Origin of the sequence: Novosphingobium mississippiense, from assembly GCF_044029535.1 — a bacterium.
GTDB lineage: Bacteria > Pseudomonadota > Alphaproteobacteria > Sphingomonadales > Sphingomonadaceae > Novosphingobium.
In genome coordinates, this window is the sequence record NZ_CP147001.1 from 855,544 (window position 1) to 1,083,620 (window position 228,077).

Annotated in this window: 208 protein-coding genes, 1 other RNA gene, 3 pseudogenes and 1 riboswitch (2 of these 213 only partly in view); of the genes and pseudogenes, 91 read left to right on the forward strand and 121 right to left on the reverse strand. The window is 64.2% G+C overall.

Annotated features, from left to right (window positions below):
• On the reverse strand, positions 1-430 hold the 5' portion of the coding sequence (locus WBP06_RS04040; RefSeq protein WP_395332091.1) for a DUF4126 domain-containing protein. The gene continues 47 nt to the left of window position 1, outside the view; the window shows 430 of its 477 coding nt (coding positions 1-430); the start codon lies at positions 428-430; the stop codon falls past the left edge of the window.
• 16 nt (positions 431-446) lie between these two features.
• On the opposite strand from WBP06_RS04040, the gene WBP06_RS04045 reads away from it, so the two are divergent.
• A complete protein-coding gene (locus WBP06_RS04045) occupies positions 447-632 on the forward strand; it encodes a hypothetical protein (RefSeq protein ID WP_395332093.1) in 186 nt (61 codons plus the stop codon).
• A gap of 102 nt (positions 633-734) precedes the next feature.
• Positions 735-1,295: an opacity protein gene (locus tag WBP06_RS04050; protein WP_395332095.1), complete on the forward strand. Its 561-nt coding sequence runs from the start codon at positions 735-737 to the stop codon at positions 1,293-1,295.
• A gap of 555 nt (positions 1,296-1,850) precedes the next feature.
• Here the strand turns inward: WBP06_RS04050 and WBP06_RS04055 are convergent.
• The 8 genes from WBP06_RS04055 to WBP06_RS04090 all read right to left on the reverse strand — a co-directional run bounded on the left by WBP06_RS04055 (position 1,851) and on the right by WBP06_RS04090 (position 9,569).
• Entirely contained in the window at positions 1,851-4,013 is a 2,163-nt protein-coding gene (locus WBP06_RS04055) for a catalase (RefSeq protein WP_395332097.1), read from the reverse strand.
• A gap of 298 nt (positions 4,014-4,311) precedes the next feature.
• Positions 4,312-4,548: a hypothetical protein gene (locus WBP06_RS04060; RefSeq protein ID WP_395332099.1), complete on the reverse strand. Its 237-nt coding sequence runs from the start codon at positions 4,546-4,548 to the stop codon at positions 4,312-4,314.
• A gap of 339 nt (positions 4,549-4,887) precedes the next feature.
• The gene (locus tag WBP06_RS04065) at positions 4,888-5,502 is read right to left on the reverse strand and encodes a hypothetical protein (RefSeq protein WP_395332101.1); all 615 of its coding nucleotides are present in this window, start codon (positions 5,500-5,502) and stop codon (positions 4,888-4,890) included.
• Positions 5,503-5,525: 23 nt separating this feature from the next.
• Entirely contained in the window at positions 5,526-5,819 is a 294-nt protein-coding gene (locus tag WBP06_RS04070) for a hypothetical protein (RefSeq protein WP_395332103.1), read from the reverse strand.
• 1,026 nt (positions 5,820-6,845) lie between these two features.
• Positions 6,846-7,139: a hypothetical protein gene (locus WBP06_RS04075; RefSeq protein WP_395332105.1), complete on the reverse strand. Its 294-nt coding sequence runs from the start codon at positions 7,137-7,139 to the stop codon at positions 6,846-6,848.
• Between the two features lie 326 nt (positions 7,140-7,465).
• A complete protein-coding gene (locus WBP06_RS04080) occupies positions 7,466-7,975 on the reverse strand; it encodes a hemerythrin domain-containing protein (RefSeq protein ID WP_395332107.1) in 510 nt (169 codons plus the stop codon).
• An 813-nt stretch (positions 7,976-8,788) separates the two neighbouring features.
• The gene (locus WBP06_RS04085; protein WP_395332109.1) at positions 8,789-9,019 is read right to left on the reverse strand and encodes a hypothetical protein; all 231 of its coding nucleotides are present in this window, start codon (positions 9,017-9,019) and stop codon (positions 8,789-8,791) included.
• A 205-nt stretch (positions 9,020-9,224) separates the two neighbouring features.
• Positions 9,225-9,569 (reverse strand): hypothetical protein, encoded by a 345-nt coding sequence (locus tag WBP06_RS04090; RefSeq protein WP_395332111.1) that lies wholly within the window; start codon positions 9,567-9,569, stop codon positions 9,225-9,227.
• A gap of 940 nt (positions 9,570-10,509) precedes the next feature.
• Between WBP06_RS04090 and WBP06_RS04095 the strand changes: the two genes are divergently transcribed.
• The 4 genes from WBP06_RS04095 (at position 10,510) to WBP06_RS04110 (ending at position 11,772) form a co-directional block, all read left to right on the forward strand.
• Positions 10,510-10,692, forward strand: a complete 183-nt coding sequence (locus tag WBP06_RS04095; protein ID WP_395332113.1) for a CsbD family protein — start codon at positions 10,510-10,512, stop codon at positions 10,690-10,692.
• A gap of 53 nt (positions 10,693-10,745) precedes the next feature.
• The gene (locus WBP06_RS04100) at positions 10,746-11,099 is read left to right on the forward strand and encodes a hypothetical protein (protein ID WP_395332115.1); all 354 of its coding nucleotides are present in this window, start codon (positions 10,746-10,748) and stop codon (positions 11,097-11,099) included.
• 208 nt (positions 11,100-11,307) lie between these two features.
• Positions 11,308-11,520: a hypothetical protein gene (locus WBP06_RS04105; protein WP_395332117.1), complete on the forward strand. Its 213-nt coding sequence runs from the start codon at positions 11,308-11,310 to the stop codon at positions 11,518-11,520.
• A gap of 42 nt (positions 11,521-11,562) precedes the next feature.
• The gene (locus WBP06_RS04110; protein ID WP_395332119.1) at positions 11,563-11,772 is read left to right on the forward strand and encodes a hypothetical protein; all 210 of its coding nucleotides are present in this window, start codon (positions 11,563-11,565) and stop codon (positions 11,770-11,772) included.
• A gap of 359 nt (positions 11,773-12,131) precedes the next feature.
• On the opposite strand, the gene tnpC is transcribed toward WBP06_RS04110, so the two are convergent.
• The 3 genes from tnpC to tnpA form a co-directional block, all read right to left on the reverse strand.
• Entirely contained in the window at positions 12,132-13,775 is a 1,644-nt protein-coding gene (tnpC, locus tag WBP06_RS04115) for an IS66 family transposase (RefSeq protein ID WP_395332121.1), read from the reverse strand.
• Between the two features lie 72 nt (positions 13,776-13,847).
• Positions 13,848-14,189, reverse strand: coding sequence for an IS66 family insertion sequence element accessory protein TnpB (gene tnpB / locus WBP06_RS04120; RefSeq protein WP_036524680.1), 342 nt, complete (start codon positions 14,187-14,189; stop codon positions 13,848-13,850).
• Positions 14,186-14,554 (reverse strand): IS66-like element accessory protein TnpA, encoded by a 369-nt coding sequence (tnpA, locus tag WBP06_RS04125; RefSeq protein WP_395332123.1) that lies wholly within the window; start codon positions 14,552-14,554, stop codon positions 14,186-14,188. Before tnpA ends, tnpB begins: the two co-directional genes overlap by 4 nt.
• Positions 14,555-15,089: 535 nt before the next feature.
• Here tnpA and WBP06_RS04130 point away from each other — a divergent pair.
• The gene (locus WBP06_RS04130) at positions 15,090-15,296 is read left to right on the forward strand and encodes a hypothetical protein (protein ID WP_395332125.1); all 207 of its coding nucleotides are present in this window, start codon (positions 15,090-15,092) and stop codon (positions 15,294-15,296) included.
• A 431-nt stretch (positions 15,297-15,727) separates the two neighbouring features.
• Here the strand turns inward: WBP06_RS04130 and WBP06_RS04135 are convergent, their stop codons facing one another.
• The 3 genes from WBP06_RS04135 to WBP06_RS04145 all read right to left on the reverse strand — a co-directional run bounded on the left by WBP06_RS04135 (position 15,728) and on the right by WBP06_RS04145 (position 17,595).
• Positions 15,728-16,315, reverse strand: coding sequence for a hypothetical protein (locus WBP06_RS04135; RefSeq protein WP_395332127.1), 588 nt, complete (start codon positions 16,313-16,315; stop codon positions 15,728-15,730).
• A 443-nt stretch (positions 16,316-16,758) separates the two neighbouring features.
• Positions 16,759-17,127 (reverse strand): DUF1488 family protein, encoded by a 369-nt coding sequence (locus WBP06_RS04140; RefSeq protein ID WP_395332129.1) that lies wholly within the window; start codon positions 17,125-17,127, stop codon positions 16,759-16,761.
• Positions 17,128-17,385: 258 nt separating this feature from the next.
• On the reverse strand, positions 17,386-17,595 hold the full coding sequence (locus tag WBP06_RS04145; protein WP_395332131.1) for a hypothetical protein: 210 nt from the start codon (positions 17,593-17,595) through the stop codon (positions 17,386-17,388).
• 207 nt (positions 17,596-17,802) lie between these two features.
• Between WBP06_RS04145 and WBP06_RS04150 the strand changes: the two genes are divergently transcribed.
• The 4 genes from WBP06_RS04150 to treY are packed head-to-tail and all read left to right on the forward strand — an operon-like array spanning position 17,803 to position 25,174.
• Positions 17,803-18,996 (forward strand): glucose-1-phosphate adenylyltransferase family protein, encoded by a 1,194-nt coding sequence (locus WBP06_RS04150; protein ID WP_395332133.1) that lies wholly within the window; start codon positions 17,803-17,805, stop codon positions 18,994-18,996.
• Between the two features lie 4 nt (positions 18,997-19,000).
• A complete protein-coding gene (gene glgX, locus WBP06_RS04155) occupies positions 19,001-21,112 on the forward strand; it encodes a glycogen debranching protein GlgX (protein ID WP_395332135.1) in 2,112 nt (703 codons plus the stop codon).
• 50 nt (positions 21,113-21,162) lie between these two features.
• Positions 21,163-22,917, forward strand: coding sequence for a malto-oligosyltrehalose trehalohydrolase (gene treZ / locus WBP06_RS04160; protein WP_395334029.1), 1,755 nt, complete (start codon positions 21,163-21,165; stop codon positions 22,915-22,917).
• 4 nt (positions 22,918-22,921) lie between these two features.
• Positions 22,922-25,174: a malto-oligosyltrehalose synthase gene (gene treY / locus WBP06_RS04165; RefSeq protein ID WP_395332137.1), complete on the forward strand. Its 2,253-nt coding sequence runs from the start codon at positions 22,922-22,924 to the stop codon at positions 25,172-25,174.
• A 647-nt stretch (positions 25,175-25,821) separates the two neighbouring features.
• On the opposite strand, the gene WBP06_RS04170 is transcribed toward treY, so the two are convergent.
• Entirely contained in the window at positions 25,822-28,419 is a 2,598-nt protein-coding gene (locus WBP06_RS04170; protein WP_395332139.1) for an HWE histidine kinase domain-containing protein, read from the reverse strand.
• Positions 28,420-28,711: 292 nt separating this feature from the next.
• Here WBP06_RS04170 and WBP06_RS04175 point away from each other — a divergent pair, with 292 nt between their 5' ends.
• Positions 28,712-29,443: a Crp/Fnr family transcriptional regulator gene (locus WBP06_RS04175; protein ID WP_395332141.1), complete on the forward strand. Its 732-nt coding sequence runs from the start codon at positions 28,712-28,714 to the stop codon at positions 29,441-29,443.
• 268 nt (positions 29,444-29,711) lie between these two features.
• Here WBP06_RS04175 and WBP06_RS04180 read toward each other — a convergent pair whose 3' ends face one another.
• From WBP06_RS04180 to WBP06_RS04190, 3 genes and pseudogenes are all read right to left on the reverse strand, one after another.
• A complete protein-coding gene (locus WBP06_RS04180; RefSeq protein ID WP_395332143.1) occupies positions 29,712-30,359 on the reverse strand; it encodes a glutathione S-transferase family protein in 648 nt (215 codons plus the stop codon).
• A gap of 877 nt (positions 30,360-31,236) precedes the next feature.
• Positions 31,237-32,076, reverse strand: a complete 840-nt coding sequence (locus tag WBP06_RS04185) for a formate/nitrite transporter family protein (protein WP_395332145.1) — start codon at positions 32,074-32,076, stop codon at positions 31,237-31,239.
• Positions 32,077-32,798: 722 nt separating this feature from the next.
• A pseudogene (locus tag WBP06_RS04190) lies at positions 32,799-33,560 on the reverse strand (IS5 family transposase).
• A 172-nt stretch (positions 33,561-33,732) separates the two neighbouring features.
• Between WBP06_RS04190 and WBP06_RS04195 the strand changes: the two are divergent.
• Positions 33,733-33,960, forward strand: a complete 228-nt coding sequence (locus WBP06_RS04195; RefSeq protein ID WP_395332147.1) for a hypothetical protein — start codon at positions 33,733-33,735, stop codon at positions 33,958-33,960.
• 10 nt (positions 33,961-33,970) lie between these two features.
• Here WBP06_RS04195 and WBP06_RS04200 read toward each other — a convergent pair whose 3' ends face one another.
• The 5 genes from WBP06_RS04200 to WBP06_RS04220 all read right to left on the reverse strand — a co-directional run bounded on the left by WBP06_RS04200 (position 33,971) and on the right by WBP06_RS04220 (position 39,986).
• The gene (locus WBP06_RS04200) at positions 33,971-34,714 is read right to left on the reverse strand and encodes a hypothetical protein (protein WP_395332149.1); all 744 of its coding nucleotides are present in this window, start codon (positions 34,712-34,714) and stop codon (positions 33,971-33,973) included.
• Between the two features lie 180 nt (positions 34,715-34,894).
• A complete protein-coding gene (locus WBP06_RS04205; protein WP_395332151.1) occupies positions 34,895-36,457 on the reverse strand; it encodes a hypothetical protein in 1,563 nt (520 codons plus the stop codon).
• Positions 36,458-36,503: 46 nt separating this feature from the next.
• Positions 36,504-36,941: a GtrA family protein gene (locus WBP06_RS04210; RefSeq protein ID WP_395332153.1), complete on the reverse strand. Its 438-nt coding sequence runs from the start codon at positions 36,939-36,941 to the stop codon at positions 36,504-36,506.
• Between the two features lies 1 nt (position 36,942).
• Positions 36,943-38,523 (reverse strand): NAD(P)/FAD-dependent oxidoreductase, encoded by a 1,581-nt coding sequence (locus tag WBP06_RS04215; RefSeq protein ID WP_395332155.1) that lies wholly within the window; start codon positions 38,521-38,523, stop codon positions 36,943-36,945.
• A gap of 569 nt (positions 38,524-39,092) precedes the next feature.
• Positions 39,093-39,986, reverse strand: a complete 894-nt coding sequence (locus tag WBP06_RS04220) for an AraC family transcriptional regulator N-terminal domain-containing protein (protein ID WP_395332157.1) — start codon at positions 39,984-39,986, stop codon at positions 39,093-39,095.
• A gap of 168 nt (positions 39,987-40,154) precedes the next feature.
• Between WBP06_RS04220 and WBP06_RS04225 the strand changes: the two genes are divergently transcribed.
• Positions 40,155-41,099 (forward strand): SDR family NAD(P)-dependent oxidoreductase, encoded by a 945-nt coding sequence (locus tag WBP06_RS04225; protein ID WP_395332159.1) that lies wholly within the window; start codon positions 40,155-40,157, stop codon positions 41,097-41,099.
• A gap of 77 nt (positions 41,100-41,176) precedes the next feature.
• Positions 41,177-42,163: an aldo/keto reductase gene (locus WBP06_RS04230; RefSeq protein ID WP_395332161.1), complete on the forward strand. Its 987-nt coding sequence runs from the start codon at positions 41,177-41,179 to the stop codon at positions 42,161-42,163.
• 177 nt (positions 42,164-42,340) lie between these two features.
• Here the strand turns inward: WBP06_RS04230 and WBP06_RS04235 are convergent, their stop codons facing one another.
• Positions 42,341-43,987, reverse strand: a complete 1,647-nt coding sequence (locus tag WBP06_RS04235; protein ID WP_395332163.1) for a hypothetical protein — start codon at positions 43,985-43,987, stop codon at positions 42,341-42,343.
• Positions 43,988-44,250: 263 nt separating this feature from the next.
• Between WBP06_RS04235 and WBP06_RS04240 the strand changes: the two genes are divergently transcribed.
• The 3 genes from WBP06_RS04240 to WBP06_RS04250 all read left to right on the forward strand — a co-directional run bounded on the left by WBP06_RS04240 (position 44,251) and on the right by WBP06_RS04250 (position 48,364).
• Positions 44,251-45,219 carry a Dyp-type peroxidase gene (locus WBP06_RS04240; protein WP_395332165.1) on the forward strand — a complete coding sequence of 323 codons (969 nt, stop codon included), beginning with the start codon at positions 44,251-44,253 and terminating at the stop codon, positions 45,217-45,219.
• Positions 45,220-45,480: 261 nt separating this feature from the next.
• The gene (locus WBP06_RS04245) at positions 45,481-46,785 is read left to right on the forward strand and encodes a cation:proton antiporter (RefSeq protein ID WP_395332167.1); all 1,305 of its coding nucleotides are present in this window, start codon (positions 45,481-45,483) and stop codon (positions 46,783-46,785) included.
• A gap of 70 nt (positions 46,786-46,855) precedes the next feature.
• The gene (locus WBP06_RS04250) at positions 46,856-48,364 is read left to right on the forward strand and encodes a tryptophan halogenase family protein (protein WP_395332169.1); all 1,509 of its coding nucleotides are present in this window, start codon (positions 46,856-46,858) and stop codon (positions 48,362-48,364) included.
• Positions 48,365-48,462: 98 nt separating this feature from the next.
• Here the strand turns inward: WBP06_RS04250 and WBP06_RS04255 are convergent, their stop codons facing one another.
• From WBP06_RS04255 to WBP06_RS04285, 7 genes are all read right to left on the reverse strand, one after another.
• Positions 48,463-49,413 carry a magnesium transporter CorA family protein gene (locus WBP06_RS04255; protein ID WP_395332171.1) on the reverse strand — a complete coding sequence of 317 codons (951 nt, stop codon included), beginning with the start codon at positions 49,411-49,413 and terminating at the stop codon, positions 48,463-48,465.
• 156 nt (positions 49,414-49,569) lie between these two features.
• On the reverse strand, positions 49,570-51,162 hold the full coding sequence (locus WBP06_RS04260) for a transporter substrate-binding domain-containing protein (RefSeq protein ID WP_395332173.1): 1,593 nt from the start codon (positions 51,160-51,162) through the stop codon (positions 49,570-49,572).
• Positions 51,163-51,413: 251 nt separating this feature from the next.
• Positions 51,414-51,863 carry a peptide-methionine (R)-S-oxide reductase MsrB gene (msrB, locus tag WBP06_RS04265; protein ID WP_395332175.1) on the reverse strand — a complete coding sequence of 150 codons (450 nt, stop codon included), beginning with the start codon at positions 51,861-51,863 and terminating at the stop codon, positions 51,414-51,416.
• A 98-nt stretch (positions 51,864-51,961) separates the two neighbouring features.
• Positions 51,962-52,264 carry a UBP-type zinc finger domain-containing protein gene (locus WBP06_RS04270; RefSeq protein ID WP_395332177.1) on the reverse strand — a complete coding sequence of 101 codons (303 nt, stop codon included), beginning with the start codon at positions 52,262-52,264 and terminating at the stop codon, positions 51,962-51,964.
• The gene (locus tag WBP06_RS04275) at positions 52,261-53,889 is read right to left on the reverse strand and encodes an FAD-dependent oxidoreductase (RefSeq protein ID WP_395332179.1); all 1,629 of its coding nucleotides are present in this window, start codon (positions 53,887-53,889) and stop codon (positions 52,261-52,263) included. Before WBP06_RS04275 ends, WBP06_RS04270 begins: the two co-directional genes overlap by 4 nt.
• Before the next feature lie 122 nt (positions 53,890-54,011).
• On the reverse strand, positions 54,012-55,616 hold the full coding sequence (locus WBP06_RS04280; protein WP_395332181.1) for a hypothetical protein: 1,605 nt from the start codon (positions 55,614-55,616) through the stop codon (positions 54,012-54,014).
• A gap of 109 nt (positions 55,617-55,725) precedes the next feature.
• Entirely contained in the window at positions 55,726-55,929 is a 204-nt protein-coding gene (locus WBP06_RS04285; protein ID WP_395332183.1) for a hypothetical protein, read from the reverse strand.
• Positions 55,930-56,072: 143 nt separating this feature from the next.
• Between WBP06_RS04285 and WBP06_RS04290 the strand changes: the two genes are divergently transcribed.
• Both WBP06_RS04290 and WBP06_RS04295 read left to right on the forward strand, forming a co-directional pair.
• The gene (locus WBP06_RS04290) at positions 56,073-56,612 is read left to right on the forward strand and encodes an AAA family ATPase (protein WP_395332185.1); all 540 of its coding nucleotides are present in this window, start codon (positions 56,073-56,075) and stop codon (positions 56,610-56,612) included.
• An 85-nt stretch (positions 56,613-56,697) separates the two neighbouring features.
• Complete coding sequence (locus WBP06_RS04295) at positions 56,698-57,042, forward strand: DUF2322 family protein (RefSeq protein WP_395332187.1); 345 nt, start codon at positions 56,698-56,700, stop codon at positions 57,040-57,042.
• Between the two features lie 5 nt (positions 57,043-57,047).
• Here the strand turns inward: WBP06_RS04295 and WBP06_RS04300 are convergent, their stop codons facing one another.
• The 3 genes from WBP06_RS04300 to WBP06_RS04310 form a co-directional block, all read right to left on the reverse strand.
• Entirely contained in the window at positions 57,048-57,701 is a 654-nt protein-coding gene (locus WBP06_RS04300) for a dihydrofolate reductase family protein (RefSeq protein ID WP_395332189.1), read from the reverse strand.
• Positions 57,702-57,801: 100 nt separating this feature from the next.
• Positions 57,802-58,968: an MFS transporter gene (locus tag WBP06_RS04305; protein WP_395332191.1), complete on the reverse strand. Its 1,167-nt coding sequence runs from the start codon at positions 58,966-58,968 to the stop codon at positions 57,802-57,804.
• Between the two features lie 14 nt (positions 58,969-58,982).
• Positions 58,983-60,017: an aldo/keto reductase gene (locus WBP06_RS04310; RefSeq protein ID WP_395332193.1), complete on the reverse strand. Its 1,035-nt coding sequence runs from the start codon at positions 60,015-60,017 to the stop codon at positions 58,983-58,985.
• Positions 60,018-60,134: 117 nt separating this feature from the next.
• Between WBP06_RS04310 and WBP06_RS04315 the strand changes: the two genes are divergently transcribed.
• Positions 60,135-61,040: a LysR substrate-binding domain-containing protein gene (locus WBP06_RS04315; protein WP_395332194.1), complete on the forward strand. Its 906-nt coding sequence runs from the start codon at positions 60,135-60,137 to the stop codon at positions 61,038-61,040.
• A 72-nt stretch (positions 61,041-61,112) separates the two neighbouring features.
• Here the strand turns inward: WBP06_RS04315 and WBP06_RS04320 are convergent, their stop codons facing one another.
• Entirely contained in the window at positions 61,113-62,165 is a 1,053-nt protein-coding gene (locus tag WBP06_RS04320) for a tyrosine-protein phosphatase (RefSeq protein WP_395332196.1), read from the reverse strand.
• A 271-nt stretch (positions 62,166-62,436) separates the two neighbouring features.
• On the opposite strand from WBP06_RS04320, the gene WBP06_RS04325 reads away from it, so the two are divergent.
• On the forward strand, positions 62,437-62,889 hold the full coding sequence (locus WBP06_RS04325) for a tRNA (cytidine(34)-2'-O)-methyltransferase (RefSeq protein WP_395332198.1): 453 nt from the start codon (positions 62,437-62,439) through the stop codon (positions 62,887-62,889).
• A gap of 25 nt (positions 62,890-62,914) precedes the next feature.
• On the opposite strand, the gene WBP06_RS04330 is transcribed toward WBP06_RS04325, so the two are convergent.
• The 5 genes from WBP06_RS04330 to WBP06_RS04350 all read right to left on the reverse strand — a co-directional run bounded on the left by WBP06_RS04330 (position 62,915) and on the right by WBP06_RS04350 (position 66,847).
• Entirely contained in the window at positions 62,915-63,769 is an 855-nt protein-coding gene (locus WBP06_RS04330; RefSeq protein ID WP_395332200.1) for an oxygenase MpaB family protein, read from the reverse strand.
• 92 nt (positions 63,770-63,861) lie between these two features.
• Positions 63,862-64,584 carry a GntR family transcriptional regulator gene (locus WBP06_RS04335; protein WP_395332202.1) on the reverse strand — a complete coding sequence of 241 codons (723 nt, stop codon included), beginning with the start codon at positions 64,582-64,584 and terminating at the stop codon, positions 63,862-63,864.
• Positions 64,585-64,614: 30 nt separating this feature from the next.
• Positions 64,615-65,715, reverse strand: a complete 1,101-nt coding sequence (locus WBP06_RS04340) for a Rieske 2Fe-2S domain-containing protein (protein WP_395332204.1) — start codon at positions 65,713-65,715, stop codon at positions 64,615-64,617.
• A gap of 176 nt (positions 65,716-65,891) precedes the next feature.
• Entirely contained in the window at positions 65,892-66,614 is a 723-nt protein-coding gene (locus tag WBP06_RS04345; protein ID WP_395332206.1) for a CbtA family protein, read from the reverse strand.
• Between the two features lie 8 nt (positions 66,615-66,622).
• The gene (locus WBP06_RS04350) at positions 66,623-66,847 is read right to left on the reverse strand and encodes a CbtB-domain containing protein (protein WP_395332208.1); all 225 of its coding nucleotides are present in this window, start codon (positions 66,845-66,847) and stop codon (positions 66,623-66,625) included.
• A gap of 35 nt (positions 66,848-66,882) precedes the next feature.
• A riboswitch (cobalamin riboswitch) is annotated at positions 66,883-67,028 on the reverse strand.
• 14 nt (positions 67,029-67,042) lie between these two features.
• On the opposite strand from WBP06_RS04350, the gene WBP06_RS04355 reads away from it, so the two are divergent.
• The gene (locus tag WBP06_RS04355; RefSeq protein ID WP_395332210.1) at positions 67,043-67,654 is read left to right on the forward strand and encodes a histidine phosphatase family protein; all 612 of its coding nucleotides are present in this window, start codon (positions 67,043-67,045) and stop codon (positions 67,652-67,654) included.
• Between the two features lie 34 nt (positions 67,655-67,688).
• Positions 67,689-67,961: a hypothetical protein gene (locus WBP06_RS04360; RefSeq protein WP_395332212.1), complete on the forward strand. Its 273-nt coding sequence runs from the start codon at positions 67,689-67,691 to the stop codon at positions 67,959-67,961.
• Positions 67,962-68,235: 274 nt separating this feature from the next.
• On the opposite strand, the gene WBP06_RS04365 is transcribed toward WBP06_RS04360, so the two are convergent.
• Together WBP06_RS04365 and yghU are read right to left on the reverse strand one after the other, a co-directional pair.
• Entirely contained in the window at positions 68,236-69,327 is a 1,092-nt protein-coding gene (locus WBP06_RS04365) for a BamA/TamA family outer membrane protein (RefSeq protein WP_395332214.1), read from the reverse strand.
• Positions 69,328-69,566: 239 nt separating this feature from the next.
• On the reverse strand, positions 69,567-70,415 hold the full coding sequence (gene yghU / locus WBP06_RS04370) for a glutathione-dependent disulfide-bond oxidoreductase (RefSeq protein ID WP_395332216.1): 849 nt from the start codon (positions 70,413-70,415) through the stop codon (positions 69,567-69,569).
• Between the two features lie 197 nt (positions 70,416-70,612).
• Here yghU and WBP06_RS04375 point away from each other — a divergent pair, with 197 nt between their 5' ends.
• A complete protein-coding gene (locus tag WBP06_RS04375; RefSeq protein WP_395332218.1) occupies positions 70,613-71,245 on the forward strand; it encodes a TetR/AcrR family transcriptional regulator in 633 nt (210 codons plus the stop codon).
• A gap of 39 nt (positions 71,246-71,284) precedes the next feature.
• On the opposite strand, the gene WBP06_RS04380 is transcribed toward WBP06_RS04375, so the two are convergent.
• A complete protein-coding gene (locus tag WBP06_RS04380; protein ID WP_395332220.1) occupies positions 71,285-72,385 on the reverse strand; it encodes a branched-chain amino acid aminotransferase in 1,101 nt (366 codons plus the stop codon).
• A gap of 747 nt (positions 72,386-73,132) precedes the next feature.
• Positions 73,133-73,669, reverse strand: a complete 537-nt coding sequence (locus tag WBP06_RS04385; protein WP_395332222.1) for a hypothetical protein — start codon at positions 73,667-73,669, stop codon at positions 73,133-73,135.
• Between the two features lie 47 nt (positions 73,670-73,716).
• Between WBP06_RS04385 and WBP06_RS04390 the strand changes: the two genes are divergently transcribed.
• The 7 genes from WBP06_RS04390 (at position 73,717) to WBP06_RS04420 (ending at position 79,173) form a co-directional block, all read left to right on the forward strand.
• Positions 73,717-74,493, forward strand: coding sequence for a TlyA family RNA methyltransferase (locus tag WBP06_RS04390; protein ID WP_395332224.1), 777 nt, complete (start codon positions 73,717-73,719; stop codon positions 74,491-74,493).
• Between the two features lie 115 nt (positions 74,494-74,608).
• The gene (locus WBP06_RS04395; protein ID WP_395332226.1) at positions 74,609-75,163 is read left to right on the forward strand and encodes a TspO/MBR family protein; all 555 of its coding nucleotides are present in this window, start codon (positions 74,609-74,611) and stop codon (positions 75,161-75,163) included.
• A 91-nt stretch (positions 75,164-75,254) separates the two neighbouring features.
• Positions 75,255-75,503 carry an accessory factor UbiK family protein gene (locus WBP06_RS04400; RefSeq protein ID WP_395332228.1) on the forward strand — a complete coding sequence of 83 codons (249 nt, stop codon included), beginning with the start codon at positions 75,255-75,257 and terminating at the stop codon, positions 75,501-75,503.
• An 80-nt stretch (positions 75,504-75,583) separates the two neighbouring features.
• Positions 75,584-76,189 carry a DNA repair protein RecO gene (locus WBP06_RS04405; protein WP_395332230.1) on the forward strand — a complete coding sequence of 202 codons (606 nt, stop codon included), beginning with the start codon at positions 75,584-75,586 and terminating at the stop codon, positions 76,187-76,189.
• 20 nt (positions 76,190-76,209) lie between these two features.
• On the forward strand, positions 76,210-77,253 hold the full coding sequence (gene leuB, locus WBP06_RS04410; RefSeq protein ID WP_395332232.1) for a 3-isopropylmalate dehydrogenase: 1,044 nt from the start codon (positions 76,210-76,212) through the stop codon (positions 77,251-77,253).
• Positions 77,254-77,297: 44 nt separating this feature from the next.
• The gene (locus WBP06_RS04415) at positions 77,298-78,482 is read left to right on the forward strand and encodes a glycosyltransferase (protein WP_395332234.1); all 1,185 of its coding nucleotides are present in this window, start codon (positions 77,298-77,300) and stop codon (positions 78,480-78,482) included.
• 196 nt (positions 78,483-78,678) lie between these two features.
• The gene (locus WBP06_RS04420) at positions 78,679-79,173 is read left to right on the forward strand and encodes a hypothetical protein (protein WP_395332236.1); all 495 of its coding nucleotides are present in this window, start codon (positions 78,679-78,681) and stop codon (positions 79,171-79,173) included.
• 162 nt (positions 79,174-79,335) lie between these two features.
• Here the strand turns inward: WBP06_RS04420 and WBP06_RS04425 are convergent, their stop codons facing one another.
• Positions 79,336-80,622 (reverse strand): phospholipid carrier-dependent glycosyltransferase, encoded by a 1,287-nt coding sequence (locus tag WBP06_RS04425; protein WP_395332238.1) that lies wholly within the window; start codon positions 80,620-80,622, stop codon positions 79,336-79,338.
• Between the two features lie 101 nt (positions 80,623-80,723).
• Between WBP06_RS04425 and WBP06_RS04430 the strand changes: the two genes are divergently transcribed.
• From WBP06_RS04430 to WBP06_RS04450, 5 genes are all read left to right on the forward strand, one after another.
• Complete coding sequence (locus tag WBP06_RS04430) at positions 80,724-81,932, forward strand: trans-sulfuration enzyme family protein (RefSeq protein ID WP_395332240.1); 1,209 nt, start codon at positions 80,724-80,726, stop codon at positions 81,930-81,932.
• Positions 81,929-83,308 (forward strand): PAS domain S-box protein, encoded by a 1,380-nt coding sequence (locus WBP06_RS04435; RefSeq protein WP_395334031.1) that lies wholly within the window; start codon positions 81,929-81,931, stop codon positions 83,306-83,308. The genes WBP06_RS04430 and WBP06_RS04435 overlap by 4 nt, the downstream gene beginning before the upstream one ends.
• Before the next feature lie 90 nt (positions 83,309-83,398).
• Positions 83,399-83,797 carry a Co2+/Mg2+ efflux protein ApaG gene (apaG, locus tag WBP06_RS04440; protein ID WP_395332243.1) on the forward strand — a complete coding sequence of 133 codons (399 nt, stop codon included), beginning with the start codon at positions 83,399-83,401 and terminating at the stop codon, positions 83,795-83,797.
• 61 nt (positions 83,798-83,858) lie between these two features.
• Complete coding sequence (locus WBP06_RS04445; protein ID WP_395332245.1) at positions 83,859-84,662, forward strand: LysR family transcriptional regulator; 804 nt, start codon at positions 83,859-83,861, stop codon at positions 84,660-84,662.
• 66 nt (positions 84,663-84,728) lie between these two features.
• On the forward strand, positions 84,729-85,478 hold the full coding sequence (locus WBP06_RS04450; RefSeq protein ID WP_395332247.1) for a carbonic anhydrase: 750 nt from the start codon (positions 84,729-84,731) through the stop codon (positions 85,476-85,478).
• A gap of 40 nt (positions 85,479-85,518) precedes the next feature.
• Here WBP06_RS04450 and WBP06_RS04455 read toward each other — a convergent pair whose 3' ends face one another.
• A complete protein-coding gene (locus WBP06_RS04455; protein ID WP_395332249.1) occupies positions 85,519-86,934 on the reverse strand; it encodes an SRPBCC family protein in 1,416 nt (471 codons plus the stop codon).
• Positions 86,935-87,070: 136 nt separating this feature from the next.
• Positions 87,071-87,952, reverse strand: a complete 882-nt coding sequence (htpX, locus tag WBP06_RS04460; RefSeq protein WP_395332251.1) for a zinc metalloprotease HtpX — start codon at positions 87,950-87,952, stop codon at positions 87,071-87,073.
• Between the two features lie 231 nt (positions 87,953-88,183).
• Between htpX and WBP06_RS04465 the strand changes: the two genes are divergently transcribed.
• The 3 genes from WBP06_RS04465 (at position 88,184) to WBP06_RS04475 (ending at position 91,533) form a co-directional block, all read left to right on the forward strand.
• Complete coding sequence (locus WBP06_RS04465) at positions 88,184-89,164, forward strand: NAD(P)H-dependent flavin oxidoreductase (RefSeq protein ID WP_395332253.1); 981 nt, start codon at positions 88,184-88,186, stop codon at positions 89,162-89,164.
• 24 nt (positions 89,165-89,188) lie between these two features.
• A complete protein-coding gene (locus WBP06_RS04470) occupies positions 89,189-89,980 on the forward strand; it encodes an enoyl-CoA hydratase-related protein (protein WP_395332255.1) in 792 nt (263 codons plus the stop codon).
• Between the two features lie 368 nt (positions 89,981-90,348).
• Entirely contained in the window at positions 90,349-91,533 is a 1,185-nt protein-coding gene (locus WBP06_RS04475; protein ID WP_395332258.1) for a hypothetical protein, read from the forward strand.
• 222 nt (positions 91,534-91,755) lie between these two features.
• Here WBP06_RS04475 and WBP06_RS04480 read toward each other — a convergent pair whose 3' ends face one another.
• Positions 91,756-93,006, reverse strand: coding sequence for a CaiB/BaiF CoA transferase family protein (locus WBP06_RS04480; RefSeq protein ID WP_395332260.1), 1,251 nt, complete (start codon positions 93,004-93,006; stop codon positions 91,756-91,758).
• 155 nt (positions 93,007-93,161) lie between these two features.
• Between WBP06_RS04480 and WBP06_RS04485 the strand changes: the two genes are divergently transcribed.
• Positions 93,162-93,944: an SDR family NAD(P)-dependent oxidoreductase gene (locus WBP06_RS04485; RefSeq protein WP_395332262.1), complete on the forward strand. Its 783-nt coding sequence runs from the start codon at positions 93,162-93,164 to the stop codon at positions 93,942-93,944.
• Between the two features lie 19 nt (positions 93,945-93,963).
• On the opposite strand, the gene WBP06_RS04490 is transcribed toward WBP06_RS04485, so the two are convergent.
• The gene (locus WBP06_RS04490; protein ID WP_395332264.1) at positions 93,964-94,905 is read right to left on the reverse strand and encodes a GGDEF domain-containing protein; all 942 of its coding nucleotides are present in this window, start codon (positions 94,903-94,905) and stop codon (positions 93,964-93,966) included.
• A gap of 189 nt (positions 94,906-95,094) precedes the next feature.
• Between WBP06_RS04490 and WBP06_RS04495 the strand changes: the two genes are divergently transcribed.
• Entirely contained in the window at positions 95,095-95,595 is a 501-nt protein-coding gene (locus WBP06_RS04495; RefSeq protein ID WP_395332266.1) for a VOC family protein, read from the forward strand.
• On the opposite strand, the gene WBP06_RS04500 is transcribed toward WBP06_RS04495, so the two are convergent.
• The gene (locus WBP06_RS04500; RefSeq protein ID WP_395332268.1) at positions 95,582-96,619 is read right to left on the reverse strand and encodes a LacI family DNA-binding transcriptional regulator; all 1,038 of its coding nucleotides are present in this window, start codon (positions 96,617-96,619) and stop codon (positions 95,582-95,584) included. The two genes, WBP06_RS04495 and WBP06_RS04500, sit on opposite strands and share 14 nt — an antisense overlap.
• Before the next feature lie 260 nt (positions 96,620-96,879).
• On the opposite strand from WBP06_RS04500, the gene WBP06_RS04505 reads away from it, so the two are divergent.
• Positions 96,880-98,067, forward strand: coding sequence for an acyltransferase family protein (locus WBP06_RS04505; protein WP_395332270.1), 1,188 nt, complete (start codon positions 96,880-96,882; stop codon positions 98,065-98,067).
• A 287-nt stretch (positions 98,068-98,354) separates the two neighbouring features.
• On the opposite strand, the gene WBP06_RS04510 is transcribed toward WBP06_RS04505, so the two are convergent.
• The 8 genes from WBP06_RS04510 to WBP06_RS04545 all read right to left on the reverse strand — a co-directional run bounded on the left by WBP06_RS04510 (position 98,355) and on the right by WBP06_RS04545 (position 107,097).
• Positions 98,355-99,524 (reverse strand): thiolase family protein, encoded by a 1,170-nt coding sequence (locus WBP06_RS04510; RefSeq protein ID WP_395332272.1) that lies wholly within the window; start codon positions 99,522-99,524, stop codon positions 98,355-98,357.
• A gap of 4 nt (positions 99,525-99,528) precedes the next feature.
• Positions 99,529-99,933: a Zn-ribbon domain-containing OB-fold protein gene (locus WBP06_RS04515; RefSeq protein WP_395332275.1), complete on the reverse strand. Its 405-nt coding sequence runs from the start codon at positions 99,931-99,933 to the stop codon at positions 99,529-99,531.
• A gap of 110 nt (positions 99,934-100,043) precedes the next feature.
• Positions 100,044-100,967 carry a TIGR03619 family F420-dependent LLM class oxidoreductase gene (locus tag WBP06_RS04520; RefSeq protein WP_395332277.1) on the reverse strand — a complete coding sequence of 308 codons (924 nt, stop codon included), beginning with the start codon at positions 100,965-100,967 and terminating at the stop codon, positions 100,044-100,046.
• A gap of 153 nt (positions 100,968-101,120) precedes the next feature.
• Positions 101,121-102,326, reverse strand: a complete 1,206-nt coding sequence (locus tag WBP06_RS04525) for a CaiB/BaiF CoA transferase family protein (RefSeq protein WP_395332279.1) — start codon at positions 102,324-102,326, stop codon at positions 101,121-101,123.
• A gap of 148 nt (positions 102,327-102,474) precedes the next feature.
• On the reverse strand, positions 102,475-103,623 hold the full coding sequence (locus tag WBP06_RS04530; RefSeq protein WP_395332281.1) for a CaiB/BaiF CoA transferase family protein: 1,149 nt from the start codon (positions 103,621-103,623) through the stop codon (positions 102,475-102,477).
• Entirely contained in the window at positions 103,620-104,372 is a 753-nt protein-coding gene (locus tag WBP06_RS04535) for an SDR family NAD(P)-dependent oxidoreductase (RefSeq protein WP_395332284.1), read from the reverse strand. Before WBP06_RS04535 ends, WBP06_RS04530 begins: the two co-directional genes overlap by 4 nt.
• The gene (locus WBP06_RS04540; protein WP_395332287.1) at positions 104,369-105,799 is read right to left on the reverse strand and encodes an SRPBCC family protein; all 1,431 of its coding nucleotides are present in this window, start codon (positions 105,797-105,799) and stop codon (positions 104,369-104,371) included. The genes WBP06_RS04535 and WBP06_RS04540 overlap by 4 nt, the downstream gene beginning before the upstream one ends.
• Positions 105,800-105,810: 11 nt before the next feature.
• The gene (locus tag WBP06_RS04545; protein ID WP_395332289.1) at positions 105,811-107,097 is read right to left on the reverse strand and encodes an amidohydrolase family protein; all 1,287 of its coding nucleotides are present in this window, start codon (positions 107,095-107,097) and stop codon (positions 105,811-105,813) included.
• A 239-nt stretch (positions 107,098-107,336) separates the two neighbouring features.
• Here WBP06_RS04545 and WBP06_RS04550 point away from each other — a divergent pair, with 239 nt between their 5' ends.
• From WBP06_RS04550 to WBP06_RS04570, 5 genes are all read left to right on the forward strand, one after another.
• Positions 107,337-107,669 carry a 2Fe-2S iron-sulfur cluster-binding protein gene (locus WBP06_RS04550; RefSeq protein WP_395332291.1) on the forward strand — a complete coding sequence of 111 codons (333 nt, stop codon included), beginning with the start codon at positions 107,337-107,339 and terminating at the stop codon, positions 107,667-107,669.
• Positions 107,670-107,775: 106 nt separating this feature from the next.
• Positions 107,776-109,113 (forward strand): cytochrome P450, encoded by a 1,338-nt coding sequence (locus WBP06_RS04555; protein WP_395332293.1) that lies wholly within the window; start codon positions 107,776-107,778, stop codon positions 109,111-109,113.
• Complete coding sequence (locus tag WBP06_RS04560) at positions 109,113-109,967, forward strand: SDR family NAD(P)-dependent oxidoreductase (RefSeq protein WP_395332295.1); 855 nt, start codon at positions 109,113-109,115, stop codon at positions 109,965-109,967. The genes WBP06_RS04555 and WBP06_RS04560 overlap by 1 nt, the downstream gene beginning before the upstream one ends.
• Positions 109,968-110,032: 65 nt before the next feature.
• Positions 110,033-112,390, forward strand: a complete 2,358-nt coding sequence (locus tag WBP06_RS04565) for a TonB-dependent receptor (protein WP_395332298.1) — start codon at positions 110,033-110,035, stop codon at positions 112,388-112,390.
• 211 nt (positions 112,391-112,601) lie between these two features.
• A complete protein-coding gene (locus tag WBP06_RS04570; RefSeq protein WP_395332300.1) occupies positions 112,602-114,914 on the forward strand; it encodes a TonB-dependent receptor in 2,313 nt (770 codons plus the stop codon).
• 120 nt (positions 114,915-115,034) lie between these two features.
• On the opposite strand, the gene WBP06_RS04575 is transcribed toward WBP06_RS04570, so the two are convergent.
• From WBP06_RS04575 to WBP06_RS04590, 4 genes are all read right to left on the reverse strand, one after another.
• Positions 115,035-115,343 (reverse strand): YdeI/OmpD-associated family protein, encoded by a 309-nt coding sequence (locus WBP06_RS04575; protein ID WP_395332302.1) that lies wholly within the window; start codon positions 115,341-115,343, stop codon positions 115,035-115,037.
• 253 nt (positions 115,344-115,596) lie between these two features.
• Entirely contained in the window at positions 115,597-116,397 is an 801-nt protein-coding gene (locus WBP06_RS04580) for an alpha/beta fold hydrolase (protein ID WP_395332305.1), read from the reverse strand.
• Positions 116,398-116,401: 4 nt separating this feature from the next.
• Positions 116,402-116,893 carry a flavin reductase family protein gene (locus WBP06_RS04585; RefSeq protein ID WP_395332307.1) on the reverse strand — a complete coding sequence of 164 codons (492 nt, stop codon included), beginning with the start codon at positions 116,891-116,893 and terminating at the stop codon, positions 116,402-116,404.
• A gap of 28 nt (positions 116,894-116,921) precedes the next feature.
• Positions 116,922-117,815: a LysR family transcriptional regulator gene (locus tag WBP06_RS04590; RefSeq protein WP_395332310.1), complete on the reverse strand. Its 894-nt coding sequence runs from the start codon at positions 117,813-117,815 to the stop codon at positions 116,922-116,924.
• Between the two features lie 156 nt (positions 117,816-117,971).
• On the opposite strand from WBP06_RS04590, the gene WBP06_RS04595 reads away from it, so the two are divergent.
• The 7 genes from WBP06_RS04595 (at position 117,972) to mmsB (ending at position 124,420) form a co-directional block, all read left to right on the forward strand.
• Positions 117,972-119,465: a CoA-acylating methylmalonate-semialdehyde dehydrogenase gene (locus WBP06_RS04595; RefSeq protein ID WP_395332313.1), complete on the forward strand. Its 1,494-nt coding sequence runs from the start codon at positions 117,972-117,974 to the stop codon at positions 119,463-119,465.
• Between the two features lie 76 nt (positions 119,466-119,541).
• Positions 119,542-120,012, forward strand: coding sequence for a hypothetical protein (locus tag WBP06_RS04600; RefSeq protein ID WP_395332315.1), 471 nt, complete (start codon positions 119,542-119,544; stop codon positions 120,010-120,012).
• A 28-nt stretch (positions 120,013-120,040) separates the two neighbouring features.
• On the forward strand, positions 120,041-121,183 hold the full coding sequence (locus tag WBP06_RS04605) for an acyl-CoA dehydrogenase family protein (RefSeq protein ID WP_395332317.1): 1,143 nt from the start codon (positions 120,041-120,043) through the stop codon (positions 121,181-121,183).
• A gap of 18 nt (positions 121,184-121,201) precedes the next feature.
• A complete protein-coding gene (locus tag WBP06_RS04610; RefSeq protein WP_395332319.1) occupies positions 121,202-122,260 on the forward strand; it encodes an enoyl-CoA hydratase/isomerase family protein in 1,059 nt (352 codons plus the stop codon).
• A complete protein-coding gene (locus tag WBP06_RS04615) occupies positions 122,257-122,601 on the forward strand; it encodes a hypothetical protein (RefSeq protein ID WP_395332321.1) in 345 nt (114 codons plus the stop codon). The genes WBP06_RS04610 and WBP06_RS04615 overlap by 4 nt, the downstream gene beginning before the upstream one ends.
• 10 nt (positions 122,602-122,611) lie before the next feature.
• The gene (locus WBP06_RS04620; RefSeq protein WP_395332323.1) at positions 122,612-123,394 is read left to right on the forward strand and encodes an enoyl-CoA hydratase-related protein; all 783 of its coding nucleotides are present in this window, start codon (positions 122,612-122,614) and stop codon (positions 123,392-123,394) included.
• Between the two features lie 156 nt (positions 123,395-123,550).
• Positions 123,551-124,420 (forward strand): 3-hydroxyisobutyrate dehydrogenase, encoded by an 870-nt coding sequence (mmsB, locus tag WBP06_RS04625; protein ID WP_395332325.1) that lies wholly within the window; start codon positions 123,551-123,553, stop codon positions 124,418-124,420.
• Positions 124,421-124,601: 181 nt separating this feature from the next.
• Here mmsB and WBP06_RS04630 read toward each other — a convergent pair whose 3' ends face one another.
• The 7 genes from WBP06_RS04630 to WBP06_RS04660 all read right to left on the reverse strand — a co-directional run bounded on the left by WBP06_RS04630 (position 124,602) and on the right by WBP06_RS04660 (position 129,748).
• Complete coding sequence (locus tag WBP06_RS04630) at positions 124,602-126,440, reverse strand: diguanylate cyclase (RefSeq protein ID WP_395332328.1); 1,839 nt, start codon at positions 126,438-126,440, stop codon at positions 124,602-124,604.
• Positions 126,441-126,571: 131 nt separating this feature from the next.
• A complete protein-coding gene (locus WBP06_RS04635; RefSeq protein WP_395332330.1) occupies positions 126,572-126,778 on the reverse strand; it encodes a hypothetical protein in 207 nt (68 codons plus the stop codon).
• A 5-nt stretch (positions 126,779-126,783) separates the two neighbouring features.
• Complete coding sequence (locus WBP06_RS04640; RefSeq protein ID WP_395332332.1) at positions 126,784-127,047, reverse strand: hypothetical protein; 264 nt, start codon at positions 127,045-127,047, stop codon at positions 126,784-126,786.
• 29 nt (positions 127,048-127,076) lie between these two features.
• Entirely contained in the window at positions 127,077-127,637 is a 561-nt protein-coding gene (locus tag WBP06_RS04645; RefSeq protein WP_395332334.1) for an NUDIX hydrolase, read from the reverse strand.
• Positions 127,634-128,317 (reverse strand): TPM domain-containing protein, encoded by a 684-nt coding sequence (locus WBP06_RS04650; RefSeq protein WP_395332336.1) that lies wholly within the window; start codon positions 128,315-128,317, stop codon positions 127,634-127,636. The genes WBP06_RS04645 and WBP06_RS04650 overlap by 4 nt, the downstream gene beginning before the upstream one ends.
• A gap of 17 nt (positions 128,318-128,334) precedes the next feature.
• Complete coding sequence (locus tag WBP06_RS04655; RefSeq protein WP_395332338.1) at positions 128,335-129,138, reverse strand: TPM domain-containing protein; 804 nt, start codon at positions 129,136-129,138, stop codon at positions 128,335-128,337.
• A gap of 4 nt (positions 129,139-129,142) precedes the next feature.
• Positions 129,143-129,748, reverse strand: coding sequence for a LemA family protein (locus WBP06_RS04660; RefSeq protein ID WP_395332340.1), 606 nt, complete (start codon positions 129,746-129,748; stop codon positions 129,143-129,145).
• 215 nt (positions 129,749-129,963) lie between these two features.
• Between WBP06_RS04660 and mscL the strand changes: the two genes are divergently transcribed.
• Together mscL and ssrA are read left to right on the forward strand one after the other, a co-directional pair.
• Positions 129,964-130,380 (forward strand): large conductance mechanosensitive channel protein MscL, encoded by a 417-nt coding sequence (gene mscL, locus WBP06_RS04665; protein ID WP_395332342.1) that lies wholly within the window; start codon positions 129,964-129,966, stop codon positions 130,378-130,380.
• Positions 130,381-130,452: 72 nt separating this feature from the next.
• Positions 130,453-130,854: a transfer-messenger RNA gene (gene ssrA, locus WBP06_RS04670) on the forward strand.
• Between the two features lie 16 nt (positions 130,855-130,870).
• Here the strand turns inward: ssrA and WBP06_RS04675 are convergent.
• Positions 130,871-131,950, reverse strand: a complete 1,080-nt coding sequence (locus WBP06_RS04675) for an acyltransferase family protein (RefSeq protein ID WP_395332344.1) — start codon at positions 131,948-131,950, stop codon at positions 130,871-130,873.
• Positions 131,951-132,052: 102 nt separating this feature from the next.
• Positions 132,053-132,331 (reverse strand): hypothetical protein, encoded by a 279-nt coding sequence (locus WBP06_RS04680; RefSeq protein ID WP_395332346.1) that lies wholly within the window; start codon positions 132,329-132,331, stop codon positions 132,053-132,055.
• Positions 132,332-132,637: 306 nt separating this feature from the next.
• On the opposite strand from WBP06_RS04680, the gene WBP06_RS04685 reads away from it, so the two are divergent.
• Both WBP06_RS04685 and WBP06_RS04690 read left to right on the forward strand, forming a co-directional pair.
• Positions 132,638-134,779 carry a malate synthase G gene (locus tag WBP06_RS04685; RefSeq protein WP_395332348.1) on the forward strand — a complete coding sequence of 714 codons (2,142 nt, stop codon included), beginning with the start codon at positions 132,638-132,640 and terminating at the stop codon, positions 134,777-134,779.
• Positions 134,780-134,862: 83 nt separating this feature from the next.
• Positions 134,863-135,315: a hypothetical protein gene (locus WBP06_RS04690; protein WP_395332350.1), complete on the forward strand. Its 453-nt coding sequence runs from the start codon at positions 134,863-134,865 to the stop codon at positions 135,313-135,315.
• 30 nt (positions 135,316-135,345) lie between these two features.
• Here WBP06_RS04690 and rsmA read toward each other — a convergent pair whose 3' ends face one another.
• The 4 genes from rsmA to WBP06_RS04710 form a co-directional block, all read right to left on the reverse strand.
• Positions 135,346-136,170: a 16S rRNA (adenine(1518)-N(6)/adenine(1519)-N(6))-dimethyltransferase RsmA gene (gene rsmA / locus WBP06_RS04695; protein WP_395332352.1), complete on the reverse strand. Its 825-nt coding sequence runs from the start codon at positions 136,168-136,170 to the stop codon at positions 135,346-135,348.
• Complete coding sequence (gene pdxA, locus WBP06_RS04700; protein ID WP_395332354.1) at positions 136,167-137,201, reverse strand: 4-hydroxythreonine-4-phosphate dehydrogenase PdxA; 1,035 nt, start codon at positions 137,199-137,201, stop codon at positions 136,167-136,169. The genes rsmA and pdxA overlap by 4 nt, the downstream gene beginning before the upstream one ends.
• Positions 137,202-137,208: 7 nt before the next feature.
• Entirely contained in the window at positions 137,209-138,594 is a 1,386-nt protein-coding gene (locus tag WBP06_RS04705; RefSeq protein ID WP_395334033.1) for a peptidylprolyl isomerase, read from the reverse strand.
• A gap of 237 nt (positions 138,595-138,831) precedes the next feature.
• On the reverse strand, positions 138,832-141,135 hold the full coding sequence (locus WBP06_RS04710) for an LPS-assembly protein LptD (RefSeq protein ID WP_395332356.1): 2,304 nt from the start codon (positions 141,133-141,135) through the stop codon (positions 138,832-138,834).
• Between the two features lie 95 nt (positions 141,136-141,230).
• Here WBP06_RS04710 and WBP06_RS04715 point away from each other — a divergent pair, with 95 nt between their 5' ends.
• The 6 genes from WBP06_RS04715 to WBP06_RS04740 all read left to right on the forward strand — a co-directional run bounded on the left by WBP06_RS04715 (position 141,231) and on the right by WBP06_RS04740 (position 145,345).
• Complete coding sequence (locus WBP06_RS04715) at positions 141,231-142,694, forward strand: leucyl aminopeptidase (protein ID WP_395332358.1); 1,464 nt, start codon at positions 141,231-141,233, stop codon at positions 142,692-142,694.
• A 22-nt stretch (positions 142,695-142,716) separates the two neighbouring features.
• On the forward strand, positions 142,717-143,154 hold the full coding sequence (locus WBP06_RS04720; protein WP_395332360.1) for a DNA polymerase III subunit chi: 438 nt from the start codon (positions 142,717-142,719) through the stop codon (positions 143,152-143,154).
• Positions 143,155-143,291: 137 nt separating this feature from the next.
• The gene (gene ndk / locus WBP06_RS04725; RefSeq protein WP_054440762.1) at positions 143,292-143,714 is read left to right on the forward strand and encodes a nucleoside-diphosphate kinase; all 423 of its coding nucleotides are present in this window, start codon (positions 143,292-143,294) and stop codon (positions 143,712-143,714) included.
• Positions 143,715-143,961: 247 nt separating this feature from the next.
• Entirely contained in the window at positions 143,962-144,690 is a 729-nt protein-coding gene (locus WBP06_RS04730) for an MliC family protein (protein WP_395332363.1), read from the forward strand.
• Positions 144,691-144,756: 66 nt separating this feature from the next.
• Positions 144,757-145,002 (forward strand): hypothetical protein, encoded by a 246-nt coding sequence (locus WBP06_RS04735; RefSeq protein ID WP_395332365.1) that lies wholly within the window; start codon positions 144,757-144,759, stop codon positions 145,000-145,002.
• A gap of 88 nt (positions 145,003-145,090) precedes the next feature.
• Positions 145,091-145,345: a YdcH family protein gene (locus WBP06_RS04740; RefSeq protein WP_395332367.1), complete on the forward strand. Its 255-nt coding sequence runs from the start codon at positions 145,091-145,093 to the stop codon at positions 145,343-145,345.
• A 198-nt stretch (positions 145,346-145,543) separates the two neighbouring features.
• Here WBP06_RS04740 and purN read toward each other — a convergent pair whose 3' ends face one another.
• Positions 145,544-146,497, reverse strand: coding sequence for a phosphoribosylglycinamide formyltransferase (gene purN / locus WBP06_RS04745; protein ID WP_395332369.1), 954 nt, complete (start codon positions 146,495-146,497; stop codon positions 145,544-145,546).
• Positions 146,490-147,593: a phosphoribosylformylglycinamidine cyclo-ligase gene (gene purM / locus WBP06_RS04750; protein ID WP_395332371.1), complete on the reverse strand. Its 1,104-nt coding sequence runs from the start codon at positions 147,591-147,593 to the stop codon at positions 146,490-146,492. Before purM ends, purN begins: the two co-directional genes overlap by 8 nt.
• Positions 147,594-147,663: 70 nt before the next feature.
• On the opposite strand from purM, the gene WBP06_RS04755 reads away from it, so the two are divergent.
• The 4 genes from WBP06_RS04755 to WBP06_RS04770 are packed head-to-tail and all read left to right on the forward strand — an operon-like array spanning position 147,664 to position 150,740.
• A complete protein-coding gene (locus WBP06_RS04755; protein ID WP_395332373.1) occupies positions 147,664-148,962 on the forward strand; it encodes a heavy-metal-associated domain-containing protein in 1,299 nt (432 codons plus the stop codon).
• A 13-nt stretch (positions 148,963-148,975) separates the two neighbouring features.
• Positions 148,976-149,599: an ATPase gene (locus WBP06_RS04760; protein ID WP_395332375.1), complete on the forward strand. Its 624-nt coding sequence runs from the start codon at positions 148,976-148,978 to the stop codon at positions 149,597-149,599.
• Positions 149,600-149,656: 57 nt separating this feature from the next.
• Positions 149,657-150,358 carry a serine O-acetyltransferase EpsC gene (gene epsC, locus WBP06_RS04765; protein WP_395332377.1) on the forward strand — a complete coding sequence of 234 codons (702 nt, stop codon included), beginning with the start codon at positions 149,657-149,659 and terminating at the stop codon, positions 150,356-150,358.
• Positions 150,359-150,365: 7 nt separating this feature from the next.
• Positions 150,366-150,740 carry a DUF2794 domain-containing protein gene (locus WBP06_RS04770; RefSeq protein WP_395332379.1) on the forward strand — a complete coding sequence of 125 codons (375 nt, stop codon included), beginning with the start codon at positions 150,366-150,368 and terminating at the stop codon, positions 150,738-150,740.
• A gap of 3 nt (positions 150,741-150,743) precedes the next feature.
• On the opposite strand, the gene WBP06_RS04775 is transcribed toward WBP06_RS04770, so the two are convergent.
• The 3 genes from WBP06_RS04775 to WBP06_RS04785 form a co-directional block, all read right to left on the reverse strand.
• Positions 150,744-151,349: a DUF4328 domain-containing protein gene (locus WBP06_RS04775; RefSeq protein ID WP_395332381.1), complete on the reverse strand. Its 606-nt coding sequence runs from the start codon at positions 151,347-151,349 to the stop codon at positions 150,744-150,746.
• A 47-nt stretch (positions 151,350-151,396) separates the two neighbouring features.
• Positions 151,397-152,071, reverse strand: a complete 675-nt coding sequence (locus WBP06_RS04780) for a DUF4328 domain-containing protein (RefSeq protein WP_395332383.1) — start codon at positions 152,069-152,071, stop codon at positions 151,397-151,399.
• A gap of 80 nt (positions 152,072-152,151) precedes the next feature.
• Positions 152,152-153,063 carry an SDR family NAD(P)-dependent oxidoreductase gene (locus tag WBP06_RS04785; protein WP_395332385.1) on the reverse strand — a complete coding sequence of 304 codons (912 nt, stop codon included), beginning with the start codon at positions 153,061-153,063 and terminating at the stop codon, positions 152,152-152,154.
• Positions 153,064-153,204: 141 nt separating this feature from the next.
• On the opposite strand from WBP06_RS04785, the gene purS reads away from it, so the two are divergent.
• Together purS and purQ are read left to right on the forward strand one after the other, a co-directional pair.
• Positions 153,205-153,438, forward strand: a complete 234-nt coding sequence (gene purS / locus WBP06_RS04790; RefSeq protein ID WP_142634639.1) for a phosphoribosylformylglycinamidine synthase subunit PurS — start codon at positions 153,205-153,207, stop codon at positions 153,436-153,438.
• The gene (gene purQ / locus WBP06_RS04795; protein WP_395332388.1) at positions 153,438-154,115 is read left to right on the forward strand and encodes a phosphoribosylformylglycinamidine synthase subunit PurQ; all 678 of its coding nucleotides are present in this window, start codon (positions 153,438-153,440) and stop codon (positions 154,113-154,115) included. The genes purS and purQ overlap by 1 nt, the downstream gene beginning before the upstream one ends.
• A 43-nt stretch (positions 154,116-154,158) precedes the next feature.
• Here the strand turns inward: purQ and WBP06_RS04800 are convergent, their stop codons facing one another.
• The 3 genes from WBP06_RS04800 to glmS form a co-directional block, all read right to left on the reverse strand.
• Positions 154,159-154,968, reverse strand: coding sequence for a helix-turn-helix transcriptional regulator (locus WBP06_RS04800; RefSeq protein WP_395332390.1), 810 nt, complete (start codon positions 154,966-154,968; stop codon positions 154,159-154,161).
• A gap of 94 nt (positions 154,969-155,062) precedes the next feature.
• Positions 155,063-157,438, reverse strand: coding sequence for a putative bifunctional diguanylate cyclase/phosphodiesterase (locus tag WBP06_RS04805; RefSeq protein WP_395332392.1), 2,376 nt, complete (start codon positions 157,436-157,438; stop codon positions 155,063-155,065).
• An 86-nt stretch (positions 157,439-157,524) separates the two neighbouring features.
• A complete protein-coding gene (gene glmS, locus WBP06_RS04810; protein ID WP_395332394.1) occupies positions 157,525-159,348 on the reverse strand; it encodes a glutamine--fructose-6-phosphate transaminase (isomerizing) in 1,824 nt (607 codons plus the stop codon).
• Positions 159,349-159,716: 368 nt separating this feature from the next.
• On the opposite strand from glmS, the gene WBP06_RS04815 reads away from it, so the two are divergent.
• Positions 159,717-160,424, forward strand: a complete 708-nt coding sequence (locus WBP06_RS04815; RefSeq protein WP_395332396.1) for a diguanylate cyclase — start codon at positions 159,717-159,719, stop codon at positions 160,422-160,424.
• Between the two features lie 51 nt (positions 160,425-160,475).
• Here the strand turns inward: WBP06_RS04815 and glmU are convergent, their stop codons facing one another.
• The gene (gene glmU / locus WBP06_RS04820; protein WP_395332398.1) at positions 160,476-161,852 is read right to left on the reverse strand and encodes a bifunctional UDP-N-acetylglucosamine diphosphorylase/glucosamine-1-phosphate N-acetyltransferase GlmU; all 1,377 of its coding nucleotides are present in this window, start codon (positions 161,850-161,852) and stop codon (positions 160,476-160,478) included.
• Between the two features lie 59 nt (positions 161,853-161,911).
• Between glmU and WBP06_RS04825 the strand changes: the two genes are divergently transcribed.
• Entirely contained in the window at positions 161,912-162,628 is a 717-nt protein-coding gene (locus WBP06_RS04825) for an HAD hydrolase-like protein (RefSeq protein WP_395332400.1), read from the forward strand.
• On the opposite strand, the gene WBP06_RS04830 is transcribed toward WBP06_RS04825, so the two are convergent.
• A complete protein-coding gene (locus WBP06_RS04830; RefSeq protein WP_395332402.1) occupies positions 162,601-163,287 on the reverse strand; it encodes a response regulator transcription factor in 687 nt (228 codons plus the stop codon). The genes WBP06_RS04825 and WBP06_RS04830 overlap by 28 nt on opposite strands.
• A gap of 228 nt (positions 163,288-163,515) precedes the next feature.
• On the opposite strand from WBP06_RS04830, the gene WBP06_RS04835 reads away from it, so the two are divergent.
• Together WBP06_RS04835 and WBP06_RS04840 are read left to right on the forward strand one after the other, a co-directional pair.
• Positions 163,516-165,909 (forward strand): TonB-dependent receptor, encoded by a 2,394-nt coding sequence (locus tag WBP06_RS04835; protein ID WP_395332404.1) that lies wholly within the window; start codon positions 163,516-163,518, stop codon positions 165,907-165,909.
• A gap of 214 nt (positions 165,910-166,123) precedes the next feature.
• Complete coding sequence (locus tag WBP06_RS04840; RefSeq protein WP_395332406.1) at positions 166,124-167,002, forward strand: oxaloacetate decarboxylase; 879 nt, start codon at positions 166,124-166,126, stop codon at positions 167,000-167,002.
• Between the two features lie 306 nt (positions 167,003-167,308).
• On the opposite strand, the gene WBP06_RS04845 is transcribed toward WBP06_RS04840, so the two are convergent.
• Complete coding sequence (locus tag WBP06_RS04845; RefSeq protein WP_395332408.1) at positions 167,309-170,152, reverse strand: M16 family metallopeptidase; 2,844 nt, start codon at positions 170,150-170,152, stop codon at positions 167,309-167,311.
• A gap of 139 nt (positions 170,153-170,291) precedes the next feature.
• Complete coding sequence (gene purC / locus WBP06_RS04850) at positions 170,292-171,074, reverse strand: phosphoribosylaminoimidazolesuccinocarboxamide synthase (protein WP_395332410.1); 783 nt, start codon at positions 171,072-171,074, stop codon at positions 170,292-170,294.
• A gap of 266 nt (positions 171,075-171,340) precedes the next feature.
• On the opposite strand from purC, the gene WBP06_RS04855 reads away from it, so the two are divergent.
• Entirely contained in the window at positions 171,341-171,928 is a 588-nt protein-coding gene (locus WBP06_RS04855) for a GNAT family N-acetyltransferase (protein ID WP_395332412.1), read from the forward strand.
• A gap of 16 nt (positions 171,929-171,944) precedes the next feature.
• Here WBP06_RS04855 and WBP06_RS04860 read toward each other — a convergent pair.
• The 4 genes and pseudogenes from WBP06_RS04860 to WBP06_RS04875 form a co-directional block, all read right to left on the reverse strand.
• Positions 171,945-172,413 (reverse strand): annotated as a pseudogene (locus WBP06_RS04860) (low molecular weight protein-tyrosine-phosphatase).
• 50 nt (positions 172,414-172,463) lie between these two features.
• On the reverse strand, positions 172,464-174,266 hold the full coding sequence (locus tag WBP06_RS04865; RefSeq protein WP_395332414.1) for a response regulator: 1,803 nt from the start codon (positions 174,264-174,266) through the stop codon (positions 172,464-172,466).
• On the reverse strand, positions 174,256-175,116 hold the full coding sequence (locus WBP06_RS04870) for a CheR family methyltransferase (protein WP_395332416.1): 861 nt from the start codon (positions 175,114-175,116) through the stop codon (positions 174,256-174,258). Before WBP06_RS04870 ends, WBP06_RS04865 begins: the two co-directional genes overlap by 11 nt.
• Positions 175,113-178,208, reverse strand: a complete 3,096-nt coding sequence (locus tag WBP06_RS04875) for a response regulator (RefSeq protein ID WP_395332418.1) — start codon at positions 178,206-178,208, stop codon at positions 175,113-175,115. Before WBP06_RS04875 ends, WBP06_RS04870 begins: the two co-directional genes overlap by 4 nt.
• Before the next feature lie 261 nt (positions 178,209-178,469).
• Here WBP06_RS04875 and WBP06_RS04880 point away from each other — a divergent pair, with 261 nt between their 5' ends.
• From WBP06_RS04880 to WBP06_RS04890, 3 genes are all read left to right on the forward strand, one after another.
• On the forward strand, positions 178,470-180,041 hold the full coding sequence (locus WBP06_RS04880) for a pilus assembly protein TadG-related protein (RefSeq protein ID WP_395332420.1): 1,572 nt from the start codon (positions 178,470-178,472) through the stop codon (positions 180,039-180,041).
• Positions 180,038-180,667 (forward strand): TadE/TadG family type IV pilus assembly protein, encoded by a 630-nt coding sequence (locus tag WBP06_RS04885; protein WP_395332422.1) that lies wholly within the window; start codon positions 180,038-180,040, stop codon positions 180,665-180,667. Before WBP06_RS04880 ends, WBP06_RS04885 begins: the two co-directional genes overlap by 4 nt.
• A gap of 89 nt (positions 180,668-180,756) precedes the next feature.
• Positions 180,757-181,326 (forward strand): TadE/TadG family type IV pilus assembly protein, encoded by a 570-nt coding sequence (locus tag WBP06_RS04890; RefSeq protein ID WP_395332424.1) that lies wholly within the window; start codon positions 180,757-180,759, stop codon positions 181,324-181,326.
• A gap of 7 nt (positions 181,327-181,333) precedes the next feature.
• Here the strand turns inward: WBP06_RS04890 and WBP06_RS04895 are convergent, their stop codons facing one another.
• Entirely contained in the window at positions 181,334-182,080 is a 747-nt protein-coding gene (locus WBP06_RS04895; protein ID WP_395332426.1) for a type IV toxin-antitoxin system AbiEi family antitoxin domain-containing protein, read from the reverse strand.
• 186 nt (positions 182,081-182,266) lie between these two features.
• On the opposite strand from WBP06_RS04895, the gene WBP06_RS04900 reads away from it, so the two are divergent.
• Entirely contained in the window at positions 182,267-183,640 is a 1,374-nt protein-coding gene (locus tag WBP06_RS04900) for a sensor histidine kinase (protein ID WP_395332428.1), read from the forward strand.
• Positions 183,641-183,655: 15 nt separating this feature from the next.
• Here the strand turns inward: WBP06_RS04900 and WBP06_RS04905 are convergent.
• From WBP06_RS04905 to WBP06_RS04915, 3 genes and pseudogenes are all read right to left on the reverse strand, one after another.
• Positions 183,656-184,322 (reverse strand): annotated as a pseudogene (locus WBP06_RS04905) (response regulator).
• A 96-nt stretch (positions 184,323-184,418) separates the two neighbouring features.
• A complete protein-coding gene (locus WBP06_RS04910; protein ID WP_395332430.1) occupies positions 184,419-185,153 on the reverse strand; it encodes a tetratricopeptide repeat protein in 735 nt (244 codons plus the stop codon).
• A 60-nt stretch (positions 185,154-185,213) separates the two neighbouring features.
• A complete protein-coding gene (locus WBP06_RS04915) occupies positions 185,214-187,622 on the reverse strand; it encodes a TonB-dependent receptor (protein ID WP_395332432.1) in 2,409 nt (802 codons plus the stop codon).
• Positions 187,623-188,226: 604 nt separating this feature from the next.
• Between WBP06_RS04915 and WBP06_RS04920 the strand changes: the two genes are divergently transcribed.
• The gene (locus tag WBP06_RS04920) at positions 188,227-189,858 is read left to right on the forward strand and encodes a Na+/H+ antiporter (RefSeq protein ID WP_395332434.1); all 1,632 of its coding nucleotides are present in this window, start codon (positions 188,227-188,229) and stop codon (positions 189,856-189,858) included.
• Positions 189,859-189,945: 87 nt separating this feature from the next.
• Here WBP06_RS04920 and WBP06_RS04925 read toward each other — a convergent pair whose 3' ends face one another.
• A complete protein-coding gene (locus tag WBP06_RS04925; RefSeq protein WP_395332436.1) occupies positions 189,946-190,419 on the reverse strand; it encodes a MucR family transcriptional regulator in 474 nt (157 codons plus the stop codon).
• A 655-nt stretch (positions 190,420-191,074) separates the two neighbouring features.
• On the opposite strand from WBP06_RS04925, the gene WBP06_RS04930 reads away from it, so the two are divergent.
• The 3 genes from WBP06_RS04930 to WBP06_RS04940 are packed head-to-tail and all read left to right on the forward strand — an operon-like array spanning position 191,075 to position 194,405.
• Positions 191,075-192,745: a sensor histidine kinase gene (locus WBP06_RS04930; protein WP_395332438.1), complete on the forward strand. Its 1,671-nt coding sequence runs from the start codon at positions 191,075-191,077 to the stop codon at positions 192,743-192,745.
• Positions 192,742-193,377, forward strand: a complete 636-nt coding sequence (locus tag WBP06_RS04935) for a response regulator (RefSeq protein WP_395332440.1) — start codon at positions 192,742-192,744, stop codon at positions 193,375-193,377. Before WBP06_RS04930 ends, WBP06_RS04935 begins: the two co-directional genes overlap by 4 nt.
• Positions 193,374-194,405 carry a lysylphosphatidylglycerol synthase transmembrane domain-containing protein gene (locus WBP06_RS04940; RefSeq protein WP_395332442.1) on the forward strand — a complete coding sequence of 344 codons (1,032 nt, stop codon included), beginning with the start codon at positions 193,374-193,376 and terminating at the stop codon, positions 194,403-194,405. The genes WBP06_RS04935 and WBP06_RS04940 overlap by 4 nt, the downstream gene beginning before the upstream one ends.
• On the opposite strand, the gene WBP06_RS04945 is transcribed toward WBP06_RS04940, so the two are convergent.
• From WBP06_RS04945 to WBP06_RS04970, 6 genes are all read right to left on the reverse strand, one after another.
• Entirely contained in the window at positions 194,388-195,098 is a 711-nt protein-coding gene (locus tag WBP06_RS04945; protein WP_395332444.1) for an HAD family hydrolase, read from the reverse strand. The two genes, WBP06_RS04940 and WBP06_RS04945, sit on opposite strands and share 18 nt — an antisense overlap.
• A complete protein-coding gene (locus tag WBP06_RS04950; protein ID WP_395332446.1) occupies positions 195,095-196,576 on the reverse strand; it encodes an aspartate aminotransferase family protein in 1,482 nt (493 codons plus the stop codon). Before WBP06_RS04950 ends, WBP06_RS04945 begins: the two co-directional genes overlap by 4 nt.
• Before the next feature lie 170 nt (positions 196,577-196,746).
• Entirely contained in the window at positions 196,747-197,727 is a 981-nt protein-coding gene (locus WBP06_RS04955; RefSeq protein WP_395332448.1) for an FAD:protein FMN transferase, read from the reverse strand.
• Between the two features lie 2 nt (positions 197,728-197,729).
• Positions 197,730-198,674, reverse strand: a complete 945-nt coding sequence (locus tag WBP06_RS04960) for a DUF4198 domain-containing protein (protein WP_395332450.1) — start codon at positions 198,672-198,674, stop codon at positions 197,730-197,732.
• Positions 198,675-198,691: 17 nt separating this feature from the next.
• Positions 198,692-199,168, reverse strand: a complete 477-nt coding sequence (locus WBP06_RS04965; RefSeq protein ID WP_395332452.1) for a DUF2271 domain-containing protein — start codon at positions 199,166-199,168, stop codon at positions 198,692-198,694.
• Between the two features lie 11 nt (positions 199,169-199,179).
• The gene (locus WBP06_RS04970) at positions 199,180-199,833 is read right to left on the reverse strand and encodes a PepSY-associated TM helix domain-containing protein (RefSeq protein ID WP_395332454.1); all 654 of its coding nucleotides are present in this window, start codon (positions 199,831-199,833) and stop codon (positions 199,180-199,182) included.
• Between the two features lie 350 nt (positions 199,834-200,183).
• On the opposite strand from WBP06_RS04970, the gene WBP06_RS04975 reads away from it, so the two are divergent.
• On the forward strand, positions 200,184-200,981 hold the full coding sequence (locus WBP06_RS04975; RefSeq protein WP_395332456.1) for an energy transducer TonB: 798 nt from the start codon (positions 200,184-200,186) through the stop codon (positions 200,979-200,981).
• Between the two features lie 77 nt (positions 200,982-201,058).
• Positions 201,059-202,135: an alpha-hydroxy acid oxidase gene (locus tag WBP06_RS04980; RefSeq protein ID WP_395332458.1), complete on the forward strand. Its 1,077-nt coding sequence runs from the start codon at positions 201,059-201,061 to the stop codon at positions 202,133-202,135.
• Positions 202,136-202,141: 6 nt separating this feature from the next.
• On the opposite strand, the gene WBP06_RS04985 is transcribed toward WBP06_RS04980, so the two are convergent.
• From WBP06_RS04985 to WBP06_RS05010, 6 genes are all read right to left on the reverse strand, one after another.
• Complete coding sequence (locus tag WBP06_RS04985) at positions 202,142-203,530, reverse strand: amino acid permease (RefSeq protein ID WP_395332460.1); 1,389 nt, start codon at positions 203,528-203,530, stop codon at positions 202,142-202,144.
• Between the two features lie 130 nt (positions 203,531-203,660).
• Entirely contained in the window at positions 203,661-204,446 is a 786-nt protein-coding gene (locus WBP06_RS04990; protein ID WP_395332461.1) for an SDR family oxidoreductase, read from the reverse strand.
• Positions 204,447-204,461: 15 nt separating this feature from the next.
• Positions 204,462-205,232: an SDR family NAD(P)-dependent oxidoreductase gene (locus tag WBP06_RS04995; RefSeq protein WP_395332463.1), complete on the reverse strand. Its 771-nt coding sequence runs from the start codon at positions 205,230-205,232 to the stop codon at positions 204,462-204,464.
• Positions 205,229-206,047, reverse strand: a complete 819-nt coding sequence (locus WBP06_RS05000; RefSeq protein ID WP_395332465.1) for an NAD(P)-dependent oxidoreductase — start codon at positions 206,045-206,047, stop codon at positions 205,229-205,231. Before WBP06_RS05000 ends, WBP06_RS04995 begins: the two co-directional genes overlap by 4 nt.
• Entirely contained in the window at positions 206,037-206,822 is a 786-nt protein-coding gene (locus WBP06_RS05005; RefSeq protein ID WP_395332467.1) for a carboxymuconolactone decarboxylase family protein, read from the reverse strand. The genes WBP06_RS05000 and WBP06_RS05005 overlap by 11 nt, the downstream gene beginning before the upstream one ends.
• Before the next feature lie 11 nt (positions 206,823-206,833).
• Positions 206,834-208,306, reverse strand: a complete 1,473-nt coding sequence (locus tag WBP06_RS05010) for an aldehyde dehydrogenase family protein (RefSeq protein WP_395332469.1) — start codon at positions 208,304-208,306, stop codon at positions 206,834-206,836.
• A gap of 156 nt (positions 208,307-208,462) precedes the next feature.
• On the opposite strand from WBP06_RS05010, the gene WBP06_RS05015 reads away from it, so the two are divergent.
• Both WBP06_RS05015 and WBP06_RS05020 read left to right on the forward strand, forming a co-directional pair.
• On the forward strand, positions 208,463-209,155 hold the full coding sequence (locus tag WBP06_RS05015) for a FadR/GntR family transcriptional regulator (protein WP_395332471.1): 693 nt from the start codon (positions 208,463-208,465) through the stop codon (positions 209,153-209,155).
• A gap of 190 nt (positions 209,156-209,345) precedes the next feature.
• The gene (locus WBP06_RS05020) at positions 209,346-209,657 is read left to right on the forward strand and encodes a hypothetical protein (protein WP_395332473.1); all 312 of its coding nucleotides are present in this window, start codon (positions 209,346-209,348) and stop codon (positions 209,655-209,657) included.
• A gap of 171 nt (positions 209,658-209,828) precedes the next feature.
• On the opposite strand, the gene ligD is transcribed toward WBP06_RS05020, so the two are convergent.
• Together ligD and WBP06_RS05030 are read right to left on the reverse strand one after the other, a co-directional pair.
• On the reverse strand, positions 209,829-212,357 hold the full coding sequence (ligD, locus tag WBP06_RS05025; RefSeq protein WP_395332475.1) for a DNA ligase D: 2,529 nt from the start codon (positions 212,355-212,357) through the stop codon (positions 209,829-209,831).
• Positions 212,358-212,360: 3 nt separating this feature from the next.
• Positions 212,361-213,269: a Ku protein gene (locus tag WBP06_RS05030; protein WP_395332477.1), complete on the reverse strand. Its 909-nt coding sequence runs from the start codon at positions 213,267-213,269 to the stop codon at positions 212,361-212,363.
• Positions 213,270-213,475: 206 nt separating this feature from the next.
• Between WBP06_RS05030 and WBP06_RS05035 the strand changes: the two genes are divergently transcribed.
• A complete protein-coding gene (locus WBP06_RS05035; RefSeq protein ID WP_395332479.1) occupies positions 213,476-214,285 on the forward strand; it encodes a hypothetical protein in 810 nt (269 codons plus the stop codon).
• A 165-nt stretch (positions 214,286-214,450) separates the two neighbouring features.
• Positions 214,451-215,563 (forward strand): endonuclease/exonuclease/phosphatase family protein, encoded by a 1,113-nt coding sequence (locus tag WBP06_RS05040; RefSeq protein ID WP_395332481.1) that lies wholly within the window; start codon positions 214,451-214,453, stop codon positions 215,561-215,563.
• 2 nt (positions 215,564-215,565) lie between these two features.
• Here the strand turns inward: WBP06_RS05040 and WBP06_RS05045 are convergent, their stop codons facing one another.
• Positions 215,566-216,690, reverse strand: a complete 1,125-nt coding sequence (locus WBP06_RS05045; RefSeq protein WP_395332483.1) for an aminotransferase class V-fold PLP-dependent enzyme — start codon at positions 216,688-216,690, stop codon at positions 215,566-215,568.
• Positions 216,687-217,451 carry a tryptophan 2,3-dioxygenase family protein gene (locus WBP06_RS05050; RefSeq protein ID WP_395332485.1) on the reverse strand — a complete coding sequence of 255 codons (765 nt, stop codon included), beginning with the start codon at positions 217,449-217,451 and terminating at the stop codon, positions 216,687-216,689. The genes WBP06_RS05045 and WBP06_RS05050 overlap by 4 nt, the downstream gene beginning before the upstream one ends.
• 138 nt (positions 217,452-217,589) lie before the next feature.
• Between WBP06_RS05050 and WBP06_RS05055 the strand changes: the two genes are divergently transcribed.
• The gene (locus tag WBP06_RS05055; protein WP_395332487.1) at positions 217,590-218,051 is read left to right on the forward strand and encodes an Lrp/AsnC family transcriptional regulator; all 462 of its coding nucleotides are present in this window, start codon (positions 217,590-217,592) and stop codon (positions 218,049-218,051) included.
• Here WBP06_RS05055 and WBP06_RS05060 read toward each other — a convergent pair.
• The 8 genes from WBP06_RS05060 to WBP06_RS05095 all read right to left on the reverse strand — a co-directional run.
• Positions 218,048-219,031 carry a glutathione S-transferase family protein gene (locus WBP06_RS05060; protein ID WP_395332489.1) on the reverse strand — a complete coding sequence of 328 codons (984 nt, stop codon included), beginning with the start codon at positions 219,029-219,031 and terminating at the stop codon, positions 218,048-218,050. The genes WBP06_RS05055 and WBP06_RS05060 overlap by 4 nt on opposite strands.
• 194 nt (positions 219,032-219,225) lie before the next feature.
• A complete protein-coding gene (locus WBP06_RS05065) occupies positions 219,226-222,435 on the reverse strand; it encodes an autotransporter domain-containing protein (protein ID WP_395332491.1) in 3,210 nt (1,069 codons plus the stop codon).
• A gap of 261 nt (positions 222,436-222,696) precedes the next feature.
• On the reverse strand, positions 222,697-225,105 hold the full coding sequence (locus tag WBP06_RS05070; RefSeq protein ID WP_395332493.1) for a TonB-dependent receptor: 2,409 nt from the start codon (positions 225,103-225,105) through the stop codon (positions 222,697-222,699).
• 4 nt (positions 225,106-225,109) lie between these two features.
• A complete protein-coding gene (locus WBP06_RS05075; RefSeq protein WP_395332495.1) occupies positions 225,110-226,027 on the reverse strand; it encodes a FecR family protein in 918 nt (305 codons plus the stop codon).
• A 45-nt stretch (positions 226,028-226,072) separates the two neighbouring features.
• Entirely contained in the window at positions 226,073-226,594 is a 522-nt protein-coding gene (locus tag WBP06_RS05080) for an RNA polymerase sigma factor (protein ID WP_395332497.1), read from the reverse strand.
• A gap of 146 nt (positions 226,595-226,740) precedes the next feature.
• On the reverse strand, positions 226,741-227,145 hold the full coding sequence (locus WBP06_RS05085; RefSeq protein WP_395332499.1) for a DoxX family protein: 405 nt from the start codon (positions 227,143-227,145) through the stop codon (positions 226,741-226,743).
• Between the two features lie 144 nt (positions 227,146-227,289).
• Positions 227,290-227,997 (reverse strand): YoaK family protein, encoded by a 708-nt coding sequence (locus WBP06_RS05090; protein WP_395332501.1) that lies wholly within the window; start codon positions 227,995-227,997, stop codon positions 227,290-227,292.
• A 10-nt stretch (positions 227,998-228,007) separates the two neighbouring features.
• Positions 228,008-228,077: the 3' portion of an alginate export family protein gene (locus WBP06_RS05095; protein WP_395332503.1), read on the reverse strand. It continues 1,466 nt past the right edge of the window; 70 of the gene's 1,536 nt are visible here — the last part of the coding sequence; its start codon lies beyond the right edge, outside the window — the gene reads right to left on this strand; its stop codon occupies positions 228,008-228,010.

The window sequence follows — 228,077 nt, forward strand, 5'->3', positions numbered from 1 at the left end:
TGACGATTCCGGTTCCTAAGACGATTGCGTCCTCGACAAGGCCGGTCTTCGTTTGTCCATAGCGTCGCATGGCGGCGCAGCGCAGGCGCCAGCCAATGTACGAAGAGATCAATGCCGTTCCTGCGGCGGCCATCGCGGCAGATACGCGCTCTCCGCGCGGGGCTAGGGCTGCGCCGGCATAGGCCGCAGTCACGGTGCGGACGGCGAGGCCTGCAGGTTCGATCCGATCCGGTGCCGATTTCATTTTGTCGCCAGCCATTTCGGCAGCGGTGAGCGCGGCTGCAGCGGAAGCGAAGAAAGGTCTTTTAAGCAGACCCTGGAGGGGGAGGACGGGGGGCACCGATCCACGCCTGGTAGCCACTGCAATCGCGGCGAGCGGAGCGATTCCGCGTTGTCCGGCAACGAGGCCGATGAGAAGGGAGCGGATCATAGGTGGCCGTCCTGTGGTGAGCGAGCATGATGAAATGCGCGAGGCGCCGAATCTGATCCCGCCGGTCGCCAATTATGCCTCTGAAAGTGCCGGCAGCAATGTCGGCAACTGTTCGGGAGCGGCACACGGGCGCACTTTATCCAGATGCTCGCTGTTGTTGTCTTTGCATGTGTGCTGCAACATCGTTGTGATGCAAAAATGACACTCATCTGACAAACTCGTTACCTATACTGAAACCTCGCCTTCGTTTTCAAGTTTAGAGGGATGAACACCGATAAAAAGGCTTCTTACTATGGCTCGCAAAATGAAGAACGGCTTCCTCGCTTTGGCGTTGATGGCATCTATCCCCACTGGTGCTTTCGCGCAGGAAGCGCAGGAAGCAACCGCGCCCGACGGAACCAAGGCTTTTGGCATCGAGCCCTACATCGGCGTCTTGGGCGGCTACCATGAATTTTCGCGAAACAGCGAGTTCGGTTCTCCGCGAGGCGGTCGAATGAATGGCGGCCTCGTCAGCGGCGTCGCTGGCGTCAATATTCCGCTCGGGCCCGCTTTCGTTGGTGTTGAAGGCAACGCCACCAAGGGTTTCGGAGATATCGACTGGGAATACGGGGTGAAGGGACGGGTCGGGGGACGGGCCGGTGAAAGCGGCCTCATTTATGCGTCGGCAGGTTACCAGTGGGTCAACGGCAGGCGCGCCTACGCAGACGAGAAGGACTGGATCTACGGTGTCGGCGTCGAGGTCGGACCGAAGGACATTGGTCTGGGGGGTGTGACTGGCAATAGCGGAATTCGCCTCCGCTTATCGGCGGAGACCTACGACTTCGACAGCATCCGTCCAATGGCAGGGATCATCGCTCACTTCTGATTTAGCGAAAGCGCGGCTGCTATGGCCCCGCCTTTGCTCTTCATGCCCGGCACGGCGTCGTATCCCACCGAGTGGACGACGTGCCGGGTTTGTCGTTTCATGTTTCACTAAGGCGCGACAACGGCCACTTGCCGAATGGAAATTTGTTGCCGCTGCCTTCATCTGTGGTCGTTTAGTAACGCTCAGCGCACGCCGTACCGCTTCCCTGAAGTCCGCTTTTGGGGCCACGCTGGTTTCGTATCGTGGGCTTTCGCCCGCCGTCCTGCCTGTTGCTTGGCGCCCCGGACAAAGTGGTTGGAGCATCGTCGCATGCGTGTCGCGCAAAATTGCAGGGGGCGGATCCGCACTAGGCCCAGCCTGTAATCACCGTGGAATGATCCGGTCGGCTTTGGTGTGAATAAGTTGGCGGCCGCGATGCTCTCGTTGCCAAGGATTGCAAGCGACGTTTGTGATCCGTGCTATTTGCTTCCTTGTGCCTCGGCCCGTGCTTTCGCCGCAACAGCCCGGCTCTGAAATCACGCGATTCCGTAAGCGGGATCGTCCACTCGGCTTCGCTCACGCCAGATCACGCACCTTGGGTTCGCGTGCCCAGTGCCGCTTCGTGCCGACCTTGGCGAAATCCTCCACGGGCACCACGCCTTCGTCCTTTTCCACCCCGGCCTTGTCCAGGATCACTTGCGTGCCGGGGCAGTGGGCGATGGTCTTGCAATGGCCGAATGCATCCATGAACCACTGGACCGCGGCACCTTGCGTCGCCAGCTTCTCCGCCGCTTCGGGCATCAGGATCGAAGCGACCGCGTCGAAAAGGATGGAGGGAGAGCCGGCAAGCTGACCGTCCGCCTCCAGCGTGCCGCCCTTCACGGCGATCCCGCCCACTTTCGGCGCGACCAGAAACGGCGTTCCGCCCGCGCCCTCGATCTCCTTGCGCAGCTTGTCGATCGCGGCCTTGTCCGACCCTTCGGCAAACAGGATGCCGATCTTTCGCCCGGTCAGCGTATCGACGGCCTTCTTCTGGATCGACAGGGCATCGGAAGGCGCCATCTTGACCGGCGCGCGGGCGGCCTTGGCCTTTTCGGGCATGTCGATCGCCAGCCCGGCGGCCACGCGCTTCGCCAATCCCTCATCGACATTCCGCAGGCGCGAGACGACCCGCTCGCGCACATGCTTCAGCGCCACTTTCGACAGTTCGAAGACGATGGCAGAGGCGATGTGCGCCTGTTCGCTGTCCGTCTGGGAGTGATAGAACAGCGCCGCCTGGCTGTAGTGATCAGCGAAAAGTTCCGCCCTGATCCGCAGCTTTTCCCCCGGATCGTTGCGTTCGGAATTTTCCGGGAAAGTGGTGAACCCCGTCTCCGGGCAGGCGCGCGGGCCGTTGCTCTCCCCGACTTCGGCAAGGCTGTTCGGCTCGTAGTTGGCGCGGCCGGTGGGCACCAGCGTCTGCATCAAGCCGTCGCGTTGGAAGTTGTGGAACGGACACTTGGGCGCATTGATCGGGATCTGGTGGAAGTTGGTGGTGCCAAGCCGAGACTTCTGCGTGTCCAGATAGGAGAACAGGCGGCCTTGCAGCAGCGGGTCGTTAGTGAAATCGATGCCGGGGATCACGTTGCTGGGCAGGAAGGCGACCTGCTCGGTTTCCGCGAAGAAATTGTCGACATTGCGATTGAGCGTCAGGCGGCCGACGATATCGAGCGGGATCTCTTCCTCCGGGATCAGCTTGGTTGCGTCCAGCACATCGTAGGGCTGCTTTGCCGCCCATGCCTCGTCGAAGACCTGCACGCCAAGATCCCAGGCAGGGAAGTCGCCGGCGGCAATCGCCTCGAACAGGTCGCGCCGGTGAAAGTCCGGATCCGCGCCGGCGATCTTCACCGCCTCGTCCCAGATCAGCGATTCCATGCCCAGCACCGGACGCCAGTGGAACTTGACGAACTTGCCCTCGCCCGCCTTGTTGACCAAGCGGAAGGTGTGGACGCCGAAGCCTTCCATCATCCGGAAGGAGCGCGGGATCGCCCGGTCGGACATGGCCCACATGATCATGTGCAGCGTTTCCGGCATCAGCGACACGAAATCCCAGAAGGTATCATGGGCAGAGGCCGCCTGCGGATAGCCGCGATCCGCCTCCATCTTCACGGAGTGAACCAGGTCCGGAAACTTCATCGCATCCTGGATGAAGAAGACCGGGATATTGTTGCCGACGAGATCCCAGTTGCCCGCCTCGGTATAGAACTTCACCGCAAAGCCCCGCACATCGCGCGGGGTATCCACCGATCCGGCGCCGCCCGCCACGGTGGAGAAACGGACGAAGGCGGGGCAGGTCTTGCCCGCTTCCTGGAAGATCGCCGCCTTCGTCAGTTCCGGTATCGCCTTCGTGCATTCGAACACGCCGTGCGCGCCCGAGCCCCGGGCATGGACGATGCGTTCGGGAATGCGTTCATGGTCGAAATGGAAGATCTTCTCGCGCAGAACGAAGTCTTCCAGCAGTGTTGGTCCGCGTTCACCCGCCTTCAAGCTGTTCTGATTATCGGCAATGCGATGGCCGAAATTGTCGGTCAGGAAAGCGTCCGGTGCGGCCGCGTTGCCCCCCACGTCCTGATGAAGTTCGCCACCGTTGCCGGGGTGGTCCTCGGCAACCGTCTTGCCGGCGCCGGGGCTGATTTCGCCCAGGGCGTTGTTGGTGGCCGGGCTGCGATCGTCTTGACGGGTTTCCTTGGGGGACGGCATCGGGAAGTCTCCTGGCAAGATAGCTAGCGCTTGCTGATCAAATTCGAATCGACGGGTGCTCGTTCCCGTCGAACCCTCGCTTTATCGCGCCATTGGTGGCTTTGGCCGCTGAAGATGAAGCCTGAATTTGTGCCGCGATTCGTGATGCGCGCACCGAGCGGGTTTGCGAACTCAGAGTTTTGCTCATCACGCTTGAGCGTTAAGACTGTCACCCGAACGCGGCCGTATTAGCATCAATCGGACAACATCTTTCCAGATATTGAACGAAGTTGCTGCATGGATGACGTATTAATTTGGTTTAGATTGGTCTAATTCCAAGTGCTTGTGCGACAATCACTATTTGATAGGCTGTGAGAATACTGCCGTCCCCAGCAACTATGCTGTATCGCCAAGTCTGACCGTCATCGCAGTTGATGGCTTGCTGTACAAGATCACCGACAGTCCCATGCATGAGCTGGTCCCCAATTGGGGCGGCAATCCCGGGCTCTAAATCTTCATCATTGACGCGATACAAGGTGCCGATCGAAACAATCATTTTTAACGCCTTGGGTCCTCAAGCTGAAGTCAGCTTGAAATCAAGAGATGAAATACGCAATCAGTATTTGCCTATTGATAACGATAAACTAAATTATAATCATGATGGCTTTTTAAACTCGCGTCGACGAATAAATAGCCCGTTTGTGAACTGAAATTCTATGCACGTTGATAACTCAATGTGGTCGGCGCACGCCGCGATTCAATCGCCGATCAAGCTTGGCAATGAGCCGGGGCGCTAATTAAATGCTAATTCCGAATACCACAAGCAGACGGCTCGGATTTGGTTATCCGAGCCGTCGTCACGGTGCTTCATTGCGTGGGTTTTAGGGCCTAGGCGTCAGCTACGCGGAACGCCATAGAGGGCCCGATCCCGATCGATTTCCTCCGCAGTGTAAGGCGCAGCGGCCTCATCGAATCGAGTCCACCCCTCTTGGCGATACCTCGTGCCGCGTTCGGCGATGTTAACCGCAGGTACGGTATCGACAGCCGCGTTGGCACGATCGATTTCGGCATCGTCAACCTTGGCACTGAGAAGCACGCCTCCACGCCGGACGCCCTCAGAATAGAGTTGTGCCTCTTCATCGGAATGACCTGCATGCTTCAAGGCGCCGACGATGCCCCCGGCGGCCGCGCCGCCGACCGCCCCTACACCTGCACCGACTGCCGTCGCGGCAAGCCAGCCAGCAGCAACAATGGGGCCAAGACCGGGAATGGCCAGCATTCCCAAGCCTGCCAGCAACCCACCGGCTCCCCCGATCACTGCACCGGCAGATGTTCCAGTGGTAACTTCTGATTCACTGTTCACGCCCTTCGGTCTGGTGTCGTACTCGCCACGCGTATTGTTCGCGATAACGCTGATGTCATCGCGCCGAACACCAATATTTTCGAGTTCGTGGATAGCTTGTGCTGCATCGGCATAGTTGTCGAAGAGACGGGTAATGGTTTTGGTCATCTTTTGGCTCCCGGTGCGATCGATTAGTGAACGGTAATGTTGCCCTTGTAGTCGAGCGCGACAGTCACCGTTTTGCCTCCCTTCGTGGCCTTACCTTGCCAGACGCCATTTTCGTTCTGGGCAAGAGGGCCGATGTTGGTATATCCGGCCTTGGCTAAACGCCCCCGAGCCTGGCTCTCGGTGAAGGAGTTGTGCCCTTTTGCAGTGGCGTTTGTCGTCGCTACGGACGGATCCTTTACGGCGGGATTGTGCGATTGAGCGGATGCGGAAAACGAGGCTAGGGCGACAAGCGCCGCGGCAGTAAGAGTATGCTTCATGTGTTTTCTCCTCTCTCTGCTGCCCTAACGTGGTCGTCGCTTTATAGTTGCCGGAATTGTTGCTTGCTGGGAGTAGTTGGCACTCGGGCGCCCTAAGCTATCGTACCGTAACAAGAAGTGATGTGATGGCGAGCCGGTTCTCAGGGGCGGGCCCTCGCGCGATCAAGAGGCTCGTTGGATCAAGCGCTGGCTGGGGCGTCGGTGCTTTATTGAGGCGAAAGTGGTGAAGTGCCGTAGGGAAAACCTCCGGCTCGCCTGGATAGCCGCGGTCCTCGGGTGTTGCGCGAGATGCCCCGATTGCCTCTGAAAGCAACGCTTGACCGAGTGATGAGCGAGGCGGTGTTGCTGTCAATCTCTTGCAACTTTTTTCGCCTGACAACCTCTCGGAAGTAGCAACTCCGGCAGAGGGTGGTCCTATCAACGGGCGAATGTTGAGCGCAACATTGTTTCGCGCTGAACTTGCCGACGCCTATATCTTAATCCCATCGCCGATAGGAGGGTGACACGTCATCCGCCCTGGAAGTGGGACCTGAAAACGGCATCAATTTGCAAAGAGCACTCCATGATTGGAGTTTTTTGGGATCGCTTGCGAGCCGTGAAACCGTTTGCCTGCAAGAGACGTTCCGTAACAATATCCAACGGAGAATTTAACGTGGCCAGTCAACCTTTTGAAAATCCTGGTAACGATAGCGCTGGAAATACTCCGCCTGAAGTTCCCGATCCTGGCAGTCCGGGGGCGCCAGATAATATGCCTCCTGCGGGCCCCAACATCGATCAGCCTGACACCGCGCCAACAGAACTTCCGCCACCAGACTGATCAATAGGCCGCAGCAGAACCTGAAAACGTTTTCAGGCCGCTCGGGGATCGAAAGCGTCTAGTGCATTGTTCAATGCAGCACCTGGCATTGACGGATTGCAATCAATTCTTGACCAGTACGTAAAGGATTGGGCGATCCTTGGCGCTGAGCTTCGAGAAGGCATGGCGTGGATGCGCTGTTTCGACGGGCATCAGGCTTATTTTTAGCCTCAATCTTGCCAGCTCGGATCGATGAACACTTGCCGTTTACCGCAGGTCAGAACAATTGCATTGAACCCTTTCCCAGATCTAAAAGCCCGGGCAATTCCTGCGGCTATACTTTCATCCCAAGGTCCAGGCAGAATGCTCACTGAATACATGGCTCCTGCCTTTGAGTCGCACCAGATGCTTTGCACTCGCTTAAGTACCATGGGAGTGAATGCGTCAATGACGCGCCTCATCTCTCCGATTTCGGATACCATGTCGTATCGACTGCTAATTTGTACGCCCTTGTAGTGGATCATAAGGGGCCTCCAGAACTGCGCTATCGCGCTATCCTAAAGTTGTGGGCATCATAAACTGCCTGTAATAGGCCTGTGCTTGGCAATATGCGGTTCGAATCAAAGCGACGTGCGATTTGAATGAAGGCGCAGTAGTTGCAATACGAAATGGTGTTAATGTTGAAAAAATTAGCAATGAAAAGAATTTATTTATAAAATGTTATTTGTATCGTTAAATGTAATAAGAGTTGCGTTTAGCTATCAAAGAGCGCGCCGACCAGGTGTCGGAATGTGTCGCCTGGTGGGCCGCGCTCGGTTTCACTGATCGTGCTTATTCTATTATGTTACCCTCACGCAGCAATCAGGTTGATTGCCTTGGGCTCCGCCGGGGGAAGCCCCGACGCCTTCGCCTTCGCGAGAAGTTCGGACTTGCGGGTGAGCATTCGATCACGCAGTTCGACGAGATCGACGCCGGCCTTGCGACACTGGGCAAACATCCCTTCTGAGGGCATTTCCTCCTCATGGACGTGGTGCTTGATTTCTTCGGATAGCACTTTCACCTTTGCATCGAAAAAATCATCGTCCGGTGATCCCGATGAGATGTCATTGAACAGCACTTTAGCGCCGTCATGCTCCACATAAGCCTCGTCGAGGGTATCGTCCTCGATCTTGCCTCGGAATGCAGGATAGAAGATTTCCTCTTCAAGCATCGTGTGGATCTTTAACTCTGTGCAGATTTCGTTGGCGAGCTTACGCTTTCGAGATGAAGAACTGGCGGCATCAAATTTCTTGAAAAGATCTTCGACCTTGCGATGGTCTGCTTTCAAGAGGGCAATTGCGTCGGTAAAGGATTCTGTCATGGGGTCCTCCTTATCGGTTCCTCCTTTGCTAAATCGCGCATCCGCTGCCGCGTTCCCGACTCTGCGTACTGATCGCGTGCGATATGATGAAAAGTGCAAACGAAAACGGGTAGCGCTCGAATCATAGTTCAGACCCATTCGAAAAAATTTTCCGGGGCATGCCTTCTTCAACAGAGGAGGAGAAAATCGCATGTCCAACCGGTGGGGACTTACTGGCGCCATTCAGTATCAGATTTAGGACGGTCTCAATGATGTGGTCGCCGCCGTTAGCGCTTCATTCCGAGCGGCGATGCCCTCCTTTGAATGAGGTAGCAGCAAAGCCATCCCTGAAGGTCGTAGGCGGGCGCTGCTCAGCGTGCCCACGGACGTGACTGCCGGTCCGGGCGCGAGCAATGGCCAGTCAATCGAGCATCAATCGGCGATGCATTGGATAGCTGGCGACGTTGAAGGGTTATCTCGCAGTTTGCGGCTAGGACCTGTAGGTTCGCTGCTCTCACTCTGGACGGTGGGCGTCACGGATTTGTCGTTTCGATTACGCCAGCCTGCGGCTTCCGTGCCGAACCTGCCGACCCTGCTGCGACCAGGGGCAAATCGATGCAGCGGGAAATTTCTTGGGAAGGAGCGGCCTTTGGTCGAATTTCCGCTGCCTCACCCTTGGGGGAAGGGTTCTGGAGGCTTTGCCTGTCTTGAAGGGTGAGGAGCGGGCGGAACGGGCGGCGGCGTGACCACCGCCGCAGGCTCCAGTCCGCTGGCTGAACAAGCTTGCCGCCTTCAAAGGCGGAAGTCTTATCGCACCGACACAATCAATTTTTGTTACTGCTTGGTGGCATCCTGCGCGGCATCGCCGGCCTTGTCTGCAGCTTTGCTAACGCTGTTCGCGGCATTCTCGACCGCGTTGTCTTTACGGGTCTCGCTGTTGCTGGCTTGGCTGTAGAAGTAGATTCCGGCAATCACGGCAATCAGGACCGCCAGCGCGATAATCAGCCCGGCGCCGGAGCTGCGGCGGCCTTCTACAACGGTTGTTGTACGAGTGGGTTCAACCATTCTCAAGTCCTCTTCTTGTGCTGTCTTCACCCGTGAACTCGGGAACATGCAAGAAGTTGCAGCGACTATCGCCTATTGCAATAACAAGCATAAGTCGGAATTTGTTCAGGAGGGGGGCGAGCGAAGACATTCGGCGTGGGTGGACTTAAAGTGAGCCGATTTGTCGCAGGCATGAAAGTCATGTCCCGGTTGCTTTTGAACCGGACTAGGCAGCTCGTTTCAGGAAAGGCGGCCGAAGTTCTTCAAAGTCTCGGGCCCAGAACTGGATCTGATCGTTAACCGCGCGGTGCAAAGCCTCAAGGCGTCGGATTTCGCTTCGAGCCTCTTTGCCAGCCCCTTCCACTGCCAAGATTGCTTGTTCCAGGCGCTCGCATTCCTTGCGGAACAGGCTGAACAGTTTTTCGGGCATGGTTGCATCGGAATTATCGAGTAAGGACATGACCGAAATAATGTTCGCGAGCCAATCCAGTTCCGAAACACTGTGCGGCCGTCTCAATTCGGCATCCGCGCTAAACTTGTCCTGCCGAAAAAAGAGCCCCGGCGGCCACATGGCAGGACCGCGCAGGGCTCCAGTCAGTCGCCTTGTCGCTCCTCATGAGGGATGAGGAGCCGCGATAGGGGAGGAACCGCGAAGCCAGCGTGTAAGTTCCCCCAAAGGCAACGTGGTTACCTGTGCTTGGAAGCGCGTCAATTGCAACGAAGCCCCGCAAAGTCAAACAATGCGGGGCTTATTGCGATTGATGTACCAGGGGATTGGCATCAGATCCATTGACCTATGGCGGGATCCAAGACGTCAACACCTGATAGATAATTGCACCGGGGCATGGCGTGCTCACCGACGGCTGCCAATCGGTGCGGGAAATGGGTTTTCTGGTACCTGCCGGGAACTGGGCGGCGAACCTTTTTGAGAAGTTCGCGCCATACAACCTGAAGACCCATCCAAGCGGGAATGTAATCGCGCTGCCAGGCTCAGTCTTCCAAAAACCTTCGCAAAGTAGACTGCCCAAAAAACGACTCTCGACGCCATCTCATCGAGTTACGCGATGAATTGTAATGGCGCGGGAAACCAAGCCTCAAAATGCCATCGCATTGTCGGAGTTACCGTCAGGCATCCCGCAAAACCGAAACCAGTGTCGTCAAACCGTCAATCGCCCGGAGCCGCTTCATTCTGACCGGGGGCAGACGGTTGAGATCATAATTCACAGAACAGATGGATCTCCCACCACGGATTCCGAAAAGCGCCCGACCTTCTCGTTTTGATTGTAAGGCCGTAACGCCCAGCCACACCGAGAAATTCGGTCAACGGGAAATGCGATCGTCATTGGCTTGGCTCTTTCGGGTCTTCGCATGAGCAGCATAACCTTCGCGGATAAGCAGATCTCATGAAGTAGTTCACCGCGCAAAGTTGGCGACAAATCCGCTGGAACGGGATGGCGGGCGGAGGGTTTATTCAAGAGCCACGAGAGGCAATCGAACTGCTGGAGAGTGACATGGGTGAATTGACCGACAAGGCAAAGGCCGCCGGTAACAAGATCGCTGGCAAGGCCAAGGAGGTTGCTGGGAAGGCAACCGGTGATACCGAACTCGAAGCCAAGGGTGATGCGCAGCAGCTCAAGGGAACGGGTCAGGACATCAAGGGCAGCGTCAAGGGAGCCCTTGGCGATAAGATCTGATGTTAAGGGGGAGCGTCGGAAAGACGTTCCCCCTTACGCGGAGTGTCGATGTCATGCGTATTATCTTCGTTGGCCTGATTGCAGCCTTTGCTCTGTCCTCTTGCAGTGGTCCCAAGCAACGAGCAGGTGAGAAGCAGGATAAGGCACAGGCTGCCGCTGCTGGCGTCCCCTACAGCGGTGAGGGCCCGAATGAGCGGGCAGGCAAGGCGCAGGACAAAATCGACGCGGCCCACTCGGATGCCGCCGACGCCCAGGCTGATGCGCTGATCGCACAAGGCAAGCAGGTTCGCGCAACGGCTGATGCGCAGGCGGAGCGGCTTGAGCAGCAGGCCAAGCAAATCCGAGCTGCTGCCCGCAATCAGGCGCAAGATTTGAACGACCAAGCCAAAGCGGCCAAAAGCCAATAATTCTGAACACAGTGGTTGTCTCGGGCAAGCATCCCGAAACTACTTGGATTCCGGGGTTCTCGCTCACCATCGCGGTGCGAAGACCCGCGACAGGTAGAACGTATGCCTTCCAACACATCGCAAGCTTTGGGCCGAGAGTTTAATCGATAGCTCTAGTGGCGATGCTTACAAACGCCTCGACAGACAATCGGGTGTTCGGCAGCCTCGCTTGCTCGATATCAACCTCGGTGACCAGATGAGCTTCCTCCCCATCAGGCTTTTTGTGCAGGCAGATACGGAAGACCCAGGCGACTTCGCGCAGAAGTGGGAGCAAGAGGACGAGTATCCCGAAAAAAATATGCGCCATCGCGAGGCGTTGTTTGAGAGATCGTTGCGGGCGTCAGCACACCTGCGCACTCCCCATAAATACGGAACAATTTAAGCGCCCAACCGCTAAAGATTGGTTCGACAGGGAGTTGGCCGCATGAACATTAAAGTTGCCGCAGTATTGTCCATGGCTGTTGTCTTTGCATCAGGCACATCTGCTTGCTCGCATGACGCCTCGGGGGACACTGCGATCAACGAGCGTGCCTCCGTCACCAGCGTCGACGCGCCAACGGCCAGTATGCAACGCTTTCACTTGGAAATTGGCAAGGGCCAATCCAAACGCATCCAGGCACTCGCGCTGCGTTGAGAGGTGTGCCTTTCTGGATTTGGTGACTTGTGTCCTTTCGGGGAATGCCGCAGGCCTCCGAAAATGATGCTCCGGCTTTCAGATTTTCTCTTGCGTTGACGGCATCCATACGTTGCCGCCAAGATTCAAAATATAGCTCGAGTACTGCCAACACGGCATCGGTTTGACCGCACCCTCCTGACCGAGCGAGGCGGAAGGCTCTGGCTCGCCCATTCTCTTCTCGATTGGAGGCTCGCGAAACGATGAGCCGAGGTAGCGCGTTACCCGGTCATTAATTGACCGGAGATGCCGAATGAGCGTTTTCATCTGGGCTGCGGTGGCCGCGTAGCCATCCGGTGAAAGCCGCGGCGCAGCTCTGATCAAGTTGTGATGGAGCGCCGTGCTGGCAGCCATTTCCAGGGCAGCAGTTCGTCGAGTTGGCGGGCCGGATGCTCGGCGATGCGAGTGAGCACATCCGCGAGCCAAGCCTGCGGATCAACGTTGTTGAGGCGAGCAGTCTGTATCAGGGTGTAGAGGACCGCCGCGCGCTGGCCGCCGCGATCGGATCCGCAGAACAGCCAGGCCTTGCGGCCTAGTGGCACGCAGCGCAGCGCACGTTCTGCCGCGTTGTTGGTCAGACAGACCCTCCCGTCGGTGAGGAAGTGGGCGAAGGCATCCCAGCGCCGCAGCATGTAATTGATGGCTTTGGCGAGATCGTGGTTGCGCGACAGCCTGGTGAGCTGGCTGGTCAGCCAAGCGTGGAGCTCAGCCATTAGGGGCCCGCTCAACTCGCGGCGTACGGCGAGGCGCTTGTCGGCGTCCTGGCCGTTGATGCCGCGCTCGACATCGAACAGCGCATCGATCCGCTGCACGGCTTCGAGCGCGATCGGGTAGATCATGCCGGCATGATCGCGACGGCTCTTTTTGCGCGCTGCGCTGGCGACGTCGGCCAGTTCGAAGAACTTGCGCCTCGCGTGAGCAAAGCAGCCGGCCTCATGCACAGGCGCAGGCAAACGACCGAGAGCATAAAGCTCGCCGTAACCGCCATGGGCATCGGCCTGTAGGATCCCTGACCAGGACGCGAGATGCGCCCTTGGATGTTCGCCGCGCCGATCGCGCGAGTAGTGGAACAGCGCCGCGGGCGGATCGGCGCCGGCGAATGGTCGATCATCCCGCACGTAAACCCATAGCCTGGCGGTATCGGTCTTCACCTTGGCCATGACCGGCACGGTCGTATCGTCGCCATGCAATCGCTCGGCGGCGAGGACGTGTGCCTCGATGAGGCGATAGAGCGGCATCAGCGCGAAGGCAGCGGCACCAACCTGGTCGGCGAGCGTCGAAGTGCTTAGCGGTACGCCCTCGCGGGCGAAGCGCTCCGCCTGGCGGTTGAGGGGTTGGTGCTGGCCGTACTTCTCGAACAGCAGCATGGCGAGGAAGCTGGGGCCAGCCCAGCCACGCGGCACGACGTGGAAGGGCGCGGGCGGCTGCGTGATCGTCTCGCAGTCCCGGCAGGAGAACTTCTCGCGCACGGTCTGGACGACCTTCCAGGCGCGCGGGATCACCTCGAGCGTCTCGGTGACGTCCTCGCCAAGCTTCGACAGCCGGATGCTGCCGCAGGTCGGACAGGAGCACGGCGCCGGCACCACAATCCTCTCGCGAGGCAGGTGTTCGGGAAACGGCTTCCTGGCCGGCCGCTTGCGTTCGAAGGCGGTGACGGTTGCAGTCTTCTCGGCCGCGGCTTCGGCAGCCAGATCATCCTCGGCGGCGTCGGCCTCGAGATCTTCGAGCTGCAGTTCCATCTGGTCGAGTAGGCGGCGGGTGCGCTCGGCGCTGGCGCCGTACTGCTCGCGCCTGAGTTTGGCGATCTGCAGCTTGAGGTGCGCGATCACCGCCTCGGTGGCGCTCTCGCGGGCATGGGCATTGGCGAGCTTGGCCTCGGCCTCATTGGCCCGCTGGGTCGCGCTCACCAGCAGCGCCTTGAGCGCTTCGATATCGTCAGGAAGGGGCGAAATGACGGCTTCCATGACCGCGATGGAATCACAGAAACCCGCCCGAATGAAGCCCAAAATGCGCCGGGCGAGAAGAAAACGACCGCCCTATCCGGCGCTCTGGGGACGCCAGGAATACTGCGGGTTGCGCCAGTCGATCCCGTCGAGCAGGCAGGCGAGTTGCGAGGCTGTCAGCGACACCATCCCGTCCTTGGCCGATGGCCAGACGAAGCGACCCTTCTCAAGCCGTTTGGCGTATAGCGACATGCCGATCCCATCGTGCCAGATGAGCTTCACCAGCGAGCCGGCCCGCCCGCGGAACACGAACAGGTCGCCGCCATGGGGATCGCGCTTGAGGCCCTGCTGGACCAACAAAGCCAGCCCCTGCATCCCCTTCCTCATGTCCGTGTGCCCCATCGCAATCCACACTCGCGCACCCGAAGGTATCATCGCAGTGCCTTCAACGCTGAGGCCACCAGAGCCGGCGATGCGGAGGCAAAGATGCTGATCCGCTTGCCGCGCGCGAGGTCGATGACGATCGCCGGTTGCCCACAAGCGTGCGCGCCCTCGGCATCCTCGATCATCACGGCCGCGGCGAAATCGGGAGCTGGCAAATCATCGGCCTGCGGCTCAGCCTGCATCTCGCGCAGCTTCCGCCGCCAAGTATAGATCAGCGCTGACGAGATATCGTACCGCCGGCAAACCTCGGCAACGCAAGCGCCGGGAGCGAACGCCTCGTTCAGGATCTCTAGCCGCTCCTCGTCGCTCCAACGGCGGCGCCGCTCCGGCCCGGAAAACACTGTGATCTGCCCCATCGACCGCTCCAAAGCGCACTCTTACGAGCGCACTTAAGACCCGTCCCTCAGCTCATCGACAAGGCGGGACCCGCCGGATGGGTACGTGGCCGCCGTCGGTTTCGGTTTTTATCTGACCTTCAAGATGTACCTTGTTCACAGAGCTTTTGTACAAAGGTGTCACCAAGAACCGCCGACTGAGCGATGGGACAAAAATCACACCGCCTCAAGGCAGGTTTGCATCGAAGATCAGGGGGATGAGATTCACCCCCTGGGGCGTCCTCCGCACACCGGTGATTAACTCGGCGCGCGAAGGCGGGAACCCGATTTAGGAAGGCTCTTCCTGCGGTTGCAAGCCAAATCTAGGCCCTTCATATTGGCCCTCCGGGTTACCTTTTCGGTGAACGATTGGGCCATCATTTTCTTTGGGGTGCATATCTCACCGTTCTTGTCTGGTGGAAAGGCGATGTGCGGCACGCTTGCAATGGTTTGATCGGCATTCAGTTTGTTCGGAACAAACGCGCTTCCGCGCCTTTGTGGGATTGAGGAGAATGATATGATCGGTAAAATCCTGGGCGCGATCGCTGGCCAGCGTATCTCGAAAGATTTCAGCGGAATTAGCGGAAGCGGCGGTGCTTTGATGGGTGTTGGCGCGGCAACGCTTTTGCGTCGGCTAAGTCCACTCACGATCGTCGCATTTGCTATCGGCGGATATGCAGCCAAGAAAAGCCGCGACAAGAAAAGCGATATTGCAAAGCGTTGATTCGCGGCACTCATCGCTGAGTTTTCGATATTTTTGAAGGTCGGCTCACCCACGATCTTGAAAGGGTTGTCGTTCACCCCGATGCAGCGCCCGGAATGTGAGAATCTGACAGGCGGATCGATGCTACTTCCTTCCGCGAAATGTCTGGGATTTTCAGTTCCGTCACTTGGGTATTCAAAGTGGCTGGAAGCAGGGTGGCAGAATCAGTCGAGAGTTCGTATTGGGAGGTCAAAAAAAGCCGGCCACGTGGGCCGGCTAGAAAATGTCGCATTTCGCGAAAGCGATAATGATTATCGCCTCGGCGGGCGCTCTATCATGCTACTGCATTTCATAGCGTCCGCAGTTCCGCAGATGATATCGATTTTCGCGGAGGCGACATCTATCCGAAGGCCTTGGCGTAATCTTTATCACCGCAAAACCTATTGACGTTTTTAGGGATGCATGTCGCGCAGCCGCCCTCCTACCGCACCGGCGGCGCTGGCGATGAAGGCACCCAGAATTAGCGACAGCGCCGTAAAGCCGGCAAATGCGGCCCCGACTTTGCGCGCCGCATCGGCTGCTTCTCGTGTGACAACGACCGTGGTGTCAGGTGCCGCTGAATCCATAAGCGCACCAGCCACAACTGCCACAATTGCGAGAATGAACGTTGCCGTCGCCCAGGTCAGAAAACCATGCGCGGTATCCCTGAAGAACACTTCGTCAGTGTGAAGTCCTGTCCATCGCGTGCGCAACCTCCCGGCAAGGTAGCCGCCTGTGAGGGCCGACACCCATTGCGTTACGATGAGCCATATTCCCGTACCGATGGCGAACGTCGAGGCTTTGGCGCCGAGGCCCGGCCATGGCGAGATCGATGCGAGACCGAACGCCGAGCCCAACGCGAGTAACGTGAGCGTAATCGCGATCGCGCCGACGGCGCCTGCCAGGATCGCCGACCATGACATCGCGGAAGTACCCGAACCTGCCGGGATACCATGCGGATAAAGCGCCGGGTCGACGCTGCTATAGGGAGCGACGCTCATGATCAATGCCACAGGAGCAAGAGGATCAGGATGATCGGCAGCGGAATTCCGAGTAACCAAAGAAGAATGCCTTTACCCATGTTGCTTCTCCCTTTTTCGACTTCATTGTCGATGTGGATGCGAAACGGATCGCATCGTTGGGAGTTCCCGCCCCTTCCGATCGGCTTGCCGCCTACTGTCCGATAGTTTTCCCCGCCTGCCGGCGGTCCAAGTCCGTTTCCGTCCCTTTTACGCGGCGGTTATGCTTCAATCGAGTGTAAGAGCGCGAAAATCAGAGCGAACGCGTGATGGAATCCTGCTGGAGAGGTCTCAGCGGCCGCTTTGGACGCGGGAAATATGGCGGTAGCCGGCAGGCGTTCATGGAACGAGGCAGAAGTAATCGAACATTTGGACGAACGGATTTGGAGAGTTCCATCTCGTGATAATGCCCGCGATGGCAGGCATCAGCTGGGTGCGATATCGTCATTATCAGCGGCACGGCCGCTCTTTGTGATCTTGGCATTCCCATGCCGCGGTGCGGTGCGCTCCTCGAAGTTCTCAAGAACTTCGGCCGTAATGACGTATTCGTCCTGCATCTTGTCGCTTTGTTCCCAAAGAAAATCCGCGGCTGCAAGCAAAATCCCCAAGTGATCATCGAAGACCCTTAGCGCGCTATTCGCGTCGAAAGCAGGGTCGAGATCGCCGATCTTCTCAAGGGCTTCGCCAGGGACGAAAAACAGATAACGCTTCGCTTCCCACTGACCCGGGAATTCGACAGCATAGCGCTCATGCGACCAATTCCGCACCGCTGTGGTAAAATTCAGATCTGGCATCGGACTGCATCCTTCGCACTTTCGGGAATTGAAATGATATAAAAGGGATTAAGAACGCACCGCTGTATTGCGATTTCGAAGCGGCGGCCCTGCAGGCAAGCGACCATATCCAGTTTCTCGGCAGATGCGCTGTTTACATCTATCAGAACGTCCCTTTTCATCATGGGCAGAACCTTTCAACTGGGATGGAAGGTCCACCATTCGGGCAGGTCGCTTCGGGATATTAGCTTGACTTCGGGCAGGCCGCGCGTCGGTCGATCAACCAACACCGCTGGTCGACCCAGTGTTCTGACCGGGATTAAGGCGTTCGTCCTCCTTGTCCGGATGAAGTTCGGCTTCCCGGGCCCGATCGGACTTATGATCAGGAGAGACCTTGGGCGGCTTTCTTTCACGAGTGTTCGATTGTCTGTTCGAAGTGGCAGCACTACCGGTGACATCGCGAGAGTCTTCGGGTGTGTATTCGGCCATCGGAATTCTCCTTCGCCGATATAAGCCCTAACCGGACGAACGCGTTCCCACGGCGCCCTTTCGCGCGCGAACAGGGACTGAGGTGAATGAGGTGGGGGGGCGGGGTTGTGGTAAGCGAAAATCGACATGGCCTGAGTTATACCTTCGGAACTAGGATGGCAGTTGGCGAATTGAGCCGCAGAACCCAAGATCCGACTGAGGGGATACATGGAATCTGCGAAAGTCGTTCCGTCGCCCGATGGAGTTCTTTCCATCATTCTGGCCGGCGGCAAAGGAAGCCGTCTTCATGATCTGACCGACTGCGAAGCAAAGCCCGCAATTCCGATCGGTCCCAATCTCAGGCTGATCGATTTTACGCTGGCAAATGTCATCAATTCCGGGCTGCAAAAGGCGATGGTGCTGACCCAGCATGCGCCTGCAACGCTGCACGCTCATCTGGAGCGCTCATGGCAGCCGGATCGGGCACGGTGCACGTTCACTGTCCTTGACGGGGCGGACCATGGTCCATTCGCCGGTACCGCGCATGCGGTGGCCTGTGTGATCGATCAGATCGACCGGGAGGCTCCCGAGCACGTTGTGGTCCTGGCCGGAGACCACCTCTACCAGATGGACTACCGCCCTCTGGTGCAGCGGCATATCGATCGCGCCGCTTCGGTCACGGTGGGTGTCGTTCATGTCCCGGTCTCACAGGCGAGCGAGTTCGGCATTCTGGCGGCCGACGCCTCCGATCGCATCACCGCTTTCGTTGAGAAGCCCCGGGTTGCGCCCGAAGCCAGGGAACGTTCGGGCCATGCGCTGGCATCGATGGGCATCTATGTGTTCGACTGGAAAGCGCTGCGCGCACTCCTGAACACGATGGGGGAGGTGGCCGATCTCGATTTCGGAAAGCATATCGTCCCCCACCTTGTCACCGCCGGAACCGCCTTTGCCTACGCCCTGCCGGGACGAGGCGACGAAGAGCCGCTATGGCAGGACCTGGGCACTCTCGATGCCTACCACGCGGTGCAGATGAAGCTGGCGTCAGGGGCTCTGGTTCTCGATCCGACCTGGCCGGTGGCAAGCCGGGCCGACGATCCTCGGAGCAATGCCGGGGGAGGTTCGATCCTTCGCAATGTCGCGGTTCTGCCGGGCGGGCGCATCGGGCGATGGGCTTCCATTTCCAATGCGATCGTGACTGGCGATGCGGTGGTTCCCGATGGCTTCGACCTTGACGAGACCATTGCTCACTTCGGAAACTGGTGCGTCGTTTCGCCGGGCGGCATTCGCCTGATCTCTGCGCGAGCACTCAGGCACCTTGCTCACTTGCGCCACCAGCACACCAGCATTCCGGCGAGACCATTGATCAGGAGTATCGCGGAGCTACCGGCTGCCGCGATGGCTCCCGTTGTTCCGGCGGCTTGACGCGATGACATTCGCTTTCGCCAAGCCGGACCGGCAATATCACGAACTGGGCGCGGAATTTACAGGGGAAGGTACCCACTTCGCGATCTTCTCGGAAAATGCTGAGGCCATGGAACTCTGTCTCTTCTCCGAGGACGGAGCGGAGGAACTCGCCCGGCTCGAAATGCCCAGCCGAGAAGGCTCGATTTTTTCCGGCTATGTGCCATCAGCGCGGCCTGGCCAACTTTACGGCTACCGCGCGCATGGCGCCTATGACCCGGAACGAGGCCATCGGTTCAATGCCCACAAGCTGCTGCTCGATCCCTACGCGCGTGAAGTCGCAGGCGCGCTGCAATGGGACGATGCGCTGTGGGGCTATGATCTTTCGACCGGCGACGATCTGACGTTTGACGATCGAGATTCGGCGCCGTTCATGATCAAGGGCGTTGTGCAGGACCCAGCCTTCGATTGGGAGGGGGACAACTCCCTCCGTCGGCCGTGGGGTGAAACCCTGGTCTACGAGGCGCACGTCCGCGGATTGACCATGCTCCACCCCGACGTGCCCGCAGAGCTGCGCGGCACTTATGCAGGCATGGTCAGCGAGCCCATCCTCGACCACCTTCAACAGCTGGGCGTCTCGGCGATCGAACTGCTGCCCTGCCAGTTCTTTCTCGACGACCGCATGCTGCTGGACAAGGGATTGTCGAACTACTGGGGTTACCAGACGCTGGGCTACTTCGCACCGGAACCGCGTTATCTGGCGCCGGATCGAGGACCGCGACGTGGTGGCTCGGGAGCGATTCGCCAGTTCAAGGACATGGTGAAGCGGTTCCACCAGGCCGGAATCGAAGTGATCATGGACGTTGTCTACAACCACACCGCCGAAGGATCCGAGCGTGGGCCGACGCTCAGCTTTCGGGGGCTCGACAATGCCAGCTATTACGTTCTCTCGCCGGATAACCCGCGCTACAGCTTCGACCAGACCGGCACCGGAAATACCTTGAGTGTCGCGCATCCCATGGTCATGCGCATGGTGCTCGATTCCCTGCGCTACTGGGTGCAGGTGATGCATGTGGACGGGTTTCGCTTCGACCTTGCCTCCACCCTGGGGCGCGAAGCGATGGGCTTCGATCGCGACGGCGGGTTCTTCGATGCAATCCGGCAGGACCCGATCCTATCGGGTATAAAGTTGATCGCCGAACCGTGGGACGTTGGCAGCGGCGGCTATCAGGTCGGCGGCTTTCCCTATCCCTTCCGCGAATGGAACGACAAGTTCCGCGACACCACGCGAGGCTTCTGGCGCGGCGATCCGGAGCACGTAGCCGGTCTTGCCAATCATCTGATTGGGTCGCCCGAGCAGTTCAACCACTCCGATCGCGGCGCAACCTCCTCGGTCAATTTCCTGGCCGCGCATGATGGCTTCACACTGCTCGATACCGTCTCCTACAACGAGCGCCGCAACGAGGCGAACGGTGAAGGCGGGGGCGACGGGCATGACAACAACCTCTCGCACGACATGGGCACGGAAGGGCCGACCGAAGACGTCGACATCAATGCGGCCCGGGCTCGCCGCCGCCGCGCCATGCTCGCGACGCTTCTGCTCAGCCAGGGCGTGCCGATGATCCTTGCCGGAGACGAATTCGGGAACAGTCAGGACGGCAACAACAATGTCTACTGTCAGGACAACGAGACCGCATGGGTGGACTGGGTGGGCAAGGATGACGCCTTGCTGTCTTTCTGCGCCAGGATGGTGGGCTTTCGGCGCGCGCACCCGGTCCTGTCTCAGGACAATTTCCTCAACGGCGAACCCACCGAGGACGGCCGCATCGAAATCGCCTGGCACCAGCCGGACGGACGCGAGATGGATGCCGAACTCTGGGGGCAGGCTGAACTGCGCGTGCTCGGCCTCTTCCTGACTTACTCAGCGCACGAGGCTTTCGTCGAGGGCGAGCGGCCGCTCTTTATCGTGCTGAACGCCGGCGACGAGGTGACCTTTACTCTGCCTGGTCACAACGGCATCGCGAAATGGCACCGGGTAGTGGATAGCTCGCGCGAGGAGGCGTTCGAGGCCGAGGCCGTGGAGAACGGCATGGCGATCGTCCCTGCCGCCAGCGTCAGCGTCTTCGCGCCGGAGTGAGGCGGATGACCGGCTCGACCTCGGCGCCCGCTCGACGTCCTCCGGTCACCATGTCCCGCTTTGCCAAATCGTGGGGTGCTGATCAGCTGGAAACAGGCCACTGGCGTTTCCGTCTTTGGGCCCCCGACGCAAAGGCGGTCTCGGTGGAGCTTCCGGAGGGTCGGATGGGCCTCGCTCGTGAGGCCGAGGGCTGGTGGAGCGGTGAGGCGGCAGCGGAGGCGGGGCAGGCGTACCGGTTCATCGTCGACGGCACTGGCTACCCCGATCCGGCCGCTCGAGCACAGGAGAGCGATGTCCACGGCGCGTCGCTGCTAGTCGATTCCGAAGCGTACGAATGGCACGGTGAATGGACAGGTCGCCCGTGGGACGAGGCGGTGGTCTACGAACTTCACATCGGCACGTTCACTGCAGAGGGTACGTTTAGCGCGGCAGCCGACGCGCTCTCGCGGCTGCGTGACCTGGGCGTGACCATGGTGGAACTGATGCCCGTCGCCCAGTTCAACGGGCAGCGGGGCTGGGGTTATGATGGCGTCCTGCCTTATGCGCCGCACAGCGCCTATGGAACGCCCGACGAATTCCGGCGCTTCGTGGATGCCGCGCACGCTCTGGAAATGGGCGTGCTCTTGGATGTGGTCTACAACCACCTTGGACCTTCCGGGAACTATCTCTCGGCGTGGTGCCCCTCGTTCTTCGATGCCGGTCGGCCGTCGCCATGGGGGCAGGGCATTGCCTATGAAACTACCGCAGTGCGCGACTATTTCCTCGAAAACGCGCTTTTCTGGCTAACCGAATACAGGCTCGACGGGCTGCGGCTCGATGCCGTCCATGCCATTAAGGACCGGTCTGCCGTCCATTTTCTCGACGAACTGGGCGAGCGGGTGCGGGCTATCGACTGGGGGCGCCCGATCCACCTCGTGACCGAGGACGAGCGCAACCTGACGCGCCATCTTGGACCGGAAGAGGCCTTCGACGCGACGTGGAACGACGATTGGCACCACGCCGTCCACTGCTTGCTGACCGGCGAGGACGAAGCCTATTACGCGTCCTTCGCGGTCGATCCACTTGGCGACATCGAGGTCGCCCTGCGCGACGGCTATGTGGAGCAGGGCCAGCCTCGGCGTGGGTTGGCGCCCTTGCGCGGGGAGTCCTCCGCCGGCTTGCCGCGCACGGCTTTCGTGAATTTCCTCGGCAATCATGACCAGGTCGGCAACCGCGCACGGGGAGAGCGGCTGCACCACCTGGTGGCAGATCGCACCGCTCTGCGCGTCGTGACCGCGTTGACGTTGCTGTCACCTTGCGTGCCGATGGTATTCATGGGCGATGAGTTCCTGACCGACGCCCCGTTCCTGTTCTTCGCGGATTTCGAGGGCGATCTCGCTGAAGCGGTGCGCAAGGGTCGCGCCGAGGAATTCGCGAAGTTCAAGGCATTCGGCAATCAAGTGCCGGATCCGATCGCGGCAGAGACTTTCGAGGCTTGCAAGATCGGGAGGGCGGAGCGTGCGGAACAGGGCGAACATGAGCGCTTCGTGCGCGAACTCTTGTCCGTGCGCCGGGCGCATCTTGTGGCCCTGTTCGAAACTACACGAAACCCGCAGGTTTCCGTCCGGAGGGATGGCTTCGGGATCGAAGCGAGCTGGGATTTCGGGAAGAGCCGCCTGTCGCTGCGCGCCAACTTGCCCTCGCCGACGGCGACCGCCAGCAGATCTGCAGGGGCGAGCCAGTTCACGCCGCACGACGATCCGCTCGTGGTCGTTACCAGTGAGGGCAGCGCCTTCGCCTTTTCCGCCGCCATCGATCGGGACTGATCATATGACAACTCCCTTCCACTCCCGTCCCGAACTGGTTGCCACCTATCGCCTGCAGCTCCGCAACGGAGTGGGACTTGCCGAGGCACAGGCGATGCTGCCGTGTCTGACAGACCTGGGCGTGAGCCATCTCTATTTGTCGCCACTGTTTCGCGCGGCGACGCGATCGACGCATGGCTACGACGTTCTTGATCCCAATGAAGTGGATCCGGTGCTGGGCGGGGAGGAGGGCTTCATTGCGTTATCCGATGCGGCGCTTGAGGCCGGGATAGGTCTAGTGCTCGACATCGTCCCCAACCACATGGCGTTCACTCCGGAAAATCCCTTCGTTGCCGATATCATGCGCCAAGGCCGCAGGAGCCGTTTTGCGCAGGTCTTCGACATTGATTGGGATCAAGGGCCGCTGCACTTTCCCTTCCTCGACCGAGATCCCCACGCCTTGCTTGCGGCCGGCGAGGTGATCTTGTCCGCTGACGGCGATGTACTGCGGGTTCAGGGTCTCGACTATCCGCTGCGCGATACGCCGCTCGCCCGCGAACTTGCCGCATGCAACCAGATTTTCGACGCAGCTGCGCTATCCGCGTTGCTCCAGGAGCAGGTCTGGACGATCGGCGATTGGCGCGCCACGGCAGGCGCGATCATCCATCGCCGCTTCTTCAACATTTCCGGGCTGATCGGCGTCCGGCAGGAGGAACCAGCGGTCTTCGCCCTCACGCATCGCTGGATCGTCGAAAAGGTGCGTGCTGGCCGCATCCAGGGCTTGAGGATCGATCACGTCGATGGGCTGGCCCGACCCACCGCCTACCTTCACCGCCTTCGCGCAGCGGTGGGCGACATTCCGCTCTGGGTAGAAAAGATCGTCAAGCACGCTGAGGAACTGCCCCACGGCTGGCCGGTCGAGGGAATGAGCGGTTATGAGTTCCTGGCTCCGCTGACGCGCTTGCTGACCAACGAGGAGGGGTGGACGTCCATTCGCGCTGCTTGCGCCGAAGCGACACCGTGCACCTCCGCCGGGGAGGTCGAAAGCGTTCGGCGGGAGCTGCTGGCAGAATCTCTCGGGCCCGAGCTACGCCGGGTGACGGCGACTGCCATTGCAGCGCTTGGCTGTGCCGCAGCGGAGGCACCAGACATTGCCCGAAGCGTCACTGAACTGGGCGCGCATTGGCCGGTTTATCGTTCCTACACGGCTGACGGTTATGTGCTGAACGCCGAATTCAACGCATTGCGGCGCGTCGAGGGGAGAGCGGGGTGTCTTATCGACTTGCTCCACGCTGCGGCCGACGAACCGGCTGCCAGCCGGTTTGCCGCGCGGTTCGAGCAACTTACCGGGGCATTGACCGCGAAGTCGGAAGAAGACACCGTCTTTTTTCGCGCGGTATCCTATCTGCCTTTCTGTGAGGTGGGCATCGGGCCCGATTGCTCGTCGATCGATGCAAGCGCGTTCGAACTGCGGATGCAGGACCGTGCTGCGCAGAGGCCATTGGCCCTTAATGCTCTTTCCACTCACGACACCAAGCGCTCCGCAGACGCCCGCGCGGCGATCATCGCGCTTAGTTATTTCCCCGACCTTGCCGACATCTTCATCCGCCGGGCCAAACGGAGCGCCGATGCTCTCGGCCTGCCGGAACGGTGGGGGATCTATGCTCTTCAGTCCGCCCTTGCCTTGCGTGGTGAGCCGCAGGCGAAGGAGCGGCTTGCCCAGCATATCGCCAAGGCGATGCGCGAGGCAAAGGACATTTCGTCTCATGAGGCGCCCAATCTGGATGCAGAAAGAGGCGGGTCCGAACTGATTGCCGATTTGCTGCGGCTGGTGGAAAGCGACAATGCGTGGCCTTCTGGTGTGCTGGACCGGTTTGAGGGGGCGTTCGAAAGCATCGTTCTCACCCAAGTAGCTTTCCAGATGACTTCGCCGGGCATACCGGACATTTACCAGGGCAACGAATGGGTCAGCTTGGGCCTCACTGATCCCGATAATCGTCGTCCGATCGATCCCGTGGCGCTCGGCGCCGTCGGCTTTCCCCCGGGCTCGCTGTCGGCTCGCAAATACGAACTTACCCGGGAGTTGTTATCGCTTCGGCGGCGCTACGGCGATCTGTTCACACGCGGCAAGTATTCCCTGGCGGAACACGACAATGGTTGGACCATCGCACGATCGGGGGACAGCGTGGTAGTAGAGGTAGGTTTGGCAAAGCCCGATCTCACCGGGGCAAAGGAATGGTCCGTTGTGGTCAGCGAACGAGATCTGGCCGGTTTTTAGGAGACACATCACGGCCGCAGAGTGGTGAACTGGCCGCGCGCATCTGACTTTTCCCCGTCCGGACCAGCACGCATTTCGAACTCGAGATAATGTGAAAGGGCTTGAGCCGAGTGGCGTTGCGCTCGAGGCAGAGGTTCACATCCGATTCACAGAATTGCGTAAGGTCGCCTCGAACGTTTGCCAACGATCAACGGGGCGCAATTATAACGCGGATCCGAGCCCATGCGGCCTTTGTATGTGCCACGATGGGCGTGGTGGGGCGACGGCTATCACATTCTCGAGACGGTCGAGCGCATCGGCCAGCCGCGACGGGCCGAGAACCGAGGAGATTTCGGGCAGCTCCTTGGCTGGGGCTTCCATGATCGTGAATGCCCCAGTTCACCGGACTCGAACGCGCCGACGAGACGCTCGAGGCCGGTAAAAGCCCACGCCCGCTTCGCCGCAATGGCCTTGGCGTACGGGAACTCATTTACAATTCTGGAATTGATGGAAAATGGACAAGATCAGCTACCATCGCGAACAGGCTGAGAAATGCCGCCGAATGGCTCGCATGATATGCGACAAGTCATCCAAGAATTGGCTTGTCGAAATGGCGGACAATCATACGAGGAAGATGGTCGTGCTGGAGAGACGTCGACGGCCCTGATCTAGTCGCTGAAAAGCATCCTCTGCGCTTCGGATAATTGTGATAGCACGCCTTTTGCGCTCGCGGGTTTTCGAACAATCGGAACATCACGAAGATGCTCCGGGATCATCACGCTATCGCCATATCCGGTGGCAAACACGAAGGGCACACCCATCGCGACAAGGTGGTCAGCGACTTCTTCGGACGTTGTTTCGCCAAGGTTGAAATCCAGCACCGCTACGTCCGGCTTGTAGGAGCTCAGGCTGCGCACGGCATGCACCGCGTCCGGGGAGAGGCGCACTTCCTTTGCTCCGAGGCGGCGAAGAAGATCCTCGGTATCAAGTGCGATCAGTGACTGATCCTCAACAAGGAGGACGGAAAGGCCCGCTAACGACGAGACGGTTTCATCATTCTCCTCCTGCACTGGGAATTCGTGTTCGTCTTCGTTTGCGATTGAGACGTGCTTGGCAGGGATAACCAGCCTCGCGGACAACCCAGTTGCCGGATAATTGATTTCGACTGTTCCTCCCAGATCGTAGACCATCGTCGTCTGAATAAGTTTCGATCCAAAGCCGTGGCGGGTTGGTGCTTCGGTTGCCGGGCCGCCCGTTTCTGTCCACTGGATCACACACCCTTCGTCGTGAGAGAATGTCCAATGTATATTCAACTTGCCCTCTTCCTCTGACAGTGCGCCGTATTTGACGGCGTTCGTCATCAATTCGTGGACGACCAATGCAAGAACGCCGAAAGCACGATCGTTCAGTCGAACTTTCTCGCCGCTGGTGACGACGCGATCGGGCCCCGACCCATAGCGGTGAAGCCCGGCCTCGGCTTCAATCAGCGTGCCAAGGTCGCCCCCCACGCTCGCACTGAGCGATTGATCGTGGGCGAACGCCAGGGCGCGCAAACGCCCTTCGAACGAAGCGGAGAAGTCCGCGACAGTCGCGGCATGTGCACCTGTCTGGACGGCAATCGACTTGATAAGCGTGATGATGTTCTTGACGCGGTGGTTGAGCTCGTCATTGAGCACACGCCGCCGATGTTCCAATCTATTGCGGGCATCCGCCGTGATTTCATTTTGCTTGAGGATGACATCGCGCAGATAGCTGCGCACCGCATCCGCCGCGGCAAGATCGGTCTCGATCCAGGGCCTGGATTTGCCACGGACCTCCTCGCGCCACGTCTCAAAACTACCTCGGGGAGTGAGGCGATCGCCATCAGGCGTGCTGATGACGGACTTTGTCGGCTCACCGGCCCACTCGATTTCATGAGCTTCTTCGCTCCGAAAAATAAGCAGGTAGTCGCGGGGCGTTGAGGTGAGCGGAATAGCTAGAACCCCAGCTACCGACTGGCCGAATTCCGGTGATCCTGTGTTTTCTCTGAGGTCCTGGGTATGCCACAGTCCCAGCTTGGATGATGCCGATCGCGGAAACGCCTGGCCTTCCCCTGCAAGATATTGGACGAGGTGCAGGGCTGCCTCTTCTGCGGGGGCGATACCACAGCACGCCCAGCGATTTTCCGCCCAAATCCCCACTCCATCGCAATCGAAGAGAGAATTGAACGCCGGGAGATTCTCCCTCAGCCCTTCCATCAACGTTTCATCGACGGCCAGGCCCGCAAGGATCTTGTCGAGCCGTTCCCGGGCAATACCCGATGCAATGATTTGCGCGCGCCGTTGCGCGACCGAAACCTGCAATGAAAAATAGTGGCCGAACAGCTCGGCGCCAATCCGCAGAGGAATGGGTACTGTGCGTGGGCTGTCGTGATGGCAGGAGATGAGGCCCCAGAGTTCTCCATCGACTATGATCGAGATCGACAGCGTCGCATGTACACCCATTTTGCGCAGATACTCGCAGTGGATGGGGGAAACTGACCGAAGCTGGGCAAATGACATGTCAACGGGCTGTTCGCCCGCTTTGATCGGGGGATGGAGCGGGACCGGAGCATAGCTGGCATCCGCAATCATGCGGATGGCGTTAAGCTCATAAAGTCGGCGCGCCTGGTAGGGAATGTCCGAAGCGGGAAAGTGCTGCCCCAGGAAGCTTTGCAAGTCGGCGCGCTTGGATTCCGCAATGACCCTGCCGGCGCCATTATGCAGAAATTGGTAGATCATGACACGATCGTAACCAAGCATCGCTCTTACGAGACGTGCACCGGATTTTGCCAGGGATTCGATTTCCGTTTCAGTTCCGATCTTGCGAACCAGTGCCTGGGTAAGGTCGAGTGCGTCCTTGGCGCTCTGTCCTTCGTCCGCGGCAGGTTCGAATTCAATGAGAACCCGATCCTTGTAACGGTGCACGATAATGTCGACCCGCGCCTTCACATGGGCCAGTTTCATCCCGAGTTCCACGCCGGCAATCTCGCCGCCGCCGGATTTGGCGCTTGCGTTCCGGATGGCGTGCGCAGCGTCCGCGCCAATCAATTCGACGAGGTCCATACCCGGCTCGATGGTGCCTTCAAGACCGAGAAAATCGCTCGCGTTGACGGAGGCGAAAAGTGTCCGATAATCGAGCGGTGATACGACCAGCATAGCACCGTGCGGCTGTATGCTGCCGGGAATCTGGATTGGTTCGCGATCGCAATTCGTCAGATCGACCTGAAATGTGCTGGGCAACGCCATGCCTTATTATCCTTGCGCCATGCCTGGTCGGCGGCTTGTTTCTGCTAGACGTCGCAACAAAAAACTGCGGCAGACGTTGCCTGATAAAGCGCGGCACCCCTAATTTTTTGTGGTGCAACAGGCGTTCAAGGCTCCGGTAAAACACGAAAATCGTCGTGCGGAAATCGAATTCGCCTCCGGGCGCCCCACCGTGGTCGGGTGAGTTATGCGTGCTGGTAACATTGGTCCGGTGAGGCGTCTGTCCACTAGTGCACCGACCGTTTGCGAATTGCAGACTTTGTGAGGAGAAGGCATGTCGACCCCCACACCGGACGATTTGGCTAACAACGCGCTGCTGGCGACTTTGAGCGATGCCGACCGCCTTCGCCTCACACCGCACATTCTTGTTTTCGATCTCGATGCCAATCATGTGCTGCAGCACGCGGGTGACGAAGTTACCGATACTTGGTTTCCCTGCGGTCCGGCCATGGCGGCTTTTTGCGTTGTTACTAAGGAAGCGACAGCCGTCGACGTGGCTCTCGTGGGACGGGAAGGCGCGGTCGGTGGAATAGTTTCCAACGGTCATGTGCCTGCGTTCGCCACCGCACAGGTCCGATATGGCGGGCGCTTTCTTCGCATCAAGACCGCCGCGTTGGAGCAAGCCAAGCTGGACTCACTGACCCTTCGCCATTGGTTTTCCCGGTACTCTGATTGCCTCCTTGCCCAGGTCTTCCAGACGGCGGCGTGCAATGCGACGCATACAATATCGCAACGGACCGCAAAGTGGCTGTTAGCGGCCGTCAGCCGAACGCATGGATATCGCTTTGAGATGACCCACGAGCAGCTTGCTGAAATGCTCGGGGTTGGGCGCTCCTTCGTCACTCGCGTCGTTACGCGTTTGCGCGATGCCGGAACTATCGAGACGAAGAGAGGGGTATTCATCATCAAAGACGAGCAACGCCTGCGACGGGCGGCGTGCGACTGCACGACGATGATCGAGGATCATTTCGACACGGTCATGCATGGAATTTATCCCACGGACTGATACGCATCAGGTGCGTGGGGAAGCCGTGTTTGACCCGGCCGATCGCCAAGTCTGGCCGTGAAGAGAGGGGCAGTTCGCCGGCAACGGACACAGGATGGTAGCCAGTTCTAGGTACAAAACGGTGGTGTCGCATGTCGACCCAGAACCGGTCTTCCGCTCGGTTAAAGTCTGGTTTTACGGAAGCTGCCTGCAGAAGCGGACGATCGGCGACACGCCGGTTGCGGTTAGTTTTCCTGACTCGAGTCCCAGATATTCGTTGACGAGGCCATCAAGCCGCATCTGCCGCAGCGAAGTGTGCGATCTGGTTGTCATATGCTTTCAGGAAGGCTGGTCGAGCCGTCGCCCGAACGACGTAGCCGAGGCAAGCGGGATACTCTTCGAGCCCATCGAACCTGTGCACCTGCCGCAGCACGTCCGCCATCAGCAGGTCGGCAACGGTGAAACGACCGGCGACCAGCCACTCGCGGCCGGCCAGCACCCCTTCCATGCGTTCGAGTCTGGCTTTCATGAAGTCATCGATGAATTTCGCCTCGGGCGATTGGCCCGGAAAGCCCATGAAGCGGAACAGCGCCCACGGCTGGCTCGGCAGGTCCACCGAATTGAGCGCGGCAATAACCCATTCCAGCACTTCGGTCCTCCCGCGTGAATCCGTGGGCATGAGCACGGGGCTCTTCTCACTGAGGTGCAACAGGATCGCGCCGCTCTCGAAGATTGTGAAGTCCCCGTCGGTCAGCCACGGAACCTGGCCGAAGGGCTGCGCCGCGAAATGGTCGGGGCCGCGATCTCGAAATGGAGTACTCTCCACCCGATAGGGCAGTCCGGCCTCTTCCAAGGCCCAGCGCACCCTCAGATCGCGCACCATGCCCCGCGGCATCTCGGGAACCCAATCGTAGGTCGTGAGGATCAACTCGCTCATTCGCTATCTCCAAGGAATACGGGAAGCTTCTGATAGCCCGAGAAGGACCGGCGGATCAGAAACCCGCATTTAAACTCCGTTTCGCCTATGGCGACTTTGTTACAAAAAAGCGCGGTCTTGCATCCTAACGACGCCGACCGTTCCACGCTGCCGGCAGAATCCGGCCTTGAATGTCCGCTTCCGCTTATTTCGGACGTCAGCTATTCGCTGGGCACTTGCGCGCTTAAAAAGAGCCCCGGTGGTCTCATGGCAGGGACCACGCGGGGCTCAAGTCAGTCGCAATGTGGTACCACATGAGGTAAGAGGTACCGCAATAGTATTGATTGTGCGGGTAAGTCGTGGCAGTTCCCTGCTGTGCAAATTACCGGTGCGATATCAGATGGCGTAAAAGCGAAATTAAGCCCCGCAATATGAAAAATTGCGGGGCTTATTGAGTTTGATGATCGGGGGATTCATCAATTATCATTGACATCCTGCGGGATCCAAGACGCCAACACCTGGTAGTTAATTACCCCAGCAGCGAAAAGGTTCCATCGCTCCGACGTCGGGGATTATGGGAGCGAATTGGCACCTCGGCAACGCCGCTTGTTGGTTGGCGAGCTACTGGAAAATGGAAGGCAAAGAGGCCGCCTTCATCGAGAAGACGGCCTCTAATTCGGTGCGGTCGGGGGTGGGATAGCCGACACCGGAACCTGTCTTGCGGACAGTATCCATTAATATCTCGTAAGGCCGAGTTGTTCCCCCACCCAGTAATGGTATCTTCCCCTCAGCTACGCCAGCACGTCAGGTCACCCCCGGGCCCAATTCCCGGCGTTGTTTGACAGGGAATGGCATCTGGCGGGCGGACCGACTTGGATTGGTGCGGGCTAGGCGTTGCTCAACGACCTAATTCCATCCGAACCTGTGCATGTGCCAACAGCGCAAACAGACCTGTTCCGCCTATTATATTGCCAAGCAGAGCGGGAAAGATAATGCCCAACAGGGCATGCTGGAACGAAATCTCGCCGGCGATAGCTAGAAGCCAGGCCTCACCGGATCCCGCGACCACATGGGCAAAGCCACCCAAAGATATGAAGTAGGTGAATATCACCACTATCCAGAGCTCTTGGCCACGCGCGGAGGGCAGAGCCCACGGCACCGCAGCGATCAGAAAGCCAGCTGGCACCCCTAGCTGAAGCGTTTTTAACCAACTGTGGCTAAGGAGTTTGCGTGATAATTCGAGCATGGCAGCGTGGTGTTCGGGAGTGGTGATCCACTGATGGCCATTAAGGATGGCAATAAATAAGGTGCCCGCCAGGTTCGCGATTAAAACGACGGCCCAGAAGCGTGCGAGCCGCCCCAGGTTCGAGAAACTGGGGTGTGTCGCAACTGGTATAACTGCCGACAACGTGCTTTCCGTAAAAAGTTGGAGACGCCCCAAAATGACAATAAGAAAACCGAGGGTATAGCCGAAGCTCGACACCAGAGGCGCCCAAGAAGTTCTGGGTAGCATTTCCTCGAACAGACTTTGTCCGATGATTGACGCGCTAATCGCCACTCCACCCGCCAAGCCCGACCAGACGAGTGACCACGTTGGCCTTTCCATTTCTTCGTCACCATGGCGCCGGATCACCTCGTGAATGATACGCGCATTGGTCGACGATCGCTCAGCGACCGCCTCGCGTTCCTCGTCGGTGAGGTCGATATCGCGCTCCCGGTCTTCCAGTTCATCTGTCACGAGCGTCCTCCCTTGCACGCTCAATACGTGAACCGGCCCATTCTTCCGCACAAGCGGGCCCAATCAAAATATGTTGTAGCACAAGGATCCGGGTAATTTATGCATGCCTGTTTTTAGGTTTAGTCCAAAAGGCGCAAGAGTGACCCCGACACACTCGGTTTCCATCGGCTCGCTCTAGTCGAGCGCGGTCGTTCAACGGCGGCTAATTGGAATGACTAGGTTTGGGTCGACATCTTCCTGGAAGCTGCCCTGATTGCGCCTTGGAGTCGAGAAATCGCCGAAAAACGACGGAAGCGCCATTATCGAATGGATGAAAAATCCGATCTCGTACTGATAGATGACTTGCCGCCTCCGGCTTGGAAAAGCGCCGTACCGGAAGGCAAATTGAAGCGCCCACCGTAGAGGGCGCGCCGCAATCCTCACCCGGCCTGTTATTCCGCCGATCTCTCGATCGCTGGATCATACGATCGCGTGTCCCATCTCGATCTCGGCCCGGTGAACGCTGAACCCGAGCCGCTCTTAGATCTGCGCGTCAGTAAGGCTCGAAGAGCGTGAGACGGAAGACGGCATTGGACAGATAAAGCGGCGACTGGAACGCTCAGGCGAATCGGCGCCGTTCCGGCTGCTCGTAGTCGGGCCGCGTTTGCGCAAGTACGCCTCGCGGATGCGCTGTTCCAGCCATCAGGCATGTCCGATCATGCTAGGCTGTAGTGACGATTTAACTATTTGAGCCAAAGCATGATGCTGGCGAGTTTGATGAAGCCGAGGAAGTTGGCGGCAAGTTTGTCGTAGCGAGTAGCGATGCGGCGCCATTGCTTGAGCTTGGCGAAGAAGCCTTCAATGCCCCAGCGCTGTTTGTAGGCGATGCGATCATATTCATGCTGATATTTGCGATGGCGGCGGGGCGGGATGACCGGCTCGCCGCCTTGCTCGTAGATGAGGTCATGCAAACGGTCGGCATCATAGGCGCGGTCAGCCAAGACTTTGCCGGCCGGGATGTCGCGGATCAGATCGCATGCGGGCGCCATATCATTCTGCTGGCCGGGGCCGAGTATGAAGCGGATCGGCAGGCCAAGCGCATCGACTACGGCGTGGATTTTGGTGCCGAAGCCTCCTCGAGAACGACCGAGAGCCTGGGCTTGAACGCCCCCCTTTTGACCCGCGCCCCGGCCGATTGGGCCTGAGCACGGATGACGGTAGCGTCGATCGCCAGCCACTCGATATCGGGATCATCGGACACAGCCTCGAAGATCCGGTCGATCACACCTTGTTCGATCCATCGATAGTAGCGACGCTTGGCCGTCTGATACGGCCCGAACCTCTCGGGCAGATCACGCCAGCGACCACCCGAGCGTGCCAACCACAACAAGGCATCCAGGAAGCGCCGGCCGTCGCTGCGCGGGCCACGCTTGCCCTTGCGCCCCCCCCGGCACAAACTCCCGCAGTCGCTCCCACTGATCGTCCCGAAGCACTTCGCCTTCCACACCGGCCTCCAAAACCCAGTGTTGAATCAGAAATACTTTCCGTCGTGAATCCCTGAAATGTCACTACGGCCTAGGCCCTTCCAGAATGTGAGGAGGAAATCGGCCACCATGCGCCTACACTGGCAGCCCGGAAGATTGATTCCTAGCGACGATCCAGGCGCGCAGACCGCTGATGGGCCGCGATGAGCGGGGCGCCCTGGGCAGCGATCGCTACGGCTACGTCGATAAGACACCTCGCGGCGGCTCATTGAGCGTCAGCGCAATGGAGCGCGGCCGTGCGCAGTATGGGCCGGCCGCCGATATGCAGGCATTAAAGGATTTCGGTTCCGGCAAGAGAGGCTCGTGCGGGATGCAGATAAACGCATCACTATCATTGACGAAGCATCATAGAAAAACTTGACGCAGTCGCCCTAGGAAACATCCGTTCTAAGCTGAAAAAGCGGATAATCTGCATCAAACAAATCTTGACGAAAGGCGGGGAAAGTCTCATACAAGCCCAGTGAATCCCATTTCTGATCACAAACATGAAGAATACATTGATGGTAATCAAAAATTAAATTTTCGTACATGATGATAATGTTCAAATAGTTGTATTGGATTTTCGAATCCTGCCGCCCCAGCCAGGATAGCCTAAGTCGCTGACATAGGAGTGCGGCAAAGCGCGGATTTCGGCCAGTAGCCACCGCGTGTAGCCATGAAAGGGGAAAGTCCCCGTGCACACCTGCTCCTAGTTGTTTCCCTGCGGCGCGGTCTTTTATCTCCGCTAAAAGGTCTGCTTTGCCAACGGTGCTCAGGGGTGTCTTCTGCCGCTGCGACCGGTTAGGTCGCGTTGAGCGCGCCAATACCGCGAATGACTGGCAACCGTCGCATACCGATCTTGCCCAGCGGACTCGTAGATGCGCTATTGGCCTTTCGCCTTCCTTCTGACGGGCGGCAAGGCTGCAGACTGCAAAGCTTATGACGCTCTGCTCGCAGGAAACGGCTACGATGCCGACGTCAACCGTGCCGACCTTGGCGAACGGAACATCGAAGCTGTCATCTCGCCCCGACCAGATACTGGCCCAAATTTGTCCAAGTCGCCTAGGTAACTCCGAGGCGGGTAGGACGCTTGGCTGGGCGCAGCCATCAAGTGCAAGAGGCTCCAGTTGTTGCAACGGAAGTTGCGAAAATCACCCATTTCCATGGGCGGGAGCGGCAACCCCACCCTTTTCGCCAAGAACTTTCTGCAAAGTGCAGGTTTCCCGGAATTCGTTCATTTCCGTTGGCGCCGATGCGGCTTCACGTAACGGCCGATTTCGGTATGCCTTTTTGATCCGGGCGCTCGACCCGCGCTGTTATGGCAGGCGGTAACCCCGGCAAGCGGAGGCAGAAGGCTTGGCTGTTTCCCTCAGTCGATAGGCGGCAAAGCTTTCATCGGTCACGGCGGAGGCGAACTGTTTGACCATTTCGGTCGCAGACAGGAATTCGGAAATGTCCGGCAGGGAATAGCGCGTCGTCCAGTTGTAGCCGCTTGCGAATTTGGCGGGTTGGCCCGGCACCGGCGGCCTTTGCAGCAGAATTGCTACCGGCCTTTCGTTGCAGGCACTGAGCAGGCGGGCTGTCTGCGTGATGTCGTGCAAGGAAAGGTCAAGCTTCGCGCCGTGGGAGGTGAAGTGGTTGATCGCGCTGAAGCCGCCCTGCCGAAGCCGCCAGATCGGCGTGTCGGGCGCGTAGTAGGGGAGGGCTTCCACCGCATAGTCGGGGTCGGAAATGGCGATGGCCCCGTGAAGATTCGGGGCGGTGATGAGAAGCTGTGCCAGGTCTTGGGAACGACTGTAGGGCGCCTGCCACTGCAAGGCCGCGGTCATGCCGAACTTGGCCACATGCACTGCCAATAGAACGGTAAATGCGGCGTGCCCGATCGCATTGGCGCGCCTTGCGCGTATTTGGTCGCCGTCCTCCCGATCCCGATCGAGGCGCATCCAGTAAAGCGCGATCAGGTATACGATCCATAGCTCGCGGTGACGATCGCCTGCACCATAAGTGAGCACAAAAAGCAGTGACATGGCGCTCAATGCGCCCAGTGCGGCCAGGATGTAGAACGGGCGCCCCAGCAAAACCAAGGTGGCGCCGACAAGAACCAGAGACACCGGGACAATCGCCAGGAATGGGAATTCCGGCGCAAATCCGACGGCCGGCAGAACTGCCGCGACGAGCAGGCGCGATGCGGTGATCGGCTCCTGGTTCATGGCCGCATCGTTGAATGTTGGCCAGACCGTCAGAATGCACATCATCACGGCGGCGGCCATGCACAGGCCTGCCGGCAATACGCGCCGCGCGAACCATTGCCCGATCCGCTCTTTACCTGGGAAAACGTCGGTCAGCCAGACGCCAAACAGTCCGCCCGCAAGGATCACCGAATGCACGTTCGTCTCGGCCAGCAGGGCCAGAGGAACGACCAGCCAGATACCCCGATCTCTCAGTCGGGGATACGCGGCGGCAAAGGCGAACATCAGCAGCATCGAAATGCCGTAGTTGCGCGCCATCACCACGTATTCCCAGGCGGCGAAGTGGCTGAACACGACCAGGACAAGCGTCAGCGGCCCGAACGGGCTTCGCCACAGCAGCAGGGCCATCGACGCCGACGCGATCGCGAAAGCCACCACCGGCAGCGCGACATTTCCCATGATCGCGTGCCCGCCGCGCAGCAGCAGATACCACAAGAGAGGGTGGCCATCGCCACGCACGCCCCTGAACATATCTATGACGGTGCTTCCCTGGACCGCAAAGCTCATCGCGCGAACTTCATCGCGCCAGAACACATGGGTCAGCACCAGCGGGATCGTAACTGCCAGCCACAGCGCAAACAGCACAAGGCGCGCGCGCGCACCGGCAGATTCCTGGGCCTGCATGGTCATGGCTGCTGCATCAGGGCAGCGACAATGAAACGGGACATGCGGGAGATCAGCCTTCCGCCGGAACTCTGAACACGATCCGCTTACGCAGCAACCAGTTGAGCGTGAAGCTGATCGTCACCGCCAGCACCTTGTTGGCAAGGACGCTGACGCCCAGCGCTGCCGCGGCCGAGACGATGCCGCTGGTAACGGCCAGCCCCAGCAATGCCGAGCTTACGAAAACGACCTTCTGCCGGGTGCGGCCGATCCCGCGTTGGGCGACGCCGCCGTCATTGAACACCGCTCTGCTCAGCAGCAGCCATTGCACGACGATGCCCAGCGAATAGGCCATGGCTGCGGCCAAGCCTGCCGGAACGTCCAGCCGGAGCAGGGCCAGCAATGACCCCATGTCCATTGCCAAGGCGCCGACGCTGGCGATCAGATAGCGCAGGAAGCGTTGATTCCTCAGGAGCGCGCACGCCTCCGCGATCCGCCCGGTGTCCGGCATTTCAGGCCGCCTCGCGCGCAGCCCGTGCGGGCACTTCGCGCAGCGATGCCAAAGCGGCGAGTTGGTCGGCGCTTGGCGCCTGCTTCGGCAGAGAGGTCTGGGCGCCCTCGTTGCCCGCCTCGTGATACTCGGCATCTTCGTTTACACACCAGGTGTCGTAGAGGCGCTGGCCAGCCAGGATGTTCTCCACGGTGAGCATCGCGGTCATCATGGCGTGATCCTGGTTGTTGTAGCGATGCATGCCGTTGCGGCCGACCAGATGCAGCGTGGGATGGCGATCTTCCAATTCTTCGCGCATGGCGGCGACATGGGCGGCGTAATCCTCGTCGTAGACCGGGTATGCCTTTTCCTGCCGCACGACCACGCCGCCGGTCACTTCCGCCGGCGTGCACAGGCCGAGAGTTTCCATTTCGCGGGTGGCGAGGGCAACAAGGTCATCGTCCGCCATGGACCAGAGACCGTCGCCTTCGAAACAGAAATACTCCAGGCCGACGCAGGCCATCTCGGAATCGGGCACCATTTCAGGCGACCAGCTGCGGAAGTTCTGGATGCGACCGACTTGCACCTTGCTGTCGTGGATGTAGATCCAGTTGTCGGGGAACAAGTCCTCCGACCGGATCATCAGCGCAACCGTAAGGAAATCCCGGTACTTCAGGTTGTTCGCGTCCGGTACCGATTGTGGTGCGGGGGCAAGGCAATGGGCCAGATCGCGCATCGGCGCCGAACTGATGACATGCTGGGCATTAATCGAAGTCATGCCAGCGGGCCCCGTCGATTCCATGCACCAGCCATCCTCGCCCAGGTCCACCAGGCGCGAGAGGTTTTGCCCCATCAACACCTGGCCCAACCCGGTTTCCTCGATCTTGCGCCGGGCCGCATCCCACATCATGCCGGGGCCGAAGCGTGGATAGCGGAAGGTTTCGAGCAGGGTCTTGACCGCCTGCCCGTCGTTCGGCTTGCGATTGAGGCCAAGACTGCGCTTGATCCCATCGCTGACGGCCCCCCACAGCGAAAGCCCCTTTATGCGCTGGGCCGCCCAGTCCGCGCTCATCTCGTCACAGGGCATGCCCCAAACCTTCTCGGTATAGGTCTTGAAGAAGATCGAATAGAGCTTGCGGCCGAACTGATTGACCGTCCAGTCTTCGAACGTCGCGACGTTGCGGACCGGAAAAAGCCTGGATTGCACGTAGCTGGCCATGCACAGGGTGGATCGCCACAAGCCGAGGTTGCGCAGCGCTTCGAAGGCGCGCAGCGGATAGCTGTAGAACTTGCCTTCGTAATAGATGCGGCTCATCCGTGGGCGCTGGATGAAATCGTCGGGCAGGATCTCGTTCCACAGATCGACGACCTGCTGGCTTTTGGAGAAGAAGCGATGGCCGCCGATATCGAAGCGGTATCCTTCATGCTCGACCGTGCGGCTGATCCCGCCGACATAGCGGTCATCCTTCTCGATCAAGGCCACGCTGCGACCTGCCTTGGTGAGCAGATAGGCAGCGGTCAATCCTGCCGGTCCGGCGCCGATGATGGCGACATCCACCGTAGCGCTGAAATCGGGTACATCACCGAATGAACGAATCTTCATGTCACCTCCGCAAGAGCGACAAGGTGACTGCTGGTGCCGGAGTGTTTAGACAGGGCTTTACACGCCGCTGTCATCACGCTCGTCTTCATCCCGGCCCCCGCGGCACAATTCGTCGCAAGGGGATATATCGGATAAGAGCGTTAATATTTAATAACTATACCCGAGTGCAGGTATTGAACATCGTCAGCGATCAGGACTTTCGCCAATTGCCGGGCTGAACGCGAAAGCCCACGCGTTCAGCGCCTCTTCCTGATCGTGAACATGAAGTCCGGCGACTTCACTGTGAGGCCGGGCTGCTGTGCTGCACGAACGAAACGATGCGGCACCCGATCCAGTTCTCCGGGGATCGTGCGAAATAGGCCCCTGACGTGCCGCTGATTTTCGCCAACTGGGATACCGAACACTCCCTATCGGGCGCCGCATCCATCTGATCCTTCGCGCGCAGGAGGCGGTGAAGCGGCTTCAGGTCTCGATCGGCTGCAGGCGTCACCGGAATGCCGTCGTCGGCTCCATGATACTCTGGCGGGGCGCCCGGGCCAGTCGCAAGCCCATCAATCGTCAGCGTCCCGCTAGGCGACTTCGTCCGCGAATATCTCGGCCTGACGCAGGCGAACCGCGTCGCGAGCCGGTGGCGCGCCGAACATGCGCGTGTACTCACGGCTGAATTGCGACGCGCTCTCATAGCCGACGGCAAAGCCGGCGCGCGCTGCGTCACTTTGCGCGATCAGCAGACGGCGCGCTTCCTGAAGTCGCAGCGCCTTCTGATACTGAAGGGGGCTCATGGCCGTGGCCTTGCGAAAGTGCCGGTGCAGGGAGGCAACGCTCATTCCGGCCACTTCTGCCAGAATCTCGGTGCGCAGGGGACGATCGAAATTGGTTCGGATCCATTCGATCGCCTGGCGAACCTGGGCGAGGCGCCCTTCGACCCGGGCGGCCTGGCGGATGAGATCGCCCTGCGGCCCCTGCAGCACCCGATAGAGAATCTCGCGTTCGGCCAGCGGCGCCAGAACCGGAATGTCGGCCGGCGTATCGAGCAGGCCGATCAGCCGTGACCAGGCGTCGAGCAGTTGCGGCGTCACCGGGCTTACGGCAAAGCCCATGGTTTCGCGCGATGCCGCGCCGGGATTGCCGGCCATCAGGTCGGCAAGGCACTGCTGGTCAAGCGCAAGGCTGACCGCGACATAGGGCGTGCCGGTCGAGGCTTCGATGATGCAACTCGATGCGGGCAGGTCCACCGAACCGACGAAGTAACTTGCCGTATCGTATCGCAGCTCCCGCTCGCCAATAAGGACGCGCTTCGCACCTTGAAGCACCATGACGACCATCGGGCGGTAGAGAACCGGGCTCGCGGTGGCGGCGGCCTCCTGCGCGACATGGAAACCGACCCGCGGGATCGATGCTGCGGCCGGCGCATCCGCATGGCGGATCGCCAGGTCGCATAGAGCTGTAAGTCGGTCCTGCATGGCTGCGATCTTGGCGTTCCAGGGGCAGGTTGCAAGACGCCTGCCGGGCAATTTGATCGGATCGGGCAAGAAACAGCGCGGAATGGGCGCGGCGCTTGGCATGTTCGTCCCCAGATGGCGCTCACGGCTTCCCGGTCATTCGGGGCAGCGGAGTTTCAGGAGATCAGCATGTCCAAGACATTCGGTGTGCAAACGACCACGGACGAGGTGCTGGAGGGCATCGACCTTTCCGGCCGCCGCATTCTGGTGACCGGCGTTTCGGCAGGGCTCGGGGTCGAGACGGCGCGCGCGCTTGTGGCGCATGGCGCCTCGGTCGTCGGTGCCGCGCGCGATCTCGACAAGGCCCGCGCCGCGACGCAGGCCATCGTCGGCGACTTCGAACTCACCGAACTGGATCTTGCATCGCTGGCAAGCGTGCGCGCCTGTGCCGACCGGTTGCTGGCGGATGGCCGGCCATTCGATATCATCATCGCCAATGCCGGCGTCATGGCACCGCCTTTCGGCCGCACCGCCGATGGCTTTGAAACCCAGTTCGGGGTCAATCACCTTGGTCACTTCGTGCTGATCAACCGTCTGGCGCCCTTGATCGCCGAAGGCGGCCGGGTGGTGAACCTTTCCTCCTCGGGGCACCGGTTGGCCGATGTGAACCTCGACGATCCGAACTTCGATGAAACGCCATACGATCCGTGGGTGGGTTATGGCCGCTCGAAGACGGCGAACATTCTCTTCGCGGTCGAGTTCGATCGCCGGCATCGGGATCGTGGTATCCGGGCGACGGCGGTCCATCCCGGCGGCATCGAGGAGACCGAACTGGGCCGGCACATGAGCCAGCAAGAAATGGACGCGTTGGTCGCCTCGATCAGGGATGCGCAGGAAGAAGGCGTGCCTGCGTTTGCCTGGAAGACGATCCCGCAAGGGTCGGCCACCTCCGTCTGGGCTGCCGTCGTGGCCGATGCCGATGCCATTGGCGGACGTTACGGCGAGGATTGCGGTGTTGCCGAAGTCGTCGAGGGTGAGGGCGTGCGCCCGGGTGTGCGCCCCTATGCGCTCGCTGCCGACCGTGCCGCCGCGCTCTGGGCAAAGAGCGAGGAACTGGTGGGTGAGCGTTTCTGACGACCGTTCCGTCACCCCGCGCGTGCCATCGGCAGGGCGGGGTGGCACATGTGTCATCGATCAAAGGGAGTTCTGGAATGGAAATGCGCAAGCTTGGCTCGCAAGGCCTCGAAGTCTCTGCCCTCGGCCTTGGCTGCATGGGCATGTCGGAATTCTATGCAGGCCGCGATGAGGCGGAATCGATCGCCACGATCAATCGCGCGCTCGATCTCGGCGTCAATTTCCTCGACACCGCCGACATGTACGGCGTCGGCGCGAACGAGGAACTCGTCGGCCGTGTCGTGCGCGAACGTCGCGAGTGGATCGTGGTCGCCACCAAGTTCGGCAACGTGCGGGGCGAGGATGGCAGTTTTCTGGGGGTGAGCGGTCGGCCCGACTACGTTCGCCAATGCTGCGATGCCAGCTTGAAGCGGCTGGGTATCGACGAGATCGACCTCTACTATCAGCACCGGGTCGATCCCGATGTGCCGATCGAGGAAACCGTGGGCGCCATGGCGGAACTGGTGACCGCAGGCAAGGTTCGCTACCTTGGCCTTTCCGAAGCGGCGCCGGCAACGATCCGCCGCGCACACGCGGTTCATCCGATTTCGGCGCTGCAGACCGAATACTCGCTGTTCAGCCGAGAGCCGGAGGCAGAAATCCTTCCGACCTTGCGGGAACTGGGCATCGGTTTCGTACCGTACAGTCCGCTGGGGCGCGGGTTCCTCACCGGCCAGTTCAAGTCGACGGCGGATCTTCCCGAGGATGACTATCGCCGCCATGCGCCGCGTTTCCAGGGCGAAGCGTTTGCCAGGAACCTTGAACTGGTGGCCGAGATCGAGCGGATGGCACGGGACAAGGCGTGTACGCCGGCACAACTCGCACTCGCCTGGGTCCTGGCTCGGGGCAACGATGTCGTGCCGATCCCCGGCACGAAGCGGCGGTCTTACCTTGAGGACAACCTTGGAGCGCTGACCGTCACGCTGGCCGATGCGGACCTGGCGCGGATCGATGAGGTGCTGCCGCCGGGGGCCGCGGAAGGTCTGCGATATGCGGCGCCGCAGATGACGGCGGTGAACCTGTAACCGGAAGCCCACCGCGCGGCGTTCAAATTATAGAGGGCTGGCAAATTGCAGAGGGCTGGCCATCGCAGCCTGCACGCACGAACGACATGTTTCGAGCCGTGTAGCAAGTCGCGATGGCCGACCCCGCGCAGCGGCTGATCGGGATATTTCCGGTCAAACCGGGAAAACAGCTTTGGATCAGGGGATCAGCGAACTCACGTCGAGGCGCTTGCCGGCATATTCGGCAAAGCCGTGCGAGAGGGGCACGCCGTTCTCGTCGGGGTCGAACAGCAAGCGGGCCGGCATGCGGCCGGATAGCGGGCCGAACATCATCGTCAGGTCCATCGTTGCCGGTCGCTCGCCGATTACCTGCAGCTTTGCAGTATAGGTGGAGCGGCCGCGCGGATTGGCCTTCATGGTCTCGGTTCCCGAGTAGACCTGCCGCGGATCGTCGGCGAAGTTGACGTAGGTTTTTCCGATTTCCCCCCCGGGCGTGCGGCGATAGACGATATAGCCCGAGGCCTTTCCGTAGACCTTGACGTCGATGTCCTGGCTCTTGCGCGCATATTGCGCGACCAAGCTCAGGTCGGTGCTGCCCGTGCGGTCCGCCGGAGTGGCCACCGTCGCGGGCGGCTTGCCCGGGCGATAGTCGGGCAATGTGACCATGCGGATGCGCACGGCACCGTCGGTGCGCCGTCCTTCCGGCCACATCGCCTTCCTGCCGCCGGGATGCCATGACATGGGCGAGCGGAACACCCAGTCATCGTTTGCGGCAAGGTCGGTACCCAGATAGCCACCGCCCTTCATGGAGGCCGCGATGTCGATCAGCGCGGGGCCGACATTGCCGAGCCGATCCTGACGAACGCCGGTTACGCTGTAGGTGTACGCCAACATGCTCAGGCCCATGTTGAGGCTGTCGGGATAGGGGCGAGGCACAAGTCCCAGAATGGCGAGGCCGGATTTCTCCGAAAATCGCGTGGTCATCGTCAGCCCCAATCGTTCGTCGGGCGAGAAGATCGTGGTTTCCGTATAGCCGGGGGTGGACGTGACGGCGACTTTGCGGCCGCTGGCAAGGTCCTGCGTTACCGAATCCGGCAGGTCGTGATCAGCCGCTCCCGCCAGCGAGAGCGCTTTGCCGCCGTGCACGAACTGCTTTACTTCGCCGCCGAGTACGGGCTGGGGCAGCACGCCGTCGGCGTGACGCGGATCGGGCACGAACGGGTCCAGCGTGCTGACGATCCTTGTGTCCGCAATCCGGTAACGATCACCGGAACGCTCAAGCCTTCCCGTGAAGACCATCGCCGAATAGTTCGCCAACAGGGTCGTCCAGGCGACATGTTCGTTATCCGGCGCAACGACGATTTCCGACCAGCGATGGGAAATGCTCGCGCCGCCGGCAACCTCGGTCGGATAGTCGACCGGAACCAGGGTCGCCTGCTTGCAATTTTCCAGCACGGTCGGGCATTCGGCCACGAAATCGCCCAGAAAGATGCGTTTGTTGTCGGGGAAGACCATGTAGCGCAGGCCGTTGTCGCCGGGGCGATCCGGAACCGTTCCGGAAAAGAACGGCCGCAGGTTCCGGCCGTCATCGTCCATCGTGGCCAGAGTGATCCGGCGCTCGTTCCGCTCATCGCTGGGGGCGTAGGAGACCAATACCTTTCCCGAGGGTGTGAAGGTCGCGCTCCTGACTTGCATCGCCGCGTCGAACGGGATGGTGGCAACGCTGTAGCGGCCAACTGCCGACTGTTCGGCCGCCGACTTTTCGATCGCCGCCGGTGCGCCATGGGCGGCGGAGGTCAGGCCTTCGATCAGCACAAGCAGAATGGCCCAGTTGCGTCCTTTCACGGTTTCTCCTCTCTCGATTGGCCCTGTTCGTCTCGATCTCCTGCCCGGCTCTGGCAACAGCGATTGCGTAACCGGGGAGGGAACCGGTTTGCGAAGGCGGAAATTCGGCGCCCAACCGCTTCACGCTTCGTGAAATGGCATTCATTCGGTGGCTCGATGGGCTAGTCGCTTGCGTGGAAATTGACGGGCCAAGCCCTGGAAGGTTACGCATTGTACGCTGGCGGGGGTGACCGTGACGGCGGCAGAATCGAAGGGAGTCAGGCATGGCGGGAAACAGTTGGGACAGGGTTCCGATCGATGCGCAGAGCATCAATGCCCCGCTGTCGTCGTCGGCGGTGTTTCTCGTTCTGAACGTCGCAAGCGGGCAGGCGGCCATTGCCAAGGTCGCATCCGTTCTCAGCGGACTGGATGACCTTGTCAAAACCGTGGGCTTTCGGGACCTGTCCGGCAGGCTTTCCTGCATCGTGGGGATCGGCAGCGATTTCTGGGACCGGCTCGCGCTGCCGAAGCGGCCCAGGGAACTCAGGCCGTTCGCGCCGATCAAGGGGCCGGTGCACTCGGCACCATCGACGCCGGGGGACGTCCTGTTCCATATCCGGGCGGAGCGCGCGGACATGTGCTTCGAATTCGAACGCATCCTGCTCGACAGCCTGGGCGATGCCGTGACGCTGGTGGATGAGGTTTCGGGATTTCGCTATTTCGACGCGCGCGATCTGCTGGGCTTCGTGGATGGCACGGCCAATCCAACAGGCGCGGACATTCCCGATGCGGCGATCGTCGGCGATGAAGATCCGGACTTTTCCTGCGGAAGTTACGTCGTCGTCCAGAAGTACCTGCATGACCTGAACGCATGGGCAAGGATTCCGAGCCAGCTTCAGGAGCAGATCATCGGTCGCACGAAAATCGACAATATCGAGATCGATGACGACGATGCCCCTCGCAAATCCCACAAGTCGCTTGCGACTATCGTCGACGAGAATGGCGATGAGCATGATATTCTGCGGGACAACATGCCGTTCGGCAGGCCGGGCCAGGGCGAGTTCGGAACCTATTTCATCGGGTATACCAGGCACCTTTGGGTGATCGAGAAGATGCTGCAACGCATGTTCGTCGGAGAGCCGGCGGGCGCATACGATCGCATTCTCGATTTCTCGACGGCGCATACCGGAACGACGTTCTTCGCGCCGGCCCGTACCGTTCTTGCGGCCCTGGTCGATGGCCATTCCGGCTGATGCTTGCGTTCGTTCCGGCCTTTCCCCCACCCAGCAGGCTTCACCGGTTTTCGGACGAGACATGACATCGTAGTCAACGACGGTTTTCCGCGCTTTGTGTCCCTTTGGCAACAAAGCCGGGCTTCCGTTTGAAAATCGTGCCGGAGCGGGGCGGCGGGCTGGAAATTTGCTTGCAGGAGCCTTCCGGTCCGTCTCTCTTCCGCCGTCCCGGATGGGGCCGCACGATCAAGATGCGGCGGCCGGTCGAACTGGAGAGGATGCATGAGTCCTGCGGAATTGAGCGTTACGTTCTTCTTGCAGATGTTCGTGATCGTTGCCGCATGTCGCGTGACCGGCTGGGCCATGAAGCGTTACTTCGATCAACCGCAGGTGATCGGTGAAATGATCGCCGGCATCCTGCTCGGCCCCTCGCTGCTTGGGCTGTTCGCACCGGATGTGCAGCATTTCCTGTTCCCCAAAGAGACGAAGTCCGTGCTCTTTGTCGGTGCTCAGCTTGGCGTGGGCCTGTACATGTTCCTGGTCGGGCTTGGGTTTCGGACGGACCACTTCCGTGTGAACGCAAGAAGCGCATTTGCGGTGTCGCTTTCCGGTATGACGGCGCCTTTCCTTGTGGCGGTGGTGATGACGCCATGGCTGTTCGGTTTCGGCCTGTTCGGCGCGGGCGTGAGCGGATTTCAGGCCACGCTTTTCATGGGCGCGGCGATTTCGATCACGGCCTTCCCGGTCCTGGCCCGCATCATCCAGGAACGGGGCCTCTCGCGTACTCCGCTTGGTTCGCTGTCCCTCTCGGCAGGGGCGATCGACGATGCCGGGGCGTGGACTGTACTGGCCATCGTTCTGGCCAGTTTCGGTGGCGGCCTTGCCGTTGCGGTGAAGGCCGTGTTGGGCGGCGGGCTGTTCGCCTTGTTCATGATTACCATTGGGCCGCGTCTGCTGGTGCCGCTCGCCCGCTGGGCCGAGCGCGAAGGCCGCATCGCGCCATCGCTGCTGGCAACCGTCATGGCACTGTTCCTGCTGTGTGCGTGGGTGACCGATGCAACGGGTCTTCATTCGGTTTTCGGTGGCTTCCTGCTGGGAATAGCCATGCCGCGCGGCCTGCTCAGCCGTGAACTGAAGGCCCAGCTGGAGCCGTTCACGCTGGCGCTGCTGGTGCCGATGTTCTTCACTTTTTCGGGGCTCAATACGCAACTGACGCTGGTGAACAGCGTCGGATTGGTCGCGATCGCGCTGGTAATCCTGGCCGGATCGATACTGGCCAAGGGCGGGGCCTGCTGGGCAGCGGCGCGGCTGACCGGGCAGGACAATCCCACTGCGCTTGCGGTGGGGGTGCTGATGAACGCGCGTGGACTGATGGAACTGATCATCATCAACATCGGGTTGCAGAAGGGCATTATCGGCCCGGCTCTGTTCTCGATGCTCGTGGTCATGGCGCTGGGGACGACGCTGATGACATCGCCGCTGTTCGAACGTGTCTATGGTCGCCGCGCCCGGGCCAGCGGCGAACTGGGTGCTTTGAGCGAGGATGTCGATGAAGCGGCCGATCGCGCCGCTCCTTCCGCCATCTGATCGGTCTGCAGGCCGAAGACCGAAATACGGATCAATGCGGCCGGTGTGCCGCCATCATGGAAAAATGGACATGCAGCAGAATCCTTCGTCGGATCGTGTGGTGAAACGCGTCGTGGTGGCAGGGGGCGGCACCGCCGGCTGGGTCACCGCCACGGCGCTGGTGCGCCATCTGGGGCCGCTGATCGATGTGACCCTGATCGAATCCGAAGAAATCTCGACCGTCGGCGTCGGCGAATCCACCGTGCCGACGTTCAAGACCTTCCATGACCTGATGGGGATCAAGGAAGACCAGTTCATGGCTGCCGCGCAGGCGACCTTCAAGCTGGGGATCGAGTTCAGGAACTGGGGCCGCGTCGGCGATCGCTACATCCACCCCTTCGGCACGATCGGCTCGCGGGTTTCCTGGATGGCGGAATTCCATCACTTCTGGCTGCACGCGCAATCGCGCGGGTTTGGCGGCGAACTGGGCGAATACTGTCTGGAATGGGTGGCGGGGGAGGCGAACCGCATGTCGGTGAATGCCGCACCGAACATGGGCTATGCCTATCACGTCGATGCCACCCGCTATGCTCGCTTCCTGCGCGCCATTGCGGAGCCGGCCGGTGTGAAGCGGATCGAAGGAAAGATCCGCACTGTCGATCTCCATCCCGAAAGCGGCTTCATCGATGCGTTGACGCTGGAATCGGGGGAGCGGATCGAAGGCGACCTCTTCATCGATTGCACCGGTTTCCGCTCGCTTCTGCTGGGCCAGGCCCTCGGCGTCGAGTTCGAGGATTGGGGGCGTTGGATCACCACCAACAGCGCCGTCGCCGTCCAGTCGCGATCGTCCAATCCACCCCAGCCCTACACCGGCGCCTATGCGCATGAGGCGGGCTGGCGCTGGAAGATCCCGCTGCAGCACCGCGAAGGCAATGGCATTGTCTTCTGCAGCGAGTTCATGTCGGATGACGAGGCGCAGGCAAAGCTGCTGGCGGAGATCGATGGCGAGCCGACGATCGATCCCTGGCTCCTGCGTTTCAAGACCGGGATGCGCAAGAAGAGCTGGTTCCGCAATTGCGTGGGCCTGGGCCTGGCCGGCGGCTTTATCGAGCCGCTGGAATCGACCAGCATCCACCTGATGATGGCGGCTGTCACCCGGCTGATCCAGGACTTCCCCTTCAACGGATGTAACGAAGCGCTGATCGGCCATTTCAACGAGAAATCGCGCCTGGAATTCGAATCGATCCGCGATTTCATCATCCTGCACTATCACGTCACCGAGCGGGACGATTCCGCCTTCTGGCGCCGCTGCCGGACGATGGACATTCCCGATTCGCTGAAGGAGCGGCTGGAAATCTGGCGTGAAGACGCGCGCGCCTTCAAGCTGGAGGACGAGTTGTTCCGCGTCGACAGCTGGACCTCGGTATTGCTGGGGCAGCGCCTCGATCCCCGTGGCTACCACCGTCTTGCCGAAATGATGCCGGACGCAGCACTGCGCGGTCATCTCGATCGGATGCGATCGGAAATTGCCGAAATCGCCGCGATCATGCCGACGCATCCGGATTTCCTGAAGTCCTACTGCCCGGCTGACGAGATCTGAAGCGGCAAGGTGGGTTCTGTTGAACTGCACCGTTCCATCGTGCCGCCATGCCTCGGCAAAGGCATGGCGGCTGAATTGCGGTCAAAGGTCCGGATCGTTCATATCCAGTCCCGCCACTTGAACCAGAGGTAGGGGACAAGGGCCGAGAGCAGACAGAGAATGAGCGCGAAGGGATAGCCGAGCGGCCAGCCCAGTTCGGGCATGACGTGAAAGTTCATGCCATAGACGCCCACCACCAGCACCGGCGGTATGCCCACCACCGAGGCGACCGTCAGCACTTTGACCACATCGTTCTGCTCGATGCTGATGAAGGCGGTCGCCGCGTCCTGCAGCAGCTGGATGCGGCCGCCGAGGCTGGTCTCGAACTCGTCGAGCGAGGCGATGTCGTGTTGCAAGGCCTCGAAACGGTCCTGTAGCGCCTGATCGAGTTCGGGGGTGCAGCGGTCCAGCACGAAGCTGACCATGCGGCCGATGCTCAGAAACGCGTACCGCACGCGGGACGCGCGATCGCTGGCCTGGCCCATGTTGCGCATGATCTCCCGGATCTTGCGCGTCTCCCTGCCGAGACCGGATCGGAAAGTGTCTTCGAAGAACAGCGACTGCGACGCTTGGGAGATCACTTCCGAAGCGTGTTCGAGATGATCCGCAGCGCGGTCGACGATGTCTTCCAGCAGCGTTGCAAGCGCGGAAGCGGGGGTGAGATCGGGCGTATCGCGCACCGCCTTCTCCACCGCGTCGAACTGCGCAAGCTCCGCATAGTGTACCGTCACCAGGGCATCGGGGGTCAGGATGAAGCCGGCGGGCGCCAGTTGCCAATGCCCGGTGTTGATCCCGGCGATCAGCGGCGCGCTCATGTAGAGGGTCTTGCCGTCGACACGAAGGCGGCTGGACGTTTCAATCTCGCGCAGCGCGGCCAGATCGGGAATGCGGATGCCGAAGCGCTGTTCGACGGCCCGTTTCTCGCCATCGTCGGGCGATGACAGGTCCAGCCAGACCGCCCGGCTTTCTGCCGATCCCGCCGCCGATCTTTCCGGGAATGATCGCAACATCCTGGTCAGCCCTGCAATTGCAATGACATGCGCGCCATCCACGATCGCGACATCGGGAAAACGCTGCGTGAAAGATGGGCGGGCGTCATGCCCCGGAACAACCATTCACCGCAGACAACGTTCCCTGCCGGCAGGGAACGTGCGGTGCGGCCAGAACTACGTTCCGGCGGCGTGACCCGTGATACTGGCCTTGGCCGCTGCCTTCTGTTCCCGCGCTTCCTGGATCAGGCTGTAGGCGACGTAATACTTGTAGATATTGCTGACGTAGGTGGTCGTTTCGGTTCCGATCTTTTCCATCGCGATACGTTCGACATTGCCGAACCAGATGTTCGGATTCAGGCCGCGTTCCTTGGCGATGGCGCGCAGCTGCGCGATCCGGCCGGCACCGGCGTTGTACGCCGCGAACGTGAACAGCGCCTTGTTCAGCGGGTCCATCGGTTCATTGTCGAAATAGCGGCTGCGCAGGAACCGCATGTATTTCACGCCCGCGTGGATGTTCGGTTCCAATTGGCGAATGTCGCCGACGTTCTGCGTCTCTCCCGTTTTCGGCATGAGCTGCATGATGCCGATCGCGCCGACCGGGCTGTGCGCGTCATTGTTCAGCCGGGATTCCTGATAGCCCTGCGCGGCCATCAGCAGGTAGTCGAAGTCGTATTCCCCGCCGTAGCGCCGGAACAGTCCCGCAAGGTTCAGGAATTTCTGGCGCTCTGCGGTCGATGCGGCATCCTTCACGAAATCCGTGTTCTGCAGGTATTTCTTCTGAAGCACGCGACCGATCGCGGAATTCAGCCCCTTGTCGCGGATGAACTGATTGAGGTTCGCCATCATCTGCGGGGAATCCTTGCGAATTCCAACCGCCAGCGATCCATCGCGGCGAACGGCAACGTCATCGTGGATCTGGATATTGGAGAAGACCGATTTCCAGAAGCGGGCGAGGTAATCGTCGACGATCGTTGCCGGGATCAGCCCGGCATTCACCATTTCCAGCAGGTCGTCATCCTCAAGCGATTCGGGCGCGGCGCGGATATCGACGGGCTTCTTGCTCGCCGCCTTCAGCGTGGCGTTGAGCTTCTGCAGGCTGGAATAATAGCTGGAACTCTTGCGCACGAAGATGGTCTTCCCGGCAAGGTCTTCGGTGGAATGAACGGCGGCGGCGCCCGGTCCGGTAACGAGGACTTCGGAAACGCCCGTGCGCGTGGGGTTGGTGAAGTCGATCAGGCTCTGGCGTTCGGGGGTGATCGTCAGCTGGGCGATCACCATGTCCACGCGGCCATCGCGCAGGGCGGGCAACAGCGCGTCCCGCGGCATCGGTATCGGCACGACATGGATTTTCAGCGAGCCCGGCGGTTGCCGTTTGTTGAGATCCTGCTCCAGCATGGTGAGATATTCGAAGGACAGCCCGCGCTGGACGCCCTTGTCGATGAAGTAGAATGTGCGGTTGAACGGCACGCCCACGCGAATGAGGCGCCGGGCGACCAGCGCGTCGAAGTCGCCTGTGAACTTGATGTCCATCAGTTTGCGCATGTCGGGCGGAAGGCCCTGTTCGTACGTGGGCGTTGCATCGACGGCCGCAGCCGTCGCGACTTCCTTGCGATCGGGCGTTTTCGACTGCTCTTTCGGCTGGGAGCATCCGCTGGCCAGCAGCCCTGTCAAGGAAGCGCAGGCTAGCGCCGTTGCGATCACCTGACGGCGGGTCTTACCATGCGCCCGATATTGGGCGCGGCGGTCTAGATAGGGCCGATCTGCCATCACCATGCATCCGAGCTTGTCGCATCGGCACGCTGTTCATGTCGCGGCGAGGGGAAATACCCGTCCGTTCGCCGATGCGATCATGCAGAAAAGGTTCTGCCCGGATCCCTTCCCAGAATTCTTCGCGTCACGGAATCGGGAAGAATCCCAAGGTCCGCACGGGATATCCATGACCCGTGCAAACATGCTGCGACCGCCGTGGTGAACGGCGGCCGCAGGCGAAGATGATCCGTCCGATCAACCCCGGCCGTTCAGCCGATATCTTCCACCTGATCGAGGTAGGCGGCGTAGCCCTGGTCTTCCATCTCCTCCCGCGGGATGAAGCGAAGCGAGGCGGAGTTGATGCAATAGCGCAGGCCGCCGCGATCGAGCGGGCCATCCTCGAACACGTGGCCAAGGTGGCTGTCGCCATGGGCAGAACGCACTTCGGTGCGCGTCATGCCATGGGTGTGGTCCACCAGGTTGTTCACGTTGGCCGGCTCGATCGGCCGGGTGAAGCTGGGCCAGCCGCAACCGGATTCGTACTTGTCGGAAGAGGCGAAAAGGGGTTCGCCCGAAACGATGTCGACGTAGATGCCCGGCTTCTTGTTGTAGAGATATTCCCCGCTGCCGGGCCGTTCGGTGCCGCTGTGCTGGGTGACGTGGAACTGTTCCGGCGTCAGGCGCGCGATCGCTTCGGCGGACTTCTGGTAGGTGGGCATGAACTGTTCTCCTTGGGCGCGAAGATGGTGATGAACCGGTGCGGAGGGAAGGGGGAAGGAACGGCCCCAGACGAACCGGGGAATCAAGAACCGGGGGATCAGAAGAACCGGGGAATGGGCCCAAGCTGCGGGGTCTGGTCGGGCAGGTCGACCTCCACCTGATCCACATAGCACCAGCCCCAGCCTTCGGGCGGGTCATAGCCTTCGATGATCGGGTGGTGCGTCGCCTGGAAATGCGCGCGGGCGTGGCGGTTGGGCGAATCGTCGCAACAGCCGACATGGCCGCAACTGCGGCACAGGCGCAGGTGGACCCAGAAGCTGCCCGTCTTCAGGCACTCCTCGCAGCCGCGCGCGCTGGGGGTGACCACGTTGATCGTCGAACTGTGCGGACAGGAACTCATGGCACGGCCTTTCGGGCAAGGAGGGCGTGGATTTGCGAGACGACGGCAGCGCCTTCGCCGACGGCGGCGGCAACGCGCTTGGTGGACCCGGCGCGCACGTCGCCGATGGCGAAGACGCCGGGCATGGCGGTTTCCAACTGCTGCGCGGCGCCGGTTACGACGAAGCCGTGGGCATCCTTTTCGACATCGACGGGAAGCCAGTCCGAATTGGGATCGGCGCCGATGAACAGGAACATGTGGCGCAAATCGCGCTGTCGGATCACGCCGTCACCGCAGCGAATGTCGATGGTCGCCAGCGTGCCGTCCTCCTGCCCGTCCACTGCGATGACTTCCGCGCCCACGTGGATTTCCACGTTCGGCAATTCGGCAATGCGCTCTATCAGATAGCGCGACATCGTCTCTTCCAGGCGGCGCCGCACGATCAGGTGCAGACGCTTCACTTGCGGCGCAAGGTAGACCACGGCCTGCCCGGCCGAATTGCCACCGCCGACCAGCGCCACTTCCTCACCCGCGCAGAGCCGGGCCTCTATGGGCGACACCCAGTAGGAAATGCCCGTGCCTTCGAAGTGTTCGAGGCCATCGATGGGAAGCCGGCGATAGCGCGCACCGGATGCCGCGACCACGGTTCGCGCCTTCACGCAGCGTCCCGCCGAAAGGGTGATGCGCAAGTTCTCCTCCTCCCGCATCAGCGCCTCGACGGAGACCGGGATGGCGATCCGGGCGCCGAACTTCAGTGCCTGGTTGAACGCACGGCCCGCCAGTGCGTGGCCGGAAATGCCGGTGGGAAACCCCAGGTAGTTCTCGATCCGCGCCGATGCGCCAGCCTGCCCGCCCATGCTGCGCGAATCGAGCACGACGACCGAAAGCCCTTCCGATGCGGCATAGACGGCGGCGGCCAGCCCCGCCGGCCCTGCGCCCACGATCGCAACGTTGTGCAGCACGTCGGAATCGATGTGCGAGGTCAGGCCAAGGCAGGCGGCCAGATCCTCCTCGTGCGGCGCGCGCAGGATCGATCCGCTGGGGCAGACGACCAGTGGATACTGCGCCGGTTCCACGCCAAGGCGTTCGACCATGGCCTTGCCTTCCTCGTCCCGCGTCGCGTCCAGGACGAGGGAGGGGTAGCCGCTGCGGCGGAGAAATTCCTGCAGGCGCAGCACTTCCGCGCTCTCGGGAATGCCGATGATGATCGGGCCAGCGCCGCCTTCCTCGATCAGGCCGACCCGGCGCAGGATCAGCGCGCGCATGACCTTTTCGCCAAGTTCGGCCGATCCGATCATTAGCGCGCGCAAGTGAACGTCGTCTATGGGAACGGCACTGCAGCCGTGCGGCCCGGCAGTTCCGCCGGCGATGGTGGGGCGGCCGGAGAGCTGGTTGATCTCGCCGCTGAACTGGCCGGGGCCGTGCGTGGTGATCCGGGCGGCCCGGTTCAGGCCATCGCGCCGCTGCACCTCGATCGCGCCTTCCAGCACCAGCCAGGTGGGCGCCTGCGTGTCTCCGATGGCATAGACCGTCTCGCCGGCGGCAAAGCGACGCTCCGGCCCGCTGGCGAAACGCCTGGCCAGAGACAGCTCGCTTGCCGACAGCACTGGAAACATCTGGTATTCGCGCGTCTCGATCGTGCTCATGGGGCCTCCGCGGCGCGGTGTGGAGGCTTGAGACTAACCCATGATGCAAAGGCGGGGAAAGCGGCAAGGCGGTGCGACCACCACCCCATCGGTTTCCGGCACCGTTCCGTCGAAACCGGCTCTTATCCGCCCGGCTGCGCCGGGATGTAGATGGCGGCAAGGTCCGTGTAGACCTTGTCGGCATCCAGAATCGACGATGGATTTCCGCCCGCCTGGCTCGGGTTCAGGTCGACGAACCGGATGTCCAGTTCGGTCTTGAAGCCGGCGGGAGACGAAGAGACGGGCACATGATCGAAACCGCGCGTCACATTCCAGGTGCGCGTGAAATCGCGACGCGCGGCGATGACGAAGCCGGTCTTCCCCTTTTGCCTGGCCAGATCGGCGGCATAGAGCAGCGTCATCTCGTCGACTGCGGATGCGGTGGCCTTGTTGCCCACGAACTCCACGGTCGTCAGCCCGGTCGCGGCATCGTCGCGCGATCGGAAGCCATCGCGCCGATAGCCGGCAGGCCCAAGCACGTCGATGACCGACTTGTTGGATTTCTTGTACGCGGCCTGATCCTGCGAAAATTCGATGTCCGGCAGGTCTCTGGCCAAGCTGGCGATATCGGCCGGCTTTCGCTGCGTTGCCAGCAGCTTCATCATGGCTTCCGGAGGCGGCACGTGGGCGCGTTCCGCCTCTGGCAGGTCCTTGCGAAGCGCGGTCAGGAATTCGACTCCGGCCGCGTTCGCGGGAAGGGACCGGTGAAGGACGGCTTTTTCGATTTCAATCGCGGTGCTGGGGGTGAGGCGAGCGCGCGCCTGCACCAGTTCGGCCCACATGTCGACGGCGCGCTTCAGAGTTTCCAGAGATTGGCCGAACAGTATTCCGCCGGCCGGTTGCGTCGTTGCATCCATCTGCTTTCGCACGTCGGCAACCAGCTTCTCGGCGCGATCTGGCCTGCCGCTGGCGGCAAAGGCGTATGCACCCTGCATGCTGGTCATCGTGCTGACCATGAAACGGTTCGACCGGCTGCCAAAGTCCTGCGGGGTCTTCAATTCTGCATGAGGATCCGGGAATTCGGTGTCGAGCTGGTCGAACAGCCGGATTGCCTCACCGAAGCGGCCCTGATCGAACAGCCATGAGAACTGCAGGTTGCGCGCCTGCGGTTGAAGCGGAAGCAGGCCCAGATAAGGCGAGGTTTGCGCCTCCGCCTCCGCTGTATTGCGCAGGATGGCGGAGGTGAGCTGCTGGATTTCCAGCGAATAGGGCCGTCTGGCCGCTGCGGAAAGCGCCAGCGCGCGTGCCGTGGTGCCCTGACCTTTCTGCTGAAACGCGAAGGCCTTCACCAGTTGCAGCGAAAGCCCCATGGTTCGCGCGAACATCGGATCGTTCAGATAGGGCTGCGACAGCGCCAGGGCGGCATCCACGTCGGCCAGCGCAAGATCGGGCGCGTTGGCGGCCAGATGCGCCACCGCGCGCGAACGCAGCAGGCTGGCGCGGCGCACGGGCTGGCTGGGCAGCAGTAGCGGATCGGCCAGCGCATCGGTGCAGGAACGGACTTTGGCGGCGGCATCCGGCCCGCTGAAGAACATGCTTGAAGCGGGCGGGCGCATGCCGTCGCCTTTGGCTTTCGGTGCCTCCAGCCCGTCGCAGATTGCGAAGTCCAGCTTCCTGGCAAAGGCCGGTGATGATGTGGCCGCCATGGCAACGGCCGAAAGACAGATTGCAGCAAGATATTTCGACATGTCGTCCCCCCGGGCAGGGACTTACGTCGAAATATCTTTCCGCTACAACTGCCAGAACCGGTTAATCGGAAGGAAAAATCCCGTGCGATCGCCGGCGGTGATATCGGGATCAGGCCAGCCCGGTGATTTCCAGGTTCTGGGCGACGCGCCGGATGGTGCAGAGCTTCCTGGCGCCTTCCCAAAGCTCCGCACTGCGGCGAGCGGCCTGCTGATGGGCGATGATCAGGGCGCCGGCAATGTCGGGAGCCGAAAACTCGAGGCGCTTGGCAAGGCCGATGCCGTCTTCCAGAAACTTGAGCGTGTAGACCTTCATGTCCATCCTCCATGGGCGGTTCGATCTCGCGTTTTCACCCCACGTCGTCAATTATCCGCTTGGGTAGGAAGCCGAACCGTTTTGCGTCGGGCTGAAGGGAAAATCCCGTTCGAGTGTCGCCAGACATGACCAAAAGGGTAAAAATGAACCGTTTCGTGGTGGTTTCCGGTTGCTCCGGCAGCGGCAAGTCGACCCTGCTGGCTGAGTTGGCGCGGCGCGGCTTCGCAGTGGTGGAGGAGCCTGGCCGCCGGATCGTCGCGCAGGAGCGGCTGAACGGTGGCGCGGCCTTGCCATGGATCGACCTTGCCGCCTTTGCCCGGCGCGCGGTCAAAATGGCGCTGGAGGATCGCCGCCAAGCGACGGTTCTGCCGGGCACGGTGTTCTTCGATCGGGGGCTGATCGATGCGGCGGTGGCGCTGGAACATGCTGCCGGAATCCCGGCCGCGCACACCTGCGGAGCCGAGCGCTATCACCGCCGCGTTTTCATGACGCCGCCCTGGCCGGAAATCTTCCGCAACGACGGCGACCGTCTCCACGGCTTCGATGAGGCGGTGGCCGAGTATGACAGGCTCGTTCGCGGCTATGGCCAACTGGGATATTGCGTGGAATCGGTGCCCCGCATGCCGGTGCCGGCCCGCGCCGACTGGGTGCTGGCGCGGCTTGATGTCGGGGATGCGTCCTAGCGTTTATTGTCGCCCCGCGCCGCATGGCGAACGGCGGCGGAAGATGTTAGGGGCGCCCGCGCAATTGACACGGGAATATTAGAAAATGCTGGCAACGATCCAACCGGGCGCGACCTTCAAGGACACCCTTCAGAAGCTGCCCTCGATCGACGGCGTGCAGCGCCTCGATCTTGTCGATGACGCCGGAACGGTGGTGGCCAGCATCGAAAACAAGCCGGGCAAGCAGGGATCGCTCGCGGTCTACCAGTACCTGAACCAGTGCTTCGGGGTGCTGGATGCCAAGGCGGCCGCTCACGGTCTGGAGATATTCGGCGAACACACCGAGGACGCGCGCAACCGGCCCGGCGCGCATCCGAATGTCGATCTGCTGTTGGCGACCGCTGCCGGCGGTGCGCCGCTGCGTATGGAAGTGGTCGCCGCAGAGGGCTGACGTCGTTACACGCCTGTCTCGCGGCCAAGCACGATGTGGGTCGCGAGGTCGGTGGCGGTGGATTCCGTCACGCGGTAGCCCAGCGCGGGAAGATCCAGTCCTTCGAACAGCGCTTCACCCTGTCCGAGCAGCACGGGCGAAACGGCAAGGTGCAAATCGTCGATCAGGCCGGCCTGCAGATACTGGCGAACGGTGGAGACACCACCGCCGATCTTCACGTCCAGTGGGCCGGCGGCTTCCCGTGCACGTTCCAGCGCGGCATGGATCCCTTCGGTCACGAAGTGGAATGTGGTGCCGCCGTCCATCACGATGGGTTCGCGGGGATGGTGGGTCAGGATGAAGGTTGGCGCGTGGTAGGGCGGATTGTCGCCCCACCAGCCTTTCCAGCCATCGTCGGACCATTCGCCGCGTGACGGGCCGAACATGTTGCGGCCCAGGATGAAGGCGCCGAACCCTTCCATCGATCGATGGGCAAAGCTTTCGTCCACGCCATCGGACCCGCCGCTTTCGCCGATCATGGTCTTGAAGGTTCTGGTTCCGTAGATCCACTGGTGAAGCTCGGTCCCGCGCTTGCCCAGCGGATCCTGCAGGCTTTGCTCCGACCCCGCGCCGAAGCCGTCCAGAGAAATGGAAAATCCCGCAACTTTTACTCGGCTCACGCCCGGTCTCCTCTGCTCCACCTGCCATCGTGCCTTGCCCCGCTGTCGGTTGCAAACCGAAAGCGGGGCAAGAAACCTATCGGGTTGAGGCGGATAGCGTTCAGGCCGGGGCGACGCGCGCGGTCATGCCGCCACGGGCGACGAGAAGGACGATGCCCAGCCCGATCGCGGACGTGGCCGCTCCGGCCAGCGCCACCACAGGATAGCCCAGGCCAGCCGCAATCACGCCGCCGCCCAGCGCCGCGCCGATCGCGTTGCCCAGGTTGAAGGCGCCGATGTTGACCGAGGATGCCAGATTGGGCGCATCGGCAGCCGCCGCCATCACCCGGACCTGCAGCGGCGGCACCAGCGCGAAACTCGCCACGCCCCACAGGAAGATCAGGATCGCGGCCGGTGCAGCCAGCGGCATCAGCAGCGCGAAGGCGACAAGGATGGCAGCCAGCGAACCCAGCGCGACGATCAGCGTGCGATCGACCGACCGGTCCGCAAAGCGCCCGCCCAGCCAGTTCCCCACGGTAAGCCCCAGGCCATACGTGACCAGCATCGCGGTAACGTATCCCAGCGAGGCATGGGTCACCTCGCGCAGGATCGGGGTGATATAGGTGAACACGGTGAACATCGCGCTCGATCCGATGACGGTCAGGCCCAGTGCGCCCAGCACGCGGCCACGCGTCAGCACGCGCAGTTCGGCAACCGCGTCGCCACCGGCCGGCGCGGGAAGCTTGGGAAGCGTCAGCCACAGTGCCGCCATGGTGACGACACCAAGCCCGGCGGTTCCCCAGAAGGCCGCGCGCCAGCCCATGTGCTCGCCCGCCCAGGTGGCCAGCGGCACGCCGACGACGTTGGCGATGGTGAGCCCCATGAACATCGCCGCGACGGCGCCCGCGCGCTTCTGCGGCGATACCAGGCTGGCAGCGACGACCGAGCCGACGCCGAAGAAGGCGCCGTGGTTGAGTGAGGTGACGATTCGCGCCACCAGCAGCATCGCATAGCTGGTGGAGATCGCCGCCAGCAGGTTGCCGAGGGTGAAGATGCCGGTCAGCGCCACCAGCAAGGTGCGGCGCGGCACGCGGCCGGTGGTCAGCGTCATCAGCGGGGCGCCGATCATCACGCCCAGTGCATAGGCGCTGATCAGCAGTCCGGCGACGGGGATGGAGACGCCGGTGCCTTCGGCGATGACGGGCAGCAGCCCCATCGGCGCGAATTCGGTCACGCCGATGCCGAAAGCGCCAAGTGCGAGGGCCAGCAGGCCGGGGTTGAGCTTCATGGCAGGAGGTCCGTTCAAACCAGCGGAGGATTCAGGCGGGCAAAACCCTCCTGCTGGCGGTAGGGGGTATGGGGGTAGGGCGGCAGTACATCGCTTGCGGCATCCAGCGCGGCGATCTGTTCGGTGGAGAGCGACCAGCCGACCGCGCCCAGATTCTGGCGCAGCTGCTCCTCATTGCGGGCACCGATGATGACCGAGGAGACGGTGGGGCGCTGCAACAGCCAGTTGATCGCGATCTGCGGCACGGTCTTGCCCGTCTCGGCGGCGATCGCCTCGATCGCGTCGATCACGCGGTAGAGATGCTCCTGCGCGACCGGGGGCGCGAACTGCTCGGTCTCGTGCAGGCGGCTGCCTTCGGGGATGGGGCGGTTGCGGCCGATCTTGCCGGTAAGGCGACCCCAGCCGAGCGGGCTCCAGACCAGCGCGCCGATGCCCTGGTCCGCACCCAGCGGCATCAGATCCTGCTCATAGGCGCGGCCGATCAGCGAATAGTAGACCTGATGCGCCACGAAACGCGGCAGTCCGTGCTGGCTGGCGTGGGCCTGCGCCTTCATCAGCTGCCAGCCGGGATAGTTCGACACGCCGGCATAGCGCAGTTTGCCCGCGTCGATCAGGCCGCCCAGCGTCTCCATCAGTTCGTCCACCGGGGTGGAGGCATCGAAGGCGTGGAGTTGCAGCAGGTCGATATGGTCGGTGGCCAGGCGGCGCAGGGCATCCTCCACGGCGCGGATCAGCCGCGCACGGGACGTGCCCCAGTCCGCCGGGCCATCGCCCATCGGCAGGCCGGTCTTGGTGGAGATCAGCACCGCGTCGCGCCGGCCCTTGATTGCATCGCCCAGGATTTCCTCGGATGCGCCGTTCGAATAGACGTCCGCCGTGTCGAACAGGGTGACGCCGGCCTCAAGGCAGATGTCGATCAGCCGACGGGCATCGCGCGCGTCGCTCTGGCCCCAGGCGCTGAACAGCGGGCCTCTGCCGCCGAACGTGCCGGTGCCGAAACTCAAGGCCGGTACGCGCAGGCCGGATGCGCCAAGCTGCCGATATTCCATTGCACGATCCTTCAGATTTGCTTTCGCCAATTTGTATTCGCGAATTCATATTCAGGCGCATAAATGGATTACGGATGACGGCGGCGGAAGCGCCCTTGGTGGCGAAGGATTTTTGACGTGGATGCAAAAGTAACGCTGGGGGCGGATCGGGCACGGGCGCTGGAGATATTCGCGACGGTGGCCGATACCGGCAGCTTTTCGGCGGCCGGGCGTCTTCTGGAGCTGACGCCTTCGGGCGTCAGCCGCACGATCGACCGGATCGAGGCGCGGCTGGGAGTCCGGCTGCTGCTGCGCTCCACCCGCACGCTGACGCTGACCGCGGAAGGACAGGCCTACCTTCAGGCGGCGCGGCGCATTCTTTCCGACCTGGACGATGCCGAACAGGAGATCGCGGACCAGGGCGCGCCGCGCGGCCGCCTGCGGGTGAGTGCGGCGCTGTCGCACGGCCGGCTCTGCGTCGTCCCGCTGCTGGGCGCGTTCGCCCGCCGCTATCCGCATATTCTTGTCGACATCGCGCTGACCGACGCGCTGGTGGACGTGGCGGGCGGCCAGGCCGATGTCGCGGTCCGTTTCGGCCCGCTGGCGGACAGTGCGCTGACCGCGCGCAAGATCGGGGAGACCGGCAGGGTGATCGTGGCCTCCCCCGAATATCTGGCCCGCCATGGCACCCCGCGCACGCCGGAGGATCTGCACGGGCACAATTGCCTGAACTTCAATTTTCGCCGTGCCGAGCCGACCTGGCCGTTCCGCCGTGACGGGCAGGACTTCGTGCTCTGCGTGAAGGGCAATATCGAGGCGAACAACGGCGAAACGCTGGGCCAGCTTGCCGCCAATGGCGTGGGCGTCACCCGCGTCGGCGCGTTCAGCGTGGCGGCCGAACTGGCCGCTGGCGGGCTGGTTCCCTTGCTGGAGGAATTCAACCCGGGGGATGTCGAGCCGATCCACGCGGTGTTCGTGGGCGGGGCCAACGTCCCGCGCCGGGTGCGGGTGTTCGTGGATTTTCTGGTCGAGAACTTGCGCTGATACCAAGGGGCGCGGCGCGCCGGCGGGCAGGGCGTTGCCCGCCGGTCTTGAAGGGCCGCGTCGGCCGGACGATCAGTCCAGCATGGTTTTGCGCAACTTGGCGAAGTCCGCGTCGGTCAGGCCCACCTTCTGCTTCAGGTAGCCTTCCGAGCCGCCGTACTGCTGGTCGAGATACGTGAAGAACTGCGCCAGGTTCGACGCGCCGCTGGGCGTGTAGAGCGGTTCGGCCTTGGGTGGCTGGCCGTCGGCGCGGGCGGCGTAGTATTTCAGGATCGGGTTGTTCGGAAAGTCGGCGGGATCGACCTTGGGCATTTCCCACTGCGGGCGGCGCAGTTCGGTCGACCTGTGATAGTCCTTGAGGATGGTTTCGCGGTCGACGCCCAGCACGTCGTAGATCAGGGCGGTGGCGATGCCGGTGCGATCCTGCCCGGCAGAGCAGTGGTAGACCACCGCACCCTCGTTCGCCAGCAGGCGGTTGAACAGCGCGCGGAACTGCGGAACCAGCATGATTTCCATGCCCTGGTAGATGTTCTCGCCGCCACTCTTGGCCATCTTCGCGAACAGGGGCTTCAGCGAATAGTCGTTGGAAAGGAACAGTGCGCCGGTGCGATCATCCAGCAGATCGGGCGCGACTTCGCGTTCCTCGATCGAGCGCAGATCGACCACCGCGCCGAGGTGCAGCTGGCCCAGCAGGGCGTAGTCGGCATCGGTCAGCAGCGGCATCGCGCCGGAGCGGAAGGCCTTGTCCCACTTCACGGTATGGCCGTCCCGGGTGGCGTAGCCGCCGATATCGCGAAAGTTGCTGCCCTGCTGAAGCGGCAGCACGCGTTCGGCTACAACCGTGGTTTTCCCGTTCCTGCCCTGAAGTATGACGTAGCGGCGTTCGCTGGCCGGGATCGGCAGCGTGAGCCTGGCATCCGTGCTGGCAGCGGCGAAGCGCTGGTCGCCCTTGTCGAGCACGGTATCGGTGCTGATCCACACCGCAGCCGAGGCCGTGTCCGTCCGCGAAAGCTCCACGGTCTGGTCGTCGATGCGGACAAGGGTGACGGGCTCGTTGGCGGCGGCCGGCACGGCGGCCAGCGCTGCGGTCAGGGCGATAAGGGCAGTGGATGCGGCCTTGCGCATTGTTCGATACCTCAAGGGTGGGTGGCAGGATACGCGGGCTTCTAGAACGGATGTATGTATCTCCTGTGACATTCGTTCGGTCAAACTGGCCCGGCTTAGATCGCGTATACGATGGAAAACTGGACATTATCTCGGATTGCGCGGGGTTCTTCTCTCCGGGCGTGGAACGATTGTTCCAACGTCATGACGGAAGCTGCGACGCAAGTTCCCCACCCGCATCCCGCAGCAAAGCGGGCTTGCATGGTGGGCGCAACGCGGCCAATTGGCGCGAATGCGTATTGCTCTATTCGAACCCGAGATTGCCGGAAATGTGGGCGCCGTCCTGCGCCTCTGCGCCTGTATGGGGGCGACGGTGGACCTGATCGAACCGATGGGGTTCGAATGGGACGATCGCCGCGTGCGCCGGACGGCGATGGACTATATCGACCACGTGACGATCGTGCGCCACGCCGATTTCGACGCTTTCAGGGCCTCCATCGGTTCGCAAAGGCTGGTGTTGTTCACCACCAAGACCGATCGGTCGGCCTACGATTTCCAGTACCGGGCCGATGATGTCCTGCTGTTCGGCAAGGAAAGCATGGGCGTTCCCGCGTTCGTGTCTGACGCCTGTGCAGAGCGGGTGCGCATTCCGATGCGGCCGCAGGTGCGTTCGATGAACCTCGCCACTTCGGCGGCACTCGCGTTGGGCGAGGGGCTGCGGCAGACGGCCAGCCTGCCGGGCTGAATCCTGCCGGGCCCAGCATCACGCGTCAGCGTTTTCCGGCAAATGCCCAGCGTATCGTAGCGGCCATGGCGCGGGTGCCGGCGCGCACGGGCAGGGCGGCAAGGCCCGGGCGGCCGATGCCCAGCATCGTTCGTGCAAACGGCGGAAGCAGATCGACAGCTGCGGTGCCCAGCGTTTGCAGCACCGTGCCAGGGCGTCGGCCGGGCTCACCCTCCAGCAGGAACGCGGCGACTTCGCGGGCGGCGGGGCTTCCGGCCAGGTCGTCGCGCATGTCGGCCATGAGGGCGAACGCCTCGGCCCGGCTTCGGGGCACTGGCGCGCAGCCCAGCAATTCGGCGACCCTGGCGCTTTGCTCGAAATAGCGATCCTGATCGGCCGCTGGCATGTCGGGATCGGCATAGGCCAGATAGGCTTCGAGGAAGCTGGTCGCTTCCGCCAGGTGGACCCAGGCCAGCACGCGTGGATCGGTGGCCGAATAGGGCCGTCCATCCGGCATGGTTCCGGTGATCCGGGTATGGATAGCGTTGACGGTGGCGATGGCTTTCAGCGCCTCATCCCGATGCGCATAAGTGGTGGTGGCAATGAACCGTGCCGTGCGGCGCAAGCGGCCTTCGACATCGTGGCGGAAATCCGAATGGTCCAGCACGCCTTGCAACGCCACGGGATGCAGCATCTGCAGCAGGAGCGCGCGCATTCCGCCCACCATCATCGCCACCACATCGGCGTGGACCATGCGGATCGGGCTGTCCGGCGGGAACAGGGCATCGGCGGAAGGGACTACGGGCGCCTCGCCCTTCGTGCGATCGTTGAAGACCGCACGCACTTGCCGCACCAGCAAGTTGCGTAGGGCGTCCGTAGGCTTGGGAATCGACGCGACCATCGATGGAGAATGCCCGAATTAAGGCAATCGAGCCAGCGCGGGCATTATTGTGGCCGTGAAATTCGCCTGCAGCGAATCTCGAGGCGCTGTTCTCAGCTTTCGCCGGAGAAGCGCCGGAACAGCCGTTCGCTGCCCAGCGCGGCGCGCGCATGGTCGCGCATCGCGCGTTCCGCAGCGTCCGCGTCCATGCGCCGGATCGCCGCGATCACGGCCACGTGTTTGCGGTGTGCGGCGCAGAGGTGGGTGAACTCGTCCGCCGGTTCGTTCTCCAGCGCCAGCGCGACGGCGGAAGCGAAGGGCAAATGGTCGTTGCGGGCCAGCGCCTGCCCGATGGAGGGATTGCCGCTGGCGTCCACCAGCAGGGTGTGAAATGCCAGATTGTAGTCGTGGAATCGGTCCACGTCGCCTTGCCCCAGCGTGCCCTTTGCGAAGATGGCCTCTCCTTCGGCAAGGCAATCGGCAAAGCGCGTTTCCTCCGCCGGCGTCATTCCGCGCAGGGCCAGCCGCCGTGCGGCAAGGCCTTCCAGCACACCGCGCACTTCGATCGCGCCGTTGATGTCTGCCGAGGTCAGGGCCCGCGCGGTATAGCCGCGCGCGCCCAGTTTTTCGACCAGCCCCTCCGCCTCCAGCGCGCGCAGGGCGGTGCGCACGGGCATGCGTGATACGCCCAGCGTTTCGGCCGTGGCGATCTCGGCAATCCGCTCGCCCGGGCGGAACGCACCTTCCGCGATCATCCGCCGTAGCGAGATGATCACGTGCTGGCCCGGCTTCAGCCGGCGTCCGCCCTGCGGTTGGGAATCCCCTTCAACGTCCATGGCTTGCTTTCGGCGGACGGGTGCGGCCTGTCAAACCTGCGCCACGTTCTCGGCAGCGATGGCGCGATCGATCATCAGGCGTGATCGTGCGCCGCCGGCGTCGATGTTCAGCTTCAGCAGCCGCCGTTCCGGCCAGCGCAGCAGGTTCGCCTGCTGCCGCTCCAGCATTTCCAGATCCTCTCCGAAAATCTTGCGCTGGCCTTCGCGGATGGTGTCCGTCAGTTCCGCGTCGTCCACCGCGAAGCGGCGCGCCATGCCCCAGAAATAGTGGTGGCTGGTCTCGGTTTCCGGCGTGATGAAATCGACGACGATGCTGGATGCTTTGGCCGCTTCCGGCGCGTCGTAGCCGCCCTGGCCCTCCAGCGCCACGCCCACCTCGATCATGACGTGGCTGGGCAGCGTGAAGCGGCAGAGCTGCCAACGGTCGACCGTGGCGTCTTCGTCAAGCCCGGCCCCGCGCAGCGCCATGCGCCAGAACGGCGGGGCCTTGATCGCGTCCATGAAGCGGCTGGTGACGACTTCCTGTGCATCCGCGTGGGTGCGGACGGGGGCCTCGTCGATTTCCTTCTGGCCGATGCTGCTGGAATGGACGTAGGTTTCGTGCGTCAGGTCCATCAGGTTGTCGATCATCAGGCGATAGTCGCAGGCGATGTGGTAATAGCCGCCGCCATAGGCCCATTCCTCGCTATCCGCCCATTCCAGCGGGTGGAGGCAGGCGGCGTCGGCCTGATCCGGATCGCCGGGCCATACCCAGACGAAGCCATGGCGTTCGATCGTGGCGAAGCGGCGGCCGGCCGGGAAGCCGCCGACTTTCTGCCCGGGCATTTCCGCCGCCTTGCCCAGACAGTCCATGACCAACCCGTGATAGCCGCAGACCAACCGCCCTTCGCGCACGAAACCCAGCGAGAGCGGAGCGCCGCGATGGGGGCAGAAGTCTTCCAGCGCCGTGGGCTGACCGTCCGCGCCGCGAAAGAACACCATGCGTTCGCCGCAGATCGTGCGGCCCAGTGGCCCGTCCGCGATCTCGTCCGGCATGCAGGCGACGTACCAGGCGTTTTTGGGCCAGGTCTGAGCCTTGGGAATCTGGGTGCTGGGGCTGTCGGTGGTGGCAATTTGCGCCGCGCCGTTCATGAATCCACTCCTGTCGTCGATTATTGGATCCAATAATCGTAAATTTGGATCCAATGTCAAGTTCGAAGGAGTCCCGCCATCTGCACCCGGCTAAACGCAAATGCCCCGCCGCGCAGTATGCGGGCGGGGCATTTGCATTGTGAGGAGGCGTCCGGGTTGTCGGCGCCCAGGCGCTGTCAGGCGTTGCGCTGTCGCTGCAGCACGCGTTCCGCCCAGAGCCCGAAGGCGAGGCCGATTGTGGCCCACAGCACCAGCTGCGTCCCCATCGATGCGACGCGGAAGTTCCACAGGAGGACGGCGGGGAAATCGCCGGGAACCTCGTCGATCACCGGCAGCAGGAACTGGCCGACGCCGACCACGCCGACATAGACAACGACCGCCAGCAGCGTCGCGTCGAAGCCGCGCCCGGGCCGCGCCATCGCGCTGCGTACGCGCGCGGCGATCACGGCGGCGCCCAGCGAAAGGGCGATCATGGCGAAATAGGCGGCGGTGCGCAGCGCCACCGTCTCATGCTTGCCCACCGCAGGCGGCGTCTGCGGATATTTCAGCGCCGGCACGATGACCACCAGCAGGAAGGTCAGCGCCGCCAGCACAAGCGCAAAGCTGCGCGGGCCAAGGTGGCTCATGCGGCCGTAGCCATAGGCGAAGACCAGCGAGAACACGCCGCCCACCGCCGCGCCGTAGAGGGCAAGCGCGGTGATCAGCCCGGCGCCTTTCTGCGTATCGCGGCTGACGAGTTCCTCTTCTTCCGGCATTCCGGGGTGATGAGTCGCGTGGCTTTCCTCATAGCCGATGGCGCGGTCAATCTGGGGTTCGGCGAAGCCACGCGCGAAAAGCGTGGCCAAAAGCGCGCCCAGGATGCCGGCAAGCATCCCGCGCCAGAGCAGGTTACGGGTCATGTGCTATCTCAGTGGCAGGGGAAGCCGAGGAGGTGGCGTCCGTCATGCACGAATTCGTGCACGTACATGCCCTGGAACAGCGCGAAGGCGCCCTGTTCGGTGCTGACGAAATAGAGGAAGATCAGGGCCAGAAGCGTGCCCAGCACGGCCCAGGGGGCGATATCCTCGATCGGGATGGCGTTGCCGCCCTGCACCGGAATGAAGGCATCGTCGAAAACTGCGGCGCTGGCCATCGTCATGCTCCTTTTGGGGATTGCGCGTCCCTTGGAAAACCTGTTGCCGGGAAGAAGGTCTGGCTCTCGACGGCGTGAATGCCATTCGATTACAGTGGCGCGACCGCGCCGGGATTACACCGGCTTCTTCGTTCCTGACCGCTGTCCCTTAGGACGCGGCGTCTTCTCCCGTCAACGATTTCAGAGCTTTTCTCCTTGGCCACCACGCTTCTGCTGATCTGTATCGCCGCTACGTCGTCCAGCCGGCAGGGTCGGTTTCCCGATCCCGGGGAGCCGCTGGACCACGGCGGGCTGCGCGATGCGGCCGGGATGGCTGTCGCCGCTCGCTTCCACGATCGCGTTCATTGCAGCCCGGCACGCGCCGCCGGAGAGACTGTTGCGGCGATGGCGCTGACGGCGAGCGTGGAGCCGGCGCTGGCGGACATCGATCATGGCGAATGGAGCGGGCTGTCCTTCGCCGGGATCGACCCGGCCGCACTGGCGACATGGCTTGCCGATCCGGCCGGCGGAGCGCCGGGCGGGGAATCGATGCCGCTGGCTTGCCAGCGCATCGGCAGGTGGATGGATGCGATCGTTGCGCAAGATGGGCCGGTCTGCGCGATCACCCACCCGATGATGGTGCGCGCGGCACTGGCCCACGCGCTGGGAATGCCGTTTTCCGCCGCGCTGGCGATCGACATCGCGCCGCTGTCCCGCACGGTGTTGTCGTTCAATCGCAGCTGGCGATTGCAGGCGCTGGAGCCGGCGATTTCCAACTCCGTTTCAGGCGCCGGTTCCGTTTTAGCTGTACGGTCGCGAACAAGGTGATAGCCTGCCCTGGCAACCTGCTAAGGAGAGCACGATGCCGCTGATCGAACGGGCCGCACGGGTACTGGCAAAGTCCAGAAGCGGAAGCGACGATTGGGATCATCTCGACACGAAAACTCAGGAAGAACTCAAGAGCACCGTGGTCGCGGTGATCAAGGCGCTTCGCGTTCCCACGCCGGGGATGTGCGCCGCCGGGCACAAGCTGTTGCTGGAGGAGGGGCACTCCGTCGGCACCAGCGATGCGCACGATGCATGGCAGGTCATGGTCGACGCCGCGGTGGGGGGCGTGCCCGTCACCAGCGGCTAGGCGCCGCTGTCCGGGCAAAGATACGCGATCTTCGTGGCTTATGCGCGACCCGGCGGGCCTTATCGTGCCCGTCGGGCGATCACAGGTGTCCGGTGCAATAGGCGACCAGAAGGATAAGCGGAATGGGAACGCCGATGATCCACAGAAGTGCTGAGCGCATGGTGAAAATCCTCTCTTCGTTGCCTGAACGAACAGACGGATGACGGCATTGTTCCGCGCCTGAAATTTGCCGGGGAATGGGGTATGCGACACGGGGGCGGCGCCGGGCGGCGGGTCAGAAGGCTTCGGCAATGCCCAGGTAGACGGCTTTCGAATCCTTCCCCACCGCCAGATCCAGGCGCAGGTTGATGTTCGTCTTGCGCGATGGCTGGAATCGCAGGCCGACGCCACCTGCAGGCAGCAGCTTGCTGTCGCCGATACGGCCCAGACCGGGCGCGATCCCGCCGATCCCCGCAAAGGCCACGCCGCCGACTCGCCAGAACAGGTGCTGGCGCACTTCGCCCTGCAGCGCCCAGCTTGCACCGTCGCGGTAGCGGCCGCTCTTGTACCCTCTGAGGTCGTTCTTCTGGCCATAGAGGCACAAGTCGTAGAACGGCGCCCCGTTCGATGCCGCGCAGATGCCGGCGTGGAGGGCGAGCACGGTGTTCGTTCCCCTGGGCATGTACCAGCTGGCCCCGGCAGTCAGCTTGCGTGAGGTGAAGTCGCCACCCAGAACCTTTACGCTCCACAGCCATTCGGCATGGGCATAGAGGCCCTTGCGCGGATTGAGCGTATCGTCCCGCGTATCGTAGGTTATCGCCGGGCCCAGTTGCATGATGCCGGACTTGGCCTCGTCCGCCGGGATCGTCTGGTCCGGGTAGGGCGGCGTCACATCGCTGTTGGTGATGTCCACCATCGCATAGATAAGCCGCAGCCCGGCGTAGAGGTTGGGCGAGACGCGCTTTTGCGCCTGCATGCGAACCGCCACGACGGTCTCGTCCAGCTTCACCGCGACATTGCGGTCGCCGGCTTCGGGGCCGATGCCGTAATAATCGGTCACCAGCTTTCCCGCGCCTGCCGCTGCAGTGATGCGATAGCTGTCGTCATCCAGAGACATGCTGTGAAAGCCGCCCAGCAGCCAGTTGCCGTTGCTGGTCTTCATTGCCGCGCCGCCGCTGATCCACGGCGATGGCGCGTCGTTCGGATTGTAGAAGGCAACCGCGGCAACGACGATGCCGGTGCCCAGCGACGGGTTCGTGATCGGCAGGGGAATCGCCAGAATATCGCGCCCGCTGTCTTTCCCCGCGACTTTGGCGATGGCCTGCGCCTGATCGTCCACTTCGTCCATCTGATCGCCGGGCTCCGCTGCCCATGCGGTGCCGGTCATGACGCAGGCACAGGCGATGACGACGGCAGCAACCGACCCCGCCGTTCGGCGCCGGGCGCGGTTCCTTTGCGGGGCGGGTGGCGTTCGTGCACGCATGCACGAAGCGGATTACGCTTGTGCCGTTTTCGGCATATCCGGACTAACCCGCAAATGATCGCGGGAAACGCCCGGCCGTCCGGCGGCCACAGGATTTGACGCGGCGGCGCGGACTCTTTCCGACCGCCGCGTCTGCGGGCCGCTTATCCGGCGAGCACGGCGTCGATATCGGCAGCCGAATGGCGTTCGCGCACGAAGCCATCACCGTTGCGATTGACGATGCGGCCGCGCTGCACGCCCTTGCGCGCAGCCAGTTCCTCACCCCAGCGCACCAGGTTGGCATAGCTGGGCACGTCCAGGAACGTCGCCGCATCGCCATAAGCATCGCCGCGCAGGAAACCGCCGAACCAGCCGTAGGCGGCGATGTCGGCAATGGTGTATTCGTCCCCCGCCAGATAGCGCGTCTGCGCCAGCCGCTTGTCGGCAACGTCCAGAATGCGCTTGGTTTCCATCGCATAGCGATTGATCGGATATTCGAACTTTTCCGGCGCATAGGCGTAGAAGTGGCCGAAGCCGCCACCGATCATCGGGGCCGTGCCCATCTGCCACATCAGCCACGACATGCACTCCGCCCGGCCCGGCTGCGTGGTGGGAAGGAACATCCCGAACTTTTCGGCCAGATGGAACAGGATCGATCCGGACTCGAACACGCGCATCGGCTTTTCGCCGGAACAGTCCAGCAGCGCGGGGATTTTCGAGTTGGGATTGATCGATACGAAATCCGATCCGAACTGGTCGCCCTTGCCGATGTCGATCAACCATGCGTCGTACTCTGCGCCGGTCACCCCGGCGGCGAGAAGTTCTTCCAGCATGATGGTGACTTTCTGCCCGTTCGGCGTGCCGAGCGAGTAGAGTTGCAGCGGATGCGTGCCGCGCGGCAGTTCCTGCTGATGGGTCGCGCCGGAAACCGGGCGGTTGGTCTTGGCCCATTCCCCCCCGTTGTCCTTGTCCCAGGTCCAGACTTTCGGTGGTTCGTAGGTGTTCTTGAACATGCGGGCGCTCCGTCAGTGTCGTTGGCGGAGAGGTAGGAGTGCCCATGCCCGCCGACAACCCTTTGCCGCGGTTGGGAAAGGCACCTGGCGCGTATTAAATAAAGGAAATAAATCAATCTCGTGAGCCGAAAGTATGAGGAACCTAACCCCTCTTAAATCGTTGACTGCCGTGCCAGGGGTGGCCAAGCAGGACGTGCATGATTCAATCGATTGAAAAGCAACCCGCCCAAGATGCGGGGGAAGCCAGCCGTCTGTCGCGTCGCCGTAACAAGGGGTTTGAAGAAACCCATCAGGTTCTGATCGAGACTGCCGTGAAGCTGGTTTCGGCGAAGGGCATGGAAGCGCTCTCGCTGTCGGAAGTCGCGCGCGAGGCAGGGGTGAACCGCACCACCGTCTATTACCACTTCGCGGACCGCGATGCCTTGATCGATGCCATCCGCGAATGGTCGAAAAGCCAGCTGGCCACGGCACTGGCGCCCTCCGACACATCGGAGAACCGGGCGCGCGGCGTGATTCGCTATGTGCTGGAAAACCCGGAAGTGGTTGCGCTCTGGACGGAGGAATTCCTGGCGCCCGGCCGGATCAGCGACCGTTACGTCACATTCGGCCGACTGGCGGAGGATCTGGGCGTCCATTTCGCTGCAGAGCCCCGGGCCTCCGAGATGGAGGGCGAAGTCTTCGCCACCTTCATGCTGACATGGTCGATGGTGGGGCCGCGCATCTATCGCAACAGCGTGCGGCCCGAACTGTCGATCGATGAAACGGTGGAGCGCCTTACGCGCACGCACATGGCGATGCTGCGCCAGTGCGGCCTTGCCGATTTGGGGTGAACGACCCAGGGCGCGGTGACACCCTGGGCCAGTATTTCCTCAGGCGATCTTGTGGATCCAGTTGTGGGTGTCCGCCGCTTCGCCACGCTGGATCGAGACCAGGCGGTTCTTCAGCTTGGCGGTGATCTGGCCGGGCCCGCCCGAGCCGACGACGAATTCGCCATCGCGGCCCGAAACCTTGCCCACCGGAGTGACTACGGCAGCCGTTCCGCAAGCGAAAGTTTCGATCAGCTTGCCGGAAGTCGCATCGGCGCGCCACTGGTCCAGGCTGTACTTGCCTTCCTCAACCTTCAGGCCTTCCTCGCGGGCGAGCTGCAGCAGGCTGTCACGGGTGATGCCGGGCAGGATCGTGCCGGTGAGGGCGGGGGTGAGCAGCGTGCCGTCCTCGAACACGAAGTAGAGGTTCATGCCGCCCAGTTCCTCGATCCACTTGTGCTCGGCAGCGTCGAGGAAGACGACCTGGTCGTGGCCGCGCGAGATGGCTTCGGCCTGCGGCACCAGGCTGGCGGCATAGTTGCCGCCGCATTTGGCCGCTCCGGTACCGCCAGGTGCCGCTCGGGTATAGTCCGAAACCCAGATCGAGACGGCCGGGGCGCCAGACTTGAAGTAGTTGCCGGCCGGGCTGGCGATCACGATGAACTTGTACTGCTTGGCCGGGCGCACGCCCAGGAACGCCTCGGTGGCGATCATGAACGGGCGCAGGTAGAGCGAGGCACCTTCGGCCGCCGGGATCCAGTCCCGGTCGGCCTGGACCAGACGCTCGATCGCCTCGATGAACAGCGCTTCGGGCAGTTCGGGCATGGCCAGGCGTTCGGCCGACTTGTTGAAGCGCGCGGCATTGGCTTCGGGGCGGAACAGGGCGATGGAACCGTCTGCCTGCTTGTAGGCCTTCAGGCCTTCGAAGATTTCCTGCGCATAATGCAGCACGGCCGCGGCGGGATCGAGCGCGATCGGCTGACGGGGGCCTACCACGGCGTCATGCCATCCTTTACCCTCGGTCCATTCGACCACGACCATGTGGTCGGAGAAATTGGTGCCGAAGCCGGGGTTGGCGAGAATCGTCTCGCGCGTTTCGGCGCTGGTGGGCGCGGGGTGGGGCAGAGTGCTGAAAGTCAGGCCGGCATCGGCGAGCGTCGCCATCGAACGAAATCCTCTAGACTGCGATTGCCTGCGCCCTCTGAACGAAAATTACGCTTAAGGCAATCAGAAAGTAATTTTGATACTCTGTCTTATAGCTTTAGCACGGCGGCAAAGGCGGATGAACCGGCAACTTGGCCGAGGCTGCGGCAGCATGCTCTTGCCCCCGCTTTGCAGCGAGGGCCAGTGCGAAATTCGCCTTCGCGCTTGCGCAATGGCGAGGCGTGCCGATGCAAGAAAACGGGAAGCCCCAAATGAGAAGGGCCGCCCCGGTTGCCCGGTGCGGCCCTTCGCATGGTCAGCGGCCGGAAGTGCCGCCAGCGAAAGCCTTTATCGCAAATTCAACTCAGCGATAATGCCTCGCGACGGAAATTGCCGACCTCTCTGCTGAACCATGAGACATCGGATCACCTCCTTTCGCGCTGTTGAGCCATAGGGCGCCGCTGGTTAAAGCGGCTGGGCTGAAGGATGGTTCCGGGCGCGTTTCCCAGGGTCCCTCTGCCCTGTTCAAATGTGTCTCCGATTCCGCAGCGCACAACAAGTCTTGTATTCGTTTTTTTTGCGGTCATTATTGATGCTTCGGGCCAGTTATCCCCAGCCTTTGAGCCACATTGAAGCTCGATTGCCGGGGCAGCCGAGTGCGGCCTGAAAACGCCCTTTTTGCTGCAATTCTGACCGCCGGAGAGAGGCTCCCGGAACGGGTATTCGCTTGTTCGGCGAGTCCCGTTCACCAGTGCACTTTGGCAGGCCTTATCGGCAGTCCTCGACCACGCGGGACACTTCGGTCCAACTCGGCACGTACAGCGTCGCCGCGCCGGGCGTCTCGATGGCGAAGCGGCCCTTGCTGAAGGCCATCGAATCGAGCAGCGCATCGCGCGCCTGCAGCGTTGCGGACAGGCCGGTCGTCCCTGCGGTTGCCGGCAGCGTGCGGGCAGTGTCGGAGGTGCGGACCACCAGCGTGGGTGCGCTTGCGGCGCCGGCGCGGGTCAGGGTGACGGTGCCGGCCTGCCGGTTGCAGCGCAGCGTCACAAGGCCATCCGCGAAAGTGGCGTTGCCCGGTGCGATCATGCGCCAGTCGCCCGGAGTCTGCGGCGCGTCCTGCCAATTGGCGGGCGGGGGTGCCGGCGGTGGCGGTGCCTGAGTCGGCATCGGGCGCGGAGCCGGTGGCGGCGCCTTGGGCGCCGGCACGCAGGCGGCAAGCAACGCCAGCGCGGTCAGCGGGGCGCTTGCGGCAAGTTTGCGGGGGAACGACGGGTCGGCTGCGAGCCGGCGCGGATTTGCCTTCATGGCCCCGGTATGGAATGAGGCGCGCTCCTTCTCAAGTACGCAAAGCCATGACCGACCCGTCCGAGCCCCGACATATCGAAAAGAAAAGCCCTTCCAAGGCCCGCGTGGACCAGTTGCTGGTCGATCGCGGCCTTGTCGAGAGCCGCACCCGCGCGCAGGCGATGGTGTTGGCGGGGTTGGTTTTCTCGGGCGAGACCAAGATCGCCAAGCCCGGGCAGAGCATCAAGGCCGACGCGCCGCTGGAAGTGCGCGGGCGCGATCACCCCTGGGTTTCGCGCGGCGGGATCAAGCTGGCGCACGCGATCGCGCATTTCGAACTCGATCCCGCCGGGGTGACCGCGATGGACATCGGCAGTTCCACCGGCGGCTTCACCGATGTGCTGCTGACCAATGGGGCGGAGCATGTCTTCGCGGTCGATTCGGGCACCAACCAACTGGCGTGGAAGCTGCGTCAGGATCCGCGCGTTACCGTGCTGGAGCAGACCAGCGCGCGCATCCTGACGGCGAACGAGATCGACCGGCCGTGCACATGGGTTGTCTGCGACGCCAGCTTCATCGCGCTGTCGAAAGTTCTGGAAGTGCCGCTGCGTCTGGCCGCGCCGCAGTGCCGGGTGGTGGCGCTGATCAAGCCGCAGTTCGAAGTGGGCCGCAATGAAGTGGGCAAGGGTGGCGTCGTGCGCGATCCCGTGCTGCACGAACGGGTCTGCAACGAAGTGCGCGATTGGCTGGAGGGTGAAGGCTGGGCGATCCAGGGGATCGTAGAAAGCCCGATCAAGGGGCCTGAAGGAAACGTCGAATTCCTGATCTCCGCTTCACGGGGCTGACCCGGAACGGACGGACCGGGCAGCTTTTACGCTGCCCACGCATTGCGTGTTCGCCGCAGTCGTACCACAAACCGCCACATTGGATGGTTTTTCCTGATTCGGGGGTTGCCAGGGAATGAACCCGATTGCCTCACCGGCCCAATTGCGTGCCAGCCTGTTGCGCTGGTCGCTGGTGCTTGTGCCACTGATCGTGCTGCTGGGCTTTCTTTCGGGCAAGATTGCCGGAAGCGGGCCGGGCAATGCGTGGTTCGATGCACTGGCCAAGCCGGGCATCTATCCGCCGCCGGTCACGTTCGGGATCGTCTGGACGTTGCTCTATGTGCTGATGGGCTTGGCGCTCGCCATGATCTGCGCGGCGCGCGGTGCGCGTGGGCGCGGGCCGGCGGTGGTCGTCTTCGTCGTGCAGTTCGTGCTCAATCTGGCGTGGAGCCCGGTGTTTTTCGCGTTGCACGAAATGACCGGCGGGCTGGTCGTGCTGGGCTTGATGGTGGCGGCGGTGATCGTGACGATCCTGCTGTTCGCGCGCGTCCGGCCGGTCGCCGCGATATTGCTGGTGCCCTATCTGTTGTGGATCTGCTTCGCGAGCTACCTGAACTTCGCGTTTCTCCAGCTCAATCCGGACATGGACGGCGTGGAAGGCCCGCGCGCCGTGGAGCGTTTCAACATCTGAACGTGTTTTAAAAATCCGGCAGCGCCGGATTTTCAAACGAAGAATTACGCGCGCTCTTGCGCGTGGCGGCGCAAGCGACCAAATAGCGCCCATGCAAAGCGAAAACCCTTTCGTCGCCGATTTCGTCAAGATGATGAACAGCGCCGCCGGCACGCTGGCCGGTGTCGGCCGCGAGGCGCGCGACAACGCGCGCGAACGCTTCCGTGAATTCATGGGCGACATGGACTTCGTCAGCCGCGAGGAGTTCGAGGCGGTGAAGGAAATGGCCGCCACCGCACGCGGCGAGATCGAGGACCTGAAGGCCCGCATCGCCAAGCTTGAAGGCAAGTCGGGCGAGTGATCGCCTGCCGGGGCAGTCTTTCGTGAGCCTGCCTCGCTTCATCTCGCTCCGCGTTTTCTGAACCCCTGACAGCCGCAGCCATGCAGTTGCGTGCCCCTGCCATCGTTTGCGCCACGCGGCCCCACGGCGAAACCGCCGTCATCGCCCTGTTGCTGACCGAAGAGGCGGGGATCGTTGCCGCCTATGTCGCCGGTGGGCGCGGGCGGCAACTTCGCCCGGCGCTGATCCCCGGTAATCTGGTCGACGCCTACTTGCGCTCGAAAACCGACGAGCAGCTTCCCTTCGCACGCATCGAACTGATCGAATCTCGTGGACCATGGCTCAGCGAGCCGTTGCCCGCCGCCGCGATTTCCTGGGTTACCGCGCTTACGGCCGCCGCGTTGCCCGAACGACAGGCGTTCCCCACGCTCTATCAGGCGCTGGCCGCCGTGCTCGATGCGATCTGTGTTGCACCCTCCGCGCGGGGTTGGGTCATGCCCTTGCTTTCCTTCGAAGTCCTGCTGTTGCGGGAGCTGGGATACGGGGTTCCGGTGGGCCGCCCGGCGGATGACGACTGGGGGGCGATCCTTGATACTTTCGACCGGCTCGGCCCGGAGCTTGCGCGCTATCCGCTTGCCGAACGGCGCGGAGACGCTATGGGGGCGCGCGTCCTGCTGCGTGAGCGGCTGAGGCGGATTCACGGCTAGACGCCAAACGGAGAACACACATGCGCATTGCAGTATTTGCAGGAGACGGGATCGGTCCCGAGGTCACCGAGCAGGCAGTGCGTGTTCTCAAGGCGCTTGAACTTCCCGGCCTCGAACTGGTCGAGGGCGATGTGGGCGGCGTCGCCTATCGCAAGCACGGCCATCCGTTGCCCGCCGAAACGCTGGAGACCGCGCGCTCTGCCGATGCGATCCTGTTCGGTGCGGTCGGCGATTTCTCGTGCGACCATCTGGAGCGCCACCTGCGTCCCGAACAGGCCATTCTTGGTCTGCGCAAGGAACTGGGTCTCTTTGCCAACCTGCGCCCGGCGCGCGTGTTCCCGGGTCTGGAAGACCTGACCACGCTGCGCGAGGAAGTGGCGGCGAAGATCGACCTGCTGATCGTGCGTGAGCTGAACGGCGACGTCTATTTCGGCGAGAAGGGCATCCGCACGCTGGAAGACGGCCGCCGTCAGGGCTGGGACATGATGTCCTATGCCGAAGACGAAGTGCGCCGCATCGCCCATGCCGGTTTCCAGGCGGCGATGACCCGTTCCAAGAAACTCTGCTCGGTGGACAAGGCCAACGTCCTCGAAACCTCGCAGCTGTGGCGCGACGTGGTGATCGAGGTGTCGAAGGAATACCCCGAGGTCGAACTCAGCCACATGTATGTCGACAACGCGGCGATGCAGCTGGTGAAGAACCCCGGCCAGTTCGACGTGATCGTCACCGGCAACCTGTTCGGCGACATTCTTTCCGATCAGGCATCGATGTGCGTGGGCTCGATCGGTCTGCTGGCATCGGCCAGCCTTGCCGAAGGCTCCTACGGCCTTTATGAGCCGATCCACGGTTCGGCGCCCGACATCGCCGGCCAGGGGCTTGCCAATCCGATGGCGACGATCCTTTCCGCAGCCATGCTGCTGCGCCATTCGCTCGGCCTTGAGGCCGAGGCAGTGCGGATCGAGGCTGCGGTGGCGAAGACGCTGGCCGACGGAATCAAGGGCGGCGATCTTGGCGGTTCCGCAGGCACTCGCGAGATCGGGGATGCCGTGGTTGCGCGTCTCTGATCGCGAATAAGGTTTCTTCAGGTTTACCACGTAAAACAGGGCGCATGAACATTACCTCTTCCGATCTTGCAGAGGCCGTAGACGCAGCCGCCGCTCAGGCATCCAGGCCGCTTGAGCTGGCTGTCGTCCTGCCGACCTACAACGAGCGCAAGAACCTTGCGACGATGATCGATCGCCTCGACAAGGCGCTGCAGGGCGTCGCGTGGGAAGCGATCTTCGTCGACGACAACAGCCCGGACGGCACTTCGGACGAAGCGCGCAACCTGTCGTTGCGCGATCCGCGCGTGCGCTGCATCCAGCGCATCGGCCGTCGTGGCCTTGCCAGTGCGGCGATCGAGGGCATGTGCTCCACCGCCGCGCCGGTGGTGGCGGTGATGGATGCGGACCACCAGCATGATCCCGCGCTGCTGCCGCAGATGCTGAAGGCGATCACCTCCGGCGAGTACGACCTGGCCTATGCCTCGCGCTTCGCCGAAGGCGCCAGCACCGAAGCTTGGGGCCGACCCGATCGCGTGAAGGCTTCGGGCTTTGCCAACAAGATCGCCAACAAGGTCACCGGCGTCGATCTGACCGACCCGATGAGCGGCTTCTTCATGCTGCAGACCAAGACTTTGCGGGCCGACGCGCATCGGCTTTCGGGCGTGGGTTTCAAGATCCTGCTCGACATCCTGGCCACGGTGGACACGCCGTTGCGGGTCAAGGAATTTCCCCTGAACTTCGCCGCGCGCGCGGAAGGCGAGAGCAAGCTGGACAGGACGGTCGTGTTCGAATTCCTCATCGGTCTTTACGACAAGTGGCTCGGCCGCTTCATTCCCACCCGTTTTGCGCTGTTCGGCACGGTCGGCGGCCTGGGCGCGGTGCTGCACATGACCGTGCTGGCGCTGGTTCTGCACCTGTTCGGCGCGGAATTCGCGATGAGCCACTATCCCAAGGAAGCGGCGTTCATCACCGGCCAGACGATCGCGGCGATCGTCGCGATGACGTTCAACTTCGTGCTGAACAACGAACTGACCTATGCCGACAAGCGCCTGCGCGGCTTCGGCCCGCTGGTGCGTGGCTGGGCGCAGTTCGCCCTGACCTGCGCCTTCGGCATGATCGCCAACATCGGCGCATCGACCGCGCTGGTGCGCATCGGTTTCCATGACTATGCCGCCGCCATCATCGGCATCGTGCTGGCTTCGGTGTGGAACTTCGCGCTGTCGAACAAGTTCGTTTGGGGCAAGTACTGAGGTTTTGCCGGCCGTTTTTCGGCCGGCATGACATAATCGTACCCATGAACGCGCGCCGTGTTTCGGCGCGCGTTTGTCGTTTCAGGGCCCTTCATCGAGAGGGAAGCGACGTTCGCCGGAAACGTTTTGAATAGGCCGTGCCGATGCGGTTTCTCCCAAGTGATGAAATGGGCCCAGCAGGGCCGGGGAGAAGCGCATGATCTTTCATCTTTCCATAGACGCGCGCGATCCGCAGCGGGTGGCCGAAGTGCTGGCCGAGTTGCTGGGTGGCGAGGCGACGCCGTTTCCGCCGGTCGCCGAGGGCAGCTGGCTTGCGCACGCGGGTGACGATCGCAACACGATGGTGGAGGTCTATCCGCGCGGCACCCAATTGATCGAGGCACCGGGCAAGGGCGAGTACATGGGCGCCCCCGGTGCGCTGGGTGAGGGCGGGCTCAGCGCCACGCATTTCGCCATGGCGACGCAGCTGGGCCCGGCTCAGATCTTCCTGATCGCCGCGCGCGAAGGCTGGCCCGCCAAGTACTGCAAACGTGGCGGCGCTTTCGGCGTGATCGAGTTGTGGATGGAAGGCAATCGCATGGTGGAGGTGCTGACGCCGGAGATGCAGGCCGAGTACCTCGCCGCGACGACGCTGCCGAACTGGAAGGCGATGCTGGCCCACCGCAACGAGACGCAGCGCATCATGGCGTAAGGCGGCCAACCCTTTTCAGTAGGCCGCGGCGTTTCCAAAAACATCCCGTCGCCCCCGCGAAGGCGGGGGCGCCTGTTCTTCTTCACGACGTGGCCAAGGCGGCGGGATCCCTGCCTTCGCGGGGATGACGAAACAAAGGTAGCGGAAGGGGGGCGTCAACCCTCAGCGCCAGCTCGGCAGCCACATCCAGAAGTTGTAGGTCTCCTCGGTCGGCAGCGGCAGGCCCGAGATGATCGGGAAGAACAGCACGAACATGCCCAGCGTCACCGCCATCGACAGTGTGGCCAGCTTGCGCCAGCGGTCCTTGCGCTGCCACAACGCGTCCAGCGCGAAGGCCAGCAGGGCCATCAGGAACGCGCCCGGCAGCAGGTAGTGGTAGTAGAACTGCACCGGCTTGCCGTTGACCGCCCAGATTATCAGCGTGGCGGCATAGAGCGCGCAGAAAGCGGCAATGTCGTTCCGGCGGCGGAACAGCGCCGCCCACAGGCCCCAGAAGAACGCCAGCAGACCTGCCAGCATGGAGAACGGATTGCCCAGCATGACGATGCCGCGATGTGCGCCGTCCACGTTCTTGAACAGATACCAGATCACCCGCCAGTCGACCGCCCACTGATACCAGAAGCTGCGGTAGGGATGCGGCTTCTTCACGCTGTCCTGCAGGCGCACCATCAGCTCATGCTGGCCGATGAAATCGTAGGGAGAGAGCGTCAGGCGCGCGTAGAACATTGCGGGCGTGTAGGTGGCCCAATAGACGGCGAGCGGCAGCAGGCCGAGCCAGAACACGGCCTCCACCAGCGAGACACCCGGAATCGGCCCGGCACGGCGCTGGCCCAGGAACTTCCAGCCCGTCTCCCGCACGCGCAGCACGAAGAAGCACAGGCCCGGCATGATCAGGGCAGGCGCGCTGCTCCATTTGGCGCCCAGGGAGAGGCCCATGGCGATGCCGGCCAGGGCAAGGCGCACGCGCGCTTTGCCGGTCGACCTGGCATTGAGCGCGGCGGCGAATTGCCACAGGCCGACCATGCACATTGCCGCCTCCACCATGTCCAGCATGGCGATGCGGCTCTGGATGAACCACATGAAGTTGGTTGCCAGCAGCACGATCGCGGTGATCGTCGCCCGGCGGCGATGGGACGCGTGCCATACCAACCGCCCGAACGCGAACAGGCCCAGCGTCCCGAACAGCAGCGGCCCCAGCCGCCAGCCAAGTGGCTTGTCGCCCAGGAAGTGGATGAAGGTGGCGATCACTTCCTTGCCGAACAGCGGATGCTCGCGATTCGTCGGAATCAGCTGGAGCATCTTCAGCGCCGCGGGAACGTAGTGAACCTCGTCGAAATAATAGACGCTGGGCGTTGCCAGCCGCCATAACGCCAGGGCGAAGAAAAGCGCGGTAACGGCAAGGCACCAGCCGAGCGGGTCACGATCGTTGCGGGAAGCGTTCGGCAGCATTGAGGGCGCGGAATAAGGGGGATACGGGGTGACTGCAAGGCTGCCCTGTCGCGTGTCACCGGCGCTTGCATCCTTGCCTTTGCAATCCTAGAGCCGTGCCCATGAAACGCACGACCGGACAGGACCGCACCAAGACCCGCAACTGGCGCCCCGCCACCCGCGCAATTCGCGGGGGAACCTGGCGCTCGGAAATGGGTGAGACCAGCGAAGCGCTGTTCCTCACCTCGGGCTTCACGTACGACGATGCCGCCACCGTTGCCGCCCGCTTCATGGGTGAGGACGATGGCATGACCTATTCGCGCCTCCAGAACCCGACCGTGCAGATGCTGGAAGAGCGTATCGCGCTGCTCGAAGGGGCAGAGGCGTGCCGCACGCAGGCATCGGGCATGGCGGCGATGACCGCCGCGCTGCTCTGTCAGCTTTCGGCGGGCGACCACATGGTTTCCGCGCGCGCCGCTTTCGGTTCGTGCCGCTGGCTGGGTGACAGCCTGCTGCCACGCTTCGGCGTGGACGTGACGGTGGTGGACGCGACCGACCTTTCCGCATGGGAAGCGGCGATCCGCCCCAACACCAAGGTGTTCTTCTTCGAAACCCCGGCGAACCCGACAATGGACGTTGCCGATCTGGCCGCCATTGCCGAAATCGCCAAGGCGCACGGCATCACCACCGTCGTGGACAATGCCTTCTGCAGCCCCGCGCTTCAGCGCCCGCTGGAATTCGGTATCGACGTGGTCGCCTATTCTGCCACCAAGCTGATGGACGGGCAGGGTCGCGTGCTGGCCGGCGCCGTTTGCGGCAGCGAGGAATTCATCAACGAGAAGCTGCTGCCGTTCCAGCGCAACACCGGCCCGAACCTTTCGCCGTTCAACGCTTGGGTGGTGCTGAAGGGGCTGGAAACGCTGGACCTGCGCGCCAAGCGTCAGAGCGAGAATGCGCTGCAGGTCGGCCAGTTTATCGCCGGCCGCGTGCCGAAGATCCTGCACCCCTGGTTGGACAGCCATCCGGCGCACGCGCTGGCAATGAAGCAGATGGATGCTTGCGGGCCGATCTTCAGCTTCGTGCTCGATGGCGGCCGCGCGCAGGCGCACGCGCTGCTCGACGCGCTGGAACTGATCGACATCTCCAACAACATCGGCGACTCGCGTTCGCTGATGTGCCATCCTGCCTCGTCGACCCATCATAACATGGGCCCGGAAGCGAGAGAGGCGATGGGCATCGGTGAAGGCATGCTGCGCATCAACGTCGGCCTGGAAGATCCGGAAGATCTGATCGCGGATCTCGATCAGGCGCTGGCCAAGGCGGGCCTCTGAACCCTCCCGAACCTGGGGCCCAGCTTGGGACCGACGCCGCGGCCTTCCTTGCGGCGATCGTCGAATCGAGCGACGACGCCATTGTCGGCAAGTCGCTCGACGGTACGATCCTGAGCTGGAACCAGGCGGCCGAGCGTATCTTCGGATGGGCGGCCGCTGAAATCGTGGGGATGAACGTACGCACGCTGATCCCGGAAGATCGGCAGAGCGAGGAAGACGCGATCATCGCCAGCATCACGCGCGGCGAACGCGTGCCGACGTTCGAAACCGTGCGTCGCCGCAAGGACGGCAGCGCGATCGACGTGGCGGTAACCGTTTCGCCCGTGCGTGACGCCAGCGGGCGGGTGGTGGCGGCCAGCAAGATCGCCCGGGACATCGGACCCAAGAAGCAGACGCTGCGCCGGCTGGAAGAGAGCGAGGCGCGCCTCAGCCTGCTGGCGGACAACATGTCGCAACTCGCGTGGATCGCGGAAAGCGACGGGAAGGTCATCTGGCGCAACAAGCGCTGGTTCGACTACACCGGAACCACGCCTGAAGAGATGCAGGGCGAGGGCCGGGAGACGGTGCAACACCCCGACTACATCGAACCCGTCACCGCGCGTTTCCGCGATCATCTGATCTCGGGCGAGGATTGGGAGGACACGTTCCCCCTCCGCAGTGCGACGGGTGAATGGCGCTGGTTCCTTTCCCGCGCCACTCCGATCCTGGACATCGACGGGGCAATTCTCTTCTGGTTCGGCACCAATACCGATGTGACCGAGATGCGGGATGCCGAACAGCGCATCGAATTGCTGCTGCAGGAAGTGAACCATCGCAGCAAGAACATGCTGGCCATCATCCAGTCGCTGGCGCGGCGGACCGATGTGGCGCGGCCGGATTTCCTTGAGCGGCTGGAGCAGCGCATCCGCAGCCTGGCCGCGAACCAGGATCTGCTGGTGCGAAAGGCGTGGGCGCACATTCCGGTCCGCGAGATGGTCGATGCCCAGTTGCAGACCCTGGGCGATGCGCGCGGGCAGGTCGACTGCCACGGACCGGAAGTGATGCTCTCGCCCGGCGCGGCAGAGGCGCTGGCGATGGCGCTGCACGAGATGGGCACCAATGCGCTGAAATACGGGGCGCTTTCCAGCATGACCGGGCGCGTGGCGATCGCTTGGTCGGTCATTCCCGCCGATGCGCCCGAAGCGGGCGATCCCGTGTTCCGGATTTCCTGGCGCGAACAGGGCGGGCCACCGGTCGCCCCGCCCGAACGCCCCGGCTTCGGCACCCGCATCATCGTCGACGTGCCGCGCATGAAGCTGAACGCGCATGTCGAGACGACTTACGACGCTGGCGGTTTCGCCTGGCAACTCCAATGTCCCGTTTCGGCATTATCGTGATCCACTGATAATTTTCCTGCGATTTGCGGGAGCAGGTCAATGGGTCTAAGAGTTGCTTACACGTCGTTAGCCGGTAAGGTTGGCCGTATCATGAAGGAATTGTTCCAACATAGCGCCATCACCGAAGGGGTGACCGTCCGCGTCGCGGTGAACTTTCTGCCCGAGCAATCGCGTATTGAGGCGGGCAAATGGTTCTGGGTCTACCACATCCGGATCGAGAACGATTCGGATGATACGCTGCAACTGTTGACGCGCCATTGGCGCATCACGGATGCCAACGGCGAAGTGAACCTTGTCGAAGGTGAGGGCGTTGTGGGCGAACAGCCGTTGATCCGGCCTGGCCGCAGCCACGACTATGTATCGGGTTGCCCGCTCTCGACGCCGCAAGGCTCGATGGAAGGCTACTACACCTTCGTCCGCAGTGACGGCACTGAGGTTGAGGCGCTGATCCCCTTCTTCCCGCTGGCCGCACCCGCCCGCGTCGGGTGAGTCTGCGAACTCGGCAGACTTCATCGTTGCCGCCGAAACGCCAAGCGCTTAGGGAAGCGCCATGAAGCGGACGCACTTGCCTCTCAACGCCCTGCGGGTCTTCGATGCCGCGGCGCGGCATCTCTCGTTTACCCGCGCGGCGGACGAACTGGCGGTAACGCCGGCTGCGGTCGGCCAGCAGATTCGCGCGCTGGAAGATCTGCTGGGCGTCGTACTGTTCCGCCGCACCAGCAAGGGCCTGGAACTGACCGAGGAGGCCGGCGCTGGCCTTTCCGCGCTGCGCACCGGGTTCCTCCATTTCGAGGATGCAGTGCAGGCCATGCAGGCCGGCCAGTCCAGCCACGTCTACACCATCGCCGCCCCGCGTGAGTTCTTCGCTGCCTGGCTGGCGCCGCGCCTTGCCGCCTTTCGCGCCGACAATCCGCAAGTGCGCTACGTCCTTGTCGATGGCGAACTGACCGATTTTACCGAGGCCAACCTCGACCTTGCGGTGCGCTGGACCGAAGGGCCGGACGATCTGGAAGGCGTGCGCCTCGGCGCGGCCGAATGGGTCGAAATGGGTGAGGGCGACTGGATCGGATGGCCGGGCGATCCCGCGCCGGACAGCAACGAAGGTCCGGACGGCGAGGAAGCGAAGCCGGCCATCCAACTTGCGGATGCCGGGCAGGCCGTGGCTGCTGCCGCATCCGGCCTTGGCCGCGTGCGCGTTCCGGCGCTATTGGCTGAGGGGCTTTCCGCCGGAAAGCAGATCAAGGTCGGTGCCAGTTCGCCCTGCCGGCGTGCCTACTGGCTGGTCGCGCCGCTGCCGCAGTGGCGCCAGAAAAAGGTGAAGGCGCTGGTCGCCGCGCTGACCGAAGGCGACTGAAAACCCTGATAGCGGATGACTTGAAGGGCATGGTAGGTTCCGGCGTGCGTCACGCTGGAGACTGCCATGTCCTTGAGCGATATCTCCCCGGAAAATCCCGAAACGGGCTGCCGAACCTCTCGGCGAGAGATGATCGGCGCGATGGCCGCGCTGGCGGCTGCGCCCGCACTGGGGCTGGCCGCTGAGCCAGCTATGGCGGCGGCGGCATCGCCCGAGATGCTGACACCGGATCAGGCCTTGAAGGAGATCATGGACGGCAACGCCCGCTTCGTTGCCGGCGCGCCCACGGCTCACACCAAGGATCTGGCAATCATCAAGGCCCGCGCCGCCGAAGGGCAGTGGCCGATCGTCGGCGTGCTCTCCTGCGCGGATTCGCGCGTGCCGGTGGAAATGGTGTTCGACGAGCCGATCGGCCGCCTGTTCGTCACCCGGGTGGCCGGCAACATCACCACGCCGGAGATCATTGCCAGCCTGGAATACGGGATCGCCGTGCTGGGCATCAAGGCGGTGGTGGTGATGGGCCATTCCAACTGTGGTGCGGTGAAGGCAGCGATCGAGAATCCGGAAGTGCCGGGTCAGATCAGCGCGCTGTTCCCGGCGATCCTGCCGGCCGTCTACATGAGCAGCAGCAGCGACCCGATGGTCGTCACGCGACAGAATGCAGTGATCCAGGCGGCGACGCTGATCAATTCCTCCCCCGTGGTGGAAGGCAAGGTGCGGGCGGGCGAACTCAAGGTCGTTCCAGCGGTTTACGATGTCGCGACCGGGAAGGTGGAGATGCTGCCGATCCCGCCGGCCATGCGCGTGGGCAAGTAAGTGTTCCGGGGACGGTCTGTTCCGCCCCCGGATGCCATTCTCAGAAGCCGAGATCCTCGATCGGGCCGTCGAAATTGCCGCCCAGCTTGTGGATCGCCTGGGCCAGTTGTTCCTGCGGCACGCCCTTCAGATAGCCGTCGATGATCCGTTCGTAGTTGCTGATCAACCCTTCGACATCCTTCGACAGCCGCATGAATTCGAACCCGGTGGCGTGCAGACCCTTCTGCTGGATCGGGATGTTCGAATAGTCCTGCCGCGGGATCGGCGGGAAGTCCGGGCTGTTGTACGGCAGCACGGTTGGTTCCATCACCGTTTCGAAATCCTCGCCTTCCGGCACATAGGTCAGCGACCAGATCTCGAAGAAGCAGCTTTCCGGGCCGGTCGGCCGGATGCGATAGGCTGACATCGAGGTGAAGTAGGGCAGCAGGAAGTAGTGCGGGAACAGGAATTCCACCGCCTTCACCGGATGCGTCTGCGCCACCGTGCAGAGGTCCGGCACCGGCTCGCCGCGCGCGGAGAGTTGCGTGGAAATCTGGTGCATCACGATGCCCAGCCAGTGGAACATCGCCATGTTCTGGTCTTCGGGCAGGCCTTCCTCGATCCCGATCAGCCCGCGTGCGATCTCCACTTCCTTCTCGTGGACCATGCCCGCCATGCCTTCGCTGAGCAGGGCCATGGACTTGACCTGCAACTCCTGATTCTCGCGATAGGAGAGGTGTTGTTCGGCCATGATCGGCACCGGGCCGCGCGGGGTCTTGTACATGGAATCGTACATCATCGGCGCGGCGTGCTGCAGCTGCGGGTGCGTCTGCATCACGTGGTAGCCTTCCATGAAGGCCTCCATCGCTACCTTCCAGTTGGCCGGCAGTTCGGCGCCGTAGCACCACTCGGCACGCATCTTGTCCAGATTGCGCGCTTCGAGGTTGTTCGCAACCGGGCCTAGCGATTCCCGCACCGAGGGCGCGTCGTTGTCATGGTTGATCCAGACGCAGCCGATGAAGGTTTCGGCGCGGCAGGGGATCAGGTTGATGTCGTCCGGATTGAGCTGCCGGTCGGAGAACAGGTGCTTGCCGTAGACTTGCGTGGATTCGCCGTCCATGTTCCAGCGCCAGCCGTGGAACGGGCAGACGAAGCCGGACTTCGTGCAGTTGCCGTGCGCGTGGCCGGTGCCGCCCGCGAAGGGCACGCCGCGATGGCGGCAGGCGTTGTGGAACGCCTTCACGCCGCTGGCGGTGCGCACGATGATGACGGACTTGCCGACATTCTCGTACTCGATCCAATCGCCCACCTCGGGGATCTGCTCCTCGCGGCAGGCCATCTGCCAGACGTGCGGCCACAAGTGGTCCAGCTCGGCTTGGTAGAACTCGGCATCGTAGTAGCGCTTGACCGGGATCCGCTCAGGATCGTCGATCGGATAGGGGACGGTCCGCAGCCCGCCGTCGACAGATTTCAGCACTCCGACACCTCTCGGGTTATTCTTCATTCGTGTTGAACGAATGTACAACCCTGTGCGGGGCAGGCAATGGCCGGAGACGCAAGGCGCATCGTGGGCGCGCTAAGTGAGGGGGGAGGGCGGAACCTCCCCGATTGGATCACTTCCGCAGCGGATCGAGCGCCGAGGCTCTGCGTGCCGGAGCCGCAGGTGCGGGCTGCGATGGCTCCATCGCCATCAGCGCGGCAATGCGCTTCTCGGTCGCCGGGTGGGTGGAGAACAGGTCGGACACGCCTGTCGGCACGATATAGAGCTGCGCGGCAGCCGGGTTGCGGTCCGAAGCGACGCTGGGGATCGCCTGCGCCGGACCTGCGATCTTGGCGAGTGCGGAGGCGAGAGCGCGGGGATTGCCGCTGATCTCTGCCCCGGCGCGGTCGGCGCTGAACTCGCGCGTGCGGCTGATCGCCATCTGCACGATCATCGCGGCGAAGGGCGCCATCACCATGGCCGCAATCGCAACGACCGGGTTCGGCTTGTCTTCTCCGTGCCCACCGAAGAACATGCCGAAGTTGGCGATCATCGAAATCGCACCGGCAATCGTCGCCACCATCGTCATGGTCAGCGTGTCGCGGTTCTTCACGTGGCCAAGCTCGTGCGCCATCACCGCGGCCACTTCGTCGCGCGTCAGCCGGTCGATCAGGCCGGTGGTCGCGGCAACGGCGGCGTGTTCCGGATTGCGGCCGGTGGCGAAGGCGTTCGGGTTGGCACTCTCGATCAGGTAGACGCGCGGCATCGGCAGGTTGGCGCGGCGCGCCAGTTCGGCGACGAGGTTGTAGAACTCCGGCGCGGAGCGGGCGTCCACCTCATGCGCGTCGTGCATCTTCAGCACGATGCGGTCGGCGTTCCAGAAGGTGAACAGGTTCATGCCCGCCGCCACGATCAGCGCAATCACCGCGCCGCCGCTGCCGCCGAACACATAGCCCAGCCCCATGAACAGCGCCGTCAGCGCCGCCAGCAGCATGGCCGTCTTCATCCCGTTCACTTGCTTAAACTCCTTGAAATCGTTGAATGTCGAATCTGGGTATCACGCCGCCGCTTTCAATATCCGGAACGATTTGGATGCGGCACCGGTACCGCAAATCCAGCCACCGGCCGGATTTCGAACAATCCCATCGCCTGCGCGAATTGCTTCGGCGGATGCGCCTTCGGTGTCCCCAAGCGCGCCAATCCCCCCTAGGACCGCCGGAAAGAGGCTTTTGGGGAGTTCACAGGCATGGCGTTCAAGACCCGCGTTACCGAGATGCTCGGCATCGAACATCCGATCGTGCAGGGCGGCATGCAGGGCGTCGGCCTGGCCGAATTGGCGAGCGCCGTGTCCAACGCGGGCGGTCTTGGCACGCTGACCGCGCTGACCCAGCCCAGCCCGCACGCGCTGCGCGAGGAGATCGAGCGTTGCCGGTCGATGACCGACAAGCCCTTCGCCGTGAACATCACCGTGTTCCCGACGCTGCTGCCGCCCGACTACAAGGCCTATGCGCAGGCCGCGATCGACGGCGGCGTGAAGATCATCGAGACCGCCGGCACCCAGCAAGTGCGCGAAATCTGGGAGATGGTGAAGCCGCACGGCATCACCGTGCTGCACAAGTGCACCGCCGTCCGCCACGCGCTCTCGGCCGAGAAGCACGGCTGCGACATCATCTCGATCGACGGTTTCGAATGCGCCGGCCATCCGGGTGAGGACGATATTCCCGGCCTGATCCTGATCCCCTCCGCCGCCGACAAGGTGAAGATCCCGATGCTGGCCAGCGGTGGCTTCGGCGACGGGCGCGGCCTTGTTGCCGCGCTGGCGCTGGGGGCCGAGGGCATCAACATGGGCACCCGCTTCTGCGCCACGCAGGAGGCGCCGATTCATGACAACGTGAAGGCCAAGTACATCGAGAACGACGAGCGCGGCACCAACCTGATCTTCCGCAAGTTCAAGAACACCGCGCGCGTGGGCAAGAACGGCGTGTCCGACGAAGTGGTCGAGATTTCCGCCCGCCCCGAATCGACCTTCGACGACATCAAGCACCTCGTCGCCGGGGCCGTGGGCCGCGAACTGCTGCAGAGCGGCGATCTGACCAAGGGCATCTTCTGGGCCGGCATGGTGCAGGGGCTGATCCATGATCTGCCCACCTGCAAGGAACTGATCGATAGGATCGTTGCCGATGCGGAGGAAATCGTGAAAGGCCGGTTGGGACGGATGCTGGTCTGAGCCGGCACGATACGGGACGGAGCGATGGCGGAAATGACTTACGAGAAGATCGTCTACAGCCTTGAGAACGGCGTCGCGCGGATCGCGATGAACGATCCGGCCACGCGCAATGCCGGATCGGCGCAGATGGGCGAGGAACTGTTCGACGCCATGAACCGCGCCTCTTTCGAGGCGCGCGCCGTGGTGCTGACGGGCGAGGGCAAGGCGTTCTGTTCCGGCGCGAACCTGGGTGACGCGGCGGACATGCTGGCCGATCCGCGCCGCGACGTGGGCACGCTGCTGGACCGGCACTTCAATCCGGTGATCGTTGCCATGCGCGACATGGACCAGCCGGTCGTCACCGCCGTGCGCGGCGCGGCGGCGGGCGTGGGTGCGGGCCTCGCCATGGCGGGCGACCTGATTCTCTGCGGTGAGAGTGGCTTCTTCCTGCAGGCCTTCCGCCATGTGGGGCTGGTGCCGGATGGCGGTTCCTCCTGGCTGCTGACCAAGGCCGTCGGCCGTGTGCGCGCCATGGAGATGATGCTGCTGGGTGAGCGGCTTCCGGCCGCCAAGGCGCTGGAATGGGGCCTGGTCAACCGCGTGGTGCCGGACGAGGAGCTGGACGCCGCCGCCATGGCGCTGGCGAGCGAGCTGGCGCAGGGCCCGTGGTCGCTGCGCCGGATCAAGCAGGTGGCCTGGGCGGCGACCGACTGCACCTTGGAGCAGGCGCTGACCAACGAACGCCTTGGCCAGCGCGATGCTTCCCGCACGGAGGATTTCGTGGAGGGCGTGACTGCCTTTGCCGAGAAGCGAGCGGCCGCGTTCAAGGGCTGCTGAGCGTAACGTGGCTGGGCACAAGGTGACAGTCTGGTTGACACGGTTGACACGGTCCAGAGCGAAAAGTGTCACCTTGCCGCCGGAACCGTCACCTTGAGCGGCAAAGTGTAACCTTGCGCGTTTCGCAAGGCGGTCGTCCGGTAGGCAACGGGCGATAGGAAAGGGCTGGGCGGGGAGCATCGCGGGCAGGATAGCGCGGGCGACGGGGTGTAGGAAAACCACCTGCCGCCATGTGTGATGGCGCCCGCGAAGCCCCTCGTCGGGATGTCCGTCCGCCAACCTGCGGGTTTCACCCGATTTCGGTACATCCCTAGGGCTGGATAGTCTGGTGGCCCCGCGTTCGATACGCCAGCGCCAAGGCCTTCGCCATGACCGACCTCGAAGCCCTGTTCCGGCACGGCCCACCCCGCCGACTGGCGTACTTCGTGCGCGCCTCCCGCCCGCCGTTCGTCAAGCCGACGCCGCGCGTGTTGCTGGTGCTGGTGGTCGGTTGGCTGCCCTTGTTCCTGCTGACGCTGCTGACCGCGCCGAACGAGTTGCACGATCTGTTTCGCGATATCGCGGTCCATGCCCGCTATGCCGTGGCGACGCCGCTGCTGGTGGTCGCCTATGCCTCATGCGGCCGCCGGCTGGGCCTGATCGCCGGCAACTTCGCGCGATCCGGGCTGCTGGACGATCATGGCAAGCAGGTCCTGCGGGAGCAACTGGCCGTAAGTCGGCAGTTGCTGGACCTGCACGTGGTCGAAGTGGGTGTGGTGATGCTGGCCTTTGCCGTGGCGATCGCGACCCTGAGCGGGCTGACCATCAACGAGAATCTGGCCGCCTGGACGCGCGATCCCAGCGGCAAGGTCCTGTCGCTTGCCGGGTTCTGGCAGTTTGCGATCAGTCTGCCGCTGCTGCTGACGCTGTTGCTGGGCTGGCTCTGGCGCATCGGGGTCTGGGCGCGGCTGCTGGTGCGCCTGTCTCGGCTGGATCTCAACCTGATCGCATCGCACCCGGATCAGTGCGGCGGGTTGGGCTTTCTGGGGCAGTCGCTGCGGGCCTTCTCGGCATTCGGCATGGCGCTGGGGACGATCGCCGCGGGCCGGCTGGGGCACGATCACCTGCTCGGCATCTCGACCTCGTTCACCGATGGCTTGTTGGCGGGGGGAAGCCTTGCGCTGGTGGCCGTGCTTTGCGTGGGGCCGCTATGCGTGTTCTCTGACGGGATGATGCAGACCTGGCGCTGGGGATCGATGGCCTATGGCGCGCTGGCGACCGATCTGGGCACGCGGTTGGAGGCCACCTGGCTGGGCCGGCCCGATCGCGAGCGCGCGGAGGAAAAGGACGTGGCGGCGCGGGAACGGCCGGAGATACTGGAAGCGCCCGATTTCTCCGCCGCGGCGGACTTGTTCACGGTGACCGGCGGTGTGCAGTCGATGCGCTTCATTCCGGTGGACCCGCGCAGCATCCTGGTGCTGGGCGTGGCAACCTTGCTGCCCTTCGTGGCGGCGCTGTTCCTGACGATGCCGTTCGATGTGGTGATCGCGACGCTGAAGGGGCTGCTGGTCTGAACGATCGCGGTGCGCGCGGCTGAGAGGAAGGGGGCTGATAGAGCCTAGGATAATCTATCCCGTCATCCCCGCGCAGGCGGGGATCCCGCTTGTTCTTCAATCCGCAGCGCTACGGCTCAAGAAAGCGGGGCCCCCGCCTTCGCGGGGGCGACGGAGTTTAGGGACGGTCAAGTGACGGCGTTGTGAGCCTTTGCCGGTGGCTAGGCGACAGGGTGACGTCGATCAGATCGCCCCAGCCTCCCGCAATTCCGCCAACCGATCCTCGCCGATGCCGATTTCGGCCAGCACTTCGGCGGTGTGCTCGCCCAGCATCGGCGGGGCCATGCGGATGGTTGCCGGGCTGGCCGACATCTTGGCGAGCGGGCTGGCGATCAGGTCCACCGTGCCGCTTTCCGCATAGGCATGCGGCGTGGTCGCGCGCAAGTTGCGGTGCTGGACCTGCTCATCCTCCCACACGTCCGCCAGTTCGTTGTAGCGCGCGGCGGGGATGCCGACGCCGTCCAGCATGTCCTGCATCCGGGTGACGGTGTAGCCGCTGCTCCAGGTGTTGATGATGTCCATCAGCTCGGCCCGGTTGGTCTTGCCGCGCTTCAGGTTGCTGTCGAAGCGCGGGTCGGTGAACAATTCGGGCTGCTCCATCAGCACGGTCAGGCGGCGATAGTGCTCGTCGGTGCCGGCGGTGAGGTAGATGATGCCGTCGGCGCAGCGCATCAGATCCGCCGGGCCGCCGCCATTGCCGCCGTTGCCAAGGCGGGGCGGGGCCTGCCCGCTGATCAGGTAGTCCTGCATGATGTGGCTGACCATCGCCACCGAACTGTCGAGCAGGGCGATGTCGATGAACTGCCCTTCGCCGGTGCGGTTGCGGTATTGCAGCGCGCCCAGGATGGCGAGGGCGGTGTTGTGGCCGGTCACGAAGTCGACCAGGCTGGGCCCCGTCTTCAGCGGGCCGCTGCCGGCCTGGCCTTCGGGAATGCCGGTGACGGCCATCATGCCGCCGGTGGCCTGGAACAGCCCGTCATAGCCGGGCCGCGCGGCCATCGGACCGGTCTGGCCGAAGCCGGTGACGGAGCAGTAGATCAGGCGCGGGTTGATCTCTCGCAGGCTGTCGTAATCGAGGCCGAAGCGGGCCAGATCGCCCACCTTGTAGTTCTCGATCAGTACGTCCGCCGTCTTCACCAGTTCCTTGAGGATCGCCTGCCCTTCCGGTTTGGAATGGTTGAGCGTGATGGAGCGTTTGTTGCGGTTGGATACGGTGAAGAAGCTGGAATGGCGCGTCTCGATCCCGTCCTTGCCCGGCACCCACGAAAAGCCATAGCCGCGTCCGTCGTCACCCACGCCGGGGCGTTCGATCTTGATGACGTCCGCGCCAAGGTCGCCAAGAATTTGCGCGCCCACGGGGGCGGCGAAGACGCGGCTCATGTCGATGACGCGGATGCCGGCCAAAGCGGCTTTATCGTTCGGGTTCGTGCTCATGATGGGGCCGACGCTAGACCCGCCTTCGGGGGCGGCCAAGGCGAGCGGCACCGCTTATCGCAGCGACGATCAAGCATCGCTGCCGGCGTGGTCAGGCTTATCCGATGCGCCGAAAACGCCTAGCCGAAAGCGAAAGACATATACGGGAGTTTGCGATGAAGACGGCGATCATCACCGGCGCGGGCAGCGGCATCGGGCTGGAGACTGCGAAGATCCTCCACGCCGAGGGCTTCGCCATCGTCGGCGTCGGCCGCAGCAAGGACAAGCTGGCCACGCTGGAAGCCGCGATCGGCAATCCCGACCATGTGCTGGCGATCAGCGCCGATCTGACCGATCCCGCCGCGCCGGCGATGATCGTGAAGGCCACGCTGGAACGCTTCGGCCGGATCGATGCGCTGGTGAACAATGCCGGCGTTGGCAGCCCCAAGCCGCTGGACGAGACCGATGACGAGACGCTGGACGATTTCCTCGACATCATGCTGGTCGCGCCGTTCCGGCTCTGTCGCGATGTGATCCCGCACCTTTCGCAGGGTGCCAGCGTGGTCAACGTCACCAGCACGTTCGCGCATATCGGCGGGCGGCGCGGCGGGGCCTATTCCGCGGCGAAGGGCGGCCTGAAGTCGCTGACCGAGCACATGGCCTGCGAATATGGCCCGCGCGGCATCCGCTCCAACTGCGTGGCGCCGGGCGTGACGATGACCGACATGGTGCGCCACCGGTTCGAGGATGAGGGCTTCAAGCGGGCCAATGTGGAGACGACGCCTTATCCGCGCCTTGCCTTGCCGGAGGATATCGCCAGCGTGATCGCCTTCCTCTGCCTGCCGGGCAGCGAGATGATCAACGGCCAGTCCATCGTCGTCGACGGCGGCTGGACGGCCACCAAGTACCTCAGCCCGCGCGTGACGCGCACCACCTGGGTGGAGCCGGACGCGGGTTGAGCGCCCGGCCGCCGGCAACTCAAGCGTTGACGATGATTGCGCCGCCGCCCTTTCGCTTGGCGCTGTAAAGGGCGGTATCGGCCTGCACGAACAGGACTTCCGGGTCCATGACGACGCGGCAGGGCACTTGGGCGACGCCTGCCGACACGCTTAGCGGCAGCAGTTCGCGGCCCCAGGGCACCGGCGTCAGCAAGTGCGGCATCCGGCGGCGCAGCATCCGGTCGGGCATTTCGATTTCGCCCGTGCGGTTCAGCAGCATCGCGAATTCGTCCCCCCCGATCCGTGCGATCATGCGTGCTTCGGGGAACGATTCGGACAGGCGCTGGCCGAAGGCGGCCAGGCAGGCATCACCCGCGACATGGCCCCAGCAATCGTTGACCTTCTTGAACGAATCGAGGTCGAACAGCACCAGCGTGCCCAGGTCGGCCAGTATCGGATCGGTCGCGGGGCGATCCAGGAAATGCATTTCGAACAGCGCGCGGTTGGCCAGGCCGGTAACCGCGTCGTTCTCCGCCATGCGGCGCAGGCGCTGCCAGCGGGCATGTTCCTCCGTCACGTCCTGCTTGGTGCCGAACAGTTCGACCGCGCGGCCATTTTCCATGCGCGCGGCCGCGGTCAGGCGCATCCAGCGCAGTTCGCCGTCCGTGCGCCGGATCTGCGCATCCATCGTGAAGCCGGCGCCGGTGGCGACGGTGTGGGCGCGCAGCCGCTCCATCGTTTCCCGCGATTCTTCGCAATAGAGCGATACCGCCTCGCTCCGATCGATTCGCCGGTCGGCGGGAAGGCCGAACAGGTCGAACACGCATTCGGTCCATGACAGGTCCTGCGTCGTCAGATCGCACGACCATGCGCCCAGCCCGATCAGGCGCGCCGCATTGGCGAACAGCGTCGGGTTGGAACTGGCGGTAGGTCCGTTTTTCGGTTCGGCTGTGGGCAGAGTGCCGACGGGCGAGTGCAGCAAGCGAATGTCCTCGGATGGGGGCGACTGTAGCGTCTCCGGGAAAGCACTCAAGTTAATAAACAAAAAAGGTAAATGTCGAATGACCGTCATCGACAGGCAAGCATGCCGCCGAAGCAGGCAAGCCGTGCCGATTGCCCGTTCGCGGTGGCCCGCCGATAGTCGCGGCCAGATCGCAAGGGAGAGCAGGCCATGATCCGGGGTATCCACCATGTGGGCGTGAATTGCCGGGATATCGGCCGGATGAAGCGCTTCTATTGCGAAGCTTTCGGGTTCGAGCCGGTGGACGACGGGTTCGGCTGGTCGGAAGAGCCGGTGATGGACCTGATCGTCGATCTGCCCGGCTCCGCCGCGAAAGGCGTGATGCTACGGGCGGGGCAGTGCTATCTCGAACTCTTCGAATATTCCGCGCCGCCTTCGGATATCGCACGGCCGCTACGCCCCAACGATCGCGGCTACACCCACATGTGCATCGACGTGACCGATATCGAAACCGACATCGTCCACCTCAAGGCCTGCGGCATGACCTTCAACGATCGCGATTTCGTGGACGTGGGCCACGTGCGCACGCTCTATGGCTATGATCCCGAAGGCAACGTGATCGAGGTGCAGCAGTGCATGCCGGCCAACGGCTTCACGCTGGAGGAACTGCACGCAGCGAACGCCGCCAAAGGGACGGTCAGCGCGGCATAGCGGCAGCCTGCGCAAGCGCCACTTCGCCGATGGGCGCGACGGAGGCGCGCAGGACCGGGCTGGCGTCGAAGCCGGTCTCCTCCACGGATAGCGGCTGCATTTCGCTGGAGAGGTGCATCACGGCCGCATAGCCCATGCGATCCCATGGCACATGCACCGAAGCGAGCGGCGGCACGGTCATCGCCGCCAGCGGCGTATCGTCGAACCCGGCCACGGACAGCTGATCCGGCACCGCGATCCGCATCCCGGCCGCGGCGGCGAGGGCGCCTGCGGCCATCTCGTCATTGCAGGCGACGATGGCGGTGGGGCGGGGGCTCAGTTCCAGCAGCAGGCATGCGGCCTCCATCCCGGAAGCGAAGGAATTGTCGCCGGGGGCCACCAGCCATGGCCCGCGATCCAGCCCACGCGCCGACAAGGCATCCTGATAACCCAGGGTCCGTTGCCGTGCCGCACGCGATTCTTCCGGGCCGGCGATCAGGCCGATGCGGCGGTGGCCGTTGTCGAGCAGCCAGCGCACCAGTTCGGCCATGGCCGCGCGCTCGTCATGGGCGGGTGCGGCTTCACTCTGTTCCTGGCCCAGCCGGATGCAGCGCGTGCCGGCCGCCCGGCAGACCTCGGCAAGATCGTCCCGCTCGGCCAGCGGCGGCAGAAGCACCACGCCGGCGGGTGAATGGCGATCCAGAAACGCGCGAAGGCCAGCGGCTTCTTCGTGCCGCAGGGGGCAGAGGACCAGCGCCAGTTCGCCGCCTTCCATCGCCCGCACCATCCCGGTTTCCACTGCGTCCCGGATGCCGCGATCCGATCCGTTATGGACCAGCGCGACCAGGAAACTGCGCCGCAGCGCCAGCGCGCGCGCCTGTGCATTGGGCACGAAGCCAAGCTGGGCGATCGCCGCCTCCACCCGCGCGCGCATCCGGGCGCTGACGTCCGGCGAATTGTTGATGAAGCGGCTGATCGTCTTCTTCGACACCCCGGCAATCCGGGCGACATCGTCCATCGTGGGGCGTGGGTTCGTCGGCGTCATGCCGCCATGATGGCGGGGCCTGCGTGCCACCCCAAGGCCAGTTTGATCCGTTCCGGATGGACTGCGGAATCGCCCCCCGAATGTGCGATCCGCGCGGGGTCGCGCGCCAAACGCGACGGAATGATACAACCCCGTCATTGCGGAAAAGCGCAGAAATCCCTAAGTGGGCCCCAATGTCATAGGCCGTGCCGCAAGCCCGGCGCTTGAGTAGTGTGAGCCGCGTTCCCGCCGTGTGGAACCGCCATTCCCATTGGAGAACGATGAAGCCCGCCCCGTCGCAACGCCACTATGGAATGGATTGGCTGCGCGTTGGCGCCTTCGTTCTGCTGATCTTCTATCATGTCGGCTTCTCGTTCACGCCGTGGGGTTTTCAGACCCCCACGCGCGGTGTGGTGAGCTGGGCGGAGATCCCGCTGCTGGGCCTCAGCGCGTGGCGTCTGGCGCTGCTTTTCGCGATTTCCGGCTATGCCAGCGCGGCGCTGCTGAAGAAGGACGGCAACAACCGCGTCTTCCTGAAAAGCCGCCTGCTGCGCCTTGGCATTCCGTTGCTGTTCGGCCTGACCGTGGTGGTGCCGCCGCAGCCCTACATGGGCCTGATCAATAGCGGCTACGAGCACGGCTACGGCTATTTCCTGTTCCATGACGCCTTCAGCTTCCGCAAGGTGGGCTACGAAGACCTGCCGGCGACCATGCACTTGTGGTTCGTGATCTACCTGCTGGTCTACACGCTGCTGTTGTGTGCCGGGCTGATGTTCCTGCCCGATGCATGGCGGGCGTGGATGCGCGAGAAGGCGGAAAAGCTGCTGTCCGGCCCGCTGATGCTGCCGCTGGGCATCGTGCTGATCTTCGGCATCCGCATGTTCTACGATGGCTGGACGGACATCCACAGCCTGTTCGTGGATCGCGCGGCGCACCTCCATTACTTCGGCATGTTCCTCTACGGCTTCCTGCTGCGCGGGTCCGAGCCGATGCGGCAGGCAATCGCGAAGCAGTGGAAGACGGCGCTGGTGCTGGGCGTGCTGGGCTATGCCTGGGTGATCGGCGATACGCTGCTGTGGCCCGGCAACACGCCGACCCCGGCGGAGTGGGAGCAACCGCTGTCCTTCGCCAAGTCCGTGCAGTGCTGGGGCACGGTGATCGCGCTGTTCGGCATTGCCGATCGCTACTGGAACTTCGACAGCAAATGGCGGCCGATGCTGGTGGAGGCGGTATTCCCGATCTACATCGCGCACCAGACGGTGATGGTCTTCGTCAGCTATGCCATTCGCGACATGGGCCTGACCGCGCTGCCGGAATTCCTGACGCTGTGCTTCAGCGTGGCGGGGGGATCGTGGATATTCTACCTGATCGGTCGCGAGATCGGCCCGCTGCGTCCGCTGATCGGGCTGAAGCGCCATCGCGCGCCGCGCAAGGTGGTGGAGAAGGTTGCGGTTTCGACGGCGGCTTGAGGGGGGTAGAGGCGGTCAACGTCTCTGACCGGCGCGCTCATCGCTAGTCGCCACATTCGTCTCCAAACAACAAACCCGTCATCCCCGCGTAGGCGGGGATCCCGCTTCTTCTTTGATCCACAGTGCTGCGGCTCAAGGAAGCGGGGCCCCCGCATTCGCGGGGGCGACGAGGTAATTTGTTGCAGGCCAGTGGCCGCCCGATGCGGGAAGCCACCCGGCTGAGGTCGCGGCGAAACTCGAAATCCCCCGGCCTCGCAGGAGGAGAGCCCGCGAGGCCGGAAGGTCGATCAATCCCGCGCCAGCAGCAGTGCCGCCGCCATCGGGCCGCCGCCCGAGGTCGCCACCGCCACCTTGGGATCGCCGGCGATCTGCCGCCCGGTGGCCGTGCCGCGAAGCTGGTTCACCGCCTCATGCGCGAAGCCGAAGCCATGCAGGCGCCCGGCGCCAAGCTGGCCGCCGAAAGTGTTCAGCGGCAGTTCGCCATCCAGCGCGATGCGCGTGCCGCCCTCGATGAACTTGCCGCCTTCGCCCTTTTCGCAGAAGCCCAGCCCTTCCAGCCAGGTGATCGGCAGGAACGCGAAACCGTCGTAGAATTGGGCGGTGTCCACGTCCTTCACCGCGTAATCGGTGCGGGTCCAGAGGTCCGCGCCGGTCTCATAGGCGGCGGGCCATTCGACTTGATCCCATGAGTAGCGATCGACCGATCCGGACATGGCGGCCACGCGCACAGGCGTGGTTTTGACGTCGCCCAGCGCATCTCCGGCAGAGACGATCACCACGGTGGAGGCATCGGAGAAGCGGTCGCAATCGTAGAGGCAAAGCGGCGTGGTGATCATTCTTGCGGACATGTACTTGTCCAGCGTCAGCTCTTCCTTGGTGATCGCCCTAGCGCGCGGGTTGCGCATGGCGTTCTTCGATCCGTTGATGGCGATCTGGCCAAGCTGTTCGCGCGTCAGGCCATAGCGATGCATGTGCCGCGCTGCGTATTGCGCGGTCCAGCAGGCGGCGGAGGTGGCCCAGAAGGGGCTGGTCCACTGCGAGGAGCCGGTGACGGTATCCTGCCGTGCGCCGGACATATAGGTGCCCGGATCGGCCATGCCGCCGGCTTCGTAAACGGTGCGAAAGCAGATCGCGTGGCGGACGAGGCCCTGCTTCACCGCCATCACCGCCGCGCCGATGGCGGCAAGCTGGGCGGGTTGTTCGGCAGCGCCGAGGTGCCATTTGGACTTGATGCCCAGCACTTCGATCAGATCGTCACTGCTGACGGGGGAGAAGGCGGTGTAGCCGTTCATCTTGCCGGGATACGTGAACACGCCGTCGATCTGCGAGAGCGTCAGCCCCGCGTCGGCCAGCGCCTCGCGCACGGCGTCTACCGTCAGCAGCAACGGGTGGCGCGGCAGGCGCACGCCGACTTCGGACTGGCCGAGGCCGGTGATATAGGCTTCCTTGCTGGCCATCGGATCAGTCCGCCTTCTCGAAGAGGGGGTAGAAAATGCCGTCCTGCTCTTCGAACACGACGCGGACCTTGTCCTCAAAGTCGACGGCGTCGACGGGGCAGTTCACGATGTTGGTGGTCAGGTAGACCCCCGGCGCGCCGTCCAGCTTCACGCGGGCGATCACATAGGGCACTTCCAGATCCTTGGCCCAGGGCTGGTGGTTTACGGTGAAGCTGTCGATCGTGCCGGTGCCGGGCACCGCGTGGGGCGCGATGTTTTCGGACTGGCAATGACGGCAGAGCAGGCGCGGCGGATGGGTGAATTCACCGCAATCGCCGCACTTCACGATGTTCAGCTTGCCTTCGCTGCCGCCCGTCCAGAACGCGGTGTTCTCCTGGTCCAGCTTCGGCCTTGGCCGCGGTGGATTCATCGTATCTCTCCCAATTCGTTGGGATGAGAAGTCCGGCGCAGGGGCTGCCGCGTCAAGGCGGGTGCGGGATTGATCGTGGCAGCGCTTCAATGGGGGCTTTAAGGGGCGCTTCACGAAACGGCAGGCATGATCTCCTCGGCGATCCACTGGGTGTAATCGCGATAGGCCTCGATGCCGGAAAGCGGCGGGATCGGGATCGAACTCCACGTAACGCCAAGGTCGGCCAGTTCGCCGAGGCGGGCGATCAGTTCCTGCTTCGACTGGCCGGGGCGGGCGCGGGGATCGGCGTCCAACACCTTGTGTCCCTCGCCGACGCGGGCGGTGGAGATGCCGTAGAACACGTCCGAGAGTTGCCCGTTGTAGTCTGGCTGCGATCGGATGAAGTCCAGCCGCTGCGGGATCGTCTCGGGCTTGGTCAGGAACGGCCACCAGCCTTGTGCGTGGCGCGCAGTGCGCTTCAGCACGGCATCGGCATCGCCGCCGAACCACACCGGGATATGCGGCTTCTGCACCGGCTTCGGTTCGAAAGCGACATCGCGGAAGGAGACGTACTTGCCCTCGAATGCCGGGTTTTCCTGAGTCCAGAGCGCGAGGATGGCCTGGATGTACTCGTCTGCCATGGCCCCGCGTTCGTGGAACGGAATGCCCAGCAGGGCGAACTCCTCCTCCAGCCAGCCGACGGCGAAAGTGATCGTCACCCGGCCGGAGGAGAGCCAGTCCATCGTCGCCAGCGCCTTGGCGGTGACGATCGGATGCTGCGCCGGGAGGATGGCGATGCAGGAGTTGACCCGCACACGCTCGGTCGCCCCGGCGAAGTGGCTCATCGCGGTGTAGGCATTGAAATAGAATGGACCGGAGAGATCGACATGACGCTTCGGGATCACGTGATGCTCGGGCACAGCGATCATCTCGAAGCCTAGCTTTTCCGCCCATTTCGCCAGTGCCGTCTGATCGGCGCCAGTGACGGCCAGTTCCCAGGGCTGCATCGTCGCCTTGAGTTCCAGCATGTGCGGCATCGCGAATGCGAGTTTCATTGGATCCCTCCCTATTGCCGACCTGACGGTCGGATGCGGCACCGGCCCACTCCCCCACCCGACCTCCCAACAGGGTACACTCGTGGGAGGTCGGGTGGGGGAGTGGGCCGGTGCCGCATGAAATGCCCGGATGGGCATTTCACAGTCCAACCCTCAGTCGATCACTTTGCGGGCGATCAGATCGTCCATTTCGCTTTCGGACAAGCCCAGAAGGTCACGGTAGACGTATGCGTTGTGTTCGCCGAGCAAGGGGGCACCGCGTTCGACGGTGGGGCCATCGGGGCTGATCCGCCATGATGGGCCGATGATCGGGCGGGTGTCGTTGCGATGGTCGCTGACCATGCGGAACGCCTCCCGCTGCCAGAGGAAGGCGTCCGAGCAGAGGTCCATCGAACTCATCGCCTTGAATGCGGGAACGCCTGCATTTCTGAGCTTTTCGGCCAATTCTGCGGCGTCGTGAGCGCGGGTGAGCGCCGCGAGTTCGGTATCCAGTTCGTGACGATGGGCCAGCCGTCCCGAGAGGCTGACGAAGCGCGGATCGGCGGCGAGGGCAGGGGCTTCGAGCCCGTCGCACAGCGCGCGCCATTCGGCTTCGTTCGCCACCGCGATACTTGTCCAGCTGTCGCCCGCGCAGGGGTAGAAGCCGTGCGGACACATCTCCGGATGGAAGTTGCCATCCGCTTGCGGCACGACTCCTGTCACGCTGGCGGCAAAGAGGCTGTCGCCGACGAGGCTGGTCATCGCTTCCACCGCCGAAAGGTCGATGAACTGGCCTTCGCCGGTGCTTTCGCGGTGATGCAGTGCCGCCACGCAGGCCAGCGCGGCGAGGGCGCCGGCGGTGGAATCGCCGTAGCGGATGTTCATGCCCTTCGGCGTCTCGCCCTCATGCCCGACCAGCGCGGTGAGGCCCGAAAGCGCGGCGAAGCAGGGAGCGTAGCCGGTCTGATAGCCCAGTGGGCCATCGGTGCCCCACATCTTGATCGCGCACTGGATCAGGTCCGGCTTGATCGCCTTGAGGCTTTCGTAATCGAGCCCGGACCGCTCCATCGCGCCGGGGCGGATGTTGTCGATCAGGATATCGGCGCTGGCGATCATGCGCTTGACGAGGTCCAGCCCCTCGGCGGTCTTCATGTCGACTTGGACCGAGAGCACTTCCTGGTTGATCGAGAGGAAATAGGGCGCCGCATCGATGTCCACGCCGCCATAGGCGCGCATCTCGTCGAGGTTGGAGCGGGATTCGATCTTGATCACTTCCGCGCCGAGGTGGGCGAGCAGTTTGCCCGCGTAAGGGCCGGCCCAGACTTTGGTGAGTTCGACCACGCGGATGCCGGATAGGGGGCCTTTTCGGTCGGCGGTCATGCGGTCCTCCCCGGTGCGGGGAGGTGGCAGCGCGAAGCGCTGACGGAGGGGAGGTGCGTCCTGACCTGGCCGTTGCGGTGGGGCGCGAATCCCCTCCACCACCCTTCGGGCGGTCCCCCTCCCCGTATCGGGGAGGACTTGCTCGCGCTCATGCGGTTGCCTCCTGATTGGCGCCGAGGCTGGGCGCGGGGTTCCGTACGGAGGCAGGCGTGGCGCTCATGCGATAGGCGGCGGTGGGGTAGGATACCGCACCGAGCGCCGGATGCACTGCCTGCTGAAAGAACCCGCGATGGGCGAATTGTTCGTGGCGGGGCAGGTCGGTGGCCGTCTGCACCGGCACCATGGCGACGCCGGCCTTCTGCGCGGCTTCGGTGATCGGGTGCTTGTCCTGCTGAGCGATCCATGCGGAGAAATGTTGGCGGAACACGGCCACGTTCGGCGGCGTGCAGTCGAACTCCAGCCAGTCTTCGCGCAGTTCGTCCGCCCAGGCCGGATCGCCCATCAGCGCGCAGAGGCCTTTCCAGTGCGCTTTCGTGGTCATCAACAGGAAGACGTGGCCATCCCGGCAGGCGAAGGAGGTGCCGGGGCCGCCCATGTCATAGGCGGTGCGTGCATCGCTGGGTTCGGCCTCGCCCGCCAGCATCCTATCGAGCACGCAGTCGATGCGGTTCAATTGCACTTCGACTTCGGAGAGGTCGACGAACTGGCCCTGACCTGTGCGGCGCAGGCGAAGCAGTGAGGCCATGGTGGCCAGTGCAGCGTCGATCCCGGCTTCGTAGTCGGAAAGGAAGCGGCCGGCGCCCTTCAGCGGGGGCTTGTCGGCGGGCGTTTCGCTGGGGCTGTGATAGGCCCAGCCACCGGCGGCGATGACGTTGATCGGGCGGGCGGTTTGCCACTCGGCCGGCGCGCCTTGGCCGAACGGCGTGACCAGCGTGTGGACCAGCTTCGGATATTCGGCGGCGACCATTTCGGGCGTGAGGCCCATGCCCCGGCACCAGCCGGTATCGTGATCGTCGATCAGGGCATGGGCACGGGCGAGCAGACGGTCCAGCACTGCGCGGTCGGCGGCGTCGGCAAGGTTCAGCACGACCGACTTCTTGTTGGTGTTGAGATAGGCGAACAGCGTCGATTCCCCCGCCGCGAACGGCCCCATCGCGCGGGTGGGGGCGCCGCCGGGGCGCTCGATCTTGATCACTTCCGCGCCGAGATCGGCCAACAGCTTGCCGGTGTATTCGCCGCTGACCCGCTCGGCGGTCTCGATCACGGTCAGCCCATCGAGGGCGCCTCTGCTCGTCATAAGGACTGCCCGTCATCGATGGTGAAGGTGGCTCCGGTCACTTGCGCGGAGGCGTCGGAAAGCAGGTAGAGCAGCATCGGCGTCAGCGCTTCGGCATCGAGCAGGCGGCGGCGGTGGAGGCCGGCAATGTCGGCCTTTCCGCGCTCGCTGGCGAACCAGTCCGTGTTGATCTCGGTGGCGATCCAGCCGGGCTGGATGGTGTTGACGTTGATCCCCTGCCGCACCCAGTCGCGCGCCAGTTGCCGCCCGAGGTGGGCGAGGCCCGCCTTGGTTGCGGCGTACATGGCATCGCCGGTGCCGTTCTGCTGCGCGGTGATCGAACCGATCAGCACCACGCGGCCCCGGCCATGCTCGCGGCTGCCCCCGGCGATCAGCCGCCGCGCGCCTTCGCGGGCGACCAGCATTGTGCCCAGCAGGTTGGTGTCGAGCACGCGCCTGAGGTTGTCTTCGGACACATCGGTCGAACGACCCCCGGTGCCGACGCCTGCGTTGCAGATCACGCCGTCGATCGTTCCGAACTGTGCCTCCGCTGCGTCGAAAGCGGTACTGACGGATGCCTCGCTGGTGACGTCGAGTTCGACGGCCAGCGCGTTACCCAGTTCGGCGGCCAGCGCCCCGCAGCGGTCCACCCGCCGCGCGCCCAGCACGACGCGGCCCCCGGCGGCGGCAATGGCGCGCGCGAAACCGGCGCCGATCCCGGAGGAGGCGCCGGCCACGAAAACGGTGCGACCTGCAAGGGAGAAACTCACGGCCGCTGCAAGGCCTGGAAGTCGGGATGATAGGGCGGCATCGCCATGTACTTGTCGATGGTCTGTTCGAAATGGCGCACGCGCACTTCCTGATAATCGCCCAGGGTCAGGCCGGGCTTGGCGCTGGCTTCCAGCCCTTCCTGCTGGGCGTAGAGGTTATCGGTATCCTGATCCAGAATATGGCCGAAACCGGGGTCCATGCCCTCCGCCTCGGCAAACGACTGGTGATCTTGCAGGATTTCGACTTCCGCCGTTTCCACCTCGCTGCCGTCCTTGGGCTTGGGGCGCATGAACATCACTTCGTAGATCGTGCGGCGATGGTCGCGCGCGTCTGGGCGGAAGCGGTAGATCATCGGCAGCGAGATGCCGGGGAACAGGAACAGGTTCGGGAAGAACGTGTAGCTGTAGGTGTCCAGCAGTTCGGTGTCCGAAACATGGCTGAGATCGGTGTTCGTCGCCGTCTCGAACATGTCGCGGAACATGTCCGCCATCACCTGCCGCGCGCGTTCGCCGGCCTTGAGTTCGGGCTTGCTGCCGCCGAGCGAGGAACTGTCGCCCAGCGTGAAGTTGGCGATGATGTCCGCCTCGCTGTACTTGTCGCGCAGCTTGGGGCTCACGACGCCCAGCGTAGAGATGAAGCGGTCCACGTGATCGCCATAGACGTCGTACTGCGAGTTCACGTCGCCATTGGCGGGCGCCACTTGCGGGTGGGTGTCGCCGACGTGGTAGGCCTCCATGAAGGCTTCCATCGTCAGCTTCCAGTTGGCCGGATAGCTCTTCTGGACGTGGAGGTAGATGTAGCGGTCCTCCAGCTTCCACGCCTTGAGATGGGCCAGCGCCTCGGCGCCGAGGTAGTCCTCAAGGCTGGGCGCGGCGGGGTCTATGTTGACCCAGACGAAGCCGCCCAGCCGCTCCACCCGCGCTTCGGGCAGGCACATCTTCCGCGTGGCGGTATGCGCGAAGTCCCACTTTTCGGGGATTTCCTTCAGCGATCCGTCCAGGTTCCAGGTCCAGCCGTGGAACGGACACTTGAGGTTCGCGGCGAAACCAGCGGTGCCAGAGGGTTTCAGCTTGGTGCCGCGATGGAGGCAGGCGTTGAAATAGGCGCGGATTTCGTCGTCGTCACAGCGCGTTACAACGAACGAGTATTGGCCGATGTCGTAGACGTAATAGTCGCCCACTTCGGGAATGTGATCCTCACGGCAGGCCATCTGCCAGGTGCGCGTCCACATTCGCTCGAACTCGCCCTTGGCGAAGGCGGGATCGGTATAGCGTTCCTTGGAAACGTCCTCGCTGCCGAGGTAGTGATAGCTTTCGCTGGCGGCCCAGGCGGGGGCGGCGTTGCGGTCCGCGGCGATGATGTCCTGCGTGGATTCGGCGGGGCAGCGGGCTTCGCCGGGCTGCAGCGTTCCGGTGACGACGTTCATTCTGGGGCTCCTTATTCCGCCGCTTCGAGCGTCGGCGTATTCGCGCGCACGGCGAGGGCGGGGCTGATTTTCTGGACCACGCCGTCCTTCATCACGAAGGAGACCTTTTCCGGCCCGGCGAGGATGGAAATGTCGGCGATCGGATCGCCGTCGATCAGAATCAGGTCGGCCAGCTTGCCCGGCTGCAGCGTGCCGAGTTCGCCGCCGTATCCCATGGCGAGGCCGCCGTTGCGGGTGGCGCAGACCAGCGCCTCTGCTGGAGTGTAGCCGTAGAAATCGACGAAGGATTTGAGGTCGCGGCCCTGCGTGCCCTGCGGGCTCCAGCCGAAGCCGTAGTCGCCGCCGATCAGGTGGCGGATGCCGCGCCTGCGCAGTTCGGTGTGCGTTTTCAGCGAATTTTCCAGCAGGTCCGGGATGTTCATGTACCCGCCGACTTCGGGCGAGAGGCCGTGCGCCGAAGCCTCGCCCGCCATGATCTGCGCGAAAAGGCCGACGGTGGGCACCACGAAGATGCGGTCCCGCGCCTCCTCCATCATGTCCAGCAGTTCCTCGTCTGCGTATTCGCAGTGGAACAACCCGTCCACGCCCGCGCGGATGCAGTGTTTGGACCCTTCGATGGAGCGGGTGTGGGCGTTGATCTTGCGGCCATAGGCATGGGCCGTTTCGGCGGCGACGCGCACTTCCTCGAAAGTCATGGGCGTCGTGTTGCCGGGGGTGCCGGGGTAGAACGGGTCGCCCGAGACATCGAGCTTCACATTGTCGATCCCCTCGCGGCAGTGGAGGCGCACGGTCTTGCGCATCTCTTCCACCCCGTCGACGATGGCGGAGGGGCCTTGCCTCGGATTGTGCAGCTTGCTCTCATCCCCCATCGCGCCGGTGACGGAAATTTCCAGGCCACCGGCACGGATGCGCGGGCCGGGAATGCGGCCGGCGTTCACTTCGTCCCGCACGGCGACGGCGAGCTTCAGCTTGGCTTCGGAGGCGCCGTAAGCGCTGGTGAAGCCCGCCTCGATCAGCGCCTTGGCACCGCGCGCCGCCGTGAAGACCTGGGTTTCGGGGCAGGGGGTGATCAGGTCCTCGGTCGCGCAGACGTTCTCGAAAGAGAGGTGCGCGTGGCCTTCGACCATGCCGGGCATGCAGAACTGGCCGGTGCCATCGATCACCACGTCTTCCGGCCGCGCGGTCGTCGGTTGGCCCACGGAGATTACGCGGTTGCCCTCGACAACGAGGTCTCCCTTGATCGCGGCCTTTCCTGTCCCGTCGAATATCGTGGCGTTCTGGATCAGTGTCCGTCCCACGTTCTTTCTCCTGCTGGCCACGGGTGTTGTCGCGGCTCTCGCTCCGCAGGTTAGGAGCGGCGGCGGGCGCGGCAAATGACGGGCCGGGCAGAGGGCTTGTCCTGTATGGGAACGTCACCCCGCTTCGCGGTGGCGGTTTTCCCGCTGGGGCAAGTCGCAGGGCATGGGGAGCGCTTTGCGTGGGCCCGGGCCTGCGGCATCACCTGTGAAAATCAAGCGAAGAGGACCGGGCCGGATTTATGGGCAACCTTCATGTCACCATGACCGACATCGACGGCGTGAAGCACGAATTTTCCGATGTGGATGCGGGCGTCAGCCTGATGGAACTGGGCCGCGCGCGCGGGGTCGCCGGGATCATGGGCGATTGCGGCGGCGGCTGCGCCTGCGCCACTTGCCACGTCTATGTCGCGCAGGATTGGTGGAACGAAGTGGGCGAGCCCGACGATGTGGAATTCGCCATGCTCGACATGGTGGCGGACGTCATGAAGGACACCAGCCGCCTGGGCTGCCAGATCAAGATGAGCGACGATCTGGACGGGCTGGAAGTCACCGTGGCGCCTGCTTCCGGCTAATGAGAGTGTGCCCCTCGGGGCAAGCCTGGGTTCGAGGGCGGGCATGGCTGGCCGTCGCTGTCCGGTCCATAAAAGATCGCAAAGACACAGAATACGGAACAGGTAGATGGCAACGTCAACGCAAATTGGGGCAACCGAAGATCGCGTCAGTGAGCGCAAGGAACTGACGGCCGACGAACAGGTGCTGCTCGATAGCGGCTCGCTGGCCGATACCGCGATCCAGGCGCAGCCGAACCAGTTCTATCGCGCGATGCGCCACGGCGATCCGATCCACTATGACGAACGGCTCGGCTCCTGGCTGGTGACGCGGCACGAGGATATCTCGAAGATCCAGTCCGATCCGGTCACCTTCTCGGTCAAGCACGGCTATTCGGAACAACAGGCGCGCGGCATGCGCGAGGAGTTCCAGGCCTATCTTGAGGAACATGGCGGCGGCTATTTCCCCGATGCGATAATGTCGGATCCGCCCTATCACACCCGCATCCGCCGGCTGATGGAACAGGCCTTCACCGCGCACCGCGTGAAGGAATTGGAGCCGCGCATCACCGAAGTCGTGCGCGATGTGATCGCTGGCGTCGCCGCGCGCGGAGACGGCGAGTGCGATGCCGTGAAGGACATTGCCATCCCGCTCACCATCCGCGTGATCGTCGAGCAACTCGGCCTCGATCAAGGTATGGAGGAGAAGATCTCCCGCTGGTCGGTCGCGGTCACCGCGCAGATCGGCGCGATGCAGAGCCGCGAGACGATGCTGGCCAATGCCGCGCAGATTGCCGAATTGCAGCAGTATCTGATCGCCAAGATGAAGGAGCGCGAGGCGAACCCGTCGGAAGACATGCTTTCCGATCTGGTCCATGCCGAAGTCACCAATGAGGATGGCGGCAAGGAAAAGCTGACCTTCGCAGAGGCCGTCTCGCTGGTGCGCGCCACGCTGATCGCCGGGAACGACACGACCGCGACGGCGATCGGCAACTTGTTCTACGTGCTCACCACAAGGCCCGGCATGGCCGAGCTGCTGGAAAGCGTGGTGGACGATGACCGCCAGCTCAATCGCTTCATCGAGGAGCATCTGCGGGCCGAGCCGCCCGTCCGCGCGCTCAGCCGCATGACCACGCGCGAGGTTACCGTGAACGGCACGACGATCCCGGCGCACGCGCATATGCTGCTGGTCTACGGATCGGGCAACGATGACGAGACGGTGTTTCCGGAACCGCGCAAGTTCGACATCACTCGCACCAATCTGGGCCGCCATGTCGCCTTTGGCGGCGGCCCGCACCGCTGCGTCGGCCTCGCCCTCGCGCGCATGGAAGTGAAGGTGGCCGCGCGGGAGATCGCCCGGCAGATGAAGAACCTGAAGCTGGCGATCCCGGAAAGCGCCATCCGCTACACCCCCACCGTCGCCACGCGCACTATCGAGTCGCTGCCGATCACGTTCGAGGCACGCTGATGGAACTGGCAGGCAAAGTCGCCGTCGTCACCGGCGGGGCCAGCGGCATCGGCCGCGCCACCGTGGAACTGTTCGTGGCGGAGGGGGCGAAAGTCGTCATCGCCGATATCGCGGACGAGGCGGGCGGTGCGTTGGCCGAAAGGCTGGGTGCTTCGGCAGTCTATCAGCGCACCGACGTGGCCGATCCGGCGGCGGTGGAGGCGATGATCGACCTTGCCGTCTCTCGCTTCGGTGGGATCGACGTGCTGTTCAACAATGCGGGCATGTCTTGCGGCGCGTTTCCCAGCTTCCTTGACGATACGCTGGAGGATTTCGACCGGGTGATGCGCGTCAATGTGCTGGGCCCGATGCTGGGCACGCGCAATGCGGCGCGGATCATGGCGAAGCAAGGTAGAGGCGGCGTGATCCTCAACAACGCGTCGATCGCGGGCACGCTCGCGGGCCATGCGATGATGACCTATCGCGCGTCGAAGGCGGCGCTGGTGCAGTTCTCCAAGTCATCCGCCATCGACCTTGCGCGGCATGGCATCCGCGTGAACTGCATCGTACCGGGGCATGTGCGCACCGAACTGTCCTCGTTTGGCGAAAAGGGCGCGGATTCCGGGCTTGCCACGCGGATCGAGGAGGGGGTGAACGCCGTCTACCTCTCCAACCAGCTGATCAAGCGCCGGGGCGAGCCGGAGGATGTGGCGCAAGTGGCGCTGTTCCTTGCCAGCGACCGTTCGCGCCACATGACCGGCGCAGTGATCCCGGTGGAAGGCGGGGTGACCGTGGGCGATCCGGTCAACCATCTGGAACAGATTTTCGACGCTCGCGCCGCGGCATTCGCGGCGATGGAGCGCGTGGAAGGCTGAAGACCTCGAACGCGAGGCAACGGCATTGGAAGCGGCGAGTGCCACTTCCGGGGAGGAGAGGGAACATGAGGAACTGGCTGAAGGCCGCGCTGGCGGCCGGCACCGTGCTGTCGGGCGCGAACGGCGCTCAGGCGCAGGACGCCGCGCCATCGGGCGGCGTTACCATCCATGAAGGCGATATCGTCGTCACCGCGCGGCGACGGGATGAAAGCCTGTCCACCGTGCCGGCGGCGATCACCGCTCTCAACGCCACCGATCTGGTCGAGCGGGGGGTAAAGACCGATTCCGACCTGCAACGCATCGCCCCGGGCCTGACGATCCGCCAGACGCAGGGCAACAACTCGCTGACGTACTCGATCCGTGGACAGTCGGCGGACACCTTCTCGGGCTCACCCTCGGCGGTGATCGCCTACCTCAACGAAGTGCCGCTGACGATCAACAGCGCCTCCTCGTTCTACGATCTTGAGAACGTGCAGGTGCTGAAGGGGCCGCAGGGCACGCTGTTCGGCCGCAATGCCACCGGCGGCGCGGTGCTCTACAATTCGGCCAAGCCCAGCGACAAGCTGGAGGCGGCGCTGACCGGCCGCGTCGGCAATTACGACATGTGGGAAGGCGAGGGGATGCTGAACGTCCCCGTGTTGGCGGACAGGATCCTGCTGCGCGGCGCCTTCGACGTGATCCGCAAGGACGGCTATATCCGCAACCTGCTGAACGATGAACGGCTGGGGGATATCCGCCGCGACAGCGGCCGCGTGACGCTGACGGTGAAGCCCACCGACACGATCAGCAACACCACGATGCTGCAATATACCAACACGCGCGGCACCAATACCGGCGCCTCGTACACCTACAGCGTCTATTCCTGCGGCCAGACCAACAACGGCTATGCGCTCACCTGCGGGGCGGGATCGCTGTTCGGGCCGGGGCTGGATGCGATCACCGGCGCAGGCTCCTGGGCCGCCTACCTCGCCGCCCATCCGGATGCCTATGCCCCGGGCCTGGTCGATTACGTGAACGAACAGCGCCGCATCGGGCCTTACAAGACGCGCCACCCGGGCGGGGCCAGCCACCACGGCAAGGACTGGTTCGTCACCAACACCACCGAGTTCGAAATCAGCGACGACATGACGCTGCGCAACATCTTCGGCTGGTCCGATTCGAAGACCCGGTCCGAACAGCCACAGCTGGGCGCGCCCTTCGTCACGATCCTCACTGCCAATGCGCCGGCGGGCGAATACGGCAACCAGCTCAAGGTCCGCTCCGTGTCCGAGGAATTGCAGCTGGTCGGCAATACGATGGACGGCAAGCTGGACTATATCTTCGGCTATTACTTCCAGAACCAGCGCAGCGATACGCTCTGGCCGCAGACCTATTTCGACGTGTCGCCGATCATTCCGCCCAGCTACGTCACCAACAACTTCCGCACGCGCAACCGGACCAACGCCGTCTACGGGCAGGTCTCCTACGAGGTGGTGCCCGATTTGAAGCTGACCGGCGGGCTGCGTTACACCTGGGAGCGCGTTTCGATCGCGCAGCTTCCGGCCGCGACCTACACTTATGGCGCGCCGGACCAGCAGAAGACCTTCTCCGACCCGTCGTGGGAAGTGGGGCTGGAATACAAGGTCACGCCGGAGTGGTTCGCCTATCTCAAGACGCGCGGCTCGTTCCGCTCGGGCGGGTTCAACGGCGCCGCGCCGCCGGTCAACGCCACCGCGACCGAGGGCGGCAACCTGTTCGGTTCAGAGCATACGCAGGATATCGAGGGCGGCGTGAAGTTCTCAGGCGAAATTGCCGGCCGCGCCGCCAACTTCGCCAGCGCCGTGTTCATCCAGTGGGTGCAGGACGTGCAGCGCGTGGAATTCCCCGATCCGGACGGTCCGGGCGGGCTCGCCTCGATCGCGGTGACCGCCAACGTGCCGTCCGAACGCATCTGGGGCTTCGAGGCGCAGGGCAACTTGCGCCCGGCGGACTGGCTGGAGATCGGCGGTTCGGCGGCCTATACCAACGCCACGTTTACCGATGGCAATATCGAACTGTTCGGCACGCCCTATTCCTACGGGCCGGTGGGGGACACGCCGAAGTTCTCCGGCACCGCCTATGCGCAAGTGTTCCTGCCGGTGGGGGAGGATGCCGGCGAGGTTTCCCTGCGCGGTGATCTCTATGGCCAGACCGCGCAGTATTTCTCCAACGCGGCGGATTCGATTGCGCCGGGGACCAAGCTGCCGGGCTATGTGCTGGTGAACGGCCGGCTGGACTGGAACAAGATCATGGGCTCCAACTTCTCTGCCGCGCTCTTCGCCAAGAACCTGACGGACAAGGCCTATTTCGTCGGCGGCATGACGCTGGCCGCCGCGCTGGGCCACAACGCCGCCGCCGTGGGCGAACCGCGCACGTACGGGCTGGAGATTAACTACAAGTTCTGAATTACCGGCGGGTTGGCAACGCATTTGTTGCGAACCCGCCAATTGCCCATTCAATCCATCATGGATGTGAAAAGCGTTGCCCAATTGCATCGCTGAATTGGAAATCATCGCCCTGAATGTTGCCCGGACTGGCGTGTGAAGTTCTTGTAACGGAAATGTAACAGCGCGTTTCTAGCTGCCCGTTCGGCTCAACCCATAAGGGACTCCCCCCGTGCGACACATTTCCTGCCTTCGACCCGCCCTTCTTCTTGGCTCCGCGCTGGCATCGCTCGGCTTTGCCGATGCCGCCCTGGCGCAGGATGCGACCGATGCGGCACCTGCAGCCAGCGAAGGCCTGGGAGAGATCGTCGTAACGGCCGAGCGTCGCCGTGAAAACCTGCAGGACGTGCCGGTTTCGGTCGGCGTGCTTTCGGGCGATCAGCTGCGCAATTTCCAGGCGGCGGGCGATGACATTCTCTCGCTGGCCGGCCGCGTGCCCGGCCTTTACGCCGAAACCACCACGGGCCGCATCTTCCCGCGCTTCTACATTCGCGGCCTTGGCAATATCGACTTCTACCTTGGCGCCTCGCAGCCGGTCTCGATCATCCAGGACGATGTCGTGCTGGAGCATGTGGTGCTGAAGTCCAACCCGGTCTTCGACATGGACCAGGTGGAAGTGCTGCGCGGCCCGCAGGGTTCGCTGTTCGGCCGCAACACCACGGCGGGCATCATCAAGTTCGACACGATCAAGCCGAACACCGATCACTGGACCGGCCGCGCCAGCGCCAGCTACGGTTCGTACAACACCGTCTCGTTCGACGGCGGCGTGGGCGGCCCGATCATCCAGGACTTGCTGGCGATCCGCGTCTCCGCGCTCTACCAGCGCCGCGACGACTGGGTGGACAACACCTATGATGGCCCCAGCGCCGACGGCACCGTCTCGCCCAAGAAGGATGCGATGGGCGGTTTCGAGGAACGCGACGCACGCGTGCAGCTGCTGCTGGAACCGGCGGGCAGCGGTTTCTCGATGCTGACCAGCTTCCACGCCCGCAAGTACGACGGCACCTCCACGATCTTCCATCGCGGTGCCTTCACCAAAGGTTCGAACGACGTTTCGGACACGCCGCGCGACGAGGTTGCGCTGGACGAGGCGCACAACAACCCGCAGGCCTATGACACCTACGGCGCGTCCAACCGCGTCGCGATGGACTTCGGTCCGGTCACGCTGACCTCGATCACCGCATGGGAAACGACCTCCGGCTACAGCCGTGGCGATACCGACGGCGGTGCGGCGGCGGACTTCCCGGTTAACGGCGTGCCCAACGGCTATGGCCAGTCGCAGGGCAACGTGCGCGATCTGGACCAGCTGAGCGAGGAACTGCGCCTCGCCAGCAATGGTGATACCCGCTTCAAGTGGCAGGTCGGCGCAATGTGGTTCGATTCGCGCGACATCACCGACTTCTACCAGCGCGCCTATTTCCTGACGCCGCCGGCCAACAACCCGAACAACTGGGTGCGCCTGCGCAACGTCAACACCAGCTGGGCGTTCTTCGGCCAGGCCAGCTATGAACTGGTGGACGGCCTGACGCTGACCGCCGGCGCGCGCTATACCAACGACACCAAGAAGACCCGCCTGATCAAGACCGCCGACACTGCCGCCGGCGCGGTGACCTACAAGGGCCGCTACAATGTGCGCCTGTCGGATGAGAAGCCCAGCTGGGACGTCAGCCTGAACTACAAGGTGAACCCGGACGTCAGCGTCTATGCGCGCGTCGCCACCGGCTTCCGTGGGCCCACCATTCAGGGCCGCTCTGCCGTGTTCAACTCCGACTTCACCACGGCGGATTCGGAAACGATCCTGTCGGGCGAAGCCGGCATCAAGACGCAGTTGTTCGACAACAAGGTACGCTTCAACCTCTCGGGCTTCGCCTATCGGGTGAAGGACATTCAGCTGAACGGCAACGACGCCGATGGCAACGGCGTGCTGTTCAATGCCGACAAGGCGCAGGCCTACGGCATGGAAGCCGAACTGGAAGCGCGCCCGGTTCCGAACCTGACGCTGACCGCCGGCCTCAGCCTGCTGCATACCGAGATCAAGGACAAGAACGTCTACGCCCAGGTCTGCGCGCTGAACGGCGTAGTGGTCTGCACGGTGGAAGATCCGACGATCACGGTGGCGGGCAAGGGCGTCTTCGCGCAGATCGACGGCAACCCGCTGCCCAACGCGCCGAAGTACACCGCCAACGTCACCGCCCGCTACGACGTGCCGCTGGGTAATGGCGGATCGCTGTTCGCGGCGACCGACTGGATGTTCCAGGGCTACACCAACTTCGTGCTCTACAAGACCAAGGAGTTCTATTCGAAGGGTGACTTCGAGGGCGGCCTGAAGATCGGCTACTCGGCCCCCGGCGGCCAGTACGAGATCGCGGCCTTCGCCCGCAACATCACCAACGAGAAGAACCTGAAGGGCGTGATCGAGAACTACATGGCCGCGGTGTTCAACGAACCGCGCGTGATCGGCGCCTCGATCTCGGGCAAGTTCTGATCTGAAAGCAGGGGCCGGGGATTGTTTCGGCCCCTGCTTTGATCGCTCCCGCCCTCCAACACACACCGCTCATCCTGAGCTTGTCGAAGGATGGGAGCCCGGCGCCACGCTACCGCCAGCTCACCGCGCCTTCTTCTGCTTCTCGATTAACACGGCCTGCTGCCACTTGCTCGGCGCCTTGTCGGTGCGGTGAATGCAGCCGGGCCAACAGCAGGGGCGCTTCTTGCCCTCGACCAGTTCCTCGCAAGTCCGCTCGATCCGGCGCTGACGGGTTTTCGCCTGCTTCGCATCATCCACCCAGCAGATGAACTCGTTCCGACCGAGCGGCGTCAGGTTTTCCCATAGCTGCAGGACGTCCGGGTCCGCGCGCAACGCGGTTTGCAGGTCTTCGCCTGCTTCGTGGACGGTGCCATGTGCAAAGGCGTTCAACGCGAAATCTCCAACCAGTAGGACGGTAAGTCGTGAGGGCTGAACCTGACTGCCAGGCGGCGATATGTCCACGCCTGAAGTCCGCGTATCATCCTCCCCATCGTCGTCCTGTGCGAGGGCGGGGGCCCCGCTTTCCTTCTGCAACCTCTCGTGTGCCGCAAGAAAAGCGGGATCCCCGCCTTCGCGGGGATGACGGTGATTGGGATCAATCGGTTGGAGGATGGCTTGGCGCGTCAAGGAAAGGGGGGCGGGATTAGCCCAGAAACGCCGCAATCTCTCCCGCCAGCACTTCGGGAATTTCGAGGTTGAGCAGATGCCCGGCCCCGGCATGGTCGATGCGCGCCACGTTCTGTCCGGCGCCGGCAATGAGTTCGGCAATCAGGCGAAAGTCCTCGGTGTCGCGCTCACCCGTCAACAGCAGCGTCGGTACGGAAAGGTCGGTCAGGCGGTCCACTTCGGGCAACTCTGCGCGCTGGTCGTCCTGCGCCCATTGGCGGCCGGGGAACGCTTCGATCGACGCCTTGAGATGCGCCGCCGCTTGCGGAATTTCGCGTGTGCTGTCGAACAGGGGATGGTGCCACCAGAGTTCGCGCGCGGCCGCCATGTTTCCGGCGCGGGCGGCACGGCCCATGGCTTTCCAGCGGTCTATCCAGTCGCTTGTCCATGACCAGCCCAGCATCAGCGGGCTCACCAGAATGAGCCGTCGCACGTGGTCCGGATGGTCGAGCGCGAAGTGCAGAACGTTGCCGCCTCCCATTGAAAGACCGCAAAGGTCTGCGCGCTCAATTTCCAGCGCGTCGAGCAGGGCTAGGAGATCGTCGGCGTGGGAGAACGGCACGCCGGGCTCTGCCGTGGAGGCGCCGAAGCCGCGCGCGTCGTAGGCGATCAGCGGCCGTTCCGGGGGCAACGCGGCGATCACCGCGTCCCAGTCCTGCCATGACCCGCCGAAGCCGTGGGCCAGCACCAGCGGCGTGCCGGCATCCTGGCCAGTCCCTTCGCGCCGCACGCCGGCGAGCGTTCCGCCCGGCAGGTCGATGCGAAAGTCCTGCATCATCGCGTCACATCCGCTCTGCAAAACCGCCGTAGCGCCCCTTGTGGAACAGCATCGGATCGTCTTCGCGCACGGTTTCCATGCGCAGCACTTCGCCCAGCACGAACCAGTGATCGCCCGCTTCGGTCACCGAATAGAGGCGGCATTCGATCGCCGCGATCGAGTTGGCGATGATCGGCAGGTTGTGCGCGGACACGGTATATTCCACGCCCACGAACTTCTCCGCGCCCTTGGCAGTGACCGCGCGGGCGACGTTCGCCTGATCGCTGGCCAGCACGTTCACGCAGAAGTGGCCCGCCTTCTCGATCAGCGGCCACGAGGTGGAGCGGCGGTCGGGGAAGAAGCCCACCAGCGGCGGATCGAGCGAGACGGAGGTGAACGATCCCACCACCATGCCCGCCGGGCGGTCTTCGTCCAGCGCGGTGATCACGCAGACTCCGGTGGGATAGCTGCCCAGAACCTTGCGGAATTCGGCCGGATCGATGGTCGTCGTGGTCACTGTGCGTGCTGTCCCTGAATATTGCCAGTCATGGCGTGAGAACTCCCTCCATGCGCCTGACGGTTTCGTCAAGCCACTGCCGGAACGCCACTACGCGGGGGAGCTTGCGGATGTCTTGGTGCGTGACGAACCAGAAGCTGCGCAGGATGCGCTTTTCGGGCAGCACGGGCACCAGCTGCGGATCGCCATCGGCCATGAAGCAGGGCAGCACGCCAAGCCCGGCGCCGCTGGCGATCAGGCTCTGCTGCGCGGTGATGCTGGGGGAGCGGATCGTGGCGCGCAGGCCGCCGTGGATCTCGTCCAGATAGCGCAACTCGGGCGCGTAGATCAGGTCCGGGATATAGCCGACCAAGCCGTGGCCTTCGAGCAGGTCCGCCGGGCGTTGCGGCGTACCGTGCCGCTCCAGATAATCGAGGCTGCCATAGAGCGCGAGCGTGTAGTCGGACAGTTTGTGCGCCACCAACGGCCCGGTGCGCGGGCGCGAGAGCATGACGGCCACGTCCGCCTCGCGCCGGCCGGGGCTGAGGAAGCCGCTGGACGCGACAAGGTCGATGGCAAGACGCGGATGGGCGGACTGGAATTCGGGCAAGTGGCGGGCGAGGAACCAGCAGCCGAACCCTTCCGATGTGCTGATGCGCAAGGTTCCCGACAGTCCGTCGCTCTGGTCTGCCCGCTCGCTGATCCGCCCTGCGGCGCTGGCCATGGATTCCACCGACGCGAGCAGAGCCTCACCCGCTTCGGTCAGGTCCTGCCCGCTGCGGGTCTGTTCGAACAGGCGGGTGCCCAGTGCGGCTTCCAGCCTGCGCAGGCGGCGCCCCATCGTGGTGGGGTCCACGCCCAGCGCGCGCGCCGCAGCGGCGAGTTGCCCCGCCCGGGCGATGGCGAGGAAGGCCTGGTAGTCGCTCCAGTCTATGGTCGGCATCGGTAAGGCATCGTCACTGCGGGAAATCACCCTTCGGGCTGCAAATGTGCAGTTATCGATGGCGTATTTTCAGCTTGCCTGCAAATCGAGCCGGGACCACCTAACCTTCCAAGGGGCGCGCCTGTGCCCGAAGACAGAATTTCGAAAGGATGAGGAATGCGCCTGATTGACCACTTCGTAGTCGGCGGACCCGGCAGTCCGTCCGCGCGTCTCGGCGATGTCTTCAACCCCAGCACCGGCGTGGTGCAGGCGCAAGTGCCGCTGGGCGATGCCGCTCTGCTGGACCGTGCGGTCGCCACGGCGCAGGCCGTGCAGCCCAAATGGGCGGCGATGAACCCGCAGCGCCGCGCCCGCGTGCTGTTCAAGTTCAAGGAACTGATCGAACAGAACATGCAAAGCCTCGCCGAACTGCTGGCGAGCGAGCATGGCAAGGTGGTGGACGACGCCAAGGGCGACATTCAGCGCGGGCTTGAGGTGGTGGAATTCTGCTGCGCCATCCCGCACATGCTGAAGGGCGAATACACGCAGGGCGCGGGCCCCGGCATCGACGTCTATTCGCTGCGCGCGCCGCTGGGCGTGGGCGCGGGCATCACCCCGTTCAACTTCCCGGCGATGATCCCGATGTGGATGTTCGCCCCCGCCGTGGCGGTGGGCAACACCTTCATCCTCAAGCCGTCGGAACGCGATCCCTCGGTGCCGAACCGTCTGGCCGAACTGTTCCTGGAAGCCGGCGCCCCCGAAGGCGTGCTGCAGGTGGTCCATGGCGACAAGGTGATGGTGGACGCGATCCTCGACCATCCGGGCATCGCCGCCGTCAGCTTCGTCGGATCGTCCGACATCGCGCACTACGTCTATTCGCGCGGCGTTGCCGCCGGCAAGCGCGTGCAGGCGATGGGCGGCGCGAAGAACCACGCGATCGTCATGCCCGATGCGGACATGGACCAGGCCGTCAACGACATCATGGGCGCCGCCTATGGTTCGGCGGGCGAGCGCTGCATGGCGCTGCCGGTCGCCGTTCCGGTGGGTGACGAGACTGCCGACATCCTGCGCGAAAAGCTGATCGCCGCGATCGACAAGCTGAAGGTCGGCGTGTCGAACGATCCCGAGGCGCAGTACGGCCCGGTCGTCACCGCCGTGCACAAGCAGAAGATCGAGAACTGGATCCAGACCGGCGTCGACGAGGGCGCGGAACTGGTCGTGGATGGTCGCGGCTTCTCGCTGCAGGGCTATGAGGAAGGCTTCTTCGTCGGCCCGTCGCTGTTCGACCACGTGACGCCGGAGATGAGCGCCTACAAGGAAGAGATCTTCGGCCCGGTGCTGCAGATCGTTCGCGCGAAGACGTTCGAGGAAGCGGTGGAGCTTCCCACCAGGCACCAGTACGGCAACGGCGTCGCCATCTTCACGCGCAACGGCCACGCCGCGCGTGAGTTCGTGAACCGCGTTCAGGTCGGCATGGTCGGCGTGAACGTGCCGATCCCGGTGCCGGTCGCCTACCACAGCTTCGGCGGCTGGAAGCGTTCGGCGTTCGGCGATCACAACCAGTACGGCATGGAAGGCGTCCGCTTCTGGACCAAGGTGAAGACCGTGACCCAGCGTTGGCCGGATGGCGGCGCGGGCGACAGCGCCTTCATCATTCCGACCATGGGGTGATATAGCGTTGCAGGAACAGCGGGGCTGCCCAGGGCGTTCTTCGTTGAATGCCTGAAGTGCAAAAGGACGTTTCGTGATGAATATCAGGACCGTAGCTGCCCCGCTTTCCCTCACCGTCGCGCTCGCTCTGGGCCTTGCGGCCTGCCACAAGCAGCCGCAGCCCGAAGCGACTGCGACGAGCGAGAGCCCGGTGGCGGACGCGGCGTCACAAGCCGTTCCGGCCCCGTTGCCGACCGAAATTCCGGAGGGCCTGCGCGGCCGCTGGGGCATGGTCGATGCGGACTGCACCAGCACCGCCGGCGATGCCAAGGGGCTGCTGACCGTCGATGCCAAGCGGCTAACGTTCTATGAAGCCGTCGCCTCGCTGGGCACCATCAAGTCGGCCTCCGACAAGGCGATAGACGCCGATTTTGCTTTTTCGGGCGAAGGGCAGAGCTGGAACCTTGACGTTGCGCTCTCCAGCCCCGACGGCGGCAAGACGCTGGTCCGCAAGGACACCGGGGCGGATGCGGCGCCGGGAACGCTCACATACAAGAAGTGCCCCTAGAGGCGCCACCAGACAGCAGCAGGATACTATGACCGAACAGTTTGGCCTCACCGAAGACCAACTCGCGATCCAGGAAACGGCGCGCAAGTTCACTGCCGACCGCATCACGCCCTTCGCGGCCGAGTGGGATGAGAAGCACCACTATCCGGTCGACGTGTGGAAGGCGGCGGGCGAACTGGGCTTCGGCGCGATCTACGTTTCGGAAGAGAACGGCGGCATCGGCCTGGGCCGTCTGGATGCGGCGCTGATCATGGAGGCCATGTCTTACGGCTGCCCGGCGACCAGCGCCTATATCTCGATCCACAACATGGTCGCCTGGATGATCGACAAGTTCGGCGACCAGCAGTTGAAGGATCGGTACCTGCCCGATCTGGTGACGATGGAGAAGATCGGCTCCTACTGCCTGACCGAACCCGGTTCGGGTTCCGACGCGGCGGCGTTGAAGGCGACGGCGCGGCTGGACGGCGATCACTACGTGCTCAACGGCACCAAGCAGTTCATCTCCGGCGGCGGCGTGAACGATGTCTACGTGGTGATGGCCCGCACGGGCGAGCACAAGTCGCGCGGGGTTTCCTGTTTCGTGGTGGACAAGGACACGGCCGGCGTTTCCTTCGGCGCACCGGAAAAGAAGCTGGGCTGGAACGCCTCGCCCACCGCGCAGGTGATCTTCGAGGACGCGCGCATTCCGGTCGAGAACCGCGTGGGCGCGGAAGGGGACGGTTTCAAATTCGCGATGGCGGGCCTCGACGGCGGCCGTCTGAACATCGGCGCTTGCTCGCTGGGCGGTGCACAGCGCTGCCTCGACGAAGCGATTGCCTATGTGAAGGATCGCAAGCAGTTCGATCAGCCGATCGCCGAATTCCAGAACACCCAGTTCCGCCTGGCCGACATGGCCGCCGAACTGGAAGCCGCCCGCGCGCTGCTCTACCTCGCCGCCGCGAAAGTGACCGCTGGCGCGCCGGACAAGACGCGCTTTGCCGCGATGGCCAAGATGATGGCCAGCGATACCGGCTCCTCCGTGGTCGACAGGGCGCTCCAGATGTTCGGTGGATACGGCTATCTGAAGGATTATCCCATCGAGCGGTTCTGGCGCGACTTGCGCGTCCATCGTATCCTTGAAGGCACCAACGAGGTCATGCGCATGATCATCGGGCGTGACCTCCTCAAGTAAGCCTTTACGGGGACGACCATGACCACCGATTTGCTGACAGAAGAACTGCTTACGTCCCGCGAAGGCATTGCCGGCGTGATCGCGCTGAACCGCCCCAAGGCGATTCACGCGCTGACTTTGGGCATGTGCGAGTCGATGAGCGATTCGCTCTCCGAATGGGCCGACGATCCCGGCGTGAAGGCCGTGTGGATCGAGCATAGCGAGGGGCGCGGTTTCTGCTCCGGCGGGGACATCAACCTGCTGCGCCGTTCGGCCTTGGAGGATGACGGCCATTCCGGCCGCCGGTTCTTCTTTGCCGAGTATCGGCTGAACCATCAGCTGTTCGAATATCCCAAGCCCGTTGTCGCTTTCATGGACGGTATCACCATGGGGGGCGGCGTCGGCATCTCGCAGCCCGCGCATTACCGCGTGGCGACGGAGAACACCCGCTTCGCCATGCCCGAGACCGGCATCGGCCTGTTCCCGGACGTGGGCGGCGGCTGGTACCTCTCGCGCCTGGAAGGGCGGCTGGGTCAGTTCCTGGCGCTGACCGGCGCGCGGCTGGATGGGGCCGAATGCCTCTGGGCCGGGCTTGCCACCCATTACCTGCAGAGCGAGGACCTGCCCGAAGCCAAGCGCCGCATCGCCGCCGGGCATGACATCGGCGCTGTGCTCACCGCGCTGTCGGTAACGCCGCCGGAGCCGAAGATCGCCGCGCACGATGCGCAGATCCGCAAGCACTTCGCGTTCGATACGCTGGAGCAGGTGCTGGCCTCGCTGGAAGGCGACGAGAGCGAGTGGGCCGTGCGCGAACTCGCCACCTTGCGCACCAAGAGCCCGCAGGCCTGCAAGGTCTCGCTGCGGCAGCTTGCCACTTCGCTGACGCTGGGCACTTTCGCGCAGAACATGGCCATGGAATACCGCATCGGCAGCCGCGTGCTGGTCCTGCCGGACTTTGCCGAGGGCGTGCGCGCAGTGATCGTCGACAAGGACCATGCGCCGAAGTGGAAGCCGGCCGAACCGGAGGGCGTGACCCCGGAGATGCTCGACGCGATCTTTGCGCCGCTGCCGCCCGAGGAAGAATGGAGGCCGATTTGACGTTTGCGACGCCGATCGATCTCTACCACGTCGTCAAGAAATCCTGGGGCCCCGACAGCATTCCCGACCCGTTCGATCCGACGAACCCGTGCCGCAACCAGTGCGCGGTAACGGCGCTGGCGGTGCAGCATTACTTCGGCGGGGACATCTTCAAGACGGCCACCAAGGGCGGTACGCATTTCTACAACCGGGTGGACGGCCGGTTCTGGGATCTGGCGGCCGACCAGTTCGACGAGCCGATCCCTTACGACAACACGCTGACCTCCGCCGACGAGGCGCACGAACACGCCAGCCCGGCCCATCTGGCCGCGCTGATCGCCAACATCGAAGCGAACACCTGAAGGAAAACTGATGAGCTACGAGACGATTCTGGTCGAGAAGAAGGGCAACGTCACTCTCATCACGCTGAACCGGCCGCAGGCGCTGAATGCGCTGAATTCGAAGGTTCTGGCCGAACTGATCGAAGCTTTCGCCGCGTTCGAGGCGGACAAGACGCAGGGTTGCGCGGTGTTGACCGGATCGGGCGAGAAGGCATTCGCTGCCGGCGCCGACATCAAGGAAATGGTCGAGAAGGCCAGCGCCGAATTCTACGCGCAGGACTTCTTCGCCGGCTGGACGGCGCAGATCGTCAAGACCACCCGCAAGCCCTGGATCGCGGCCGTGAACGGCTTCGCGCTGGGCGGCGGCTGCGAACTGGCGATGATGGCGGACTTCATCATCGCCTCTGAAAATGCCAAGTTCGGCCAGCCGGAAATCAAGCTGGGCGTGGCGCCGGGCATGGGCGGATCGCAGCGACTGGCCCGCGCGGTCGGCAAGTCGAAGGCGATGGACATGTGCCTGACCGGCCGCATGATGGACGCTGCCGAAGCAGAGCGTTCGGGCCTCGTCAGCCGCGTGGTGCCGCTCGATCAGCTTCTTGATGAGGCTCTGAAGGCCGCCGGGGCCATTGCCGGCATGCCGCCGCTGGCCGCGATGATGAACAAGGAAATGGTCAACCTGGCGTTCGAGACGACGCTGGACACCGGCCTCATCATGGAGCGCCGCATGTTCCAGGTGCTGACCGCCACCGAGGACAAGGCTGAAGGCATGGCCGCTTTCGTCGAGAAACGCCCGGGCGTCTGGAAGGGCCGGTAATATCCATTGGCGTCATCCCAGCGAAAGCTGGGATCGTTGTGGGCCGGGCACGACTTATGGCTGCCCGGCTATGCAACTGACCTAGCGTAAAGCGACAGCGATCCCAGCTTTCGCTGGGATGACGGGCTTGTGCCTGTGAGATTGGGAGAGAATGTCATGAAAATCGCCTTCATCGGTCTCGGCAACATGGGCGGCGGCATGGCTGCCAATCTCGTCAAGGCCGGGCACTCCGTGAACGCCTTTGACCTTTCCGGCGATGCGCTTGCCCGCGCGGCGGAGCAAGGCTGCGCGGTGTTCGAGACGGTTCCCGACGCGGTTGAGGGTGTCGACGCCGTCGTCACCATGCTGCCGAATGGCGGGATTGTCCGCGCCGTCTACACGCAGGAAGTCTTCGGCAAGGCGCCCAAGGGTGCGCTGTTCCTCGACTGTTCGACCATCGATCTCGCCACCGCGCGCGAAGTGGTCGAACTGGCGCATGGCGAAGGGTACGAGATGGTAGACGCGCCCGTCTCCGGCGGGATCGCGGCGGCCAATGGCGGCACGCTGACGTTCATGGTCGGCGGCAGCGATGCGGTGTTCGATCGCGCGAAGGGCGTGCTGGAGCCGATGGCCAAGGCGGTGATCCATGCGGGCGACACCGGGGCAGGGCAGGTTGCCAAGATGTGCAACAACATGCTGCTGGCGATCCACATGATCGGCACGTGCGAGGCGCTGGCGCTGGCCGAGAAGGCGGGCCTCGATCCGCAGACGTTCTATGAGATCAGCTCGAAGGCCACCGGCTATTGCTGGTCGCTCAACGACTATACGCCGATGCCCGGCGTCGGCGCGACCAGTCCGGCGGACAATGGCTATGCGGGCGGTTTCGCCTCGGCGCTGATGCTGAAGGATCTGCGCCTTGCGATGGCGGGGGCGGAGACTTCGGGCGCGACCGTGCCGATGGGCGAGCATGCGACGAAGATCTACGAGGCTTTTGTTGAGGCCGGCAATGGCGGCAAGGATTTCGGGGCGATCTTCACGACGCTTTGATCGGATTGCAATCTCGCTGATCAACCAACCTCGTCATCCCCGCGTAGGCGGGGATCCCGCTTCCTTCTTCAACGCCAAGGCTGAGACGCACCGTCACCAAGAAAAGCGGGGCCCCCGCCTTCGCGGGGGCGACGGTGTGTAAGGTTGAAAGTCTGGGGTCAGGGCGCGACCGTAGCCCCGCTCAAGCCGCCATCATCTCCGCGCGGCCGTCCAGCACCACGCGGTTACGGCCGTCGCGCTTGGCGCGGTAGAGCGCGGCGTCGGCGGCCTTGATCAGCGTGGAGCCGTCGCGCTCCATGGCCTCTTCCCAGGTGGCGATGCCGAACGACATCGTCGTCAGGCCCAGCATCCGACCGCCCTGGTGGACGGTAAGCTCGCTGATTGCCTGACGGACCATCTCCACCCGCTCGGCGAGCACCCCGGCGGATGACCCCGGCGCGATGATCGTGAATTCTTCTCCGCCGAAGCGGCAGATCACGTCGCCGTCGCGGAAGCGCGTGCGCATCTCCGCCGCCACGGCGTGAAGCACGGCGTCGCCTGCCTCATGCCCGAATTCGTCGTTGAAGCGCTTGAAGTGGTCCACGTCGCACATGACCAGGCTGAGCGGACTGCCGGTGCGCGTGGCGCGGGCGATTTCCAGCGCCAGTGTCTCTTCCATGTAGCGGCGATTGAACAGGCCGGTCAGCGGATCGCGGATGGTCTGTTCGCGCAGGCCACGCTGGAGGCGATGGTTGACGAGGGCGGACGCGATATTCTCGGTCAACACGGTCAGGCGGAAGCGGTTTTCGGCGCCGACCACACCCTTCAGGTAAAGCACGCCGATCACTTCGCCACCGGCCAACAGCGGTTCGCAATGGTAGTGGTCGGTATGGTCGCCCACGTGGGCGCAGACGATGTCCGAGCCCGGTTCGATCACGAAATGGCTCTGGCCGCGGCGCAGCGCCCAGCACTGGTCCGGCGCGAAACCGGCGGTTTCCACTTCCAGCCCGGCCCAGGAGGCGATCGGCACCAGCAGGTTGCGCGAATTGTTGTGGGCGTAGAGTGCGCCGGGGATCTCCGGCAGCACGCGCGGAACGAAGACGCGGATGATGGAGGCCAGCTCCTCGTCGGTGCGGGCAGCCTGCATGCGATGGGCCATGCCGCCCAGCAGTTCGATCACCTCGCCACGTTCGCGCAGCACTTCGGCATTGCGGCTGAGTTCGTGGTTGGCGTGGTGGAGTTGCTCGGCGCTGGTCACCTGATCGGCGACGGCGGCCTGCAATTCGTCCGCCATGGCGTTGTAGCCCTTCGCAAGACGCTGGAACTCGCTGGATTCCATGCGCGCGGTGATGCGCGCGCTGCGGTCTCCGGAACCGAGCTGGCCCATAACGGCCATCATCTGTTCGACCGGGCGGCGAAGGCGGCCGATCAGCGCGGTGGCCATGAACGTGATGGTGATCACCGTGATCGGCGTGCCGAAGATGACCAGCCAGCGGATACTGTCGAGACGGATCTGCACCGCCTGCATGCGTTCGGCTGCCAATGCGCGTTCGGCGTCGAGCAGGTCGTTCAGGCGCGCATTGACCAGCATCATCAGGTCACGGCCCTTGCCGGTGGCGACGCGGCTGCGGGCACCGGCAAAATCGTCCGCGCGGGCAAGGCGGCCGGTCTCGTCCAGCGCCTGGGCGCGCTGGGCGATCAGCGATTGCACCTGCCGCGCACGGGTATTTTGCAACGGATTGTCGGAGGTCAAGGCCACCAGCGTGGCGGCATCGCGGCGGGCGGCGGCAATCTCATTGGCGACGCTGGCGGCGAATTCCGCATTCTGCGTCAGCACGAAGCCGCGCTGGCCGGACTCTGCGGCCTGCAGGTGGCGCATCGAGCGGCTGCCGGTTTCCAGCACTTCGGACGAATGCGCCACCCAGCCAAGACTCGTGCGCATCTGCGCCGATGCATCGAGCAGCAGGCCGGCCAGAACGGCCAGCACCACGCTGAGAATGGCGCAGAGGACGACGATGCGCCGGGATAACGATCCGACCAAGGGAAACTCCATAGAGGGCAAGGCTCCGCCCTCGGTCAATCGTAGGATTCTTGCAACCTCAATCGGTTGCATTGGGCCAACTTTTTGCTGGGCACCTGCCCGAAAATCGACGAATCGAGCGCGCGAAGCAGTTACGGCGCGTCAGGTGGTGGTGCGCGTCGTTCGCGCTCGAATCGCGGCAGGCGCATGCCTTTGGTGCGGCTGGTCAGGTGCCAGCGCCGGCACAGCGGGCAGCGATAGGGGCGCAGTGTCACCTCCGCGCGCGCGACCACGGCCAGAGCCTCTTCTTCCGTTTCGAAGCGCTTCTTGCGCTGGCAGATGCCGAGCGTCGTCTTCATCCGGTTTAGGGCCGGAAGGAGAGCGCGATCAGCGCCAGGCCGATCGCCGCCGCAATGATCCCGCCAATGCGCGTGCCGCGATCCGTGCGGTGCGGCGGATATGCACACAGCGCCCGCCGTTCCTCGAAGTAGGTTTCCGGCGCGCCGCCATCCAGTTCGGCCAGTCGATTCTGCCACTGCGCCACGCTGGCCGCGCGTTTGCGGGCGGGCCATAGCGCTTTCGGCAGCCCGCCGATCAGAGTGGCGACGCCGAGGGCCAATGACTGCATGTCCATGCCTGTGACAGAGCCTGATTGCGTCAGCCCAGCAGCCGGGCGCCCAGCAGCATGAGCAACTTTACATCCAAGGCATAGCCCGCGTTGCGCCATTCGGCGATCCGGCGCTCTATCCCGGCCATGGGCACGCGGTGGACAATGATGTCCTCGCTATCCACGCCGCCGCCTTCGCCCACTTTCACCAGATCGTGCGCGCGGAACAGCGTGAAGCTTTCGCTGACCATGCCGGGCGATGAGTAGAATTCGCCCAGGTTTTCCATGCGGCCGGCGTGGTAGCCGGTCTCTTCCTCCAATTCGCGCGCGGCGGCGACGCTGGCGTCTTCGCCCACCACATCGTCATGGTCGCCAACGAGCCCGGCGGGCAGTTCGATGCAGCGCTTGCCCAGCGGCACACGGTACTGGTCGACCAGGATCACGTGGTCTTCGGCATCGATCGGCAGGATCACCGCGGCACGGATGCCGCGCGCGCGGCTGACGTATTCCCAGCGGCCGCGCTTGCGGGTGGTGATGAACCTGCCCTGCCACATCACCTCGTCAGGCGCGTCGGCATCGGGGGGGAGGGGCAGGTGGGTCAATTCGGTCATACTTCGATCAGCCTGTCGGGTAGTTCGTTGATATCGTCATCGGCGCGCGGGAAATGTTCGGACAGGATCGCGCCGACCTTGCCGACCGCCACCACCATGCCGTCCGCCACGCGGTCTTCGCCCACATGGGCAAGCATCGCGGACATCACATGGCCCCAGACTTCCGGGTCCACTTTGGCGGCGATGGCCTTGTCCGCCACGATTTCCGCCCGGTGTTCGCGCATCGAAAGGTAGATGAGCACCCCGGTGCGGCCCACCGTGCGCTGTTCCGCGCCGATGCGGAAGGCGCGCAGGGCATGGGCGTGCACGCGCATGGTCTTCACCGGGCCGGGCACCAGCCAGAACTTCAGCGGCTGCCACAGTTGCAGCGCCAGCATCGCCCCGAACTTGATCGCAACCACGCCGGCAGCCAGGCCGATGATCATGCGCGGCGTCCATTCGTGGCCCCACTCGGCCAGCATGTGGTCGTAAAGGCCCATGTAGAAGCCGGGCGCAATCGTCAGCGCGGCGAGGGCGAGGAACGCCACGACCGCGCTCCAGGCCAGGGCAACGTCGGTATAGCCGTCCGAACGGTCCGCCAGCACGGTGACGATTTCGCCCGAGCTGTGCATTTCGGCTTCGCCCACGGCGGCGCTGATACGGGCGTGATCCTCGGGCGAAAGGTAGATGGGTGAGGGCATGTCCGGGTCTCTCTCCTCTACCAGCTTCCGCTCGCGCCGCCGCCGCCGAAGCTGCCGCCGCCACCGGAAAAGCCATCGCCTCCGCCGAAACCGCCGCCGCCGCCCCAGTGATCGTCGTCATCGTCGCGGCCGAACGGGCCGGGCATCCAGATGATCGGACCGCCAAGGCCGCTGCGGCGGCGGCCGCCGCCGCGCGCCTCGTTGATCATCGGCAGCACCACGAACAGCACGATGAAGCCAATGAAGATGATGGTGCCGATCGGAAAGCCGCCTTCCTGCGGCTTGCGCGCGGCATCGGCATCCGCCGCCACCTTGCGGGCCTGATCGGGCGGCAGGGTCAATTGCTTGATCAGCGCATCGGCGCCGGCATTGATTCCGCCGGGATAGTCGTTGGCCTTGAAGCGGGGAAGAATCTGGTTGTTGATGATCAGGAACGAGAGGCCGTCGGTGATGATCGGTTCCAGACCGTAGCCGACCTCGATCCGCACCTTGCGCTCGTTCGGTGCCACGATCAGCAGGGCGCCGGTGTTCTTGTCCTTCTCGCCGATGCCCCAGGCGCGGCCGAGCTGGTAGCCGTAATCGGAAATCTCGTAGCCCTGCAGGCTGGGCAGGGTGACGACCACCAGCTGGCGGCCGGAGTTCTTCTCCAGCGCGTCCAGCTTCTGGGTCAGCTGCGCCTCCTGATCGTCGGGGATGATGTTGGCATCGTCGACGACGCGGCCGGTCAGCTTGGGGAACGTCGGTTCGGCGGCCGCCTGCTGGGCAAGCAGCGCGCCGAAGGCCAACAGGATGGCCGCAGCAACGGCCCGGAGGGCGTTCACCGGATCACATCTTGCCTTCGAGGCTGGGCGCCACTTCCGCGCCCGGCGTCGTCGCCTGATAGGGTACCAGCGGGTCCGCGCCGCGCAGCTTGGCGCCGATCATCGTCGGGAAGGTGCGGACTTCGGTGTTATAGTCCTGCACTGCCGCGTTGTAATCGCGCACGGAGATGCGGATGCGGTTTTCCTGACCTTCAAGCTGGCTCTGCAGCATCTGGTAGTTCACGATCGACTTGAGGTCGGGATAGCGTTCCACGCTGACCAGCAGGCGCGAGAGGCTGTCGCCGAACTGGGACTGGGCGGCCTGGAACTGCTGCATCTTGGCAGGATCGTTGAGATCGCTGGCATTGACCTGCACGCTGGTGGCCTTGGCGCGGGCTTCCACCACGCCGGTCAGGATTTCCTTTTCCTGCGTGGCCGCACCCTTGGCCACGGCGGCAAGGTTGGGCACCAGGTTGGCGCGTTCCTGGAAGGCGGCCTGCACGTCGGCCCACTTGGCCTTGGCAGCTTCCTGCTTGGTCGGCACGGAGTTGAAGCCGCAGCCGGCCAGCGATGCCGTCACGCCCACGACAAGGGCGGCGCGGCCGATACGCGATGCAGGGGAAAGGCGCATGGGGGGTGATCCTCCTGATGGACTTATGCTCAAAGACGGACCGGAACGGTCGCGTCTCGTCCTGTTGGCATAGATAGCAGGCGTATATGCCGGTTCAAGCACCGGCGCCATTGCAACTTATGGTTGCAACCGATTGTTACCAAAGGGCCATTGTGGCAAATCTGCGCGGTGCGGCCAGGCAGACTTGCCCGAGAAACTCAGGGGATCAGTTCATTATGCTACAGGAATTCAAGACCTTCATCGCCCGCGGCAATGTGCTGGATCTGGCGGTGGGCGTGATCATCGGCGCCGCTTTCGGCAAGATCGTGTCCTCGCTGACGGACGATGTGATCATGCCGTTCATCGGCCTGATCACCGGCGGCATCGATTTCAGCAATAAGTACGTGGTGCTGGGATCGGTCCCCGCCGGGTACACCGGGCCGATGACCTATGCCGGGCTGAAGGCCGCAGGCGTGGCCATGTTCGGCTATGGCGCGTTCCTGAATGCCGTGATCAATTTCCTGATCCTGGCCTTCGTCATCTTTCTTATCGTGCGTCAGGCCAATCGCCTCATGCCCGCCAAGAAAGTCGCGCCTGCCGGCCCCACCGAAGTGGAACTGCTGGCCGAAATCCGCGACGCGCTGAAGAAGTAGTCGCAGAAATAATCCATCAGGGGAAACTGCCGGGAAATCCGGCGCGGAGGGCGGGGAGGGCGCAAGCTCTCCCCCCTTTTCTTTTGCGGCGGACGCCCTATATGCGTCTCTGCCGGCTTGCCGGCTATGATGATAAACTGCGCCGTACAATAGGCACAGCGGACCCGGGGGCGGTACCCGGCGGCTCCACCATCACCCGTCCAGCCAGGCTGGGCAACCCTGTTGTCGCAGGGGTGATGACGGGGCCGAACTAGGATCGACGTGTGTTGAAAAGCGGTGTTTTCTTCCGGGCTGAGTAACCCGTTCAAGGCTCAAAACTCATAAGTGCCAACGACAACGAAGCACTTGCTCTCGCGGCGTAATTCTAGGGCCTAGCGGCCTGAAGTTACAAAGTTAGAACACGGTTGGACCCACCGGGTAACAGAAGCGGATTCCAGGGGCTGGGGGCGAGCCTTGCAACAGAATCGCCCTACCTTCCTTTCATTTTCCGTCACACGGCAGCCGGGTTAAGCGGCGCGCCGGTGCCTGTTCGCGGGTTGGCGCGGATACGGCGCGAAAGCCAGTGCGATGGACGCTCCACTGCTGCCCAGAGCAGGGTGGCGCCACCGATGCAGACGGCCAGGATCAGCACCAGGCAGATCAGGTCGGCGGCGGGCCCATCGCCGAATAGCCGATGCCCCACGAAAGCTGCGGCACCGGTCAACGGGTTGTGGACGAGGTAGAGGCTGTAGGAAATCGCGCCCAGAAACTGCAGCCAGCGCCAGTTGAGGCCGCCCTGCGCCCAGCCGCTGCGCATCGCCAGATAGAGCAGGATCGCGGTCAGTGCGGCGGTGCGATCGAAGCCCGGCGTTGCCAATAGCACCGCGCCGAGGATCAGGCAGGCCAGCCTGGCCACTTCCGAATCCACCGCTCTCCGCGCCAGTACGCCCAGGTAGAACACGCCCCAGTGCTGCACGAACACGCCTGACCAGTCCTGTCCAAACTGGCCGAGGGCGGAGGCGAGCGCCAAAGCCCACATTGCCAGGGCGGGCCAGGGCGCCAGCGGCCATCCCGCACGCGTCCATTTCGCGCGGATCAGCAGCATCAGCGCAAGGAAGACGTAAAACTGGATTTCGTAGGCCAGCGTCCAATAGGCGAGGTTGATCGGCGCGATCTTCAGCAGATCCTGCAGATAGAATACGTGTGCGGCGATCTGTCCGGCGGTGGGCATCAGATGGGGTTGATGCCGCACCATCGCCGAGAACCCGGCAAAGGCGATGGCAAGCGCGATCGACACCCAATAGGCCGGGGCAAGGCGGATCGACCGCCGCACCAGAAACCGGCCAAAGTCGGCGCCGTTTGCGATCGGTATGTCTGCGGGGCTCCTGCCGATAAGGCTATGCGCGATCACGAAGCCGCTGAGCGTGAAGAAGATCGCAACGCCCAGATGCCCGTCCGCGAAAAGGAACGGCGAAAGCGGGGCCAGGCTCTTGAGGTGCCCGCCTTCGGCGGCGTGGAACAGCAGGACCCAAAGGCAGGCGATTCCGCGCAATGCCTGGATGACCGTATAGTTCGTGCGACTCTCCGCCATGGCCGCAGAGTGTCAGCCAAGGCGCCGCCCGGGCAAGAATCAGGACTGCGGACGGCAAAGGAAGGGCGGAAGAATCGGGAGCCCGAAAGGCCTCTCGGCAGATCAGGCGGCTTCACGCTCCGGAAGCGCGGCTCGGCCCGGGGCTGGCTCCGCTGCGGCCAGCCGCTGCGCCTTCTCGTACTTCAGGGCGTCCAGGATCTTGCCGCCGGCCATGAACACCGCGCCGGTGCAGGCCAGGAACAGCAGCTTGCCGCCAAAGCCCGGGAAGCGGGTGAGATAGACGCTGCCGCGCTCCACCGCGCCCAATGCGAGCGCGTAGATGATCATGTAGGCTTCCCAATTCGTCTTGATGACAAACAGACGGGCGATCTTGCGAAACATGACGTTCCTTCTCGGCCTCGCCCCCACCTTGCTCTCATTCCACTGAGCAACGTCCATGCCAGTCACGGGTTCCAGGCGGACTTGATGGTTGACGAGTCCTTACAATGTAAGCCTTTCCGACGCTGTTGTAAGAGGGGCCGACGAGGTACTCCCTTTGCGGCACACTGCGGTAATGCGGGTGAAGGGCCTGTTGCCATTTGCGGATCGATGGGGCATACGGGCGGCGATTCCTCCCCGGGACAGTCTTGGCTACTATCACGGACGCGCCGTGCTCCCACGAGCTGCGCGTATGGACTGCGAGGAATGATGACTGACAATTTGGAACGTTCCGGCCGCGTCGCACGCGGTGGCCTGCAGGTTGACGCTGCGCTGGCGCGCTTTGTCGAAGAACAGGTACTGCCGCCGGTGGGGCTGGATTCCGCGGCTTTCTGGAGCGGCTTTGCAGCGCTGGTGGGTGGCTTCGCCCCGCGCAACCGGGCGCTGCTGGCGAAGCGGGACGATCTTCAGGCCCGGATCGACGCATGGCATCTGGCCCGCGCCGGCAAGCCGATCGATCAGGGCGAATATCAGGCCTTCCTGCGCCAGATCGGCTATCTGGTTCCCGAACCGGGCGATTTCACGATCGGCACCAAGGGCGTCGATCCCGAAATCGCGACCATGGCGGGGCCGCAACTGGTCGTTCCCGTGCTCAACGCGCGCTTCCTGCTGAATGCCGCCAATGCCCGCTGGGGCAGCCTTTACGACGCCTTCTACGGCACCGATGCGCTGGATGCGGCGCCTGCACAGGGCAAGGTTTATGACCCGGTGCGTGGCGCAGCGGTGATCGCGGCCGGGCGCGCGTTTCTGGACAAGGCGCTGCCGCTGGCCGCAGGTTCCTGGACAGATGCGGAAACGGTCGATGCGCCGCTGTCCGATCCGTCGCAGTATGTGGGCGAGACGGCGAAGGGCCGTCTCTATCGCTCGAACGGGCTTGGCATCGAAATCGTCGTCGATCCATCGAGCCCGGTCGGTGCGACCGACAGGGCGGGCGTTGCCGATATCGTCCTGGAATCCGCGCTGACCACCATCGTCGATCTGGAAGATTCGGTCGCGACGGTCGATGCGGAGGACAAGCTGGCCGCCTATGCCAACTGGCTTGGCGTGATCCGCGGCGATTTGACCGAGACCTTCGAGAAGGGTGGCAAGACGCTGACCCGGGCGCTGGCGGACGACAAGACCGTCACCGTGGCCGGCGGCAAGTCGGTCGATCTGCCGGGGCGTTCGTTGCTGTTCATCCGCAATGTCGGCCACCTGATGACCAATCCGGCCATCCTGCTGCCCGATGGCAGCGAGATTCCCGAAGGGGTGATGGATGCCGTGCTGACCAGCGCGATCGGCAAGCAGGACGTCATGGGCCTCACCCGGTTCGGCAACAGCCGCGAAGGGTCCATCTACATCGTCAAGCCGAAGATGCATGGGCCGGAAGAGTGCGCCTTCACCAACGACCTGTTCGATGCCGTGGAAGACCTGCTGGGGCTGGAACGCCATACGATCAAGGTTGGCGTCATGGATGAGGAGCGGCGCACGTCGGCCAATCTTGCCGCCTGCATCCATGCCGTGAAGGACCGCATCGTCTTCATCAACACCGGCTTCCTCGACCGTACGGGGGACGAGATCCACACGTCGATGCGGGCGGGGCCGATGATCCGCAAGAATGCGATCAAGGCCTCTGCCTGGATCGCCGCTTACGAGAAGCGCAACGTTGCCATCGGCCTGGCGCACGGGCTTTCGGGCGTGGCGCAGATCGGCAAGGGCATGTGGGCCGCGCCGGACATGATGCGGGACATGCTGGAGCAGAAGATCGGCCATCCCCAAACCGGCGCCAACACCGCATGGGTGCCTTCGCCCACGGCGGCGACGCTGCATGCGATGCATTACCATCAGGTCGACGTGTTCGGCTTGCGGGAAGAGATCGCGCAGGGGGAGGTTCCGGGGCTCGACCTGCTGCTGCAGGTTCCGCTGGCCGACGGCGTGAACTGGTCCGAGGGCGAGATTCGCGAGGAACTGGAGAACAATGCGCAGGGCCTGCTCGGCTATGTCGTGCGCTGGATCGACCAGGGCGTCGGCTGCTCCAAGGTGCCGGACATCAACGATGTCGGCCTGATGGAAGACCGCGCCACCCTGCGCATTTCCAGCCAGCACATGGCCAACTGGCTGCTGCACGGGGTCTGCAGCAAGGCGCAGGTGATGGACGCGCTGCACCGCATGGCGGCCAAGGTCGATGCCCAGAACGCCGGCGATCCGCTCTATGAGCCGATGGCGGGCAACTGGGATACCTCCTTCGCTTTCCGCGCGGCCTGCGATCTGGTGTTCAAGGGCGTGGAACAGCCGAACGGCTATACCGAGCCGCTGCTCCATGCCTGGCGCCTGCGCAAGAAGGCCGAGGCGTCGACTATGGTGGATGCCTGATATCGGCCGAGTGGCGGTCTTAACTTCCTTTTGAAGCTTGGCGGATATGGTCCCCGGGTGTTGAGTTCCGGGGGCCGTATTCCATGAAGGAGCAGAAGATACTCGCCGGAAAGCGGACGCACATGGCTGTGCGACTGCGGGTGCGGGGTTCTGCGCGTGAAGGCGATGCCCATGTGACAGGCGCCAGCACGCGCGCGCTGCGCCTGTCGATGGCCACGCCGCCGGCGCGTGGGGAGATCGTCGAGGTCATGGTGGGCCGGCAGTCGCTGGTCGGCTGGGTGCGCTGGCGGATCGGCCGGCGTTGCGGCATCGGGCTGGCCGAGCCGATCAACGTGATCGCGCTGCTGGCGGGCGACGTGGTTCCCCTTGTGCTGCCGCCCGCAACGGAAATGGCCTTTCAGCCGCGCCGTACGTTGATGGCGGCGCTCGCCTCGGACGGGCCGATCCAGGGGCGCCTGCTTCAGGCGGTGGTCATCCTGGCGATCCTGACATGCGGCACGGCATGGGTTCTCCACGTCGCCGGCATGACGGGCTGACCGAAGACCCCGATTTCAACCAAATGCCCGTCAGGACAGTTCGCGCGCCACGCTGACGAATTCGGCAACCGAGAGTGTTTCCGCGCGGCGCTGCGCATCGATGCCTAGCCGTTCCAGCGCGGCCAGCGCGCCGGGAACCCCCTTCAGGCTCTGGCGCAGCATCTTGCGGCGCTGGCCGAAGGCGCCTTCCGTCACCCGTTCCAGTACGCGCATGGAAACGCCTTCGGGTGCCTCACCCGGGACCACGTGGATGATGGCGGACATCACCTTGGGCGGCGGGGTGAAGGCGCTGCGGTGCACTTTCAGCGCCAGCTTCGATTTCGAACGCCACTGGGCCAGCACGGCCAGGCGGCCATAGGCGGAGGTGTCGGGATCGGCGACGATGCGGCGGGCCACTTCCTCCTGGAACATCAGCGTCAGCGATTGCCACTGCGGCGGCCAGGATTCCCCCGAAAGCCAGCCGGTGAACAGCGCGGTGCCGACGTTGTAGGGCAGGTTGGAGGCGATATGGTAAGGCCCGTCGAACAGCGTCGCCGGGTCGATCTTCATCGCATCGCCCTCGATCACTTTCAGCTTGCCGGGAAACGCTGCCTCCAGTTCCGCAAGCGCGGGCAGGCAGCGGCGGTCCATCTCGATGGCGGTGACGTTCGCGCCGGCGCGCAGCAGCGCGCGGGTCAGGCCGCCGGGGCCGGGGCCGACTTCCAGCACGTTGGCGCCGTCGAGGCTGCCGGGGATCGCGGCGATCCGGTCCAGCAACTGCTCGTCGAACAGGAAGTTCTGGCCCAGCGCCTTGCTGGCCGAGAGTCCGTGCCTTGCGATCACTTCGCGCAGAGGGGGCAGAGTGGGGGTGGTCATGCGGTAATTCCTGCAGTGGCCCTGCGTGCGGCGCATTCGCCGGCCATGCGCAGGGCCGCGATCATCGCGCCCGCGCTGGCCACGCCCTTTCCGGCGATGGCGAAGGCGGTGCCGTGATCGGGGGAGGTGCGCACGATGGGCAGGCCCAGCGTGACGTTGACGCCGGCGTCGAAGTCCAGCGTCTTGATCGGGATCAGTGCCTGATCGTGATACATGCAAAGCGCCACGTCGAACCGGTCGCGCTCATGCGCGGCGAACAGGGCGTCCGCCGGATGCGGGCCGGTGACGGCAAGGCCCTCTGCCGCCAGCGCGGCGATGGCGGGCACGATGGTGTCGATTTCCTCGCGCCCCATGCGTCCGTCTTCGCCGGCATGGGGGTTGAGGCCGGTGATCGCGATGCGTGCGGGCGAAAGGCCGAAGTCCCGCGCCAGCGCGCGGGCGACGATCCGCGCCTTGCGCTCGATCAGGTCACGGGTGAGCAGCGTGGGCACTTGCGTCAGCGCCACGTGGACGGTCAGCGGCACCGTGCGCAAATTCGGGCCGGCCAGCATCATCACCGCATCGTCATGCGCCACGCCGCAGGCATCGGCGCAGAATTCGGTCTGCCCGGGCTGGGTGAAGCCCACTTCGGCCAGTTTCGACTTGGCGATGGGGCCGGTGACGATCGCACCCGCCGCGCCGGAAACCGCCAGCGCGGCGGCTTGAGTCAGCGAATGGAGCGCCAGTTCGGCACCTTCATGCGAAGGCTGGCCGAATTGAACCGGCGCATCCGCATCGCCCAGCACCGGCAGGCCGCTGGCGAAGGCACTCACGGCTTCGGCAGGATCGGCAATGCGGATCACCGGCAGGTCGATGCCGCGCGTGCGGGCGGCGGCGGCCAGAACCCGGCTGCCGCCCACCACGAAGAACGGGGCCAGTGCAGCCTCGCTGCGGCGGACCCAGCTTTCCGCGATCAGTTCCGGGGCGATCCCGGCAGGATCGCCCAGCGAAACGGCGAGCGGCGCCGCAGGCATGGCTTCGAAGCCGCTCATCAAGGGATCAGTTGTATTCGATGATCGCGTCACGCCGAAGGTCGCGCAGGTACATCTGCGCGCGCTTGTTGACGCGGTCGTCCTCGATCTGGGCCTGAAGCTGTTCGAAGCTGGGGCCCGAATCGACCTGCGGATCGTCGCGGCCGCAGAGCATCAGGATGCGCACGCCCTCGGTCAGCGAACCGAAGGGCGGCAGCGTCTCGCCGGGCGAGAGGTTGAGGATCGAGGTCTGGATCGGGCCGGGCAGATCGCGCGCCTTGACCTGGTCGTTGGTGACGACCTGCGCGCCGATGCCGGTGGCAACCTTGTCCACGTCGCCGCAACCCTTGGCGGTGGCGATGGCCTTGGCGAAGGCTTCGGCCTTGCCGTTGGCGTCCGCCTCGCTGATGCCCTTGGGGAAGTTGATCGAGATCTGCTTCAGCGACAGCACGGCGTCGCGCGGATCGGCGGTCAGCACCTGGCGCTTGTCGATCAGGTAGATGATGTCGAAACCGCCGGGCACTTCGACCGGGCCGACCAGCTGGCCGGGCTGCATGTCGCGCGCAGCGGTGGCCAGTTCGGCGGGCAGCTGGCCCAGGCGGATCCAGCCGAGGTCACCGCCGACCGCGGCGGTGGACGCCTGCGAATACTGGCGGGCATAGGCCACGAAGCTGCCGCCCTGCTTCAGCTGCTGCACGATCTGCATCGCGTTCTGGTAGACCTGCTGCGACGATTCGGGGGTCGAGGACAGGTAGATCTCGCCCAGGCGGTATTCGTCGGTGCCCTTGGCCGCCTTCATGCGCTCCAGCATTTCGTTCACTTCGTCGTCGGAGACGTTGATGAACGGTTGGACGTTGCGCTGCAGCAGGCGCTGCCACGAAAGCTCGCCACGGATCTGGCGCTTCAGCGATTCGGGCGAGGAGCCGACGCGCTTCAGGTAGCCGTCCATGGCCTTGGTATCCTGGCCGAAGTTCTGCGAGGCGACACGGGCATAAGTCTGCTCGATGTCCGCATCGTCCACCGTCACGTCGGCGGCCTTGGCGCCCTGGATCTGCAGGGTTTCGTCGATCAGGTTGCGCAGCACCTGAAGGCGCAGGCGCTTCTTCTCTTCCTCGTCGATCTTGCCCTGGTTCGCGGCCAGGATCAGCGCCAGGCGCTGGTCGACATCGGTACCGGTGATGATGTCGCCGTTAACCACGGCCGTGGCGCGGCGCAGGTTCGGGTTGTCGTTGCCGAAGATCTTGACGTCGTCGGGAATGACGATGTCGCCCTGTTCGGACGTGGAAGATGCCACCGGGGCTTCGGCCTGCGCGAACGCGGCCGTCGACGACGCGAGAGGGGAGAGGGCGGACGCGATTGCGCCACCGGCGATCGCGCAATTGCGTGCCGCGCGCTTGAACCTGCTACCTTGGATTGCTGTCACCGTGTTCTCTATCCCGTCTGCGACCGGTCATTCCCGGTCCCGGACACGGGGGCAAAGCGCCCCGCGCACGTTCTCCGGCCTATGTCGGCCTGCGGCTTAACCGAAACTGAGTGCGTCCGATAGCGGCTTTGGCATGGCCTGCCAACGCTCCGGACGCACCCGATCAACCAATTGATGCGTCTGTCGATACCTATGTCTGAAGTAAGCGGTCCGCCCTCAGCGTCGGCCTCAATGCACGCCGATGTTCTTGAGGGCGAAGTGAAGCTGGAAGGAATTGCCCTTGCGCGCGTCGCCGTTGGATACGTAGTCGCGGCGCCAGGTCAGCGCGATTTCAAGGCAATCGTCCTCATAGGCGAAGCCCAGACGCGTGCGCAGCGGCTGGAAACCGTCCGATCCGTTGGTGGGATCCTCGCTCTTGTCGGTCAGGTTAACGACCGCCGATCCGAACATCGACCAGTAGTTCGCAAAGGCCACGCGGCCGGCGGCGCGCACTTCCTCACGATCCTGAAGATCCTCGATCATGTTCGAGATGTTGCGGTCCAGCTTGGCGTAACCCATTTCGAAATAGGTCTGATTGCTGCCCAGCGAGAGGTCGAATTCGTTGCGGCGCCAGGCCAGCGTGTCCTTGTCCAGCCGGAAGCGGTGAATCACGCTGACGAAGTTGCGGTAGCGCACCTCGGTCCGGCCGACGAAGTCCGACACCTTGTCGGCAAGGCCGGTGCCGTCGGGCAGGATCTGCTCTTCGTTGCTGAGCCGGATGGACTGGCCCATCGTGCTCTTGATCCGCCAGCGCGGCCGCTCGAACGTCCAGTCGAACCCGTAGGTGAAGCGCACGCCATCCTCGAACCGGTCGTAACCGGGGAAGCGGTTGAGCGAGAAGAGGTTGGTATCCTCCAGTTCGATCGCGCGCGAATCCTCGTTGGGAATTTCCAGGTTGCGGATATGCGGCGTGGCGACCAACTGGATGCGCGGGGTGAGCACTTGCGTGCCGCCGAATACCTGCCCCACCAGCGGCCACTTCACGTCGGCCGCGGCCAGCGCGATCACGCGGCCCTGCCAGCCCGATTCGCCGCGGTAGAGCAGCGTGGTGGTCGTATCGTTCTCGTCCGAGTGGTAGACGTCGCCGCGAAGCAGGCCGGTCAGCACCAGTTCCTGGCCCATGCTGGTGACCTTGCGCAGCGACCACTGGGCGCTGGCGAAGGCGCGCTGGGTATCCTGCCCTTCCTTGCGGGAGATGCCCATGGTGTTCGCTTCCAGCTCGAACTTGCCGCCCAGCAGCGGGTCGTCGATGCGGCGGCGATAGTCGATCACCGGCAGGGCCACCGGCATCAGGCCCTGATCCTGCCCGGAACGCATGGTCTGCGTGGTGTATCCGGCGAAGGAGAAATAGCTGTCCTGATCGATCCGCTCGACCTCCACGCTGGAGCGCAGGCGGTCGTCGCGGCTGATGTCGTAACGGCGCAGGAACGTGCGGTCGGTGGCGCGGCGGATCGATGCGGTCACGCTCCAGGCGTCGTCCAGCTGGAACTTGCCGTTGGCGAAGAGGTAGCCGCGGAACGCGCGTTGGCGATTGGGATCGGGATTGGTGTCGTCAATCGAGATGCGGTTGCTCGACGTCGCATAGCCGGTGATCTGGTAGGCACCCAGATCGGTCAGCGCGCGATACTCGAACGAGGCCATCGGCGCGGATTTGGTGAAGACGTGCACCGTGCCGGTCAGATCGCGGTTGGGGGCGATCTTCCAGTAGTACGATTGTGCAACCTCGATCCCGTTGGACGGGCTGGACTTGATGTCGGGCACCAGGAAGCCGGAAACCGCGCCACCATTGGTGCTGACCGTCAGCCCCAGCAGCGGAATCTGCACTTTGCCGAAGAGTTCCAGCCGCGCGTCGGAAAAGCGGACGAGGCTCTTTTCCTCGCTGTAGACCACCGTCTTGGCCAGCACGCTCCAGGTCGGGCTCTTGGGGCATCCGCTGTCGTCGGCAACCGCGCAGCCGGTATAGGCGGCATGGTGCAGGACGACATCGCCGTTGGCCAGCCGTTCACCCTTGTTCGCCGCCAGTCGCGCGCCCTCGCGCAGCACCAGCAGCAGGTTTTCCATCGCGCCGGTCTTCAATTCGTCCGTCAGTTCCACCTGCTCGGTGAAGAGCTGGTTGCCGTTCTGATCGACCAGGCGGACGTTGCCGGTGCCGACGATCTGGCCGGTATTGCGATTCCAGGTGACGGTATCGGCGCGCACGGACTGCTTGTCTTTGCGCAGCACGACATTGCCCTTGGCGGTGACCGTTTCGCCGTTCTGATCGTATTCGACGGTGTCCGCCTCGAACGCGACGGGCACCTGGTCCGCAGTTTCTGCAGGAGGTGCCGGCGGCGCGCCCTGGATCGGAGTGGTATCCACCGGGCGCGTAAGGTCCTGCGCCGATGCCGTGCAAGGCAATGAAATGGAAGCAATTCCCACGGCCAGCAAGGGCAGTGGGAGGGAGAGCAAGCGCAATTTGCGGGCATGCAGCAGGGTCTGAGCGGCCGGGAGCATGGCTTGCCTATCGCACCGCCTGTGCCTAACTGCAATCCGCTGTTGCGGCGAAGCGCACAAGTCCGTCGCTCGCCCACGAGAATTCAGGAGATCCCATGAATATCCAGTTCCTTGACGCCGCTGCCGCCCCCACGGCGCGTCTGGTCGCCCGCTTCGTGAATCAGGACGCGATTCCCGCCGATCTGGAAGCCGTGCTGGTGGAAGGCGCGAAGGCTTCGCGCTTCGCCGGCAAGGCGGGGCAGGTGTTCGAGGGTTTCGTCGAGCGTGACGGCAAGATCGTGCGCGTGGCGCTGGCCGGAATTGGCTCCGCCGATGGCAAGGATCGCCGGGGCGCGATCGAGCGCGCGGGTGCCGGCGTGGTGGGCAAGTACCTGACCTCGGGCGAAACCGCCGTTACGCTGGACCTGACCGGCGCGGGCCTTTCGGCTGACGAGGCGGCGGGTGCTCTCCTGGGTGCGGTGCTGCGCGCATGGCGTCTCGACACCTATCGCACCAAGCTGGCCGATGACGCCAAGCCCAGCCTGGTGGACATCGCGGTGGTCGGCGCGCCCGAAGGCACCGAGGCGGTCTGGGCCGTGGAGCAGGCGATCGTTGCCGGCGTGTCCTTCACCCGCGAACTGGTGACCGAGCCGGCGAACGTGATCTATCCCGAATCCTTCGTCGCCCGCGTCGAGGCGAAAGTGGCGGGCAGCGGCCTCAAGGTGCGCGTGCTCGACGAGAAGGAAATGGCCGACCTGGGCATGGGTTCGCTGCTGGGCGTGGCGCAGGGTTCGGTCCGTCCCGCCCGCCTGCTGGTGCTGGAATGGCTGGGCGGCACGGCCGGTGAAGCGCCGGTCGCTTTCGTCGGCAAGGGCGTGACGTTCGACACCGGCGGCATCTCGATCAAGCCGGCGGCCGGCATGGAAGACATGAAGTGGGACATGGGCGGCGCCGGTGCGGTGGCCGGCACCATGCTCGCCCTTGCACTGCGCAAGGCCAAGGCCAATGTGATCGGCGTCTGCGGTCTTGTGGAAAACATGCCTGACGGCAATGCCCAGCGCCCCGGTGACGTCGTCACCTCTCTCTCGGGCCAGACCATCGAAGTGATCAACACCGACGCTGAAGGCCGCCTGGTGCTCTGCGACGCGCTGACCTGGGTGCAGCGTGAGTACAAGCCCGCGAAGGTGGTCGATCTCGCCACGCTGACCGGCGCGATCATCCTGTCGCTGGCGCACGAATACGCCGGCCTGTTCTCGAACAACGACGATCTTGCCGCGCAGCTGACCGCCGCTGGCGATGCCTCGGGCGACCGCCTGTGGCGGATGCCGATGGGCCCGAACTACGACAAGATGATCGACAGCCCGATTGCCGACATCAAGAACGTCGGCCCGCGCTTTGGCGGTTCGATCACCGCGGCGCAGTTCCTGCTGCGCTTCATCGAGAACGACACCCCGTGGGCGCACCTCGACATTGCCGGCACCGTGTGGACCGACAAGCCGGGCGCGACCTGGGACAAGGGCGCTTCGGGCTTCGGCGTGCGCCTGCTCGACCGCTTCGTGCGCGACAATCTCGAAGCCTGATCGATAAAGGCAGGGCCGCGACATGCGCGTCGATTTCTATCAGCTCAGTCGCGACCCCGCTGAAAGCGCTTTGGCGCTGATCGCCGGAAAGGTGGCGGGGAATGGCGAGCGTCTGCTCGTCGTCTCCGCCGACCTTGGCCAGCGCCAGCGGATCTGTCAGGCCCTGTGGTCCAGCGGCCCGGAGAGCTTCCTGGCCAACGGTTTCGCGGGTGAGGGCGGAGAGGATCGCCAGCCGATCCTCATTTCCGAAGCGCCGCAGCCTGCCAACGGCGCGAAGTTCATGGCCATTGCCGACGGCCAGTGGCGCGAGGGCGAGCAGCCCTTCGAACGCACCTTCTTCCTGTTCGACCAATCCACCCTCCAGCATGCACGCGATACCTGGCGCGCGCTGCGCGAGCGTGAGGGCGTGGAACACTATTACTGGAAACAGGACGGCGGGAGATGGGTTCAGGCCGGGTGATTTCGGAATGGACGAGGGGCATATGGATGATCCCTCCGAAACGACCGCAAGTTAATCGCGCCTGCCTTGCGAATTGCGCCGTACCCGGTTAGTTGCGCGCGCAACAATTCAAAACCCCCTCTCGCAAGGAACCTACCATGGCGGTTACCCGCACTTTCTCGATCATTAAGCCCGACGCCACCCGCCGCAACCTGACCGGCGGCGTGACCAAGCTGCTTGAAGAAGCCGGCCTGCGCGTCGTCGCTTCGAAGCGCATCCAGCTCTCGCAGGAGCAGGCTGAAGGCTTCTACGCCGTCCACAAGGAACGTCCCTTCTTCAACGACCTCGTGTCGTTCATGATCTCCGGCCCGGTGGTCGTGCAGGTTCTCGAAGGCGAAGACGCCGTGAAGACCAACCGCGACGTGATGGGCGCCACCAACCCGGCCGACGCTGCCGAAGGCACCATCCGCAAGACCTTCGCCGAATCGATCGAAGCCAACTCGGTCCACGGTTCGGACTCGGACGAGAACGCGGCGATCGAAATCGCCTACTTCTTCAAGCCGGAAGAAATCGTCGGCTGAAGCCAAGCTGTTTGACGAATGCGTGTAAGCGCATTCGTTGAGCGGCGCCGGCCCTCTCCCCCACCCGACCACCCTACGATAGTACCCTATGGGTGGTCGGGTGGGGGAGAGGGCCGGCGCCGCCATCCGGCGACAGCCGGATCAAACAAAGACAATGAGAAGGTCGTCCGTTTGGGCGGCCTTTTTGTTTTTGCTCGAAGGGTTTCGCTGATATCCATGGCCGGTCTCATGCGACTGGAGGCAGGCGATGAAGCAATTTTCCGGACTGAGCGTATTCCTGTTCCTTGCCGCCTGTTCAGGTGGCGGCGGTGCCGAACCCAGCCCTTCGGCCAGCCCCAGTGTGGAGGATACCGCCACCGAAGTGGTCACCGAAACCGTTGCCGCCACCGATGCGGCGCCCGTCGCGGTGGCGACGCCCAGCTTCGATTGCGCCAAGGCCGACGGCGATGCGCAGAAGCTGGTCTGTTCCACGCCCGAACTGGCGGCAATGGATCGCGAACTGATGCGGCTCTACGATCTTGCGCTTACCGGCCCGCACATCAGTGCGGCGCGCAAGTCGGAGCTGCAGGCCACCCAGCGCGGCTGGATCAAGGGCCGCGACGACTGCTGGAAGGCGGATGACAAGCCCGCCTGCGTGCGCGACCAGTACGCCATGCGCATCCACGAACTCCGCCAGGGCTATGCCGATGCCCGGGCCGATGATGCCAAAGGCGTGTCGAAGGGCCCCTTAGCGCTGGCCTGCAAGGGGCAGGACTTCCTGGTTTCGGTCACTTTCGTAAATACCGATCCCGGTGCAGTCTGGCTTTTCTGGCGCGATCAGGGGGTTGGACTGGCTCATGTCGTCAGCGCATCGGGCGCGCTCTACGAAGGGCAGAACTATGCCGGCAAGGCCAGCCTCTTCACCAAAGGTGACGACGCCATGCTGACATTGCCCGGCGACACCCAGAAGCAATGCCACTTCGACGAAATCGGCTGAGCGTCGCCAATTTCGATTTGGCCGCGCGCGCATCTTTGTTACCCTCCCGCTCAAGAGGAGAGAATAATGCAAGGCATGGGTGAGACGGGCGAAGCCTGTCCGTTCGAATTCAACTTCGATGCCACCAGCTTCAAGGTGGGCGATACCGTCAGCTACCGCGTGAACGGCAGCCTGGAAGGCTTTCCCTTCGTCGGCACGTTGGTGGAAGTGCATGACGACCACGTCCTGATCGCGGGTGACCCGCGCGAGCCCGACAAGCGCTATCGCGGCACGCGGGAGAGCCGGCCGCAAGTGGATTACTCGCAAATCTGAATTGTCCCGCCTTGCGCTTGATCTCGCGCAAAGTGGGCGGGGTGGGCGAGGGGTTAAAAGTAAGAGAATCGAGCGCAGAGGAGAGCCGATGACCTACAAGCCCCACGAACTCGCCGAGGAATTTCCCGAGGACATCGAAGTCCTCCAGCATCTGAAGGCCACGCGGGGCCATTTCGCGGTGCTGGTGGATCGCTACAACGAGGTCAACGGCAAGATAAACCGCATCGAGGAGCAGCTTGAGGCCGCTTCCGATGCGCGATTGGAAGACCTCAAGAAAGAGCGTCTGACCTTGCTGGACCAGATCGGTCGGATGATCCGCGATGCGCGGGCGGTCGGGGCTTGAACTGAGCAGTTCAGTCCGCTTCCGGCAGTGACCCGACTTTAACCGAATATCACCTCGTCGCCCCCGCGAAGGCGGGGGCCCCGCTTCCTGTGCGCTACGTCCCAAGAACAAGCGGGATCCCCGCCTTCGCGGGGATGACGGGGTCTTGGGGCGATAGGGAATAGGAGTGGGCGCCAAGTTTATGGCGCTTTCCCTGCCTCAGAACTGATCGGCCACATCCAGCAGCGCGGTCAGCTTCTTCGGCGCCACTGCCCGCCATGAACGCGAAAGCCAGTCCGCGATCGCGTCCCAGTCGTTCTCGCCCAGATCCAGGCGGATGCCCACCCAGCCGTCGCCGAAATAGGCGGGGCGGAAGTAACGATCCTCATCCTGCTCGATCAGCATGGTCTGCTCGTCCACGCCGCTGATCTTCACCAGCAGCGCGGTGCGGCCGTCGGCATGGTGGTTCGAGGTGAAGTAGGCGAACTTCTTGCCCTTCACGATGCCGAAGCAGGGCATGCCGTGGCTGGAGATCTCGTCGCTCTCCGGCAGAGCCATCGCGCGTTCGCGCACACGGTCCAGCAGCCACTCGGGCGAGGCTTCACGCGTCACGAGATCGGCCAGGCAGCGCGGATAGAGCTGGTGTTCGGCGAACAGTACCCGCGCTGCAAGGTCTTCCGCCGTATCGCCGGTATGGATCGCGACCGGAATCTGGCCGATCACCGGGCCTTCATCCAGTTCGGGGATGACGAGGTGGACGGTCACGCCGCCATGGCTGTCCCCGGCTTCGATCGCGCGCTGGTGGGTGTGGAGGCCGGTATACTTGGGCAGCAGCGAAGGGTGGATGTTGACCATCCGGCCTTGCCATTTGACCACGAATTCGTCGGTCAGGATGCGCATGTAGCCGGCGAGGGCCACCCACTGCGCGCCGGATTCGCGAATCGCTGCGTCCATCGCCGCATCGTGCTCGTCGCGGCTGAGGCCCTTGTGGCTGAGTGCGAAGGTCGGCACGCCTTCGACCTTGGCAAGTGCAAGGCCTCCGGCGTCCGGCTTGTTGCTGGCGACGAGGACGATCTCGTAAGGACAGTCCTCCAGCCGGCTGGCATAGAGCAGGGCAGCCATATTGGTGCCGCTGCCCGAAATGAGAACCGCGACTTTGGCCTTCTCAGGCAAGGTGGATCGCTTCCCAGTCCTCACGGGCGGACCATTCCTCGGCCTTGCCCTGCACGGTGCAGCCCTTGTCGCCCTCTTCGATCACGCCGATGACGTAGACCGTCTCCCCAGCGGCTTCGAGTTCGGCCTTGAGCGCGGCGACTTCTTCCGGCGAGACCGCCAGAACCATTCCGATGCCGCAGTTGAAGGTGCGGGCCATCTCGCCCGGCTCGATATTGCCCTGCGCCTGCAGGAACGCCATCAGGCGCGGCTGCGGCCAGGCGCCCACGTCGATGCGGGCGTGCAGGCCCTTGGGCAGCACGCGCGGGATGTTCTCCAGCAGGCCGCCGCCGGTGATGTGGGCCAGCGCATGGATGCGGCCCGCGCGGATGAACGGCAGCAGGCTCTTCACGTAGATGCGCGTGGGCGCGATCAGCGCGTCGATCAGCAGCGTGTCCGAATCGAACAGGGCCGGGCGGTCGAGCTTCCAGCCCTTGTCCTCTGCCAGACGGCGAACCAGCGAATAGCCGTTCGAGTGCACGCCGGAAGAGGCAAGGCCCAGCAGGATGTCGCCATCGGCAACCTTGTCGCCGGTCAGCTGCTCGCCGCGCTCCACCGCGCCCACGCAGAAGCCGGCCAGGTCGTAGTCGCCGGCGGCATACATGCCCGGCATTTCGGCGGTTTCGCCGCCGATCAGCGCGCAGCCCGACATCTTGCAGCCTTCGGCGATGCCGGCCACCACGCGCTCGGCCACGCCGTTCTCAAGCTTTCCGGTGGCGAAATAGTCCAGGAAGAAAAGGGGCTCCGCGCCCTGCACGATAAGGTCGTTCACGCACATGGCGACAAGGTCGATGCCGATATGGTCATGGCGGTCGTGGTCGATCGCCAGCTTGACCTTGGTGCCCACGCCGTCGTTCGCGGCGACCAGCAGCGGGTCCTTGTAGCCGGCGGCGCGCGGATCGAAGAATCCGCCGAAGCCGCCAAGCTCGGCATCGGCGCCGGGGCGTGCGGTGGATTTCGCCAGCGGGCCGATGGCCTTTACCAGCGCGTTTCCTGCGGCGATCGAGACGCCAGCCTGCTCGTAAGAGTAGCTCTTGGGTGAGTTATCGTCGGACATTGCGCGCCCCTATCGCTTTCCGGCTTGGATTTCCATTCCCGTTTGGGCAAAAGGCCAATCGGTTTCGACGATGGCGATGACGTTCCCCCAGAATTTCCGGCAATTGGCCGGCCACGACAAGGGTCGGCGCTGGACTGCGATGCGCGCAGCAGTGCTGCTTGGCGGCTGCGCGGCGCTTGGAACGGTCGGATTCGGGGCGTGGCGAATCGCTGCGCAAGTCGAAGGCGACAGAGGGATTCCCCCGCTCGCCAATTCCGAAGACATTCAGGTCAACGGCATTCAGGTCGACGTGACGGCCAAGACCGGCGCGGAAGCGCGACTCCAAGGCTGGAAGCAAGCCGAGAAGGAAGCCTGGAAGAAACTGGGCGGCCCGGACATGCCGGTCGAATCGATCGATGCCATGGTCTCCTCGGTGGTAATCGGGCAGGAACAGGTCGGCCCGCGCCGCTATATCGCCACGCTGGGCGTCATTTTCGACAAGGGCAAGGCGGGGCAGTTCGTGGGTGGCGGCGGTGCCGTGGCGCGGTCGGCGCCCTTGCTGCTGGTGCCGGTGCTCAATTCCGGCGGCGTGCAGCAGGTCTTCGAAGTGCGCGGCCCGTGGCAGAAGGCCTGGGCCGAGTTCCAGGCATCGCAAAGCCCGGTCGATTACGTTCGCCCTGTGGGTGCTGGCGGGGATTCGCTGCTGCTGACCGCCGGACAGGCGACTCGCCGCAGCCGCCTGTGGTGGCGCGGCGTGCTCGACCAGTTCGGCGCGACGGACGTGCTGATACCGGTCGCCCGGCTTGAGCGACAGTGGCCCGGCGGGCCGATCCACGGCACGTTCACCGCGCGCTACGGCCCGGACAATACCTATCTCGACAGTTTCGAGCTGGATGCCGCCAGCGATCAGGAACTGCCTGCCATGATGGCGAAGGCGGTGGACCGGATCGACGGCATCTATCGCACCGCGCTGGCAAGCGGGCAGTTGCGGCCCGATCCGACTCTGACGATGAGCCAGGCCGCGCTGGACCGCGCTTTTGCGGAACTGCGTGACAAGCTGATGCCCAAGGGCGGCACGCTGCCGGAAAGCGACATCGCGCCGCTGGTGCCCATCGCGCCCGTCGCTGCGCCGCCGCCGACTGCCGCCGCGCCGGTAGAGACCGTGTCGGTCCAGTTCGCCAGCCCCGACGCCGCATCGGTCGATGCCGCGCTGGCTGCCGTACGCGGCGCACCGGGCGTGAAGGGCGCGGCCACCGTCAGTCTGGCGATCGGTGGCATTTCCGTATTGCGGGTGAGCGCCGAAGGCGGCGCCGACCGGCTGGCTGCCGCCCTGCGTGCGCAGGGCTGGAAGGTTTCGGCAGGGGGCGGCGCGCTGAGGATCAGCCGCTAGAAGGTTTCGGGGGATGAGGCAGATACCACTTCCGCTGTCGACCGCGAGCGACAGCCCGCCGCGCATTGCCGTCGGCAATGCCAATGCGCATGCGGTGGACGCATTGCTGGAGCCGGGCCAGTGGCCGTTCCACGCCGCGATTCTTTCAGGCCCGCCGCGCTCGGGCAAGTCGCTACTGGCGCGTTGGTTCGTGGAGACCGGGCAGGGCGATGCGCTGGACGATGCGGACCGCATGGACGAGGACGCGGTATTCCACGCCTGGAACCGCGCGCAGGAAAGCCGCCGGCCTTTGCTGATCGTTGCCAGCCATCGCCGTGGCGAAGGCGAGGGGCGCTGGCAGGTGGCGCTGCCGGACTTGCGTTCGCGCCTTGGCGCCGCGCTGGAACTGGAAATCGACGCGCCCGATGAGGCGATGATGGCCGATCTGATCGACGTTCACGCGCAGATGCGCGGACTGCCGCTCGATCCCGCGGCGATCGACTACCTTGTACCGCGTGCGGAGCGTAGCCATCTGGGCGTCGAACGGCTGGTCGCCGCGATCGACCGTCTCAGTCTGGAACGCAAGCAGCCGCCCACACTGGCGATCTGGCGCGACGCGCTGGAAGAGGTTAAGGGCGGCGACACCAAGGGTACATGAACCATCGGATCACGCAGGTGACTTGCCATGCGGACCGTTTGATGGGAGATTCGCGCGATGCTGGGTAATCTCGTCCGCTATCTGGACTCGGTCGTCGCGCGCGACCCTGCACCGCGTTCGCGGTGGGAAGTGCTGCTCTATCCGGGCGTCTGGGCGCTGTTCTTTCACAAGATCGCGCACCGCCTGTTCCGTGCGGACCTGTTCTTCCTGGCGCGCGTGGTGAACCACATCTCCCGCTTCCTGACCGCGATCGACATCCATCCGGGTGCGACGATCGGCAAGAACTTCTTCATCGACCATGGCTTCACCGTGATCGGCGAAACGGCGGATATCGGCGATAACGTGACGATCTACCAGTGCGTGACGCTGGGCGGATCCAACCCCACCAACGGCAAGGGCGGCAAGCGCCACCCGACGCTGCTGGACAACGTGATCGTGGGCTCCGGCGCGCAGATCATCGGCCCCGTCACCGTGGGCAAGCGCGCCCGCGTGGGTGCCAGCGCGGTGGTGACCGAAGACGTGCCGGAAGGCGCGACGATGATCGGCGTCAAGGCCCGCTCCACGCTGGTGAAGGCGGAGACTTACGCCAAGGAATTCATGCCTTATGGCACGCCCTGCAAGGAGCCTTGCGAGCCGGTAGGCAGCCAGCGCGTGGACGAACTGGAAGAGCAGGTGGCCGCGCTGCGCGCGCAGGTCGATCAGCTGCTTCGTGCCCGCGAAGAAGAAAAGCACGCCGAACCGGTCGTGAAGGGCGTCTGACGGGCGGATGGCGGCAGGCCCCCACGGCGGTGCGAGTCCCCTTCCAGCAGGCGTAGTTGCCTTTCCCGGCCGCGTGCCGCTGCAGATCGGTTTCGACCGGCTGGAACTTCAGCGCATCCTCGATCTCTATGGCCGCATGGTGGCGGCGGGGATGTGGCGCGACTACGCGATGGATTTCGACAAGGACGCCGCCCAGTTCTCCGCCTTCCGCCGCGCGGCGGAGCGGCCGCAGGCGCGCATCGAAAAGCGCCCCGCCCTGCGTGCCAAGCAGGGCATGTGGACGCTGTTCGGCGAAGCGGGACAAATCCTCAAGCGCGGGCATGAGCTGGCCAACGTGCTCAGCCCGCTTGAGCGTAAGCTGCTGAAAGTGGTTGAGGACTGACGCTCAGGCGAAGGCGTGGTTCGCTTCCAGGTCGAAGTTTTGCGCGCGGGTAACCCCGTTGACGATCGCCAACAGGAACCACGCGGCGCAGATGCCGAAGATCAGCCGGACGATCATGAGGCCGGCGACTGCGGTGGGATAGGGAATGCGGGAGGCCACGTTGTCTGCAAGTTGGCCGATGATCCAGCATGCCCACCACGCGACCAGCCGATAGTCTGCCTGATCGTTATCGTTCGGCTCAAGGTGGCTACGTTCCCACAATTCGCGCATTGCCGAGAATGGCTTGAACAGGGTGGCGACGGGGATGAAGAACCAGCCCACCGACCAACCCGGCGTGTACTCCAGCGCCTCCAATCCCGCCGCGAAGAGATTGGCGTGGGCGCGATGGATCCACATGCCGACGGCGACGGCGCAAGCCAGAAGCAGGAGCAGCATCAGGATCGATATCGTCGTGTTGATGTCTGCCAGGTCCCTGCCGGACGCCACGGCCGCGCAAAGACCAACTGCAGCCATGGCGGCCACGCCGATATAGACCCACAGCATCACCTGCACCGCCTTCGTGCGCAGCCTCAATATCGCCAGGCCATGGGCAAGGCTCGTTTCCGTCATCTGCTTTTCCCGTCTGTCAGTTTGTCGTTGCGTGATCGGTCCGCCGATCAGGCGAAGATCGACGTCCCGTCCATCAGCGAGTCTTGCGCGGTGGTGATCCGGCGCACGATCACCGCCAGATAGCCCGCGGCAAGGCACCAGAAGGCCAGGCCGGCCAGGCTAAGTCCCAAGGCCAGCACCTTGGGCGTCATGATCTTGAATGGGGTCAGCAGGTTGATGAATGCGGTAATGAACTGCACGGTCATCAGCAGCGTTCCGGTCAGCAGGCAGGTCCACCATGTCGTGACCGTGCCGACGCTGGCACGCGCCTGATATTCGTCTTCCCCATGGCTGCGATTCCACAGTTCCCGCATCGTCGCGAAGGGGATGAACAGTTGCGCCACCGGCACGAAGACGCTGGCGACCGCCCAAAGCGGCCTTGCCACCAATCCCGACAGGCCGACATTGCGCAAATTGGTGATCGCCTTGTGAAACCACAGCAGGAACGCGACCGCGCCGATCAGGAAAAGGACGGTAGCGATGATAAGCGTGAACCCGGCGATCATCGCCCAGACCTGAAATTGGGGAGACCTGTAAAGTCCGCTGCGGATTATGTACTGCATCGCAACCATGGCCGGAACGAACACGATGCAGCACAGCGCACTGCCCGCCACGGCCACTTGCGTAACGATGGAATAGGTCTTCAGCCGCGCCTTGTCGCGCGGTGCAATCTGCCCCTGCATTGCCCTGTATTTCCCCGATTAAGTCGCATTCTCTGGAATTGTAGCGCGGGGAGGGGGTGGTCAATGTCGCCGTACAAAATTTAACCGTTGGATTTCAGCAGCAACGACAAGGCATGATGCGCCTGCTCCATACCGGTTTCGAGCACCCGGTCACCCGCCCGGTCGCGCACGCGATCCCACGCGGCGGCAAAGCCTTCGACGGTGAGCGCATCGCCTTCCAGCAGCACGCCCTGGTTCATGGTGATGAACACGCCCTGGCATACGCCGCCGCCCGCGGCGACGATGGCGTCGGTGGGGGCCTCCTTCGAAACAAGATAAAGCGCGGCGGGCACCACGGCCTCCGGCTCGAAAGCGGCATAGGCTTCATCCGGGAAGATATCGGCCGTCATCCGGGTGCCGGCGGTGGGGGCCAGCGAATTGACGCGGATGCCGTATTTGGCGCCTTCCATGCGCAAGGTGCGGGCCAGCCCCAGCACGCCGGCCTTGGCTGCGCCGTAGTTCGCCTGCCCGAAATTGCCGCCAAGGCCGCTGGAGCTGGTGGTCATCAGCACGCGGCCATAGTTCTGTTCGCGCATCGTTTCCCACACCGCCTTGGTGGCGCAGGCGCTTCCCAGCAGGTGGACGCGGACGACCAGTTCGAAATCGGCCATGTCCATCTTTGCGAATGTGCGATCGCGCAGGATGCCGGCGTTGTTGATCAGCACGTGAATGCCGCCCCAGGCCTCTTTTGCACGGGCAGCCATCGCCTCCATCTGCGCGAAATCGGAAACGTCGCCGCCATCGGCCATGGCCTCGCCGCCAAGTGCGCGGATTTCCTCGACAACGGAGAGGGCGGCGTCGGAATGGCCCGATCCGTCACGCGCCGTACCCAGGTCGTTCACCATCACTTTCGCGCCGCGCCGCGCCAGTTCCAGGGCATAGGCGCGGCCCAGGCCGTGACCGGCCCCGGTAACGATGGCAACTTGTCCGGCAAACGAGATGGTATCCTGCATCACGCCGAAATGGCAGGTTGGCGAACCGCCTTCAATTGCAAAGGTGGCATCGAACGGTCCCTCACACCTTGCCCCGAAGCGTTCTCGGGGCCATAGGCGCTTTGAAACGAATCTGCGCTCCGCGAAGCGAAAGGTCCCCAGATGAAAGTCCGCGTCCACGTCAGCCTCAAGCCCGGTGTTCTTGACCCGCAGGGCCGTGCGATCCACCACTCGCTCGAAGGCCTCGGCTTTGCAGGCGTCAACGACGTGCGCGCCGGCCGCCTGTTCGAGCTGGACGTTGCCGAAACCGTCACCGACGAAGCGCTTGACGACATGTGCAAGAAGCTTCTCGCCAACATGGTGATCGAGAACTACCGCATCGAGAAGGTCGCCTGATGTCGTTCCGCTCCGCTGTCGTCACGTTCCCGGGTTCCAACTGCGACCGCGATCTGGCGGTGGCGCTGGAGAAGATCTCGGGCAACGAATGCATCCGCGTTTGGCACGGCGATGCCGACCTGCCCGACAATCTGGACTTCATCGGCCTCCCCGGCGGCTTCTCCTATGGCGACTATCTGCGCTGCGGGGCGATCGCCTCGCGCTCGCCGGTGATGCGTGCCGTGATCGAGGCCGCCAATCGCGGCGTGCCGGTGTTCGGTGTGTGCAACGGCTTCCAGGTGCTGACCGAAAGCGGCCTGCTGCCGGGCGCGCTGCTGCGCAACTCGGGCATCCGCTTCGTCTGCCGCGACGTGACGCTGAAGGTGGAGAACGCGCAGTCGCTGTTCACCTCCGGCTACGAGGCCGGGCAGGAGATCTCGGTCCCCGTCGCTCACCACGACGGCAACTATCATGCCGACGAGGAAACGCTGAACCGACTTGAAGGCGAAGGCCGCGTGGCCTTCCGCTATGTCGACAACGTCAACGGATCGGCCCGCCAGATTGCCGGCGTGCTCAATGCCGCCGGTAACGTGTTGGGCATGATGCCGCACCCGGAACGCGCGATCGAGGCGACGCATGGCGGCACCGACGGCCGCGCGCTGTTCGAAAGCGCCATCCGCGGCATGGTTGGCGCCTGAAGACGCCGCTTTCCTATTTGACGGATCGAATGAACGCCCCCGGTTACCGGGGGCGTTTTTCGTTTTCCGACCCGCGCTTCGCCCAATAGGAGAAGTGGACGTAAATCGGGGCTTTTGCAGGCCCGTCTCCACCGAAACCGGCGGTTTGTCCTATGTATCCCTTCGCGGCCAACTTGTCGTAGAAGGCGCGCGTCTGGAAATCTTCCGTAAGCGACTGAGCTTGTGTGTTACTGATCGCTGCACGCAGGGCCACTTCGCAGAGGGTGGCGGCGCAGTGGACACGCAGGGTCTCGTCCTTGACCCCTCGGCCTTGTAGAATCCTTTTGTATTCCGCTGTGATAGTGCGCTCGGCAGGATCCGCCCATGCCGCGTCGCGCTGCTCGGTTCGAACCAGCCTGTACTTGTCGCCGGGAGAAATACTGGACGCAAACGTCCCGAGCATCGGATCCTCAGGCGTTGCGTCGGTAACCGACGAAGGTGCGGATTGCGTAAGCATCGTTGCGGTGACGACGCTGCCGACAAACGCGATTGCGATCATGGTTAAGATACCTCCAGCCAACCACAGCCGCCGCTTCGATGCGTCGGCCGGGATGCCATCTGGATCGTCTTCATCCCGCTGATCGAGATAGATTTTCTTGTCCCGATTTTCTTGTGCGGCCAGGATGCGTGCCAGTTCGCGGCTGCTGGCGATGCCGGTCTTGCGGCGCGCTTCGCGCAAGCGCTCGTTCACCGCGCCAACGGTGCGTTCGGTTTCGGTCGCAACGCTCTTGGCCGTGTGCCCTTGCGCGAACAGTCGAAGGATATGGAGTTCGGTCTCGCTCAGCTTCGAGAGGTCGATGGTCTCGTCGGACATGATCCGATGTTCAGCCAAAGCCACTCCGGCGCGCAATCACAATTAATTCGTGACGGGCGCCGGGTGAGACGCGAAGGACGAGTGGCCGCCGCCTTCAGGCCGCCGTCTGGTCGTGGACGAAGCTGCGGTTGTGGAACAGACCCAGCGCGTCCTTCGCGGCCATTGGGCGGCCGAAGTAGTAGCCCTGGATCTTGCGGCAGCCAAGCTGGCGGATCATCTCGACTTCCTTCTCGGTTTCCGCGCCTTCGGCCGTGGTCGACATGTCGAGGCTGTCTGCCATGGCGACGACCGCGCGGATGATCGCCAGGCTTTCGGCGTTTCCGGTTGCCGCGCCTTGCACGAAGGAGCGATCCACCTTGATGGTCGAGAAACGCAGCTTGCGCAGGTAGCCGAGCGAGGAATAGCCGGTGCCGAAATCGTCCAGCGCCACCTTGCACCCCAGCGCCATGACCTGCTCCAGCGCCGAACGGGCGAGGGTGGCGTCGCGCAGGAAGATGCTTTCGGTGACTTCCAGTTCGAGGCGGGAGGCGGTGAGGCCGCTCTGGGTGAGGGCGGCAACGACGCTGGCGGCGAAGTTGTGGTCCAGCAACTGCTCGCCCGAGACGTTGACCGCCACGCGTACGTGCTCCGGCCAGTTGGTCGCTTCCCGGCAGGCTTCCTTCAGTACCCATTCGCCGATCGGGACGATCAGGCGCGTGTCCTCTGCCAGCGGGATGAACTTGGCCGGGCTGACGAACCCGTGCTCCTTGCTGTTCCAGCGCAGCAGCGCCTCGAACGAGACCACGGCTTCGGTATCGGCATCGACCACCGGCTGGTAGTTGAGCGTGAATTCCTGCCGCTGAAGCGCATTGCGCAGCGAGAATTCCAGCTGGCGGCGTTCTTCCGCATGGGCGTGGAGCGCAGGTTCGTAAGTATAGTGGGCGTTGCCGCCGCCGTCCTTGGAGCGATAGAGCGCCAAATCCGCGTTACGCATCAGCGTCTCGACCGTCTGGCCATCGCGCGGGCCGATCGCCGAGCCGACAGAGGCACCGACGTAGAGCGTGTGATGGTCGACGTGGTAGGGCTGCGAGAGCGACTGGATAACGCGCTGCGCCACGCGGTTGACGTGTTCCAGATCGGTGGCGTCGCGGATCACGACCGCGAACTCGTCTCCGCCCAGGCGGCCGCAGAGTTCCTTGTCGGTCATCTGCCCCTTCAGCCGTTCGGACACGCGCGCCAGCAACTGGTCGCCGACCAGATGGCCAAGCGTATCGTTGACGGCCTTGAACCGATCAAGGTCGATCATCAGGAAGGCGCAGCGGGTACGCCACTGTTCGGCATAGCCCAGCGCTTCGCCCAGTGCCTCGGTCAGCATCAGGCGGTTGGGCAGGCCGGTGAGGGTGTCGTACCGGGCGAGCCAGGCGATCTTGTCGCTGTTCTCACGCGCTTCGGTCACGTCGGAGCCGACGCCGCGGAAGCCGTCGAACTGGCCGCTGTCGGAAACCTTCGGAGTGCCGGAAAGCTCCCACCAGCGCGGGCGGCCGTCGATGGTGACGCGCACCAGCAGGTTGGAGAAGCTTTCGCGACGCTTCAGGCGCTCGGCCAGATCGTGGAGGCTGGGCGGGAACTGTCCGCTGTCCCAAGCGGAACCGGCGATCAGCTGGATGAAGGGCACGCCTTCGATCTCCACCGCGTCACGCCCCAGGGCATAAGCGAAGCGCGGCGATACGGCGCGCACGCGGCGCGCGGTGTCGATCTGCCAGAGCCAGTCGGCCTCGCCCTCCTCGAACTCGCGCAGCAGCATGGAGACGACCTCATCCCGCTCATGCATCCCGGCTTCGGCCACTTTGGTGGAGAGGTACTGGCGCGCGCTTTCGACCGCGCCGGCAATGATCACGCCCACGAAGGCCAGGCCGACCAGCGCCATGTCGTAACTGCCGAAGACGATGAAGTAGCCGATGGTCGATCCGCCGACGATCGCCGTGAAGATCAGCGTGCCCAGCGGTACGCCCGGCACCAGCACGGCGCAGCCCGTCATCAGCATGGCCATCACGGCCCACAGCTTCACTTGCGCTTGAACGTCGATGAAGGGGCCGAAGGCACAGACCGGAATGGCCCAGACCACGGCCCGCGCGGCCATCGTCATCGCATGGCGGCGAATCTCGGCACTGGTGAGGCGGCGACGGTCGGCATCGGCAAGGCTGCCTTCCACTTGCGCGCCCCACAGGAGCGTCGCGCAGACGGCCACGACCCAGGCACCGATCGCAGCGGGATGCAAATGCCCGAACAGCACTGCGACGGTGGCGATCACCGCCGCCGCTTGCGTTGCGATTCGCGCCGGACGGCCGCGACCGAGGCAGGAATATTGGAGACCGCGAAGGCGTGCCCAGTCGCCCTCGGCCGGCTCGGAAAAGCCGAGCACGGCGAGGACGGGCAGCTCCTTCGGGAGCGCTTGAGGGGTTTGCGACCGTTTTTCCACGGACCGGGGCATAACCTTGGAAGGGTTATTACCAGGTAAACCTTCCATGGCGGCCGCTGACCATGCTTACTCGGCTGGTCGCATAATTCGCGTTCAGCTTACTCGACGGTCACGCTCTTCGCCAGGTTGCGCGGCTGGTCGACGTCGGTGCCCTTCACGCAGGCGACGTGATAGGCCAGCAGCTGCACCGGCACCGCATAGACCAGCGGGGCGATCAGCGGATGGACGCGCGGCATTTCGATCGTGGCGATGCAGCCTTCGCCCGCCTCGGCAATGCCTTCGGCGTCGGAGATCAGCACGACCTTGCCGCCGCGTGCACGCACTTCCTGCATGTTGCTGACGGTCTTTTCGAACAGCGGGCCGGACGGGGCGAGGACGATCACCGGCACTGCCTCGTCGATCAGCGCGATCGGGCCGTGCTTCATCTCGCCCGAGGCATAGCCCTCTGCGTGGATGTAGCTGATTTCCTTCAGCTTCAGCGCGCCTTCCAGCGCCAGCGGATAGTCCGGGCCACGCCCGAGGTAGAGCACGTCGCGCGCCGGCGCGATCAGGTGCGCCATCGCGGCGATCTCTTCGTCATGATCCAGCGCGGCGTTCAGGCTGGCCGGGGTCTGCAGCAGGTGCTGGACGACCTCGTTCTCTTCCTCACGATCCATGCGGCCGCGCTTGACGGCAAGATGCGCGGCGAGGGCGGCGAGCACCGCTAGCTGGCAGGTGAAGGCCTTGGTGGAGGCGACGCCGATTTCCGGCCCGGCGTGAGTCGGCAGCAGCAGGTCCGCCTCACGCGCCATCGTGCTGGTGGGCACGTTGACGACGACGGCAATGGTCTGTCCCGCCGCCTTGCAGTGCTTGAGCGCGGCCAGCGTATCCGCCGTCTCGCCCGATTGCGAGATGAACAGGGCAAGGCCGCCGGGCTCCAACACGGGGTCGCGGTAGCGGAATTCGGATGCCACATCGATGTCGACCGGCAGGCGGGCGAACGTCTCGATCCAGTACTTCGCCACCATGCCGGCGTAGAAGCTGGTGCCGCAGGCGACGATGGTGATGCGCTTGATCGCGGAGAGGTCGAAATCGATCTGCGGCAGGGCCACCGACTGGTCCACCTGGTGGATGTAGCTGCGCAGGGTCTGCGCCACCACGGTCGGCTGCTCGAAGATCTCCTTCTGCATGAAGTGGCGGTAATTGCCCTTCTCGATGGCGATGGCGGACGCGCCGGAGGAGACGATCTCACGCTCCACCGGGTTGTTGTCCGCATCGAAGATCCGCGCGCCGTCGCGGGTGATGACCACCCAGTCGCCCTCCTCAAGGTAGGAAATGCGCTGGGTCAGCGGGGCGAGGGCGAGGGCGTCCGAACCGAGGTAGGTCTCGCCGTCGCCATAGCCGACGACCAGCGGAGAGCCGAGGCGGGCGCCGATCAGCAGGTCCGGGTGCTGGCGGAAGGCGATGGCCAGCGCGAAGGCGCCGCGCAACTGCGGGAGCACGACCTTCACCGCGTCTTCGGGGGAAAGACCGGCTTCGACCTGCTCGGAAACGAGGTGTGCCACCACTTCGGTGTCGGTCTGGCTCTCGAACGTGCGGCCGCGCGATTCGAGGGCTTCGCGCAGCGGCTTGAAGTTCTCGATGATGCCGTTGTGGACCAGCGCGAGGTGTTCGGTGGCATGCGGGTGAGCGTTGGCGGCGGTGGGCGCGCCATGGGTGGCCCAGCGGGTGTGGGCGATGCCGATCAGGCCCGGGGCGGGATCGCGCGCCAGTTCGTTCACCAGGTTGATCAGCTTGCCCTGCGCACGACGGCGGATGAGCTGGCCGTTTTCGACGGTGCAGACGCCTGCGCTGTCATAGCCGCGATATTCCATGCGCCGAAGGCCGTCGACCAGCCGGTCCGCGACCTGTTCCTTGCCGACGATGCCGATGATTCCACACATTGCGCTTACGTTACCTTGTTCGAGCGGAAAGAGCTTTGCCCTAACCCGTTAGAGATTGGCGTTTGGTGGCGCCACCATGAAGCCTTGGTAATGTGTGCAAAGCCCTGATGCGAGAGGAAGTCGCGCGGTTTTGGCACGTGCCGTCCGATCGGAATCGTCCGCAAGGGCCGAGAGAAACGGCCGACGGAATCGAAAACATCCGAAAGGTGAGGCGAGATTGAAATAAGGCTTGCCGGGATGTGGGAACGGCGAAACATCTTGTCAAACCGTAGTCCTGGGATAGTCTACCTGCTTCGACGAAGACCGTTCGATGAAACAGCCCGGCAAAGACTGGCGCGCGAAGGTCCGATCGGGAGAGGACAATGCCGATGAACTTCACGTTGAAGTCGGTTTCGTTGCTGGTCTGCAGTGCCGCTATGGCGGTGCCGGGGCTTGCAATGGCCGGAGAAGCCACGCCGATCGCGCTGGTGAGCAGTGCTGCCCATGCCGAATATGTCGGCACGGTCAGCCGGGGTTTCGACATGATCCGCGCGGGCAAGCCGGGCAAGGCGGTAAAGCTGTTCGATTCGGTGATCTCCGCCAATGAGCAGGGGCTGGCGGGCGATGCCCGGCCGCGCCTCTGCCAGTCGGAGAAGACCTCGGCGCATGCCGTGCCGGGTGACGCGGTGATGGTCAGCAGCGCCGTGTGCGATGCGCATTTCGGCAAGGGCTATGCGCTGGTCGACCTGGGCCGGGGCGATCTGGCCGAGGCTGAACTGCGCCGCGCCACCGAACTGGCGCCGGACAATGCGCATTACGCCAACGAATATGCCGAACTGTTCAAGTCTCGCCGGCAGTTCCAGGAAAGCTACGATCTGTTCGCGCGGGCCTGGTCCGTGGTGGACAAGGATACCAAGGGGCCAGACGCCGGCATCGCCGCACGCTCGCTGCGGGGCATGGGCTTCAACCTGATCGAGCTTGGCCGTCTGGATGAGGCCAAGACCATGTTCACCCAGTCGCTTTCGTACGATTCGGCCAATTCGGCCGCGAAGACAGAGCTGGACTTCATCGCCCAGCGTCAGGCCATCGGTTCCTGAGAATGACGGAGAGGGCGGCACCCGCCGCCCTCCCGCCTTTCAAATCCCGGCTTACTTGCCGCCGGCGGCCTTCTCGGCCTTTTTCTTCTTCATCGCATCGTGAAAGCGGTCGGCCCAGCCGGGCTTGACCAGCTGTTCACCGCGCACAAGGCGAAGCTCGCCATCGGCAACGTCGCGAGTGACGGTGCTTCCCGCTGCCACAATGGCATCCGCGCCGATCTTCACCGGCGCGACGAGGGCGCTGTTGGAACCGATGAAGGCCCGCTCCCCGATCACCGTGCGGTACTTGAAGTAGCCGTCATAATTGCAGGTGATGGTGCCCGCGCCGAGGTTGGCCTTGGCGCCCACCGTGGCATCGCCCACGTATGTCAGGTGGTTGGCCTTGGCGCCTTCGCCCAGTTCGGCGTTCTTGATCTCCACGAAGTTGCCGACCTTGGAACCCTTGCGCAGCAGCGCGCCGGGGCGCAGGCGGGCATAGGGGCCGACCGTGGCGCCGGTTTCGATCGTCGCGCCCTCGATATGCGAGAAGGCGTGGATGGTCACGCCATCGGCCACCGAAACGCCGGGGCCGAACACCACGTTGGGCTCCACGGTAACATCGCGGCCCAGCTTCGTGTCCCAGGCGAAGAACACGGTTTCGGGCGCGATCAGCGACACGCCGTCCGCCATGGCCTGCACGCGGCGGCGGGCCTGCCAGCGGCCTTCCGCCTCGGCCAGTTCGCCACGGCTGTTGATGCCGCCGACTTCGTGCGGATCGCCGGTGACGATCACGGCGCAAGTGCGGCCATCCAGCGTGGCCACGTTGACGATGTCGACCAGGTAGTATTCGCCCTGCGCATTGTCGTTGCCGACGCGCGAGAGCAGGTCGAACAGATCGGCCGACTTCACCGCCATCAGCCCCGAATTGCACAGGCGGCAGGCGCGCTGTTCCTCGTTGGCGTCCTTGTATTCGACCATCATGGCGATGCGGCCATCGTCATGGGCGAGCACGCGGCCATATTGCAGCGGGTCTTCCGGCTCGAAGCCGAGCACCACCACCGCCGGTGCGTCCGGCGCATGGAGCCGCTCGATCATGGCGCGCATGGTCTCGGTGCTGACGAAAGGCACATCGCCATAGAGAATCAGCACGTCGCCCGAGAAGCCGGAGAGCGCGCTCTCCGCCTGCTGCACCGCGTGGCCGGTGCCCAGCTGCGGATCCTGCACGGCGATCCTGGCGCGGCTTCCCAGCGCCTTTTCAAGCTGTTCGCGGCCATGCCCGGCCACCACAACCTGTCGCTCCGGCGATAACGCCGCCGCGCTTTGCAGCAGGTGTTCCAGCATCGGCCGGCCGGCGATGGGATGAAGGACCTTGTGCAGGTCGCTCTTCATGCGGGTGCCCTTGCCGGCGGCGAGGACGACGATTGCGAGCGGATTGGAATTTTCGACCATGTTCATCACTTGCCAGCAAATTGTTGCGGTTTCTACTTCGGCGGGCCACTGAGGGGCGGATGACGCAATTCCCATTCGACGTGGTCGGCTTCGATCTTGACGGCACCCTGCTCGATACGCTGGGCGATCTCGCCGTGGCGCTCAACCATGCGCTGGCGATCGAGGGGCGGCCACCCATTCCCGTGGACACCGTGCGCGACCTTGTCGGCGGCGGGGCCAAGAAGATGCTCGCCAAGGGGCTGGAAGTCACCGGCGGCGGGGTCTCGGACGAGCGGCTGAACGAGTTGCACCATGCGCTGATCGCATTTTACGCCGATCACATCGCCGGTACCACGCGCCTCTATCCCGGTGGCGCGGAAATGCTGGACGGGCTGGCGGCGCGCGGCGTGAAGCTTGCGGTCGTGACCAACAAGCTGGAAGCGTTGGCGGTCAAGATTTTCGCGGAACTGGGCCTGTCCGACCGTTTCTTCACGGTCATCGGCGGCGATACGCTGGGCCCCGGCCGTGCCAAGCCGAAGCCCGATCTGATCGAACTGATGCTGGAGCGGGCCGGCGAATCCGGCAAGCCGCTTCGCGCGGCCTTCGTGGGGGACACCACTTACGATACCGGGGCAGCGGCAGCGGCCGGTATCCCCAGCGTCGCCGTCAGCTTCGGCTTCAACGACAAGCCGGCCCACGAACTGGGCGCCACGGCGGTGATAGATCATTTCGACGAACTGATCCCGACGCTTGAGGGGCTGGCCCTAACTCACGCTTCCATGTTGTCAAAGACGTAACCGAACGAACGCACGGTGCGCGGCAGGTGCGGCACCTGCATGGTGCGCAGCTTGCGGCGCAGGCGGCTGACCCACGAATCGACCGTGCGCTCGTCACAGACTTCCACGCTCTTGCCCAGCACGCCGATCAGTTCGCCGCGCGTGAACACCCGGTTGGGATTGCGTGCGAAGTGGTTGAGCAGACGCTGCTCGTTCGACTGCAGCGGCACCACCAGACCCTTGTACCGCGTCAGGTGCGAATCGGGCTGAATCACCAGTTCGCCGATCTGGATCGCCGGCGCTTCCTTCCGCGCGGCGGAGACCGGCTGATAGATGCGCAGGCGTTGCACCAGCGCCTTGGGCGTCAGCGGGCCGATCAGGTAGTCGTCCGCGCCGGCTTCCAGCGCGCGGGCCTGCGCGCGTGGATCGGGTTCCGGCAGGACCATGGTGATGTGAAGCGGATGATCGTTGATGCGATCACGCAGCAGCCCGCACAGCTGCAGGCCCGACATGTCGGGCAGCAGCCAGTCGACGAAGACCCACGTGGGGCCCCGCAGCGCGCGTGCGCAGAGTTCGGTTGCGTCGGTCACTTCCGCCTCAAAGGTCAGGAAGTTGTCGCGGATGGCGCTAACATGGGTCAGGTCGCCCGAAGTCAGCACGATGTCGCCGGATTTGATCATTACATCCTGCAATTCGATGGAAATGATCTGGCCACATAGTGGCACTAGGCTCGCCACACACGTGTCAAATTTTTCATGTTTGACCTGTCACAATCCGGTCAAGAATTTCACAAGAAAGCAACACAGTTCTGACCCGACCGCTGCCTAGTCAGCCTCCCTGTCGCCCCGACGGGCGACCCCGTGCTGCGACTTGCACGAGGAAAACTCAAGGGTTTCAGGGAGTTTACAATGATTCGCCACGCCATCCGTCTGGCGGCAACTTGCAGCATCGTCGCGCTGGCCCAGATGCCGGTTGCCGCGTTCGCAGCTGACGCCGCTGCTGCCCCCGATGCCGCCGCCGAAACCGGTGAAGGCGCTCCCATCATCGTCACCGCGACCAAGCGCGAGACCGATCTGCAGAAGACGCCGATCGCCATCGCCGTGGTCTCCAGCGCCGACATCGAAAAGCAGCATGTCCAGAGCCTGATCGACCTGGCCAGCGGCACCGTTCCCTCGCTGCGCGTCGCCACGTTCGAAGCGCGCCAGTCGGCTCTCACTGTCGGCATTCGCGGCATCGTGCCGTTCGACGCCAACCAGACCGCGCGCGACCAGGGCGTGGGCGTCTATCTCGACGGCGTCTACCTTGGCCGCCAGCAGGGCCTGAACGCCGCACTGTTCGACGTGCAGCGCATCGAAGTCCTGCGTGGTCCGCAGGGCACGCTGTTCGGCCGCAACACCGAAGGCGGCGCGCTTTCGATCGTGACCAAGGCGCCCACCGGCGAATTCGGCGGCCGCGTGGAAGCCGGCATCGGCAACTATGGCCAGCGCACCGGCGAAGCCCACATCGACTTTCCCGAATTCAACAACATCTCGATCAAGGTCGACGGTGTCTACCAGCACCAGGACGCCACGGTTAAGAACCCGCTGGATAGCGAAAAGGGCTGGAACTACTACGACCGCGTGGGCGGCCGCATCCAGGCGCAGTGGAAGCCGGTGGATGGCTTCACGGCGAACATCTCGTTCGACAAGTCGCGTGATGACAACACGCCGATGTACAGCCAGCTGATCAACTACAACCCGAACAACCTGCCGGTCGCCACGCTGGCGCAGATCGCAGCAAACGGCGGAAAGCTGCCGAGCGGCACGATCGCTCCGCTGTCGCCCCTGGTCGACGTGACTGGTGACAAACGCGTGAAGACCGCCGACGTCGGCGTTCCGCAGCAGGTCAGCACCGACCGCACGCAGGGCATCATGGGCAACCTCAGCTATGAGCTGAACTCGGCCCTGACGCTGCGCTCGATCACGGCATGGCGCCAGGTCGACACCGACCAGTACGACAACTCGGGCGGCCCGGCGCGCACCGTGTTCCTGCCGAACACCAAGTTCAGCCGTTACTCGCTTTCGTTCCTTGACCAGCACCAGTTCAGCCAGGAACTGCAGCTCGTCGGTAGCCTGCCGCAGGTCGATTTCGTCGCCGGCGCCTACTACTACAACGAGCACGCCAATGAGAACGCGGCGACGCCCAGCTCCAACCAGTGGAACGCGGACGGCACCGGCTATACCGTGCTCAGCCCGATCGTTTCCGGTCCGATCACCTCGAACAACCAGGGCTGGGACGACACCTCGCTGTTCCTGCAGCGTGACAGCCACGCCAAGGCGCAGAGCATCGCCGCCTTCGCACAGGCCACCTACACGCCTGCCGGTCTCGACCAGCTGCACCTGACTGCCGGTGGCCGTTACACGCACGACAAGCGCGACGGTACGCTGGACATGGTGAACGGCGCGGTCGTCGACTTTGGCTTCCACTACCGCAAGGACCGGTTCGACCCGATGGTCACGGTGGCCTTCGACGCGACGCAGGACATCAACCTCTACGCCAAGTATTCGACCGGCTACCGCGCCGGCGGCGCGAACGATCGTTCGCAGACTTTCGACGCATTCGGCCCGGAAACGGTGAACTCGTATGAAGTCGGCGCCAAGATGATGTTCCTGGATCGCAAGGTTCGCCTGAACCTGGCCGGCTACATCATGGATCGCGACGGCACCCAGGTCGATTTCGACAACGTCAACACCGATCCCAGCAGCCCGTACTTCAACCTGCACACGCAGGAAACGCTGAATGCGCCGGGCACGACGAAGATCCGTGGCGTCGAGGCTGAACTGAACGTCAATCCGATCGACCACCTGTCGCTCGGCCTGTCCTATGCCTACACCTACACCAAGGTTCCGCAGACGCTGAACCCGTTCCTCAGCACCGCTGCCAAGCCGGTCTACCAGAACGTCTTCATCGTCTACACGCCGAAGAACGCGGCGTCGGGCTTCATCGACTACAGCATCCCGGTCGGTGCGGGCGACGAAAGCGTGCAGTTCCACCTCGACGCTGCCTATGCCGACGCGCAGTACAGCTTCGAGGACGAAAGCACGAAGACCCAGAGCAGCTTCATCGTCAACGGCCGCATCGCGCTGGCCGATATCCCGATGAGCGACAACGGCACCCGCCTGACCGTCTCGGTCTGGAGCCGCAACCTGCTCAACGAGACGCACATCTACCGCATGTCGAACGCCAACGCGAACACGCTGGGTGCCTACGGCAACTTCAACCCGCCGCGCACGTTCGGCGTGGAAGGCACCGTCCACTTCTGATCGAACCAACCCGGCAGGCCTTCCCTCGGGGCTTGCCAGCAGGTCCTGCCTGCATTCCTGCACGCGGCGAGACTTCGGTCCCGCCGCGTGTTCTTTTATGCGGGGGCGATGAGCGCCGTGACGATGTCCGATGTGCTTGCCGCTATGTCCGGATCGTGCCAGCCATTCTTCCCACGGACGGCCGAAAGGGCCGCGATGACGGGAGATGACGACGATGCCGACACCGGGTGAAAAGCTGCGGGCGCTGATCGAAAGCGGTGAGCATTTCGTTGCCGCCGAAGCCTATTCGGCGCTGACCGGCCGCGTCGTCCAGCATGTCGGTTTCAAGGCGGCCTATCTGGGTGGCCATGCCTGTTCGGCGTTTCACTACGCGGTGCCGGACAACGGCATCTTCTCGCAAGTGGAGATGATCGACCAGGCTACCCGCATTGCGCAGGCCATCGACATTCCGCTGATCGTCGATGCCGATACGCTGGGCGAAACGGTGGCCGATGCCTATCACTTCACCCGCCGCTACGCCGCTGCCGGGATTGCCGGCTACCACGTCGAGGACGAGGTGAACCCCAAGCATTCCAAGCATGTGAACGGACTCTGCTCGATCGAGGACATGCAGCTTCGGATCGAGGCCGGCGTGAAGGCGCGGGGCGATTCCGGGCTGGTGATCATCGCCCGCTGCGATGAGCTTTACACCAATGCCAATGGCGGTGGCGGCAGCGGATCGATCGAGGAAGCGATCCGGCGCGGCCATGCCTATGCCGAGGCGGGGGCCGACGCCATCGTCTTCGCCAGCGCCCCGCCGGAGCAGCAGGCGGAAGTAATCCCGCAGATGAAGATCCCGGTCTGCACGCTGGGCTTTAACTTGCCCAACACCGCATTCACGCTTTCCACGGCGTGGGGCTGGGTTTCGGCGGCGGTCGGCCACCTCGCCATGGCGCGCGAACTGATGGAAACCGGATCGGTGAAAAGCGCGATGAACGCCTTCGCCAACTTCCCGGAAAAGTACGACCTGATCGACCAGAACCTCTACGACGACCTGATCGTCGAGTGGGCGGAGCGGACGGGGCGGCCGACGCGGCCCAATCACGCGCGATAGGAAAGCGGCGGGCGAGCGCTAGACCTGCCGCGTTGGCCTGCCTGCAACGGACAAGGGCAAGGCTAGTCAAAGCAAAGCAAAGCAAAGCAAAGGCTAAGGACTACCCAAACGATCCCGTCATCCCCGTGAAGGCGGGGATCCCGCTTTTCTTCTCTACGTAGCCAACCCACGCGACTTCTATGTTCGCCGCAAGGCTGGGAAGAAAGCGGGGCCCCCGCCTTCGCGGGGGCGACGATGATATTAAGCTGAGGGCGCTATTTTTGAGGTGACGGCCGGCGTTTCCTTCGGTTCGTTACTCGTTGCCCCTTACTTCGTCGGCTCCGACACACCCTCCGGCAGTGCCAGAACTTCCAGCCCCTGCGCCGGATCGAGATAGCGCCGCGCCTCGGCCTGCACATCGGCGGCGGTCAGCGCCAGCAGCCGGTCGTGCGCGCGGTTGAAGCGGTCGATGCGGTCCGCTTCGGTTTGCGCGCGATCGACCAGCGAGAGCCAGCCGCCGTTGCTCTTCAGTGCATTCTGATAGCTTTCCAGCAGCGGTTGGCGCGCCCGCAGCAGCACGTCGTCGCTGATCGGCGCCTTGCGCAGCGACGCCATGACATCGTCGATCGCCTTGCGCGCGGCAGGTACGTCGCTCACGTCGATCGAGGCGACGACCGCAAAGGTACCGTATCCCTTCCAGTGCCGGGATAGCGAGACCCCGGCCGACGGTGAATAGGCCTTGCCCAGCGCCTCTCGCAGGCTGTCGGTCAGTTCGATGCGCACCACGCGTTCCAGCAATTGCAGCTTCAGCGTCTCGACGGGATCGGAATCGTCCCGGGTGGGCCAGGTCACGCGCAGCAGGGCCTGATCGGCGGGGCCGGTGTGGCGCACCACGCGCGGCTTGCGATCGGTGGTGAAAGTGCGTGGCGGCTGGTCGTCATAGGGGCGGAAAGTGGATTCGCGGGTGGGCAGGGCGCCCAGCGTGCCGGCCACCATGGCCACGGCCTTGTCCTCGTCCACATCGCCGACCATGCCGATCTCCACCGCGCCGTGCTCCAGCCGGTCGCCGATGTCGCGGTGCAGCTTGGCGTAAGTCAGGACGCGGTAATCCTCCACCTTGCCCAGGCTGAAGCGCGGATCGTTGTCGGAAACGATAGCACCCAGATCGGCCTGCATGGCCGAACCCGGCGTGGCGCGCAGGCGGGCGAAGTAATTGTTGATCTGCTGCCGGTACTGCACTTCGCCCTCGGGCCGGTAGCCGGGGTCGGTCACCATGGCGGTCAGCAGTTGCAGTTGCAGTTCCAGATCGCGCGGGGTGGTGCCGGCCTGGGCGACGAAGCTGGCCTCGCCCGTGGACAGGCCGAAGCCCAGTGTGTGGCCGGCCATGATCGTGTCCAGTTCGTCCCGGCTGTGCTTCCCCAGGCCGCCTTCGTCGATGTAGGGCACCATGTCCGTCGCGTGCGGGTTCTCGCGCGTGTCCAGCATGTCGCCGCCGTCGATGGCCAGGCTGACGTCGACGCGGTCCTTCACGATGTCCGTATGTTTGATGTTGAGCATCACGCCGTTGGCAAAGCGTATCTCGCGAATGCCGAGCACGGGATCGCGCACATCCGACACGACGGTGCCGGGCTTGCCGAAATCGGTATAGGCAAAGGCCGTGACGGCGCCGGCCTGTTCCGCCGCGATCGGCGCGCGCATCGCCTGCTGCCAGGCGTCGCGGATGGCCTTTTCTCCACCGGCAGGCGCGGTCCGGCCTTCGAAGCGGATCAGCGGCTTGTCGAGGGTCAGTGCCTCGCGCTTCATGGCCGCCAACACGGCGTCCGGCGTGATCTGCGGGGCGAAGGCGATGAAGCGGTCCAGCACCGATTGCGGGGTTCCGGGCACCTGCCGATCGTCCACCAGCGCCAGCGCGGCCGCGGCCAGCGCGGCGTTGCTGCGCGTATTGGCCGATCCCGCCGCATCGGTAAGCGCGGAGCGCAGTTGCGCCACCTGCTCGGCAATTTCCGCTTCGGTGAAACCGTGGGAGAGGGCGCGGCGATACTCGCGCGCGGTGGCGGCCAGTCCGGTGGCCCATTGGCCGTCGACGCTGTCTATGATCAGGCGCGTGGAACGGGCGGCCTTGAAGACATCGCCGGTGCCGAATCCAGCCCCCCGGAACGGCGGCTCTGCCGTGCGGGACAGGCGCTGCAACCGCCGGTTGACGATGTCATAACCGACCGAGCGCAGCAGGTTTTCCTGGCGTTGGGCCACGCTGTCCGGCTCATCCAGCCATTTGCCGTTGCGCTGGATCACCAGCCGCTCGGACAGGGCGGGATCGATCCACATCGCGGTGCGGCCCTTGTCCTTGGGGTCGACCGGACCGGCACCGGGCTGGGCGTCTGCAGTGCGGGGCTGCCAGTTGTCGAACCGGGTGCGGATCGCGGCCTCCACGGCATCGGCATCGAAATCGCCGATCACTATGAGCGTTGCGTGGGATGGAACGTATTCGCGTTCATAGAAGGCGCGGATCGTCTGGGCGCTGGCAGCGTTCAGCGTCTCGGTCGTGCCGATCGGGAACCGGCGGACATAACGCGATGCCGGATAGAAGAACCCGGACGAGGCCACGCTGTTGCGATAGGCGAAAGTGTTGCGATCGCGCATTTCGGAAAAGATCACGCCGCGTTCGCGGTCCACTGCCGCTTGCGAAAGGGTAAGCTCGCTGGCGGTTTCCCGCATCAGCATCAGCGCGGTGTCCAGCAAGTGCGTGTCGGCGCGGGGCAGATCCAGCTTGTAGACGGTGCGCTCGAACGTGGTGGAGGCATTGGTGTCCGCCCCGAAGGCCAGCCCCTCTCGCTCCAGCAACGGCACCATCTGGCCTTCGGGCACGTGGGTGGAGCCGTTGAACGCCATGTGTTCCAGGAAATGGGCGAAACCCTGTTCTGCATCGGTCTCGTCCAGCGACCCGGCGGACACTTCCATGCGCACCACCGCGGTGCCGGCGGGCGTGGCATTGTGGCGGATCACGTAGCGCATGCCGTTGGCCAGGCGGCCGAAGCGAAAGTCCGGATCGACCGGAACGTCGCTCTTCTCGAAAGCCCAACTGGTGTCGTCAGGGCGCGGGGCGGGTGCCTCCCTGGCGATGGCCGGGGCGGATACGGTGAGGAGAAGCGCGGTGATGAGGATCGTTCGCATGTGGCACCAATGTCCGAGCAAGCTTCTGATAACAAGGGCGCGGTGTGCTGGGGGCCGGCGCCTTTGTGAAGTTAAAACGCAAGAAAGCCCGGCGCACCTTGCGGTGGCCGGGCTTTCCCGTTCATCGTTTTATCCGACCTTACTTGCCGCGCAGCTTGCGGTGCTTGGACAGGTCAAGAACCTCGCTGGGTTCATTGTCGTCCTGCAGCAGGCCAAGGCGGCGGGCCACTTCCTGGTAGGCTTCTTCCTCACCACCCAGATCGCGGCGGAAGCGGTCCTTGTCCAGCTTTTCGCCGGTGTGCATGTCCCACAGGCGGCAGCCGTCGGGGCTGATTTCGTCCGCCAGGATCACGCGGCTGAAATCGCCATCCCAGATGCGGCCGAATTCCAGCTTGAAGTCGACAAGGCGGATGTTGATCGCCGCGAACATGCCGCACATGAAGTCGTTCACGCGGATCGCCATCGCGGCGATGTCCTGCATCTCTTCGTTGGTGGCCCAGCCGAAGCAGGCGATGTGCTCTTCGGCGATCATCGGATCGCCCAGCGCATCGTCCTTGAAGTAGTATTCGATCAGCGTGTGCGGCAGCGGCTCACCTTCGGGGATGCCAAGACGCTTCGAGATCGAACCGGCGGCCACGTTGCGCACCACCACCTCGATCGGGATGATTTCCACCTGGCGGACCAGCTGTTCGCGCATGTTCAGGCGGCGAATGAAGTGGTTCGGCACGCCGATGTGGTTCAGGCGCGTGAACACGTATTCGCTGATGCGGTTGTTGATCACGCCCTTGCCCTGGATCGTGCCCTTCTTCTGCGCGTTGAACGCAGTGGCATCGTCCTTGAAGTACTGGATCAGGGTGCCGGGTTCGGGGCCTTCATAGAGGATCTTGGCCTTGCCCTCGTAGATCTGGCGGCGACGGGACATGCGTGTTCGTCCTTAGATGTGTAAAAGAGCAAGCCCCGGCGCGGGGGCATCGCTAGGCGATTGCGCGGCCGGGGCGTTCGAGCGGGCATATAGTTCAACGGGGGGCAAAAGCAAACCGGCTTGGCCAGAATGGCGAAGTGGGCGCCGCAGGAAGCAGGGCGTCTGCGACGGAGCGAGAGGCGCGCGGGGGGATTGCCGCGATCGAAACGGCGGATTACCGAACGGCGGATCCCCGGTTTTCAGGGGCTTGAGAGGCGACAGCGACGATGCCCGTCACGATCCATGCGCTTACCGGCGATGAAATCCTTGCCGTGATAGACGATCTGGCACGGCTGCGGATCGCCGTCTTTGCCGAGTGGCCCTACCTCTACGACGGCGATCCCGAATACGAGCGGGACTACCTTGCCGCATTCGCCGCTGCGCCACAGGCGATTCTCGTGGCCGCGCGCGAGGGCGGCCGGATCGTGGGCATGGCCACGGCGTCGCCGCTGTCGGCGCAGGAAATCGCCTTGCGCGCGCCGGTGGAGCGTGCCGGCCATGACGTTTCCGGCGTGTTCTACTTCGGCGAATCGGTGTTGCTGCCGGCATGGCGCGGGCAGGGCATCGGCCATGCCTTCTTCGACCACCGCGAAGCGCAGGCACGCCGGTGCGGTGCCACGGCTGCCGGGTTCGCCGCGGTGATCCGGCCTGCGGACCATCCCGATCGCCCGCGCGACTATCGCCCGTTGGACGCTTTCTGGCGCAAGCGCGGCTATGCGCCGGTACCGGGGCTGACCTGTACGCTGGCGTGGAAGGACCATCGCGACGCGGGGGAGGCGGCGAAGTCGTTGCAGTATTGGATGCGGCGGTTTTGAGGCTGGGTCGGCCAAGTTAGCCGGCGATGGCGGCCACCAGATTGCGGGCGGCGGTATCGACCTGGTTCCAGGTGGTGACGAACCCTTCCGCTCCGCCGAAATACGGATCGTCCACGTCGCGCCCTTCCATGCCCGGCACATGATCGAGCAGCATCGAAAGCCGGGCATGTGGCGCCTTCGGCATCAGCCTTTCAAGATTGGCGAGATTGCTGCCGTCCATCGCGATGACGTGGTCGAAGCGATCGAAGTCCGCCTTCACCACCTGTCTGGCCCGATAGCCCGAGATATCGATGCCGTGCCGCAGCGCTTCGGCCTGCGCGCGCGGGTCGGGGCCGTTGCCGATGTGCCATGCGCCGGTGCCGGCCGAAATCGATCGCGAGGTCCAGCCCGGCCCTGGCGGCCTGATGGCGCATCGCCGCTTCGGCCAGCGGAGAACGGCAGATGTTGCCAAGGCAGACGAACAGGAAGGATGGATAGGCGCTCATTCCCCCGGCGTAGCGCCGGGGGGCAGGCGGCTCAACGGCGAATCGGCGGTTCAAACCGCGCCCGCGATCTCCGCCACCAGCTGCTGGACCGTCGATCGCACGTCGGTGGAGAGGAACGGCTTGCCGAGCATGGGCCGGGTGGCGTGGGCGGAGGGCAGGTGGCTGCGATCATAACCGCTGACGAAGGCGAACGGGATCGCCCGCGCGGCCAGTTCGTCGGCGACAGTGTCGATCTTTTCGCCATTGAGGTTGCCGTCCAGCAGGGCCAGATCGGGCGCACCCTGGCGGATCAGCGCCACCGCCTGATCGCAGGTGTTGGCGGGGCCGAGGGGGACGGCGCCCGAATCCTCGATCTCCATCATCAGTTCCATCGCCACCAGTGGCTCGTCCTCGACGACGAGAATGCGCAGGGTGCCCGGATTGGACGAAGCCGTCGGCGCGGGATCGGCCGTGGGCGCTGCCGTTTCGAACTCCTCGGATATCAGCGCGAGGGGAAGCACCAGGTGCCAGTGAACCCCGTCCGGCGCGAAATCGGCGGTGATCCGCGCGCCGTCCGCCGTCATGCTGCTTTCGATCAGGGTGGAGCCGAAACCGCGCCGCTCGGGCGTGATCACGGTCGGGCCGCCGCTTTCGCGCCAAGTGAAGTCCAGCACGCTGTCGGCATGGCCCCAGGCAAGCGTCACGATGCCGGTTTCGTTCGACAGCGCGCCGTACTTGTGCGCGTTCGTGGTCAGTTCGTGGAGGATCAGCGAGAAGCGCAGCGCCATTTCCGGCGGAAGATCCAGGTCCGGCCCGGAAAGCCGCAGGCGATCCTCGCTCACGGTGCCGATCGCCACCTGATCCGCGATCAGGCGTCGCAGGCTGGCGGCTTCCCATGTCGTGGTGCTGAGCAGCGAATGCGCGCGCGCCAGCGCCTGCAGGCGGCCGGTGAAGGCAAGTTGGAAGCTCTGCGGCGAATGGGCGTGGCGCAGGCCTTGCGAGGCGATGGCCTGCACGGTGGCCAGCGTGTTCTTCACGCGGTGGTTCAACTCGCCGATCAGCAGCCGTTGCGTCTCCTCCGCCCGGTGGCGGGCCGTGACGTCGAGCAGTTCGATCATCACCGTGGCCGGTCGCACCCCGGTGCCGGCCAGTGAGGAGCAGTACCATTCGCCCTTGCGCAGCGAGCCATCGGCATGGAGGTAGCGATGCTCCTGCATCTCGCGCCGGTCGCCGCCGCCCAGCAGGGCGCGCATGTTCTCAAGGAAATGGCCGCGCTCGCCGGCCACCAGGAATGGCGCATCCTCCACCTTCAGGCCCAGCATGTCCTCGGCGGCAAAGCCGATCTCGCGCTCGGCACTGCGATACCAGCTGACGACCCGCAGGTTGGCGTCGATCTCCAGCACGGCCAGCGGCGAATTGTCGCCGTGCGCGCGCAACCGGCCGAGCGCCAGGCCGAGTTCGTCACGCTGGCGGGCGATTTCCCGCCGCTGCCGGGCCAATTCGACGAAGACCGCGACTTTCGAGTTCAGCTCGGTGATGTCCAGCGGCTTCAGCAGATAGTCGACCGCGCCGGTTTCATAGCCGCGAAACTTGCGCCGCTCGTCGGTGGCGACGGCGGTGAGGAAGATGATCGGAACGCCGCGCGTGCGTTCCGTTCCGCGCATCAGTTCGGCCAGTTCGAAACCGTCCATTCCCGGCATCTGCACGTCCAGCAGGGCCAGCGCGAATTCCTCTCGCAGCAGCACTTCCAGCGCGTCGAACCCCGAAGGCACGGTGACCAGTTCGATCCCCGGCTGATCCAGTGCGGCTTCCAGCGCGACCAGGTTCTCCGGCACGTCGTCGACGGCGAGGATCTTGAGGGGCTCATTCAGCAAAAGCCATCTCCTCGGCCTGAAGGGTGGTGCGCCGCCAGATCTTTTCCATCGGCGCAAAATCGGCGAAGCTTTCGCCTTCGGCCGAGAATTGCACGGTTTCCTTGGAGCCCAGGCCCAGGAAGCCGCCGGGGGGAAGCGAACTGGCGAAGAGCCCCAATGCCCGATCCTGCAGGGCGCGGTCGAAATAGATCAGCACGTTGCGACTGGAAACAAACTGCACTTCTGAAAACACCGCATCGCTGGCAAGGTTGTGATCGGCGAAGACCGCCCGCTTGCGCAAGGTGGGGTCGAAACGGGCGACGCCGTAGCTGGCCGTGTAGTAATCCGCCAGCGACCCCTGTCCACCTGCCTCGCGGTAATTGCGCGAGAAGCCGGCAAGCCGGTCCACGTCGTAGACCCCGGCCTCTGCCCGGGCGAGCGCGGCGGGATTGATGTCCGTGCAATAGAACAAGGTGCGTTCGGCCAGCCCTTCCTCGCGGAAGAGGATCGCCAGCGAATAGAATTCCTCGCCATTGGCGCATCCGGCGACCCATACCTTGATGGAAGGCCAGGTGCGCAAGTGCGGGATCACCTTTTCGCGGACGGCGCGGAAATATTCCGGATCGCGGAACATCTCGCTGACCTGGATGGTCAGGAAGCCGATCAGCACGTCCAGACTGTCCGGATCGTGAAGAATCCGGTCGAGCAGGCTGGAGAGGTGCGGGTAGCCGAAATGGGCCTGCGCGCGCTGCAGGCGGCGCAGCAGCGATGCGCGCGAATAGTCGCGGAAATCGTACTGATACCGCCGCCAGATCGCCTCCACCAGAAGGTCGACCTCCAGGTTTTCCAGCGCTTCCCCCACCAGTCTCATCGCGGCATCCACACACGCACGAGGCTGAGCAGCTTGTCGATGTCGAGCGGTTTCGACAGGTAGTCGTTGGCGCCGGCCTCCAGGCATTCCAGATGGTCGCGCTCCATGGCCTTGGCGGTCAGCGCGATCACCGGCAGCGCGTTCCACTGCGCATGCTTGCGGATTTCGCGCATGCAGGCCAGCCCGTCCATTTCCGGCATCATCACGTCCATCAGGACCAGGTCGACCGGCAGGCCATCGCTGTCCGCCGCGCGGGCCAGCTCGTTCAGCGCCTCGATCCCGTTGCGGGCGATCCGCACGGAAACGCCGTGCGGCTCCAGCACCGAAGTCAGCGCATAGATGTTGCGGATGTCATCCTCGACCACCAGGATCTGGCGGCCTTCCAGTGCGGCATCGCGGCCCAGCGAGCGGGCCAGCAACTGCTGCTTTTCCTGCGGGAGTTCGGAAACGACCTGGTGGAGGAACAGGGTAACCTCGTCCAGCAGGCGTTCGGGGCTTTTGGCGCCCTTGACGATGATCGACTTGGAGTAGCGGCGCAGCCGCATCTCCACTTCCTCGGAAAGCTCGCGGCCGGTGTAGACGATCACCGGGGGGAAGCCGACGCTCTCGTCGTGGGAAAGGCGCTCCAGCAGGTCCAGCCCCGACATGTCCGGCAGGTTCAGGTCCAGCACCATGCAGTCGAAGGTGTCGCTGCCCAGCCGTTCCAGGCAGGCCGCCGCGCTCTGCACGTCCACCGTCTCCACATCGCGTGAGGCGAGCAGGTGGTGGATTGCTTCGGCCTGGCGAGGATCGTCCTCCACCACCAGCACGCGGCGCAGGCGCTGCGCCATGCGCGCCTCCAGCCCTTCCAGCATGCCGACCAGGGTATCGCGGCTGACCGGCTTGAACAGGTAGCCCACCGCGCCACTGGCCAGCGCCGCGTGATCGTCATGATCGGCGGAGACGATGTGCACCGGGATATGGCGCGTGCGGGTATCGCGCTTGATCCGGTCCAGCACCGAAAGCCCGGTGTGATCGGGCAGGTGCATGTCCAGGATCACGGCCTGCGGCAGATATTGCCGCGCCAGCAGCGCGCCTTCGTCGGCGGTGCCGGCGATCAGGCACTGGAAGCCGACCTCATGGGCAAGATCGGCAAGGATGCGCGCAAAGGCGGGGTCGTCCTCCACGATCAGGATCACGCGGGAGGTGCCGGACAGCGTCTCGCGATCGTCCTGCGGCACCGGGGCGCGGCGGGCGGTCGGTGCGGCGGGGGCAGGCGCCGAGGGCAGGGCGGCGGACCGGCGCGCGATCGGCGTGGCGTCTGGCGTCAGGGCATCCGGCAGTTCCAGCGTGAACGTGCTGCCCTGGCCGGGGGTGCTTTCCACGGTGATGGTGCCGCCCAGCAGATGCGCCAGTTCGCGCGAGATGGAGAGACCAAGGCCGGTGCCGCCATACTTGCGGGCAATGCCGCCATCGGCCTGGCGGAAGGCTTCGAAGATCACCTCCTGCTGTTCCGTCGCGATGCCGGGGCCGGTGTCGCGCACGGCAAAGGCGATGCGGCCGGTAGCCGCGCGGGAGACGGCCAGCGCCACTTCGCCGCTATCGGTGAACTTGATGGCGTTGGAGAGGAAGTTCTTCAGCACCTGCTCAAGCCGCAGCGGATCGGTGTGAATGGCTTCGGGAACCTCGGCGGAAGCGGAGAGTGCGAGCGCAAGCCCCTTTTCTGAGGCGGAAGGGGCAAAGGCGCTCTCCAGTTTGCCGAGAAGGGCGGCCACCCCCACTTCCTGCGGTTCCAGCTCCAGATGCCCGGCCTCGATCTTCGAAATGTCCAGCACGTCGTTGATCAGCGTCAGCAGGTCGTTGCCGGAGGATTCGATGGTTTCGGAGAACCGCACCTGTTCCTCTGTCAGGTTGCCGCCGCGATTGTCGGCCAGCAGGCGGGCCATGATCAGCAGGGAATTGAGCGGCGTGCGCAGTTCGTGGCTCATGTTGGCGAGGAATTCGCTCTTGTAGCGGCTGGCCTGCTCCAATTCCTCGGCCTGGGTGCGCAATTGCGTCTGCGAGCGCGCAAGCTCGTCGCGCTGGGCTTCCAGAGACTGGCTGTGTTCTTCCAGCTGAGAATTGAAGCGTTCGAGTTCGGCCTGCTGCTCTTCCAGTTGCGACTGGGATTGCATCAGCAGTTTGCTCTGCGCCTCAAGCTCGTCGTTCGTGGCGCGCAGTTCCTCGCTCTGGTTCTGCAGTTCCTCCGCCTGTTGCTGGGTTTCCACCAGGAACTGTTCCAGCCGCGCGCGATATTTCGCGCCGCGCAAAGTGATGCCCAGCGTGCCCGAAACGATGTCCAGGAACGTCGCAAGATCGGCGGGGCGCGCATCCGGATCGTCCAGAAAGCCCAGTTCGATGACGCCGTTGATCTGCCCATCGGCCTGCGTGGCACCCATGATCAGCCGCGCAGGCGTTGCCCGGCCGAGCGAGGAGCCGAACGCCAGATAGCCGTGGGGCACATGCGCGATGGAGGTGACGCGCCCGGTGCGGGCCACCTCTCCCAGCAGGCCTTCACCCTCCACGATCCGTTCCGGCATCTGGGCGTCCGACGGTACGCCCCAGGCGGCAACCTTGTGAAAGCCGCCGTCGTCCCGGACGTAGATCGCACCGGCGATCGCACCGAACCGTTCGCCCAGGAAGGCAAGGGCACGGCTGCCCATCTCGTCCAGCGCAAGGCTGCCGGCAGTCGCGCGTGCCAGATCGTTCTCGCTTTCGCGCAGCCACTGCTGGTGCTGATTGGCATTGCGATAGCGGATCAGCATGAAGCCGATCCCCGCGATCAGCAGATTGGTCAGGCCAGACAGCGATCGGTTGGCCATGGCGACTTCGGGGCCGAGGCCCTGCGGCGCGATGAAATAGGCCAGGAACGCACAGCCGACCCCGGCGACCGCCGCCAGCAACGGCGTCACCGGCCGGCGCGCGGCATAGGCAATCACGGTGGGCAGCAGATAGAGAACGCTTACGCCCGTTCCCAGCGGAACCGTAACGTCGACCAGCAGACAGAGCGCCAGAACGCCAAGTATGATGAGTGCAAGCTGGACCTGCGGATTGAAAGTCTTGGACGAGGCCATCTTGGATCTCAGGGGCATATGGGCTGAGCGAGCCGTGCTTTCCCCGATCACGTACGGCCCCCGGATCAGGTTCTAAACCGCCGAGTTGCCCATTGGTTCCCGCAGGGATCGGCAAATACACGGTTAATTTCGCGTTTCCCGCAATTGGGAAGACTTCGTGGAGGAAGGGCGCCGTAGACCCACGAAGGGTTTCCTTAAGTAATGTCATCTAAGGAAGTCGCTGAATTTTGCCGAGTTCCCTCCAGCACGACTGGCCAAGCGATGCGTCATCTCAGAAACCAGATCCAACGCCTGATCCGCGATACCGCAGGCAACATCCTGCCGCTGGCCGCGGTGGGCATGGTCGTCGCGGCCATGGTGGTCGGCTCCGGCATCGACTTCAGCCGCTACTACAAGGCGCGCAACCAGCTTCAAGCGGCTTGCGACGCCGGTGTGTTGGCCGGACGGCGGACTGTGTCGAACAGCGGGCTGGACGCTCCCTCCATACAGGCTGCGCAAGACTACTTTGCGACCAATTTCGATGATAATGGGCAGGAGACCACCGGTACCGCCTTCACGCCCAGCACGACCGACAACGGCCAAACTGTGCGGGGCGTGGCGTCGACCACGCTGAACACGCTGGTGATGCGGCTGTTCGGTTTCAACACCTTCAATATCAGCGTCAGCTGTGCGTCGTCCATGAGCGTGGGCAATGCAGACGTGATGATGGTTCTGGATACGACCGGGTCGATGGACAGCGCGCTGTCGGGCAGCCAGACACGCATTCAAGCGCTGCGCGCGGCCATGAAGAATTTCTATTCCACGCTCTATTCCGCCACTTCGGGCACCACGGCGCGCGTACGCTATGGCTTCGTGCCGTACAGTTCGACGGTTAACGTCGGGCGACTGCTCTATGCGCTGAATCCCAGTTATCTGGCGGATAGCCATACTTACCAGTCCAGACAGTGGTCTACGAGCAAATCGACTTTTTACTATCAACCCGTTTCCTATGACACCAGTGTGTTCAAGACGTTCGCCCGGACACAAACACCCACCGGAAGCAACGGCTCCACGCAGTCGTCGACCTGGGACGGATGCATCGAGGAACGGGCAACTACCACCGCTTCGAGCTTCAGCTATTCGCCGACCACCGGTTATTCGCCCGCGGGCGCGCGGGACATCGATATCGATTCCGCGCCGACCACGGATATCAATACGAAATGGTCGCCCCAGTGGTACCAGATCAGTTATATTCGCGGCAAGAACGCGAGCAGCGATACGTCAAACTGGACTACAAGCACGACCACCCAAGGCTCTTCGGTAAGTGAATACTGTCCGGTGAAAGCGCAGCTTCTGACGGAAATGAGTCAGACCGACTTCAATGCCTATGCGGACTCGCTGGTGGCGAACGGCGGCACCTATCTGGACATCGGCATGATCTGGGGCGGGCGCCTGATTTCCCCGGACGGCATCTTCAGTGGCAACGTCAACATCGCGCCATCGAACAAGGGTGAAGTGGCGCGCCATATCATCTTCATGACCGACGGTCAGATGGATACGGCAAATTCTTCCACTTCGGCATGGGGGATCGACTGGTGGGATCTGCGCGTGACTCAGAACGGTTCAGAGACCACGGCCGACGCGGTTCATACGTCCCGTTTCCGGGCTGTCTGCGATGCCATCAAGGCCAAGGGCGTACGCATCTGGGCCATCGCCTTCACGTCCACCCTGTCCAAAGACCTGACCTACTGCGCGTCGGAGAACAGTTCCTACACCGCGAGCGATTCTGACGAACTCAACACGGCCTTTCTGGAAATCGCCAAGCAAATTGGCGAACTGAGGATCACGCAGTGAGCGCGGCGGTTTTCATCGCCCCGCGCCGCCGCGCGGCTCTGCGCAACCTGGCCCTTCGGCTGGCGAAGGATCGTCAAGGCATGGCAGCCGTCGAGTTTGCGATGGCGGCCCCGGTGCTGATCCTGCTGCTGTGCGGAATCTTCGACATCGGCCACATGGCCTACGTCAACGCCGTGCTTCATGGTGCGGTGGAGGATGCGGCCCGTAACGGTACGCTGGAAATGGCAGATACGACGACTCTGGACCAGAAGATACTGGCAGTCGTAGGCCGCGTGGCACCCGGTGCTACCGTATCCACCACGCGTTCCAGTTATTACGACTTTACCGATATTGCCCGCCCAGAGGCCTGGAACGACAAGAACAACAACGGCACGTGCGACAATAACGAGGCCTATGTTGACGAGAACAAGAACGGCCGATGGGATGCCGACGTCGGGCAGTCTGGCAACGGCGGGCCGAACGACGTCGTTCTCTACACGGTGAAGGCCACCTACAAACCGCTGTTCCCGATCCCCGGCCTGACCAACCCGGACCAGACGCGCACGCTGACGGCGACGACAGTCCGGAAGAACCAGCCTTACGGCCAGCAGGCGGATTACGGCACGGCCGCGGGGGTCTGCAAGTGAGCGCGCGGGCTTCGCATCTGCGCGTCGCGCACCTTCGTATCCGGCGGTTCGCGCGGCGCCTTTGTCGCGACGAGAGCGGTGTATCGCTGATGGAATTCGCACTCGTGCTGCCGGTTCTCATCACCCTGGGGCTTTACGGCACCGAACTGGCCTACATGGCCATGGTGAAGATGGAAGTGTCCCAGCTTGCCACTTCCGTGGCGGACAACGCCTCTCGTCTTGGCCAGGCCGATAACTCGGCGGTTGCGCCCTCGGTTACGGAAACCGATGTGAATTCGATCATGTCTGGCGCGCTTACGCAGGGCAGTTCGTTCAACTTCGGCGCGAACGGGCGCATCATCCTCTCCAGCCTCGAGAGGAAATCGTCTACCAGCCAATATATCCACTGGCAGCGCTGTCGCGGTAGTCTGGCGCGCAGCTCCGCCTATGGTCCGGCGAATACGACGCTGACCGGCATGGGCAAGACCGGCCACACCATCAAGGCCATTGCCAATTCGGCGGTGATGTACGTGGAAGTCTATTATGCCTATCAGCCGCTGTTCGGCACCATGTTCGTCAAGAACCCGGTATTCTATCAGGAAGCCGCGTTCCTCATCCGCGACGACCGCGATATCACCAGTGGCGTGACCGGGACCGGCGGGCAGTCCGCCTGCACCTGACGCGGGCTTATCGGGAAATCGCCGCCGGCAGGGTGTAGCGGCCGTGTCCTGCCTTGCGGACGTAGCCCTGCTTGTGCAGCTTGCTGAGCTGCTGATAGGTCATGCCAATGGCCAGGAAATGCGCGGTCGTCGCGATTCCGTGGCGGCGCACGATGTCCAGCGCGCGTGCGCGAAGCGTTCCCGGCGGGGGTTCCTGCACCCCGTCCCAGATCGGCGGGACTTTGCCTTGGGTCGATCGTTGGCGCGGCGGCAATGCCTGCCTAGTCGTGTCCGCGCGCAAGCAGACATGGACACCGGGGTGGTCTTCCATCTGCTGTGGCCGGGGGGCCATTCGCCGGCCATGCCCGGCCAGCAGGGCGGCGCAGGCTTTCAGCACGTGTTCAAGGCGGTTTGCCGGCTGCCTGTCGGCCCATTGCGACGGGCGCTGGAACCGCGCCAGCCGGTCCAGGATCGCGCTTTCGTCGGCGCTGACGAAAGCGGAGCCGGGGGAGAATATCGCCAGCCCATGCACAACTGCTTCCGCAGCCAGCAACTTGATTGCATCTTCCACTGTGGTGAGCGCGGTCGTCAGGGCGTGGGCCTCGACCCGTGAGGCGGTGGCGTGGAGGCGCAGCAGTTGGATAAACTTGCGCTCCTGAAACGGAAGAACCGCGCATTGACGCAGGCTGCGGAACTGCGATGCGGGCGCCGTGGCGTCGCTGGCTTTGGCCGTGCCCGGTCGAGGCTCGGCCCATGGATTTTCGGAGTGCACCATCGGCAAGAGGTCTAGCGGGCCGAGGCAGATGCAGGCTGAATCCTGCCGTTCAGGTTCGGTTTGGCTTGCGTGATTGTTGAAAATGATTGGCGATAGCACTGCGCTTTACAGCGCCTGGACTATGCGCCACTCGGGACAGGAACGGCGGAGACATATCCAGGTGAATGCAGTGCAAGGCGCGACCATATGAGCCGCGTGATCGCGGCCAAGGCGATCAGGGGCCACGTTGTCACGGTGGTCAGTTCGATAAGGGGACGCCTGCTTGTGGTTGGCGTCGTGCTGACGGGGGCCGCGCTGCTTGCCGCCGCGCTGTCCATCGATGTCGTGCTGGATAGCTATGTGCGGCGCAGCCTGGATCGAAGCCTTGACGTCCAGATCGGCCTTCTGGCGCGCAGCGTAAGGCCCGACGGCACGGTGGATGGTGCGATGCTGCACCAGATCGCACCCTATACGCAGTACCGTCGCGGCTGGACCTGGCGGATCGAGGCGCGCGGGCAGGTTTATGGCGCCACGGACCAGATCGGCGTCCTGGACTTCCATCCTTATGGGACGCCGGGCCGGGAAGGGCATTTCAAGGGGCCGCCGGAAACCTTGCAGTCTGGCCGGTCAGGCGATCTCTATGTGCGGTTGCTGGTGCTGGAGCGCCCCTCCGGCACCGTGCGGATCACGGCGGTTGCGCCCCATGCGGTATACAAGCGGCTGCGTGCCGCCGCCGTCGCGCCGGTGCTGGTCACGCTGGGGCTGCTGTGTCTGGCGCTGCTGGGGGCATCGCTGTTGCAGTTGCATGTCGGGCTGAAGCCGCTGCAGCGGTTGAAGCAGGCGATAGAGGGCGTTCGCGCCGGCAGGCTGCATCGCGTGCCGGACCGGCAGCCGGCGGAACTGCAGTCGCTGGCGGCGGAACTCAACGCCATGCTTGACGAGAACGAGGCGGCGCTTTCCCGCGCGCGTGGCCATGTCTCCAACCTTGCGCACAGCCTGAAGACGCCGCTGGCGACGCTGTCCGTCAAGCTGGGGCAACCGGGGCGCGATCCGGACGGACAGTTGGGCGAACTGGTCGCCCAGATCGATGGCGCCATTCGCCACCATCTTGGCCGCGCCCGGGCGGCATCGCCCGGCGCGCCGGGGCGACGGGTGGTTTCGGTGACCGAACCGATCGGCGATCTTCTGGATGCGCTGGCCCGTGTCTATCCCGATCGTCGCATAACGGCGGAAGCGCGCATCGCGGCCGACCTGTCCATGAAATGCGATCCGCAGGATCTTTCGGAGATGCTGGGCAACCTGTTGGACAACGCTTTCAAGTGGGCAAGCACGCGCATCGTCGTTTCCGGTGCCGAGGATGGCAAGTTCACGCGGATCACCATCGAAGACGATGGGCCGGGCATCGGTTCCGCGGTCATCGAACAGGCCATGGTTCCGGGCAAGCGGCTGGACGAGCGAGAGGATGGCCACGGGTTCGGCTTGCCCATCGCGCGGGAACTGGCCGAACTGCACGGTGGATCGCTGGGCCTGGGCCCCTCGGAACTGGGCGGGCTGCGGGTGACCCTGATGCTGCCGCGCTGAGGCGGCGGACGCCGGTCAGGGCAGCGGCAGGCCCAGGCGATAGCCCCTGCCGCGCACCGTCTGGATCATTTCGGCGCCGATCTTGCGGCGCAGTCGGCCGATGATCACTTCCAGCGAGTTCGAATCCGCATCGGCATCGTATTCGTAGACCTTGTCGATCAGTTCGCGCCGTTCCACCACGATCTCCTTGTGGAGCATCAGCGCCGAAAGCACCCGCCATTCGAACGCCGTCAGCCGCAGGGGCAGACCGTCGATCTCGAAATGGCCCAGTTGCATGTTCGAACGACAGCGATCCGCAGCGGATGCGCGTGGCGGCGTGGCCGCGAGATCGGCGAACCAGCGCGCGCAGGCGCATCACCAGTTCCTGCACGCGAAACGGTTTGATCAGGTAGTCATCCGCGCCGGCCTTGAAACCGGCGACTTTCTCTGCCCAGGCATCGCGCGCGGTCAGGATCAGGACCGGCAGGGCGATCTCCTGCGCGCGCCAGTTCTGGAGCACGGTAAGGCCGTCCACTTTCGGCAGACCCAGGTCCAGGACGACGGCATCGTAACGCTCGGTGGCGCCCAAGTGGCCGCCATCCTCGCCGTTTCCGGCGATGTCCACCGCGAAGTTTTCTTCACGCAGGGCACGGGCGATTTCGTTCGCCAGCGGCTGATCGTCCTCGATGACTAGAATTCGCATGGGTCCGATCCGGGCCGATCCTCGAAAATGGCGGTAGCCACCCATTATTGCTTGCGATTATTATTTGCAACAACCGGGAGGACGGTGCGGGCGGGATCACGCCTTTGCGAGGCTGTCCGCCGCACGATTCAGCGCCGCTTCCGGTCGCGCCGCCAGCCACTGCCGGACTTTTTCCAGGAACGCCGGTGTCGCGGTTTCGGGCAACTTGTGCAGCCAGCCGATCGCCGCGTTGATCTCTCCAGCCTCGATCAGCATGCGTGCGTGGTTGAACTGTCCGCGAAAGTCGCCGCCTTCGGCCCCGCGGCGATAGAAATCCGCAGCCGCGGCCATGTCACGCGGCACACCCCAGCCGTCCTCGTGAAAGCTGCCGAGCATGGTGATCGATTTCACGTGGCCGCGATCGGCGGCCATCCGGAACAGGCGGAGCGCCTCTGCCCGGTCCAGCGCAACGCCATGGCCCAGCCCATGCAGCGTCGCCAGATTGTACATCGCCCAGTCCAGCCCCAGCCGCGCTGCGGCGTCGTACCATTGTGCCGCCAGGCGCTTGTCCACCCGGGTGCCCCAGCCAAGGTCGCAGCAGCGGCCAACCATGTTCATGCCCATCGGATGGCCGGCGTGGGCCGCCTTCATGAACCAGCTCAGCGCGGCGGCGGGGTCGGCCTTCACGCCATATCCGTCGAGCAGGCATTGCCCATAGGCAAGCTGGGCATCGACAAGGCCCTCAGCCGCGGACTTGGCCAGTTCCGGCGTCGCCGCCTCGGCCCCGCGCGACAGGATCGCGCGCCATTCCTCGGTCGATTTCGTTGCGGCGGTGGGGAGGATGTCGGTCATGCTATTGTGTGTTCGGACAAGGGAACGGGGCGGAAAGCCGTGCCTTCCGCCCCGTTATCATCAGTACTTGACGCTGATCGTGCCGATCACCGTGCGACCCGCCGCCTGGTGGGCGTAGTGGGTCGGGTAGGCCTGATCGTAGTACAGCTTGTTGGTCAGGTTCAGAGCGTTGACGCGCAGCGAGAGATTCTCGGTGATGTCATAGCTCGCGTTCGCATCGAAGCGCCAATAGCTGGGCACGTAGGTCGCGCGGGTCTTGTCGATCGAGAACACGCCCAGCTTGTAGCTGCGGCTGTCCGAGAAGCCGCCATAGACCTTGTCCATGTACATGACGCCGCCACCCAGGTTGAACTGTGGCGTGACCTTGTAGTTGGTGAACAGGGTGAAGCTGTTCTTCGGCGTGTTGGGGAACTCATGACCGGTCGCCGCCGCCGGTGCATAGAAGGTTGCCACGGCGCCGCTGGCGTCGGTGCCCTTGGTGCCGGTCATGCCGGCGTTGGTCACCTTCGAATCCATGTAGGTGTAGCCGCCGAAGACGCTCCACTCATCGGTCACGTTGCCGCTGAAGCCCACTTCGAAACCGCGCACGCGCTTGGTACCGATGAACGCCACGCCGCCCGTGGTCGGATCGGTGGTGCGGGCATTGGTGGTGCGGGTCTGGAACACGTCGAAGTTGAGCGACAGTGCGCGGTCGAAGAACTCCCACTTGGTGCCGGCTTCGTAGCTGGTGGTCTTCTGGACCTTCAGGTCGTCCATGCTGATGGTGGCGCCGGTCGTGCCGTTGGTGCCGGTAAGGCTGTTGTCTTCGCTGCCCTGCGCCAGGAACGAGCCCGGCGGGATCGCGGAGCTGGCGGTCGAGATGTAGAGCGTGCCGTTACGGGCAGGCTTGAAGATCAGGCCAGCCTGGTAGGTGAACAGGTCATCCACCTTGTGCTGCCAGGTGCGGGTGCCGACGAAAGGCTTGGCCAGCGCTGCCGAGGCATTGGTGATGTAGTGGTCGTAACGGCCGCCCAGGTTCAGCTTCCAGCTCTCGCCGATGCTGATCGTGTCGAACAGCGAGGCCGAATAGGTCGAACTGTTGGACATCGTCAGCGAGTTCGACGGGCCCTTCACGATCGTGCCGGTCCACGGGTCGTTCGGGTTGGGGTTGTCAAGGCTGGTGCAGTTGTAGTTGGTGCCCGAAGTGGCCGTGGGGCACGCGATCGAGCCGGGCAGTGCGTCACCCGCGGCGCTGGCGTAGTAGCTGCCGTACTGGGCCTTCTGCCAGCTGTATTCCAGCGCGGCGGTGAAGCTGTGCTTCAGCGCGCCGGTCTCGAACTTGCCCGACAGATCGGCCTGATCGACGAAGCCCGACTGGGTGGTGTAGCGTGAGTTCACGCGACGGCCGACGGTGCCGTAAGAGGCGACGTTGCCCTTGGAATCGTCCGGCTGGGTCCACAGGTACTTCTGCGACGAGTTGGAGTAGCGCATGGTGTTGCGCACGGTCAGGTCGCCGTCGAAATCGTGCTGGAAGCGCGCGGTGAACTGATCGACGGTGGTCTTGCGGAAGTCGCGGTCGACCAAGCCATAGAACGCGTCGCGCGGGCGCACGTCGGTGCCGGCAGGCGCGGTCTGCCAATTCGCTTCCGGCTGGTTGGCAAGGATCGTGTAGTACGGAATGCCGGTGTCCGGCAGTTCGTTGCTGTGCAGGTGATACCAGTCGAGCTGCAGGCTGGTCGGGCCGTTCAGGCCGAACTTGACCGAGGGCGCAACGCCCCAGCGCTTCTGCCACACGGCATCGCGGCCGGCGACGTCCTGGTCGTGCCACATGCCGTTGATGCGCACGCCGATGAAGTCGTTGAGCGGCTGGTTGATGTCCACGGTCACGCGCTTGTAGTCGTCGCTGCCGTAGCTGGCGTCGAGACGGGCAAAGCGGTCCGCGCGCGGTGCCTTGGAAACCAGGTTGATCGATCCGCCGGCATTGCCCGAACCGTTGGTGACGCTGTCCGAACCACGGGTGACTTCGATCGATTCGATCGCGAACGTTTCGCGGCTCTGGCTGGCGATGTCGCGCACGCCGTCAAGGTAGGTCGATGCCTGGCTGTCGCTGCCACGGATGAACGGGCGGTCGCCCAGCGGGTTGCCGCCTTCGCCGGCGCCCATGGTGATGCCGGGCACGGTGCGCAGCGCTTCGGCGAGCGAGGCCGAATTGGTGTCCGACAGCATCTGGCTGGGGATCACGGTGATGGAGCGCGGCGTATCGACCAGCGGGGCCGTCGCCTTGGGGCTGGAAAGCTTGTCTACCTTGTAGCTGTCGTCATCGATCGCGGTGTCCGAGACGGTAACGCCGCCAAGCCGGGTCGGGTTGGCGGCAGCGCCGGCGTCCTGCGCCAGCGACGGCGCAGCGGTGGCGGCAAGCCCCACGCACGACAGGGCGAGATAGGCCGGCGCGGCCGTGGCAGTCGAATTACGGAAACGGGAAATGGACACGTTACCCCCTGATTCTGGATGATTATGGGTATTCAGACCGAGCGGACGAGGCCGTTCGGTCGCGGTGGAAGGACCGGCCTGGTTTCAGGCCGGCTGGAAGTTCTCCAACGGATTGTTGGCTGCGCGATTGGCGGCATTCGCCGTGCACGCGGTTTCTGGAGAAGCGGCTATCGCCGGCCGACCCCTGCACGACCGCCCGCGCCGCACGGGCACGGGGCGCGTGAAGCGGACCGGATCGCTCTAGATGCTGCTCGTGGAGGCCATCGCCGAATGCCGCGCACTGCCGTGCAGGGCGGGGGAAGTGCGGGCGATATTACGCATGTTGAAAGGCCTCACCTGATAATCGCTGTTTATTGAGAACGATTATTAATAGCGTTCCAAGGCCGACGCACGGTGAATGGCACGGTTCAGGTTCGGTTTATGCAATCGGCTGGAGCGATGCACTTCGTTCATTGTGGCAGGCCACGCATCCCGATGACCGTTGCTGTCATCGTTTCAAAGTGTTGCCGGGCCTAGAATGCCCGGAGCAAGGCGGGGGGCGGATTTGCAATCGTTGCCTGCTGCCCCCATGGTCCCGTTTCGCGGAAAATGAAGGAGTTCAGGTTTGGAGTCAGTTTCGGTCGTTCTTTTCCTGCTGCTGGCGGTGGTCGTCAGCGGTGCGATTTCACGGATGTTGCCCTGGTCGGTGCCGACGCCGCTGGTGCAGATCCTGCTGGGCGGCGTGATCGGCCTGTCGACGTCGTACAGCGTATCGCTCAATCCCGAACTGTTCCTGCTGCTGTTCCTGCCGCCGCTGCTGTTTCTGGATGGCTGGCGCATTCCCAAGGACGAACTGTTCAAGGACGTATCCACCGTGGTCGAACTGGCGCTGGGGCTGGTGTTGACGACGGTGATCGGCATGGGGCTGTTCATCAACTGGATGATCCCGGCGATGCCGCTGGCAGTGGCCTTTGCACTGGCCGCCGTCGTCTCTCCCACCGATCCGATCGCGGTTTCCGCCATCGCCGCACGCGTGCCGATTCCCAAGCGCATGATGCACATCCTGGAGGGGGAATTGCTGCTGAACGATGCCTCTGGCCTGGTGTGCCTGCGCTTCGCGGTCGCGGCGGCGTTGACCGGCACGTTCTCCGCCGGCGGTGCCGCGCTCAACTTCCTGTGGGTGGCGGGCATGGGCCTTGTCATCGGCGTTGCGGTGACGGTGGTGGTCTCGCGCGCGAAGGCATGGGTCACGCGCGGTTGGGGTGAGGATACCGGATCGCAGATTCTGGTCAGCCTGCTGATCCCCTTCGGCTCCTACATGCTGGCGGAGGAATTCCACGCATCGGGCATCCTGGCCGCGGTGGCTGCAGGGGTGACGATGACTTTCGCCGAAATCTCGCGCCAGGCGATGGCGGTTACCCGCATGCGCCGCAATTCGGTGTGGGATACGATCCAGTTCACGCTGAACGGCATCATCTTCGTGCTGCTGGGTGAACAGCTTCCGGGCATCCTTGCGGGTGCAAAGCGCACGGTTGCGGTTACCGGCCATACCGAGCCGGGCTGGCTGGCGCTCTATGTCGTGGCGATCGTGCTGGGCCTTGCCGCGCTGCGCTTCACCTGGGTGTGGCTGTCGTTCAAGCTGACCATCCTGCGCAAGCGGCAGGCGCAGGCCGATGTGCGCAGCCCGAACTGGCGGCTGGTCGCCGCGATGTCCTTCGCGGGCGTGCGCGGGGCGATCACGCTGGCGGGTGTGCTGACGCTGCCACTGGTGCTGAGCGACGGTACGCCGTTTCCGGCACGCGATCTGGCGATTTTCCTGGCGGCGGGCGTGATCATCGTCTCGCTGGTGTTGGCAAGCGTCGCGCTGCCGATCCTGCTGAAAGACCTGACGATGCCGTCCGAACCATCGAAGCAGGCGGAGGAAGATGCCGCACGCGTGTCCACCGCCGAAGCGGCGATCCAGGCCATCGAACGCCACCAGCACCATTTGGCCGAAGTCCACGGCGATGCCGACCGTTACGCGACGGCGGGCGGCCGGGTGATGGACCTCTATCGCGAACGGATCGAGGGGCTGAGCGAGGATGAGCGCGACGCCGTGCGCGCGCAGGAACGCCTGTTCCGCGATTTTCGCCTTGTCGGCCTGAAGGCGGAGCGATCGGCACTGGCCGAGCTGATCCGTAGCCGGCGCGTGGGCAGTGAGACCATCCGCAAGCTGACGCGCGAACTTGACCTGTCGGAAGCGCGCCTGCGGGGGTGATCGCGATCTGAATGCAAAAGAAAGGAGCGGATCCCGTGAAGGATCCGCTCCTTTTCTGTTTGTTTGGTTGCCCGCGAAGGGCCGGAATTATTCGGCCTTTTCGGCCTTGGCGCGCGGGGCGCGGCGCTTCGGCTCACCTGCCGGTGCGGCCTTCGCGGCGGCCTTCTTGCGGCCGCCCTTGTTGCCCAGGCCGATTTCGAGAGCGATCGCCTTGCGCTTTTCGGCGTAGTCCGGCGCGATCATCGGATAGTCGGCGGGAAGGTTCCAGCGGGCGCGGTATTCCGCGGCGGTAAGGCCATGTTCCGACCCAAGGTGGCGCTTCAGCGTCTTCAGTCGCGCACCGCATTCGAGGCAGGCAATGCTGTCCGGTTTGACCGACGAACGAACGGAAACGGCAGGCGTCCGTTTCTCTTCCACTTCCTCTTCAGGCTGCCCCAGCTTCGCCAGCGAACCGTAGACCGACTGGATCAGCCTGGGCAGTTCGTCCGGCGTGACGGGATTGTTGGCGACATGCGCGGTGACGATGTCGGCGGCGAGTTCAAGAAGAGCGACGTCTGCCATGATTTAACCTGTTGCCCGAATTTTTTGTTGATGCGATTTCATAGAACAATCATTCCGCGAAGGATTAAGCAAGTCGCACAACCTGCTTTCCGGCATCTTTTCTGCAACGCGTACGTTTTTGAAACACCCTGCATCGTTTTTGTAGGCGTGTAGAGCGGCACCATTTGCTGCCTACGCAAATTTACGACAGCATTGGCCAAGGAATTGGCGGGGCGCGATGGAAAAGCGTCGTACACGGCGCTTCGCGGACTTTCGGCCCGTGCAGTTATTGATGCGATGGACTCGTGGTTGGAAGCGTTTGAAATTCGCTGAAGGCGAATTCGCGGCACCGGCCCACTCCCCACCCGACCACCCTCAGGATACTATCGTTGGGGGGCGGGTGGGGGAGTGGGCCGGTGCCGCTGAAAAAAATGTCCGCAAGGGCATTTTTCAAAAAGATTTGTCAGTATCGGCCCACCCCGCAGCTAACGCCATCTCGAAATAGACGCTGCAATCCCTCCAAAGGCGATCGTATGTCTTCGAATGAGGGCCGAACAATTCATTGCGCCGTGCTATCCTGATCGCAACACGTGCAAAGCTCGGGGGGCGGGCAATGCTGGCGGAGGCCGGAGGCATGAGCAGTCATGCAGCGAACAGGCGCATAGGGAACCGGCGAATGCGTGAGGCTTCGCACTGGAATTTCCCGGGGCTGACGCTGGTACGCAATACATTGCTGGTCACCGATCCCAATCGGCTGATCTCGGTGGGGCGCCTTGTCACCGCCTGCTTCGCGATCCTGGCGATCTACCTCGACCCCACGCAACCGGGCCGTTCGCTGCCCGAGGCACGCCACGTGCTGTCGTTCTACCTCATCTACTCGATTGTCCTGCTGATGGCGCCGGTTCGCCGCCCGGTCGACAGTCCGGTCCATTTCGTGTTCCACGTCGCCGATACCGCGATCCTGGGCTGGCTGGCATTCCTGACGGACGAACTGACCAGTCCGTTCTTCTCGTTCCTGCCGTTCACGCTGATGGCGATGACGGTGCGCTGGGGCTTCGTCGGCGCGATACTAGGCGCGCTGTTGCTGGAGGTGGCGCTGTTCGCCGTGGGCATTCCCGATACGCTCGACGGTGAATCCGAACTCAACGTGCTGATCGCGAGATCGACCTATTTCCTACTTTCGGCGATCATGCTCGGCTATTTCGGCGCCTATCGCGAGAACAGCCGGGAGCGGCTGACGCGGCTGGCAAAATGGCCGATGGAGCGGGCGCTCGGCAGCCGCCGTGCCTGGCTGGGCGAATTGTGCAGTCATGCGGGGGGCGTGACCGGAAGCCGGCACATGATGGTGGTCTGGCGCGAGCATGATCGCCCGGACGGCGTCGTCGCGGCCTGGAACGGAGACGGCGTGGCGCTGGCGGACCTGGAGAACTCGGTGCTGTGGGACCGCGTGGAGGTGGATCGCAGCGGCATTTTCGATCGGGGCGAAGGGCGCGTGCTGACCGGGGGCGAGGCGGATATTTTCGCGGCGTTGCTGGAAAATCTCGATCTGCCGTCGGTGCCGGTGCACGACTTTGCCGTGATCGCGGGCTTTTCCGGCCTGCGCTTTCGCGGTTCGATCCTGATCGCGGATCCGGACTGCCGGCCGGAAGATGCCGCGTTGCTCTGCGATATCATTGCCACCCGAGCAGGCTCGGAACTGGAGCGGATCGATCTGGTCGCGCGCCATGCCGACAATGTTCGTGTCGAGGAACGCAACCGGCTGGGGCAGGATCTGCACGACAGTGTGCTGCAGGACCTGACGGCGACGAGCCTGAAACTGCGCGCGCTGGCGGCGCGCGCGGGCACGCTGTCGCCGGAGGACGCGGGGCGGCAAGTGCGGGAGATCGAGGATCTGGTGACCGAACAGCAGCGCCGCATCCGCCGCTTCGTGGAAGATCACCGCGAATCCCGTGCCGAACGGCCGGTCGATGTGGCGGACGAACTGCGTCGGCAAGCGGAACTGCTGCAACGCAAGTGGGGCGTGGCGGTGCCGTTCGACTGGCATGGCGCGCCGCTTCATCTGCGTAGGCGCACGGTGGAGGATATCGTGCAGCTCGTGTCGGAGGCGACATCGAACGCGGTGCGGCACGGATCGGCATCCAGCGTGCGGCTGCGGGCGGGCCATGAAGGCGGGGCCATGCATCTGACGTTGGTGGACAATGGCACCGGGCTTTGCGCGTCGGGCGGGCAGGGTTCCGTCTCGCTGCGGGCGCGGGTGCTGCAACTCGGAGGCTCGATGTTCCTCAACAGCGGTACGCCGGGGCTGGAAGTGACGATGGTGATCCCGGTCAGGGAGATGGCGGCATGAGCCGGCGCGTCGTCGTGGCGGACGATCATCCGCTATTGCTGCGCGGCCTGGCCGACCTGCTGCGCGCCACGGAGGGGATCGAACTGGTGGAGGCCGCGGGCAGCGGAATCCGCGCGCTCAGCGTGATCCGCGATCAGCGGCCCGACATCGCCATCCTGGACGTGACGATGCCCGATGTCGGCGGCATGGCGATCCTGAAGGTGATCCACGAACAGGATTGGCCGGTGCGCGTGATCTTCCTTTCCGCGACGATGACCGGCAGCCAGATCGCAGAGGCCTTGTCATTGGGCGTCTGGGGGTTGCTGCTGAAGGACTATGCCGCTCATTCGCTGGTCGATTGCCTGGGCGAAGTGGGTGCCGGGCGCAAGTGGCTGCCGGAAGATCTGGTCGCCCGCGCCCGGGAGGACGGCGGCATCGACGTGCCGAAAGCCATCGCCAGCCTGACCCCGCGTGAGCGGGAGATCAGCGAACTGGTCTGCCGGGGATTCTCGAACAAGGCGATCGCCGCCACGGTCGGCTCCACGGAGGGGACGGTCAGCATCCACTTGCACAATATCTACCGCAAACTGGGCATTTCCAGCCGCACCACGCTGGCCACGCTGTTCGTCCGCCATGTGGAGGAGCGTTCGTGAGCGCAACGGGCGTCGAAGCTGCCAACTGGCGTGGGCAATGGCTGCGCGTATTGCCGGGGCTGGTGCTGGGCGGCGTGTTCCTGGCGCTGCTGTGGAACACCGTGGACATGGCCCGCGTGGCGGCCCTGATGGCGCGGGCGACCTGGCCGCCGCTGGTGCTGGCGCTGCTGGCCTATGCTCTGGATTTCGTGCTGCGCGCGGCGCGGTTTCGCTTCCTGCTCGATCCCGCGGGGGGGCGGGGGCTGACGCTGAAGGCCACGGTGGCGCCGTTCATCGCCAGCTTCGGCATCAGCGACGTGTTGCCACTCCGGCTGGGCGACGTGTTCCGCGTCTGGTGGTTCCACCGCCGCTTCGGGCTGCCGGCCGGATTGGTGGTGGCGGCGATGATCGTTGAGCGGGTGCTGGACCTTGTAGCCATCCTGGTGATCGGCGGCGTGGCGCTGTGGCTGGTCGATGCGCCGCTGCCGCATGAGGCGATGATGCGCTTGCGCTTCGCGGCGGGCGTGGTCGTGCTGCTGAGCATCGGCGTGCTGGCGGTGCCGGCGCTGGCCGCCCGGACCGCCGGCAGTCTGGCCAGGCGCTATCCCCACCGGCTGATCGCCCGCGCGGCCGAAGCGGCACGTTCGGTGGCGGAGGCGGTGCGGGCGATCGGGGAAGTGCGGCGCATGGCGCGGATGCTGCTGCTCTCCATCGGGCTGTGGCTGTTGGAAAGCCTTGTGATGATCGGTGCATGGCTCAGCCTGGGCGGCGCGGCGGATGCCTGGCTGAAGCCGTTGACGGCGTTTGCGGTGGCGACGCTGGGCACGCTGGTTCCCGCTTTGCCGGGGCATTTCGGATCGTTCGAGGTGTTCGGCGTGCTGGTGTTCGTGGCGCTGGGCATTCCGGCCGAACCGGCAACGGCGACGATCCTGGTCGCGCATCTGGTGCTGTGGCTGCCGACGGCGCTGTTCGGGATCGGCTGGCTGCTGCTGATGCGTGGGCGACTGGCGCAGCGCCAGCCGACGGCTCCCTCAGCCCACGCCGCGTAGGGCGTCGCGCAGGACCGGGGCGAAGACCGGATCGTCGTAGTGCCGAAAGCTGGCGGCGCGCGCGTGCGGCCGGCGCGAACGGAGCAGGGCGCGCGTGCCGGCGGCCGTGGCCGCGCGCACGTCGCGATCCATGCGATCGCCGATCACCAGCGTTTGGTGCGGTGTTGCGCCGCTGCGTTCCATCAGTGCGCGCAGGCCGGAAGGATCGGGCTTGAGCCGGCCGATGCCCTCGTCCCCCGCCCAGATCGCATGATCGGCAGCAAGGCCCAGCGCCCTCAGCTTGGCGGTGACGGGAAAGTCGGACCATACGGCAATCGTGCGCCCGCTGGCGCGAATCGCGGCGAACAGGCGGTCTATCCCGCGCGCCTTGTAGCGGGGCAGATGGGGCAGGGGGCGGCGCTCCATCCATTCCTCCACCAGCGCGCGCACTTCCCGTTCCGGACGGTCGCAAAGCTGGGCGGTAAGGCGGTACTGCTCGGTCGCGAAGTCGGCGCTGCCACTGCCTTCGCCCAGCTTTTCGCGCACCTGCCGGAAATGACGCAAGGTGCGCAGCGTTTGCGTGCTGCGGCCGCGCAGGCAATGCAGCCCCAATTCGCGCGCCATGGCCAGCCGCAGCGGCGGCTGGTCGTACAGCGTACCGTCAAGGTCGAACACGACCAGCCGCACGCCCTCCCAGGCGATGGCGACGGTCACCGTCGCAGCACGCGCCTGACGTTCTTGTAGACGAAGCGCACGGTGGCATCGGCAATGCCGCGCCCCAGCACGTCGTCCAGGGCGACGATCAGCTTGTCGACCTGTTCCTCGGTCACGACGTAGGGCGGCATGAAGTGGATCAGATCGCGCGCGCCGGGCTGGAAATGGGCCAGGATCCCGTGCCGTTCGAACAGCTCACGCGTGAGCGCGCCGACCAGCACGGTTTCCCAGGTGACGAACAGGGTGTTCTTGCGGACGTCGACCACCTTGGCGGCCATGAATTGTCCGAAATTCAGCTCCACGGCCTGGAAGCAGCCCTTGCCGCGCAGCGATGCGATGCAGCGCGGATACTTGGCGCGCAGCCGTTCCAGCCCCGCGCGCAAGTGGGCGCCGATGGCCTCCGCCCGCTCTATCAGGCGTTCGTCCGCCAGCACGTTCAGCGCCTCGATCGCGACGGCGCAGCTTTCGCCCAGCGCGGTGAAGCTGGCGCTGTGCAGGCCGGGATCGGCGGCTTTGCCATAGGCCTTGTCGAACAAGGCCTGCGACGTGACCATCGCGCCCATCTCGCGCTTGCCGCCGCCCAGCGTCTTGGCCAGCGTCACCACATCCGGCACCGCATCTTCGTGCTGGAAGGCGCAGAACCGGCCGGTGCGGCCCATGCCGACTTTCACTTCGTCGAAGATCGTCAGGATATCCGCCGCCCGGCAGGTGGCGACCAGCTGGTTGAAGTAATCGGGCGGCGGGGATTCGCAGGAGGTGCCGCGCAGCGTCTCCACCATCACCGCAACGATCGCGTTGTCCCTGCCGCCTTCGCGCTCGATCGCCTCTCGCACGGAGGCGATGTCGCCATAGCGGCAATAGATCACGTTCTCCCTCGGCACGCCGGTCAGGAAACCGCCCTGCACGTCGGTGGCGGTGGTCACCGAAAGCGGGCCGTGGGTCTTGCCGTGGAAGGCGCCCTTCATGCAGAGGAACTTGGTCTTGCCCTTCGGCGCCTGCACGCGTTGGCACAGCTTCATCGCCGCTTCGTTGGCCTCCGCGCCGGAAACGGCCAGGAATGAGACGTCCAGCGGCTCTGGCAGGAAGCGGGCGATGTTGTAGGCCAGCGCGCCTTGCAGCTTGTGCGGGGCGATGCGCAGGCTGTCGGGCACCAGTTCGTCATGGCAGCGGCGTTCGGCGGCGATGATGCGCGGGTGGTTGTGGCCAAGGCCCAGCACGCCGAAGCCGCCGGAAAAGTCCAGTATGCGCCGCCCGTCGCGCAGCACGATCTCGCAACCCTGGGCGCTGGCGATGTCCATGTTGCGCAGGCCTAGTATGGCATAGACCTGCAGCATGTAGCGATTGAGATGCGCGGCGTAGAGGTCCATCGCCCGTTCGTTGTCGATCGCCAGCGCATCGTTGAGCGACAGCAGCCGGCGATCCAGTTCCCGGTCACGCCGGGGCACCTCAATCTTCGAATAGGCTGTCACCCGCCGCATCTCCCTTTCCCCTGAACGGTGGAAATCCTAGCGGGAACACGGGCATGGCAGTATCTACAAGACCTTATAATCCGGAATAGCCGATAGCCGGAACCGCGTTCTCCATTGGTAGCATTCGAAGGGGGATGAGAGGGGGCACGCGCCGTATCCGGCCCGGTTCCGCGCGCCGATCAGTCGGCCAGCATGGCTTCCAGCGCCGGGCTCAGCAGTTCGCTAGGCGCGCCGCCGTGGTTGGTCACGAAGCGAGCGGCGATGCCGCGCCGGGTGGCGAGGTGCAGGCCTGCCACGGGGCCGAGCACGGTCAGTGCAGAGGTCAGGCCATCCGCCATCATGGCGCTGGGTGCCAGCACGCTGACGGAGGCGAGGCCGTTCTCGGTCGGTTGCCCGGTGCGCGGATCGATCGTGTGTTCGCCGCGCCGGTAATTGCCCGATGTGGCGACGGCCAGTCCGTGCAATGCTATGCGCATCGGCATGTCTGGCAGGCCCGGCGGGGTTTCCAGATCGACCCACCAGGGCTCTCCATCCGGGCGCACGCCGCGCCCCACCAGTTCGCCGCCGATCTCCACCAGCGCGTGAACGATGCCCATGCCGGCCAGCAGATCGGCCACGGCATCCACCGCGTATCCCTTGGCGATGCCTGAGAAATCCAGCGCAAGATCGCCGGGCTGCCGCAGGCGCCGCGTTTCCGGTTCCCAGACAAGGCGGGTGAAGCCCGATGCCGCACGCGCGGTGTCGATGGCCTCGGCATCCGGGCGGGGTTGCGGGCCGGGCGGGCCGAAGCCCCAGATATCGACAAGGCGGCCGATGGCGGGATCGAAGGCGCCCTCGCTGGCATCGGCAATGGCAAGGCCGGCATGGATCACCCGTGCGAAGTCGTCGGGCAGGGTGGTCCAGCTTCCGGGCGCCGCGCGGTTGAAGCGGCAGAGCAGTGATCGCGGTTCCCAATGGCTCATCTGGTCGACGATCCCGGCCAGCCGCGCCTCTATGGCCGCGCGGATTTCCGCCGCCTCGACGGCGCCGTTTCGGGGCAGGACGAAGCGCAGGCTCCAGGTCGTGCCCATCGTCTCCCCACGCATTTCGCCGACCGCGATCGAAGGATCGCAGTCGGCGAAGGCATGTTCATCGATCTGCGCGGGAAGCGCGATGCGCATGGTCAGGGCGCCGGGACTTCCAGCGTCGTGGTGTAGCTCATCCGCCGTTCGGTCGCGCGCGGGTCGGCGGCGTGGTTGTCCGTCGCGGTGGCGTTCAGCCAGTAGACGCCGGCGAACGGCCACTTGACCTCCACCGTGCCGTTGGTGCCGGTGGTCAGGGTCTGCGCATGTTCGCCATCGCGGAAACGCTTGCCGCCGGGAACCACGGTAACGGTCAGTCCGGCCGCTGGCTTGCCGTCGATCACGAAGCGGAAGCGGGCGGGTTCGTTGGCGACCAGATCGTCCGGGTGCGTCACCGGATCGAATTCCAGGCCCTTGCCGGTGGGCTTCAGCACGGTGGTGGTCGGCTCGCCGGCGGTGACGAAGAATTCGTTGCGGCTGCTCGATTCGGTCAGCTTGATGTCGGTGGCGCCGGCCGGAATCTCGGCCACGCTGGCGACCGACTTGCCGGCGGCGAAACCACCGGGGCCGGCAGGACCACCGGGGCCGGCAGGGCCGCCAGCCGGGCGTGGGCCGCCGGCTTCACCGCCGGGCGCGCGAGGCGCCATGCCGGGGGCGCCAGCCGGCGGGCCGCGACGGCCGCCGACGCGCCAGGTCTCTCCATTCAGCGTGAAGGTGCCGCCCAGATTGCTGGACGCGGTACCGATCTTCCAGGTGCCGGCCTTGTCGATCTGCACGTCGAACATGGACCGATAGCGGCCGGTGGCGGCGTTCTGGATCTGGCCCTTGCTGCCGTCCGGCTGGGTGACCTGGATCTGGTCGGTCTGCATCGGGAAGTGATCGGGATCGAACAGGTCGTTGGAAACGGCGGCGTCCACGGTTACCCAGCCGTCGGTGCCGGCCAGCGTCGTCGCCGACGGCAGCAGCCACTGGCGATGCGCGGATGCGGTGGTGGGAATGGCGATAAGCGCGGCTGCGGCAAGCAGGCCGGTTGCATAAGCTTTCATGTCTGTAAAACCCCCGTTTATCGAGAAAGCGTGACAGTGCCGAGTTCGGTCTTGCCGCTGGCGCTGGCATTGGCTGCCGGGACCGAGATCGGCAGGGTGACAAGCTCGCGCCCGCCGGTTTCGCGCGCGGCTTCCACGTTCAGCACATAGGCGCCGGGCTTCAGATCGCGCGGCAGCGGGATCGTCTGCGCACCGGGGCCGCGCGTGGCACCGCTGACGCCGTCGGCCGGCAGGGCCATGCTGCGGCCGCCCTTGCGCCACCAGGAGCGCAAGTCGGCAAGCCACTTGGTGCCGGGTTCGTTGCCCTTCTTCTTCAGGTCATACCACACGGCGATGGTGCGCGGCGCACCGCCGCCGACCGGCTCCAGCCAGACCGCGACATAGGGCTTGTGATATTCGGCAACCTTCAGCTGCGGGATCGTCACGGTGACGGTCGCGGCAGAGGCGGGAACGGCAACTGCGCCGCCCAGCAGGATCATGGAAGTCAGACGCATCGGTGGATCCTTCAATGGATGAAGAGGAGGGCGAGCACGACCGGAAGGGCGATGCCCGCAAGAACGACGGGCCAGGTGGACGGGCGATGGCGCGCGTGAACCTGAAGCAGGAAGAGGCCGGTCACCGTGAACAGGATGCAGGCGGCGGCGAAGACATCGATGAACCAGAACCATGCGGAGCCGGAATTGCGGCCCTTGTGCAGGTCGTTCAGGTAGGAGATCCAACCGCGATCGGTCACTTCCGACGTGATCTTGCCGCTGGCGCGGTCGATGCTGACCCAGGCGTCGCCGCCCGGGCGCGGCAGGGCGACGTAGACCTCGCTGTCAGACCATTCGCCGGGCTTGCCGCTGGCGTCCAGGCCGACGGCGCCGCGCACCGCCGCCGCGATCGGCGCGGGCAGCGGGGCATCGTCGCTCTTGGCGGTCAGCGTGGCGAGCAGCGCGGGCGAAAGCTGGCCGCTGGTATCGCGCACCACCGGATTTGCGGAAATCGACGCGGCGTGATTCAGGGTGATGCCCGTCACTGCGAAGAACAGCATCGCCGCAAGCGAGATCGCGGCGCTGATCCAGTGCCAGGTGTGCAATTGCTTGACCCACCAGTTCCGCCACTTGCGCGACTTCTTGCGGGGGAGGTTCTTGGTTTCGGAAGGGTTCACAGAAGGCATGCCCGGTCAGGAATGGGTGCGAATTCTCGTTGTTGAGAGGCATTAGCAAGAAGGCCCATATCACATCGCGCCGATAGCGCCAGAGCCTTCTTGCATCGTGAGCGATAACCTTCGCGTCGGCGCATGGCGCGCTGGGCGGGGCCGCTTCGGTGCCGCCCCGGGGCTGCCCCGCTGCCGTTTAGGTGTCGTTTAGGTGCCTTCAATGTCCCGTCAGCGTACCGCCGGCATATCGCTTGGGCGCCCGTTCCAGGCCCCGCGCGGAAATGATCTCGACGGCGGGCCTTGTTACAGCTATGAGAATGCCTCGCAATAGCTGGGGCGGGTTGGCCGTCCTTCAGGGGAATCCTATCTTGACCGGACTTGCTTCGATTCCGCAATCGGCCCCGATTTCGCGACCGGAATCCGCTGCTTTGCGCGGCATGGGGGAAGTGATCGCGATGCCGCAGGCCGCGGTCGCCACCGCCCTCGGCACATGGCAGGCGTCCGGGCGATACGGCGATGCGCGCGGTGCGAATCTGCCCGCCGTAGCCGCTTCGCTGGCCGTCGTCGCCGGAATGCTGGCAACGATCCTGGCGATGAACGTCGTCGATTTCAAAAAGCCGCTGCGCCAGCGGATCGTCGTTGCGGACCTGAGCGCGCCGGTGCCGCCGCCGCCGCCCAAACAGGCCGAGCCCAAGCCGGTGCTGCCGCCGCCGCCTTCGCCGATCGTCGCGCCGCCGCCACCCGTGGTGCTGACCAACAATCCGCCGCCGATCGTGACATCGCCGGTGCCGGTCCCGGTACCGGCCGTGGCCATGGTGGCATCCGCGCCGATCAGCGCACCCGTTTCCGCACCCGCCGCGGCCGCACCGGCGCCGCGCGTGGAAAACGCGGGCGATCTGTCCTCCAAGATGATCTCGGCAGAGCCGCCGCGCTACCCGCTCGATTCGCGTCGCAAGCATGAACAGGGCACCGTGGTGCTTGCCCTGCTGCTCGATCTCGATGGGAAGGTGGCCGACATCTCGATCTCGAAAAGCAGCGGTTCCGACCGGCTTGATCACGCCGCGCTTTCGGCGGTGCGCCGCTGGCGATGGTCCCCCACCAAGCGCGATGGCGCTGCGGTGATGGTGCGCGGGCTTGTCGAGATTCCTTTCGTGCTCCAGACCTGACGCGGCACTGCCAAACGCCGTTTCAAGGAGCCTGTTTTCTGTCCCGCCTGCCGCCGCTCGCCGCGATTTCCGCCGACTTGCGATCGCTTTGCGATTACGAGCGACGCGCGGCCGACCACTTTGCCGCCGATGCATGGGATCATGTCCAGTCGGGCAGCGACGACGGGCTGACGCTGGCTGACAACCGTGCGCAATTCGGTGCGCTGCGCTTCGTGCCGCGCATGTTGCAGGACCTGTCTGCCGGATCCACCGCGCTGAACCTGTTCGGTCGGCGCCATGCCGCGCCCATCCTGTTGGCGCCGGTCGCCTACCACCGCCTTGCCCATCCCGATGGGGAAGTGGCCAGCATGCAGGCGGCCACCGCGCTAGACACGACGATGGTGGTAAGCACACTTTCCAGCCTGCCGCTGGAACAGATCGCCGAAGCCGCACGGGAAGCGGCCGCCGCGCTGTCGCGGGCGCTGCCGCCGTTGTGGTTCCAGCTCTATTTCCAGCCCGAGCGTTCGCACAGTCTGGAACTGGTGCGCCGGGCGGAGGCTGCAGGCTACGAAGTGCTGATGGTTACGGTCGATGCCGCGATCAAGCGATCCGAATTCCCGCTGCCGCACGGGGTCGAGGCAGCCAATCTGGCCGCGTTCCCCCGCACCACGCAGCGTACAAAAGCGGCAGGCGGAAGCATCGTGTTCGGCACCCCGCTTGCTGCCGCCGCGCCCACCTGGGCGGACATCGCGTGGCTGCGTGCCGAAACCCGCCTGCCGATCGTGATCAAGGGACTGCTTTCGCCCCGCGATGCCCGGTTGGCAATGGAACACGGGGCGGACGGCATCGTCGTATCCAACCACGGCGGACGCGTGCTGGATGGGCTCGTCACACCGTTGGCGGCTTTACCTGGCATGGTGGAGGCGGTGGAGGGCCGTGTGCCGCTGCTGCTGGATGGCGGGGTGCGGCGTGGAACCGATGTGCTGAAGGCGCTGGCGTTGGGGGCAAGTGCCGTCATGGTCGGCCGCCCGCAACTCCATGCGCTGGCGGTCGCCGGCGTGGCAGGCGTTGCGCATATGCTGCATATCCTACGTGCCGAATTCGAACTGGCGATGGCGCAAACGGGTTGCGCCCGCCTTGCCGATATCGACGGCGATCTGATCGCCGTCGATTGAGATCGTTCAGGCCTGAGCGGCCTTCTCGCGCAGCGTGCCGCTGATGGCGTAGATCGCGAAGCCGATCACGTTCCAGATCACGAAGAATTCGATCGTCCGCAGCTGCAGGCTGGTGAACAGATAAGCGCAGCCGAGCACGGTTGCCGGGGCGATGAGCCACACCAGCGGCGTGACGAAGGGACGCTCCAGCTCAGGCGAGCGGCGGCGCAGCACCATGACTGCGATGGCCGTGGCGATGAAGGCGGCCAGAGTGCCGGCATTGGCGAGCGAGGCGATCGCGTCCAGCGGCATCAGACCGGAAATCACCGCGGCGACAAGGCCGGTCAGCACGGTGACTGCCACCGGTACGCCGCGCTTGTTCACGGTGGACAGGCGATGCGGCAGCAACCCGTCGCGGGCCATGGCGAAGAACACGCGGCTCTGGCCGAACATGAAGACCATGATGACGGTGGGCATCGCGACGACGGCGGCCATGCCGATCAGGGCGGCGGCGGCGGGGTGGTTCAGGCTCTTGAGCACAAAGGCCAGCGGCTCCGGGCTGGGCGCGAAGAGGGTGAAATGCACTGCGCCCAGCGCAGCGGCGGCAACGCCGACATAGACCAGCGTGCAGATCACCATCGATCCGATGATGCCGATCGTCAGGTCGCGCTTCGGGTTCTTGGCTTCCTCAGCCGCGGTGGAGATCGCGTCGAAGCCGTAGAAGGCGAAGAAGATGATGGCCGCCGCGCCCATCACGCCGAACTTCTTGCCGTCGATATCGGTGGCGCCGAAGCCGAACGGAGCGAAGGGCTGGAAGTGGGCAAGGTCGAACGAAGGCAAGGCCAGCGCCACGAAGGCGGCCAGTGCGATCATCTTGATGATGACGAGGATGAAATTCAGCGTCGCGCTTTCGCGCGTGCCGGCCAGCAACACGCCGGTAACGGCCAGCGCGATGAAGATGGCCGGAACGTCGACCGCGCCGCCCGCCAGCAGCGAGTCCGGCACGCCCCATCCAGCCTGGCGGATCAGCCCGGAGGCATAGCCCGACCAGCCGACTGAAACCGCCGAGCAGACCAGCGTGTATTCCAGGATCAGGCTCCAGCCGATCACCCAGGCCAGCGCTTCGCCCACCGCGACGTAGGAATAGGTGTAGGCGCTGCCGGCCTGCGGCGTCAGGCTGGCCATTTCTGCGTAACACAGCGCCGCACAGGCGCAGACCGCGCCGGCAATCGCGAAGGACAGCACCACGGCAGGGCCGGCAAGGCCCGCCGCCACGCCCGTCAGTGTGTAGATGCCGGTGCCGATGATCGCGCCGACGCCCAGCGCCATCAGGTGCGGCCAGCCGAGCGATTTCTTCAGGCCGCTGCCGGTCTGTCCCGCCGGGACGAGCGGCTTCCGCCGGGTCATGAAGTTCATCGCTGCCTCTCTACCGTGATGTTTTGATCGGCGCGAGGCAGCAGGATTTGGCGAGGAACGCAAGACATGATTGCGTCCCTCGCACAATTTGTTACGCGGCGGTTGCCTTTTATTGCGCCTTTGCCGAAGCTTACGGCCGCAGCACCCAGCCGCCGTCGACGTGGATGGTCTGGCCGGAAATCCACGCACCCGCTTCCGAGCAGAGCAGCAGAGCCGTGCCGACCAGTTCATCCGGCGCACCACGGGCCCTGAGCGCGCAAGTCATGTTGAGGAACTGGATGAACGGCGAATCGTCCGGCACCAGCATCTTGCCCGCGTCCGAGGTCACGTTGCCCGGGGCGATGGCGTTGCAGGTGATGCCATCCTTGCCGAACTGCTTGGCGAGCGAGGTGGTCAGACCGACCAGCGCCAGCTTGGTGATGCCGTAGAGGCCGGTGGCCGGGAAAGCGCCGCCCGAGGTCTGGTTGACGATCCGCCCGCCGCCACGTTCGCGCATCGAGGGGATTACCGCACGCGCACAGAGCAGCGCGCCGTTGAGGTTCACCGCAAAGGCCTTGTTCCAGGCGTCCAGCGCGATGGTCTCGCAATTGTCGTAGCTGACGTCGACCATCAGGGCGGCATTGTTGATCAGGATATCGACGCCGCCGAACGCCTCTTTCGCGGTCGCGCCCATGGCAAGGGTGGAGGCTTCATCGGACACGTCCACCTGGACGCCCACGGCCTTGCCGCCGGCCGCGACGATCTCGTCCGCCACAGCCTTGGCGCCATCGCCGTTGAGGTCCGCCACGACGATCGAAGCGCCTGCGTTGGCAAGGCCCAGTGCATAGGCGCGGCCGATCGAATTGCCGCGTCCGCCTGCGCCGGTGACGACGGCCACCTTGCCGTCGAGGCGGAACTGATCGAGGGTGAATGTCATTGCAATCGTCTCCTGTCAGCCTGCCGTGATGCCCGCGTCGAGCGAGAGGCAGGCGCCGTGAAAGCCGCGACCGGCGGGGGAGGCGAGCAGCACGACAAGGTCGGCCACGTCTTCCACCTCGACCTGCCCGCGCAGGCCCGAAAAGCGCTTGAGCAGTTCGAAGTCGCACTCTTCCGGCGGGGTGAAATTGGTCGCGATATTGGTGATCATGCCGCCGGGCGCGACGGCGTTGATACGGATGGGTTTCTTCTGGAATTCCATCGCCATGGCCTTGGTCATGCCGACGAGGCCCCATTTGCTGGCGCAATAGGCGGCGGCATAGGCCTCCCCGATGTAGGACGCGCAGGAGGCGACATTGACCACCGCACCGTTCACTTCCAGCAAGTGCGGGATCGCCGCTTGCGAGAGGAAGAACGGGGCGTTGAGGTTGACGTCGATGGTCCGTTCGTACTGCGCCTGCGGCATCTGCGGCGTGTTGGCGAGGTAGATCAGCCCGGCAACGTTGCAGAGCGCATCGAGCCGGCCGAACTTTTCCACCGCATGGGCGATCACGGCGTGGCAGGCGGCGGGATCGGAAAGGTCGGTTACCTCGCTGCCGACGCTGCGGCCATGTGGGGCAAGCAGTTCGGTGGTTTCAGCCAGCCCGGCCGCGTTCACGTCCACCAGCCAGAGGTCGCAGCCCGCCTCTGCCAGTTTCAGCGCGGTCATGCGGCCGAGGCCGGATGCGGCGCCGGTGACGACGGCGGCCTTGCCGGTCATGTCCAGAGTCTTGAAGATCACGCTCATGGGGCGGGCTCCATTGCGGCCAATGCCGCGTCGAGGAAGGGATTGGCGGCGCGCGCCAAGGCATTATCGGGCGTGGTGATCGCGCCGAGCAGGTCCACGTCCTTGCGCAGCAGCTTGCCGCCATGGACAAAGGCGGTGGGCGATGGCAGACGAGCGTAGACTTCGAAACCGAAGCTGCGGCCGCTGGAGTGCGTGACCAGATCGGCCATTGCCGCGCGGTCGATGTCCAGCGTCTCGCCCAGCGAGAGCGCCGCATGGGCCAGGCCCATGTTGGCCGCCATCAGCGCGTTGTTGACGATCTTGGCGCGCTGGCCGGAGCCGACCGGGCCGAGCAGCACGATCTTGCCCGCGAAGCTTTCCAGCACGGGCAGTGCCTTGGTGAATGTCTCTTCGCTGCCACCGCACATGACGGTGAGCGTGCCTGCGGCCGCCCCCGCGCCGCCGCCGCTGACGGGGGCATCGAGCACGGCGATGCTGCGCGCTTCCGCTTCCTCCGCCAGTCGCTCGCAGGTCTGCGGCAGGATCGTGGAGTGGATGACGAGGACGCTGCCCGGCTTCATCACCGGCAGCAGTTGGGTGCAGATTTGCTCCACGCCCGCATCGTCCACCACGCACACGCCGATATGCTGGCAGCGTTTGCCTAGTTCGGCGATTGAGGCCGCACGATGCGCGCCCTTGGTGACGAGGTCGTCCGCAGCCTCAGGCCGTCGCGCCCAGACGGTCAGTTCGAATCCGGCCGCCAGCATCCGCTCCGCCATCGGCCCGCCCTGAGAACCGAGGCCGATGAAGCCAGTCGCGTGTCTGTCACTTGGCATGCCAGGGGAGCCCCTTCGCCACCTTGTCGATCATCTCCAGCACCACGCCCTGAATGCGCGAAGCCTTGGGCCACCCGGCATGGGTGCCGTACTGCAGGCAGAATTCCCGCATCTCCTCCGCCGAGCAGTTGCCGCTCGCCATCGCGGCGTGGATATGGCTGCGGATCGGGATTTCCGCGCCGGATTCGCAAACGCCGACCAGCGTGATCCACCGACGCGAAGGTTCGTCCAGCCCGCGACGGCACCACATTTCGCCGAAGACGAAGTTGTTGATGCCTTCCAGATAGGGCGTCGCCGGAGGGCCGGGCGGGAAGGTCATGACTTGCGCAAATTCGTCATGCCCACGCTGGCTGCGGACGTCCGGATCCCAGGGTTCGGGGCAGATCGCCGGCACATCGGCGGGCGGCAGACCCAGTTCTTCCGCCACGCGCGTCACGGCGCGGTCCAGCTTGCCGCCATTGCCCCAACCGGCATAGACGGCAAGGTGCAGTGCCGCCTCGCGCAGTTCGGCGAGCGTGAGGGTTTCGCTGGTCAGCGCGCCGCGCACGAAATCGTCGATCTGGCGATCTTCCAGGCCGCAGGTCACGGCGCTGGCGATGGCGACGAGAAAGCGCGGGCGGCGGGGAAGCCCCGGCCGTGTCCAGACTTCCGCGAAGACGAAATCGCGCCACGATTCCTCCAGCAATGTCGCCGGCGGACGGGCAGGGCGGGCGGTGACTTCAGCCTCGGTGGCAAGGCCACGCGCATTGCGCTCATCGGGTTGGAGCAGTGCCATTCTCGCTCTCCTCAATCCTGCAGGTTGACCCAGACGTTGCGGACCTGCTGGAATTCGCGCAGGCCCTCGATCCCGCCCAGGCGGCCGTGTCCGGAATGCTTCATGCCGCCGAAGGGCACGCAGGGCGTCATCGCCTCGCCCGATCCGTTGACCTGCACTTGCCCGGCCATCATCTGCCCGGCGACGCGGTGCGCGCGGGTGAGATTGGTGGTGTGGACATAGGCGCCAAGGCCGTAGTCGCTGTCGTTGGCCAGCGCGATCGCCTCTTCCACGCTGTCGAACGGGGTGACGACGAGGACGGGGCCGAACACCTCGTTGCGGGCGATCTCGCTCGCAGGCGTGACGCCGGCCAGCACGGTGATCGGATAGAAGTAGCCTTCGCCGTGATCGCCTTCCATCCGGGCGCCGCCGCAGAGCACTTCGCCGCCCTGTTCGACACCGCGCCGGACCATGCCGTCGATGCGATCAAGCGCGGTCTGGGAGATTACCGGGCCCATGAAGGTGTCCATTGCGAAAGGATCGCCCACCTTCACATGCGCGGCCATGGCCTGCAGCATCTGGAGATAAGGCTCGTAGATCGCACGCTCCACCAGCAGGCGCGTGCCGTTGACGCAGCCCTGTCCATTGGCGCTGACCGCTCCGGAAAGTCCGCGCTTGGCGGCCGCCTGAAGGTCCGCATCGGCAAAGACCACCACCGCCGATTTGCCGCCGAGTTCGAGGCCCACGGGCTTCAGTGTCTCTGACGCGCTGGCCAGGATCTTTTTCGCGGTAGCGCCGCTGCCGATGAATTCGATCTTGTCGATGCCAGGGTGGCTGACCATCGCCGCGCCCACGTCCGGACCGCCGGTGACGAGGTTGACGACGCCCGCCGGGAAGCCGGCTTCGTGGATGGCTTCCATCAGCTTCATCAGCGACCACGGCGCCAGTTCGGGCGCTTTCAGCACCACGCAGTTGCCGGCGGCGAGGGCAGGCGCCATGACCATCGTCGCGGCGAACAGCGGGCCGTTCCAGGGGACGATCACCCCCAGGGTGCCGTAAGGTTCGTACATCACGTAGTCGTGCGCGGGCCCGCCCCAAGTGGAGACGGTGCGCCCGTCGATCTTGTCCGCCCAGCCGCCGAAATAGCGGAACTTCTGCGCGGCATCGAGGCTCATGTGCCCGCCCGCGATCAGGATCGAGCCGTTCTCGGCGGTGAGCAGCGGGCTCATTTCCGTGGCCTTGCTCTCGATCACCGAGGCAAGGCGGAACATCAGGTCGCGCCGCTTGTCGCCCGGTAGCGCGCGCCACGCGGGCTGCGCCGCCTTGGCGGCGGCGACGGCGCGGTCCACGTCGGCTGGGCTGGCCAGGCGGATCTCGCGGGTGACGCGGCCGGTGCCGGGGTAGACATGGCCCCAGTCGGCGCCGCTTCCAGAGCGTGCGCGTTCGTCGCCGATGACCAGCGAAATCTCGGGAAATGCCGAGATGTCGGGATGTTGGAAGCCCATCCTCGTTCAATCCTCTCCAGTGGCGGCGCCTTCGGCCGCTCGGTTGTGGGAGAGGGTATGGGGCTAAATATACGTGGTCAATTGACTTGAATTTGCCGAAAATGTGCAGAAAATGTCGTGATATCTGGAATTCTATGCATAGTATTGGAGGGGAGAGTGGAACGGACACCGGGGCGGCGCAAGGGAACCAATCTGGTCGTCCGCACGACGGAGACGTTGCGCGACCGCATTTTCGCCTGCGCGCCCGGCACGCTGCTAGGGGCGTTGCACCAGCTCGCGCGGGAACTGGAAGTGGGCATCGTCACGCTGCAGCAGGCCGCGCGCGTGCTGGAGCACGAAGGCCTGCTGGAAGTGCGGCGCGGTCCCGGCGGCGGCTATTATGGCGCGCGGCCGGACGATGCCGCGCTGGAACGATCGCTGTCCTCGTACATGCGGATGCACCCGGCGGGGTATCAGGAAGCGTTGGACATGACGTCCTTGCTGTTCACCGAACTGGCGACGGCGGCCGCGCGGTGCACCGATGCGCCCCTGCGCGCGCGCCTGAAGGCGCTGGGCGAGGAAACCGCGCATTATCGTAGCATGGCGGAATTCGGTGAGTTCGAGGGGGCGTTCCAGGAACTGCTGTTCCAGATGGTGCGCCGCCCGCTGTTCGAGATGTTGACCCGTGTGACCTTGCACCACGCGTCCGGCGAAGGCGGCACGGTGGTGGAAATGGCGGGCATCGGTTTCGAAAACTGGCGGGAGGGCCGGCAGCGGATCATCGCCGCGATTTTGGCAGGCGATCCCGACCTCGCGCGGTTCGAGGCGAACCGCCAGAACCGTGCCGTCGTCATGGCGCACCGGGCCTGAAACATCCCGATTCGGGTCAAATTCCGCTCCGAGTCGCGGTCAGAGCGACGGGGAAATGTCAAAGTCTCCAACCGCGCCAGCCGCTTGCTGGCTGGGGAAAAAATCTTTGATCGAAGCCAAAATATAGCGTTCTTCCCTAAGGGAATTCAGTTAAGATGGTTTGTGCAGATCAACAGGGGCCGTTTGGCATATGTCAAAAGATGCACGTATTTATTCGATAGACGGTGGCGTACTTCCTGCACAATCCGACGCAAAAAGCTTGACGGATCAACTCGATCAAATTCTGAAGCTGCTGCATGCCGAGTTTCCGGAAGCAGCTGCGATAAGCCTCGACTTCAACGGCAAGCTTCATGTGCATATCGATGTTCGCAAGGGTGAAGACGTTCCTCTTCTGGAAGCCCGTCTTTCATTGCTGGAACAGGGCCGGTTTACTCAAATTGCGCGCGGCGCAACGCCGGGTCATCCTTTCTCGCACCGCATCAGCGCGCTGATCGCGGAGTAAGCCTGAAGAATATCGGGGCGTCGCAGCGAACGACGACGCCTGAAACGGATACAGGGAGTATTGCGAGCAAAACGCGCCTTCCCGCAAAGGGAGGGAAGGATGCCTGCAAGGCCACGCTCGCCGTCTTGAGGGATTGCCACCAGATCCGGGTGTGCCGATGATTCATCGGCTTCAAAGCGCGGGCAGCGATTGCTCCGCGAAGCCCCATCCGCGAAGCGATCCGGCGCGATCCAGCAGCGCGGCGGCATCGTCGATCGAGAAGGGGTGGGCATTCTTCGTGTCGGCCAGTTCGTCCCAATCGATCGGCACGGCGACCGGCGCTCCGGGGCGCGCCCGGGCGGAATAAGGCAGGACGGCGGTGCTGCCGCGCTGGTTGCGCAACCAGTCGATGAAGATGCGGCCCTTGCGCTTGGCCTTGCTCATGGTGGCCACATAACGGTCGGGTTGGGCCTGGCTCATGGCTTCGGCAAAGCGGTGCGCGAAGTCCTTGTGCGCATCCCAGTCATGGCCGAGTTTCAGCGGCACGACCACATGCACGCCCTTGCCGCCCGATAGCATCGCGAAGCTGACCAGGCCCAGATCGGCCAGCTGGCGCCGGATTTCCTGCGCGGCCTTGCGGCAATCGGCGAAGTCCAGCCCCTCGTCCGGGTCCAGATCGAAGATCATGCGGTCGGGCCGTTCCACCGTATCCGCGCGCGATGCCCAGCCGTGGAATTCGATCGTGCCCATCTGCACGCAGGTCAGCAGGCCCTCCACATCGGAAACATAGAGATAGTCCTCCGTCCCGCCGGCCTTTTCGTGGATGGGAACATGGTGGACGTGCGCGCCAAAGGCGCCGCTGTCATGCTTCTGGAAGAAGCACTTCTTGGCGCGCCCCTGCGGGCAACGGACAAGGCTGATCGGGCGGTTCGCCGCGAAGGGCAGCATCAGCGCGGCGATGTTCGCGTAATAGTCGGCCAACTGGCCCTTGGTCTGGCCGCTTTCGGGAAACAGCACGCGATCGCGGTGCGAGATGGCGATGGTCGGTTCCGCATCGGGCATGGGCTGGACCTTTTCCTGGGTGACTACGCCCGGCGGCTTGTCTTCGCGCAGGCCAAGGAAGCTGGCGTGGCGCACCCGGCCTTCGCCGGTGAATTCCGCAAAAGCCACTTCGGCCACCAGTCGGGGGCTAAGCCAGGTGACGCCGCGCGCCTCTGCCTTGTCCACGTCCAGCGGCGGGGTCTTGCGTTCCAGTTTGGCCATGCGCGCGGCAAGGTCTTCGAACAGCGCACCGTCGAATCCGGTGCCGACCTTGCCGCGATAGACCAGCGTCTTGCCACCGTACTGCCCCAACATCAGTGAGGAAAACGGCCGTCCCTTCGCGCCGGATTTCGACCAGCCCACCACCACGAATTCCTGACGGCGCGAACACTTCACTTTCACCCAGTTGCGCGTGCGGCGGCCGAGATAGGGCGCATCGATCCGCTTGGCGATCACGCCTTCCTGTCCCGCCGCGCACATCGTGCGGTAGAGCCGTTCGCCCGCGCCGATCACATGGTCTGCCACGAAGATCGGCGGTGGCGCTTCCGCCAGTAGCGCTTCCAGCCTTTCCTTGCGCTCTATCTGCGGGCGCGGGGCCAGATCTTCTCCGTCGACTTCCAGCAGGTCGAATGCGTGGAATTCCAGCGCATCGTTCGGCCCCTGCGTGCCATGTCCACGCTTCAGCACGGCCTGGAGGGACGAGAAATTGGGATTGCCGTCTTTCCCGCGCGCGATGATTTCGCCGTCGATCAGCGCCGGCGGCAAATCCAACGCGGTGAAGGCTGCGGCGATCGGGGCGAACTTGTCGGTCCAGTCCAGCCCGTTGCGGGTGTAGACGGCCACGCTGTCCCCTGCCGTCGCGATGAGGGCGCGATAGCCGTCGAACTTGATTTCGTGCATCCACTGGTTGCCGGTAGGCACATCGTCCACCAGTGTGGCCAGTTGCGGCTTGCGGAATTTCGGCGCTTTTGCCGCTTTTGACGGGCGACGCCGCGGCGATTTGGCCTTGGCTTCGGCATGTTCGGCTGCCTTGGCCATGGTCTCGGCGAAGGCCTTGCCCTTCTTGCCGGCAAGCGACTGGGTTCCCGCCTTGTCTGCCTCTATCTCGGCCATGGAGCGGCCCGTCAGCACGCTGGTCAGCCCTTCGTCCACCAGCCTGTCGCTCGAGACCTCGTGACCGTCGGCAACCTTGCGCAGCAGCCAGTTGTCGCGCTTTTCGCCGGGCCTCCCCTTCATGCGGACCAGCAGCCATTCGCCTTGCATCCGCTCGCCATGAAGGCGGAAATGGAGATGTCCCTCCTCAAGGTCCGCTGCGGATTTGCCTTCGATAGGCTCCCACGTGCCCTTGTCCCACAGCATGACCGTGCCGCCGCCATATTCGCCTTGCGGAATGCGCCCTTCGAAACCGGCGTAGGAGAGCGGATGATCTTCGGTGCGCACGGCCAGCCGCTTGTCATCCGGATCGGCACTGGGGCCGCGCGTTACCGCCCAGGACTTGAGCACACCGTCCACTTCCAGCCGGAAATCCCAATGCAACCGCCGCGCCGCATGTTTCTGGACGATGAAGAGGTTGCCGCCGGCGCTGCGTTCGGCCTTGCCCGCAGGCTCCGCGGTCTTCGCGAAATCGCGCTTGGCGTTGTAGGTGGCCAGCGGATCGGCGGCGGACTTGCGCGTGGCCATGGATCAGGCCCGCTTTCGCGGGGTCGATGTCTTGGGCGTGGCAGCCTTCTTGACGGCCGGCTTCCTGGCAGGCGCCTTCTTGGCCGAAGTCTTCGGCGCCGGCGTCTTCTTGGCTGAACCGCCTTCGCCGACCGACTTGCGTAGCGCGGCCATCAGGTCGATCACATTGCCCTTGCCAGTGGCGGCCGGCTCCTCGACATCTTCCAGCACGCGCCGATTGGATTTCGCCTTGGCCTTCCTGTCGATCAGGCGATGGAGGGCATCGATATAACGGTCATGAAATTCGGCCGGATCGAACGGTGCGGTCTTCTTTTCGATCAGCGTGGTGGCAAGATCCAGCAGGTCTCTGTCGGGCTTGGCATCGCCGATCTCGCGGAAATAGCCCTGCGCTTTCTTCACCTCATCCGCATAGCGTAGCACTTCCAGCACCATGCCGTGTCCGCAGGGCTTCAGCGAGACCAACTGCTCACGCCCGCGCACGGCCAACTGGCCGATCCCCACCTTGCGGCTGGCCCGCAAGGCATCGCGCAGGACCACATAGGCTTCCTCGGCCAGATCGTCGGCCGGGATGACGAAGTAGGGCTTTTCGTAATAGAGCACGTCGATTTCGTCGGCCTCCACGAACTGCACCAGTTCCAGCGTGCGGCGGCTCTCGATCCGCACGGCCTCGATCTCGTCATCATCGAGGAGGACGTAATTGCCTTTGGAAATCTCGTAGCCCTTGAGAATCTCTTCCCGATCGACCGGGCCCACGCCGGGGGCAACCTTTTCATAGCGGATGCGCTTGCCGCTGGGCTCATGGATCTGGTGGAACTGGATCGCCGCGCCGGATCGCGTTGCGGGATAGATCTCCACCGGGATCGAGACGAGCGCGAGCCTGATCTGTCCCTGCCAATATGCGCGTGCGGCCATTGCCCGGTCCTTTCGCGGGGATAAGCCGCAAGGGCCGGGCAGGGTTCCCGCCAGCAGTTGCGCGGCATGGCGTTTGCCGATCATGGCATTGTCGTCGAACCATCACGGAATGGTGATCCAGTCGTCATCTGGCCGAATTAGACGGACGGTGAAGGACCGGATATGATCATGAAATTGCAGGACGGGCGGCTAGGAGCGGATTTCCGATGAGTGCATTGCTTCTGCTCGCCGCCGCCGCGCTGCAACCGACAGCCGCCGACGTTTCCACGCATCAGCCCCCGCTGGCGGCGGAAGAACTGCGTCGTATCCCCGCAGAGGAAGCGCGTCAGGGCGTGGCGGCCGGGCACGGCTCTGTCTATGCCATCGGCGATCATGAAGTCGGGCGGTACAACGCCAGGACCGGACAGCGCGTGGCCCGCTGGAATGGCGATCCCGCGCGTTTCCCGCACCTCAATTCCTGCGAGCTGAACGGGCGGGATCTGGTCTGCGCCGCGTCGAACTATCCGAAGGTGCCCATGTCCAGCCAGGTGCTATGGTTGGACGCGACCACGCTGAAGCTGCGCCGCACCTATTCGCTGGGCCATGGCCATGGATCGCTGACCTGGCTGACCCGTCGCGATGGCGCATGGTACGCCTGCTATGCCAATTACGATGGCAAGGGCGGCGAACCGGGCCGCGATCATCGCCAGACGACGCTGGTGCGGCTGGATGACCGGATGCGCGAGACCGGGCTCTGGACTTTCCCCGACAGCGTGCTGGATCGCTTTGCCCCGCGCAGCGCCTCAGGCGGAAGCTGGGGCGACGATGGACTGCTTTACGTGACCGGGCATGACCGGCCGGAGATGTATGCGCTAAAGCTCCCGGCAAAGGGCAGCGTGCTGGAACATGTCACCACCATTGCATTGCCCACCGACGGGCAGGCGATCGGCTGGGAGCAAGGGCCGGCGCGCGTGCTCTGGTCCATCGAGCGCAAGAGCACGGAAATGGTCGCCAGCCGGGTTCCAGCGCTAAAGTAGCCTCATCCTGCATGTCGACCTGCGGAACGATCCGCATGGCGGCGTCATCGGAATAGCCTGCCCGATCGAGCGGGGCGTAACCGAACTGACGCCGTTCCATCATCACGTCGTCAATTCGTGCGCCTACCCGCGCAGATGGGCGGAAACCCGTGAGTGGGGAGCGACATGTTCGGTTATATTGGGGCGGGAGGAGCTGCGGGGGCGCAGCTGCTTCTCGCGACGAAGATACGTGCGTCGAATGCGCGGGTGGCGGGGGTGCTGTTCGCGATCGTGGCAGTCCTCTGCCTGCTGGCGGAGGCACTGGGCGGCCAGCCGGCAACGGCGGTTCCGCTGGCGCAGCCGGTTGTTTCCGCGGCGATGCCTGCGGCGGGACACGCCGACCTTTCGGTGATGACCTACAATGTGAAGGGCTTGCCCTGGCCGCTTGCCAGCGGGCGGCCGCAGGCGCTGGCGGCGATCGGTGACCGGCTGGCCCAGTTGCGGCGCATGGGGCGCCAGCCGCAGGTCGTGGTCCTGCAGGAGGCATTCATCCCCGAGGCGAAGGCCATCGCGCGGGCGGCGGGATATGCCCACGTCGTGGTGGGCCCGCAGGTGCGCGCGGCGCCCGACGCGGATCAGGCGGCAACGCGCAACTGGCTGCTGGGCGAAACCGGCTCCGCTCAGGTCGACAGCGGTTTGGTGCTGATGTCGGACCTGCCCATTCGCCGGATCGAGCGCGCCGCTTTCCCGCCGACCGATTGCGCCGGGTACGATTGCCTTGCCGCCAAGGGTGTGCTGGTGGCCGAGCTTGCCCTTCCGGGCGGCGGCGCGGTGCGCGTGGCGACCACGCATCTCAATTGCCGCAAGGCTTCGGGCACCAGTTCGACGCGCAGCGATACGGCCTTTGCCCGGCAGGCGGCATTTCTGGGCAATCTGCTGGCCCGGGATCGGGCGGACGGCGTACCCACCATTCTGGCCGGGGATTTCAATCAGGGTCAGCGTCCGGACCGCATCGCCATGCTGCATGGCGCGTTGGACAGAGTGCCCGGTGCGGATGGCGAAGATGCGCTGAGCCGTCGCTTCGGCGCCGATCCGGCGGGAATGGCGCGGCTTTCCGATGCGCGCTGGATCCACAGGAAGGCGCGCGACATGCAGTTCACCTTCGATGGCGGCCCCGTGCGGCTGGCGCCGGTGGGGATCGAAATCCCCTTCGGCACCGAACCGGACGGATCGATGCTGTCCGATCACATGGGCTACACCGTCCACTACGCCTTGCAGCTCGGCGGTGGACGGATCTGAAATCAGCGTGCGGGGGTGAAGGCCACGCCCGCACGTCGCAACGCTTGCGCCAGATCGCGTGCTTCCTCCGGAGCGTTCCAGATGTGGAATGAGGCACGCAGGATATTGCCGCGAAAATCATGGGCGAAACCGGCAGCGGACAGCGCTTCCGTCGCCCCTTGGGGGTCGTCGCAGACGAGGCAGAGCGTGCCGCTGCGTGCCGCCCAGTCGAGCGATTGGCGGGCCGCTTCCTCGAACGCGGCAATGCAGGCGCGGTTGTTGGCCCGGATCGGGGCCTGCCCGACTTCCAGCACCGCGCGAATACCCGCGGCCGCAAGCGCAAATGGCGCGATGGATGGCGTGCCGCCCTGAAACCGGCGCGCGTCGGTGGCATAGCGGAAGTCGCGAATGTCGAAGGCGAATGGTTCTTCGTGCGCGAACCAGCCGACATCCAGTGGTTCCAACGCGGCGATCAAGCCGCTGCGCACTTGCAGATAGGCGGCGCCGGGGCCGCCGCAGAGCCACTTCACGCAGGAGCCGATCAGCGCGTCGGCATCCCATTCCTGTGCCGGTATCGGCAGGATGCCGGCCGACTGGGCAAGATCGATGATCGACATCGCACCATGCCGCCGTGCCAGCGCGGCGATCTCCGACACTGGAGAGACGAGGCCGGTGTTGGAATGGACATGCATGGCGATCACCGCCGCCACCGATCCATCGAAATGCCGCTCCCAGGTGGCCGGATCGGATGGGTCTTCGCCGGCCGGGATGAAGCGCGCATGGAGGCCAAGGCGGGCCAGAGGGGCCAGCACGAAGCCGATCGTAGGGAAGGCCTGTTCGCTCAACAACACGACGTTCTTGCCGGTCTGCGGCTTCAGGCCGGAGAGCAGGGTGAACAGCGCAGCGGAAACGCTGGTCTGCGGGGCCACTGTCGCGGGATCGACGCCAAGAAGCCTGGCAACGGCGGTGCGGAAATCCTCGATGGTTTCCAGCCAGCGCGGCCAGGCGCCGCCGCCTGCGGTCTGCCACGGGGCAAGCATTCCAGCCTCCAGCGCGCCCATGGCGGCGCGCGGCAGGCAGCCGACCGAGTGGGCAAGGAGGTAGGGGCCGCCTTCCGGCAGATGAAACAGGTCACGCGCTTGGTTCATGCAGCGTCAGCCTTAGCCTCAGGATTCTTGGGCGCAATGCTGTCGCGCACGCGGCCGTAATCGTGGCCCCAGTCGTCCGTCATTTCCACGCGTACGTCCCACAGCGCCGGGAAGAAGCGATGCTTGGCGCCGGCCTGCAACAGATCGACGGAACGCCCCTTGAGCGAGGCCGAACCCATGCCGATGGAACGGTGGATCAGGAAGATGTGGTGCCAGCGGAACTTGCCGAACAGTTCGTCCAGCTCGATCAGCGCTTCGGCCAGGATGTAGGCTTCGTCATGCGCGAAGGCCTGGTCGTAGATTTCGCGCACGGTGCGGCCGACGCCGGAGACGTAAGCTTTGTCGAACGTATGCCAAAGCTCTGGAATGAAGCGCAGCAGCACGCGGAATCCGGGCGATTCCTGCCCGCTGCCGTTGCCGAGCTGCAGACGGATTTCCTGATATTCGCGCGGCGACATCGTTTCCAGCAGGTCCAGCTGGGCGGTCATCAGGCGCATCAGCCGATGGCAACGACCCAGCAGCGTATGGGCGCGCAGAGCCTGTTTGGCGGCGATGCATTCGTCGATGTCGAGCACGGTGAAAGCGATCAGCTTCATCCACAGTTCCTCGACCTGATGGACGATCTGGAACTGCAACTCATCGGCATTGCACAGCGCGTCCCACGGCTTCTGGCAGGCCAGCAGGCTGTCGGTCTTCAGGTAGACTTCGTAGTCCAGCGCGGCGGGCGCACCCAGTTGTTCGTAGACTTTCGCGCGGTCCATGGTCTCTCCCCTTCGTATTTCGTTCGAATGAGCACGATAGCAGCGTGACGGCGAAACATTGGACTTGATTGGACGGTGGTTGCGGGATTTTGGGGAACATAATAGATCAGACTGGCAAATCTGGAGAACGTTCGTTCCATGCCTGATCTCGATCCCGTGGACATGCGCCTGTTGCGCGCGCTGGAGCATGACGCGCGGCTGTCTTTCGCCAGCCTGGGCGAACTGGCGGGCGTCTCCAAGACGCCCAGCTGGAAGCGCGTGCAAGCGATGGAAAAGGCGGGCGTGATCGCCGGGTATCGCGCGATGATAGACCCTGCCGGCATCGGCCTTTCGACCAGCGCTTTCGTACAGGTTTCCATCGAGTTCGACCGGCACGAGGCGTTCGAAAGCGCCGTGCAGGATGAACCCGCCGTGCTGGCCTGCCACGCGACGGTGGGCGATTTCGACTACCTGTTGCAAGTCGCTACCGCCGGGGTTCCCGAACTGGACGACCTGCTGCGCAATCGCCTGCGCCGGCTGCCGGGCGTGCGCCATTTCACCACCACGCTGGCGATGCGCGACATCAAGCCGCGCGCCTACCTGACCGACGCGGCGGGCTAGGGGAGGCCGGAACCCCGCCCGTGCGGGGCATCCAGGTCTAGCAGCGGCCCTACCGGCACGATTCCGGTGGGGTTGATGGTGCGGTGGCTCTGGTAATAGTGGCCCTTGATGTGCTGGAAATTCACCGTGCCGGCGACGCCGGGCGTCTGGTAGATGTCCCGTAGGAAGCCCCGCAGCGCGGGGTAGTCCGCGATCCGACGCAAGTTGCACTTGAAGTGGCCGACGTAGACCGGATCGAACCGGATCAGCGTGGTGAACAGGCGAATATCCGCCTCCGTCATGCTGTCCCCCACCAGCCAGCGCTGTGTGGACAGCCGATCCTCCAGCCAATCGAGGCTGGCGAAAAGCTGTTCGAAGGCGTCCTCGTAAGCGTCCTGCGAAGTGGCGAAACCGGCCTTGTAGACGCCGTTGTTGACGGTGTCGTAGACGCGGGCGTTCACCTCGTCGATCTCCGCGCGCAGGGCTTGCGGGTAATAGTCGCCGGCGCAGGCACCAATTCCGTCGAAGGCGGAATTGAACATGCGGATGATTTCGGAGGATTCGTTGTTGACGATGGATCCGGTCTGCTTGTCCCACAGGATCGGCACGGTCACCCGCCCGGTATAGTGCGGATCCGCCTTGGCATAGACTTCGTAGAGGTAGCGCGCGTGATTGATCGTGTCGGGCACCACGCCGGGCGCGGGATCGAAGGTCCAGCCGCGCTCCAGCATCAGCCAGTTGACCACCGAAACGTCGATCATCGCGTCCAGCGCCTTCAGCGCGCGGACGATCAGGGTGCGGTGCGCCCAGGGGCAGGCAAGGCTGACATAGAGGTGATAGCGCCCGGCTTCGGCGGGAAAGCTGCGCCCGCCTTCGCGGATCGGCGCGCCGTCGGCGGTTACCCAGTCACGAAATGACGATTCCTTGCGCACGAACCGGCCGCCGGTCGATTTCGTATCGTACCAGACATCCTGCCAGACGCCGTCGACCAGCTTGCCCATCGTGCTGCCTCTTTTTCTGAACGGGGAAGGGGCAGCATCGGCCTTTTGCGGTGGCCTGTAAACCATTCCCCATAAAGCAAACCGCCCCGGCCAGCCGGATTCCGGCGGCAGGAGCGGTTTGCAGGGTGCGGCGCGTCGACGAGGGGGCGGGGGTGTGCGTCGGCGCGCCGCGGGCGGCCTGATGGTGAAGGGCTTTAGAAGCCGATCGCCACCGAGCCGCGCAAGGAGAGGTTGGTGTGGCCGTGGCGATCCTCAGCCGCCAGTTCGCCCATCATGGTCACGCCGATCGAACCGCCGATCGCGCGCAGGCGGGCGAACCAGCCGCTGGTGCCGTCGTCCCCTTCAAGGCGGAAATCCTGGCCGCCTTCGAAGTGCGCGGTGGTGGCGCCGATCCCGCCGCTGACCACTTCGCGCCAGCCGCCTTCGGTTTCCATCCGGAACCAGTTATCGTCACGCCCGGCCGCAGTCATGAAATCGACGCCCACGGTCATGCCGCCGTTCACGCCCAGCTCGTCGCTGGTGCGCGATGCCACGGTCAGGTCCAGCGCCTTGCCGCCGCCTGTTTCGGTGTAGCCGTCCTCCTTCAGGCGCACGTAGTCGACCGAGACGGCCGGGCGGAAGAACAGGTACTTGCCGCCGCCTTCGTAGGAAACGCCAGCCGCGCCGGTCACGAAGTTGCCGTTCCAACTGCCGTCGATCGTGCGATTGACGGCTTCGGTGCCGGCGGTGCCGCTGAACGTGCGTTCGCTGTCATAGCTGCCGCGACCGACGGAGGCGCGGGCATAGCCGGCCAGGGGGCCGGTCTCACCCCGCCAGTGGCCCGCGAATTCCCACGAGTTCGACTTGATCTCGCTGGCCGCGCCGCGCGTGTAACGGTTCCACAGGTACGAGACGGTGCCGCCGAAATAGCCCACGCCCGTCGCATATTCGCCGCCCAGCGACATGGCATAGCCCTGCAGGTTGTAGGAGGCGCTGTTGCCGGTGCCCTTGTCGCTGCCCCAGAACGAGAGGTTCAGGTGGGTGAGGAAGCGCGAATCCCCGAAGACCGGGCTCTGCGGGTCCTGAAGCTGGCGGATCAGCGTGCGTGCGCCCAGGCTGATGCCCTCGAACGCGCCACCGGCGTGATCGGGCAGCATCTGGCTGACATGTTCGCGGAACGCGTCGCCATTGGTATCGCCCAGGAACACCTTCTCCACGGTGGCGTCCTTGCCCAGCGCGGCGAATACCGCGTCATAGGCATTCGCCTGCGAGCGGTTGAGGCCCAGTTCCTGCACGGTGCGGCGCGCCACGTCGACCACGATCACGTTGGCGGGTGCATCCTCGTCCAGCGTGGCCTTGAACATGAAGGGCACGAGGTCGGTGGAGGCTTTCAGCTTGTCGCGCCCGGTCAGCGATCCGGCGGTGAGCACCTGATAGCTGCCCTCCGCGGTGGAAACATCGGCCAGCTGGATGGAGAGCTTTGCACCGTCCGCAAAGGCGGCATTGCCCGCTACGGTGTAGGCCGAACCGAGGCCCGCGGCCTTGTTCAGCGTCACCGCCAGCACGCCGTTGGCGCCGACATCCAGCGACCCGATCGAGGCCGGCTTGTTGAGGTCCAGCGTACCGCCGCCGACCTTCAGCGCAAGGTTGCCGGCATTGGCCAGCGCGCCGGAGAACACGGCACTGTCCGAAAGCGTCAGCGTGTCCGCCCCGCCGCCGAAATCGACCGTGCCGACATAGCGCGATGTGCCCGCAAGGCTCATCGCGTCGGTGCCCGAACCGAAGGTGACATTGCCCGTCTGCACCGCGTCGCCGGAGAGCGCGAGCGTGTCATTGCCGCCACCGAACGTGACATTGCCGGTCATGGTGCCATCGGCGATGGAAAAGGTATCGTTGCCGCTGCCCAGCTTCACGTCGCCGGTGATGGCAGGGGCGGCGAAGCCCGATGCCACTTGCGTCTGGCGGATCGTGACGCCGCCGGTGTTCGCCGAAAGATCGATGGCGATATTCCGGCCGCTGTCGGCCTTGGCGCCGGTGGCGGATATGGCGCCGCTGTTCTCGATCAGGTTCAGCGTGCCGCTGGAATCGCGGATGGCGACGGCGGTGCCGTTCTCGCCCGTTACCGCCTTGATCGTGCCCGAGTTGCGGACAGTGGGCATATTGGCGCCAGCGTCGATCTTCACGGCGGTGGCGATCGATGCGGCGGTGTTGCCGCTGGTGGCGGAGATGGTGCCGCCGTTCTGGACCTGCGCGGTGCTGGCGCCCGCGCCGAAGCGCATGGCAGTGGCGGCGGCGTCCTTCGATGTCGCGGCGACGGAGCCGGTCACCCCCACGCCGTTGGCGATCGTGACCTTGCCGCCCAAGCCGCCGATGACCAGGCCGTTGCCGTCCACGCCGGTGTAGACGCCGTTGCCTTCCACGCCGCCTTCGATCTGCAGGCCGAAGCCGCTGGCGGTGCCGGCCACCGCGCCGATGGCCACGTCGCGGTCGGCGGCGCCGATCACCATGGCTGGGGCCTTGCCGTAGGAAGCGACCTTGGCCGAGCCTTCCTTGGCATCGTCGATGCCGTCACCGTCTTCGTCGGCCTTGTTCGGGTCGGTATCCTTGGGCGGCACGGCCAGCACGATGCCGCCGGTGACGTTGCCGCCGATCACCAGAGCCGATCCGCCCTGCAGCAGGTCGTCGGCGTCCAGCTTCGACGGATCGGCGGGGGCGGTGTTGTAGCGATAGCCGGTCGAGGCGATGGTGCCCTGCACGACCATGGCACCATTGACGTCCCCGTCGAACCGCGCGGCCACGGCGTTCAGGCCCTGCGCGCCCACCGATCCGGCCAGGCGGACATTGCCGTTGATCGTGCCGGCCTTGACGCCCACCACGTTGTCGCCGCCCACGGTCGTGGTGCCGTCATGCGTGAAGTTGCCGGTCAGCGTGCCGCCGATTGAAATGGCGGTGGAATTGTTGCCTTCCACCGCGAGTGTGCCGCTCTGGGTGAGCTTGCCGGTGTGATCGCCCTCGATCTTGATGCCGGTGCGGTTGGAACCGATCGCGAAGGGACCGTCCAGATCGCCGTCCTTGTCGGTATCGGTGGCGGTATAGGTCTCGTCGATGGCGATGGTGCCGGTGTTGACGATATCGCCGCTGGTTCCGGCGACCACGCGGATGCCGGTGGCGCCGTCGGAATTGCTGATGGCGATGGTGCCGGCATTGGACACGGCATTGTTGCTGTCCATCGTGATCGCGGTACCGGAGGTCAGGACCACCGATCCGTCCTTGGTCACATTGATGGCGTCCGCCGCGCCGTTCTTGATGGTGGACGTAAGGAGGGGGGTGGTCTTCTTGGTGGTCACATCCTCGGCCTGTGCCGCAGTCGCCATGGCGAGCAGCGCAGTGGAGGCGAAGAGGTAACCGGGCAGGTAGCGAGGCATCGTCGTCCCTTCAGTTCGATTTCGAAGGGGAAGACGGAGGCTTTGGGGGCTGGCCTTGAAAATTTTTCGCGGAGTTTGGTTTACCTTCCGCAACACTCACAAAACTCCGTCATCCCCGCGCAGGCGGGGATCCCGATTGTTCCTTGCGGGCGTGGCGCGAAGGAAGCGGGGCCCCCGCCTGCGCGGGGGCGACGGAGTTTTGTTTTGATGCGGATGTGTCTGGCGATTGGGCCTTGGCGTACCGGGTGAGGTCGCCCGCAATCAAAACTTCGCGTCGAAGCCCAATCGCACCGTGCGCGGCCGCAGCGGCGTCACCTGCTCGCGCCCGGTGGCCAGCGGCGTGCCCAGTGCGAAACGATTGCCGCGCTCGTCGGCAAGGTTGGTCACGCCCAGCGTCACGCCATAGCCCGGCGTGCCCACGCGCACATCGAACCCGCTGTCCAGATAATCGCCTTGCAGCATGCCCAGATCCGGGCCGATGCCAAGGCGCGACTTGCCAAGGTAACTTGCCCAGGCATTGGCGGAGAGCGCCAGACCGTCGTCCAGATCGTGGTTCCACGCCAGCGCCGCGCGGCCGGCGAAGCGGGCGATGTTCGGCACCTGCATCTGCAAGGCATCCAGCGCACCGGCAGCGAACTGGTACTTCAGCGTGCTTTGCGGGTCGGGCTTGTCGATCCGGCTGTGGTTGAACGCGGCGCCGCCTTCCAGCCGCAATCCGGGCACCAGTTGGACGCCACCGGAAACGCTGGCCGACCAGACGCGGCCATCGCCGATATTGGCCGTGCTGGGCAGGCCCGCGCTGTCGGTAAAGTCCGCCTGAATATCCCGCCAGCGCGTGTAGGACAGGCTGACGGTCAGATCGAACGGGCTTACCCCGGCGCGGCCATGGCGCGCGCCGATCTCCACGGTGCCGGTGCGATCATTGCGGAAGCGGCGCACGTAGTCGCTTTCGATCGCGAAGCCGCCGGGGCGGAAGCCCTGCTGATAGCGGATGTAAAGCTGGTCCTGCGGCGAAAACTCCGCATGCAGCGCCAGAGAGGGGAGGAAGGCGGTAAAGTCCCGCTTCGCCGTCACCCCCTTCATCGCCATGGCATAGGCCACTTGCGGCAAAACATCCTCGCCATCGCCGCCCAGACGCGCTTGCGTGAAGCGGCCGCCGGCGGTTGCAGTGAAGGGGCCGCGCAAGTGCAGGCTCGCTTCGCCATAGAGGGTGAACTCGTCCACCGTGTTGCGCACGCCGGTTGCCGTGCTGCGCAGCGCCAGTTGCTCGAAATCGCGGGTCAGCGTGGTGCGATTGTGCGTGTAGCTGGCGCCGACCAGCCAGCCGAAACCGTGTCGCTCCGGCTGCCAGAGCCGGGTTTCGTGCGCGATCATGCGCGTGGCATTGGCCTGTTCGAACAACCGTGGAGGCCCATCGGGCTCGCTGGCGTCATAGCGCTCGTGCAGGTTCTGCCGCACTGCGCCGGTGGTGGAGCGCAGTTCCAACTCGCCGATCCGGCCGGAGATCACCAGTTGCCCCAGCGCATAGTCGGCGTCCGACCCCTCGCGCACGCGGGCGGAGTTTTCCAGCGGCTTGCCGTTGCGGTCGGCATATTGGCTGTCGTCCGCGCCGATCGACTGGGCCAGGCCCATGACGTCCACGGTCCAGTCCGGTGCCAGCTTCACGCGCAGCGCGGCGCGGCCTGCAAGCAGGTCGGTGCGGTTGACGTTCTTGCGGCCCAGCAGCGGCTTGTCGATATAGCCGCCGTAGCTGGCGGTATCGAACGTGGCGCGAAAGGCGATGGCGTCCGTCGCCACCGGCAGGTTGATCGTGGCGCTGAGGTCGGTGGAAGGCGCGCCGTGCTGCGTCAGCGCGCCGCCCAGGATGATCGAGCCGCCAGTGCGGTCGAACTCGGGCGGATTGGGGATCAGGCGGATGATCCCGCCCAGCGATCCCGCGCCGTAAAGCGTGCCCTGCGGCCCTTCCAGCACTTCCACGCGGGCAAGGTCCGACAGGCGCAAGTCCGGGTCCGGCGCGTTGTAGGTCAGCCGCATGTCGCCAAGGTACTGGCCCACCGTCGCCTGCGTCGGCCCGGTGAAGCTGGAATCGGCGATGCCGCGAATGAACAGCTTGTTGCGCCCGCTGCCCAGATGCGTGGAGGCGACGGTGGCAAGGCGGCGAATGATCTTCTCGCTGCCGCCGACGCCGCCCGCGGTCAGGCTGTCTCCGCTGAGGATGGTGACTTGCGCGGGCACCTGTTCCAGGCGCAAGTCACGCTTGGTGGCAGTGACGACGATGGCCTGCGGAGCCGGTTCGGGCGCGGGCTTTGGTGCCGGGCGGGGCGGCGGAACGGGTACGGAAAGGCGCGGCGGTGGCGCCGCTTCCAACCGCCACGCGGCCGGGCCGACGGGTACGGCGCGGGCTCCGGCCGCGCGGGCCAGTCGCGCCACGGCTTCATGCGTGGCCATGCGGCCGCGCAGGGCGGGGATGCGGCGGCGGGCCAATGCGGGGTCAGCGATGACGATGCTGGTGCCGGTCTGCCGTGCCAGTTCGATGGCGGCATCGCCCATGGCGCCTTCACGCGTCGCCACCGCTGCCATCTGCGCAGGCGCTTGCGCGGCTGCGGGAAGCGGCACGCCAAGAAGCTCTACGGCCGCAGCCGTCGCAAGAAGAAGCAGGGCCCGGCGCATCGGTTCAGGGGCGGCCGATCACCCAGACTTGCCCCTCGTGCCGGACCTGTAGGCCCAGCAGTGCGCCGATCATCTGCGGATCGTCGCGAATGGGGGTGACGAGGATGGAGCCGGAAACCGGCGTTTCCGCACCGGCCTGCGCGGCGAAGGCAATGCCCGTGGCGCGGGTGAGGCGCGCGGCCACTTCGGACAGTGGCGTGGCGTCGAACGTCAGGCGCCCATCGCGCCATTCACCCACTTCGCGGGCCGGTACATGGCCCAGCGTGACGTTGCCCGCATCCGCGACCAGCCGGTCTCCGGGGGCAAGGCGCAGGTTTTCCCCCTTGGGGTTGTAGCCCACCGAACCTTCGGCCACGCCGACGCTGAGATGCGCTCCATCCCGCGAAACGTCGAACACGGTGCCAAGGTCCACCAGCGTGGCGTCGCCCGCCTCGACATGGAACGGACGCGCGGCATCGTGGCGCACGGTGAACAGCGCCTGTCCCTTGTCGAGCACGGCGTAGCGCGGGTCCTTGCGGTCCAGCCGCACGGTAGTGCCGCCGGCCAGATCGATGCGCGTGCCGGTTTCCAGTTCCACCGTGCGCATCTGGCCCGGCGCGGTCTCCACCGCGTAGATTTCCCGCGAATGGGTCTGCCAGAGCCACACACCGCCCACCAGCGCGAGCGAGGCGGCAATGGCGCTGCCCAACCAGACACGGCGGGCGGGGTGGGTGACGGGAACATCGTCGATCACGTCGTTCGCCGGCAGGGCGGCGGCGGCTTCCACCGCGTCGATCACGGCGGCGTTCACTGCGTCATAGGCGCGGGCGTGTGCGGGATCGGCTTCCAGCCAGAGCATGAAGCCATCCCAGTCGTCGAAACCGGGCTCGCCGGTCCGCACGGCCCAGCGGGCCGCTTCCTCGCGGATCATCTCGTCACTCATCACGCGCTCCTTCTGCGTGGATGACGGAGACGTGGGCCACCAGCCTCATCCGTGTCGTTCCTTCCATTCGCCCAGCGCCCGATAGGCGAGGCGAAGATCGCTTTCCACCGTGCTGAGGCTGACGCCCAGTTCGGCGGCCACATCGCGCTGGGGCATGCCGTCTATCCGGTGGCGGCGGAACGCGCGGGCGACGCGCGGGCCCAATCCGTCCAGCACGCCCATGACTTTGGCGGCTTCCTGCATGGCGGCGACGTGGCGCTCTGGCGAGGGTTCGGGGGCGACGCCGGCGGAGGCGTCGGTATGGCTGTCGCTCCAGTCGCGGTCGCGCTTTTCGGCCTGGCGTTGGGATCGGTAGCGGTCGATCATCAGGCTGTCCGCCGTGCGCATCAGGTAGGACAGCGGGGCGGCGACGGGGCCGGACTTGCTGGCGGCGATGCGCAGCCAGACCTCGTGCAGCAGATCCTCCGCCGCGTCGCCCGCGCCGCGTGCGCGCAGGAAACGCAGCAGCACATCGCGGTGCGCGAGGAATGCCGCTTCAAGGCCGGCACCGGGAAAGGGCGAAGTCACGGGGATCTGGTCGGTTCTTGTAGTCGCGCGCCCCAGATAGACGTTCGCGCGGGTTAGGGGAAGAAGGCGCGCATGCGAAAAGGGCGGCTCCTTGCGGAACCGCCCGTTCGTGGTCTGATCCGAAACTGTGTTTCGTATCAGACTATTCAATCGCGGCCCTTGCCGAAGGCGACGATCTGCAGCAGGCCACCGGCCATCGCCACGTTCTTGAAGAAGTGGATGAACTGGTTCTGGTCCGCGAAGTTGTTGTGGAAGAACAGCGCGGTAACCAGGCTGAAGACGGCCAGCACAGCGGCCACGGTGCGCAGGCGATAGCCGGAGATCAGCACCAGTCCGCCGACCACTTCGATCAGCACCGCACCAGCAAGTGCGACGATCGGGAAGGGCAGGCCGACCGAGCCGATATAGGCCATCGTCGCGGCGGGGGCAGCCAGCTTGGACAGGCCGGAGAGGACGAAGATCGCGGCGATCAGCACGCGGCCGACCAGCGGCAGGGTGCGGACCAGGCGGGTTTCGGTGTCGTTTGCGGCAGTGTTGGCGATGGTGTTCATGGCGGTATTCCCTACTTTTTCGGTTGCGGGGCGCCGTTGTTTCCTCTTGCCGGCGTCCTTCGGTGAGCAGGGAATGCCGTGAATTCAGGTTTCGGAAAATCCGGATAAGTTTGATCGATTTGTTCTGAAAAACAGAAAAGTCGGTCAGCCCGCGTGCGGTGTGGCAGCTGCGGGGTGGCGCACGCAGGCCAGCGTTGCGATCAGCACCACGAACCCGGCCAGCGCCAGCGGCGCGGAAAGGCCGTGGTGAGAGACCATCACTGCACCCACGGCAGCACCCGCAAAGATCGCGAAGATCGCGCCCAGGCGGCGAAGCAGGTTCGGCCCGGAGCCACCGGCCATGCGCGAATCGGCGGCGATGCCGGTGATGGTTAGCGTCAGCACCGTGGTGGTGAGATCGGGCACTTTCAGCTGACGGATGGTGGCGTTGCGAAATCCCATGGCTACGGCGGTCAGCGCGATGATCGCATAGAGCGCGGGCGTGGGCGAAAGCGTGGTGGGATCGTAGTCCAGCGCCACCCATGCGGCGATCCACAGCAGGCTCGCCTCGATCAGCGCGGCCCAGGTCAGCCAGTGGCGCAGCGGGCGGGGGGATAGCGCCTTGCCGGTGCGCCCGGCGATCAGCGCGCCGCCGATGAAAGCGGCCAGCGCCACCAGGTAGGGGGCGATCTTGAAGCCCGGCGTGCCTGCGGCCGCAAAGCCCAGGAACACGATGTTGCCGGTCATGTTCGCGGTGAAGACCTTGCCCAGGCCCAGCACGCTGACGGCATCGACCAGCCCGGTAGTGGAAGAAAGCAGCAGGAGCAGGCCCGGCAGCGGACTGGAGGGAATTTTGGTAACGGGGGTGTCCACGGGAGGTCTCCTAGAAACGGAAATTGCTTTCGAGGCCCAGCATGCGAATGGTTTTCGCAGATCCGGTCTCGCGAATGAAG

Coding starts and splice junctions, on each gene's coding strand:
- WBP06_RS04275 (WP_395332179.1), bottom strand. CDS start 53,889: ATGAGCACGATCGAGACGCGCGAATACCAGATGTTTCCAGTGCTGTCG.
- WBP06_RS05075 (WP_395332495.1), bottom strand. CDS start 226,027: ATGAGTGACGAGATGATCCGCGAGGAAGCGGCCCGCTGGGCCGTGCGG.
- apaG (WP_395332243.1), top strand. CDS start 83,399: ATGAAGGAATTGTTCCAACATAGCGCCATCACCGAAGGGGTGACCGTC.
- WBP06_RS04195 (WP_395332147.1), top strand. CDS start 33,733: ATGGGCCGCGATGAGCGGGGCGCCCTGGGCAGCGATCGCTACGGCTAC.
- WBP06_RS04780 (WP_395332383.1), bottom strand. CDS start 152,071: ATGCAGGGGCAGATTGCACCGCGCGACAAGGCGCGGCTGAAGACCTAT.
- WBP06_RS04510 (WP_395332272.1), bottom strand. CDS start 99,524: ATGGCCAGCAAGGAAGCCTATATCACCGGCCTCGGCCAGTCCGAAGTC.
- WBP06_RS05005 (WP_395332467.1), bottom strand. CDS start 206,822: ATGGCACTGCTCCAACCCGATGAGCGCAATGCGCGTGGCCTTGCCACC.
- WBP06_RS04375 (WP_395332218.1), top strand. CDS start 70,613: ATGATTCAATCGATTGAAAAGCAACCCGCCCAAGATGCGGGGGAAGCC.
- WBP06_RS04875 (WP_395332418.1), bottom strand. CDS start 178,208: ATGGCCTCGTCCAAGACTTTCAATCCGCAGGTCCAGCTTGCACTCATC.
- WBP06_RS04830 (WP_395332402.1), bottom strand. CDS start 163,287: ATGATCAAATCCGGCGACATCGTGCTGACTTCGGGCGACCTGACCCAT.
- WBP06_RS04620 (WP_395332323.1), top strand. CDS start 122,612: ATGAGCTACGAGACGATTCTGGTCGAGAAGAAGGGCAACGTCACTCTC.
- WBP06_RS04560 (WP_395332295.1), top strand. CDS start 109,113: ATGGAACTGGCAGGCAAAGTCGCCGTCGTCACCGGCGGGGCCAGCGGC.
- WBP06_RS04755 (WP_395332373.1), top strand. CDS start 147,664: ATGGCGATGACGTTCCCCCAGAATTTCCGGCAATTGGCCGGCCACGAC.
- tnpA (WP_395332123.1), bottom strand. CDS start 14,554: ATGGGGCAGATCACAGTGTTTTCCGGGCCGGAGCGGCGCCGCCGTTGG.
- WBP06_RS04260 (WP_395332173.1), bottom strand. CDS start 51,162: ATGGCAGATCGGCCCTATCTAGACCGCCGCGCCCAATATCGGGCGCAT.
- WBP06_RS04770 (WP_395332379.1), top strand. CDS start 150,366: ATGGCGGCAGGCCCCCACGGCGGTGCGAGTCCCCTTCCAGCAGGCGTA.
- WBP06_RS05010 (WP_395332469.1), bottom strand. CDS start 208,306: ATGGGCTTCCAACATCCCGACATCTCGGCATTTCCCGAGATTTCGCTG.
- glmS (WP_395332394.1), bottom strand. CDS start 159,348: ATGTGTGGAATCATCGGCATCGTCGGCAAGGAACAGGTCGCGGACCGG.
- WBP06_RS04775 (WP_395332381.1), bottom strand. CDS start 151,349: ATGACGGAAACGAGCCTTGCCCATGGCCTGGCGATATTGAGGCTGCGC.
- WBP06_RS04950 (WP_395332446.1), bottom strand. CDS start 196,576: ATGCGGCGGGTGACAGCCTATTCGAAGATTGAGGTGCCCCGGCGTGAC.
- WBP06_RS04050 (WP_395332095.1), top strand. CDS start 735: ATGAAGAACGGCTTCCTCGCTTTGGCGTTGATGGCATCTATCCCCACT.
- WBP06_RS04685 (WP_395332348.1), top strand. CDS start 132,638: ATGACTGACAATTTGGAACGTTCCGGCCGCGTCGCACGCGGTGGCCTG.
- tnpB (WP_036524680.1), bottom strand. CDS start 14,189: ATGATACCTTCGGGTGCGCGAGTGTGGATTGCGATGGGGCACACGGAC.
- WBP06_RS04785 (WP_395332385.1), bottom strand. CDS start 153,063: ATGCAGGATACCATCTCGTTTGCCGGACAAGTTGCCATCGTTACCGGG.
- WBP06_RS04245 (WP_395332167.1), top strand. CDS start 45,481: ATGAGTCCTGCGGAATTGAGCGTTACGTTCTTCTTGCAGATGTTCGTG.
- WBP06_RS04405 (WP_395332230.1), top strand. CDS start 75,584: ATGCAGTTGCGTGCCCCTGCCATCGTTTGCGCCACGCGGCCCCACGGC.
- WBP06_RS04825 (WP_395332400.1), top strand. CDS start 161,912: ATGACGCAATTCCCATTCGACGTGGTCGGCTTCGATCTTGACGGCACC.
- WBP06_RS05065 (WP_395332491.1), bottom strand. CDS start 222,435: ATGCCTCGCTACCTGCCCGGTTACCTCTTCGCCTCCACTGCGCTGCTC.
- WBP06_RS05020 (WP_395332473.1), top strand. CDS start 209,346: ATGTCAAAAGATGCACGTATTTATTCGATAGACGGTGGCGTACTTCCT.
- purC (WP_395332410.1), bottom strand. CDS start 171,074: ATGTCCCGTCGCCGCCAGATCTACGAGGGCAAGGCCAAGATCCTCTAT.
- WBP06_RS04320 (WP_395332196.1), bottom strand. CDS start 62,165: ATGCGCAAGGCCGCATCCACTGCCCTTATCGCCCTGACCGCAGCGCTG.
- WBP06_RS04935 (WP_395332440.1), top strand. CDS start 192,742: ATGAGCCGGCGCGTCGTCGTGGCGGACGATCATCCGCTATTGCTGCGC.
- WBP06_RS04350 (WP_395332208.1), bottom strand. CDS start 66,847: ATGGCCAGCGCCGCAGTTTTCGACGATGCCTTCATTCCGGTGCAGGGC.
- WBP06_RS04280 (WP_395332181.1), bottom strand. CDS start 55,616: ATGTCGAAATATCTTGCTGCAATCTGTCTTTCGGCCGTTGCCATGGCG.
- WBP06_RS04345 (WP_395332206.1), bottom strand. CDS start 66,614: ATGACCCGTAACCTGCTCTGGCGCGGGATGCTTGCCGGCATCCTGGGC.
- WBP06_RS04900 (WP_395332428.1), top strand. CDS start 182,267: ATGAGCCGCGTGATCGCGGCCAAGGCGATCAGGGGCCACGTTGTCACG.
- WBP06_RS04145 (WP_395332131.1), bottom strand. CDS start 17,595: ATGGCCGAATACACACCCGAAGACTCTCGCGATGTCACCGGTAGTGCT.
- ligD (WP_395332475.1), bottom strand. CDS start 212,357: ATGGCCACGCGCAAGTCCGCCGCCGATCCGCTGGCCACCTACAACGCC.
- purQ (WP_395332388.1), top strand. CDS start 153,438: ATGTCGTTCCGCTCCGCTGTCGTCACGTTCCCGGGTTCCAACTGCGAC.
- WBP06_RS04890 (WP_395332424.1), top strand. CDS start 180,757: ATGGAATTCGCACTCGTGCTGCCGGTTCTCATCACCCTGGGGCTTTAC.
- WBP06_RS04080 (WP_395332107.1), bottom strand. CDS start 7,975: ATGACAGAATCCTTTACCGACGCAATTGCCCTCTTGAAAGCAGACCAT.
- WBP06_RS04210 (WP_395332153.1), bottom strand. CDS start 36,941: ATGCCGGACACCGGGCGGATCGCGGAGGCGTGCGCGCTCCTGAGGAAT.
- WBP06_RS04170 (WP_395332139.1), bottom strand. CDS start 28,419: ATGGCGTTGCCCAGCACATTTCAGGTCGATCTGACGAATTGCGATCGC.
- WBP06_RS04480 (WP_395332260.1), bottom strand. CDS start 93,006: ATGAGCACGAACCCGAACGATAAAGCCGCTTTGGCCGGCATCCGCGTC.
- WBP06_RS04640 (WP_395332332.1), bottom strand. CDS start 127,047: ATGCAGTCATTGGCCCTCGGCGTCGCCACTCTGATCGGCGGGCTGCCG.
- mmsB (WP_395332325.1), top strand. CDS start 123,551: ATGAAAATCGCCTTCATCGGTCTCGGCAACATGGGCGGCGGCATGGCT.
- WBP06_RS04135 (WP_395332127.1), bottom strand. CDS start 16,315: ATGAGCGTCGCTCCCTATAGCAGCGTCGACCCGGCGCTTTATCCGCAT.
- WBP06_RS04205 (WP_395332151.1), bottom strand. CDS start 36,457: ATGACCATGCAGGCCCAGGAATCTGCCGGTGCGCGCGCGCGCCTTGTG.
- yghU (WP_395332216.1), bottom strand. CDS start 70,415: ATGTTCAAGAACACCTACGAACCACCGAAAGTCTGGACCTGGGACAAG.
- WBP06_RS05040 (WP_395332481.1), top strand. CDS start 214,451: ATGTTCGGTTATATTGGGGCGGGAGGAGCTGCGGGGGCGCAGCTGCTT.
- WBP06_RS04590 (WP_395332310.1), bottom strand. CDS start 117,815: ATGCCGACCATAGACTGGAGCGACTACCAGGCCTTCCTCGCCATCGCC.
- WBP06_RS04680 (WP_395332346.1), bottom strand. CDS start 132,331: ATGTTTCGCAAGATCGCCCGTCTGTTTGTCATCAAGACGAATTGGGAA.
- treZ (WP_395334029.1), top strand. CDS start 21,163: ATGTCCCGCTTTGCCAAATCGTGGGGTGCTGATCAGCTGGAAACAGGC.
- WBP06_RS04450 (WP_395332247.1), top strand. CDS start 84,729: ATGTCCTTGAGCGATATCTCCCCGGAAAATCCCGAAACGGGCTGCCGA.
- ndk (WP_054440762.1), top strand. CDS start 143,292: ATGGCGGTTACCCGCACTTTCTCGATCATTAAGCCCGACGCCACCCGC.
- WBP06_RS04645 (WP_395332334.1), bottom strand. CDS start 127,637: ATGACCGAATTGACCCACCTGCCCCTCCCCCCCGATGCCGACGCGCCT.
- WBP06_RS04870 (WP_395332416.1), bottom strand. CDS start 175,116: ATGAGACTGGTGGGGGAAGCGCTGGAAAACCTGGAGGTCGACCTTCTG.
- WBP06_RS04090 (WP_395332111.1), bottom strand. CDS start 9,569: ATGTGGCCGCCGGGGCTCTTTTTTCGGCAGGACAAGTTTAGCGCGGAT.
- WBP06_RS04930 (WP_395332438.1), top strand. CDS start 191,075: ATGCGTGAGGCTTCGCACTGGAATTTCCCGGGGCTGACGCTGGTACGC.
- WBP06_RS04495 (WP_395332266.1), top strand. CDS start 95,095: ATGATCCGGGGTATCCACCATGTGGGCGTGAATTGCCGGGATATCGGC.
- WBP06_RS04290 (WP_395332185.1), top strand. CDS start 56,073: ATGAACCGTTTCGTGGTGGTTTCCGGTTGCTCCGGCAGCGGCAAGTCG.
- WBP06_RS04150 (WP_395332133.1), top strand. CDS start 17,803: ATGGAATCTGCGAAAGTCGTTCCGTCGCCCGATGGAGTTCTTTCCATC.
- WBP06_RS04295 (WP_395332187.1), top strand. CDS start 56,698: ATGCTGGCAACGATCCAACCGGGCGCGACCTTCAAGGACACCCTTCAG.
- WBP06_RS04305 (WP_395332191.1), bottom strand. CDS start 58,968: ATGAAGCTCAACCCCGGCCTGCTGGCCCTCGCACTTGGCGCTTTCGGC.
- WBP06_RS04550 (WP_395332291.1), top strand. CDS start 107,337: ATGGGCAACCTTCATGTCACCATGACCGACATCGACGGCGTGAAGCAC.
- glgX (WP_395332135.1), top strand. CDS start 19,001: ATGACATTCGCTTTCGCCAAGCCGGACCGGCAATATCACGAACTGGGC.
- WBP06_RS05030 (WP_395332477.1), bottom strand. CDS start 213,269: ATGGCCGCACGCGCATATTGGCAGGGACAGATCAGGCTCGCGCTCGTC.
- WBP06_RS05000 (WP_395332465.1), bottom strand. CDS start 206,047: ATGCCAAGTGACAGACACGCGACTGGCTTCATCGGCCTCGGTTCTCAG.
- WBP06_RS04730 (WP_395332363.1), top strand. CDS start 143,962: ATGAAGCAATTTTCCGGACTGAGCGTATTCCTGTTCCTTGCCGCCTGT.
- mscL (WP_395332342.1), top strand. CDS start 129,964: ATGCTACAGGAATTCAAGACCTTCATCGCCCGCGGCAATGTGCTGGAT.
- WBP06_RS04335 (WP_395332202.1), bottom strand. CDS start 64,584: ATGGACGTTGAAGGGGATTCCCAACCGCAGGGCGGACGCCGGCTGAAG.
- WBP06_RS04395 (WP_395332226.1), top strand. CDS start 74,609: ATGAACCCGATTGCCTCACCGGCCCAATTGCGTGCCAGCCTGTTGCGC.
- WBP06_RS04530 (WP_395332281.1), bottom strand. CDS start 103,623: ATGACGAGCAGAGGCGCCCTCGATGGGCTGACCGTGATCGAGACCGCC.
- WBP06_RS04555 (WP_395332293.1), top strand. CDS start 107,776: ATGGCAACGTCAACGCAAATTGGGGCAACCGAAGATCGCGTCAGTGAG.
- WBP06_RS04540 (WP_395332287.1), bottom strand. CDS start 105,799: ATGAACGTCGTCACCGGAACGCTGCAGCCCGGCGAAGCCCGCTGCCCC.
- WBP06_RS04465 (WP_395332253.1), top strand. CDS start 88,184: ATGGCGTTCAAGACCCGCGTTACCGAGATGCTCGGCATCGAACATCCG.
- WBP06_RS04735 (WP_395332365.1), top strand. CDS start 144,757: ATGCAAGGCATGGGTGAGACGGGCGAAGCCTGTCCGTTCGAATTCAAC.
- WBP06_RS04310 (WP_395332193.1), bottom strand. CDS start 60,017: ATGGAATATCGGCAGCTTGGCGCATCCGGCCTGCGCGTACCGGCCTTG.
- pdxA (WP_395332354.1), bottom strand. CDS start 137,201: ATGAGCGGCTTCGAAGCCATGCCTGCGGCGCCGCTCGCCGTTTCGCTG.
- WBP06_RS05045 (WP_395332483.1), bottom strand. CDS start 216,690: ATGAACCAAGCGCGTGACCTGTTTCATCTGCCGGAAGGCGGCCCCTAC.
- WBP06_RS04635 (WP_395332330.1), bottom strand. CDS start 126,778: ATGAAGACGACGCTCGGCATCTGCCAGCGCAAGAAGCGCTTCGAAACG.
- WBP06_RS04720 (WP_395332360.1), top strand. CDS start 142,717: ATGCGCGTCGATTTCTATCAGCTCAGTCGCGACCCCGCTGAAAGCGCT.
- purM (WP_395332371.1), bottom strand. CDS start 147,593: ATGTCCGACGATAACTCACCCAAGAGCTACTCTTACGAGCAGGCTGGC.
- epsC (WP_395332377.1), top strand. CDS start 149,657: ATGCTGGGTAATCTCGTCCGCTATCTGGACTCGGTCGTCGCGCGCGAC.
- WBP06_RS04475 (WP_395332258.1), top strand. CDS start 90,349: ATGACCGACCTCGAAGCCCTGTTCCGGCACGGCCCACCCCGCCGACTG.
- WBP06_RS04415 (WP_395332234.1), top strand. CDS start 77,298: ATGAACATTACCTCTTCCGATCTTGCAGAGGCCGTAGACGCAGCCGCC.
- msrB (WP_395332175.1), bottom strand. CDS start 51,863: ATGCCCACCTACCAGAAGTCCGCCGAAGCGATCGCGCGCCTGACGCCG.
- WBP06_RS04340 (WP_395332204.1), bottom strand. CDS start 65,715: ATGAACGGCGCGGCGCAAATTGCCACCACCGACAGCCCCAGCACCCAG.
- WBP06_RS04425 (WP_395332238.1), bottom strand. CDS start 80,622: ATGCTGCCGAACGCTTCCCGCAACGATCGTGACCCGCTCGGCTGGTGC.
- WBP06_RS04855 (WP_395332412.1), top strand. CDS start 171,341: ATGCCCGTCACGATCCATGCGCTTACCGGCGATGAAATCCTTGCCGTG.
- WBP06_RS04110 (WP_395332119.1), top strand. CDS start 11,563: ATGAACATTAAAGTTGCCGCAGTATTGTCCATGGCTGTTGTCTTTGCA.
- WBP06_RS04740 (WP_395332367.1), top strand. CDS start 145,091: ATGACCTACAAGCCCCACGAACTCGCCGAGGAATTTCCCGAGGACATC.
- WBP06_RS04690 (WP_395332350.1), top strand. CDS start 134,863: ATGAAGGAGCAGAAGATACTCGCCGGAAAGCGGACGCACATGGCTGTG.
- WBP06_RS04710 (WP_395332356.1), bottom strand. CDS start 141,135: ATGCTCCCGGCCGCTCAGACCCTGCTGCATGCCCGCAAATTGCGCTTG.
- WBP06_RS04175 (WP_395332141.1), top strand. CDS start 28,712: ATGTCGACCCCCACACCGGACGATTTGGCTAACAACGCGCTGCTGGCG.
- WBP06_RS04390 (WP_395332224.1), top strand. CDS start 73,717: ATGACCGACCCGTCCGAGCCCCGACATATCGAAAAGAAAAGCCCTTCC.
- WBP06_RS04240 (WP_395332165.1), top strand. CDS start 44,251: ATGGCGGGAAACAGTTGGGACAGGGTTCCGATCGATGCGCAGAGCATC.
- WBP06_RS04330 (WP_395332200.1), bottom strand. CDS start 63,769: ATGGTCGCGTCGATTCCCAAGCCTACGGACGCCCTACGCAACTTGCTG.
- WBP06_RS04075 (WP_395332105.1), bottom strand. CDS start 7,139: ATGATCCACTACAAGGGCGTACAAATTAGCAGTCGATACGACATGGTA.
- WBP06_RS04060 (WP_395332099.1), bottom strand. CDS start 4,548: ATGATTGTTTCGATCGGCACCTTGTATCGCGTCAATGATGAAGATTTA.
- WBP06_RS04065 (WP_395332101.1), bottom strand. CDS start 5,502: ATGACCAAAACCATTACCCGTCTCTTCGACAACTATGCCGATGCAGCA.
- WBP06_RS04225 (WP_395332159.1), top strand. CDS start 40,155: ATGTCCAAGACATTCGGTGTGCAAACGACCACGGACGAGGTGCTGGAG.
- WBP06_RS04180 (WP_395332143.1), bottom strand. CDS start 30,359: ATGAGCGAGTTGATCCTCACGACCTACGATTGGGTTCCCGAGATGCCG.
- WBP06_RS04470 (WP_395332255.1), top strand. CDS start 89,189: ATGGCGGAAATGACTTACGAGAAGATCGTCTACAGCCTTGAGAACGGC.
- WBP06_RS04055 (WP_395332097.1), bottom strand. CDS start 4,013: ATGCCGTCCCCCAAGGAAACCCGTCAAGACGATCGCAGCCCGGCCACC.
- WBP06_RS04130 (WP_395332125.1), top strand. CDS start 15,090: ATGATCGGTAAAATCCTGGGCGCGATCGCTGGCCAGCGTATCTCGAAA.
- treY (WP_395332137.1), top strand. CDS start 22,922: ATGACAACTCCCTTCCACTCCCGTCCCGAACTGGTTGCCACCTATCGC.
- WBP06_RS04070 (WP_395332103.1), bottom strand. CDS start 5,819: ATGAAGCATACTCTTACTGCCGCGGCGCTTGTCGCCCTAGCCTCGTTT.
- WBP06_RS04605 (WP_395332317.1), top strand. CDS start 120,041: ATGACCGAACAGTTTGGCCTCACCGAAGACCAACTCGCGATCCAGGAA.
- WBP06_RS05085 (WP_395332499.1), bottom strand. CDS start 227,145: ATGAACACCATCGCCAACACTGCCGCAAACGACACCGAAACCCGCCTG.
- WBP06_RS04715 (WP_395332358.1), top strand. CDS start 141,231: ATGAATATCCAGTTCCTTGACGCCGCTGCCGCCCCCACGGCGCGTCTG.
- WBP06_RS04085 (WP_395332109.1), bottom strand. CDS start 9,019: ATGGTTGAACCCACTCGTACAACAACCGTTGTAGAAGGCCGCCGCAGC.
- leuB (WP_395332232.1), top strand. CDS start 76,210: ATGCGCATTGCAGTATTTGCAGGAGACGGGATCGGTCCCGAGGTCACC.
- WBP06_RS04220 (WP_395332157.1), bottom strand. CDS start 39,986: ATGCAGGACCGACTTACAGCTCTATGCGACCTGGCGATCCGCCATGCG.
- glmU (WP_395332398.1), bottom strand. CDS start 161,852: ATGGTCGAAAATTCCAATCCGCTCGCAATCGTCGTCCTCGCCGCCGGC.
- WBP06_RS04600 (WP_395332315.1), top strand. CDS start 119,542: ATGAATATCAGGACCGTAGCTGCCCCGCTTTCCCTCACCGTCGCGCTC.
- WBP06_RS04360 (WP_395332212.1), top strand. CDS start 67,689: ATGCCGCTGATCGAACGGGCCGCACGGGTACTGGCAAAGTCCAGAAGC.
- WBP06_RS04995 (WP_395332463.1), bottom strand. CDS start 205,232: ATGAGCGTGATCTTCAAGACTCTGGACATGACCGGCAAGGCCGCCGTC.
- WBP06_RS04430 (WP_395332240.1), top strand. CDS start 80,724: ATGAAACGCACGACCGGACAGGACCGCACCAAGACCCGCAACTGGCGC.
- WBP06_RS04815 (WP_395332396.1), top strand. CDS start 159,717: ATGAACTTCACGTTGAAGTCGGTTTCGTTGCTGGTCTGCAGTGCCGCT.
- WBP06_RS04215 (WP_395332155.1), bottom strand. CDS start 38,523: ATGAAGATTCGTTCATTCGGTGATGTACCCGATTTCAGCGCTACGGTG.
- WBP06_RS04760 (WP_395332375.1), top strand. CDS start 148,976: ATGAGGCAGATACCACTTCCGCTGTCGACCGCGAGCGACAGCCCGCCG.
- WBP06_RS04515 (WP_395332275.1), bottom strand. CDS start 99,933: ATGAATCCACCGCGGCCAAGGCCGAAGCTGGACCAGGAGAACACCGCG.
- WBP06_RS04100 (WP_395332115.1), top strand. CDS start 10,746: ATGCGTATTATCTTCGTTGGCCTGATTGCAGCCTTTGCTCTGTCCTCT.
- WBP06_RS04965 (WP_395332452.1), bottom strand. CDS start 199,168: ATGCGTCTGACTTCCATGATCCTGCTGGGCGGCGCAGTTGCCGTTCCC.
- WBP06_RS05035 (WP_395332479.1), top strand. CDS start 213,476: ATGAGTGCATTGCTTCTGCTCGCCGCCGCCGCGCTGCAACCGACAGCC.
- WBP06_RS04675 (WP_395332344.1), bottom strand. CDS start 131,950: ATGGCGGAGAGTCGCACGAACTATACGGTCATCCAGGCATTGCGCGGA.
- WBP06_RS04285 (WP_395332183.1), bottom strand. CDS start 55,929: ATGAAGGTCTACACGCTCAAGTTTCTGGAAGACGGCATCGGCCTTGCC.
- WBP06_RS04520 (WP_395332277.1), bottom strand. CDS start 100,967: ATGAAACTCGCATTCGCGATGCCGCACATGCTGGAACTCAAGGCGACG.
- WBP06_RS04910 (WP_395332430.1), bottom strand. CDS start 185,153: ATGACCGACATCCTCCCCACCGCCGCAACGAAATCGACCGAGGAATGG.
- WBP06_RS04255 (WP_395332171.1), bottom strand. CDS start 49,413: ATGTTGCGATCATTCCCGGAAAGATCGGCGGCGGGATCGGCAGAAAGC.
- WBP06_RS04650 (WP_395332336.1), bottom strand. CDS start 128,317: ATGCCCTCACCCATCTACCTTTCGCCCGAGGATCACGCCCGTATCAGC.
- WBP06_RS04660 (WP_395332340.1), bottom strand. CDS start 129,748: ATGCGCCTTTCCCCTGCATCGCGTATCGGCCGCGCCGCCCTTGTCGTG.
- WBP06_RS04610 (WP_395332319.1), top strand. CDS start 121,202: ATGACCACCGATTTGCTGACAGAAGAACTGCTTACGTCCCGCGAAGGC.
- WBP06_RS04400 (WP_395332228.1), top strand. CDS start 75,255: ATGCAAAGCGAAAACCCTTTCGTCGCCGATTTCGTCAAGATGATGAAC.
- WBP06_RS05055 (WP_395332487.1), top strand. CDS start 217,590: ATGCCTGATCTCGATCCCGTGGACATGCGCCTGTTGCGCGCGCTGGAG.
- WBP06_RS04420 (WP_395332236.1), top strand. CDS start 78,679: ATGATCTTTCATCTTTCCATAGACGCGCGCGATCCGCAGCGGGTGGCC.
- WBP06_RS04365 (WP_395332214.1), bottom strand. CDS start 69,327: ATGACCGGCACCGCATGGGCAGCGGAGCCCGGCGATCAGATGGACGAA.
- WBP06_RS04970 (WP_395332454.1), bottom strand. CDS start 199,833: ATGCCTTCTGTGAACCCTTCCGAAACCAAGAACCTCCCCCGCAAGAAG.
- WBP06_RS04270 (WP_395332177.1), bottom strand. CDS start 52,264: ATGAGTTCCTGTCCGCACAGTTCGACGATCAACGTGGTCACCCCCAGC.
- WBP06_RS04595 (WP_395332313.1), top strand. CDS start 117,972: ATGCGCCTGATTGACCACTTCGTAGTCGGCGGACCCGGCAGTCCGTCC.
- rsmA (WP_395332352.1), bottom strand. CDS start 136,170: ATGACCACCCCCACTCTGCCCCCTCTGCGCGAAGTGATCGCAAGGCAC.
- WBP06_RS04800 (WP_395332390.1), bottom strand. CDS start 154,968: ATGTCCGACGAGACCATCGACCTCTCGAAGCTGAGCGAGACCGAACTC.
- WBP06_RS04580 (WP_395332305.1), bottom strand. CDS start 116,397: ATGATGCAGGACTTTCGCATCGACCTGCCGGGCGGAACGCTCGCCGGC.
- WBP06_RS04250 (WP_395332169.1), top strand. CDS start 46,856: ATGCAGCAGAATCCTTCGTCGGATCGTGTGGTGAAACGCGTCGTGGTG.
- tnpC (WP_395332121.1), bottom strand. CDS start 13,775: ATGGAAGCCGTCATTTCGCCCCTTCCTGACGATATCGAAGCGCTCAAG.
- WBP06_RS04325 (WP_395332198.1), top strand. CDS start 62,437: ATGCGTATTGCTCTATTCGAACCCGAGATTGCCGGAAATGTGGGCGCC.
- WBP06_RS04385 (WP_395332222.1), bottom strand. CDS start 73,669: ATGAAGGCAAATCCGCGCCGGCTCGCAGCCGACCCGTCGTTCCCCCGC.
- WBP06_RS04835 (WP_395332404.1), top strand. CDS start 163,516: ATGATTCGCCACGCCATCCGTCTGGCGGCAACTTGCAGCATCGTCGCG.
- WBP06_RS04880 (WP_395332420.1), top strand. CDS start 178,470: ATGCGTCATCTCAGAAACCAGATCCAACGCCTGATCCGCGATACCGCA.
- WBP06_RS04095 (WP_395332113.1), top strand. CDS start 10,510: ATGGGTGAATTGACCGACAAGGCAAAGGCCGCCGGTAACAAGATCGCT.
- purS (WP_142634639.1), top strand. CDS start 153,205: ATGAAAGTCCGCGTCCACGTCAGCCTCAAGCCCGGTGTTCTTGACCCG.
- WBP06_RS04505 (WP_395332270.1), top strand. CDS start 96,880: ATGAAGCCCGCCCCGTCGCAACGCCACTATGGAATGGATTGGCTGCGC.
- WBP06_RS04380 (WP_395332220.1), bottom strand. CDS start 72,385: ATGGCGACGCTCGCCGATGCCGGCCTGACTTTCAGCACTCTGCCCCAC.
- WBP06_RS05070 (WP_395332493.1), bottom strand. CDS start 225,105: ATGCGCCGGGCCCTGCTTCTTCTTGCGACGGCTGCGGCCGTAGAGCTT.
- WBP06_RS04140 (WP_395332129.1), bottom strand. CDS start 17,127: ATGCCAGATCTGAATTTTACCACAGCGGTGCGGAATTGGTCGCATGAG.
- WBP06_RS04955 (WP_395332448.1), bottom strand. CDS start 197,727: ATGCGCATCGCGCTTCCCGCGCAGATCGATGAACATGCCTTCGCCGAC.
- WBP06_RS04840 (WP_395332406.1), top strand. CDS start 166,124: ATGCCGACACCGGGTGAAAAGCTGCGGGCGCTGATCGAAAGCGGTGAG.
- WBP06_RS04485 (WP_395332262.1), top strand. CDS start 93,162: ATGAAGACGGCGATCATCACCGGCGCGGGCAGCGGCATCGGGCTGGAG.
- WBP06_RS04565 (WP_395332298.1), top strand. CDS start 110,033: ATGAGGAACTGGCTGAAGGCCGCGCTGGCGGCCGGCACCGTGCTGTCG.
- WBP06_RS04525 (WP_395332279.1), bottom strand. CDS start 102,326: ATGACCGCCGACCGAAAAGGCCCCCTATCCGGCATCCGCGTGGTCGAA.
- WBP06_RS04960 (WP_395332450.1), bottom strand. CDS start 198,674: ATGAAAGCTTATGCAACCGGCCTGCTTGCCGCAGCCGCGCTTATCGCC.
- WBP06_RS04845 (WP_395332408.1), bottom strand. CDS start 170,152: ATGCGAACGATCCTCATCACCGCGCTTCTCCTCACCGTATCCGCCCCG.
- WBP06_RS04230 (WP_395332161.1), top strand. CDS start 41,177: ATGGAAATGCGCAAGCTTGGCTCGCAAGGCCTCGAAGTCTCTGCCCTC.
- WBP06_RS05050 (WP_395332485.1), bottom strand. CDS start 217,451: ATGGACCGCGCGAAAGTCTACGAACAACTGGGTGCGCCCGCCGCGCTG.
- WBP06_RS04990 (WP_395332461.1), bottom strand. CDS start 204,446: ATGACATTCACCCTCGATCAGTTCCGCCTCGACGGCAAGGTGGCCGTC.
- WBP06_RS04445 (WP_395332245.1), top strand. CDS start 83,859: ATGAAGCGGACGCACTTGCCTCTCAACGCCCTGCGGGTCTTCGATGCC.
- WBP06_RS05060 (WP_395332489.1), bottom strand. CDS start 219,031: ATGGGCAAGCTGGTCGACGGCGTCTGGCAGGATGTCTGGTACGATACG.
- WBP06_RS04925 (WP_395332436.1), bottom strand. CDS start 190,419: ATGGCAGACGTCGCTCTTCTTGAACTCGCCGCCGACATCGTCACCGCG.
- WBP06_RS04895 (WP_395332426.1), bottom strand. CDS start 182,080: ATGGTGCACTCCGAAAATCCATGGGCCGAGCCTCGACCGGGCACGGCC.
- WBP06_RS04805 (WP_395332392.1), bottom strand. CDS start 157,438: ATGCCCCGGTCCGTGGAAAAACGGTCGCAAACCCCTCAAGCGCTCCCG.
- WBP06_RS04985 (WP_395332460.1), bottom strand. CDS start 203,530: ATGAACTTCATGACCCGGCGGAAGCCGCTCGTCCCGGCGGGACAGACC.
- WBP06_RS04500 (WP_395332268.1), bottom strand. CDS start 96,619: ATGACGCCGACGAACCCACGCCCCACGATGGACGATGTCGCCCGGATT.